The following is a 226643-nucleotide window of genomic DNA, read 5'->3' on the forward strand; positions in this document are numbered from 1 at the left end:
GGGCTCACAGGGACTACCCGCCCTGCCCGCGCCTCTCGTGCCGACGCTGCCGCGTCCACCGCAAGCCCGGCTCGCGATCGTGACGACTTCACGTCGCCCCTCCTGGGTGAGCCGGGATGGGCGACACATGCGCCGAAACCGAATTTCGGTAAAGCGGAATCTTTTCGCGCCCATGGATTGACAGAGGCCGACACAGGTGCGCGCAGCGCAATGCTGGACGATACGCGATGCCGGGCGATCGCCCCGGTCACGATCGTGCGCTCACGCCGACATCGCCCCCTTGCGTCCGGCGTGGTCGACCAGACGGACGATCTCGCAGACGGCGACGAGGCCGGCGAGCCAGACGGCGCAGGTCAGAGCAATGCGCGTCACGATGGCGGCGGTGAAGGTGCCCTCGCCGCCGAGGAACGGTGTCGCGGCCAGCAGCGCGAACTCGTAGATCCCATAGGCGGCGACGAGCGTGATCGCCAGCATCAGCGGCGTGCGGCCCTGCGGCAGCAGGTTGAGCATCGTCGACGCTGCCGCGGTCGCCAGAAGTGCCGCCGCGCCGATCACAAAACCCCAGGCGATGGTGCTGGCGTCAACGGGATAATGCAGTGCGCCGAAACCGATGACCTGATTCACGAGCCAGGCGCCGGTGACGACGAGCAGCGCCGGCCTTTGCGGCAGCATCGCTGCGGCGACGACCGCGAAAGCCGCAAACGGCGTTGCACAGGCGAACGCAAAACTGGCGAGCGCGCATGAGGCCGTCAGCAGCGCAAAGCAGAAGATCGGCGCAACGCGCGGCGCGACCGGGTGAAGCCGGACGCGGTCGCCGTGAGACGGCAGGATCCCGAGAGCCATGGTTGAATCTCCTTCTCTTTGAGGTCGAGTCCAGTTGGGCGACAGACAGCCCTGGCGAAAATCAGAACGTTGCACCGGCCTTGAGCATATAGGTGCGGCCGGGCAGCGGATAGGCGCTGAAGCGGCCGTCGGTGAAGGTGCTCGCGATGGCGTAGTCGTAATAGAGTGCATTCAGCACATTGTTGACACTCAAGGACCAGAAGTAGCGTTCATATCGGCCGCCGAGCTTGAGATCGATGGTGCCGTTGGCGGGGATCAGCTTCTGGCTCCCCGCCTGGTCATTGTCCATGCGCCGCTCGCTCCAGAACCGCGCGGTGGCATCGAGCACCAGATAGTCCCGCCAAATGTTCCAGGTCACACCCGCACTCGCCGTGTAGCGCGACACCAGCGGCACGTCGTTGCCGACCCAGATGCCGTCGCGGAAGACGGCACGGGTATAGGCCATGCCGGAGCGCAGCAGCAGAGCGTCGTTAACGCGGTAGGACAGGCTCGTCTCCGAGCCGTAGCGTCGGGTCGGATCGAGATTGGTGTTGTAGAACAGGACCGGGCTGAAATGGACCTCGTTGGTGAGATCCATCAGATACACGCTGCTTTGCAGCTGCAACCCGCCGCTCTTGATGCGCAACCCGCCCTCGATGTCCTGGGAGGTCTGGGTCTTGAGCTGGAACGTTTGCGGGATCGCGGCGAAGGTGAAGGGATCGAAGGATGGCCCCGAGGACAGGCGCTCGTCGACGTCGGGCGTGCGGAACGCGCGCGCGGCGCGGCCGAACAGCGAGACCACGCCATTGAGGCGATGCTCGGCCCCAAGATGCAGCGCATACTGGGTCTCGCTGCTCGTCAGCGGCAGCGCGCCGATGTCGGCGTTGAACGGCGCCGCGGGGTCGAAATTGTCGCGTGCCGCAAGACTGATGGTCTGCACCCGCGCGCCGTAGGAGACGTCGGTGGCGGGCGCCACCCCCACTGTGTGCTGGAAATAACCCGCGATCGTCTGCTGCCTGAGGTCGTAATTGTGCCAGGCCGCGAGCCCCTGCCCGGCGCCGCGGTTCTGCTCAAAGCTCGCATCGTAATAGTCGATGCCGGTCAGGAGCTGCGACGGCATGCCGAGCAGCAGGCTCTTCACGCTGAGCCGCGGCGTGATCGACCAATTCGTCAGATGGGATCCGACATAGGTCGACGTGAAGAAGGCCGGAACGGGCGTCGGGCTGGAGAAGAACGCGCTCTGCTGCTTCTTGTCGCGAACGCCGCCATCGACGATGAGATCGACGCCGTTGACCAGGGTCCTGGTGAAGCCCGCAGTCGCGCTGAAACCCTGCTGGTTGGCATAGTTGAATGGCGTGCTGGTCCCTCGCCGGTTGGCCGTGAGCTCGTCGAGGCCGATCGAGGGATCGACGGTGCGGCCGCCCGGCAGTCGCAGCTCCTGATTGTCGCCGGTGACGGTGAGAAAAGCAGTCAGGCCTGGCGTCGTGTAGTTGAGGTTGCCGACGCCGTTCTGCTGCGAATAGCGATTGTTGTCGCGATAGCCGTCGGTCCTGACCGTGTTGGCATAAAACGAGGTCGACCACGGACCGGAATTGAGCGAGGTCGAGACATTGCCGAGCCGGGTGTTGAACGAGCCGAAGCCGGCCTCGATGCGCGCGCTCACGGGCGGTCCGCCGACGCCATTCTTGGTGATGATGTTGATCACGCCGCCGACCGCATTGTCGCCGTAGAGCACCGCGCCGGAATTGCCGCGCGTGACCTCGATGCGCTCGATGGAATTGAGCGGAATGGTGGAAAGGTCCACCTGCGCCATGTCGACGTCGTTAAGCCGCCGGCCGTTCACCAGCACCAGCGTGTTGGCGGTGGCAAAGGCGCCGAAGCCGCGCAGGTCCACGCCGGTCTTGGCAGCGATCGGGCCGCCGTAGAACGTCGTGATCTGGACGCCCGGCGTCTGCGTCGCGATGATCTCCGCAAGCGTCTGCGACGGCGAATGCGCGATATCCGCGGCCGTGATGACGGTCGTGGCAGCCCCGACGATGCCGCCGTTGTCGGCGGCAGCCTCACCGCCGGAGCCGGATGAGCCGGCGCCATTTCCCGTCGGCGCAACATCCGCCGGCGCCCGGCGCCTGGTCACCTCGCCCTCACCCGTTGCCCTCGCGCGCGTGCGGTTCTGATCGGAGCGCTGGGTCACTTCGATCGTCGGCAGCTGCTCGGCCACGACCCGCTGAGCGAAGGCGGACGACGGATCGAGCGAATGGAAGGAAGCCGATGCGAGCAGGCCAGCGCCGAGGCGCCTGGCGGCAGAGACAATGCGGGACACGATTGCAACCTCGGTATGACGTCAGTGGCACGTCACAGCGAACGAGGTCTCACGGCGGAGCGATGATTGCTCCGGTGAAGCCGATGTCTGTACTCCCCGACCGACATCCTCGCGTGTGACCACGGCTGACGGCAGGTCTCCTGGCTCGCGGGTCGTTACCTTGCGTCGCCTTCCCAGGACCGAGTTTCCCAGTGGCATGAGACGAAAGATTCACCGCTTACAGTTGCGGGGGCAGCCGTGGCGTTGAGACAAATCCCGGCGTTGGGACGTCCCGCACCACATTCCCTTTTGATCTCCATGAGGAGAACCGTCGCCGATCATTTAGGGGCCAACGCCTCGGCGAGTCAATCGAGGGCTACGCCAAGGAACAGGTCGGCGTGGCCGGAAGCTCGTCAAGAGGAGCGGCCTCGTTCCGCTCTTCCGGCACCGCCAGAGCCTGCCGGAGCGCGGTCTCCAGGTCCTGTTGTTGAAACGGCTTCTGCAGGATCGGAACGTGGCGGAAGTCCGCAAGCAGGCTCGCAGGACCGTAGCCGGTGGCGAACACGTAAGGGATGCCGCGTTCGGCGATGCAGCGCGCGACCTCGAACGTCTGCCGCCCGTTGAGATTGACGTCGAGGACGGCAATATCATACGAGAGCGCAGCCGCCTTCTCGAGCGCGTCGTCGACGCGCGACGCCATGCCCGCGATCTCGCAGCCGGCATCGACGAGGGAATCCTCGAGCAGCATCATCACCAGCGACTCGTCTTCGACGAGGAAGACCCGCTGGCCAGCCAGATCGGTTGCAGATTTCATGAGGGCCTCCCGGCAGCATTTGTTGCGATATCAAATCCGCCCAGGCTGGCGCGGATTTCTTGAAGCGATGCGCGAATGACGCAAACGACGCCTTCGGGCGCGAAGCGCAGATCGACATCGGCGCCGCCGAATTCGTGGGGCAGCCCCTGCTGAATCAGGCGGGTGCCGAAGCCGCGGCGCGACGGTGGGGCCACGGCGGGACCACCCAGCTCGGTCCAGCACAACTCGAAACGATCGTCGACCTTCCAGGTAAGGTTGACCGTTCCCGAGCCGTTCGACAGGGCACCATGCTTGACGGCGTTGGTCGCGAGCTCGTGCAACGCCATCGAGATGGCCAGGGCAGCCGATGGCCGCATGCGCAGATCGGGCCCTCCGAAATTGAGCCTCGCGCTCTCCGGCTCGGCATACGCGGCGAGAGCCTCGGTCACGACCTCTCTCAGCTCCGCCGCCTCCCAGTTTTCCCTGACGAGCACATCATGTGCCTTCGACAGCGCGATCAATCGCGCATCGAACGCCTTGCGCCCATCCGCCAGGCTGGATGCGTTACGCAAGGTCTGGAGCGCGAACGACTGCACTGTCGTCAACGTATTCTTGACGCGATGATTGAGCTCATTGACCAGCAGTTCGCGGTGGCGCTCCTGCCGCTTGCGCTCGGTGATGTCGATGGCCGCACAGACCGCCCCCTGGAACACACCGGCGGCGTCGACGATCGGAGACGCCTGGAAAATCGCGGTGGCGGAGGACCCGTCTTCGAAGCGGAGCTCGAGCTCCTCGCCTGCGACGTCCTCGCCGCGGGCCGCGCGGTGCAGCGGCAGTTCGGACGTCTCGAGCAGGACGCGATCGCGAAAGAAGCGGCAGGCCGGACGTTCGCCCTCGGGCGCCGCCAGCGACATGTTGGTCTCGGGCCGGACCCGCAACAGCCGCGCTCCATAGGCATTGCCGAAAACACGCTTCGCCTCGCGGTCATAGGTGAACCAGACCGCGGTCGGCACGGTGCTGACGACCGCCTCCAGCCGCGCGGCCTGGCGGCGCTGGATCTCCTCGGCATCCCTGCGAATGCGCGCCAGCTGCAGATTGGCGCGTACCCGCGCCAACAATTCGCGCGCCGAGAACGGCTTGTTGACGTAGTCGTCGGCACCGGCCTCCAGCCCCTCGACGCGGGCCTCTTCGCCGGCGCGCGCCGACAACAGGATGACGGGCGATCCCCGCAGGTTCTCGTCGCTGCGCAATGCGCCAAGCAGTCCGATGCCGTCGAGGCGTGGCATCATGACGTCGGACAGGATCAGGTCGGGGCGATGCAGCCTGGCTGCGTCCAGCGCGGCCTGCCCGTCGGCGAAGGCCTCCACCCTGTAGCCCTGGGCTTCGAGCAGACGTTTGACGTAGTCGCGCAGGTCGGCGTTGTCATCTGCCAGGATGATGCGCTCGCCGCCGCCGCGTGTCGAGGCGTCAGGTGTCTCGCTCGCCCCATCGAGGGCAAGCTCATCGCGAAAATCCGCAGCGCCCGTCTCTTGCGGCAGCCAGCGTAGCGCCTCCTGAACATAGGCTTCAACGCCGCTTCCGACCGGCAGCGCCGTCGAAGTACGGTCGGCGATACGCTCCCCCGGCAGATGAGCCGTTCCAAACGGAATCGTGATGGTGAACACGCTGCCGCGGCCGAACTCGCTCGCCACTGTGATGGCGCCGCCGTGCTGCTTGATCAGCTCGTGCACCAGCGCAAGCCCGATGCCGCTGCCCTCGAACGTGCGTCCCTTCGCTCCCTCGATGCGATGAAAGCGCTCGAACAGATGCGGCAGTTCGTCCGGGGGAATACCCGTGCCGGTGTCACGCACACGCAATTCGGCGGACTTGCCGTCGGCGCTGGTGCCCATCTCGACCGCGATCTCACCCTCGAAGGTGAACTTGAACGCGTTGGACAACAGGTTCAGGACAATCTTCTCCCACATCTCGCGATCGACATGGACGTCGTGCGGCAGCGCTGGACAGGCGATGATCAGCCGCAAGCCGGCCCGATCGGTCGCCGAGCGGAAATTGGAGGCAAGTTCGGCAGTGAACGCGGCAAGATCGGTCGGCACGAAGCTCGCCCGCACCCGCCCCGCCTCGATGCGGGAGAAGTCGAGCAGGCTGTTCACCAGCCGCAGCAGGCGGAGCGAATTGCGATGGGCGATGTCGAGCCGCTCGCGCTGTACCTCAGGCAGCGACGTCAGCGAGGTATCGTTGAGCGCATCTTCAATCGGGCCCAGCATCAGCGTCAGCGGGGTGCGGAACTCGTGGCTGATATTGGAGAAGAACGTCGTCTTGGCGCGGTCGATCTCGGCCAGCGCCTCGGCACGTCGACGCTCCTCTTCATAGGCCTGCGCATTGGCCATGCTGGCGCCGATCTCGCCGGCCGCGAGTTCGAGAAAATTGCGGTAGTCGTCGTCGAACAGCCGGAACGGATTGAGACCGGCGACCAGCACGCCCTTGCGGGCCGTTTCGCCGCGAGCCGGAATCGGGATCACCGCCGCCTGCCGTGGCGGCACGTCCCAGGCGCCGCGCGGACATTCGGCCCCGAAGCGGGCGGCGAGATGCGAGACCACCTGCGGCTTCTGTTCGCGAATGACCTCGGCCAGCGGCCAGAGCGCCGGCCCCTCCATCGGAAGCTGCGAAAGCGCCGCGGGATGGTCGGCATCGATACCGCATTTGCCCACCAACGCGATCTCGCGTCCGTCGGGCTCGACCAGATAGATCAGTGCGAACGGCACGTCGCGCGTGTCCGTCGCGAGCGCAAGGCCCGATCGGCGGCAAGCCTCCTGAAGGCTACGCGTTTCGGCGGTCGTCGCGGCAAGCTCGCGCAGCAGCGCAAGCTGCCGGTCGCCGATGACACGGCGCGTGTCGTCGGTGTTGGCGCAGATGATGCCACCGACCAAACCGTCGTCATCGGGGACCGGACTGTAGGAGAAGGTGTAATAGGTCTCCTCCGGATAGCCGCTCCGCTCCATGATCAGGAGCTGCTCTTCGACGTAGGTGCCCTCGTCGCCTCCCATCGCGGTCGCGAGCATCGGGCCGATGTCGGTCCAGATCTCGTGCCAGACTTCCGCGGTCGGCCGGCCCAGCGCCCAGGGGTGCTTGCCGCCGATGATCGACTTGTAGGCGTCGTTGTAGAGATAGATCAGCTCCCGTCCCCAGCCGATCCAGATCGGCTGGCGCGAGGTCAACATGATGCGGACGGCCGTCTTGAGGCTGCGCGGCCAGTTTTGCGGCTCTCCGAGCGGGGTGCTGGTCCAGTCGTGGGCGCGCATGCGTGCACCCATTTCGCCACCGCCTGAGAGGAAATCTGCGGGAGCCCTCGCCGTGGCTGGCTCGACAGCACTCTTCACTGGGGGCTCCGACGGACGTGACGCGCGTACGCAATTGTCACTGGGCCGAATGCCCCTGCGACCCGGTCTTGATCACCGCCCGTTCGCCGGCATCGACCAGCTGGCCGATCCCGGTGCGTCCCGTGAGCGCGCAGCGGATAATGCTCTCTGCCACCGACCGGCGGAAACCGTGATCCTTCCCTGCCGGACGATCGCGGCAGATCCGATCCAGCGCCAATTTCATGTTGATCCGCGTTCGGGTGTCGAAATGCTCGCCGATCATTCGTCCAGCCCCACGTTGATGTCCGGGCACAAACGTTCGAGGGGGCGGTTGGTTCCATCCGGAAAAGTCGAAACAAAGTCGCTGGTCAGGCCCGCCCTCGAGACCGCTGGGCCTGGGCCCAGGCGACGGCGACGTCGCGGGGCGCGACATCGACGCGCTTGATCGGGGTCAATTCGCCTGAGGCCGAGACGATCGCGGTCTCCTCGCGGCGGCAGCGGGTGCAGACGAAGCGGATTTCGTGGGGGGTGGCCATCCAGCTCGACCGCTTAACATTGGCCGCCATCGGCCATGCATTGCAATGCGAGCACGACACCAGAAATCGACCGGGATCGAGCATACCCATTTCGTCGGCCTCCGCGTCCTGCCTTCCCTTCAATGATTAACGCATGTGAATCGTTCCGGTGCCCGAGCACCGCCGCCGGATGAGCCACGAGAACGCGAGCTCACCGCGCGCCCTTCAGGGAGCAGGACGTGGTGCAGGTGACCGTGGTGCCGCGATCACAGGATTTGCAGGCATTGACGCACTGGTTCATGTCACGGGGATTGTAGCTGGTGTTTCGCAGCTGACAGACCGGCGTCGAACCGGTGATGTCCTGCTCCCGGTCGCAGGCAGCCGTCACGAGCGCGATGATGATCATGGCAACGAGGCGCATGGGATTGCCCTGTCAGGCATGGCGACGACGTTCACGGGTTGCGCTGCATTGCAACGAAACCCGGCATTCCCACTGCGAGCCATCGCGGATTCTCGACGCTCACATCCCGCTAGGATGCGCGCGAAACCTTAAGAACGGATTGCCGCCGGCGTCAGGCCGCAGCCTGGGTCGCGATCGCCTGCCGCATGTCCGCCGCCAGCTGCCGGTACTGCTCCGAAAGCTTCAGATAGAACTCGCGCTTGGTGCTGTCGGTGGCGAGCTTGGCGATCAGCTCGCATTCGGCGGTGAGCGTCTCGAACCGTTCCAGCCTGTCCTGAAGTTCCGTCATCGGCGTGTCCCCATCAAACGCCTTAAGGACATTCAACCTAAGCCCGCGAAATAGGTCACGGCGAACATCGTTATCGAGTAGAATCAATTTTCCCGCGTGGCAGGCTATTTGCTGTCCAGCCGCCAGGCGCCGTCCCATCCTTCGTCGGGCGGGCTAGCCTCGAACTGCGCAATGCGGCCGAGCATGATGCGCGACGGGCCGTCGCCGGCCACGACTTCTAGCGCGGCATTGAAGGCGGCGCGCGCCTCGCCGAACCGGCAGGCACGATAGGCGGCGAGCCCTTCGGCATAGTGCGCGCGCAGGCTGTCCTGTGCGCCGGTGAGCGCGCCCGCCCGCGCCATCACCTCGTAGATCGCCTGCGGAGCGCCCTGGCCGGCGACCGCCAGACGATCGATCTCGCGCAGCTCGAGCCGCGATCCGATCGCCTCGGCCGTGGCTTGCGAGATCAGGATCCGGGTGCCGTAGACCTTGTTGACGGCCTCCAGCCGCGACGCCAGGTTCACGGCGTCGCCCATCACGGTGAAGCTCATCATCAGCTCGGAGCCGATGCTGCCGGTCAGGACCTCGCCGGTGGCGATGCCGATCCGCAGATCGCACGGCGCCGGCATGGCGCGGATGCCGAGCAGGTCGGGCAGCTGCCGCTGCAGCGCAGGTACCTGATCGGCCATCTCGATTGCTGCGACGCCGGCCAAAAGAGCCTGCTCGTCCTCCTCCACGAAGGGCGGGCCCCAATAGGACATGATGGCGTCGCCGATATACTTGTCGATGATGCCGCGATTGCTCCTGATCGGGCCGGACATGACCGTGAAATAGTGGTTCATCACCTTGACGAGGCCGCGCGGTGTCACGCCCTCGCTCATCGCGGTGAAGCCGCTCATGTCGCAGAACAGGATGGTCATGATCCGGCGCTCGCCGTCGATGGCGACCTCGGGCCGGTCGATCAGCCCTTGCACCACCTTGGGATCGATGTAGCGGCCGAAGGTCTCGCGGACCCGCTCGTTGTGCCTGAGCTGCTCGGTCATGCGGTTGAAGGCCGCAGCGAGCTCGCCGATCTCGTCCTGCGTGGAGACGGTGATCGACTTGTCGAAGCGGCCCGCCTCGACCTCGCGGGCTCCGGCGAGCAGCAGCCGCACCGGCCGCGTGATGCCGCTGGACACCAGCAGCGCGAAGGCAAAGCCGACGATCGCCGCGAGCACGGTCACAACGCCCGAAACGACGATGGCCTGACGCTGGCGGCTGATCACCTGCGACGTCGAGTAGAAGACCTGGGCCAGCATGTCGGCGCGGATCGCATCGACCTTGCGATTGAACGCATCGCGCAAACCGTCGAGTTGCTCCAGCGTGCCGCGGGCCTCGACCATGTCCCTGGCCTCGACCTGCTTGAGCAGCCTCGCATTGCCCTTGTCCAGATCGCGCCGCAACTCGGTCACGGCGGTCTCGATGCGAACGTCGATCCGCGCCAGCGCGGCATTGTCGGATTGCGTCCTGGGATCGTCGATGATCGCATTGATAAGCTTGCGCGCGCTTTCGGCCTCCTCCTCGAACTTGCGGTCCAATGCCTCGAAGTCGCGGAGCCGCGCCGCGTAGGCTTCCTCGTCGGACGACGAGCCCATCCTGGTCATGACCATTCGCCGCAGCGCCAGAGCCCGCTCCAGCGAGCGGACGTTGGCGCGGGCCAGATGGCTATAGGCGGGGATGTAGCGGTTGGTCAGCTCATCCAGCAGGACGCCGACCTGGCTCGACATCACCATCGACAGGATCGAGGTGACCAGCATCAGGACGATCAATCCGAGGGCGATGCCGACGATCTTGCGCCGGATCGACTGGTTGAAAATCGGCATAGGTGCGGGGCAATCGCCAGGAGGATGGAGCTGGGAACTCAATACACCGGTTTTGGCCAAGGGAACATGCGCATCTGATTGCCCGGTGACGTCGTGCGCCGTTGCACGTCGCGTACGCCCCGAATGCGTTAACGAAGGCTAAAGGCGCCAAACTCCGCGCTTTCGAAAGTTCCCCAGTTCCAATCCGTATTTTGCCGCATTGTTGCGACAGCGTGAGAAATGCGAAACGATGACGTGGCATCGTTCTCGGTGCCTTTGATTCTCAAGCCGCCTGTCGTCGCGGACCTTGGTTTGTAATGGTTTCGCAGGGGGACCATGGAATGAACCAGTGCCTACGCTCGCTCGCGTGTCTCGTTGCTGTCGCAGCCGTTGCACTCCTCCCCACCGAACTGGCGGCAAAGAGCAGCCACAAATCGTCCGCGCCCAAAAAGTCGCATGAGGCCAAGGCGAGCGGCAAGGCGGTGAAGCAGCGCCATGCCGCGACGAAATCGCGCCATGGCAAACATGCCGAGGCCAAGCGCAAGACGAAGACGGCCGACGAGCCCTCGGACAAGCCGGCAGCGCCGCCCCTGACCGGCGACCTCGCCGCGCTGAAGGATGCGATCGACCTCGCGCGCAAGGGCAAGACGGATGACGCGAGCGCGGCGCGCGACCGCATCGTCGATCCCGCCGGCCAGAAGCTCGCCGACTGGTTCATGCTGCGCCATTCCGAGAGCACGGCGAATTTCAAGCGTTATGCCGCCTTCCTCGCCGCCAATCCGGGTTGGCCGAGCAGCGCCCTGCTCCGCCGCCGCGCCGAGGCGCGGCTGTGGCAGGAGAAGGCCGACGCGGCCACCGTGCACAAATTCACCATGGACCGCCCGACCAGCGCCAAAGGCAGGTTCGCCCTTGCCCGCGTGCTGCTCACGGAAGGCGATACCGACAGGGCCACGCGCCTCGTGCGCGAGGCCTGGCGCACCGAGGAATTGTCCGAGCGGAGCGAGGAAGACGCTTACGAGGCGTTCCGCGATCTCCTCACCGCCGAGGATCATCGCGCCCGCATGGACAAGCGGCTCGGCGCCAAGGACTACGCCGGCGCGCGGCGCGCCGCAAAACGGCTCGGCGAGGATGCGCTGACGATCGTGAAAGCCTGCGCCGCCGTCACCGGCAAGGCCAGCAAGGCCGGGGATGATCTCGAGGACGTCCCGGCCGAAGCGCGCCGTGATCTCGGCTATGTCCTGTGCCGCGCCCAATGGCACCTGCAGAAGGACCGCATCGACGACGCCGCCGAATTGATCCTGGCCGCCGCACCCGACACCATGGCCGCCCAGGACACCGACGCCTGGTGGCGCGAGCGTCGCATGCTCGCGCGCAAGCTGCTCGACCAGGGCAAGTTCAAGACGGCGTATGACGTGGTGCGCACGGCGGCGGTGCCCGAGAAGGAAGTCTACCGTGTCGACTATCATTTCATGTGCGGCTGGATCGCGCTGCGCTTCCTTGGCGATCCCCAGGCGGCGATGGTGCACTTCGCCGCCATCGACGAAGGCTCGGCCAATCCGATCGCGCTGTCCCGCGCCAATTACTGGCGCGGCCGCGCCGCCGAGGCGATGGGTGCGAGCGCCGATGCGCGCCTGAGTTACCGTGCAGCGGCGCGCTATCCGACCGCCTATTATGGCCAGCTCGCGCGCGCCAAGCTCGGCCTCGACCGCATCGAGCTGCAGCCGCCCTCGCCCGTGCTGGCCGCGCTCGACACTCCGCCCGCGGACGAGCGCGTGCGCGCTGCCGACATGCTCTACGGCATCGGCGAGCGCGACACGGTGTTTTACTACGCCGAGGACTTCGCCAAGGAGAGCACCGACGTCGCCGCGCTCGAAGCACTCGGCGAGCTCGCCGCGCGGCGCAACGATGCGCGCGTCATGCTGGAGGTCGGCAAGTCGGCGCTGGCGCGCGGGCTCGCGCTCGACCATTACGCCTTCCCGACCATCGGTATCCCCGAGCACAAGCAGGTCGCGCCCGCGATCGAGACCAGCGTGATCTATTCGGTGGCGCGCACCGAAAGCTCGTTCGACCAGCGCGACAAGTCGGCGGCCAACGCGGTCGGGCTGATGCAGGTGACGCCCGAAGCCGGCCGCGATACCGCCAAGCGTTTCGGCCTGACCTACGACTGGGGCAAGATGGTCTCGGATCCCGTCTACAACACGCAGATGGGCGCCGCCGAGCTCAGCGCGCTGCTGTCGGAATATCGCGGCAACCAGATCATGACCTTCGCCGGCTACAATGCCGGCCGCGGCCGCGTGCGCGAATGGGTGCAGGCCCGCGGCGATCCCCGGGATCCCAATGTCGATCCGGTCGACTGGGTCGAGCGTATTCCGCTGTCGGAGACGCGCAACTACGTGCAGCGCGTGATCGAGAATGTGCTGGTGTACCGCGCCCGGTTCGAGGACAGCAGCGTGGTCGCCGGCAAGAGCGACGAGCGCGTGGTGACGAAGGACGCCAGCGCCAAGGCCACGCCGGCGGATTAGCCGCCGGACTCGCAGGGTGGGCAGAGGCACACTTGCGCCGTGCCCACCGTTCTCAGATCAGCCAGCTTGGTGGGCACGCTGCGCTTTGCCCACCCTACGAGATCCTGCCTCAATCCACCTTGATGTTCGCAGCCTTGATGATCGGCCACCATTTGGCGATCTCGGCCTTCTGGCGGGCGCCGAGCGCTTCGGGGGTGAGCTGGTCCTTCGGCGTCATCTCCAGGCCCTGGCCTTCGAGCTGCTTCCTCACGGCGGGATCGTTTAGCGCTTCCACGGCGGCGGCATTGAGCTTGGTCACGATCTCCTTCGGCGTGCCTTTCGGCACCCACAGGCCGGACCACAGCGTCATGTTGAAGCCCTTCAGGCCCGCCTCCTCGGCGGTCGGGATGTCGGGCGCGGAGGCCAAGCGCTTGTCATCGGTGATGGCGTAGGCGCGGATGGTGCCGGCGCGGACCTGGGCGATCGAGTTGGAGGTCTGGTCGACAATGATGTCGATCTGGCCGGCGATGAGATCGTTCAACGCGGGCGCGGTGCCGCGATACGGCACGTATTGCAGCTTGATGCCGGAGACGCTCTCGAGATAAACGCCGGCGATGTGGCTGCCGGAGCCTGCGCCGGCGGTGCCCGCCGTCGGCGGCGACGGCCGGGACTTCAGCCATTCGATCAGCTCCTTCAGCGACGTCGCCGGCACCGTGTTCTTGCTGACGACGATCATCGGGTTGCTCGGCAGCAGCACCACGGGCTCGAGGTCGGTGACGAGGTCGTATTTAAGCTTGTAGACGGCGCCGTTGGCGACGTGGGTGCCGAGATGGCCGAACGAGATGGTGTAGCCGTCCGGCGGCGACTGCACGGCGCGGCCGACGCCGATCGAGCCGCCCGCACCGGTGACGTTCTCGACCACGAGGGGCTGGCCGAGCGCCGTGCGCATCCGCTCGGCGAGCACACGCGCCATCGCATCCGACGGCCCGCCGGCCGCGAAGGGCACGATGATGGTGATGGGATGGGTGGGATAGTCATCGGCGCGCGCAGCGCCGGTCATGGTGAGAACAGCAAACAGCGCAGCCCAGACGGCCTTCGTCATTGTCTTCTCCCAGCGATACATTGTTGTTTTGTCTCTTCCCGCGTACGGGAAGAGAAATCGTTCGTGAAGAGACGAAATGACGCGCTAGAATTGCGTGTAGTCGATCGGCTTATGGCGATCGAGCGTGCGGTCGACCTTCGGCAGCGGGTACTTAAGGCCGGTCGCGCAGTTGAACAGCATGACGCGGTCGGCCTTCGAGACGCGACCATCGGCGAGGCTGTCCTTGTAGGCGGCATAGGTCGCGGCGCCCTCGGGACACAGCAAGAGCCCCTCCTCGCGCGCGACCTCGTTCAGCGCCGCCGAGATCTTGTCGTCGTCGACCGCGATGGCGAAGCCCTTGCTCTCGCGCACCGCGCGCAGGATCAGGAAATCGCCGATCGCCTGCGGCACGCGGATTCCCGAGGCGATCGTGTGGGCGTCCTCCCAGCGCGTCGCATGCTCGGTGCCGGCTTCATAGGCCCGTACCATCGGCGCGCAGCCTGAAGCCTGCACCGCGACCATGCGTGGGCGCTTTGAGCCGATGAATCCGATCTTCTCGAGTTCGTCGAACGCCTTCCACATGCCGATCAGGCCGGTGCCGCCGCCGGTCGGATAGAAGATCACGTCGGGCACGTCCCAGCCGAGTTGCTCGGCGAGCTCGAGGCCCATCGTCTTCTTGCCCTCGATGCGGTACGGCTCCTTCAGCGTGGAGGTGTCGAACCAGCCGACCTTGGCCTTGCCCTCGCCGACGATCTTGCCGCAATCGTCGATATAGCCGTTGACGCGGTAGACGGTCGCGCCCTGCAGCTCGATCTCGCTGACGTTAACCTCAGGCGTATCGGCCGGACAGAAGATCGTGGTCTTGATCCCGCAGGACGTCGCGTAGGCCGCAAGCGCCGCGCCGGCATTGCCGTTGGTCGGCATCGCCATGTGCTTGATGCCGAGCGCCTTGCCCATCGACACAGCCATGACCAGGCCGCGCGCCTTGAACGAGCCGGTCGGCAGCCGTCCCTCGTCCTTGACGATGATCTCGCCGCCGCCGAGCTTCTTGGCGAGCTTGGGCAGTCGGATCAGCGGCGTCGTGACCTCGCCGAGCGAGACGATGTCCTGGCATTTGCGCACCGGCAGCAATTCGCGATAGCGCCACATGTCGGCGGGTCGCTGTGCAAGTGCGTCCTTGGTCAGCGCCTTCTTCACGCCGGCGAGGTCGTAGCGCACCAAGAGCGGCTTGCCGGCCTTGGAGAGATTGTGGACCTGGTCGGCGGCATAGTGGTCGCCCTCCATCGCGCATTCCAGATGGGTGACGAAGGTCGAGCGTTCGATGGTGAGATTGTCGTTGTCGTGCATGGCTCGCTTCTTTCTTGTTCCTTGTTGCCAGTTTCTTGCCTCCGTCATTGCCGGGCTTGACCCGGCAATCCATCTCGCGAAGGGCGCTTCGCTGGATGGATGCGCGGGTCAAGCCCGCGCATGACGAGCGGTCAGATATTCAAAACCCGTCCATACGCATCCAGCACGGCTTCCTTCATCATTTCCGACAAGGTCGGATGCGGGAAGACCGTATGCATCAGCTCTTCTTCGGTCGTCTCCAGGTTCATGGCGACGACGTAGCCCTGGATCAGCTCGGTGACCTCGGCGCCGACCATGTGGGCCCCTAACAGCTGGCCGGTCTTCTTGTCGAAGATGACCTTGACCAGGCCCTGATCCTCGCCGAGCGCGATCGCCTTGCCGTTGCCGACGAAGGGGAAGCGGCCGACGCGGATCTCGCGGCCGCCTTCCCTCGCCTTGGCTTCGGTGAGGCCGACGGAGGCAACCTGTGGGTTGCAATAGGTGCAACCGGGGATCAGGAGCTTGTCCATGGGATGCGGGTGCAGGCCCTTGATTGCCTCGACGCAGATCACGCCTTCATGCTCGGCCTTGTGGGCGAGCATCGGGGGACCGGCGACGTCGCCGATCGCGTAGATGCCGGGAACGTTGGTCTTGCCGTAACCGTCGATCACGATGCAGCCGCGGTCGGTTTTCACGCCGAGCTTTTCCAGGCCGAGATGCTCGATGTTGCCGACGACACCGACCGCCGAGATCACGCGCTCGAACTCTGTCGTGACAGGCTTGCCCTTGCCGTCATCGATGGTGGCGACGACGCTGTCGGCCTTCTTCTCGAGCTTCGTGACCTTGGTCGAGGACATGATCTTGATGCCCTGCTTCTCCAGCCGCTTGCGGGCAAGGCCCGCGATCTCGGCGTCCTCGACCGGCAGGATCTGCGGCAGCACCTCGACGACGGTGACGTCGGAAACCATGGTCTTGAAGAACGAGGCGAACTCGATTCCGATCGCGCCCGAGCCGACCACCAAAAGCGATTTCGGCATCTTCTCCGGCACCATCGCTTCGAAGTAGGTCCAGATCAGCTTCTTGTCGGGTTCGAGCCCCGGCAGCACGCGCGGCCGCGCGCCGGTCGCGACGATGATGTGCTTGGCCTGATAGCTCCCTTCGCCCAGCGCGCCCTTCGGCGCCTCGACGTCGGATTTCTTCACGGTGATCTTGCCGGGGGCGTCGATCGTGGCGGCGCCCCAGATCACGGCCACCTTGTTCTTCTTCATCAGAAAGCCGACGCCGTCATTGAGCCGCTTGGAGACGCCGCGCGAGCGCTGCACCACGGCCTTCGGGTCGTAGGAAATGTTGTCGGCCGACAGGCCGTAATCCCTGGCATGCTGCATGTAGTGATAGATCTCGGCCGAACGAAGCAGCGCCTTGGTCGGGATGCAGCCCCAGTTCAGGCAGATGCCGCCGAGATACGACTTCTCGATGATCGCGGTCTTGAGGCCGAGCTGGGCGGCCCGGATCGCGGCGACATAGCCGCCGGGACCGGAGCCGATGATGATGACGTCGAAGGATGTGTCGGCCATGGCGGCTCCCGTTCAACTCAAGAGGCGCCGCGAGCGCGGCGCTTGACCAGAAAAGACCTCATAAGCCATTCGAGCATCACCGCCATGACCATGACGGCCAGCGCGATGAGCACGATGGGCTGGGCGATATTCCGTGCCAGTTGCTCACTGGCAAAGAACGCAGAATGCAGAAATTCGAGCCCCACCGGGTTGAGCACGACGACGGCGCCAAGCAGCAGCGATATCCACGGCCAGCGGGTACGGACATGCAAAATCGCCCCCTCTGCCGCGCCGTCAGACCATCATCATCACGGGGTTTTCGATCAGCTGCTTGAAGGCGCCGATCAGCTCGGCCCCGAGCGCGCCATCGATGGCGCGGTGATCGCAGGACAGGGTCACGCTCATCATGTGCGCGATCTCGATCTTGCCGCCGCGCACGACAGGCCGCTCCTCGCTGGTGCCGACCGCGAGGATGGTTGCATGCGGCGGGTTGATCACGGCGGTGAAGTGGCTGATGCCGAACATGCCGAGGTTGGAAACGGCGGTGGTGCCGCCCTGGTATTCCTCGGGCTTCAACTTGCGGGAGCGAGCGCGCGCGGCGAAATCCTTCATCTCGTTGGAGATGGTCGAAAGCGTCTTGGTCTCCGCTTTGCGGATGATCGGCGTGATCAGGCCGCCGGGCATTGCGACCGCAACGCCGACGTCGGAATGATGGTGCTTGACCATGCCGCTTTCGGTCCAGCTGACGTTGCAGTTCGGGATCTTCTGCAGCGCGACTGCCATCGCCTTGATGACGAAGTCGTTGACCGAGATCTTGTAGAGCGGCTTCTTCTCCTTGTCCTTTGGAGCCGCGGCGTTGATCTCCTCGCGCGCGGCGAGCAGCTTGCCGATGTCGCAGTCCATGGTCAGGTAGAAGTGCGGAACGTTCTGGATCGACGCGGTCAGGCGCTGCGCGATAGTGCGGCGCATGCCGTCGTGCGGGACGACCTCGTAGGAGCCGGGCTCGAACAGCGACAGGATCTGCTTGTCCGACATGGTGGGCGCGATCGAGGGTGCGCCGCCGGACGGTGCCGCAGCGGGCGCCTTGAGACCCTTGCCGGACTTGGCCTGCTCGACGTCGCGCGCGACCACGCGGCCGTGCGGGCCGGTGCCGGTGACCATGCCGACATCGATGCCGGCTTCCTTGGCCAGACGCCGCGCCAGCGGCGAGGAGAACACGCGGCCGGCATGTCCGTTGCTCTGCGTGACCGGCGCTGCAGCCTGCGGCGCAGGTGCAGCAGCGGGCGGGGCAGCCTTGGCCGGGGCATCTTTAGGCGCGGCAGGCGCAGCTGCGGGAGCCGGCGCCGCAGCAGGAGCCTCAGCAACTTTCGGAGGCGCGGCGGACGCGCTGGGCTTGGCGGCGCCGGCAGCCTTGACGTCTTCACCTTCGCCGGCGAGCACCGCGATCACGTCGTTGACCGGAACGTCCTGCGTGCCCTCCGGCACCAGGATCTTGGCGATCGTGCCCTCGTCGATCGCCTCGACCTCCATGGTCGCCTTATCGGTCTCGATCTCGGCGATGACATCGCCGGATTTGACCTTGTCGCCTTCCTTCTTCAGCCATTTGGCGAGGTTGCCCTTCTCCATCGTCGGCGAGAGAGCGGGCATCAGGATGTTGATGGGCATGCTGACCTCAAGACAAACTTTGCAAAACGTCATCCCCGGAAGCGAGGACGAACGGACCAGGTTTAGTTGCCGATGTCGCCCTGCCAGAGGCGCTCATTGGCAGGGATGGAACGCCAATTCTTCATCATGGTGATGGAGCGCTCGTCGGCAAGATCGATCCAGGGAATGCCGAACTTGTCGAGGATGTCCTTGGATCCCTCGAAGGTGACGGACTCTCCGATCACCACGAGCTTGACCTTGAACAGCCCCAGCGCGCCCGCGCACATCGAGCACGGCGACAGCGTGGTGTACATCACCGTATCATGAAACGAGATCGCGCCGGCCTCGCGCAGGCAGCTCATCTCGCCGTGCAGGATCGGGTTGTTCTCCTGCACGCGGTTGTTGTGGCCGCGCGCGATGATCTTGTCGTCGCGCGTCAAGACAGCGCCGATCGGCAGGCCGCCCTGGGCGATCGAGGCCTCCGCCTCGTGGATCGCCTCCAGCATGAAATCGAAATGATGAGCGTCGATCGCCACGGTCAGTGCCCCTTGCCGCGCGGCGTCGTGGTGCCGGTGTCGGTCGGACGCTCGATCTCGGCCTGGAACATCTCCAGGATCCGGTTCAATGCGTCCTCCTCGGTATATTCGCTCTCGCGCGCATAAGCACGCGCAGCATGGCGGGCGAGATCGACCAGCAGCAAGCCCCACATGTCAGGCTCCTCGAAGGCTCGCTGGAACGCCATCGACAGCCCGCCGTCCAGCACGAACACGCGCAGGATCTCGACCGCGTCGTCGCGGGCAAGGACGTCGGGTGGTAACGGCTGCTCCTTCGGGCCCGCCATGGTCTACCTGTAGCAGACGGCTTTGGCGGCCTCGACCACCTCAGCCGCCGAAGGCAGCGCGAGCTTCTCCAGGTTCGCCGCATAGGGCATCGGCACGTCCTTGCCGGAGACGCGCGCAACCGGCGCATCCAGATAGTCGAAGGCGTGCTCCATGATGCGCGCGGCGATCTCGGCGCCGACGCCGCTCTGGGCCCAGCCCTCCTCCACCGTGACGGCGCGACCGGTCTTCTTCACCGAGTTGATGATGGTCTCGGTGTCCATGGGGCGCAGCGTGCGCAGATCGATCACCTCGGCCTCGATGCCCTCCTTGGCGAGTTCGTCGGCGGCCTTCAGCGCGTATGTCATGCCGTTCGACCACGAGACGATGGTGACGTGACTGCCGCTGCGCGCGATCCGGGCCTTGCCGATCGGGATGATGAAATCATCGAGCTTCGGTACCTCGCCGGTGTGGCCGTAAAGCACCTCGTTCTCGAGGAAGATGACCGGATTGGGGTCGCGGATCGCGGCCTTGAGCAGGCCCTTGTAATCGGCGGCCGAGAACGGCGCGACGACCTTGAGGCCCGGGACGTTCGAGTACCAGGCCGAATAATCCTGGCTGTGCTGGGCGGCGACGCGCGCGGCCGCACCGTTGGGCCCGCGGAACACGATCGAGCAGCCCATTTGGCCGCCGGACATATAGAGCGTCTTGGCCGCGGAGTTGATGATCTGGTCGATCGCCTGCATGGCGAAGTTGAAGGTCATGAATTCGACGATTGGCTTGAGGCCCGTCATCGCGGCACCGACGCCGACGCCGGCGAAGCCGTGCTCGGTGATAGGGGTGTCGATCACGCGCTTGGCGCCGAATTCCTGAAGCAGGCCCTGCGTCACCTTGTAGGCGCCCTGATATTCGGCGACCTCCTCCCCCATCACGAAGACGTCGGGGTCGCGCCGCATCTCTTCGGCCATGGCGTCGCGCAAGGCTTCGCGGATGGTCTGCGTGATCATCTCGGTGCCGGCGGGCACTTCCGGATCGGGCTCGGCGACGGCCTGCGGAGCCGGCGCGGCTTTGGGCGCGGGCGCCTCGGTCTTTGCGGCGGCAGGCGGAGCGGACTCCGCGGCTTTCTGCTGCTGCGCAGGCGCAGGCGCCTTCGCAAGATCGTCGGCGCTTTCGCCGTCGGCGAGAATGGTCGCGATCGGCGTGTTCACCGCAACGTCAGCGGTGCCCTCGGGGATCAGGATCTTGCCGAGCGTACCCTCGTCGGTCGCTTCGACCTCCATGGTCGCCTTGTCAGTCTCGATCTCGGCGATGACATCGCCGGACTTGATCGTCTCGCCCTCTTTTTTCAGCCATTTGGCGAGGTTGCCCTTCTCCATCGTGGGCGACAACGCGGGCATCAGCACTTGAATTGGCATATCGGCTCCAAAGAAAGCTTGCGCGCGTTCAGCGGTAAATGTCGGTCCAGAGCTCGGCGGCATCCGGCTCGGGATCATGCTGGGCGAAATCGGCGGACGCGTTGACGATGTCGCGCACCTCGGCGTCGATCGCCTTGAGGTCCGCCTCGCTGACCTTGGCGGCCAACAGGCGGTTGCGCACCTGCTCGATCGGGTCCTGGTCGTGGCGGACCTTCTCGACTTCCTCGCGTGTGCGATACTTTGCAGGGTCGGACATCGAGTGGCCGCGATAGCGGTAGGTCTGCATCTCCAGGATGAAGGGACCCTTGCCGGCGCGGCACCAGGCCGCAGCCTCCTCGCCGGCGGCCTTGACGGCGCGGACGTCCATGCCGTCGATCTGCTTGCCGGGGATGTTGAAGGACGCGCCGCGCTTGGAGAAATCCTGCTGCGCCGAGGCGCGCGAGACCGAGGTGCCCATGGCGTAGCGGTTGTTCTCGATGACGTAGATCACCGGCAGCTTCCAGAGCTCCGCCATGTTGAAGCTCTCGTAGACCTGGCCCTGGTTGGCCGCGCCGTCGCCGAAATAGGTGACGCTGATATTGCCGTTGCCGCGATAGTTGTTGGCGAAGGCGAGACCCGTGCCGAGCGAGACCTGGGCGCCGACGATGCCGTGGCCGCCGTAGAAGTGCTTCTCCTTGCTAAACATGTGCATGGAGCCGCCCTTGCCCTTGGAATAGCCGCCGCGGCGGCCGGTGAGCTCGGCCATCACGCCGTTGGCGTCCATCCCGGTAGCAAGCATGTGGCCGTGATCGCGATAGCCGGTGATGACCTGATCGCCCTGCTTCAGGGCCATCTGCATGCCGACCACCACGGCTTCCTGTCCGATGTAGAGGTGGCAGAAGCCGCCGATCGCGCCCATGCCGTAGAGCTGGCCGGCTTTTTCCTCGAACCGCCGGATCAGGAGCATGTCGCGGAGCGCCTTGAGCTCCTGTTCCCTGGTGAATTCCGGGGGCGAACCGCCGTCGGTCTTGTCCTGTGGAGTGCTTGCGGCGGCTTTCTTGGGTGCGGCCATGGGAATTCCGGGTCAGAGAAAACTTTCGTCCTCTCTAACCCAACTCAAACGCCCTTGGAAAGCACCGCAGCGGCATGGCACGACTTTCATTATGCCGCACTGCAATGTGATCGAAATATTGCAAAATCTTTGGCGCTGATCGGGCAACAAATCCATGCGCGCCATGACGCACGCAGATTCGTGGCGGGATCGAGAACCCGTGGCGCCGATTCCGGCAGCCGGAGCGAACGGCGCCGAGATGGCGCCGCCCTCTCCGGCTGTCCGATCAGAAGAAGCCAAGTTTCTTCGGGCTGTAGCTGACCAGAAGGTTCTTGGTCTGCTGATAATGATCGAGCATCATCTTGTGGGTCTCGCGACCGACGCCCGACTGCTTGTAGCCGCCGAACGCCGCATGGGCGGGATAAGCGTGGTAGCAATTGGTCCAGACCCGGCCGGCCTGAATCGCGCGGCCGAAGCGGTAGCAGCGGTTGGCGTCGCGGCTCCAGACGCCGGCTCCAAGCCCGTAGAGCGTATCGTTGGCGATCTCGAGGGCCTCGTCGTCGGTCTTGAATGTCGTGACCGAGACCACGGGGCCGAAGATCTCCTCCTGGAAGATTCGCATCTTGTTGTGGCCCTCGAACACGGTCGGCTGGACATAGAAGCCGCCGGCGAGATCGCCTGCGAGTTCGGCACGTCCGCCGCCGGCCAGCACCTTGGCGCCTTCCTGCCTGCCGATGTCGATGTACGAGAGGATCTTTGCGAGCTGCTCGCCGGAGGCCTGGGCGCCGATCATCGTGTCGGCCGCGCGCGGGTCGCCCTGCTTGATCGCCGCGACGCGCTTCAAGGCCCGCTCCATGAAGCGGTCGTAGATGTCGGCGTGGACCAGCGCCCGGCTTGGACAGGTGCAGACCTCGCCCTGGTTCAGCGCAAACATGACGAAGCCTTCGATCGCCTTGTCGAAGAAATCGTCGTCCTCGGCGGTGACGTCCTTGAAGAAGATGTTCGGCGACTTGCCGCCGAGTTCCAGCGTGACCGGAATGAGGTTCTGGCTGGCGTACTGCATGATCAGCCGGCCCGTCGTGGTCTCGCCGGTGAAGGCGATCTTGGCAATCCGCGGGCTCGATGCCAACGGCTTGCCGGCCTCAAGGCCGAAGCCGTTGACGATGTTGAGGACGCCTGGCGGCAGGATGTCGGCGATGATCTCGGCCCAGACCATGATCGAGGCCGGGGTCTGCTCGGCAGGCTTGAGCACGACGCAATTGCCGGCGGCGAGCGCGGGCGCGAGCTTCCAGCAGGCCATCAGCAACGGGAAGTTCCAAGGGATGATCTGGCCGACCACGCCGAGCGGCTCGTGGAAATGATAGGCGATGGTGTCGTGGTCGATTTCCCCGATCGAGCCTTCCTGGGCCCGCACGACGCCGGCGAAGTAGCGGAAGTGATCGATGGCGAGCGGGATGTCGGCAGCGCGGGTCTCGCGAATCGGCTTGCCGTTGTCCCAGGTCTCGGCGATCGCGAGACGTTCGAGATTGTCTTCCATGCGGTCGGCGATCCGGTTCAGGAGCGCGGCGCGCTCGGCGACGCTGGTGCGGCCCCAGGCGGCCTTGGCGGCATGCGCCGCGTCGAGAGCCAGCTCGACGTCCTGGGCGTCCGAGCGCGCAATCTTGCAGACGATCTGTCCGTTCACCGGCGAAGCATTGTCGAAATATTTGCCGGCGGCCGGGGCGACGAATTTGCCGCCGATGAAATTGTCATAGCGTTCGGCAAATGGAATTTTGGTCACACTGAGGAATTCTACCTTGTTCATTGATCACTCCCGATGTTTGCTGTTTGCGCAATCCGTCGCGTTGGCGCGACTTGTGCGGACGATGTCGCGGGAGGCGTCGTCTGTCAGCCGGGGCGGAAGCGATGGCGGGGCTGACCTGTCGCAGTTCTGCGACAGTGGCGGCCGAGGTTGAGTGCACGACGGAAGCAGCGCCGCTCAGTGATCCAGCTCGAACCGCTTCAGCTTCCGGTGAAGCGTAGCGCGGCTGACGCCGAGGGCCTTGGCGGCTGCCGAGACATTGCCGCCGGCGCGGAGCAGCGCGCGCTGCACCACCGCGCGCTGGCCGCCAGCAAGATGATCACGCGTGATATCGCCGCCGAGGAGATCGGCCGCGGGCACCGGCTGCAGGGCCTGGCCAGGGGCAATTCCAATCGCCGCCCGGGCCGAGCGGGTCGCGCCGATCACGAGGTCGTCCGCATCGACCGCGACGAGGCCGCCGTACTGGCCGTCCGCAGCTTGCGTCAGGACGATACGGGCATGGCTGAACGCCCTGCGAAACAGATCAGCTTCGATACGCTTGGCCGCCTCGCCCGCTGCAAGTGCGATCAGGCTGGAAAATGCGTCGGTGCGGTCAGCCCGGCACGAAGAAACGTCGAGCACACCCGCCAGCGACGCCTCATGGTCGTAGATCGGAACGGCGGTGCAGCTCAGAAGCGTGTTGCGGGCGAAGAAATGCTGGTCGCGGTCGATCGTCAGCGGACGCTGCTCGACGAGGCAGGTGCCGATGCCGTTGGTGCCCTCGTGCTCCTCACTCCACACCGCACCGGTCCACAGACCCCAGGACTGAAAGGTCGCGTCGTCCGCCGCTGTGCCGCGACGATCGACCGGCACGCCCTCGCCGTCGGCGAGCAGCACGCAGCAGCCGCTGGCGCCGACGGCCTGATAAAGCCGATCCATCGCGACTTGCGCGGCAGCCAGCAGCGGCGCAACGCGCTCACGCGCCTGAAGCAGCTCGGCTTCGGTCAGCCGCAACGGCGAGGTGCGGCCGCCGGGATCGAGACGATGCAATCTGGACGAACGGCGCCACGAGGCCACGAGCGCGGACCTTGCCGCCTGACCTGACGCGATGGCGGCCTCGACACGGGCCGCGTGATGCCGGGGCATGGACCCATTCATCACAGTTTCCTCCGGGAGACAGACTAGGATGTGCCGGCGCTGCGCGGTTGATCTGCGTCAATTTCGAAAGAGCGCCGCACAGGCAAGAGCCCGTTGCGGCGCCGCCGTCAAGGCGGCCGCCGGGTTCCGGAGTTACGACCTTCGCAGGAGGGAAAGCCACAGGGGCGAATTTTGCGTTCGCTGTCGGTTTCGAAGCTAGCGGAAACGCTACCTCGCCGGGATCATTCGAACGAGATCGCGCGGATTGACGTAGTCGAGCTGGAAGCGCGCCCGCTCGTCCAGCATGTCGGGGTCGATCCGCTCCGACCGCAGCAGCGACACCCGCTGCTCGCTCCTCGCACGCTCTCGCTTGAGCTGGGCCAGTTCGCTGGTCAGCGCGATGATCTCCTGGTCGAGTTCCTGGCGCGCGTTGAGGCCGTATTTGCCGGTGTAGGCGTTGACGCCGAAATAGCCGACGATGGCCACGGCCATCGCATAGAGGGCGAGACCGGTCAGGATCGATTTCAGGCGCGCGCGGGAGACCATCCTGGGAAGATGGGACAGGTTGGTTAAGGGAGTGCTAATCGCCCCCTACTCCCAAGACCTCTCGTCGTGCCGGGGCACGACGTCACGGCCGGGACAAGCCCGGCCGTGACGGGAGAATGAGGTCTCAGCCGTGGTGCTTGGCGACATGCGCAGCGAAGGCGTCGATATAGGCCTGGAGCACCGGCTTCAGCGACTCCTTGACCAGATTGCCGTCCGCGTCGAAGGCGTCGCCGACCGCGTTCAGATAGGCCTCCGGCTGCTGCATGATCGGGCCGGAAATACCCGGCAGGATGTTCTGCAGCGTCTTTGCGGCGCTGACGCCGCCGAGCGGGCCCGGTGAATTCGAGATGATGCCGACCGGCTTGCCATTGAACGAGCTTTTGCCGTAGGGCCGCGAGGCCACGTCGATGGCGTTCTTCAGCACACCCGGGATGGCGCGGTTGTATTCCGGCGTGACGAAAATGACGCCGTCCGACTTCTGCAGCTTGTCGCGGAAGGCCAGCCAGTCCGCGGGCGGCGCGCCCTCGAGGTCCTGGTTGAAGAACGAGATGCCGGCCGGCGTGACGACCTCGAGCTTGAGCGTATCAGGCGCAAGCTTGGCCAGCGCATTGGCCACCTTCAGCGAAAAGCTGTCCTTGCGCAGGCTGCCGGCGATCGTGACGATGTTGTAGGCCATGAGGTGTCCTTGAGGGCTTGAGCTGGAGTGCCGCGTTGGCACTTAAACGATCCCGCCCGATGGATGCAAGTGCATGAACCGGCCGGATTTGGAAACGCTGTGTTTCGCGAAAGCAGACGGTGGGGCACCCGGGCTATGATCGACCCGCATCATTCGTTCCAAACAAATCAGGCCGCCAAGCGGCGGCCCGATCTATCGCGAATGTCCAACGCCGGTCAGATCGTCGGATTCCACGCCGACGGAATCAAGCGGTACTTGGCGCCGTCCTTCTCGACATGGCCGACCGACGGGAACGTGAAGTGGAAGCCGATGACGGTCGCCTTCTCCGCCGCCGCCATGTCGTAGAATTTTTGACGCGTCTCCTGTGCCAGCGCGGCGTCGTTGTCGAACATCACGTGCCAGTCGGGATTGCGCAGGAAGAATTCCGGAATGTTGGTGACATCCGACTGGATCAGCACCTTGGCATCGCCGGAGGCGACGGCGAACGAGGTATGGCCCGGCGTGTGGCCAGGCGTCGCGATCGAGGTGATGCCCGGCGCGACCTCCCTGCCCCACTCGAACTTGGTGATCCTGGACTCGAGCCCGGCGAAGGTCTTCTTCACGTTGGTGAGGTAGTTCTTCATCATCGGGTTGGACTCGGCCCTGGCCATGTTGTCCTCGCTGGTCCAGAACTCCCAGTCCTTGCCCGGCACCATGATCTCCGCATTGGGAAATACGAGCGAGCCGTCGGCGAGACGGATGCCGTTGGTGTGATCGGGATGCAGATGCGAGAGCAGCACGATGTCGATGTTCTTGGGATCGACCCCGGCAGCCTGGAGATTTTGCAGGGTGCGACCGACGGCGCCCTTGCTCGCCTCGAGATTGGCGACGCCGTTGCCGGTGTCGATCAGCACGAGCTTGGAGCCGGTGTTGATGAGCTGCGGGTTGAACGGCACCGTGACCATGCCCTTCGGCATGTAGGCCGCCTCGCCTGCGGCCAACGCGTCTTCCTTCGGCTTGTTGGCAACGAACTTGTCCGGCATCGGGAAGGTGCGCGCGCCGTCGTTGATCGAGGTGCACTCGAAAGCTCCGACCTTGTAGCGATAGAAGCCCGGCGCCTGCGTCCCGGCTTGCGGCACGGCGGCATCGACGGCGGTCGGTCGAAGGCCGGTGACTGCGGCCGCACCGACGGCAGCGGCGCCTGCAAGCAAATGACGGCGATTGAGATCGGTCATGGAGAGGTCCTTCTGAGCCCTTGCGGTTTTCCGCATTCGATGGCGGCGGAATAATCCCGCGCTTCGCTCAGAAGGCAAGCCCTTCCTGCGGTGACCTGCCGTCGCGGACCACCATTATTTATTTGGGTTGATGAGGAATTTTTCGTCTATCGCCTGTCTGCGCCAGTATCGCTTCGGCGCCTGGCCGTAGACTCGCTTGAAGGCGTGCCCGAAGGCGCTTTCCGACGAATATCCTAATCGCGCGGCGGTTGTAGAAACGCTGGCGCCAAGCCGCAGTTGGTCGCGTGCCAGCCGCATGCGCCAGCGAAGCAAGTAGTCGAGCGGCGACAGCCCGACCAGAGACTTGAACCGCTTCGAAAACGCAGATCGCGACATCGCGATCGCGCCGGCCAATGCGTCCAGGGTCCAGGGGTGAGCGGCATCTGCGTGCATCAACCCGATTGCCTTGCCGATCCGGGCATCGACCAGCGCATTGATCCATCCGAGCCCCTCGCCGTCGGTTTGATCCAACGCCGCACGGAGCACCTGGACCAGCAGGACGTCGGCCAGCCTGTTGGTGAGCACCGCCGCTCCAATTCCCGTCCCCCTGATTTCGAGGTCCAGAATCCGGAGGGTGGACTGAATGACGGGCGCCGGCGCACTGCGTGACGGTATGAGCAGAAAGCGCGGCAGCGCGTCGAGCAGCAATTCGGCGTTCGTCGCTTCAAAGCCGAAACTGCCGGCGAGCAACACGGTATCGCCGCCGGCATGGCGCGCGACGTCCGACTGCGCCCAATCGAATGCCGCGATACCATCCTCGGGAGCAAGGTGTTCGTCGTTGGCCAGAACATAGGCCGGCGCATTGGAGAGAAGAAAGCAATCTCCGGAGGCGAGCTGATGGCGGGTTTCGTCGCCGAAATCGATCCAGCATTCGCCTTGAATGACCGCGCCGAACTTCAGGGCGGATTTTGCCGGGAACCGATACGACCAGCTGCCGCCCGCCTCGAACCGCGTACATCGCGCGGCGCGAACGTCCAAGAGTGAGAAGACCTGAGACAGGGGGTCCAAGGTCTCAGAGTCCAACGTCCTGCCCAGATGCTCATCCGAGAGTTTGTCCAAGGCTTGATCCGATCTCGACGATTTTCGACCCGCTCGAACATAGATCATCCAAGCTTCCGATGCGACGTTCGTCCTGCAATCGAACTGAGGGAACAGCCATGACGGATATCGCAGGCAAGGTCATAGCCATCACGGGCGCCAGCAGCGGAATTGGCGAAGCGACCGCCCGGTATCTCGCAGAGCACGGCGCCGTCGTGGTCCTCGGCGCGCGACGCCGCGACAGACTGGAGACGCTTGCCGCGAGCATCGTCTCAAAGGGCGGAAAGGCGTCGTATCGCGCCATCGACGTCAAGCAGCGCCAGGATGTTGCCGGACTCGTCGCACTTGCAACAGAGCAGTACGGGAAGCTGGACGTCCTGATCAACAATGCGGGTATTGCCCCGATCTCCCGCCTTGACGACCTCCGGGTGGACGACTGGGAGGACATGATCGACGTGAACGTGAAGGGCGTGCTCTACGGGATTGCCGCGGCCTTGCCTGTCTTTCGACGTCAGGGCTTCGGCCATTTCGTCAACACGCTGTCAACTGCCGGGATCAGGATCGTTCCGACAATGGCGGTCTATGCGGGGTCGAAGAACGCCGTCAGGGCGATTTCCGAGGGGCTTCGCCAGGAGGCCGGTCCGTCGCTTCGCGTGACGACCATCTCCCCCGGTTATGTCGACACCGAGCTCCCCTCCTCGATGACGGATTCCGAGCTCAGGCAACAGGGAGAGACGGCCATGAAGGCAATCGCCATTCCTGCGAGCGCCATCGCCGAAGCGATCGCTTTTGCAATAGGCCAACCGGACAATGTGGACGTCGGCGAGATCGTCGTCCGCCCAACTGCTCAGGCATGATGCGTCGATCAAGCCGCCGCCGCGCCCCGCCCCGAAATCTTCCGCCCTCGCACAGCCCGATTATTTGTTCGGGCTGATGAGGAATTTTTCGCCGGTGGCGCGTTTGGCGTACACCGCGATGTTGGCGGGATCGAGCACCTCGGCCAGCGACACCACCTTGGTGTAATGGCTGGCGAAGGTGGTCTTGAGTTCGGACGCCACGCGCTGACGCAGGCGGCCGACCTCGGCCGGACCGATATTCTGCAGGAACGGGGTCAGCAGCCAGCCGCCGACGCCCCAGGTCAGTCCGAACGACCGGCTCAATTCGGTCGGACGGTTGTCGAGGCTGCCGTAGATATAGATCTGCTTGTACACGTTGGAGCCGTAGCGGCTGTATTCCTTCGCGGTCTTGTTGGCCGCAACTTCCATGGCGGTCAGGATCTGGCTGGCCAGCTTGCCGCCGCCGATGGCGTCGAAGGCGATCGTCGCGCCGGTCTCGACCAGCGCATTGGTGAGATCGTCCGTAAAGCTCGGCGCGCTGGAATCCACGATGTGCTTGGCGCCGATCTTGCGCAGGATGTCGGCCTGCTCCTTGCTCCGGACGATGTTGACGAGGCCGATGCCGTCCTTGATGCAGATTTTGTTGAGCATCTGACCGAGATTGGACGCCGCCGCCGTATGCACCAGCGCCTTGTGGCCCTCCCGCCGCATCGTCTCGGTCATGCCGAGCGCAGTCAACGGATTGACGAACCAGGACGCGCCGTCGGCGGCCGTGGTGCCCGCCGGCAGCTCCATGACGTCGCGGACCTTCAGCACGCGATACTGCGTGTACATCGCGCCGCCGATCATCGACACCGTCTTGCCCATCAGCGCCTTTGCTGCATCCGACGATCCGGTCCGGATGACAGTGCCGGCGCCCTCGTTGCCGACCGGCAGCGACTGATCGAGCCGGGCTGCCATCATCCGCATCGCCGCCTCCGGCATCGTCGCTGTGATGACCGGCATCTCCTTGGTGCCGGAGACCTTGGCGGCCGACATGTCGGCGGGCCCGATCAGGAGGCCGAGGTCGGAGGGGTTGATCGGCGTCGCCTCGACGCGGACGACCACTTCGTCGTCAGCCGGCTCCGGGGTCGGGACATTGACGAGGGACAATTCCAGCTCACCGCTCTTCTTCAGCAGCGAACGCAGTTGAAGTCCGGTCTGGCCGTCACTCATGTCGATCCTCCCCTGTCGGTCTTTGCGCGAATGGAAGCGCCGCCTTATGCCAGCGCCTTCAGTGCCGCCCTGCCGCCGTAGAGCGCCTGCTTGCCGAGCTGCTGCTCGATGCGCAGCAGCTGGTTGTATTTGGCGGTGCGATCGGAACGTGCAAGGGATCCGGTCTTGATCTGACCGCAATTGGTGGCGACCGCGAGGTCGGCGATGGTGGAATCCTCGGTCTCGCCGGAGCGGTGCGACATCACCGAGGTATAGCCGGCCTTGTGCGCCATCTCGACAGCGGCGAGCGTCTCGGTCAGCGTGCCGATCTGGTTGACCTTGATCAGGATGGAATTGGCACGGCCGGTCTTGATGCCGTCGGCAAGGCGCTTGACGTTGGTGACGAAGAGGTCGTCGCCGACGAGCTGGCACTTCTTGCCGATCAGATCGGTGAGCTCCTTCCAGCCGTCCATGTCGTCTTCCGACATGCCGTCCTCGATCGTGACGATCGGGTAGCGGCCGACGAGGTCCGCGAGATATCTGGCCTGCTCGGAGATCGAACGGGTCTTGCTCTCGCCTTCGTAGACGTATTTGCCGTCCTTGAAGAACTCGGTCGAGGCACAGTCGAGGCCGAGCACGATGTCGGTGCCCGCCTTGAAGCCGGCCTTGCCGATTGCGTTCATCACGAACTCGAGCGCGGCATCGGCCGACGGCAGGTTCGGGGCAAAGCCGCCCTCGTCGCCGACATTGGTGTTGTGGCCGGCCTTCTTCAATTCTGACTTGAGCGTGTGAAAGACTTCGGCGCCATAGCGCAGGCCTTCAGCGAAGGACGATGCCCCGACGGGCAGGATCATGAACTCCTGGAAATCGATCGGGTTGTCGGCGTGGACGCCGCCATTGATGATGTTCATCATCGGCACCGGCAGGAGGCGCGCCGAGGTGCCGCCGACGTAACGATAGAGCGGCATGTCGAGCGAGTTCGCGGCCGCCTTGGCGCAGGCCAGCGAGACGCCGAGGATGGCGTTGGCCCCGAGCCGGCTCTTGTTCGCGGTGCCGTCGAGGTCGATCATGATCTGGTCGATCTGCGCCTGCTGCTCCGCATCGAGGCCGCTGAGCGCCTCGAAGATCTCGCCGTTGACGGCGCCGACCGCCTTGGTGACGCCCTTGCCGAGATAGCGCGCCTTGTCGCCGTCGCGCAGTTCCACGGCTTCATGGGCGCCGGTGGAGGCGCCCGACGGCACCGCGGCCCGGCCGAGCGCGCCATCTTCCAGCACGACATCGACCTCGACGGTGGGATTGCCTCGGCTATCCAGGATTTCGCGTCCGATGATGTCGATGATGGCGGTCATGAGGGCCTCTTTTCGGGGACAAAGGGGGCAGTTGGCGGTGCTTCTACCGCAATGCATCGAGGCGGAAAAGGCCGGGTGACGGCCATCGCATGATTGGCTAAGAGGGCGCCACGGAGGCGGCCTGATGTCGAAAAAACCCAGCAAATCGAAGAACTCCCCTGATCTGCAGCTCGGCCGCGCCGTGGAATGGCCGAATACGCCTGAGAAGGCCAAGCTCGACCGCGTGCCAAACCCGCAAGCCGGGACCGACTATCTGGTGCGCTTCACGGTGCCGGAATTCACCTCGCTCTGCCCGGTGACGGGCCAACCGGACTTCGCGCATCTGATGATCGACTATGCGCCGGGTCCGTGGCTGCTGGAGTCGAAATCGCTCAAGCTCTACATCGCGAGCTTCCGCAATCACGGCGCCTTTCACGAAGACTGCACGGTGATGATCGGCAAACGCATTGCCAGCGAGATCAAGCCGAAATGGCTGCGCATCGGCGGCTACTGGTATCCGCGCGGCGGCATTCCAATCGACGTGTTCTGGCAGACCGGCCGCGTGCCGAACGGCCTGTGGGTGCCCGAGCAAGGCGTTGCGCCCTATCGCGGGCGGGGCTAGCGAGAGGAGAGCGATCATGAAATCGATGCCAGCCGCGTTCCGCAAGGTTGCATTGGGTGTTCTGAGCGTCTTCTGGCTCACCGGCGCGGCCGAGGCCGCCGAGGTCCGCGTGATGATCTCGGGCGGCTTGACGGCCGCTTACAAGGCGCTCGTGCCCGAATTCGAGAAGGCCACGGGCAACAAGGTGCTGACGGAATACGGCCCGTCGATGGGCACGACGTCGAACGCAATCCCGATGCGGCTCGATCGCGGCGAACCCGCCGATGTCCTGATCATGGTGGGCTATGCGCTGACCGACCTCGCGGGCAAGGGCAAGGTCGTTGCCGGCAGCCAGGTCGATCTGACCAAATCGCCGATCGGGGTCGCCGTGAAGTCGGGTGCCCCGAAGCCGGACATCAGCTCGGTCGAGGCAGTCAAGCGCGCACTCCTCGCGGCAAAGACGATCGCCTATTCCGACAGCGCCAGCGGCGTATACGTCTCGACCGAGATGTTCGACAAGCTCGGCATCACCGACGCCATGAAGGACAAGGCGCGCAAGATCCCGGCGACTCCCGTGGGCGAGATCGTCGCGCATGGCGAGGCCGAGCTCGGCTTCCAGCAGATCAGCGAGTTGAAGCCTGTGAAAGGCATCGATATCGTCGGACCGCTGCCCAACGATTTGCAGAAGATCACGATCTTCTCTGCCGGGATTGCGACCGCGTCGAAGGAGCCCGAGGCCGGCCGTGCCTTGATCAAATTCCTGGCCTCCCCGGCCGCGCGCGAAGCGATCATCGCCAGTGGCATGGAGCCCATCACCGCTGCCGGGGGAAATTAGCCAAGCCCTGCCCGTTAGCCAGGTCCTGCCCGCTGGACACCTCCGTACGGCGAGGCGCACTCAGCGCGCGTCGGATGGCGCGCGCTGCTTCAGCAGCCGGGCGCAGACGAAGCCCAGCACGATCATGATCGCGGCGCTCGCGAACAGGGTCGGCATCTTGCCGCCATGCTGAAGGCCGAAGCCGTAGGCGAGCGGCCCGACCGTCTGTCCCATGAAGAAGAAGAACGAATGCAGCGACAGCGCGGTGGCGCGCGCCTCGACCGAGAGCTCGCTGGCGAACACCTGCAGGCAGCCATGGGCGATGTAGAAGCCCCAGCCCATCACGACGAGGTTCAGCGCCTGCACCTCCCAGCGCGGGCCGAAGGCGACAGCGACGAGCTGCGAGGCGACCAGCGTCATGCCCGCGATCATCATGCCCTTGACGCCGAGCCACGGCAGCAGGCGCGACACCGTCAGCGTGTAGAACAGGCCACCGACCGCAAAGCCCGCGATGACCATGCCGGCGATCGAGAGCGACGTCTGCCCAAGCTCGAACAGGAACGAGGCGATGTACGGAAACAGGCCGAGCACGCAGCAGCCTTCGATGAACACCGCCGAGTAGCACACGTAGGCGTTCGGATTGGTGAAGATGGTGCGATAGCCCGCCTTCAGCGCCGACAGGCTGGTCTTCGGCGGATGCTTGACCCTGGCGCCGCGAAAGCCGGCGGCGACCGCGATCGACGCCACGATCACGAGTCCACCGAGCACCGCGAGCACGCCGCGCCAGCCGAGGAAATCGCCGATCAGGCCGGAGGCGGAGGCGCCGAGCAGATTGCCGGTCATCGCGCCGGCCAGCGTGCGGCTGATCGCGACCTGGCGTTTCTCGGGCCCGACGAGATCGCTGGTCAGGCTGAGCGCCACCGGAAACACGCCGCCGGAGCCAATGCCGGCCAGGATCCGGGTTGCAAACAGAACCGGGAACGAGGTCGAGAATGCGCCGAGGATGTTGGCAAGGCCGAGCAGCGCGAGGCAGCCGATCATCAGCCGCGTCTTGCCGAACAGATCGGCGGCGGCGCCGACGATCGGCTGGATGATCGCGAAGGTGAAGGCGAACACCGCGGCAAACCCCGCGGCGGTGGCGATGCTGACGCCGAAATCCTCGGCGACATGCGGCAGCACCGGATCGAGCGCGCGTGCCGAAAGCGCTGCGGCAAAGCTTGCGCCTGATATGACGTAGAGCGCTGTCGGCAAGCCGTGGTCGTGCGGCCGCGCCTCGCCCTGCTGCATCAGCGCGGGTTCTTTGCCAGCGCGTCGAACGCCATCAGCCTTGCGATCAGCCCCTCGAATTCGCGCAGCGGCACCATGTTGGGGCCGTCCGAGGGCGCGCGGTCCGGGTCGGGATGAGTCTCGATGAAGACGCCGGCCACCCCGACCGCGACTGCGGCGCGTGCCAGCACCGGCACGAATTCGCGCTCGCCGCCCGAGGAAGCACCCTTCCCGCCCGGCTGCTGCACCGAATGGGTGGCATCGAAGATCACGGGCGCGCCGGTGGTGCGCGCCAAGATCGGCAATGCGCGCATGTCGGAGACCAGCGTGTTGTAGCCGAAGGAGACACCGCGTTCGGTGACGAGCACGTTCGGATTGTTCGCGCCGGTGATCTTGCTCACCACGTTGGTCATGTCCCAGGGCGCCAGGAACTGGCCTTTCTTGACATTGACGACCTTGCCGGTGGCGGCCGCGGCGAGCAGCAGATCGGTCTGCCGGCACAGGAAGGCCGGGATCTGCAACACGTCCACCGCCTGCGCCACCTCGGCGCATTGCGCGGCATCGTGCACGTCGGTCAGGACAGGCAGTCCGAGCGAGGCGCGGATCTCTGCAAAGATCGGCAGCGACTGCGCGAGACCCAGCCCGCGCGCAGCCGACGCGCTGGTGCGGTTCGCCTTGTCGAAAGAGGTCTTGTAGACGAGGCCGATGTTCAGCCGCGCGGCGATCTCCTTCAGCGCGGAAGCCACTTCGAGCGCATGCTGACGGCTTTCGAGCTGGCAAGGTCCGGCAATGATCGAGATCGGCAGATCATTGCCGAACTTGACCGTGCCAATGGTGACGACCGGCGCCGCCGAATGCGAAGAGCTCAAGGCCAATCCCTCGTTTCGGCGCGACCATAGCCCCGATCGGGGTCGGATCAACCCTATTCGCCCGGGACTGCTTGAATATCAGGGTTGCGCCGGGAAGCCCGGCGCCTCCCTCGCAGGAGCTGCTACTTGACCGCGGAGAACGCGGTCGGCGTCAGGATCTGGCTGACGATGTTGCCGACGATCTGGCCGTCGGCTTCGCTTTCGGCGCGGGCCTTCATCCAGTCCGGATCGGTCATGAACGCGCCCCACTTCTTCTCGCGCTCGGCGAGCGAGTCCCAGGCCAGGAAATAGGTCAGCTCCTGGTTTGACTCACCAATCAGCGTGGTGAAGAACCCTGCCTGCTTGATGCCGTGCTTCTCCCAGATTTTCAGCGTGGCGGTCTCGAACCGTTTCAGAAGCGCCGGCAGCCGGCCGGGCAAGCAGCGATAGATGCGCATCTCGTAAATCATTGAAGTTCAACTCCCTGCATTGTTGTTCTTGCGGAAGGGAGTTGTCGCAACAAATCGCGCGCCCGTCAAAGGCAGGCGAGCAATCACACAAGCCGGCTCTGCACCATCGCCGCCTGGATGAACGAGGCGAACAGCGGGTGCGGCTCGAACGGCCGCGACTTCAGCTCGGGGTGAAACTGGACGCCGATGAACCAGGGGTGATCCTCGTATTCGACGATCTCAGGCAGCACACCGTCTGGCGAGAGCCCTGAGAATTTCAATCCATGCTGCTCGAGGCGATCCTTGTAGGCGGTGTTGACCTCGTAACGATGGCGATGGCGCTCGGAAATCTCGGTCGCGCCGCCATAGACCTCCGAGACGCGGCTGCCGCGGTTAAGGGCTGCGGGATAAGCGCCAAGCCGCATCGTGCCGCCGAGATCGCCAGCGTTCGAGCGCCTCTCGAGCTCGTTGCCGCGCAGCCATTCCGTCATCAGGCCGACCAGCGGCTCCTTGGTCGGGCCGAACTCGGTGGAATTGGCTTCCTCGATGCCGACGAGGTTTCGCGCCGCCTCGATCACCGCCATCTGCATGCCGAAGCAGATGCCGAAATACGGCACGTCGCGCTCTCGCGCGAATTGCGCCGCGCGAATCTTGCCTTCCGCACCGCGCTGGCCGAAGCCGCCGGGCACCAGGATGCCGTTGACGTGCTCGAGGAACGGCGCGGGATCTTCCTTCTCGAAGATCTCGCTCTCGATCCAGTCGAGGTTGACCTTGACCTTGTTGGCGATGCCGCCATGCGACAGCGCCTCGATCAGCGACTTATACGCATCCTTCATCCCGGTATATTTGCCGACGATGGCGATGGTGACATCGCCCTCGGGATTGCGGATGCGTTCGTTGATCTGGTGCCAGCTCTTGAGCACCGGCGGGATGCGCGATTCGATACCGAAGGCGGCGAGCACTTCGTCGTCGAGGCCCGCTGCGTGATAGGCCTCGGGCACGGCGTAGATGCTGTCGGCGTCGCGCGCCTCGATCACGGCGCTTTCCCGCACGTTGCAGAACAGCCCCAGCTTGCGCCGCTCTTCCTTGGGTATCTCGCGGTCGGTGCGGCAGAGCAGGATGTCCGGCTGGATGCCGATCGAGCGCAGCTCCTTCACGGAGTGCTGCGTCGGCTTGGTCTTCAACTCGCCGGCGCTTGGAATGTAAGGCAGCAGCGTGAGATGGATGTAGATGGCGTGATCACGCGGCAGTTCGTTCTTGAGTTGACGGATCGCCTCGAAGAACGGCAGGCCCTCGATGTCGCCGACGGTGCCGCCGATCTCGACCAGCACGAAATCGTAATCGTCATTGCCGGAGAGAACGAATTCCTTGATGGCGTTGGTGACGTGCGGAACCACCTGGATGGTCGCACCGAGATAATCGCCGCGACGTTCCTTGGAGATGATGTCCTGGTAGATTCGCCCGGTGGTGATGTTGTCCTGCTTGGTCGCAGGACGGCCGGTGAAGCGCTCGTAGTGACCGAGATCGAGATCGGTCTCCGCGCCGTCATCGGTCACGAACACTTCGCCGTGCTGATACGGCGACATCGTTCCGGGATCGAGGTTGAGATAGGGGTCGAGCTTGCGGAGGCGGACCTTGTAGCCCCGGGCTTGCAACAGCGCACCGAGTGCCGCTGAAGCCAGACCCTTGCCGAGCGAAGAAACCACGCCGCCGGTGATGAATATGTACCGCGCCATGGGACTTAACCTCTAATCCCCAAAATTCGATTCGCCAAAGCGATTCGTATTCCGCCCCAAGAATTCTGCGGGCCTGTGGGTGAGCCAAAATGAAGAGTGGTGACAGTGCCTTGATGGGGATTTTTGATGCAGGACGGTAGCCACCGCCCTGCATGGCCCCCCTGCTTTATTGCGAGCGAGGCACCTGCGGGCCGCTCGGAGCCGGCGCCTGCTGCTGCTCGTCCGCCTTCTTCAACGAATCCAGGATGCCGCCCGATGTCGGGGGCGCGATCGGCGCTCCGCCGGCCGGCTGGCCCTGCGAGGCCGGCGTGCCGATGATCGACGACGGCGCGCGGCTGTAGCCCGCATGCCAGGACAGGAACATGCTGGTGAGGAAGAAGCCCGCGGCGAGGATCGCGGTGGTCCGCGTCAAGAGATTGGCGGTGCCGCGGCTCGACATGAAGCCTGCGCCGCCGCCCATGCCGAGGCCGCCGCCTTCCGACTTCTGGAGCAGGACAGCGCCGATCATGACGGCGACGATCATGAGGTGGATGACGATGACAACGGTCTGCATAGTGTCCTTCCGTCACAAGCGGGCGGCGCCTGACGGCGGCCGATCGCGCTTCGCGGGTTTTCCTGAAGTTGCGCGGTGTTACACGATCAGACCGGCCATTGCCACCCCCGATCGGCCCCGGCCGCGCCGTGAGGTTAGCTAGGGGCAGCCCTTCGCAATCGCAAGAAAATCGGCCGCCTTCAGGCTGGCGCCGCCGACCAGCGCGCCATTGACGTTCTTGACCGCCATCAGCTCGGCTGCATTGGAGGGCTTGACCGAACCGCCATAGAGGATGCGCATCCTGGCACCATCGGCCTTGAACCGGGAGGTCAGGAGTTCCCGGATAAATCCATGAATCTGTTGGACATCCTCGGCGGTGGGGGTGAGCCCGGTTCCGATCGCCCAAACCGGCTCGTAGGCTACGACGAGATTCGCAGCCGTCGAGCTCTCAGGCAGGGAGCCGGCGAGCTGCCCGCGAAGGATCTCCAGGGTCTGGCCGGCGTCACGCTGGGCCTGGGTCTCACCGATGCAGACGATCGCCTTAGCCCCGGCGCGCCAGGCGGCCTCGGCCTTCTGCCGGATCAGGGCATCGCCCTCGCCGTGGTCGGCGCGACGCTCGGAATGGCCGACGATGACGGCGCTTGCCCCCGCGTCCACCAGCATTTCGGCGGCGATATCGCCGGTATGGGCACCGGAGGCCTTGGGATGGCAATCCTGGGCCCCTACGGCGACCTTCTTGCCACGCGCCTTGTCGGCGAAGGCGGCAATCAGGGTCGCAGGCGGACAGACCAGCAGATCGGCTTTTGCGGCCACATCTGCCGCGCCGTTGAGCATGGCGTCGAACTCGGCAGCCTGGGCCTGCAGGCCGTTCATTTTCCAATTGCCGGCGATCAGGTGGCGGATGGCGTCGGTCATGTCAATTTCCAGCAGAATGAGGTTTGTGCATGCGCTAGCAGAGCTGCCGCGGCAGTTCCAGAGACCAGGGGCCTTTAACCGCAGCTTCGAACGGCCGCGTGACCCGAGGTTGCGGGGGGAAAGCCGCCACTTTATGATGATTGATCAATTTGGTGACGCGCTTTTGCGGAATCTGCATTAAGACGCGCTCCGTTCCCCTCCTGCTCAAACAAGTTGGACCAAATGCTTCGAGGAATGCGCAAGGCCTCATCGAACTGGCTCGGCAAGACCATCATGGCCGTGGTGATGGGCGTGTTGATCATCAGTTTCGGCGTTTGGGGGATCGCCGACATCTTCAAGGGCTTCGGGCAGTCCACGGTGGCCAAGGTCGGCAGCACCGAGATTTCGCTGAACGAGTTCCGACAGATCTACACGGACCGCCTGCAGCAGATCAGCCGGCAGTTCGGCCGTCCGCTGACGCCCGACCAGGCGCGTGCCTTCGGCCTTGACCGCCAGGTGCTGCAGCAGACCATCGCCGAAGCCGCCCTCGACGAGGAGGCGCGCCGGCTCAGGCTCGGCCAGTCCGATGACCAGATCCGCCAGGTCATCATGAACGACCCCAACTTCAAGGGCGTCGGCGGCAATTTCGATGCGAACCGCTTCCAGGCCGTGATCCGCAATTTCGGCTATACCGAGCAGCGCTACGTCGCCGAGCAGCGCAAGGTGTCGCTGCGCCGGCAGATCACCGGCACGATCGGGGCAGGCCTCGAGCCGCCCAAGGCGATGATCGACGTGCTGACGCGTTTCCAGAACGAGCAACGCGCCATCGATTTCGTCAGGCTCGATGCCGCCCAGGCCGGCCAGATCGACGCGCCCTCGCCCGAGGCGCTCGCGGCCTATTTCGAAGACCACAAGGTCCAGTTCCGCGCGCCCGAATACCGCAAGATCTCCTTCGTGGTGGTTTCGCCCGAAGACATCGGCAAGTGGAGCGAGGTTTCCGACGAGGACGCCAAAAAGGTGTTCGAGCAGCGCAAGGACCGGCTCGGCACGCCGGAGAAGCGCCAGATCCAGCAGATCGTCTTCCCCAACGCCGCCGAAGCGCAGACCGCCCGGGAGCGTCTCGTCGGCGGCATGTCGTTCGAGGACCTTGGCAAGGAACGCGGGCTGAGCGCCTCCGATGTCGACCTCGGCCTCGTCACCAAATCCTCGCTGGATGCTGCGGTTGGCGAAGCCGCCTTCGCGCTTCCCGCCGGCGAGATCAGCCAGCCGATCCAGGGCGCGCTTGGCACCTCCATCGTCAAGGTGGACAAGATCGAGCCGGGCAAGGAGGCGGACTACGCCAGCGCCGCAGGCGACATCAAGCGCGAGATCGCCACCGAGCGCGCGCGCGTCAAGGTTGCCGAACTCCGCGACAAGATGGAAGACGAGCGCGGCGGCGGCGCCAGCGTGATCGACGCGGCGCAGAAGCTCGGCCTCACCGCCGTGACCATCGATGCGGTCGACCGCTCCGGCCGCGCCCCGAACGGCCAGCCGGTCGCCAACATTCCGCAGGGCCTCGACGTGGTGTCGCAGGCCTTCAACACCGATGTCGGCGTCGACAACGACTCGATCTCGTTCAAGGGCGGCTATGTCTGGTACGACGTGCTCGCCATCACGCCCTCGCGCGACCGCAATCTCGACGAGGTCCGTGACCAGGTCGAGGCGCGCTGGCGCCAGGACCAGATCGCCGCCAAGCTGAAGACCAAGGCGACCGAAATGGTGCAGAAGCTCGAAGCTGGCGGCAAGCTCGCGGATGAGGCCGCAGCGATCGGCGCCAAGGTCGAGAGCGCGACCGGCTTCAAGCGCGATGACACGCCCGCCGGCGTGCCCGCAGCGGTCGTCGCAGCCGCCTTCCGCACCGCCAAGGACGGTGTCGGACAGACGCCTGTGACCGGCGGCACCGAGCTGATCGTGTTCCGCGTCACCGACATCGTCGATCCCTCGGTCGACACCACCTCAGAGGCCGTCAAGAAGCTGAAGGAAAGCCTCGACCGTGCCCAGACCGAAGAGCAGGTTGCCTCCTACGTCAACAAGCTCGAAACCGACATCGGGACCACCATTAATCAGGCCGCCTTCGCGCAGGTGACCGGCGCGAACCAGCAGTAAGTTGAAAGCACGCGATGGACGACCTGAAATCGATCATTGGAAAAGTGGCGACCGGCGCCAGCCTGTCGCGTGACGAAGCGGCTTCCGCCTTCGATGCCATGATGTCGGGCGAAGCCACACCCTCGCAGATGGGCGGCCTGTTGATGGCGCTGCGGGTACGCGGCGAAACCGTGGACGAGATCACCGGCGCGGTTGCGGCGATGCGCTCCAAGATGCTGACCGTCACGGCTCCGCCTGACGCCGTCGACATCGTCGGCACCGGGGGCGACGGCTCCGGCTCGGTCAACGTCTCGACCTGCGCCTCCTTCATCGTCTCGGGCGCCGGCGTGCCGGTGGCCAAGCACGGCAATCGCGCGCTGTCGTCGCGTTCGGGCGCGGCCGACGTGCTTGCTTCGCTCGGCGTCAAGATCGACCTCAGGCCCGAGCAGGTCGGCCGTTGCGTGCGCGAATGCGGCATCGGCTTCATGTTCGCTCCCGCCCATCACCCGGCCATGAAGAACGTCGGTCCGACCCGGGTCGAGCTGGCCACGCGCACGATCTTCAACCTGCTCGGCCCTCTGTCCAACCCGGCGGGCGTGAAGCGGCAGATGGTCGGCGTGTTCTCGCGGCAATGGGTGCAGCCGCTGGCGCAGGTGCTGAAGAACCTCGGCTCCGAATCCGCCTGGGTGGTGCACGGCTCCGACGGCCTCGACGAGATCACCCTCACCGGCCCGACCTTCGTCTCCGCGCTCCACAATGGCGAGATCCGGAATTTCGAGGTGACGCCGGAGGAGGCAGGCTTGCCGCGTTGCGACGCCGGCGCGCTCAAGGGCGGTGACGCCGACGCCAATGCAATCGCCTTGCAGAGCGTGCTCGACGGCAAGCCGAGCGCCTACCGCGACGTCGCGCTGATGAACGCCGCCGCGGCGCTGATCGTGGCCGGCCGTGCCAAGGACCTCAAGGAGGGCGTCGCGATCGGCGCCCGTTCGATCGACAGCGGCGCAGCCAACGCGAAGCTGAAGCACCTGATCGCGGTCTCGAACGGCTGAGCCTGACATGTCGGATATCCTCACCAAGATCGAAGCCTACAAGCGCGACGAGATCGCCGCCGCCAAGCGCGCGCAGCCGCTGGCGGACGTCGAGGCGAAGGCCAAGGCGCAGGCCGCGCCGCGCGGCTTCGTGCGCGCGATCAAGGCCAAGCACGCCAATGGCGACTACGCGCTGATCGCGGAGGTCAAAAAAGCCTCGCCGTCGAAGGGGCTGATCCGCGCCGATTTCGATCCGCCGCAGCTCGGCAGGGCCTATGAAGCCGGCGGCGCGGCCTGCCTGTCGGTGCTGACCGACACGCCCTCGTTCCAGGGCCATCTGGACTTCATGGTGGCGGCGCGCGCGGCGACGTCATTGCCGGTGCTGCGCAAGGATTTCATGTTCGACACCTATCAGGTGGTCGAGGCCCGTGCGCACGGCGCCGACTGCATCCTGATCATCATGGCCGCGCTCGATGATGCCACCGCCAAAGATCTCGAAGATGCCGCCATCGCCTACGGCATGGACGTGCTGATCGAAATCCACGACCGCGCCGAGCTCGACCGCGCGCTCAAGCTCCGCTCGCCGATGATCGGGGTCAACAACCGCAATCTTCGCACCTTCGAGACCACGCTCGCGACCAGCGAAATGCTGGCACCGCTGATCCCCGGGGAACGGATGATGGTCGGCGAAAGCGGCATCTTCACGCCTGCCGATCTCGCCCGGCTCGCACGTGTCGGCATGTCGACCTTCCTGGTCGGCGAGAGCCTGATGCGGCAGGCCGACGTCACCGCAGCGACGCGCACGCTGCTCGCGCGCGAGACGACGGCGCGCGCGACGGGCACGCGCTGACATGGCGCACAAAGATATGGCGCGCAAGCCGTCCAAGAAGACCGTCCCGGCCCTCACCCATATCGGCGCCTCCGGCGAGGCGCGGATGGTCGACGTCTCGGACAAGCCGGCGACCGAGCGGCTTGCAGTCGCGGAAGGCCGCGTCGTCATGACCAAGGCGACGCTCGAGCTGATCGTATCCGGCAACGCCAAGAAGGGCGACGTGCTCGGCACCGCCCGCATCGCCGGCATCATGGCCGCCAAGCGAACGTCGGAGCTGATCCCGCTCTGCCATCCGCTGGCGCTGTCGAAAGTAACGCTCGACATCGAACCCGACGCGAAATTGCCGGGCTGCCTCGTTCGCGCCAGCGTGAAGGTCACGGGCCCGACCGGCGTCGAGATGGAGGCCCTCACGGCCGTCTCGGTCGCCTGCCTCACCATCTACGACATGATCAAGGCGGTCGAACGCGGCGTGCGCATCGAGGGCATTCATCTGGTCGAAAAACTCGGCGGCAAGTCCGGCCATTACCGCGCCTGACGGCGTTACTTCAGCGACGTGCTGATCGCGGTGAATTTGCTGTTGAGCTTGGAGCCCATGCCGTTCACGACGGTGATGATGGCCAGCGCGATGCCGGCCGCGATGAGGCCGTACTCGATTGCGGTTGCCCCACTCTCGTCGGCAAGGAAGTTCTTCAGGGTGTTTTTCATCGTTGCGTCCTCGCTATTTCGTCGGCAGGCGTCTCGCAAATCACATGCCAATGCCGATCCGAGGATCGCCAACACGTTAGATGGTTAAGCCTTGGTTGATCGTGGCGCGGCCGGCAGGAATTGACCGGCGCCCTCGCATCCTCCGGCAATTCCTGCCCGCCATATCGCCGAAACTCGATTGCATTTGCGCGCGACCGTTCACCCGGAGTTAACCGCGCTTCCTAACTTTGCCTCCACATCGTTCCCGTAAACCAACGGATGTTCTCAGGGCCAAGAATTGATCCTGACGTGTGCCCGGCAATGATCCAGCATGATGACGAGATTCGGCAGCCGCCTCTTTGATCACGGCTTCGTGCGCAGCGGACCGATCCGCTGGCTGGTGGTGGGCGGCGCCCTGCTGATCGCGGCCATCGCCATCGGCTCGGTCCTGATGGCGCAGAATTTCCGCGAGCGGGCGTTGCGCAACTCCAGCCGCGAACTCGAAAACACCGTGCTGCTGCTCGCCCACCATTTCGATCAGCAATTGCAGGATTTCGCGGTCATCCAGAAAGACTTCGTCGATCAGGTCCGCACGACCGGAATCGCGGCCAGGGAGGACTTTCGCAAGCGCTTCTCCGGCCAGGATGTCCACCGGATGTTGCGCTCGAAGATCGAGGCCCTGCCCTACATCGGCGACGTCAACATCATCGATGCCGAAGGCAATCTGATCAATTCGTCGTCGACATGGCCGGCTCCGAAGCTGAACCTTGCCGATCGCGCCTATTTTCGCACCTTCAAGTACGATCCCAACTCGCCCGATGTCCTGATCCAGCCGTTGCACAGTCGGATCTCGGGCGCCTGGACCGTCGTGATCGTACGCAGGATCGTCGGGCCGAACGGCGAATTCCTGGGCGCCGTCGGACGCGGGATCGATCCCGCCAATTTCGAGAAATTCTTCGCCACCGTCGTGCTCGGCGAAGGCGCGACGATCTCGATGCTGCATCGCGACGGCACGCTGCTCGCCCGCTATCCCCATTCCGGCGAATTGATGGGGCGGAATTTCAAGACCGGTTCGTTCGAACAGCAGAGAGTCTTCGGCCTCGATCGCTACGCAGGACGGTTCACGAGCCCCGTCGACGGCGAAGATCGGCTGATTGCCTCGCGCGCCCTGCCCCACTTTCCGATCCTGATGATGGCCACCACGACGCGCACCTCCGCCCTGACGGACTGGCGCGAGCAGATCGGCATGCTGATTTCGGTCGCGGGCGCCTCCGCGCTCGCCATCGCGGGCGTTCTGATCGCCGTGGTGCGCAAGCTGCTCGAGCAGCACCGCGCTTCGCGCGAGCGGCTGACGTTGGAGAAGCTGCGGCTGGACCGCGCCGTCAACAACATGACGCAGGGCCTCCTGCTGTTCGACGCCGAGCAGCGGCTGGTGGTCTGCAACCAGCGCTACATCGAAATGTACGGATTGTCGGCCGAGGTCGTGAAGCCAGGCTCCAGCTTCCACGACATCATCGCCCATCGCAAGGCGACCGGCTCGTTCACCGGCGACGTCGATGCTTACGTCGCGCTCGTGCTGAAGGACATCCATGTGCGGAATTCAATGGTGGTCGACACCTCCGACGGCCGGTCGATCCACATCCTGAACGAGCCGCTCGCGGACGGCGGCTGGGTGGCGACCCATGAGGACATCACCGAGCGACGCCGCATCGAGGAGCGCATCACCCACCTCGCCCATTACGACGCGCTGACCGACCTGCCCAACCGCACCATGTTCCACGAGCACCTGCGCGATGAGCTGGCCGCTGTCGGCCGCGGCGAGCAGATCGCGGTGCATTACATCGACATCGACGAGTTCAAGGGCGTCAACGACGCGCTCGGCCATCTCGTCGGCGACGAGCTGTTGAAATCCATTGCCGCGAGCCTGCGCCGCTGCGCGGGCCCGACGGATTTCGTGGCGCGGCTCGGCGGCGACGAATTCGCCATCGTCCAGAGCGCGGTGACATCGCGGGACCAGGTCGACGAGCTCGTCGCGCGCATCTTCGCGGCCATCCGAGCGCCGTTCGACTGCATGGGCCATCATCTCACCACCGATGCCAGCGTCGGCATCGCGCTCGCGCCGGAACACGGCACGGCGCTCGACCAGATTCTCAAGAACGCGGACATGGCGATGTACGCCGCCAAGTCCGCCGGACGCCGCACCTATCGGTTCTTCGAGCCGGAGATGGATGCCAAGGTGCGCGAGCGCCGGCAGATCGAGATCGACCTGCGCCACGCCATCGCCCGAGGGGGCCGCGAGGGCGGCCTCGAGGTCCATTACCAACCCTGCCTCAGCCTCAAGGATGATCGCATCACCGGCTGCGAGGCCTTGGTGCGCTGGCGCCATCCCGAGCGCGGCATGGTTTCACCGGCCGAATTCATCCCGATCGCGGAAGATACCGGCCTGATCAACGAGATCGGCGAATGGGTGCTGGCGACCGCCTGCCGGGACGCCGCGAGCTGGCCTGACGACATCCGCCTCGCCGTCAACGTCTCGCCGGTGCAGTTCAAGAGCGGTACGCTGGCCTTGAAGATCATGGCGGCGCTCGCCGCGTCCAACCTGCCGGCGAGCCGGCTCGAACTCGAGATCACCGAGGCGGTGCTGATCCGCGATGATGAGACCGCGCTGGCGATCCTGCACCAGCTCCGTGCCATCGGCGTGCGCATCGCGCTCGATGATTTCGGCACCGGCTACTCCTCGCTGAGCTATCTGCACCGTTTTCCGTTCGACAAGATCAAGATCGATCGCTGCTTCGTCGACGACATCGCCGGTCCCGACGGCTCCGCCAGCATCGTCCAGGCCGTCGTCAATCTGGCGACGGCGCGCCGCATGACCACGACGGCCGAGGGCGTCGAGACCGAGGAGCAGCAGCGTCTGCTGCGCGCGCTCGGCTGTTCGGAGATGCAGGGTTATCTGTTCAGCGCCGCCAAGCCCGCCGACAAGGTGCTGGAGCTGTTCGCGCTGCATCGCAGCCGGCTCGCCCAGCGCGGCGGTCATGCAAGCCGCCGCCGCGAGGCGAGTTAGGCCGGCCGATCCGGTCCGGAACGGGCATCCCCAAACGAAACCGCCCGGAAGCGGTGAGCCGCTCCCGGGGCGATTGTCTGAGAACCACAAGGCCTAGTTCGGCACCGCCGTCTTGGACGCGGGCTTGGCTGCAACCGCATTGGCTGTGACGCCGTGCAGGAAGTCGAAGGCCGCGTGCAGGGCCTTGTCGTCCTCTTCCTTCGGCGGCACGTAGGACTGCGATCCGGTCTGCTCGCCACCCTCGCCGGCCGAGAGATGCCCGCGCATCTGGGATTCCGCCATGGTGTCCATGCGGCCCTTCAGCTCCGGCGGCACGTCCTGCAGGATCTCGATGTCGGGGGCGATGCCCTGGGCCTGGATCGAACGGCCCGACGGCGTGTAATACCGCGCCGTGGTCAGCGCCAGCGCGCCGTTGCCGGCGCCGAGCGGAATGATGGTCTGCACCGAGCCCTTGCCGAACGAGCGCGTGCCGATGATGGTCGCACGCTTGTGATCGTGCAACGCCCCGGCCACGATCTCGGAAGCCGAAGCCGAACCGCCATTGACCAGAACCACCAGCGGCTTGCCCTTGGTCAGGTCGCCGCCATGCGCGGTGAAGCGCTGGGTCTCCTCCGGATTGCGGCCGCGGGTCGAGACGACCTCGCCGCGCTGAAGGAAGGCGCTCGACACCGACACGGCCTGGTCGAGCAGACCGCCCGGATTGTTGCGCAGGTCCATCACGTAGCCGGTCAGCTTCTCCTGCGGCACCTGCTTGGTGATGGCGGCGATCGCCTTCTTCAGGCCGTCGGTGGTCTGCTCGTTGAACGAGGTGACGCGGATATAGCCGATGTCGCCGTTCTCGACATGGAAGCGAACCGGCCGCACATGGATGATCTCACGCTTGATCGCGACCTCGATCGGCGCGTCGGCGCCCTTGCGCACGATGCTGAGCTTGGTCTGGGTATCGACCGGGCCCTTCATCTTGTTCACGGCCTGCTCGAGCGTCAGGCCCTGCACGGCCTCGCCGTCGATCTTGCTGATGAGGTCGCCGGACATCAAGCCGGCCTTCGAGGCGGGCGTATCGTCGATCGGGGAAACGACCTTGACGAGGCCGTCCTCCATGGTGACCTCGATCCCGAGGCCGCCGAACTCGCCGGAGGTGGTCTCCTGCATCTCGGTCCAGGCCTTCGCGTTCATGTAGCGCGAATGCGGATCGAGCGAGGTCACCATGCCCGAGATCGCGCCTTCGATCAGCTTGGCATTGTCCGGCTTCTCGACATAGCTGGCTTTGACGCGCTCGAACACCGTGCCGAACAGGTTGAGCTGGGAATAGGCGTCGTCCGCGTTCGCTGCTGCCCGCGCCGCCCATACACCGCCGTGCGGGCTGGCCACCAGAAGGGTCAGACACGCTCCAGAGAGCGCGCCCAGGGGGAACAGCAAGGATTTCCTCATGGATCGACTGGCCTTCTTGTTTGCTCGGCGGTTGCTGGCGCTTGTCACTCGAGACTCGGGACAACACTTGGGGCTCGCCTTGCAAGTGGCGATCCAGTCTGCTTCTCACAATACCATTCTGGTTTCTTCGTGGCCGGGATGCCACGCTGGCGGGTGCATCGCAAAAATCGCTTCGTTCGGACCTGAACTTTTGGCAACGTTGCAGGACTGGCCCGCCCCCAAAGATTACCCCAAGGGGAATCGGTGGCCGGTCCACGCCTCGCGGCCATCTCACTTTAGGATGGTTTTGGAGCGCCGGACGGGTTAGGCGATGACACAAGGCTTCAATTTCTCGGGAGGATAACAATGAACGAAGCACCCCGGATCCAACCGGAGCGGAACGTCGAACTCGGCGCCAGCAACGAGCCGTTCCAAAACCTGCACGAATTCGTCCGAAAAGCGCGCGCCAACCTCAACCAGAACGCCTGGGACTACATCGTCGGCGCGGCTGAGACCGAAACCACGATGCGCCGCAACCGGATGGCGCTGGACGAGATCGCCTTCCGGCCGCGGGTGCTGCGCGACGTCCGCAAGGTCGACGGTTCGGTCCAGCAATTCGGCCGCAAGATGCGCCTGCCCGTGGTGATCGCGCCCGTCGGCGCGCTCGAGATCTTCGATCCGGATGGCGCGGCAAGCGTCGCACGTGCCGCCGGCACCTTCGGTGCGGCGCACATGCTGAGCTCGGTGTCCGAGCCCGGCCTGGAGAAGACCGCCGAGGCTGCGCCCGACGCGCTGCGGCTTTACCAGCTCTATGTCCGCGGCGACGACGCCTTTGTCGCCGATGTCGTCAGCCGCACCGAGAAGAACGGCTATGCGGGCTTCTGCCTGACCGTCGACACCGCCCATTACAGCCGTCGTGAGCGTGACATCGCCAAGCGGTATGTTCGCGAGAGTCGCCTGCGCGCCACCGGCGGCGATTTCCAGAAGGGCCTGGAGTGGCGGACCGTGAAGATGATCAAGGACAAATTCAAGATCCCGCTGATCCTGAAGGGCATCGCCACCGCGGAGGACGCCCGGATCGCGGTCGATCACGGCGTCGAGTGGATCTACGTCTCCAACCATGGCGGCCGTCAGCTCGACCACGGCCGGGGCGCCATGCATGTGCTGCCCGAGATCGTCGAAGCCGTGAAGGGCCGCGCCAAGATCATGGTCGACGGTGGCATCTGTCGCGGCACCGACATCGTCAAGGCAATCGCGGCGGGCGCGGACCTCGTCGGCATCGGACGGCTGCAATGCTGGGCGCTGGCGGCGGCGGGTGAAGCCGGCGTTGCGCGGATGCTGGAACTGCTGGAGGACGAGGTGCTGCGCTGCCTCGGCCTTCTGGGCGCGACGTCATTTGCCGAGGTCGACAAATCCTTCCTGCATCCGGCGACCGCCACCAACTTACCGAGTGTGTTCAGCGCATTCCCGCTGTTCGACCACGATCCGTACCGTTACTGAGTGAAAGGATCCAGGTGACATCGCTCTCTCCCGGCAGCGCGGATGCGCTGCTGTTCGATCTCGGGCGCGTGGTGCTCGACATCGACTTCTCCAAGGCGATCGCCTGCTGGGCGGCACATGCCGGCTGCCAGCCCGAGGCTATCGTCGCGCGTTATGTGCGTGACGAGGCCTACCGGCTGCACGAGGTCGGCAAGATCAGCGACGAGGATTATTTCGCTTCGCTGCGTGCTTCGCTGGGCATCGGCATTTCTGACGCGCAGTTCCTGGAGGGCTGGAACGCGATCTTCGCCGGCGAGATGCCCGACATTGCCGAACTGCTGCCGCGTGCGGCGAAGCAGATGCCGCTCTACGCCTTCTCAAACACCAACCGGCCGCATGTCGACTATTTCTCCAAGGAATATGGCGAACTGCTCGGTAATTTCCGTGCGCTCTATCTGTCGTCCAGCATCGGCCTGCGCAAACCGGATGCGGAGGCTTTCGATCATGTCGTCGCAGCGATCGGCGTGCCTGCGGAGCGTATCGTGTTCTTCGACGACCTTGCCGAGAATGTCGACGGTGCGCGGGCCCGCGGACTGACCGCGGTGCATGTGACGTCGGCGCGCGACGTTGGAAACGCATTGAAGGCGTTGGGCATCTGAAACCGGCCCGCCGCTGCAAAAGAATTCTGCAGGCATTTTTTTCAGGAAAAATATGCAAGAGGGAAGGAACCCGATTGCTCTGTGCATTTTTACACAGAGTTCCGGGAACGGAATACCACCTTTCGGACTCATCACTCCGTTGGGACTTCGACAACGGACTTTTGACGTGCTGGGTAAAACCTATCTGACCAAGCAAGCTTCCTTGCTGCTCGAATTCGCGAGGACGACCTCGGATTTGGACCTTTCCGCCAAGCTGATCAGCAAGGCCGCCGACCTGAAATCGCGGGCGGATCCGCTGCCCGACAAGGATCAAGGGCCGAGAGCTCCCGACGTCGCATTCGGCAGCCCGGATGCGCCGAGCAATCGCTGAACAACGCGAACCGGCGAACTCGTCATTCTCATCCTCGGACGGCCCCTCCCGCCACGGGTCTCATCGTTTAAGGGTATGACGCCAAACCTGAGCCCGCCGTCGATTCGGGCTGCAAGCAGCAGAATGGTTGTCCGCCTCCGCAATTTTGCCTCCTCCTCCGCGCTCGGCTAGAAGACTGGCGGAACATTTCGTCCGAACGCCGAGCAGGAGTTTCGCCGTGGCCCTGATGCCGGTTTCCGACGCCCTTGCCGCGGTGCTGGCGGGCGTTGAGCCGCTGCCTGAACAGATGGTTCCGCTCGACGAAGCCCACCACAGGGTACTCGCGCGTGACGTCGCCGCGCGGCGTACGCAGCCGCCTCAAGCCATGTCGGCGATGGACGGCTACGCCGTGCGCGCGGCCGACGCGGCCGCGATCGATTCCAGGTTGACTGTCATCGGTGAGGTCGCAGCCGGCCGTCCGTTCACCGGACAGGTCGGCGCTGGCGAAGCCGTGCGGATCTTCACGGGCGGTGTTGTCCCAGGCGGCGCAGACGCGGTCGTGATCCAGGAGGACACGATCGCCGAAGGCAGGGAAATAACGATCAAGGAAGCTGCGATCGCAGGTCGGCACATCCGCCCCGCCGGCGTCGATTTCAGAGAGGGTGACGTCCTCTTGCGCAAGGGGACCCTTCTCACGGATCGCGACCTCGCGCTCGCAGCGGCAATGAATTACCCGCATCTCGCCGTCTGCCGCCGCCCGAAGGTCGCGATCCTCGCCACCGGTGATGAACTGGTGATGCCGGGCGCCACACCCGGGCACGGCCAGATCGTCTATTCCAACGGCTACGCCCTCCACGCGCTCGCCCGCAGCGAGGGCGCCGAGACCATCGACCTCGGTGTTGCCGCCGATACGCTGGCAGCCACCACCGCCGGCATCCGCCGCGCGCGCGACAGCGGCGCCGACATCCTGATCACGACCGGGGGCGCATCGGTCGGCGACCACGACCTGGTCCAGCAGGCGCTCAAGGACGAAGGCATCGCGATGGCATTCTGGAAGATCGCGATGCGGCCCGGCAAGCCGATGATGCACGGACGGTTGGGGGCGATGGGCGTGATCGGCCTGCCCGGCAATCCCGTGTCGTCCTACGTGTGCGCGTTCCTGTTCATGGTCCCGCTGATTCGCGCGCTGTCGGGCCGTTCAGTGATTCATCATCATCGCGAGCGCGCCGTGCTGGGCCGCGATCTCGGTGCCAACGACCAGCGCGAGGATTACTTGCGCGCGCGCCTGGAGCTGCGCGACGACGGCACGCTCGTCGCCCTTCCCGTCAGCCATCAGGATTCCTCGCTGCTTGCGAATCTCGCTGCGGCACAGGTACTTCTCGTACGCGCATCGTTTGCGCCGAAGGCCGAGTCGGGCAGCCCCTGCGAGGTGCTCCGACTCCCGGTCTGACCTGCGCGGCCACACGCATTCCGCCCGCTTCGATCTGTTCACGCTAAATTAAGCAGTTGCGGAACATGTATCGAACATATAGTGTCCGTTCATGATTTGTTTCGAGCATGTAGCGGCTTATCGCTGAACTATCGTCTCGGAATCGAACGACATCAACCGGGGGACTTTGGTCGAGATGTTAACGCGCAAACAATACGAGCTTCTGCGGTTCATCAGCGAACGCTTGAAGGAAAGCGGCGTGCCGCCGTCCTTCGACGAGATGAAGGATGCGCTCGACCTGCGCTCGAAGTCAGGCATCCACCGCCTGATCACCGCGCTCGAGGAGCGCGGCTTCATCCGCCGCCTGCCGAATCGCGCCCGGGCCATCGAAGTGATCAAGCTGCCGGAGCTCCAGGCCGCCGCCGGCAGCCGACGCGGCTTCACGCCAAGCGTCATCGAGGGCAATCTCGGCAAGATACGCGCGAGCTCCAGCCAGTCCGCGGACGAGGGCGAACGGCCCGTTGCGGTGCCCGTGATGGGCCGCATCGCGGCCGGCACCCCGATCGAGGCGTTGCAGACCCGCAGCCACACCATCAGCGTGCCGCCCGACATGCTCGGCTCCGGCGAACATTACGCGCTCGAAGTGCGCGGCGACTCCATGGTCGAGGCCGGCATCCTCGACGGCGACATGGCACTGATCCAGCGCAACGAGAGCGCCGATACCGGCGACATCGTCGTGGCGCTGATCGACGACGAGGAGGCCACGCTCAAGCGCTTCCGCCGCCGTGGCGCATCAATCGCACTGGAGCCTGCCAATGCCGCCTATGAGGTGCGCATCCTGCCGCCGAACCGGGTGAAAATTCAGGGCAAGCTGATCGGGCTTTACCGGAAGTACTGACGCCGGACGTCTCCGATCAAGGCGTCTCTTGCGCCCTCGTGCGCGCGGCTTCGGTCGGCCTCGCCGATCAGAGATTGGAGCGGATGATGGTCCGCTCCGGCTGGATAGTCTTTCTGGTATTGCACAGACTATCCGGCCCCTTTCTCCGCAGTGGCGGCATCGGCCGGCCAGGAAGAAGCATTGCACCAATTCTCCTCTACCGATCAATCCGTTGAACGCATAGGCTGCGCTCGCGGGCCCACCCGACACGCGCCCGCGGAATTCAGGCGTCCCAACTTTGTTCCTATCGAAGTCGGGAAAGATAATGTGATCTCGGCTCGCCGATCCGAGCCGCAGATTTGCCTACAACCAGGCAGACCGTCACGTGCTTCCACTCTGATAGGGGCGTGCGCCTCCGAAAGAGGTGCGGGTCGCTATCGCTGCATTGAGGAGCACCCGATGTGTGACTACAGCCTGCATGCCGTCGCGACGCGCCCCGCAGAAGTCGGCGAGACGATCGTCACGACAACATTCCGCGGCACCTCGACCCGCGGCTTCGCTTCCGAAGCCGATCTCTCCGTCGCGGTCTGCCTGCTGCCGGGAACGGAGCTCGCCTTCGCCGACAACGTCCGCTACGACAACCGCTGGATCTGGACGCGCACCGTCAACTCCCGCGTCGGCAAGTTCGGCAAGATCGATCCGCACATTCCCGATCGGCATCACGACGCGATCGAATTCCCGGACGGCAAATCCGTGCTGGTGACGCAGCTCGTCGAGGGCCAGCGCGCAACCGTGCTGCAGCTGCCGGTGACCCAGCCGGTCGGCGAGCGCAAGCCGCAGATCATCGCCGACAGCCGCCCGACGGTCACGCGACTGCCAATCGGCTGACAGGGACCTTAGTCTTCCGCCTGAAGATCGGCCTCCGCTGGGGTCGCATCCTTGCTGCGCGGAGCCGCCGCCCTGGGCATGAGTGCTCCTTCGAAGTCTCCCTCGCCGGCGGCCGCCGGCGACCAGGGACGGTTCGTGCCCCTCGCCCTCACCGCCTGAACCGAAAAGCCCTCGCCGTGCTGCGTCAGTGCCAGTGCGCCCTGCCGAATGAGCCGCTGCCGATCCACCACCATCGCCGCACAATCAGGCGGCGCGGACCGTGATGTCACCACGAGAGCGGCCCGGCTGCAATCATCCGCCAGCGCATCGATGCGCGAAGCCAGCGCGACCAGCCGACCGTCGGCGAGCGGCGTGACGCAGCCGGACTCGTCGCACGATATGCCGCTCGCCAGCGCGCCATTGCCGGCATCGCGCGGATCGGCGTCGGCAGACAGCCATTCCTTCAGCAGGAAATTGTCCTTGCCCGTCCTGATCAGGTGCAAGCGCCCGTCCCCGCCACGCACGGCGACGCTCTCGCCGTCCCCTGCGATCAGGATATCGGGCTGCCGCACCGACAGGCCCCAGGCGATGGCGGCCAGCAGCATCACGGCGCCGCCCCAGCGCAAGGGCGTGCGCAACAGGCCCATCACGATGATCCCCAGGCTCGCTGCAATCAGCGGCGCGATGCCGAACGCGGGGATACGGCCGACCGCCCCCGGCAATGCCGCCACCCAGCGCGAGACCACGACCATCCAGTCGATGCCGATCCCCATCAGCCACCAGAACACACCGTCGAGCCCGAACGGCGCCGCGAGCAGGCCGAGCAGCCCGGCCGGCATCACCAGCGCCGAAACGACCGGCATTGCGCCGAGATTGGCGAGAACGCCGTAGGGCGTGACGCGGTGGAAGTGGAAGGCGGCGTAGGGCGTGGTCGCCAGCCCCGCGATCAGCGAGGCCAGGAACAGCATCGCGATCTCGCGGCCGCCCCACATCGCGACGCGTGCAGTCGCCGAATGGTCGGGCGAGGCAAACAGGTTCGGCATGCCAATCTGCACCAGCGCAACCAGTCCAAGCGTCGCGGCAAACGACATCTGGAAGGCGGGATGTGCCAGCTAATTCAGTAACGATTCTATATCGTTAGCTAGCCTTCAGCTACCATTCCGGGACTTTTTCCGGGATTCTCGCACTAACGCGAGGCTTTCGACAGCTTCGGCAACGTCCTCGTCAAGAACATGAGCGTAACGCAGCGTGCTCTTAATGTCGCGATGGTTCATCGCCTTCTGCACCAGCTTCAAGTTTCCACTGTCGCGCAACAGCTTACTCCCGAAGTCATGCCGAAAGTCGTGGAAGCGGAAGTCTTTCACGCCAGAAGCGGCTCGCAGGCGTTGCCAAGCGCTTTTCGTGCCGTTGTACGTGATGGGGTACCGCTGGCCTGCCACCCGCCCCACGCGCCTATTCCCGTAGATCGCCACGTAAGTGAATACGAACTCGGCGTGATGCCCCTGAAGCGGGAACAATATGCCCCGAATGGCATCCGTGATGGGAAACACAATTCGACGCCCGCCCTTGCCGATCCGAACGATTTGTCGGGTGCCGAAGTTCACTTCCGACCAACGAAGCGTGACACATTCCTTCAGGCGCATGCCGCTGGCCTTTACAAAGTCAAAGAATGGCTCGTAGTCGTCGCGCATTGCACCATCAAACGCGACGGCTTCGTCCTCCTGCAACTCGCGGATGCGCTCTACTGGTTCTGGCAGCAATAACGCGTCCCAATCTGGCTCGCTATCGAGAATGGCTTTCTCACTTTTTGCGAATTGGAACAGTCGTTGAAGAACTTTCGTCGTGGAGCGATTCACGGTCGCGTTTGCGATTAGTGGCGCACATTGTTTGTCTTTGCGCCTTGCAACCCGATGACCACGCCGCCACCCGACCAATCTAGCCGCGCTCGCATGGTCAATGTCGCTGAGAGGCGTGCCCTTCCCGAAGTAATCGACCAACCGTGCTAGATTGGTATCAGTTGCCGCGGCGTCTGCATCATACTGCCCTTTCGCATCCCAAAAGCGCGACGCAACGTCATCTATCAAAAGCGAGGTGCGCGAACGCTTCGTCGCCTTAACCTGCGCCCTAGCTTTTTCTTTCTCTAAAGATTCGAACTTGTCCGCCTCGCGCTTAGACGTGCATTGCGTTGTGCCGTGAAACCGATGACCTCCGATCTGGAAATCACAGTGGTAGTACGGCGACTTGTTTCCCGGCCTATAGACGGACACTCGACTCTCCTGCGCTTACTGATGAAGGTCCGCAAATCAGCGCGGTGAATTTTCCGTTGCAACCGTTCGCCCCCAGCACCAGTCACAATGCAAGGAAGCTCACCAGCGATTACATGCCGCATAAGGGTACGCTTACAAATTGCTAGAAGCGTTGCGGCCTCGTCGAGCGTTAGCAATCTCTCATTGTCATTAGCCGCAGTCGGCGGAAAACACGCCTCTGTCATGTTCAGCTTCCCAAAAACTCTATTCGAGAGTCAACTAAAAAGTATGACCTGTGCGCGATGATTCATCGCTATTTTGCGTATCGCAAGCCAGCGCCTCTGCCGCCGCGCGGCGGGATAAATTCTATCCCGCCGCGTTCAAACGCGCTCCTCATTCGAGCGACGTTCGCAGGGCTGGTCTCACGCGTTTCACCTTCGAAGTCTTTAACGGTCGAAAGCCCAATAGCCGCCGCATTAGCGAGGTCCGCCTGGGTCCAATCAAGCAAAGCTCGGGCAGCACGACATTGGCGAGGCGAAAGTGACATAAATTCATGTCTACTGAATCTAATTGACTACTGCCACTAAGTATTCATACCGCCGCGACGGCGGCCCCTGCTCTTCAATCTTTAGCGTGCCGGCTTCCAACAAGCGCTGCATTGCCTGTGCCATCCTATCTTTGCTGTAACCCTTTGCGTTGGGGTGCTTCGCTATTTCCTTCGGCGCATACGTTGCGGAAGTTCTTTTATGGCTAAAGCGAACGCCAACAGAGGTCATTTTCCAGAAAACATTCATGAACACATCGTCCGCCGCTCGGTTGGCAAGGCTGTCGGCGGCACGGTCGCCACCTTGATCGAGCACGAAAACGCCATCGTTCCATCGTAACGTAATCTCTGCGCCAACACGGCCGTGGTTCGCTTTCATGACGCGCAGCACGCGGCGGTCTGGATCATCTTTGTCCATTTCGAGATAAAGGCGCGAGCGCGCGGAATTGCTCCAGGCTGTGCTGCCAGAGGTGCCTCGCCCCGAAGTCAGGCCGGATAATGATGGATGCGCCAACAGCAACACAGCACAATCGTTGTCGAGGGCGAGCTTGTTGAGCTTCTGCATGAACTGACGAACTTGCGCACGCGCATTCTCTTCACCTCCGAATACATCGGCGGCGGGGTCGATCACCACCAATCGCGGGTTTAGCTGTTCAACCAGCTTCCGCAGCTTGTCGAATTGCGCCGTGGTTGAAATGCCACCAGAAGGGTTCTGCGATGCCAGCACGGCGTCCAATCCTGCCATGGGGACCAAAGTGACCCCTTCAAGATCGCGAAACTGACGGCCCTCCTGTGCTAGGACAGCGGCAAAGCGTCGGTGCAATTCGTCGGCTTCGTCTTCGGCGGTAAAGATCAGCACGGGTCCGGGCATCACCTTCTTGCCAAACCAATCACGCTTCAGCGACATAGCAATGGCAAGTTGAAGGGCTGCCAGGGTTTTGCCTGTTCCGCCGTCTCCGCCTTTGAGCGTTACAACCCGAAGAGGGATCAGGCCATCTACTAGCCAATCTCGGGCCGGTACCGGCTTGTCCTGCCAGTCGCGCGGATCGATAATCGGCAAGGGATCGCGCGCTAACTCTGCATCAATGACAGGTCCCCACTTCATCGTACCAGCGCCTCGATAAGCCTTGACGTGAATGATGGAAAGTCATTGTAGCCCGGCCGGATGCCGACCACACGGACCGTCGCAGAAAGCGCCTCCGACCACCTCTCCGATCTGTCGAAATGTGGTGCAATGACTCGCCATTGCTGATCAGTTAAATTGGTTTCTTTACCCATCTGCCGCAACAACTCAGCGGCGGCAGCATTCCGGGGGTCGCTTGGGAATTGTTGTGCAACGGCATCGCGCCAACGGGCGGTCTTCTTGAAGCTCGCATACAATGCGGCCTCGCATACGTACTTCTCAGTCATGTATCATCCTTATTAATTCCTGCACCGCTGCGCGAATGCAGACACATTGAATAGGTCCCGGTTCGGCAATAGAGCGTCAAACCCAAGCTTTTCAGCCAGCCAAGCGGTTGCGCTTTCAAACGGGACGTTGAAGACCAGCATCACAACATCAATTGCTGTGTGCGGCTGATCGGCTCCCCAATCCTTGATGCCATCGACATGAAAAGAGAGATTTGCGTTCTCGACCTCCCGCCACGCGGCAACCGCGCGATAGCCTTTGCCGTATCGCCTCGTGCCAGGAAGACATAAGGCGGGCACCCATCGGTCAAAATTGCGCAAGGCGGTGTCGTTAAGCTCACGCCACAACGTGTCACCCTCCCCGGCCTGATACGCCGCTGGTGACACGTAGCCAAATGGCTTTAAAGCCGCCTCAAGTTTATGCGCCACGTCATCGGGCAACTCCGGCAATTGCTCAATCAGCGTGTTCTCCAACGTGTCGGGACCATGCCAAATATAGGGCGTGCCGGTGGTTGGGTGGATAGAACCAGGGACTACCGTTTGTCTTCCGCCGGCTAAAAGGTCTAACACCCGGTCTTTGCCGACGTTGAAGGGTCGGGATACGATGGCAGGTGAGCCACGATAGAAAGCGCTGAAGCCCTTGCTGCCGCGCTTCCGTACTTCGCTGTACGGCAGCACCGAAAGAACAGCGCGCATCAATTCGGGATCGTCCGTATCAAGATCGATGCATTTCAGCGTTTGGTCGAGCGCTATCCCGACTCCGGCATCTGGCCAGGCTGCCCAAAAGCCTATTTCGATTTCGGTTGGGCGTCGGGAGCAGAACCGCTGCCAATCCGACATGCCGCCCCATCGACCATATGAATAGGCACCGGGTCTTTTTGTACCGGGTGCGATAGGGATCGCGTGATATCCGCATTCGATCAGCCGAGCGCCCGCGATCGCATAAGGACTAGACGAATTCTGCAAATGGGTTCGCCTCCTCTCTCTTAGGCATTACCTTCATCTTTGCCCGCTCTGTTGGACCGAAGCCCAGCTTAATAAGCGTAGAGACCAAGAGGGTTCGGGCGGGATTGTCGATTTGACCAGCTCGTTGCTGGCTCATCAGATTGGCGGCGATCTCCACCATCATGCCGTCGGCGCTGGTAAGCCAGAAGCCTTCAGTCTGCATTTCCCTCCACGCGGCTTTCTCAGCTTCACTGAGGCCCTTAGGCGGGTCGCCAAGGGGCGTATCCGGGCGAGGCTCCTCAGCCCGCTCACGGGCGCGTTCGGGGTGGCGTTTGAATGATCCGCGCGCCTCTAGGACGGCGGTCGGAGTTCTGGTTCTCATTGGAATCCTGATACGGGAGTTCGTGAATGTTTACCTATGGGCCGGTTCCAACCCTTGGCGCCGGAGGGAATTATATCCCCCCGGCCGTGTTAGGCATGTCGGGCGTACATCCGGCCGCGACTTGCCGCCTATTACGTCGTGCCGATCTTCAGAAGCTTGATCGCATCGGTATCAGCAACGCCGCCGCCAACCCTCTTGTACGCATAAAAAATTACATTCGGCTTTGACGAGAATGGGTCTCGAAGCCAACGCACGCCGGGCTTATCGCAGACGATGTATGCCGCCTTCCAATTTGCAAATGCAATTGGGAACGCATTGCCAGCAACGGCGGGCATATCTTCCGAGAAATAGACCGGCCTTCCCAAAAGAGTCGGCGGCACATCAGCCGCAATCGAGTCGCGCCAGATATAGTTGCCTGTTCCATCTTGAATCCGGTCAAGCTGGCTTGCTGTTGCAGACGACATGACCCACGCCGCATTCGCGCGATGCGGAGCACGCATCGTCCAATAAAGCGACTTCAGACCATCAAACGTCACTGCCCCCGCGCTGCCGGAAGGCACGTATTGAACCTTCTTATAGTCACGCGCGAAGTCGGCAGCGCTATCAGTCTGGTAGGTCAGAAAGCCCATCGGCTGCCCCACGCCATTGCCGCTGACAAAGGCGGTGCCTTCGGAACGTGCGAACTTGTCCGCAGCGCGTTCCATCACAAACGCGGCCATATCGAAACGCGAGTCGTCGAGCAGTCGCTGCGTCACCGGCTGACTTGCGTAAATCTCATTTACCGGGACCGACACGACGCCAAGCGATGGAGTCGTTGTGGCGGGCCGCGTTTGATTCTCGCTAACCCATGTTGCGCCAGCGTCGCCAATTTGCTGTGGCTCCTCGTAGCTGCCGAAGCTGCCAACCTCAACAACCCGAGCAATCTTTCGCAAAGGCGATTGGTCATAGAGCCGCCTGTGGATATCGGCACTCAACTGAGGCGTAACGCCGTAGCCGCCGTCAGGATCAGACCCGACCGACATGGCTTTGATTTCGGCGTTATGCCGAACATAATCGGCCAGCGCCTTCTTCTCGGCAGCAATATCGTTGTCGTTAGCAGCTTTGACGCTGAAGTTGTCGTTGGCTGGCGCACCGGGGCGCCCGGCGCGCGCTTCGATCTTATCCAACCGGTCGCCGAGCGTCTTAACTTGATCAAGCGCCGTAGTCGCGGCCTCAGTAAGTTCGGAGATAGCGTCTTCAATTGGGGTATCAATGTTTGTTGCCTCAACGGGCATGAAGATTTTCCTTTGAAAGATGATTCTGGATTGACCGAGTTGCTTCGATCAATCGCTTTGTTAGGGGTTGATCGGCGAGCAGAACTTCGCGTTCTTTCAGTGCCGACTTGCTCAGAGCAGCGATCTTCCGAGCTAGACGCCAAGAGATTCCACCGTCCCGCAAGATCTTCTCGATTGTGCGCGGGCTGTGTTGGTCGATCAGACTCGGCTGAGTCTTGATCGAAACGAGTTTCGCGTTGCTATTGGCGGGGATTGCCACGGCACTAACTTCATACAGCTTGACTGAATCAAGCCGTTTGATGCCCTTGCCCAACGCGGTTGACTTTGTAGTTCGATATCCAATGCTGAACGCGAGCGCGCCAGCCTTCATCAAAGCGTGCGCTTCAGCGGCCCTTCCCACATCGAGGGTGAGCTGCCCTTCCATCAGCAAACCGTGCTCGTTTTCCGTCAGCTTTGAGATTACACCGATGGGCTGCGATTGATCGTGCGACCACAACAAGGCGGGGGTTGTGCCTTTGGCTTTATGCTCCGCGATAGTAGCTACGAACGCTCCGTGTGCGACTACATCACCGTAAGCGTCTGGCTCACCGCCAAATGTCGAGGCATAGCCGACAAACTCGCCAGCCTGACTCGCCGATGACCATTTCACAGCCAATGGGAGCGAATAGCGTATGCCGGTCATGCGGCGACCTTCATGGAAATATCCGCCGCGATATCGAAGAGCGCCTTCCCCGAGAGAATATTGCTGTGCCGTACCGTTGAGTCGCGCCACTTCGGGGTTGCGTATTCGATAATGAATTGCCCATCTGTGCAGGGCGTCGTGATCGTCACCGCCGGTGTTGCGGTGGCATAGACCTCAATACGACTGCGGTAAGCCCATGCCGAAAAATCGGTGTGGGCACGGTTGATGAAGCTATCGAGCATGCGCCCGATCAACTCGCCCGCGGTGCCATATCCATCGGCGGACAAGTTGAAATAGGATGCAGCAAGGGGCGCGACCTCTTTTGGCTTGGCTTTTAAGGGTAACGCTAACAACAAGAGCGCAACAGCCTTAGACGGGTCTGTCGGCCAAGCGCCGGATTGGACGATAGGGCATGCGGTGCTTTCGACATGCTTAAAGTTGAAACCGGTGCGCTGTGCAACGGCGCGAAGTATGGTTGATCCGTAGATCACAACGAGTGCCTTTCTAAAGTGGGTTCTACTATCAGGACCGGGGCGAGCCGTGGCTTGCAAGCCACGGCTATCCGGGCGATTACGAACCGCCTGGATTGCCCTTCCTCTATCTGTCCGTGAGAAGCGGCGTGGCTTGTAAGTGGCGCCGTTAGGCAGCCAACTTCAGAGTTCCGTCATCAGCAACCGCCCGCCTGTACCGCCGTGCCGCGACCGGCAGACCGTGCGACTCCACGAAGTCGCGGAAGGTGGTCGCAGCGTGGTACGCTTCGATATGCTTGGCCGCCACGTCCAGCGCGAGCATCACGATGCAGGAGCCAACCGCCGATTGGCTGTAACCTAACTGCGCAGCAATGTCGGTGAAGCCAGCATTGTTGCATACAGCATCAATCAAGGGCAGCCACAATGGACCGACGACGGCTGCGATGTCTTCAAGCTCGGTTTGCGCATCAAACAGGCGCTGCACGAATAGGTCGTCACGAACCACATTGAAGCCGCCACCTACTGGGGCCGAACGTTTGCTTGTTCGCAGCGAACCATCAAAGCGCTTCGCGTCCGACTCGCCATTCTTTTGGCTATACTCCCGCCACTTGCGATCAAGCGTCTGGCCATTATGAAATATCACCTTGCCCGATGACGATCGATCAACATCATGATCCACGCTTGGCGCTCCGCCCGGTCGATGAACTGACAACCCAAGTGCATCGCTTCCGGCAGTGTCCACCAGTTCGCGGAGATAAAGTGCGGTATCCTTCCTTCGGACGCGCTCGGGCAAATCTTTAATCCGATTGATAGCCTCTAGAAGCAACCAGTTTGGAGCGGGTTCGTTGTCGTTGGCAGGGATGATGGAGTCCTTCTGCTTTTCCTTTTTCAGCACACTCATATCGAATAGTTGACGCGCTGCGGCCAGCTTGGCTTTGATTTGATGTCGCGCTTCGTCATCGCCGGAAAGCCGTAGAAGCTTGCGTCCTGTGTCTTTAGCTTTCGGCTCGACATCAGGCTTATCGAGGTCAATGGTCTCAGCATCAGTGGGCACCGGCACTACGGTATCGTGATCGATGATGCGGCCGTAACGGTTCTGAACCGCGACGGCGCCGGAGGGGAACCTATCCCGCTTGCTGTTTAAGTCGTCCTCTTGTTCGTGCCTCTCATCTTGAGCAACATCAGCGGCATCGTTGTACGCCGCATTGTTCGCATCGAAATCAATATTGGTCATCATTCTCTTTCTCTGTCAGTTGGCGCGCGACGGAGATCGCTTCCAACACCCGGTTTTTACCGAGTTCAGAGAATAGAAATTGACCAAACGATAACGTGGTTCAGTGGTCAGGAAATTCGTCGTGCTTCGTCAATGCGATAGAATGCCTTCAATAACGTCGGCTCAGGCACACTGAACTTCTTACTGGTGATGGTGAGAGCGTCGGCTTTCTTCGGCAGCTTCCCTAAGGTGAGCCGCAGGGGCTTGTGACGCCGGGCAATCTCGATGACATGTGTAATGCTGGTCCCGCGCCGTTCGATCCGGGTTCTCCCGCCAAGCTCGATTGCAATCCTACTGGCGAAGTTCTGATCAACCCTGCGCGCGCACAGGGCTTCGTAATGTTCGTGTGCCTCAATGTGCTTCTTTAGCGTGCTCCATGGAACGCCACGCCCACCCTTCTTCCACCTCAGAACTAACTGGGTGCCGTGCCAGCCAGTCGTTAACAGGGCGATCAGCCATCGGCGCACGCTAGGATCAAGTGAGCGCCCTTTTCGCAACCACTCAACAAGGGGCGCGACGTTCGGCTTGTCGCCCTTCTTCTCGATGGCGGTAACCGCGTGCATCATCATGTATTGATCGAAGGACATGAGGATGGCCATACCTCATGTTTGAGGTTGCAAGCAAGACTCAACTACAATCAACTTTGCAACCTTAGATAAGCAAAATCTAATTAGCGTATCTTTGGTTTATCGCGCTCGTGGGGTTCAGCCGACCGCCGCCGAAGCGAGTCCGGCCTTCGAGGGCCGGCGCCGCCTTCGCGGCTCGGGGGATAAATAAGGGGGAGTGCAGCACATAGGTGGGAACGGGTGCGAAGGGCCGCGAAGGTGGCCTGGGAAGGATCTTGGTGGGAAAGTGACGTCCGCGCGAAATGATTCGCGCGGACTTTGAGACTCAGGGTAGATTGGTCTTACGTGTGGCGAATCACCTCTGCAACCCTTCCCAGCCCAAGCCTGAAACGGCGGGCAACCGGCCCGGGAAAGGAAGTGATGTGACATGGCAACGCGTAAAATTGGTCGCTCGGCAGTCACCGGCAAATTCATGCCGGTAAAAGCAGCTCAATCTGGTGCAAACAGAAAGACTGCGATTGTGCAGACGATCAAAACTAAACCGACGAAGAGGTAACCTCTGAGGTTTGGCGGGTGTGGGGTTCGTCCCCACCCCGCATTTCCTTAAACCCGATTCTTTAACGGTCGGCGAACAGTTTTGTTGCTCATTTCTTTTTTCTTGGTTTTGACTTCCTTCAACGGGCTATTGAAGCGCTCTGAGCTGCCACGTAGTGCAGCCTCGAAACGCTTGGCGCTTCATTCTGGACGTACTGATCGTCAGGTTTTTCGAAATGGCAAAACTACCAACCGAAAAGGAAATAGCAGCGGCGAAGGCCGCCCTCGAGCCCTACATGCTCGCCTTGGGAAAGGTGGCTCATTCCTGGAACCACATGCAAGAACAACTTGGCTTGCTGTTCTGCATGATCACAGGACTGGATGATTCTATGGGCATGGGTCTTTGGCACGCTCTGAAGAGCGACCGCAGCCAACGCGACCTGTTGCAAGCAGCCTTGGAAGTGGCCGCCGCAGACTCCGAGTGGTCAGATGACTTTCCCAAAGCGAAAGAGGATATTGAGTGGATACTCAAGAAGGTGAACAGCCTGACCGACAATCGGAACAGCGCCATTCACGCGCCGGTGTTCAGCTTTATTGGAGCCACGCCGCAGATCGGGCCGTACACCATGCACGGCAACCCGAACGCCTCGAAACTACAAGGCAAAGACATCTTCACCGAATTCGAGTGGTACGAGGGATGCTTCGTTGTCCTTCGCCGCTTCGCGGCCGAAGCAACATTGGCGCTCATGGGTCAAGGTCGCCCAAACAGCGAATCAATGCCATGGCCCGATAGACCTCTTCTGCCAACCGTTGGGAAGAGAAGTGACCACCTAGATCAAGTCCATCCAACCGATCTAACAAAACAGAAGCACCAGCCTTAATCGCCTCAGCCATTTATTTTGGTTTTTCGGGCGTCACCGGGGGCAATCGCAGCGATGGCTCGTCTGGCTTTTCAGTGATCCAATTCAAGCCTGCATGAGTGGTATTGAAGAAAGCAAAGTCAGGCTCTGGGACCATAAAGGTCATCAGATAGAACTTGCATCTGGTGAACGTGCAATTCCTAAAACCAAATCCATTGCTCGGCAGAAATCCGGGCTTGATAACGATTCCATCGACAACTTCGCCGCCGCTTCCAAGAAAATTGCATCCTTGGAACATGACGTTTGCGGGTCCGATAAATTCGCAGTCGGTAAAAGTTTTATTATCGATGAAAGCGCCAACGGGCGGGGCTAGGTCTACTAGGCGCAATCTCCTTCCCGTGAACATTTGGTCAAGCGGATTTATTTGGGACGCCGCGAACACGTTGTTACGGAATTTGATTAGCTGAAGCTTCTCCCTGGCGATGGCGGCAAGAACAATGATCCCGGCGCCGAACCATGCGCCTAATACGCCGGCTATAACCCATGAGGCGGGCGCGTACTGTTGGAATAATCCTGCGAACCAAGTCGCCCAGCCCACCACTGCACCGGTAAATGATGCAGGGAGGACGAACTTAACCACGGCGGCGATAGTGTCCAAATTGGACGCCACCAACCCAAATAATCCGCGCTCTTTTCGAGGCTCGCCCATTTCCGCCGTCCCCCTTCTAGGGCTAGTTGTGGCAGACGGGCGCTGCCCCGGTCTAGAGGCGGCAGATACAAACCTCAGATGGCCTCTGACCCTGAACAGGACGCGAACCTATTCCGGGACTTTTTCCGGGAGTCTAGGTCTCCTACGGCTTACTTAGGATACTTTCGTTCAGTCTTCGTACTGCCAAATACGCATGAAGATTCGGAAAAATCGCGTAATTACAATTGGTTGATGATGCATCGCCAGATCATCAAGGCTAAGCCGCCGACATCTGAAAACTCGGATGCACCAGCGCTTCCGGCGCGACTGCGAGCACGATCAGCGCAGCCACCGCGAGTGTGCGGAACGTGATGGCGCGGCGATCGACCATCACCGCGATCAGCACCACCGCCGTCATGAAGAACGATCGTTGCGTCGCGACCTCCGCACCGGACAGCAGCAGATAGAACGCAGCCGCGACCAGCGCCGCCGCGGCCGACCATTTCTTGATGGCGAAGCCGGCCGCCAGCCCCGGGATCAAGGCCAGCAGAGCGCGCACCGCAAAGAAGACGACGCCGGCGACCACTGCCATGTGATAGCCGGAGATCGAGAGCACGTGCCCGAGCCCCGAGATGAACATTGCGTCGTTGACGGGCGTGGAAATCGCATCGCGCCGCCCGGTGAGCAGCGCTGTCGCGATCGCGCGGTTGTCGCCCTCGAGCGTGGCGCGGATGCGGGTGTCGATCGCATCGCGCAGGCCCTGCATGAAGGCCGCATAACGCAGCCGCAGGCCGCCGGCATCGGGCGGGATCGTAGCGGTGATCGCACCCATCACGAAGCCGGAGGCACCGATGCCCTGAAAGAACATGTCGCGCGAAAAATCGTAGCTGCCGGGGCGTACCGGCGAGAGCGGCGGCATCAGCCGCGCTTTGAGCTGCACGAAGCTGCCGACCTCGGGCGCGGTACCCTTGCGCACCGACAGGCGGACGCGCTCCAGCTTGACTTCGCTGCGCTGGGCCTCCATCGCGGTGACGCGCAGCACGAAACGATCGGTGCGCTCGCGGATGTCGCGAGCCTCGACGAAACCGGACAGCGATACCGAATAGAGCGGCTTGGCCAGCACAGGGTGGGCAATGCGCGCCGTCTTCCAGGTTGCCACGGCAAAGCCGGAAGCGACCGCCGCGATCATGATCGCAGCCACAAACAGCCGGCTGCGCCGCAGCAGGATGGCGCCGAACAGGAAGGCGATCGCCGTCGTGGCAACAACCCACAGCACCGGCTCATGATCTGCAGAGAAATAGAGCGCGATGCCGCCGCCGAAGGCGACAGGCACCCACGGCAATAGTCGCCCCGCGCCGGCCTCGGCGCGGGCCCAAGCGCGTAGCGTCTCGACGATGGCCGGCCAAGCGCCAAAGACCGCCGGCGCGAAGCCGCCGGCCGGTGCAGGACGGCCGACCGGCCACGTCCCGGCAACTCCCTGGGACCGTACTGGCCGGCCCGGCTCCGCCATATCCCCGCACCCTACACGACGCGACTGTCGCGGAGGCTACCGGAACGTGCGGCTAACCGAATAGCGGCACAAATCAGGAACGAGGAAAGCCGTGCCCTACTTTTCCTCTTCCATGGTCACGGCCACGTCGGCGTTGGCGGACAGCCGCACCTTGTTGCCCTCGACGCCGGCGACGAGGCCCTTGTCGATGAAGTGATGGTGGCCCTTGTGGCTGCCCTCGCCGCTGTCCTTCTTGGTCAGCTTGATGCGATGGCCTTCGACCTTGTCGACGGTACCGACATGCACGCCGTCGGCGCCGATGACTTCCATATGCTCTGCGATGTTCATGGTTGGATCCTTGTTGGTATCCACGCCAACGCGGCGAGCCGACGTTCGTTTCAATCGCCATTCCGGAGCGCGACGAAGTCGCGAGCTATGATGCGCGATCGCGCATCACAGCTCGCGCCAAGTGGCGCGCCCGGAATGACGAGCACGATCGAACGACCGCTAGATCAGCGGCGCCTTCGCTGAAGCGTGGTGATTGACGATCTTCCAATCGCCGTCCTCACGGACGATGACCCAGCTCATCTTGACGACGAGTTCATCCCGCTCGCCGGCGAGGTCGAACGTGATGGTCGCGGCCATGTTGATCAGATCGGGGCCGGCTTGCGCTGCGTTCACGTCGGAGAACACGGCACTCGGCTTGCGCCAGCGCGGCAGGCCGTTGAAATAATCCGCGACGCCATCCCTGCCCCGATACAGCGTCGGGTTGGAGCCGAAGAAGAACGCGTTGTTCGAATAGAGCGACGACAGCGCGGCCGCGTCGAGGGCCGCGAAGCCGGCGCACCATTTCGCGATGATGGTGGAAACGATGGCGTCGGCTTCATTGCTCATGTGATCAGCCCTTCGCGACTTCCTTCGCGAACGTGTCGCGCAGGCCGATGGTGCGCGAGAACACCGGCTTGCCGGGCGTGGAGTCCTTGTCGCGCACGAAGTAACCCTGGCGCTCGAACTGCATCGGCTCGGTCGAGTTGCTTTCCGCCACCGATGCTTCGATCCGCGCGTCAGGCAGGATCTCCAGCGAGTTCGGGTTGAGATCGGCCGCGAAGTTTGCTGCGTCCGGGCTCGGATTGGCGAACAGCTGGTTGTAGATGCGGATTTCCGCAGGCACGGACGTCGCCGCCGGCAGCCAGTGCATGGTCGCCTTCACCTTGCGGCCATCGGGCGCATTGCCGCCCTTGGTCGCGGGATCGTAGGTGCAGCGCAGCTCGACCACTTCGCCCTTGTCGCTCTTGATCACGCCGGTGCACTTGACGAAATAGGCGTAGCGCAGCCGCACCTCGTTGCCCGGCGACAGGCGGAAGAACTTCTTCGGCGGGTTCTCCATGAAGTCGTCGTGCTCGATATAGAGCTCGCGGCCGAACGTGATTTTCCGCGTGCCCGCCGAGGGGTCGTCCGGATGGTTGATCGCCTCGAGCTCTTCGGTCTGCCCTTCCGGATAGTTCTCGATCACCACCTTCAGCGGTCGCAGCACGCCCATCCGCCGCTGCGACGTGCGGTTCAGCTCCTCGCGGATGCAGAACTCGAGCATGCCGACGTCGACCACGCTGTTGGCCTTGGCAACGCCGATGCGCTTGACGAATTCGCGTAAAGCGGCCGGCGGCACGCCGCGGCGGCGCATGCCCGCCATGGTCGGCATGCGCGGATCGTCCCAGCCGGCGACATGGCCGTCGCGCACGAGCTGGGTCAGAACGCGCTTGGACAGCAGTGTGTAGGTCAAATTGAGCCGCGCGAACTCATACTGATGCGGCTTGGACGGCACCGGCAGCTTCTCGATGAACCAGTCGTAGAGCGGTCGGTGGTCCTCGAACTCCAGCGTGCAGATCGAATGCGTGATGCCCTCGATCGCATCCGACTGGCCGTGGGCATAATCGTAGCTCGGATAGATGTGCCACTTGGTGCCGGTGCGCGGATGATGCGCGTGCAGGATGCGGTAGAGCACAGGGTCGCGCAGATTGATGTTGCCCGAGGACATGTCAATCTTGGCCCGCAGCACGCGTGCGCCGTTCGGGAATTCGCCGGCCTTCATCCGCCGGAACAGGTCGAGGTTTTCGTCAACGCTGCGATCGCGGAACGGCGAGTTCTTGCCGGGCTCGGTCAGCGTGCCGCGCGCCAGGCGGATCTCTTCCTGGGACTGGTCATCGACATAGGCGAGCCCGTCGCGGATCAGTTGCTCCGCCCATTCGTACAGGCGGTCGAAATAGTCCGAGGCGAAGAACAGGTTCTCGCCCCAGTCGAAGCCGAGCCAGCGCACGTCGGCCTGGATGGAATCGATATATTCCTGCTCTTCCTTGACCGGATTGGTATCGTCGAAGCGCAGATGGCAGCGGCCCGGAAACTCCTGGGCGATGCCGAAATTGAGCGCGATCGACTTGGCGTGGCCGATATGGAGATAGCCGTTCGGCTCCGGCGGGAACCGGGTCACGATCTCCTTGTACTTGGCCTGATCGAGGTCGGCCTGGATGATGTCACGAATGAAATCGCGCCCAACCTCGTTCGCCACCGGTTCTGTCATTACGAAAATCCTGTAGGGAAATCAGCGGTCCTTCTGCCAAATTCGCGTGGCTGAGCCAAGGGTTTAAGGGAAGTGCCGCCGGGCTTTAGTTATGCTCGGGTCCTGATATATACCACCGCTCCCAATGCATAGGCCCTGCCAAGAATGACCTCCCCCGTCGTCACCCGCTTTGCTCCCTCCCCGACCGGCTTCCTCCATATCGGGGGCGCCCGCACGGCGCTGTTCAACTGGCTCTATGCGAAGAAGCACGGCGGCAAGATGCTGCTGCGGATCGAGGACACCGATCGGGAGCGCTCCACCGAGGCGGCGATCGGCGCCATCCTCGACGGCCTGAAATGGCTCGATCTCGGCTGGGACGGCGAGGTCATCTACCAGTTCAGCCGCGCCGCGCGCCACCGCGAGGTTGCCGAACAGCTGCTCGCCGACGGCAAGGCCTACCGCTGCTACGCCACCGCCGAGGAGCTGACTGCCATGCGAGAGAAGGCGCGCGCGGAAGGCCGCACCCGCCTCTATGACGGCCTGTGGCGTGACCGCGATCCCGCGACAGCCCCGTCCGGCGTCAAGCCGACGATCCGGCTCCGCGCGCCGCAAACCGGCGAGACCGTGATCGAGGACCAGGTGCAGGGCCGCGTGGTCTGGCAGAACGAAAATCTCGACGATCTCGTGCTGCTGCGCGGCGATGGCAATCCCACTTACATGCTCGCGGTGGTGGTGGACGACCATGACATGGGCGTCACCCACGTCATTCGCGGCGACGATCATCTGATCAACGCCGCGCGCCAGAAGCAGATCTACGATGCGATGGGCTGGGCGCTGCCGAACATGTCCCACATCCCGCTCATCCACGGCCCGGACGGCTCGAAGCTCTCCAAGCGTCACGGGGCGCTCGGCGTCGACGCCTACCGCGCCATGGGATATCTGCCGGCCGCGCTACGCAATTACCTCGTCCGGCTCGGCTGGAGCCATGGCGACCAGGAGATCTTCTCGACCGAGGAGATGATCGCGGCGTTCGACCTCGCCAGCGTCGGCCGCGCCGCCGCCCGGTTCGATTTCGCCAAGCTGGAAAACCTCAACGGCCACTACATCCGCCACGCCGACGATCAATCACTCGTGAAGATGTTCGAGGACGTGCTCGACCATGTCGTGCCCGCGCGCGACGAGCTTAAGGCCAAGTTGAACGACACCACGCGCGCCCAGCTTCTCAAGGCCATGCCGGCCCTGAAGGAGCGCGCCAAGACGCTGATCGAGCTGATCGACAGCGCCTATTTCATCTTCGCCGACCGGCCGCTGGAGCTCGATCCCAAGGCGCAAGCGCTGCTGACGCCGGAGAACCGCAAGCTGATCGGCCAGCTACATTCCGCGCTGGAGAAAGTCGAGACGTGGAGCGGCGCCGCCACCGAAGCCGCGCTGCGTGCTTTTGCCGAGGAAAACGGCCTCAAGCTCGGCGCGGTCGCCCAACCCTTGCGGGCCGCGCTGACCGGGCGGACGACGTCGCCTGGTATATTTGAGGTTTTGGACGTCCTGGGACGCCAGGAAAGCCTCGGCCGGCTTAAGGATCAGTCTACGACGTAAGTCGAGCATGCGTGGGGTGATCTTGCAGCGCACACAGCAATAATATACCCATCTCCTCCGTACTTCTGGAACATCCGGCCTGCCCCATCATCTCTCAAAGGGGCCTCCGGCTCCGGCCCGTTTCACCATACATCGGGGACCTCTGATGGACGCAAAATCAAGCAATAAGACCGCTACTCTGACGGTCGGAAACAAGAACTACGATCTCCCGATCCATAGCGGCAGCGTCGGGCCTGATGTCATCGATATCGGCAAGCTCTACGGCCAGTCCGGCCTGTTCACCTACGATCCCGGCTTCACCTCCACCGCGAGCTGCCAGTCCAAGATCACCTACATCGACGGCGACGCTGGCGTGCTGGAGTACCGGGGCTACCCGATCGAGCAACTCGCCGAGAACGGCGACTTCCTGGAGACCTGCTATCTCCTGCTCTACGGGGACCTGCCGACCGCCGCGCAGAAGAAGGATTTCGACGACCGCGTGATCCATCACACGATGGTGCACGAGCAGATGGCCCGCTTCTTCCAGGGCTTCCGCCGCGACGCCCATCCGATGGCAGTGATGGTGGCCTCCGTCGGCGCGCTCGCCGCGTTCTATCACGACTCGACCGACATCAACGATCCCAAGCAGCGCATGATCGCGTCCATGCGCATGATCGCGAAGATCCCGACGCTGGCGGCGATGGCCTACAAGTACACGGTCGGCCAGCCCTTCGTGTATCCGAAGAACTCGCTGTCGTTCTCCGAGAACTTCCTCAACATGTGCTTCGCCGTGCCGTGCGAGGACTACAAGATCAACCCGGTGCTCGCCGACGCGCTGGACAAGATCTTCATCCTGCACGCCGACCACGAGCAGAACGCCTCGACCTCGACTGTGCGTATCGCCGGCTCCTCGGGCGCCAACCCGTTCGCCTGCATCGCCGCCGGCATCGCCTGCCTCTGGGGCCCGGCGCATGGCGGCGCCAACGAAGCAGCGCTGGCGATGCTCGCTGAAATCGGCACCGTGGACAAGATTCCCGAATTCATCGCCAAGGTGAAGGACAAGAACTCCGAAGTCCGCCTGATGGGCTTCGGTCATCGCGTCTACAAGAACTACGATCCGCGCGCCAAGATCATGCAGAAGATGTGTCACGCCGTGCTCAAGGAGACCGGCCATGGCGACGATCCGATGCTGAAGGTGGCGCTCGAGCTCGAGAAGATCGCGCTCAGCGACCAGTACTTCATCGACCGCAAGCTGTACCCGAACGTCGACTTCTATTCGGGCATCACGCTGAAGGCGATGGGCTTCCCGGTCTCGATGTTCACCGTGCTGTTCGCGGTCGCCCGCACCGTCGGCTGGATCAGCCAGTGGAGCGAGATGATCGAGGACCCGCAGCAGAAGATCGGCCGTCCCCGCCAGCTCTACACCGGCGTCACCCGCCGCGACTACGTGGCGATCAAGGACCGCAAGTAAGCTCCAAGCCGATACGGCTTTCGCAACGGCGCCATCGCAGGATGGCGCCGTTTTCGTTTGTGTCGATGGACCAATCGAGTCGTCACACACTTGCTGCCGCGCACAACAACAAGTCCGCGGTTGCGGCCGCAAACGCCTTGACAGTCAGAGCCCTCCGCGCGCAAATTCTTACTCTAAGTAAGAATGACGCCAGGGATGGAAATGCCGGAGCAGCCGAGAAGTCGGCGGCAGACACGTGCTGCCATTTTGACTCATCTGCTTCAGTCGGGCGGCTCGTTCCGCCCGCCGCTGGCGAAGGCCGTGCGCCTGTCGGAAGCGAGCCTGTCGCGTATCCTGCTTGACCTGAAAGCCGAAGGCCTGATCGAGGAAGTGCGGCGCCCTGCCCCCTACGTCGGCGGCCCGACCGGCCTGGTGTCGCTGGACGGCTCGGTCGCGCTCGCGGCCTTCGAGTTGACGGCGCAGCACCTCGGCTTCGGCGTCGGCGGCCTGTCGGGCGAATTGCACTACGCCGAGCGCATGAAGCTGCCGAAGACGCCGACCGCCGAGACCGTCGGCCGGGTGTTTCGCGAAGCGATGACATTGTTGCGCGACTGGACGCGGCGCCGCCGCGTCGTCCTCTCGCAGGTCGGCGTCTCTGTTCCGGGCCTTGGCCGGCTGAGCGCCTCGGTCAACCCCATCATTCCCTGTGACGTCGGGCGCATCAGCGACATGTTCGGCGAGATGTTCGCCGGCGTGCCCGTCGAGTTCACCAATTCAGTCGTTGCGCACGCCACATTCCATCGTTGCCGCACGGAAAACTATCCGTTCAGTGACACGCACCTGTTCGTCTTTGTGAGCCATGGCGTTGCGGGCGCATGGATGGGTGATCCTGTCGAGACCGACACGCTCCAGCCGATCGAACTCGGTCACATGGTGTTTGGCGAAGGCGGACCGCGCTGTCGCTGCGGCCACATCGGCTGTGTCGAGGCCTTCACGTCGCTTCCGGCACTGGCCGAGCTGCTCGGCGTGCCCGAGCCGGACTTGCTCCAGCTCGGCAACGATTGGGTCGCCGCGATCCCGATCTCCTCGCGCGTGCGCCAGGAGCTGCGGCATCGCCTGTATCGCCTTGGGCTCGCGATCGGCAACACGCTGAACGTCAAGCCCTGCCACGGCGTCGCCATCTCCGGCTGGCCCTCGCTCCTTGCGGACAGCGATCGGAAAGCGCTGGTCGACGGCGTCGATGCCTGCCTGCTCGGCGGCCGCGATCATGCGCGGGTGTCGCTGGCCTTCGTGCCGCCGTCGAACGGCAATGATCCCAGGGCAGCACTCGCCTTCGCCGCGTTCTGCCTCGCCTGCCGCGGCGGCATGCCGGCCGCCTCGACGGAGGCCGCCTGAGATGGCCTGAAGCTGCGCGGCTCACGCGCAAGAGAATTCACACCGGGAGGAACTGCCATGCCGATCACGACAACAAGGCGCCGACTGCTCGCTGGATCCGCCGCCGCGCTCGCACTGCCGGCCTTTGCCCGCGCGCAAGGCGCGGTCAAGCCTCGCCTGACTGCGATCTCGCAATGGTCCGCGGGCAGCGACGGGGCGGCCATCACCGCGCTCGGCAAGAAGTTCGAGGAGAAAGGCGGGATTTGGCAGCACTCGCCCGTGCCAGGGTTCACCACCGAGATGATGAACAAGCTGCGCGCTCAGATCATGGCTGGCGATCCCCCGGCCTGCTCGCAGCTCAAGGGTCCCGAGATTGCGGCCTGGTCGAAGATCGCCCCGACTGTCGATCTCGACGCCGTGGTCGCCGCCGCCGGCTACGAGAAGGTCGTCGCTCCGGACCTTGCGAAACTGCACAAGCCGGCCGGCAAGTGGATCGCCCTGCCGTTGCAGGTCTACAGCACCAACATGCTGTTCCTGTCCAAGCGCGCGATGGACAAGGCCAAGGCGGACAAGATCCCCGTCACCTGGGCTGACTTCAACGAGCTCGCGGAGAAGATGAAAGCGGGCGGTGTCGCCTCGCCCATCGCCAACGGCGGAACCCGCCCGGACGACGGACAAAAATTCGAGGCCGCCCTCGCCGGCATCAGTCCACTCGCATACCGCGCGGCCATCATGAATCTCGAGAAGAAGGCCCTGGCCGGCCCCGAGATCAAGGCTGCGTTCGCGCAGGTGCGCAGGATCGCCGACTGGATGGATCCCAACGTCGGCGCCCAGCACTTCTCGACCAACCTCAAGCGCTTCGTCGACGGCGACATGGGCATGATGATCATGGGCGGCTGGGCGCAGGGCGTATTGCGCAACGCCGGATTCAAGTTCGAGGACTTCACGATCGCGCCGGGCCCGACCGACAATGGCAAGCCGGTCTTCCTGTTGAACGCCGACGCCTTCATCTTCTGGCAGCGCAAGGAGGCAGACCTGCAAGCGGGCCAGACGCTGATGGCCCAGCTCGTCATGGATCCCGCGATCCAGACGATGTACTCGCAGATCACGGGATCGATCCCGGTCCGCACCGATGTCGATCTGTCCGGCGAAGGCTGGTCCGAAGGGCAACGAACGACCTCGGCCGCCCTGAAGAGCGCTATCGCAAGCAATCAAGCCCTTCTGAGCATGGCGCACAACATGGCGCAGGAAAATGGCATGACGGCCGCGATGATCGACGTCATCACGGAGTACGTGAAGGACAAGACGATCAAGCCCGAGCAGGCAGCCACCCGTCTCGCCGAGGCCGTCGAGGGCGCACGTTGACCAATGCCGTCTCGATCAGACCGGACCGGCCGGCGCTTCCCGAATGGGTGCGCCGGCTGCCCGAATACCTGATGATCTGGGTGCCGCTGCTGCTGTCCGCCGCGCACCTCGTGTCGTTCTCGCTGTGGACGATCTGGATCTCGTTCACGCCGTCCACGCTCGTTCCAGTTTCCGGCTGGGTGGGGTTGCGCAACTATTCGGCCGTCGCGGCATCGCGGAACTGGCAGATTGCCTTCGACAATTTGCTGCTGTTCGGCAGCAGCTTCGTGCTGCTAAGTCTGGTGACCGGCCTCGCCCTCGCGATCCTGCTCGACCAGCGCATTCGCGGCGAGAACGTGCTGCGATCCATCTTTCTCTACCCCCTCGCGGTGTCGTTCGTGGTCACCGGCACGGTCTGGAGCTGGCTGCTCAATCCCGGCCTCGGAATCCAGAAGCTGGTCCACGACCTCGGCTGGACCTCCTTCAAGTTCGACTGGCTGATCGACCGCGACATGGCGATCTGGACCATCGTGATCGCTGCGATCTGGCAATCCTCGGGCTTCGCCATGGCGCTGTTCCTTGCTGGCCTCCGCTCCGTCGACGCCGACATCATCAAGGCGGCGCAGATCGACGGCGCCGGGCCCGTTCGAATCTACCGGCGCATCATTCTGCCTTCTCTTTGGCCGATCACCATCACCGTCGTCGTGATCCAGTTGCAGTTCGCGATTTCGACGTTCGATCTCGTCCGCGCGCTCACCAATGGCGGCCCGGGTATCGCCACCCAACTGCCGGCACTCGTCGTCTACGACCTGATGTTCCAGCGCAGCCTGCTCGGCCGCGGCGCGGCGGCGGCAGTGCTCATGCTGCTCATTCTGCTCGCGGTGCTGCTGCCCTATGCAGCGTGGCGCTATATCCAGCGACGGCGGGCCGCCCATGCGTGAGAGCTCCTTCGCACCGAGCCGGATTCTGATCTACCTCGTCGTCCTGCTGATCGCGGCAGCATGGCTCGCGCCCCTCGCCGTCGTCGTGCTGAACTCGCTCCGCAGCAACGAGGAGATCGCGCAGGGCTCGATGATCGGCTGGCCGCAGCATTGGGCCTGGAGCAACTATCTGACGGCCTGGAGCGGCTTCTGCGTCGCCGAGACCTGCGCCGGCATCCGGCCGTACATGCTGAACTCTGCGCTCATCACCATCCCTGCGACGATCTTCTCGACCCTGCTCGGTGCGATCGCCGGCTACGCCGTGTCGCTCTGGCGTTTTCGCGGCGACACCTGGATCTACGGCATCGTGACGCTGGGCCTGTTCCTTCCCCAGCAGATGCGCCTGCTGCCCTGGACCATCGTGCTGCGCGACATCGGCCTCATCAACACGCTCGCCGGCCTCGTCCTGATCCACACCATCCAGGGGCTCTCCTTCACCACGCTGTTCTGCCGCAACTATTATGTCGCCATTCCCCATGAATTGATCAGGGCCGCGCGCATCGACGGCGCCGGGTTCTTCCGCATCTTCTGGCGCATCATCCTGCCGCTCTCGGGGCCGATCCTGGTCGTCACCGTGATCTGGCAATTCACGCATATCTGGAACGAGTTCCTCTATGGCGTGACGTTCACGAGCGGCCAGCAGCAGCCCGTCACCGCCGCTCTCATCGCGCTGTCCGCCGCCGTTGCAGACATCCCGCAGCATGGCGTGCAGAGCGCCGCAGTGATCATCGCGGCGCTCCCGACGCTGTTGATCTATCTCCTCGGCGGCAAATACTTCGTCCGCGGCCTGACTGCCGGGGCCGTGAAATGATGGAGTTGTCATGGCAGCACTGAGCATTCGCACCCTGTCGAAGCGCTACGCCAATCTCGAGGTGCTGAAGGGGATCGATCTCGACATCGAAAGCGGCGAGTTCACGGTGCTGGTCGGGCCGTCCGGCTGCGGCAAGTCCACCTTGCTCAATATCGTTGCCGGGCTCGATCATCCGAGCGCAGGGACCGTCGAGATCGGCGGGCGCATCGTCAACGACGTCGCGCCGAAAGACCGCGACATCGCCATGGTGTTCCAGTCCTACGCGCTCTACCCGTCGATGACGGTACGCCAGAACATCACCTTCGGCATGGAGTGCCGTCACGTACCCAAGGCCGATCAGGACAAAGCGGTCGCGAACGTCGCCAGACTGCTGCAGATCGAGCCGCTGCTCGGCCGCAAACCCTCGCAATTGTCGGGAGGCCAGCGCCAGCGCGTGGCGATGGGCCGGGCGCTGGTGCGTGATCCCCTGCTCTTCCTGTTCGACGAGCCGCTGTCCAATCTCGACGCAAAACTGCGCGTCGAGATGCGGATGGAGATCAAGCGGCTGCACCAGCGCATCGGCGCGACCATCATCTATGTCACCCACGACCAGATCGAGGCGATGACGATGGCGACGCGGATTGCCGTGATGCACCGCGGCGTGGTGCAGCAGTTTGCCGATCCCGATACCGTGTACCGCTATCCCGCCAATCTGTTCGTCGCACGCTTCATGGGCTCGCCTCCGATGAACACCATGCCGGCGCGGCTCGAGGCAGACGCCGGCGGGCCCGTAGTCGTGATCGGCGCAGGGCGACCGGACGAAGTCCGTCTTCGTCTGCAGGGATATGATGCGGCGGCACCCTATCTGGGCCGCGAGGTGGTGTTCGGGATCAGGCCGGAATGCATCGCGGAGGGCAACCGGGTGTTCTCCGCCGATGCGCCCATCGTCGTCCACGCGCCGGTGGAGATGGTCGAGCCCACCGGCGCCGAAACCATCGTGCTGCTGCGGCTCGGCGGCGAGTCTGCGCTGGCGCGCATCACGCCTGACATCCGCCCGCCGCCGGGGATGGCGGCCCCCTTCGCGCTCGATACGCGGCGCATCTGCCTGTTCGATCCCGAGACGGAGCGACTGATCGCATGACAAAGACGAACTATGCCGGACTCGCTGACCGCGTCGTACTGATCACTGGTGGCGCCAGCGGCATCGGGGCCGCCTTCGTGCGCGCCTTCGCGGGCCAGGGAGCGCGCGTTGCGTTTCTCGATTTGGACGAAGCGGCCGGCCGCGCGCTGGTCGCAGAGGTGTCGGCGGCGTCGGACAACACACCGCTGTTCGTGCGCTGCGATCTCCTGGACATCGACGCCTTGCGCGCCGCGATGGCGCAGGTTCACGGCGCGCTCGGCGACGCTGCCGTCCTCGTCAACAATGCCGCCAACGATCAGCGCCAGGTGCTGAGCGAAGTGACGCCCGCCGAGTTCGACTGGACGATCGGCGTCAATCTCAAGCACGTCTTCTTTGCCGCGCAGGCCGTCGTGCCACAGATGCAGGCGCGCGGCGGCGGCTCGATCATCAACATGTCCTCGATCGCATGGATGCGCGGCGCCCCGGCGCTGCCGGTCTACGCCGCGGCGAAGGCGGCCATCGTCGGGTTCACCAACTCGCTGGCCCGATCGGTCGGCCCCGACCGTATCCGCGTCAATGCGATTGCACCGGGCATGGTCATCACCGAACGCCAGCGCCGGCTGTGGTATCCGGACGAGAAGGTCATCGCCGAGGTGCGCTCGCGCCAGGCCGTTCCGGATGCCGTGACGCCGGAGGACATCGCCAACATGGCGCTGTTCCTCGCCTCCGACGAAAGCCAGCGCATCACCAGCCAGTGCTTTCGCGTTGATGGCGGACTTGCGTAGGTTTTGCAGGGTGGGCAAAGGCGCAAAGCGCCGTGCCCACTATTTTCTGCACCGAGCAAGTCATGGTGGCTGCGCTTTGCCCCCTTACGAATCCGTGTCGTGGCGCCGTCGCTTCCGCATCGTCGCCAGCACGACATCGGCCGCCAGCACGCTCGGCGACTTGTTGCCGGTCGACATGATCCGATCGAGCTGGGCAAAGGCCTCGACCTGCTGCCGCCGCAGCGGGGAATCCGCCAGCACATCACGAAGCGCCGGCGCCAGCTTCTCCGGCGTGCAATCCTCCTGCAGGAACTCAGGAATGACATCCCTGCCGATCACGAGATTGGCGAGGATCACCGAGGACACGCGGATCGCGCGACGCAGGATGAAGGCCTCGATCGCGCCGACGCGATAGGCCGTCACCATCGGAATCCCCGATAGCGCGAGCTCCAGCGTCACCGTACCGGATTTGGCCAGTGCCGCACGCGCGACTCGGAACACGGCGCGCTTCTCGTTTTCGCCGGTCACGATCCTCGGCTTGACCGGCCAGCTCGCGACGCCTTCGCGGATGGTGGCTTCCAGATGCGGCATCGTCGGCAGCACCAGTTCGAACGCGCGGCCTTCGGCCTGCAAGCGGCCGAGCGTCGCGCCGAAGACGTCGAGGTGGTGCCGGACCTCGCTGCGGCGGCTGCCGGGCAGCACGAGCAGCACCGGTGGCTCGCCATCCCGGCGCGCCTGCTCCTCCGCGTTCGGTCGCAGCGAGGGCAATTGCTCGACCAGGGGATGGCCGACATAGCTGCAGGGCGGTCCGCCGAGCTTGCGGTACTCCTCCGGCTCGAACGGCAGGAGACCAAGCACATGGTCGACATAGCCGAGCATGGTCCGCGCCCGCCCCGGCCGCCACGCCCACAGTTGCGGGGAGACGTAATCGACGACCGGGATCGCCGGATTTGTCGCGCGCACACGGCGGGCAACACGATGGGTGAAATCGGGGCTGTCGATGATGACGAGCGCGTCCGGCGCGGCCTCGGTCACGGCGTCGGCCGTCTGCCGGATCAGCCGCAGAATTTTCGGCAATTGCTGCACCACTGCGGCGAAGCCGACGATCGACAGCTCCTCGATCGGAAACAGCGTTTCGAGCCCCTCGCGCGCCATGGTGCGGCCGCCGACGCCGACGAATTGCACGCCGTCGCCGAGGCGCTGGCGCAGCACCTTCATCAGGGCGCTGCCGAGCCGGTCGCCGGATTCCTCCGTGGCGATCAGGAAGATCTTGCGCTTGGGATCGCGCGACTGCATCACGCCGGCAGACCGATGACGAAGAGATATTTCGTGTCGGCCAGCCCGATCATCGCCTGCGGCTCGGCGGCGATGGTGTTGCCGGCGATGACGGCGATGCCGGCAAGGCCGGCCGCCGCGACACCTTCGAGCGTGCGCGGGCCGATCGTCGGCAGGTCGAAGCGCAGATCCTGGCCGCTCTTCGGCGCCTTGACCAGCACGCCCCGGCCGGCGGCCGCGCGAATGCGCCCCTCCTCGCGCAGCCGAGCGACGCGCGCGAGCAGCGCGTCGGTGCCCTCGATGTCCTCCACCGCCACCACATGGCCGTCGATCACCACCACGGCCTGGCCGATATCGAACGGGCCGAGCGCGGTCAGCACCGCGCGACCGCGCGCGATGTCGGTCTTGCTGTTGTCGTTCGGCCAGGCGCGGCTGATGCAGCCCTCGGGCATCAGCAGATCCGGCGCGACGTCCTTGATGCCGACCATGCGAAAGCCGCCCTGCTCGAGGATGCGGCCGACACCGGACAGCAGATGATCGTCGCCGCCGCGGAAAGCGCGGATGACGTTGCCGAGCAGGCGCAGCGTCGTGACGTCGAACCTGATTTCGGTCAGCGAGGGCCGCACCAGCGTGCCGATGAAGATCAGGTCGCGGCAGCCCTCCTCGCGGAACAGCCGCATGGCACGGCCAAGCTGGCCGACCGAAATCCAGCGATGGCGGAACTTCTCTACCTGCGCCGGATCGCAGGCCCCGCGCAGCGGAAACAGCACCGGCGTGATACCGCGGGCGGCGAGCGATTCCGCGACCGCGAACGGCATCGCGCCGCCGCCGGCGACGATGCCGACCGGCGATGCAATCTCCGACGCCGCCGATGTCATGCCCGCGGCCATTCCCGGATCACTTTGCGATGGCGGGAAGACAGAGCGGGCGCTTGCCCTTGCCGATGAAGTCGAGGATCTCGGCGATCGCAGGATCTTCGCCCGCGAGCGGCCGAGATGCCTCCAGCCGCTCGGCGAAGGTACCGGGGCCATGGAAGAGCTTCTGGTAGAACCCGCGCACCGTCGCCAGCCGCTGCTTGGTGAACTTGCGCCGCTTCATGCCGATGATGTTGAGGCCCTCCAGCACCGCATACTGGCCGTTGACCAGCCCGAACGGGATGATGTCGTCGCGCACGCCGCAGACGCCTCCGACCATGACCTGCGGCCCGATGCGGGTAAACTGGTGCACCGCGGACAGGCCACCGATGAAGACGAAGTCACCGATCTCGGCGTGACCGCCGAGTGTCGCCGAGGTCGCGAAGATCACGTCGTTGCCGACATGGCAGTCATGGCCGACATGGCTGCAGTTCATGAAATAGCCGCGGTCGCCGACCGTGGTGATGCCGCCGCCGGCGACGGTGCCGGCATTCATCGTCACGGACTCACGGATGGTGCAGCCCGAGCCGATGGTGAGCCTGGTCAGCTCGCCACGGTAGGACAGCGACTGCGGCGGCGTGCCGAGCGAGGCGAAGGGGTAGATGGTGCAATCGTCGCCGATGGTGGTCTGCGCCGTGATGTGCACATGTCCGATCAGCTTGCAGTTCTTGCCGATCACGACGTGGGGGCCGATGATGCAGAAGGGCCCGATCTCGGTGCCCTCGCCGATCACGGCGCCGTCCTCGACCCGTGCGGTAGGATCAATCTTACTCATCAAGCAATCTGACTCATCAAGAAGGTCTGATTAGGTGTTGAAGTCGCTCAACTTTCCGGTGGTTAGCGCGGTTATGCCCGATCTGTCCAGTGACGTCTCGTCTCGACATGTTTCAGGCACCGGATGAGCCGGCCGTCGCAGCACCTCAACGCGTTCATGTGGAGCTTGAAGTCATCGTGGTCAGAGCCCTGGCAATCCTGCTCGCACAGCTGGCAACCGCGCCGGTCGTGTCCGAGAAGGTCGAGACCGCCGACCATCGCCTCGTCGATCTCAAGACCTTCGAATGCCGCGACATCACCCGCAGCACGGTGCTGCAGCGGGTCTGTTACGATCCCGCGAAGCAGCACCTTATCGTCGCGGCTCACGGCGCCTATGACCGCTATTGCGGCGTGACGGCGGACACTGTCGAGCGCCTCCTGAGCGCCCCGTCGATGGGCCAGTTCTTCAACCAGACTATCAAGCGCGATGTCACGGGCGGCCGGTACACCTGTCCTACGCACGAACGCGTCCTGCGCAGTTGATCTCGCTCCGGCCCCTTCGGCTGGACGGCGCTTTAGTCCGTCAGCATGGCGCCGACGTCGGCTTCCGCGACCACCTGCCCGTTGACCTTGGCGTCGCCGTGAAACCACCACATCGCCTTGCGGCGGCCGAGCGAGCGCATGTGATATTCGATGGTGTCGCCGGGCAGCACCGGCTTGCGAAACTTGCACTTGTCGATGGTGAGGAAATAGACCGCACGCGGCTTCTCGGTGCCTTCGACCGACTTGATGCCGATCACGCCCGCGGTCTGCGCCATCGCCTCGATCATCATGACGCCGGGATAGACCGGCCGCTCAGGGAAATGCCCCTGGAAGGCCGGCTCGTTGAAGGTGACGTTCTTGATGCCGATGCCGCTATAGTCGGCGCGGATGTTGATCACGCGGTCGATCAGCAGCATGGGAAAGCGGTGCGGCAGGGTCTGGAGGATCGCATTGATGTCCACCAGCTCGAACTTGACAGGTGATTCCGCCGTCATTCCCGTTCCTCATTCTTCGGATCAGCCCTGCTGTCGCGTACCAAGCGCTCCACCGCGATGATCTCCTTGAACCATTGTTTGGTCGGCTTGGCGAAAAAACCACCCCAGCGGCCGCCTGGCGGAATGTCGTCCTTGACGCCGCTCATCGCGGTCACCTGGGCACCATCCCCGATCTTGAGGTGGTTGTTGATGCCGACCTTTGCTCCGAGTGCCACGTTGTCGCCAATGGACAGGCTGCCGGCGAGCCCGATCTGGGCCGCCAGCAGGCAGTGCCGGCCGATCGTGACATTGTGGCCGATCTGGACCTGATTGTCGATTTTGGTGCCCTCGCCGATCACGGTGTCGCGCAAGCTGCCGCGGTCGATGGTGGTCCCGGCGCCGACCTCGACATCGTTCTGGATCAGCACCCGCCCGGTCTGGGGCACCTTCAGATGGCCCTCCGGGCCGAAGAAAATGAAGCCATAGCCGTCTTGGCCGATCGAGCAGCCTGGATGGATCAGCACGTTGTTGCCGATCAGGGCACACTGGATCGCGGTGCGCGCGCCGACATTGCAGTCCCGGCCGATCTTGACGCCGGGCCCGATCACCGCACCGACGCCGACCACCGTACCGCTGCCGATCTCCACATCCGGGCCGATCACGGCCAGGGGATCGACGATCACGCCGTCCTCGAGCCGGGCCGAGGGATCGATGATCGCCGACGGCGCGATGCCGTCATTGCCGACCCAGGATTGGGGCCTCAGCGCTTCGCCGTGCCATTCCCGCGCGATCCTGACGAAGGCCCGGAACGGCTGCGCCACCCGCAGCACGGCCACATGCGCCGGCACCTGGGCCTCGAAGCGCGGGCTTACCAGGCAAGCGCCGGCCTTGGTCACCTTGAGCTCATCGGCGTATTTGAGGTTGTCGAAGAACGCCAGATGCATCGGGCCCGCTTCGTCCAGCGAAGCCAGGCCCGTGATGATGTGGCCGCCCCTGGCGGGATCGACCAGTTGCGCCTTGGTCAGCGTGGCAATGTCAGCCAGCGTCGAGGCAGGCGGCTTTGTGAAAAAGTTCGGCTGCGCCATTCCACCCCGTCGCGGTCCGGCTTCGGCATGAAGCGGTCAAGCCGCATCATGCTCCATCTCTTGGATTGGCACGATCCTTTTCGGAAACCGGCTCCGGTGATCCGGATCGTGCCGTGCTGATCGAATTAGAACGAGGTGCCGCCGCCGAACCGGAACTCCTGCGTGCGATCGTATTTGCCCTTGCTGAGCGGAATGGCGTAATCGAAGCGCAGCGGACCGAACGGCGACTGCCAGATCAGGCCAACACCGACCGACGAGCGGATCACCTTGCTGTCGTCGTACACGAGGCCGGTACAGGTGCCGGTGGTCGACGGATTGATCGTCGACGGGATACAGCCCGGCGCGTTGACTTCGTTGGTCGCCGTCCAGCTCGTCGGGCCCTTATAATCGTAGAGGCCGCCGGCATCGGCATAGACCGCACCCTTCAGACCCACTTCCTTCGGAAGGAACCAGAACGGCATCTGCAGTTCGAGCGAAGCGCCCCAGTATTTGGTGCCGCCAAGCGCGTCCTGCGTACCGAAGGGGTTCAAATCGCGCGGGCCGATGCCGTTCGGGGCAAAGCCGCGGACGAGGTTCGAACCCATCTGGAAGTGATCAAGCATGCGCAGATCGCTGCCCATCTTGTTCAGCATGCCGCCCTGCAAGCGGACCAGGCCGACGATGTCGGACACCAGCGGCGTATAGTACTTCGCATCGATGACCGACTTCAGGTAGGAGACGTCGCCGCCGACGCCGGCGAAATCCTGGCGGAAGTCGACGAGCAGACCGTCGGTGGGGTTCTTGTTGTTGTCCAGCGTGTTGTAGCTCAGCGAGTAGCCCAGCGCCGAGGTCAGCGTCTTGCCGTTGGCCAGCTCCTTGCGGACCGGCAGCGAGGCTTCGCCATCGCTGTAGCAACCGAGGCCGTTGGTGGATCCAGCCAAGGGAATACCGGTGGCCGCGGAGAACGCCGGGCTCGGGTTGAACGCCGCGGAGAGCGGGTCGTTGTTACAGTTCGCCAGGTAGGACGGCAGCGTGATTTCCTGCTGGTAGACCGAGTAGCGCAGCTGCAGCGACAGGTCTTCACGCAAGGAGAAACCGAGGCGCGGCGAGAAGCCGAGCGTCTTGGTACCGTAGGAGATGTAGCTGTTGGACAGCTGCTGGCGCTGATAGAGGTCGAGGCCGAGCGCGACGCGGTAGTCGAGCAGATACGGCTCGACGAATGACAGCGAGTAACCGCGGGCATATTGGCCGTAGGTGACGGCCGCTTTGGCGAACAGACCGCGGCCGAGCAGGTTGCGCTCGGAGACCGAGACTTCGGCCAGCGCGCCGTCAGTGGTGGAGTAACCGCCCGAGATCGAGAAGTCGCCGGTCGATTTCTCTTCCATGTCGACGATCAGGACCACGCGATCGCTCGACGAGCCGGGCTCGGTCGTGATCTTCACGCTCTTGAAATAGTCGAGGTTCTTCAGGCGCCGCTCGGCACGGTCGACCAGGGCGCGGTTGTAGGCATCGCCCTCGGAGATGTCGAACTCGCGGCGGATCACGTAGTCGCGGGTACGCGTGTTGCCGCGCAGGTTGATGCGCTCGATATAGGTACGCGGACCTTCGTCGATGTTGAACACGACGGAGACGGTGTGCGCCTCGAAATTGCGGTCGCCGCCGGGCCGGACCACGGCAAACGCGTAGCCGCGGCGCGAGGCCTCGATCTGCATCTCCTCGACCGACTTCTCGACCGATTCGACGTTGTAGAGCGAGCCGACGTTGACGCGCGAATAGGCGCGCAACGACGAGGGATCGAAGTTCGGAATGCTGGAGCGGAAGTCGAGCGCACCGACGCGGTACTGAGATCCTTCCTCGATCTTGAAGGTGACGTTGAAGCCCTTCTTCTCCGGATCGTATTCGGTGAGCGCGGCCACCACCTGGACGTCGGCGTAACCGTTCTTGAGGTAGAAGCGGCGGATCAGGTCACGGTCGGCTTCGACGCGGTCGGGATCATAGATGTCACCGCTGGCCAGGAAGCTCAGCAGGTTCGATTCGCGGGTCTTGATGACGTCCCTGAGGCGGTAGGACGAGAAGGCGTTGTTGCCGACGAACTCGATCGACTTGACGCCGGTCTTGGCGCCCTCCTCGACCGTGAAGATGAGATCGACGCGGTTGTTCGGCTGCTCGATGATCTCGGGCGTGACGCGCACGTCGTAGCGGCCGGAGCGGCGATAGATTTCGGCGATTCGCAGCGTGTCGGACTGGACCATGGCGCGGGAGAAGGTGCCGCGCGCCTTGGACTGGACCTCGGTCGTGAGCTGCTCGTCCTTGATCTTCTTGTTGCCCTCGAACGCGACCCGCCCGATTACCGGGTTCTCCACCACGGAGACGACGATCTGGCCGCCGGCGCCACGGTTGATTCTGACGTCCTGGAACAGGCCGGTCTCGATCAGGGCCTTGAGGCCGTCGTCGATGGCGCCTTGATCCAGGCGGCCGCCCGGACCCGGCTTGAAGTAGGAGCGGATCGTCTCCACCTCGACCCGGCGATTTCCCTCAACGGAAATCGACTGCACGGTCTGGGCGAACGCAGACGAAGGCACAAAGACAGCCCCGACCGGGGCAACCACCGGCGCGCCGAACATGATCAGGGTTGCGAGCAAGCCCCCCCGGAGTCGCAGTCCAAACTTCATTGCGCAACGCGCCCTTATCATTCCGAGCCAGACCCAACCCCAACGCCGGTCCGGAGATTCCCCAAGTTCAGGGCCGCTTGTAGCCAATTTCACCGACGCCGCAAACGGCCGAAAGCGTCGTAATTTCAATTTCATTCCAAGACGTTGCTCAACAGCAACGCCACAAAAAAGCCGCCATCAAGATGCGGCCATCCGCAGGATGTCGTTGTAGGTCGCAAACACCATCAACATCAGCACCAGGCCGAGGCCGATTCGAAAACCCATCTCCTGGGTGCGCTCTGACAGGGGGCGGCCGCGGACGACCTCCGCCGCATAGAACATCAGGTGGCCGCCATCGAGCAGCGGGATCGGAAACAGGTTCAGCAGGCCGATCGACACCGACAGCACTGCGCACAGATTGATCACGAACTGGAATCCGGCGCTGGCCGCCTGCCCCGACATTTTCGCGATGCCCAGCACGCCGCTGACCTCGTTGGGGTTGCCTTGCCCCGCAAAGAGCGAGCCCAGGAACTTGAAGGTGCTGGTTATGATGAACCAGACCTGCTCGACCCCGATCTTGAGGGCCTCGCCGACGCCCACGGGGGTCGTCGAGGCCTCGCCGGCCTGCGCCTTGTGCTCGACGCCGAGCACGCCGAGACGATGGCTGTTGCCGAACGGATCCTTGCGCTCGAGCAGCGCCGGCGTGGCGGTCAGCGAGACGATGGTGCCGTCCCGCTTGACCTGGAAGGCAAGCGCCGAACCGGCATTCATCGCAACGATTCGCTGCATGTCGGCAAAGCTCTCGATCGGCTTGCCGTCGATCTGGACGACGACGTCCCCAACCTTGAAGCCGGCCGCAGCCGCGGCGCCATCGGCGACGACGCCATCGACGCGCGCGATCGTGCTCGGCTTGCCGTAATACAGCGCCATTCCCGCGAAGATCAGCGCGCCCAGAATGAAGTTGGCGATCGGTCCAGCCGCAACGATGGCTGCGCGAGGGCCAACCTTCTTGTGGTGGAAGCTGCCGGCGCGCTCCTCGGCCGTCATGGCCGAGAGCGTTTGCGCCGACGGGGTCGAAGCCTCGCTCTCGTCGCCGAAGAACTTGACGTAGCCGCCGAGCGGAATGGCCGAGATCTTCCAGCGGGTGCCGTGGCGGTCATTGAAACCGACCAGTTCGGGTCCGAAGCCGAGCGAGAAGGTTAACACGCGCACGCCCGCCCAGCGCGCGACCAGGAAATGGCCGAGCTCATGGAAGAACACGACGATCGTCAGGACGAACAGGAAGGGAACGGCGTAACCGAGGAGCCCATGGCTCAACGTATTGAAACTATGGACGAAAAAGTCGATCATCGAATTCCCTCATCCAGCGCCGCAAGGCCCTGGCCCCGAACCATCTAGGATGCCTTTAAGGCAATTTGAGGCAATAGGGCGGCAGCTCTATTTCGAGCAACATGGTCAACAGAGATTGCATCATCTGCTGACGTCAGAGGCGCCTGGTTCCCGCTGCGGACCCAATCGTCGAGGGTCGCCTCCACCAGCCGGGCGATCGCGCCGAACCGGATCTTGCCGGCGATGAAGGCTGCGACCGCGACCTCGTTGGCGGCGTTGTAGACGGTGGTCGCCCCCTTCCCGGTCCGGAGCGAATCGAACGCCAGCCGGAGTCCGGGGAAGCGCTCGAAGTCAGGTGCCTCGAAGGTCAGTTGGCCGATCTTGGCGAGGTCCAGCTTGGCGGCGGGTCCCTTGATGCGATCGGGCCAGCCGAGGCAGTGCGCGATCGGGGTACGCATGTCGGGCGCGCCGAGCTGGGCCACCACCGAGCAATCGGAAAACTCGACCATGCCGTGGATGATCGACTGCGGGTGAACCAGTACGTCGATCTCGTCCGGGCTCAGCGCGAACAGATAGGACGCCTCGATCACCTCGAGCCCCTTGTTCATCATCGACGCCGAATCGATCGTGATCTTCTGGCCCATGCTCCAGTTCGGGTGCTTGAGGGCCTGCGCGAGGGTTGCCTGCTCGATGTCGGCGGGCTTCCAGGTCCGGAACGGGCCGCCCGACGCCGTGATGATGACACGGACCAGCTCGTCGCGATTGCCCGAGGCCAGCGCCTGGAACAGCGCATTGTGCTCGGAATCCGCCGGCAGGATGCAGGCGCCCGCCTTGGCCGCGCGCTGCATGAAGAAATCACCGGCGCAGACGAGACATTCCTTGTTGGCGAGCGCGACATGCGCGCCGCGGTCGACGGCGGCCAGCGCGGGCTTCAGTCCGGCGGCACCGCTGACGGCGGCCATCACCCAATCGGCCGGACGCGCACCGGCTTCGATCACCGCGCTTTCGCCGGCGCCGCATTCCGTGCTGGTCCCGGCCAACGCAGCCTTGAGCTCGGCGAACTTGGAGGTGTCGGCAATCGCGACGTAACGCGCAGAGAACTCCTTGGCGAGCTTTGCCAGCGCTTCGACATTGCTGTTCGCCGTCAACGCCTCGACGCGGTAGCGCTCGGGCGAGGCGCGCAGCAGATCCATCGTGCTGTCGCCGATCGAGCCGGTGGCGCCGAGAACCGTGACACTGCGGACGTCGGACGCAGCAAGCCTGTTGTTACGCAAAGGGACCGCGCTCATATCCTCACCAAACCATAAGACCGCTTCCGGCGCTATGCACACCATGGCGGAGAAAGCCGATAATCCATGCCATCAGGATGGCGGCGACAAAACCGTCCAGGCGATCCATAAGCCCGCCATGGCCCGGTATTAAGTGACTGGAATCCTTGACATTGAAGCGCCGCTTCACCGCGGATTCGAACAGATCGCCCAATGCCGAGACCACCGAAAGGATGGCGGCGACGAGCAGCAATGGCGCCATCTTGCCGAGACCACAAGCCGCAAAGCCCACCGCCACCAGGAGGCTTGCGACGAAGCCGCCCAGCGCCCCGGACCAGGTCTTTTTCGGGCTCACGCGTGGCCAGAGCTTCGGCCCGCCGATGCTGCGACCGGCAAAATAACCGCCGATATCGGTCGCCCACACCACCAGCAGCACGAACATCAGTGCGGTGAAACCGTTGACGAGATCCTTCCGCACCAGGATCGAGGCCAGCAGCGCCGCCGTCGCATAGGCAAAGCCGGTCGCCGCCCAAATGAACTTGCCGCGCGCGATCAGCATCACGATCGCGCCGCCGACGAGGCCGATGATGACGGACGTCTTCAGCCCGCCAAAAGCGACGGCGGCCCCCATCATCGCGATGACGACCGTCCCTGCCCCGGTCAGCGCTGCCGAGCCCGCGCCGACGACGGTCAGCCATTCCGCGAACAGCCCGATCGAGACCAACGTGACGAGCAGCACCCACAGCCAGCCACCAACATAGGCGATTGCAATGGTGAGCGGCGCCAGCACCAGCGCTGCGAGGACCCGCATCACCAGATTGCTTGGGGCAGGCTTGCCGCCCGCCGGTGCGGCGTCTTGTTCGCTCACGAGGCGGTTTTCGCGACCAGGCCGCCGAAACGGCGCTCGCGTCTGGCGAATTCGGCGATCGCACCTTCTAGCGCCGCCTTGTCGAAATCGGGCCAGTGGATCGGCACGAAGACGAGTTCGCTATAGGCGGCCTGCCACATCAGGAAATTGGACAGGCGCTGCTCGCCGCTGGTGCGGATGATCAGATCGGGATCGGGAATATCGGGCGCATCGAGATGCGCCCCGAGCGTTTCGGCGTCGATCGTAGCAGGATCGCGCTTGCCTTCCGCGACTTCGCGCGCGAGCTTCTGCGCCGCCTTCGCGATCTCCTGCCGCGAGCCGTAGTTGAAGGCGACGACCAGCGTCAGGCGCGTGTTGTCGCGCGTCAGCTCCTCGGCCTCGTTGAGCAGTGCGCAGATGTCGCCCTCGAGCCCGTCGCGCTCGCCGATGATGCGGACCTTGACGCCGTCGCGATGCAGGCTTGCCAGATCGTTGCGGATGAAACGGCGAAGCAGACCGAAGAGATCGCCGATCTCGCTTGCCGGACGCGACCAGTTCTCCGACGAGAAGGAGAAGATGGTGAGATAGCGGATGCCAAGCTCATGCGAGGCGCGCACGACGCGGCGCAGAGCTTCGACGCCCCGGCGATGCCCCTCCGCACGCGGCAGGCCGCGCGCGGCCGCCCAGCGCCCGTTGCCATCCATGATGATGGCGACATGCGCGGGCACATCGGACCGATCGGGTCCTTCCGTTGCGGGCGCGGCGGCGTTGGACATTGGCGAGGGCCTCAAAGCATGATCCGGACCCGAAGGGCCGCGTAAGCGCAAGGTGCGAAGCGGTTTTCCGAAGAGATCATGCGCGTACGGTAGCCTGAAGCGCGATGATCGATCATCGCACTCTAGACGGTCAGGATTTCCTTTTCCTTCGCGGCCAGCAACTGGTCGATTTCCGTGATCGTACCGTCGGTCGCCTTCTGCACCTCGTCGGCATGGCGCTTCTGGTCGTCCTCGGACATCTCGTGGTTCTTCTCGAGCTTCTTGAGGACGTCGAGGCCGTCGCGGCGGACGTGGCGCGCGGCGACCTTGGCGGCCTCCGCATATTTATGCGCGACCTTCACCAGTTCCTTGCGCCGTTCCTCGTTCAGCTCGGGGATGCGCAACCGCAGGACCTGGCCTTCGGTCGCGGGCGACAGGCCGAGGTTGGAATCGACGATCGCCTTCTCCACCGCCTTGACCATCGACTTGTCCCAGACCTGCACCGAGATCAGGCGCGGCTCCGGCACGCTGACGGTGGCGAGCTGATTGAGCGGCATGTGGCTGCCATAAGCGTCGACCTGCACCGGATCGAGCATCGAGGCGGAGGCGCGCCCCGTGCGCAAGCCGCCGAGTTCGTGCTTCAGCGACTGGATGGCGCCCTGCATACGGCGCTTCACTTCGTTGAGGTCGAAAGTACCCGTGGGCATCACGTTTCTCCTTCAAGATCCCGGCAACCGCTCCCGCGACCTTCCCAAAAGGCGCGCGACAGATGAGCGGTCAGCCGGCGACAATGGTACCGTGGCCGACGCCACGCAGAATCGCGTCGATCGAACCCGGCTCTGCGATCGAGAATACGATGATAGGCAGTGACGTCTCGCGGGCAAGCGCGAAGGCGGTCGCATCCATCACCTTGTAGCCCCCTTCGATCGCCTGCGAATGGCTCAACCGGTCGAACCGCGTCGCGGCCGGATCCTTCTTCGGATCGGCCGAGTAGACGCCGTCGACATTGGTGGCCTTCAGCACCGCCTGGGCGCCGATCTCGGCGGCGCGCAGCACTGCGGTCGTATCGGTGGTGAAGAACGGATTACCGGTCCCACCGCCAAGCAGCACGATACGTCCTTCGGCGAGGTATTTGTGCGCCGCAGTGCGGGTGAACAGCTCGGAAATCTCGGGCATGACGAACGCCGACAGCGTGCGCGCCGGCGTACCCTTGCGCTCGATCGCCGCTTCCACCGCGAGGCAGTTCATCATGGTGGCGAGCATGCCCATGGTGTCGCCGGTCGGGCGTGACACACCGCGGGAGGAGACCTCGACGCCGCGCACGATGTTGCCGCCGCCGATCACGACAGCGACCTCGGTGCCGAGCTTGCGGGCCGCAATCAGATCGTCCGCAACCTGGTCGACGGTCGCCTGATCGATGCCAAAGCCTTGCTGTCCCGCGAGATATTCGCCGGACAGCTTGATCACGACGCGACGATAGACCGGATCTGACATGAGCTCTTTCCTTGTCCGGGCGCCGCTTCCGGCGGCACGCCGGAAGGAACGATCCGGCGCTTACTTCTTGCCGCTCGCCGCGGCGACTTCGGCTGCGAAGTCGCTTTCCTGCTTCTCGATACCCTCACCGAGAGCATAGCGCACAAAACCGGCGATCTTCAGGGCGCCGCCGACCTTGCCTTCGGCTTCCTTCAGCGCCTGCGCCACCGACTTGCCGGTGTCGTGGATGAAGGCCTGCTCGAGCAGGCAGACTTCCTTGTAGTAGGTCTTGAGGCCGGACTCGACGATCTTTTCGATCACGTTCTCCGGCTTGCCCTGCTGGCGATATTTGTCGGCGAGCACGTCCTTCTCGCGCTTGACGACCGCCGGATCGAGACCGGACGGATCGAGCGCCAGCGGGTTGGCGGCGGCGATGTGCATCGCGATCTGCCGGCCGAGCGTTGCGAGCTCGTCGGCCTTGCCGGGCGATTCCAGCGCCACGATCACGCCCATCTTGCCGGCGCCCTCGACGACCGCGCCGTGGACGTAGTTCGACACCACGCCCTGGCTCACTTCGAGCGAAGCTGCGCGGCGCAGGGTCATGTTCTCGCCGATGGTGGCGATCGCGTCATTGATGGCAGCTTCGACCGTGACGTCGCCGACCTTGGCAGCTTTGATCTTCTCGACATCGGCGCCGGCGTCAAAGGCGACCTGGGCGATCATCTTGACCAGGCCCTGGAACTGGCCGTTGCGTGCAACGAAGTCGGTCTCGGAGTTGACCTCGACCACGACACCCTTGGTGCCCTTGGTGAGGGCGCCGATCAGGCCCTCGGCCGCGACGCGGCCCGACTTCTTGGCGGCCTTGGACAGGCCCTTCTTGCGCAGCCAATCCTGCGCGGCTTCCATGTTACCGTCGTTTTCGGTCAGCGCGGCCTTGCAGTCCATCATGCCCGCGCCGGTCGACTCGCGCAGGTCCTTGACCATCGCAGCTGTGATCGTTGCCATCGTTGAAAATCCTTTGTGCCTGCTGGTTCGCCGCGGCGTGGCATCGAAACGCCCCGCCGCGGTCCATCTCAGGGATTCGCGTCAACTGAATGAAATGGTGGCCGGATCCTGTCCGGCCAACCCATCGCTCTCTTGACTATTCCGCTTCCGCGGTCAGCGCCTTGGCCTTGGCCACCCAGGCGTCCGCGCGGCTCGGCAGACCGACTTCTTCGCCGATCTTGTGCGCGGTGTCGTGGTCGAGTTCGGCGAGTTGCCAGAAATGGAAAATGCCGAGGTCGTTGAACTTCTTCTCGATCGCACCCGACACGCCCGGGAGCTTCTTGAGGTCGTCGGCGGTGCCGCGCGGGCCGGCAAGGCCCTGGAAGCCGCTCGACGAAGCCGCCGGGAGCTCTTCGGCCATCGGACGAGCGGAGGCGCCGATGTCGATGCCCGATTCGCCCTGGGCGCGCGAGATGCCGTCGATCGCGGCGCGCGCGATCAGATCGCAATAGAGAGCGATCGCACGGCCGGCGTCGTCATTGCCGGGGACCACATAGGTGATGCCCTTCGGGTCCGAATTCGTGTCGACGATCGCGGCGACCGGGATGTTGAGCCGCTGGGCCTCCTGGATAGCGATGTCTTCCTTGTTGGTGTCGATCACGAAGATCAGGTCCGGCAGACCGCCCATGTCCTTGATGCCGCCGAGCGAGCGGTCAAGCTTGTCGCGCTCGCGCTGAAGCGTCAGGCGCTCCTTCTTGGTGTAGGAGGAGGCATCGCCGCCCGCCAGCACGTCGTCGAGATGACGCAGGCGCTTGATCGAGGCCGAGATCGTCTTCCAGTTGGTCAGCGTGCCGCCGAGCCAGCGCGAATTGACGAAATACTGCGCGCAGCGCTTGGCAGCGTCCGCGACGCCGTCCTGCGCCTGGCGCTTGGTGCCGACGAACAGGATGCGGCCGCCCTTGGCGACGGTGTCGCTGACCGCCTGCAAGGCGGTGTGCAGCAACGGCACGGTCTGCGCGAGATCGACGATGTGGATGTTGTTGCGAGCGCCGAAAATGAACGGCGCCATTTTCGGATTCCAGCGGTGAGACTGGTGACCAAAGTGCACGCCAGCTTCGAGCAGCTGACGCATAGTGAAATCGGGTAGTGCCATCGTTCTAATTCTCCGGTTGGTTCCTCCGGAAGCGTGTGAGCAAAACGGAGCGTTGTCGCCCCGGCTGCCACCGGACGGCCTTGTGAGCCATGCTTCCGTGTGAGATGCGGCGCTGTATAGCGCCATTTCGGCCAGAAGCAAGGAAATAAGGGCCTTTCGCGGCGGCTTTTGCCTGCGAGAGGCCCTTTCCTGTGAGACCGGCCCGGCCCTAGCGCCCGTTCAGCATTTGGGCTGGTTCGGTGGGCACTTCTTGGCCGCCGCCGGCGGCGGCGGTGCGGGACGCGGCGGAGGCGCCGCCGGTCGCGGCGGGGGTGGCGGCGCAACGGCCATGCGCGGCGGCGGCGGCGGGGGGGCCGGTCGCGCCACCGGCGGCGGCGGAGCGGGCCGCGCCATGGGCGGAGGCGCCGGCCGCGCGACGGCAACCGGAGGAGCCGGGCGTGGCGGTGGAGGCGCGGCCATTCTCGGTGGCGGTGCCGAGACGCGCGGCGGAGGTGGTGGCGTGGGCCGCGCCACGGCCTGCGGTCGCGGCGGCAGCGCAGCCGGTCTGGCCGCCTGCGGCGGAGCCGCCGATGGAAGATGCTGCGGCCTGATCGGCTCGCGTGCCGCTGAAGGCGGAGGCGCGATCGGCCTCCCGGCCGCGGCGGGAGGCGTGGCCGGTGCGCCCGCCGCGGCGGGCGGCGAGCCTGGCGGCTCACGGGTCGCAGACTTGGCGCGATCCGCTGGCCCGCTGCCCGGCGGCGTCTGTGCCACCGGAGGCTTGGCTGGCTGGCCGGGTCCGGCTGTCGGGTTGGTCACGGCGGGCCCAGCATTTGCCGGCGCAGCAGCCGTTGGCGCGTTGGAATGAGCAGGCGGCGTTATGCCGGGAGCAGCCGTCGTGCCGGGAGTAGCGGTGATCGGCGTCCCCGGACGAGCCGGTGGCGTGGTACCAGGTGCGGTCGCCGTCGGCGGCACCGGCTTTCCGCCCGGCAAGGGCCCCGCCCCCGCTGGCGGAGCCGGCGGACCGCCATGGGCGCCAGGAACCGGCAGCGTGTTGGCTTGGGGCAGCTTGGTCTGCGGAGCAAGTGCTGGCGCCGACTGCGGTGCGGTCGGTGGCGCGGCCGTGGGCGCGACGGCTGTCGGCGTCGCCGGAGGCGTCCCGGGCCTCGCCGTCGGCTGGATCGTCGCGCTCGGCGGCATCGGCGCCTTGCCCTGCTGAATCAGCGCGGCGCGCTGCACGACCGCCTGCGGAACGGCAGCCCCGGCAGGGTTGGCACGGCCGGCAATCGCCGGCCCCAGATTGCCTGGTCCGGCCCCTGCCCCCGCAGCCGGTGCTGGTGCCGGCGGGCGGTTGATCACCGTGTTGATGACCGTCGTGTTGTGGATGTTCTGGTAGATGATGTTGTTCGGCGGCGGCGCGACATAGACCGGCGGCCTGACGAACACCGGGATCGGCACGAACACCGGCTGGGGCAGCACGAACAGGCCGATCACGGGCATCGGCGGCGGCAGCACAACGAAATCCGGCGGCGGCGGCGGCAGATAATAGACCGGTGGCGGTGGTGGCGGCGCAAAGGCAAACACCGGGTCGCCGAAATACAGCACCGGGCGGTCGACATAGACGACCTCCTCCGGCGGCGGTGGCGGCACGTCATAGTCGATCATCGCGAAGCTCGGCGGCGGCTCGGCGGGCGCGGTGAGAATCGCCAGACGCCGGCGCGCGTCCCCCGCATGCGGCCCACGCGGATAGCGGCGCAGATACGACCAATAGGCTTCCGGCGTGTCGTTCCGGTAAGTGCGCCGCCAGGTGATCGCTTCGCGGCGCGCCGCGGCGATCGCCATCACGCGCTTCGCCAGTGGATCGCCGGGATAGGCCGCGAGGAACTCCTCATAGGCCGGCAGCGTGTCGCGCTCGATCGCGGCGGCATAAGCATCCTGCGCGCCGAGATCGCGGATCGGCTTGTTGCGGAGTGCGGCAACCTGGTCGGGTGCGGTCTCCGGCGGCGGTGCGTCGGGCCCGCGCTCGAAGAACGAGAATGGCGCCGAAATCTTCTGCTCGCTCCAGGGCACCTGCGCGCCCTTGGAGGCTTCGTTGACGCGCAGGCGAACGCGGTCGAACACTTCGGACAGCGGCAGGCCGCCGGTCCGGATCATCTCCGCCAGCGACTGGGCGTAGATGCCGTAGGGCCCCGGCTCCTCCGGCGCGACCGTGCCGGGCGCGGCGTTGAACGCGATCAGCATGTTCGGCTCGGGCTCGACCAGCGCCAGACCGCTTGCGATCTGCTGGCCGCCCTCGATGAAGGGCTGCGCGCGGGCCGCGTCGAGCACGACGATGTTGGCCTTGAGCGGGATCGAAGCGAGTTGGCGCACATAGTCGCCGATCCGCAGGGCCTCGGTCGGAACGTCGGTGTCGCGGGTGATGTTGGAGTCGACCGGGATGAAATAGTTCTCGCCGGCCAGCTGCACGCCGTAGCCGGCAAGATAGACCATCGCGACGGTGCCCGGCCCCGAGGCCTGGGCCTTCTGGATGAAGTCGCGAAAACTCTTGCGCAACGTGTCGCCGTCGAGATCGCGCGCGCCGACGACATCAAAGCCGGCCGCCTGTAGCGTCTGCGCGATCAGGCCGGCATCGTTCGCGGTCGTTGCCAGCGGCGACTTGGCATAGGCGCCGTTGCCGACCACAAGCGCGATGCGCTTCTCCTGCTGTTGCGCGCGCACCTCGCCCGGCACGCCGGCGGCAAGGGCCACGATCGGCAGGAGGAGGCAAATGAAGATTCTAAGCGTCCCACGCATGGCTTGCTTGCCCGCTAATATAGTTGAGGTGCCACCACGCATGAGACGCGCAGCCGGCTGAACGGCGATTGAACGAAAAGCCCGGATTGAGGCGATGGCGTGGCCACGCGGCTGATGGCGTCAGCTTCACGTCAGCCTCAAAGTCAGCCTCACCTTAATCCACAGCTTGCAGCTCGGCGAGCTTCGTTCGCGTGGTCGCCTCGTCGAGCGCCACGAGTTCGGCCAGCCCGGGATGCCTCTCCCGCCGTCGCGATCGATACGGCTGCAAGCCATACCAGGCCGCCGAGGTCCGCGCCGCCCCTCGCGGCGGAACGCGGATCGGGCGTCGGAGCTGCTACACACGACGCCCGATATTTCAAACGCCGGGCTCTAGCTCTGGGCCAGCAACTCGACGGTCCCCGTGCGCAAGCGATAGATGCCGCCGACCACCTTGAGCTTGCCCTGCTCAGCCGCCGCGTTGAGAAGCGGGGCGGCCGATCTCAGCTTGGCGACGTTGTCGATGACGTTCTGGCGAATGGCGTTTTCGAGCGCGTCGCCGCTCTGTTGGGCCGCTGCCTTCACCGAAGGTGCGATCGCCGCGACCAGCGTCGGGATGTGTCCCGGCAACGGCTTGTCGTCCTTCAGCGACTTGATCGTCGCGTCGACGGCGCCGCAATTGTCATGGCCGAGCACCAGGATCAGGGGCGTGCCGAGCACGGCGACGGTGTATTCCATGCTCGCAACGGTCTCGTCGCCGGCAAAATTTCCGGCGACGCGGCACACGAACAGATCGCCGCGCCCGCTGTCGAAGGCGTATTCGGGCGCGATGCGGGAATCGGCGCAGCTCAGCACGGCCGCGTAGGGATTCTGACCGCCCACCAGAGCCTCGCGCTCATGCGTGAAGTCGTGACGGCGCGACACACCCGACACGTATCGCGAATTGCCCTCCATCAGCCGCTTGAGCGCGGCATCGGGCGACAGCAAATTCTGGGGTTTAGGCGGCGCCTTCGCTTCCTTGTCCTTGGCCAACGCGGCCCCGCCACCGAACGCGGCCAATCCGAGCGCCGAAGCGCCATAGAGCATCATGGAGCGCCGCGAAGGAGCGATGGATTGATGCAGATTTTCAGAGCATTTGTCGCACATGGTTGTTGTTCTTCCTGGCTGCCCGCCCAACGAGATTCTCAAGAAGACAACTCATAGCTGCGCCCAATAGACTTCGAAACCGCCCGCGCGCCGAATAGTTAAGCTTTGGTTTGCGGCGGCGCGGGCAACGTCAGAGCTGCTGCACGTCGACCACGCCCGCGACCGCCTTGATCGCGCCTGCGATCTGCGGCGAGACCTTGAAGCGACCGGGCAGCTTCATCTCGACCTCGGTCTCGAGGTCGAGCATCATCACCAGCGAAACCTCGCCGTCACCATTGGAGCGCGACGCGATGCCGGGACTGCCGACTTTTGGCGCGGCGCCGTTCCCGGCGGCCATGTCGGGGCCGGCCAGACGCTTCGCGATCGAGTCCAGCGGCTTGGTGTCGCGGACGAAGATGCGCAGACCCTTCTGCGTCTTGGCGGCAGCGTCATCCAGCGGCTCGGCATGCAACACGCGGGCGCGGACGTCCTCGCCCTGCAGCTCCGCACCAAGCTGCAGCAGCACGGCGGCGCCCGGCTCCAGCACGTCGCGATATTGCGCGAGGCCTTCGGAGAACAGCACCGCCTCGAAATGGCCGGTGGGATCCGAAAGCCCCATGATGCCCATCTTGTTTCCGGTCTTGGTGCGCCGCTCCATGCGCGAGACCACGGTGGCCGCGACCTTGCCTGCGGTCGCACCGGTCTTCACCGCGCGCGAGAACTCGGCCCAAGACTGCACCCGCAGCCGCTTCAGCACGGTGGCGTAGTCGTCGAGCGGATGGCCCGACAGGAAGAAGCCGACGGCGTCGTATTCGCGGCGCAGCTTTTCGGCCGGCAACCACGGCTCGATCTGCGGCAGCATGATGGTCGGCGCATCCGCCGACATGCCGAACATGTCGTTCTGGCCGATGGTCTCGGCCTGGTGCGCGCGCTGGCAGGCGGCCAGGATCGAATCCGCCCCAGCAAACACACGCGCGCGGTTCGGCTCCAGCGTGTCGAAGGCGCCGGCGGCGGCGAGACTCTCGATGATGCGCTTGTTGATCGCGCGCGGATTGACCCGTGCCGCGAAGTCGGCGAGCGAGGTGAACAATCCCCGTTTGGCGCGCTCCTCGATGATCTGCTCGATCGCCTGGATGCCGACGCCCTTCAGCGCTGCAAGCGCGTAATAAATGACCTTGTCTCCAACCTCGAAGGTCGCGCCGGAACGGTTGATGTTCGGCGGCTCGACCTTGATGCCAAGGCGCTGCGCCTCGGCACGAAATTCGGAGAGCTTGTCGGTGTTGTTCAGGTCGAGCGTCATCGACGCCGCGATGAACTCCACCGGATAATGCGCCTTCATGTAGGCGGTGTGGTAGGACACCAGCGCATAGGCGGCCGCGTGGCTCTTGTTGAAGCCGTAGTCGGCGAACTTGGCGAGCAGCTCGAAGATGGTCTCGGCCTGCCCCTTCGGCACGCCGTTCTTCACCGCACCCGCGACGAAGATGTCGCGCTGCTTGTCCATCTCGGCGCGGATCTTCTTGCCCATGGCGCGGCGCAGCAAGTCGGCGTCGCCGAGCGAATAGCCCGACATCACCTGCGCGATCTGCATCACCTGTTCCTGGTAGATGATGACGCCGAACGTCTCCTTCAGGATCGGCTCCAGCACGGGATGAAGATATTCCGGCTCCTCGTCGCCGTGCTTGCGCGCGCAATAGGTCGGGATGTTCGCCATCGGGCCCGGGCGATACAGCGCCACGAGCGCGATGATGTCCTCGAAACGGTCCGGCCGCATGTCGACCAGCGCGCGCCGCATGCCCTGGCTTTCAACCTGGAACACGCCGACCACTTCGCCGCGCGCCAGCATCTGGTAGCTCTCGGCATCGTCGATCGGCAGCGTGGCGAGATCGACATTGATGTTGCGCGGCTTGAGCAGCTTGCAGGCGACGTCGAGCACGGTCAGCGTCTTCAGGCCGAGGAAGTCGAACTTGACGAGGCCCGCGGGCTCGACCCATTTCATGTTGAACTGGGTCACCGGCATGTCGGATTTGGGATCGCGGTAGAGCGGCACGAGCTCGCTCAAGGGCCGATCGCCGATGACGATGCCGGCGGCATGCGTCGAGGCGTGCCGGGTCAGGCCCTCGAGGCGCTGGGCGATGTCGAAGGCGCGCGCCACCACCGGATCCTCGTCGCGGAACGCCTGCAGTTTCGGCTCGCTCTCGATCGCGGCGGCGAGCGTCACGGGCGCCGCCGGGTTCTGCGGCACCAGCTTGGTCAGCTTGTCGACCTGGCCATAGGGCATCTGGAGCACGCGGCCGACGTCGCGCAGCACGCCGCGCGCCTGCAGCGTTCCGAACGTGATGATCTGCGCGACCTGGTCGCGGCCGTAGCGCTGCTGCACATACTGGATCACCTCGCCGCGGCGGTCCTGGCAGAAGTCGATGTCGAAGTCCGGCATCGAGACGCGTTCGGGATTGAGGAAGCGCTCGAACAGCAGGCCGAACTTGATCGGGTCGAGGTCGGTGATGGTCAGCGCCCAGGCGACCAGCGAGCCTGCGCCGGAGCCGCGGCCCGGTCCGACCGGAATGCCCTGGCTCTTCGCCCATTTGATGAAGTCGGACACGATCAGGAAGTAGCCCGCGTATTTCATCCGCAGGATGACGTCGAGCTCAAACGCCAGGCGCTTGCTGTAATCCTCGTCCGTCATGCCCTGCGACAGGCCGTGGACCCGCAGGCGATTGGCGAGCCCCTCCTCCGCCTGGCGCTTCAGTTCCGCCGCCTCGACTGCGGCGGCGTCCGAGCTCTGCTCGGCGCCGACGGTGAAGAACGGCAGGATCGGCTTGCGAGTCATCGGACGGAACGAGCAGCGCTCGGCGATCTCCACCGTCGAAGCCAGCGCCTCCGGAATGTCGGCGAACAGCACGGCCATCTCGGCGCGCGTCTTGAAGCGATGATCGGGGGTGAGCTGCTCGCGCTCGGTCTCGGCGATCAGCCGCCCGCCGGCGATGCAGAGCAGCGCATCATGCGCTTCGTAATCGTCCGCCGAAGCGAAATACGGCTCGTTGGTCGCGACCAGCGGCAGCCCCTTGGCGTAGGCGAGGTCGATCAGGCCGCTCTCGACCCGCCGCTCCTTCTCGGTGTTGTGGCGCTGCAATTCGATGTAGAGGCGGTCGCCGAACAGGCCGGCCAGACGCTCGCAGCGCAGCGCGGCCAGCTCGGCATAACCGCCGGCGAGCGCCAGCGAGATCGGCCCATCCGGCCCACCCGTCAGCGCGATCAGCCCCTCGGTCTCGCCTTCGAACCAGTCGAACTTGATGAACGGCGCATGGCTGTCGGGCGATTCAAGGAACGCGCGCGAGTTCAGCCGCATCAGGCTGCGATAGCCGCGCTCCTGCGCGGCGAGCAGCACCACGCGCGACGGCCCGATCGCGTTGCGCGCATTCGGGTCCTGGTCGCCGAAATCGATCGCCAGCTCGCAGCCGACGATCGGCTGGATGCCGGAGCCCGCCATCTTGTCGGAAAACTCCAGCGCACCGAACAGATTGTCGGTGTCTGTCAGCGCCAGCGCCGGCTGGTGGTCTTTCTTGGCAAGCTCGGCGAGCTTGGCGATCTTGATCGAGCCCTTGAGCAGCGAATAGGCCGAGTGAACGTGAAGGTGGACAAATCCGGCGCTCGGCATGATCGCGTGACGGCCTCTGGCAGATGAGATGGAGCGGTCGCCGGCACCAGGGGAATGTCAGGGAGATCCATCGGAGGATTGCGCCCCGCCTTCCACCCGCCTTTGCCGACTCGCCCCGTAATGGTGGGGCGTCACCGCGCCAGAGTCCACGCCGGAGCGGCCGCTTCGCCGCGTCGTCCCGCTTATCCCCAAGGGCAACGGGCGGTTCATCCGGAGCCGCGGAATCAGAGCTGCGGTATGACCTGGGCCCAGATGGCGATCATCCCGACGAACAGCGTGATCGACGCCAATGCGGCGGCTTCTTCCACGAAAACCCTGAACATGGCTTGCTCCCTTGTTGGAACGTATGAAGAACATTGTTCTCATTTCGTTCTCGGGAGTCAAGCACATCGGGCGCTCGCCAATGGCAATGGTTAACCCGCTGAGTTCACCCAATAAAAAGCCCCGGCGCAAGGCCGGGGCTTTCGTCGACAGGTCCTGAAGAGTGAGTTCGTCTCAGAAGCGGGCGAGGCCCGGACCGCCGAACTTGTAGTTCAGACGGCCGAGGATCAGGTCGGTGTCTCCGCCGGAGCTGAAGCCCGTGGTGGAAACGCCGCCGCCCGTGAAGGTCACGGCATGGCGATTCTCGAAGATGTGGTTGTATTCCACGCCGATCGACCAGTTCGGCGCAAAGCCGTACTCGAGACCAGCACCGACCGTGCCGCCGAGGCGGGTGTCATAGCCGGTTTCAGCAAGCACAGCGCCGCCAGGGGTCAGGAACTGATAGTTGCGATCAGTGATCGCAGCACCGCCCTTCACGTAGATCAACACGTTGTTCCAGGCATAGCCGACCTGGCCCGTGAAAAGACCGAACGCGTCCAGCTTCGAACGAACCGTACCGGGCGCGACGAGATTCGCCGTGCTGCCCGAAATATCCGCCCAGTTGCCCTGAGCTTCGAGGCCGAACACCCACTGGCCGGACTGCCAGCGATAGCCGACCTGGCCGCCAACGGTGGCGCCGTCGGTGTCATAGCTGCCGAGCAGCGTGCCGGTCGGGTCGAACGAACGACGGTCGCGGGTCTGGCCCCAGCCGCCGTTGACACCCACGTAAAACCCGCTCCAGTCGTAGATCGCGGCAACCATCGGCGGGGCCTTGGTGTAGGGCCGCGCGGCGAGGTCAGCCGCCAGTGCCGGCGCAGTCGCGCTGAGCGCGACGAGGCTCACAGCAGCTAGCAACAAATTCTTCTTCATTTGATTCCCGTTCCAGTTTCTTCAGTGGGCCCCCCGGCCGCGCATGGGTCTATCAGCGATCGGCAGAATTGCTGTAACCACGCCGCAACAGTTGGTTCGAAAGGACCGTGTCCTTAACGTATGTTTATCGGCAGGTGCGCGAAGACCCTTAGGAACAAGTGTTTTCATGAGTTCCATAGTCGGTTACGAACACGAGCCTCATGCGCGCGACGTCGACATCGCGCGCACATTCGCGTGATGGAGAATTCAAATGCGCAGACAAGCAGCTCTCCCCATTGTCGCCACACTTTCGCTCGCACTCGCCACACTTGGAGTCGCGCCTGGCGTTTCCACCCCTGCGCTCGCATTCGGAACACACCACCCCTTCTGCCTCACCGGCGATGAATGGCCGGGCCTGAGCAATTGCAGGTTCGACACCTACGCGCAGTGTCAGGCGAGTGCATCAGGACGCGCGCTGACCTGCATCGCCAACCCGTATTTCGCAGGTCAAAGCGACGATCCCTACGCCTACCAGAATCGTCCGCGCGCGCAGACGCCGGGCTATTCGCCCGGCTACTACCTGCCGCGCTGAGATGCGCAGCGGGCGCCTCGCCGTGGTCGTAACCGGCCTGCTGCTCGCAGGCGGATCTGCACGCGCGCAGACTTACGATCCCAGCTATCCTGTTTGCATGCAGATCTACGGCCCCGTCGGCTATTTCGACTGTCGCTACGGCACGCTCGAGCAGTGCCGGTATCTCGCCGTCGGACGTTCGGCGACATGCGTGGTGAACCCGTATTTTCCGGCGAAGAAGCCCACGCGCCGACCGAGGTCCGCCAACTAGCGCGGGCACATGCGGGACGCTGATATGCAGTCGGGACGTCGCATGTGCTCCGGTGTTGACGCGGGCCAATGCGGGTTTAAGTACGACGGACAAATCTTGCAGGGGTGGTGACGTTCGCTGGGCTGGTTCCCGTTGACGCCACCAATGCAGGACACATGACGACTTCGCCTCAAGCGACCTCGCGCCGCGCAAAACCGACTTCGGCGTCCGCGCCCCCTCACCTCGCCATCGTCCTGTTCTCGCTCGCCATGGGTGGCTTTGCGATCGGGACCACCGAATTCGCGTCGATGAGCCTGCTGCCGTTCTTCGCCGCCGACCTCGGCATCGACGAGCCGACCGCGGGACACGCGATCAGCGCCTATGCACTCGGCGTGGTGCTGGGCGCACCATTGATCTCCGTGCTTGGCGCGCGGTTCGCGCGGCGCACGCAGCTCTTGGCGCTGATGGCCGTGTTCGCGCTCGGCAATGCGCTCACCGCGCTGGCGCCCGGCTTTGGCTCCATGATCGCGGCCCGCTTCCTCGCAGGTCTGCCGCACGGTGCCTATTTCGGCATCGCCGCCCTCGTCGCCGCCTCGCTCGTACCGCAACATCGTCGCTCGCAGGCGATCGGCCAGGTGATGCTAGGCCTGACCTCAGCCACCATCATCGGTGTGCCCTTGGCGAATCTGATCGGCCAGGCGCTCGGCTGGCGCGCGAGCTTCAGCATGGTGTCGGTGCTGGCGATGCTCACGATGGTGTTGTGCGCCCTGTTCGCGCCACGTGATCACGCCGGCAGGTCGGATCCGCTGCGCGAGCTCGGCGCGCTCCGAAGCGGCCGCGTCTGGCTCACCTTGGCGATCGGCGCCATCGGCTTCGGCGGCATGTTCGCCGTCTACACCTATCTGGCAACGACGCTGATCGAAGTCACCAAGGTCAGCCCGGCCGTCATTCCGTTCTTCCTCGCGGTGTTCGGCATCGGGGCCACGCTCGGCAACCTGTTCATACCTCGCTTTGCCGACCGCGCCTTGATGCCGACCGCGGGCTGCATCCTGCTTTTCGCAGCCGTGGCGCTGCTGGTGTTTCCGCTTGTCGCCGGCAATGTCTGGCTGCTCGCGATCGATATCTTCGCGATCGGCGCCAGCGTCTCGCTCGGCGCCATCCTGCAGACGCGGCTGATGGACGTCGCCGGAGACGCGCAGGCGCTTGCCGCAGCGCTGAACCATTCGGCGTTCAACACCGCCAATGCGCTCGGCCCGTTCCTCGGCGGCCTGGCCATTCGCGAGGGGTTCGGCTGGACCTCCACCGGTCCGGTCGGCGCCGCGCTGGCGCTGCTCGGATTCCTGATCTGGATCGTCGCCTGGCGCGACAGCCGATCCGCTCCGATTGAGATCGCATCGCGCAGCGATACCGCATCGCTGGCGAACGCGCCGCCGCTGGCGCCGGACTATAGCCGCTCAGATCCTGCCAGAAATCCGGTGGGCTAGAGCCTGAAGCGGACGCCGTCCGCTCAGCTTTGCCAAGGCGTGTTGCGGATGCGCGTGCAGGCGTTCGGCTTGCAGAAGCTGGGATCGTGATCCTCGATGTAGTCGAAATTGACCGTCCCGAATGTGGTCTGCGGCTTCTTCAGGGCTGAACACGTCTGAACCTTGAGGAAGTCGTTCTTGAAGTCTCCGCGCGGAAACGCTGATATCACCTGGTCACGCTGCTCCGGCGAGTAATCGTCATATCCAATACCGACGACGTCCACCAGAACGCCTGCGTTGGTAAGAGCGATCTCCGGCCTCATATATTGCGGGATGCCCGGCGTGGTGTGCAGCGCGACGGCTTCCCATACCAGATCGGCTTGCGGCTCGGCGATACCGCGCGCCCGGAGAAACTCGCGCGCAGCGTCGGCTCCGTCGACCTCAAATCGCTTTGTCTGCGTGTGGTAGTGATCGACGAGGCCGAGATCGTGAAACAGCGCCGCTACATAGAGCAGTTCCGAATCGAACTTCAGCTCCTGACGCAGCCCCTTCATCGCGCCGAACACGTAGACGCGAACCGAATGGTTGAACAGCATGTCGTCTTCGTAGCTGCGTACCAGCTCGGCGGCTTCGCGCGCCAACTGACTGTCCGGGATCTGGACGCCGGAAATCACGTTCATCATCGTCGATCTCCTGCTTTGCGTTCGGTTGATGCCGCGTGAGCCATCAGGCGGCCTTCTCGAGCGCGGCCTGCGGCGTATTTCGGAAGCTGATCGACATGCGATTGTACGCATTCATCAGACTGATTGCGATTGTGAGATCGACGAGTTCGCGCTCGCTGAAGACGTTGCGTGCGGCTTGATAGGCTTCATCCGGAACGTTGGTCTCGGCAACGCGGGCAACAGTCTCGGCCCATTCCAGGGCCGCGCGCTCGCGTTCGTCGAAGAGATTGCCCGCCTCGGCCCATGCCTGCAGCAGCGCGAGCTTTTCGACCTTCACGCCGCTCTTCAACAGATCGCGCGTATGCATGTCGAGGCAATAGGCACAGTTGTTGATCTGTGAAATGCGCAGGTAAACGAGCGTGACAAGCGTTCCAGGCAACCCACTCTGGGTGACATAGCCGTAGACCCCGCCCAGCGCCTTCGCGCCGGCCGGTGCGATGTGGTTGTAGTTGAGACGTTCACTCATCTGATGACTCCCTGATGATCGGAGGAGATCAAAGCTCCCTCCTCACTCCCTCAGATGCCCCTCGCCTGGTTCACAAAAAAGCACCAAGAACGCACAAAACTTGTGTACCATCGGGCAATGACGAAGCCGCTGCGCCTGAAGCTCGATCGGTCCGCGAAGACGCCACTTGCGGAGCAGATCCATCGAGGGATCAGGGCCGCCATCGAGAGCGGCGTGCTCGCCCCGGGCGCACGCCTGCCCTCGTGGCAGGATCTGGCGGCTCAGCTCGGCGTCGCGCGCGGCACCGTGCGCTCAGCCTATGAGAAGCTCTCATCCGACCAAATGATCGTCGCGGCCCGTGCGACCGGCACGCATGTCGCCAACTGGAAGTCCTTCCCAGTGCGGCCTGACAAGGCCCCCGCCCCCGGCTCGTTCATGGAGATGTACCAGGAGCTCACGGCTGGACCGGCGATCTTCCAGATGGGCGTGCCGTCGCAGGAGACGTTTCCTGCGAAGTTGCTGGCGCGAATGCGGGTACGAGCGGTTCGCGCCGAAACGAGCGCACCCGCGATCTACCCGGATCCGCGCGGCGAGTTGGACTTGCGACGTGAGATCGCGGCCTACCTTGCGCTGGCCCGAGGAATAGAATGCGCGCCGTCCCAAATTATCGTCACCAGCGGTTTCACCGGCGGCCTCGGTCTCGCGCTCCGTGTCCTCTGCCTCGGGCCGAAGACGAAAGTCTGGATGGAGGACCCCGGCTTCCCCTTCACCCGGCACGGTCTCGAACTCGCGGGATTATCCATCGTGCCGATCGCGGTCGATGCCGACGGCATCGACGTCGATTTCGGCGTGAAACATGCACCCGACGCCGCGCTGGCTGTCGTGACGCCGGGGCAACAGGCGCCGCTCGGATCCACGCTGTCACTGGCACGCCGCTCACGACTGCTGGAATGGGCGACCCAAAACAAGGCATGGGTCATCGAGGATGACTATCTCAGCGAACTCCAGCTCAAGGGCCGCGCCACGCCGGCGCTCGCCTCGCTCGACCGCGCCGGCCGCGTCATCCACATCGGCTCCTTTAGCAAGACCATAAGCCCGGCCTTGCGACTGGGCTTTGTCGTTGCACCGGCGGCTCTCGCATCGCGATTTGCAGAGACTGCGGCTTGCCTCGCGCCGGCGCCGGGGCCCGCGGTGCAGCTGGCTACGGCCGACTTCATGCGCGACGGCCACTATCTGCGGCATCTGCGGCGCACGAAACGCGCCTACACCGCGCAAGGCGAAGCGTTGCTGAAACAGCTCCGCACGCGCTCTGCGACGGTTGCGATTGCCGGTCTGGCCGCGGTGCTGCGATTGCCGGACGGAGCACCCGATCTCGCTATCGCCCGGGACGCAGCGTCGTTCGGACTGGCACCGACGCCGCTATCGCTTTGGTACGCTCGAATCGCCTCGGCGTGCCCAGGACTGTTGCTGGGCATCGCGACGTCTCCGCTCAAGAAGATCGAGGCGTCCTGCGACCGACTTCTTCGGATCATCGACCGGTTGACGTGATCCGTACCCGGCCTCGGCCGCCTCAACCGGCCAACGTCACGATCAAAGGCCCGCTGCGGGTGGCGATCACGGTGTGCTCGTACTGCACGGTCGGCGCCTCGGGGCTGCTGTAGAGCGTCCACGGGTCGTCGCCATTCTCGGCCCATTCGGCGCCGATGGAGAGGAACGGTTCGACGGTGAACACCAAGCCATCGTTCATGATGCGGCGTTCGGAGCGATCGGGCCAGGTTGCGATCTCCGTCGGCTCCTCGTGGAGCGACAGGCCGACGCCGTGACTGGCAAGATTCCTGACCAGGCTGTAGCCCTTTTTTCGCGCAAAGGTCCCGATCGCCTGACCGATGCCGGCGATCGGTTTGCCGGCGCCGACCTGCTGCAGACCGGTCCACATTGCCCGCCGGCCATCCCGGCACAGTCGTTCGATCGCGCGGCTTACGGGCGGAACGGCGAACGAGGCTCCAGTGTCGGCAAAGAAGCCGTTCTTCTCGGCTGACACGTCGATGTTCACGAGGTCGCCGCGCTCGATTCGGCGCTCGCCCGGGATGCCGTGGGCGATCTCCTCGTTCACGCTGATGCAGGTCGCCCCCGGAAAATCGTAGGCCAGTTCCGGAGCCGAACGCGCGCCTGCGGCCTCCAGAAGCTGTCGTCCGATCCGGTCGAGTTCGGAGGTGGTCATGCCCGGCTCGAGCGCCTTCCCCATTGCCTCCAGCGTGGCGGCGACGATGCGCCCGATCTCTTTCAGGCGCGTCAGGTCGTTGTCATCGGAGATGGTCATGTCGCTGCTCTTGGGCGGAAGACCCGGACATAGCCCCTGCGAGGTCGACTTGCAAACCGGAGAGATCTCTTCGCCCGGTCCGTCTTCAACCCTCGTCGAGCAGATTACGAACCTTGGCGGCCAAGTCTTCGATCGCGAAGGGCTTTGACAGCAGGTGCTTGCCGGCATCGAGCATGCCGTTGTGAACGATTGCGTTGCGCGTGTAGCCGGTGGTGAACAGCACCTTCAAAGCCGGATATCGTTTCGACAGCTCGGCCGCGAGTTCAGCCCCGGTCATGTCCGGCATGACGACGTCCGTAAACAGCAGATCCGGGACGAGGCCGCTTTCGATCGTCCTGATCGCCTCCTTGGCGCTCGCCGCCTCGATGACCGTATAACCAAGCTCCCGCAGACTTTCAGACGAGATGCTGCGGACCCGCTCATCGTCCTCAACGACGAGGATGGTCTCGCCCTGAAGGCTCGCGCCAGGATGTGTCACCCCTTCCGACGGGGGCGAGACGTCCTCCTCGCCTGCGAAGCGCGGAAGATGATTTTCACCGTCGTGCCAACATCAACCTCCGAATAGACTTTGACGTGGCCGCCCGACTGCCGCACGAAGCCGTAGACCTGACTGAGGCCGAGGCCGGTGCCCTTTCCCACGACCTTGGTCGTGAAGAATGGATCGAACACCTTTCCCAGCACGTCGGCTGGAATGCCGGTGCCGTTATCTGTCACGGCAATGAGAACATATTGTCCGGGTGCCAGGGCATAATCGCGGGCGTACTTTCGGTCGATCGAGGCGTTGCTGGTTTCGATCGTCAACCGCCCGCCTCTCGGCATGGCGTCGCGCGCGTTGACCGCAAGGTTGATCACCGCGCTTTCCAGCTGGGCCGGATCCGCCTTGACGCGCCAAAGGCCGGCACCCGCGACGGTTTCAAGCCGGACCAGCTCGCCGAGCGACCGCTCGAGCAGTTCGCTCATCCCGCTGACCATCTTATTGATATCGACGACCTCAGGCGCAAGAGGCTGCTGGCGCGAGAATGCGAGCAACCTTTGCGTCAACGTGGCGGCGCGATTTGCTCCGTCGATCGCCCCTTCGATGAAGCGGTCGATATTGGTCTCTCCCTTGCCGAGTCGTCGTTTGGCGAGGTTCAGGCTGCCGAGGATGACGGCCAGCATATTGTTGAAGTCGTGGGCGATACCTCCGGTCAGCTGACCCACTGCCTCCATCTTCTGGGATTGGCGCAACTGCTCTTCGGCCTTCATGCGCTCGGCAATCTCGTCGGCGACTCGCTGCTCCAATTCGGCGTTGAGCGTCTCGAGCCGGCTCAAAAGCCGGGCGTTGTCGATAGCCGAGGCAGCGTGGCCGGCAATGCCGAGCAGGGCAGCTTCGTGTCCTGCATGGAATTTTCCCGTCTCGGCGTGGCCGAAGAAGAGCCCGCCGAGGACCTCGCCCGTCCGCGACATGACGGGGACCGCGAGGTAGGATCGAACTGGAAGATGTCCTTCGGGCATGCCTTTGCGCGGCGCGTTCTTGCCATAGCGTGGGTCCTGCAGGATGTCGTCGGACCTCATCACCCCCGTGCCCGTGAACGTCGGCTCGAACACCGCGGTGTTGCGCGGCATGGGAAAACGCTCGAAGGCGGACCGCGGCGCTCCCGATAGCGCGTACAGCATGTAACTGCCGCCGCCCGGCGCCAGAATGTTGTAGAAGAACGCGCCGAATTGGGCGCCGGCCAACTCGACGCCGGCGTCCGTCACGATCTGCACGATCTTGCCGAGGTCGCGCTCGCGGGCAACCGATGCCCCCGTATCATTCAGGATTCGAAGTTGGCGCTCGGTCTTCTTTTGCGCGGAGATATCCAGAACCGTTCCGATGAACCGGACCGCTTGCCTGTCGGAGAAGATGGCCTGCCCCGTCGCCGCAATCCAGCGTTCGACACCATCCTCGATGCCGATGGTTCGATATTCGATGTTGTAGCCCTTCGGGCGATCGGGCGTCAGGGCCGCCGACACCGCCTCGTGGGTTCGCTGCCTGTCGTCGGGATGGATACCCTTCAGAAACGCCCCGTCGTAGCTCACCTCGGCGTCCGGCGATAAGCCGAACACCTCCTTGCAGCGGTTATCCCATCGAAGAACGTCGTTCACGGGATCATAGTCCCAGATACCTATCCCTGCGGCCCTGGTCGCAAGGCTCAGGCGTTCGGCAGCGTCTCGCGCGGCCTGCTCAGACCGAACCCGTTCGATATGAGCCCACGATCTCTCGGTGACTTCCGAGAGCAACGCGAGCTCGCGCGGCGTCCACCGATGCGGACCGCGATGATGAACGGCCATCAGGGCCGTGAGCTGCCCTTCCTTGATCAAGGGGATGCACATCGTCGAGCCTATCCCGATGCTCTGGAAAGTAGCCGCTTCTTCCGGCGCGATCTCCTTCAGATTGTCGTTGATGACGAGAGGCCTGCCGGCGCCGAGCTCCCGCACCGCCTTCTCGCCGAAGTCGGCCAGGCTGTAGTGGCCAAGGATATGCATCGCACCGGCAGCCGCCCAATCGCCGCGGATGGTGAATCCGTCCTGATCGGGATCCATGTCGGCATAGGCGCAGTTCGAGACGCCGAGATGCTCGCCGACCATTCTCGTCGTCACCGCCATCACGCCGTCGGCATCGCGGGTCCTGGCCGTCTCCTTGTTGAGGGCATCCAGGAAGAGCAGTCGGATCTCGTTCTCCCGCACCGCCGCCTCGGCACGACGACGTTCGACGGCAGTTCGCGTGCGCTCGGCAACATCGTGGATGAGCTCGAGCTCCTCCGGGCTCCATTCCCGCGGCGTTGCGTTGTTGAGGTACAGGAGCGCGACGACGCCATCGGGTTCGGAGATGGGCATGTTGAGAAGAGCGCGAGCTGATATCGCTTCGAGCGCGGGAGCGCGATCGCCGACGCGCGGGTCTTTCTCCGCATCGGCACAGACGACGGTCTCGCCGCGCTTCAGATCCTCAATGTAGTTGCCATAGTCGCGGAAGTGCAGCACCCCTGCGAGGCTCAAAATACCCGGCGCATTCCAGTCACGGACGATGGTGATGGTCTCGGCAGATGTGTCGACCGTGCCGTAGCCCGCGCGGCTGACCTTCAAGCTGCGGCCAAGCAGCTCCGCTGCGGCGTAGGCGAGATCGTCAGGATCGGCGATTTCCCGAATATGGTCGCCAAGTGCAGCCAGAACGGCATTGCGATCGGACGAGTTCTCCCCGGCCGTCGTTGTCATCTGACTTCCCCCGACATTTCACTGGTTCACCGAACACAATTCAGAGCAACCTTGCGGCATCAACGTCGAGCCGCCAGTGATCGCGAGCTGGCACCCGCTTCTGGTAACGCTATGATGCGATTAAGGTTCCGGCGCACGCGGCGCCTCGCGGTTGCACTCCAGAGACCACGCTTAACCTGCGGCCTGCAAAAAGCGCGGACCGATGCGCCACCGCAAGTTGTGCGCGGGGAGATGGTCGTGTAGCGTCAGCTCGATAGTCGCCGCCCGGTCTTCGCTCGATGCTCGTCAGAGTCCTGCTTCTCCTTTCCTGCCTGTTAAGTCCGGGTGCATTGCGTGCCGAAGGTACGTCGGCCGAGAAAGCCGGATTTGGCCCCAGGCTGACGATCTATCTCGCCAAAGGCGCACCCGACGCGTGCGGGCCGGGTTGCGACCGCTGGATTGCGATCGAGGGCCAGATCGATCAGGACGCAGCGTCCCGCATTCGCCGCTTTCTCGCCGGCGTCAAGGACCTGCAGCGTCCGATCTACCTGCACTCGCCCGGTGGAAACGTGGAGCAATCGTATGCGATCGCCCGGCTTCTGCGCAGCCGCAAGGCGATTGCGCGAGTTGGCCGGACGATCGTGAGGGCATGCGCCGGGGACACGCAGGTGGACGCTGCCTGCCTGAAGATCAAGAACGGCAACGGCGAGGTCGAGGCCGAACTCACCACTTATCATGCGATGTGCAATTCGGCCTGCGGCTACCTTTTTCTCGGAGCGACCTCTCGCGAGGTAGCGCCCGATGCGGCACTGGCAGTCCATAGTTCCAGGCTGATCCTCAAGTTTCGGGGCAATCCGCCTCCCGAGGTGGTTGCCGAAGCGCGGCGTCGCCGCTTCGCCGGCGCCGACCGCGATCGCGCCGCTTTCATTGCGGGGATGGGAATCAGCCGCGAGCTCGATGCGCTGATCCGCACCGTAAAATTTGAAAACCTGCACGTGTTGACGCGGACCGAACTCTATCGGTTCGGCATAGACACGCGACCGCTGGCCGAGACGATGTGGCGGCTGGACAAGGGCACCCCGCCGTTCATCAGCAAGCTCGCAGCTGTGAAGAAGGAAACCGACGCGTCGTTCCGGACCATGGAATGGCGCCTCTACTGCGAAAGCAAGAAGCGCGTGCCGCTGATGTTCGCCGGCGAGATCGACGAGGCCACCGTCGGGAAGAGCACGGTCCTGATGACGGCGGCCGCTGATCGGACCAGGGAAGCAGGAGGGACCCCGGTGCGGGCCGGCAAATATGAGATGTGGAGCGGTGCCGTTGATCCTGCCATGGTCACGACCATGCTGGCGTCTCGCACGCTGCAGGTCCGCGAAAGCAGGCCGATGCAGGATGGCAAGGCGGACACAGCCAGCTTCGAGCTCGACATGACCGGCCTGGTCTCGGTGTGGGCGCAACTCGGCGCATCGTGCCCGCCGGCAGCGGCCGCTGCGAAGAGCCCATGGCCGGCAATCCCGGTGCCGTACGTCAATGGCTTTTCGACCAAACCGGCGTCACAGGTGTCGCCGTAAACGCCGGCGCGTCCCGCACCATCGGAGCATCCCCTATCGGAATTGATAGCTCAGCCCGATGCGCGCGGTGTTGAGACTGACGCGGCCGAACGCCGCGTTGAACGACGAGGGCAAGGCACCGAATGTGTCCGCTCGCACGACCTCGGTCGCCGAGCCGCCAGCCAGGCTGACGTGAAGGTATTCGGCCCTCAGCCTCCAGTTCTGCAGAAACGCATATTCGAGCCCGCCGCCGGCGGTCCAGCCGGTGGCGACGCTGCTCGATGATCCGGCAAAGCACGATGGCGTGGCGCCTGCGCAGTTGACCGTGTAGGCACCGCCGCCGAAGGAGAACGGCGTGTTCGTGTCCCAGCTTCCGCTCTGGCCGACACGGCCATAGGCAAATCCCGCGGTGCCGTAGGCCAGGAGATTGCTCGTCGGCAGAAAGCCCAGCCGGGCCCTCACCGTTCCGAACCAGTCGATCCGTTGCTGAACCGGGGCGTTGAAGGGAGCTGTGTAATAGGGAGCAAAGACCCCGCTGGTGGAGCCGGAGCCGCTCACGCCCGAGCCGTCGAAATCTGCTTCGAGGCCGATGAGCCAGGCGCGGCCTAATTGATGATTGTAGCCAAGCTGCACGCCACCCAGGACGCCCGAAAGATCGAACGAGGCCGGAGGCGGCTTCCCGCCCGAGAAGAAGAGATTGGAGGCCTGAGGATCGTTCGGCGCATAGCGGACGCCGTTGCTTGCCCAGCCTCCACCGATGTTTGCACCGATGTAAACGCCGGTCCAGTTGTGAGCAGGTGCCTCTTCCGCATACGCCGGCGCCGCAGAAAGTGCGGCTGCGGCGGCAACATATCTCATCAGCATCTTCACGACGTTCCCCAAAGCCGCATGACGATCTGTCACGCGAATCCTGAGGTCATTGATGCGACGGGGGCGCCGGCGGCGTCTTGGACAAGGACGACCAAAGCAGGACGATGGCGACCTGCGGAGCAAAGCATGATGCGTCCGCGCGACGCTTCACGGGAAGGCTCCGTTCTACACCGGCGTGTAAATCACCAGCTTCAGCGCAGGATCGTCGTTGGCCTGGAAGCTGGTGTGCTCGAAATGCAGCACGCCGAGGGTTGGGTGCGACATCGTCTTGAGGCCCGAAGACGTGCCGCGGACCTCATGGGCTTCCCACCATTTGACGAATTCCGGGCTGCCCTGCCGCAACCGCGACAGCAATTCCGCAAAGGCGGGATCGCCGGCCCAGACATCGTGAGTGGCGCGAAACATCGCGACCATGCGCTTGGCGACGTCCGCCCAGCCCGCTCCGTAAGCCTTGCGCGTCTGCTTGTTGGTCATCATCAGCAGCATCGTGTTGCGATCCGCCTCCGGCAGGCGCCCGAACGCGAAGACCTGCTCCGCGGCCGCGTTCCAGGCCAGCACGTCCCAGCGCCGCCCGGTGATGTAGGCCGGATGTGGCAAGCTCTCGACCAGCCGCTGGATCGGCGGCGGCACGGTCTCGCGGGTGAACACGCGCCTGTCACCGTCGCGCGCCAGCGCCTTCAGGTGCGCGTGCTCGGTCTTGCTGAGGCGCAGCGCGCGGGCCAGCGCATCGACGGTGGTCACCGAGGGGCTCACCGTGCGGCCCTGCTCGAGGCGGATGTACCAGTCGACGCCGATGCCAGCGAGTTGCGCGACCTCCTCGCGGCGCAGCCCCGCGGTGCGCCGGCGCCCCCCGATCGGAAGGCCAACGGTCTTCGGAGACAGCTTTTCGCGCCGGGACCTCAGGAAGTCGCCGAATTCAACGCGGCGGGGATCGGCCATGATGTCGCTCACGGATGGAGGGCCTTGGGAATACTAGGATAATACCAGGCCTTCCCAGCCGCGCCAAGACGGCTCATATCGGCTCACCCGACCTTGAGGTGAACACATGAAAGCTGCCGTAATCAAATCATTCGGATCGGCGCTGTCGATCGACGACGTGCCAGACCCGATCATCGGCACGGGCGAGGTCAGCGTCGATATCGTCGCAACCCGCGTGCTGTCCTATATGAACGAGGTCTTCAGCGGCGAGCGCAACTATGCGCTCGACCTCCCGATCATCCCGGGACCCGGCGGCATCGGCCGGGTGCGCGCGATCGGTCCGGACGCAACCAGGCTTGCGGTCGGCGACTGGGTGTTCTGCGATCCGACGGTGCGCTCGCGCGACGACATCGTAGCGCCCGACATTGCCCTGCAAGGGCTCACCGCTGCCGGGCCCGGCGGCATGCTTCTGCAGAAACATTTTCGCCACGGCTCCTTCGCCGAGCAGATGATGGTGCCGACCGAGAACGTCAAACGGCTCGGCGCGATCACGTCCGAGGAAGCGACGCGATGGTGCGCGCTGGGCACGCTGCTGGTGCCCTATGGCGGCTTTCTTGCCGCCAACCTTCAGCCGGGCGAGACCGTGTTGGTGAGCGGGGCCACCGGCAATTTCGGCAGCGCTGCCGTCTCGATCGCGCTCGCGATGGGCGCGGCCAGCGTGGTCACGCCCGGCCGCAACGAGACGATTCTGGCTGACCTCGTCCGGCGCTTCGGCAGCCGCGTGCAACCGGTCAAGCTTACCGGCGACGAAGATCACGACCGCGAGGCGATGAAGCGCGCGGCGCCCGGGCCGATCGATTGCGTGCTCGACATCATGCCGCCCTCGGTTAGCCCGACCGTCGTACGTGCAGCGATCATGACGGTGCGGCCCTACGGCCGCGTCGCGCTAATGGGCGGTGTCGGCATGGCCGGTGGCGCGGGCCTCGAACTCCCCTATCCCTGGATCATGCGCAACTGCATCAGCATCCACGGCGTCTGGATGTACCCGCCGGACGCCGCGAGCCGGCTGATCGCGCTGGTACGTGCGGGGCTGCTCAGGCTGGAAGAGTATCAGACCACGGCGTTCGACCTCGACCATGCCAACGACGCCGTGGCGCATGCCGCAGCCAATGCCGGCCCGTTCAAGATGACCGTGATCAGGCCTTGAGGCCCGGAGGCGGCGGCCGAGCGCCGTCGCCGATTTTTTTCATCAGTCCGGCCAGGCACTTGGCTACTGTGCATGGGGTTGTTTTCGCAAAATTGACTATTCGAGCTCGATGACCTGGCCGTTCGAGAGCGAGACCCGCCGGTCCATGCGGCCGGCCAGCTCCATGTTGTGGGTTGCGATCAGCATCGAGACCGAGGTCGCCTTGACCAGCTGCATCAGCGCCTGGAACACGTGATCCGCCGTGTGCGGATCGAGGTTTCCGGTCGGCTCGTCCGCAAACAGCACCCGCGGCGCGTTGGCCACCCCGCGCGCGATCGCGACGCGCTGCTGCTCGCCGCCGGACAACTCGGCCGGGCGATGGGTGATGCGGTCGCCGAGGCCGAGATAGCCCAGGATCTCCTTGGCGCGCTTGACGCTCTCGGATTTCTTCAGGCCGCGGATCATCTGCGGCATCATCACGTTCTCCAGCGCCGAGAATTCCGGCAACAGCCGGTGCGACTGGTAGACGAAGCCGATGTCGGTGCGGCGAAGCTGGGTGCGCTCGATGTCCGGCAGCTGCGAGGTCGGCGCTCCCGAGACATAGACCTCGCCGGAATCGGGCGCTTCCAACAGCCCCGCGATGTGCAGCAGCGTCGATTTGCCCGAGCCCGACGGCGCCACCAGCGCCACCGACTGTCCGGCCCACAGCGCGAGCTTGGCGCCGTCCAGGATCGTCAGCGGCACCTCGCCCTGCAAGTACTGCCGCTTTATCTCGTGGAGATAAATGACCGGTACGTCTTCCGCCCCCTGCTGCTGCTCCATCAACCCCTCACTCGTACCGCAGCGCTTCGACGGGATCGAGGCGCGCGGCACGCCACGACGGGTACAGCGTCGCCAGGAACGACAGCGTCAGCGCCATGATGACGACGGCCGTGGTCTCGCCGACGTCGATCTCGGCGGGCAGTTTGGACAGGAAATAGAGCTCCGGCGAGAACAGCTCGGTCGATGTCAGCCAGGACAGGAATTGCCGGATCGATTCGATATTGAGGCAGATCACCAAGCCGACGACGAAGCCGACCAGCGTGCCGACAACGCCGATAGAGGCGCCCGTGATCAGGAAGATGCGCATGATCGAGCCCTGCGAGGCCCCCATCGTGCGCAGGATCGCGATGTCGCTGCCCTTGTCCTTCACCAGCATGATCAGGCCGGAAACGATGTTTAGCGCCGCGACCAGCACGATCATGGTCAGGATCAGGAACATCACGTTGCGCTCGACCTGGAGCGCGTTGAAGAACGTCGAATTGCGCTGCCGCCAATCCACCAGGAACACCGGCCGCCCCGCAGCCTCCGTCACGGCCTGGCGGAAGGCGACAATCTGGTCGGGATTGGTGGTGAACACCTCGATCGAGGTGACGTCGTTGCTGCGGTTGAAATAGGCCTGCGCTTCCGCGAGCGGCATGAACACGAAGCCGAGATCGTATTCGGACATGCCGATCTCGAACACGGCGACGATCTTGTACGGTTTGATGCGCGGCGTCGTGCCCATCGGCGTGACCGCGCCTTTCGGGGCCACCAGCGTGATGCTGTCGCCGGCGTGCAGCGACAGCTGGTCGGCGAGGCGCCGGCCGATCGCAACGCCCTGCCCCTCGTCGAAGCCCTCGAGCGAGCCCTGCTTGATGTTCTTGGCGATCGAGGTGAGGTTGTTGAGGTCGTCGGAGCGGATGCCGCGCACCAGCACGCCCGAAGCGTTCCACGGCGAGGACGCCAGCGCCTGGCCGTCCACGACGGGCGCGGCGAGCCGGATGCCTTTGACCTGGCTGAGACGGTCGGCGACGTCCTTCCAGTCCGTCAGCGGCGATTCCAGAGGCTGGACCAGGATGTGCCCGTTGAGCCCCAGGATCTTGTCGAGCAGCTCTTTGCGGAAGCCGTTCATCACGGCCATGACGATAATCAGCGTCGCCACGCCCAGCATGATGCCGAGGAAGGAGAACCCGGCGATGACCGAGATGAACCCTTCCTTGCGGCGCGCCCGCAAATAGCGCGCCGACAGCATCCACTCGAATGGCGCGAAAGGCGCGGTTTGCACGGTTTCTGTCATGGTCTCATCCATCGCTCGATAATCCCATGATTCGGGGTCAATTGTGGCCGGATTGGCGGCCGCGATCTCGGGCGATGAACAATATTCAGCGGATCGGCCTTATCAGCCGACAAGTCTTGCAACCGCGTCCGCAGGCGACATGGTCTCGCGGGAGCCGTCACTGCGCCGCTTGATCTCGACCTTGCCATCGGCGAGGCCCTTCGGCCCGATCATGATCTGCCAGGGGATGCCGATCAGGTCGGCGGCGGCAAACTTGGCGCCGGCGCGCTGGTCAGTGTCGTCATAGAGCACATCGACCCCCTTGGCCGTGAGCTCGGCGTAAAGCTTCTCGCAGGCCGCATCGACGGCCGCATCGCCCTGCTTGAGGTTGAGGATCGACACGCGGAACGGCGCCACCGCCTCCGGCCATTTGATGCCGGCATCGTCATGGCAGGCTTCGATGATGGCACCCAACAGCCGCGAGACGCCGACGCCGTAGGAGCCGCCATGGATCGGCACATCGACGCCGTCGGGGCCTGCCACCAGGGCTTTCATGGCGTCGGAATATTTGGTGCCGAAATAGAAGATCTGCCCGACCTCGATGCCGCGGGTGTTCACCCGCTTGTCCGCGGGCACTTCCTGCTCGAAACGCGCGGCGTCGTGAACGTCCTCCGTCGCCGCGTAGACCGAGGTCCACTGCTTGATGATGGGCGTCAGGTCGCTCTCGTAATCGACATCCTCGCCCGGCACCGGCAGGTCCAGCACGTCGCGATTGATGAACACGCCGGACTCGCCGGTCTCCGCCAGCACGATGAACTCGTGGCTGAGATCGCCGCCGATCGGGCCGGTCTCGGCGCGCATCGGAATCGCTTTCAGCCCCATCCGCGCGAAGGTGCGCAGATAAGCGACGAACATCTTGTTGTAGGCGACGCGCGCTGCGGCCTCGTTGAGGTTGAACGAATAGGCGTCCTTCATCAGGAACTCGCGGCCGCGCATCACGCCGAAACGCGGACGCTGCTCGTCGCGGAATTTCCATTGAATGTGATAGAGATTCAACGGCAGGCTCTTGTAAGACTTCACATAGGCCCGGAAGATCTCGGTGATCATTTCCTCGTTGGTCGGCCCGTACAGGAGCTCGCGCTTATGGCGGTCGGCGATGCGCAGCATCTCCGGGCCATAGGCGTCGTAGCGGCCGCTCTCGCGCCAGAGGTCGGCGAGTTGCAGCGTCGGCATCAGCAGTTCCAGCGCACCGGCGCGGTCCTGCTCCTCGCGGACGATCTGCTCGATCTTCTTCAGCACGCGGAAGCCAAGCGGCAGCCAGGCGTAGATGCCGGCGGCCTCCTGCCGGATCATGCCGGCGCGCAGCATCAGCCGATGCGAGACGATCTCCGCCTCTTTCGGATTTTCCTTCAGGATGGGCAGAAAGAACCGCGACAACCGCATGGTCATACTCTGGGAATCAGTGGTGGGTTGCAGTGAAACCGGATTAAGAGCAAAAACACAAGACCGGGAATGAGGAAAAGCCGCTAACGCAACGGGATTCCTGTCATTTTGCCGTCGGACTTCAGGTTCTTCCTGAGCTGCGCTTTAACGCTCCGTGACGTCGAGTTCGTCTTCGAGCGTGATCTGCTCGAAGTCGGTCACCAGGGCGTCGATCCGCATATGCCAGCGGCCGGCGAACGGAAGCTCCACCTGGCGCACGTGCCAGTAGCCGTCGGGCTCCAGCGAGGCCTTCCGCCCCATCGGCTCGATGCCACGCTCGGGCAAGCCTAGCGTCAAGCTCGCCTCCTTGGCCGCCAGCGGCGTCGCCTCGCCGGTCATCAGTTGAAGCACGACATCATTGGCTCCCGGCTTGCCGGGCGAAACCAGCACCTGGAACATTGCCTTGTCGCTATGGATGTGGATCGCCAAAGGCGTTTCCGGAACGATGGTGCGCGGCGGCGGCGTGAAGCGCCAGCCGGCGACCACGGCCAAAATGGCGAGAGCAATCGCACCTTCCAGCAGGATCGAGCGCCTGAGCGCGGGCGGCCCTGTCTCGTTCCGGGCCAGAGCCGGCGCCAGCCGGAACCGATTGAGCGCGGCCAGCGCCAGCAACCCCGTGACCAGAACGAGCTTGGTCGAAAGGATCAGCCCGTAGCGGGTGCCGACCAACGCTTCCGGCTTTTCGAGCTGAACGATCGCGAGTGCGAGGCCGGTCAAAGCCAGCACGCCCACCGCGAGCGCAGCAAGACGGGAAAAGCGGTTCACAATCAGGAGCGTCGCCATTGTCGGCTTCGACACCAGCGCCACGAGCGGGGCCAGCGCGCCGATCCAGAAGGCAACGCCGAGGCCATGGAGAAAGATCGCCGGCCGCGTCAGCACCTCGGGCGGTGCCGTAGCGGCGTGCCCGGTCATCGCAAGCGACAGACCGACGCCGATGAGCGCGATCATCGTAAGAGCGCGCGCAGACCATGCGCTGCGTAGCGCCAGCCACGCAAGCAGCATCGCTGCGAAGGCAACCAGCAAGGCAGGGCCGGCGCTGGTCGCAAAGGCGACCTTCCAGGGACCAGCGGTCGCGAGGGCAGAGGGTGGCAGCCCGAGAAGATCGAGCCCCAACGCGCCGACGGACGCCACCGCGCTCGCAAGACCGATGGCGAGCGCCATGCGCGGGACTGCCATGCCGGCCATCGACCACGCCACCCAGCGCGCGAAGAACACGCCGCCGACGCCGATGAACAACCCGACGTAGAGACCGACGCGCGTCAGCCAGACCAGCGCGTTCAACCCGGTTTCCGCGCCCGCGGCGGGCTTCGTCGCCGACGGCGTGCCGACCGAGAAGATCACCGATCCCGTGACAGGATGGCCGTCCTGCGAGATCACCCGGTAGCTGACGACTACAGTCCCTTCAGGCAGGTCCGCAGGCATCATGATCGAAATCGTCTCGCCCGCTACCCCGAAACGCGCATCGTCCCGCGCCCTGCCCGCACCATCGATCAGCCGGATCGCGCCCGGCGTCACCGTCTCGCTGAAACGCAGCTCCACCGCCTTGGGCGCGGTCGCGAGCATACTGCCGCTCGCCGGCTCGACCGAGACCAGTGCCGCGTGCGCCGACGCACCGCTTGCAAAGCCGGCAACGAGGAGCAGCGTCGCGAGCGCGGCGAAGAGGCGCATCAGGGTTTGGGCAATAGTTTCACGCCCGGCGCCGGCGACTTGCCCTCGGACTTGCCCTCATGCGAATGGCCTGCCCCGGCCGCAGGAATTTCAATCCAGCGGCTGACGCCGGACTCGCATTCCTGAACGACGGGGAAGTACAGGGTCGTGTTCGGCTTCAGGCTGTCGGTCAGGAACGTGCTGAGGACAAACTCGTCATAGTTCTTGTCGGCCAGCTTGCCGCCGGACCACGCCACCTCCTTGACGCCGGAGGAGAGCTTGTTGCCGTGGTAGTCGTACTGACCGGCATATTTGCCCTCGACGACATCGATGGTCCAGCCGGCCTTCGGCATCGGCTTCACCGCGATGACTCCTTCCGGAATCTGCACCCGGATCTTCACCGTCGGCGAGCCCGCGCAGCCATGCGGCACGGTGAAGACGGCCTTGTAGGGCGTCCCGACCGTGGCTTGCTTGGTCTCGATCGAGACGTGCGCCGCCGCCGGCGAGGCGACGAGCGCGGCAACCAGGATCAGGCAGGATTGCTTCGACATGTCAGGTCTCCCGAGAGTCCGGATCAATCTCATTTCATTTTCATTCCCGAATGATCCGGCTTCATGTCCATGTGACCGGAATGCCCTGCATCGCCGGGGGCCTGCGCGCCGACGCCCTGGACATCGAGGGAGACGGCAACCTTGCCGGCTTTCTCGAATTGCAGAGTGACCGGCACCTTGTCGCCCTGTTTGAACGGACCCTTGAGCTCCTGGAGCATCAAATGATAGCCGCCGGGTGCGAACTTCACGGTCTTGCCGGGATCGATCGCGAGTCCCTTATCGAGCGGGCGCATCTTCATCACGCCATTCTCGACGGCCATCTCGTGGATCTCGCTCTTCCCCGCGATATCGGCGGACACGCTGATCAGCCTGTCCGGCGCCGCTCCCTTGTTCACGATGGTCAGATAGCCGCCGGCGACCTTTGCTCCGCCCGGTGTTGCACGGCTCCACGGCTGCGAGATGACGAGATCGCCGGCCTTGACGTCGTCGGCGAGAGCGGGTGCTGCGAAGATCGCGAGAGCGAACGCAGCGAGCAGCACGTTTTTCGAGATCGTCTTCATTTTCGATGTTCCCTTTGCAGATCCGGACTTCAGTGTTTGGAGAGTTGTTGCGCCGACCATTTTTCCAGATCGGCGATTTCAGCAGAGCCTTCGATTGTAGTAATGGTGCCGTCCCGCGTGATGAGCATGGTGCGGGGGATGTCGCCCTGCCAGGCTGGATCGATCTCGAACCGCAAGCGCTCGACGAAGCCGTCGTTGAAGATGAAGTTCTCGGTCGACGACAATCCCGCCTTGTCGAGCATGGATTGCGTCGCGGCTGGCAGGTTAGGCACCAGATCGGCGCTGACCGTGACGACATCGACGTCAGGATGATCCTTGGCAAATTGCCCGAGCAGCGGCAGCTCGACCTTGCAGGGGCCACAGGTCACACCCCAGAAATGCACGAGCACGGGGCGGCCGGCGTGTCCCCGAAGGACGCTTTGCCAGGTTCCGCGTTCGAACGGCTTCAGGGCGGGAGACGTGCCGAACGCAGCGGAAGATGCGATAAGAACGCCCAGACTCACGATGCCTGCAAATCGAAATCTCATGGCTGGTCCTCGATGGCTGTGAGGCGATAACCATCCGCCTTCGTCATCCACGACAAATAGGTCTGCTTGCCGTTGGACACGAGCAAGGGATGATCGGACGTGTCGCTCGTGCTTGCTATCGTCTTCGGCGGCAACCATGTCTCGCCATCGTCGCGGGAGACCGTCATCTGGACCGAGGTCTTCTCGCCGTCGAACTCCTTCCAGACCATCATCATTCCGGCGGGACCTGCCAGCACGAAGGGCCGCGTCGGGTTACGGCCCGGCTGACCCAGCGCCATGGGCGCGGAAAAGGTGCGGCCTTCATCGCGAGAGTGCGCGTAGAACAATCCTTTCCGCGCCTTGCCATTGGTGTACCAGGCGACGTGATAGGTCCCGTTCGGCGCGACGGTGAGGCTCGGTCCGTGATGCGGACAGGCATTGATCTGCCAGTCGTCAACGCTGATCCGGCGGACCTCACCCGGAGTCGCGACGTCCGCAAAGGTCATGACCGCGTGGTCACGGACGCCGCCTTCGAAAATGTTCCTGAAGATCACGACAGGCCGTCCGGGCGCGGCGAATGCCAGCCCCAGCCGACAGCACTCGCAGGTGCCCTCACGCGCCAGCTTTGCTTCCGCGTAGGTGGTGCCGCCGTCGTCGGACGAGGTGAAGAACAGCCCGGCTCCCTCGTATTTTTGTCCCGCCTCCTTCGCAAGGATGCGATTGCGCTTGTCCAGCCACGCCGCAAACACCGTTCCATCCTGATCGAGCGCCAACGCCTCGAACCGCTGGCTCTCGTTGTTGGCCGTGATGGGCTTCAATTCGGCAAAGCTCTTCCCGCCATCGATCGAGCGCGTATAGAGCACCTGACCGTTGAAGGCCTCGTCCCTGAAGGTCGAGAACGCGAGCGCGATGCCGCCCTTGCGGTCGACGACGATCTTAGGCCGTGCGTCCGGTCCCCAATCGAGGTTCAGCCGCGTCGTCGTGACCTGGGTGGGCACCGAAAAGCTGCGACCGGCATCCTGCGAACTTGCGACCGAGACCCGCCCTCCGGCCATCCAGACCAGCCACAGCGTGCCGTCCGGGCCGAAGGCAGGCGTCGCCTTGGTGGCACAGCGCAGCGTCGGCTCCTCGCACGCAGCTTCGGACACCTGCGGGGCGCGCATCTGTGCGAGCGCCGCACTTTGCAGGAGCACGCAGGCGACCATTCCAAGCAGGCCAGTTCGGATCATGCCCCGCTCCCTTCGAGAACCCCGGATCATTTGAAGGCCACCTTCATACCCGCAACGAATGTGCGCGGCGAGCCGGCATAGATCGACCCCGTCGTGTTTGCCAGCACGCTCGCAGAATTCTGAAGGCCCGCCCCCGTCACCGTATTGGCGATGTTGTTGGCCGAGGCGACGTAGGTACGGTCGAACACGTTCCTGACTTCGAGAAACAGGTTCAGGGATCTGAACGTGTCGGACGGCAGATCGGTCTTGTAGTGGACGTTCAGGTTAACCAGCTCGTAGCCCGGCGCTTTCAACAGATTTGCATTGTCCATGTAGAAGGAATCCTTCCACTGGACCTCGACGAAACCTCCGAGGCCGGTCAGTGGCCCGGCGAATTCGTCGTAACCAAGTCGGGCCGTCAGTTCGTTCGATGAGACGCCGGGAATCTTGTTACCGGCACGGTTGAAGCTGAAAACGGCACCGTTGGTGATGCTCTCCACATACTCGGTGTAGACTTCGTCCAGATAGGTGTACGCCGCTACAAACCGCCAGCCCGGATAGAACTTCCAGTCGGCGGCAAGCTCGAGGCCGCGGTGTTCCGAGCGCGGCGCATTGAACGTATAGGAGACGCCGGCAATCGGGGTCGCCTGACTGACGATCTCGTTGCGGAAGAATTCGTAGAAGGCGGTCGCGCTCAGCTTGAGCGTGGTGTCGGGAGTCCAGTCGAAACCGAGGTCGTAGCCCAGATTCTTCTGGACCTGGAGCTGGGTGTTATTGCCCGACAAGCCGGTCGGAAGGACAAAGAGGTTCGAAACCTGCGGGGTGCCATATCCCGTGGCGACTCGTCCGCGGAAAAGCCAATCGTTGCTGGGATTGTAGAGCAGCGCCAGTTCCGGCGCCGCATTTTGAAACTGCCGGTCGGCCGTCGTCAGTGTCGTTGTCGTGATGCCGCTGGGGCCGGCATAGGCATACGCCGTGTTGACGCCTTTCAGCAGGGTCGTCTCCCAGCCGATACCGGCAACCGCCGTTAATGCCGATGTAAGCTTGATCTCCTCCCTCACGCGCACACCATAATTGGTCGTGTCGCTATAGAGGTTGCTCGACAGCCTGCCGAGCGTCGCGTTGCCTCCGGGCATCACGTTTCGCGTGTCGCTCGACGCCGTCAGGGTGTTGTAGAAGGCGCCGAAGAACGCGGTGGACTCCAGACCTAATATCTCTCCGCGCTTGGTGAGATCGCTCGTGTAATTATACGATGGAAAATCGCCGATCGCGCTGGTCTGACCGGTGGGCTGACTGATGTTCCGGTCGTCGAACACGAACTGGTTGCGCCAGGTCATGGTGTTGTCGAAGTCGTGTTCCCACCGGCCGCCGACGATGGTTCGGCGATCGTTTCGCCCGAGTCCGGCTTGTGTGGCCGTCTCGGTGTCCCTGCCGCCGTTGAAGCCGTTGTTGAAAAGAGACACGGTGGAACATCCGGCCGTCCCCGAGCCGGTCGTACAGCCCTGCTGGAAAGGATTGGTGTAGAACTGATTCAGCGACTGTCGGATCGGCAGCCGCGCGCTGAGGTCGTTGTTGATGATCTTGACCGAGAAACGGTCGTCCGGCGTCGCCTTGAGTGTGCCGAGGAAGTTGACGGTCTGCGTGTTGAACCAGCTGTTGCCGATATAGCCGTCGCCCCGTGTGTCGCTCGCGAACAGCGAGGCCTCGAAATTCCCGATCTTTTTGCCCGCCGCCAGGTAATTGTTGAGGTAGCCATAACTGCCGCCGTCAACGCCATATTCGACGCCGTCGATCGTGCCGCCCGGCCGTGTGCGGAAATTGAGCGCGCCGCCGGTCGCATAATTGCCGTACAGCGCCGACGAGGGGCCGCGGATCACGTCGATCGCACTATAGGCGTGGGGATCGATCAGGTCGCTGCGCGACAGGCCGTCCGGCTGCGTCACCGGAAAGCCGTCGTCGAAGATCACGAGATTGCGGATGGCGAAACCATTCCGGGCGTTGGATCCGCGAATCGAGATGCCGAAGTCGCGGGGACCGTTGCCCTGCTTGATCGAGATGCCCGGGCTGTCGCGCAAGACGTCGCCGACCGAGAACGCAGGACGGTTGTCGAACTGGCTACGATCGATGGTGGTCGCGGTCTGGCCGGCCGGCGCCTGATTGAGACCGGCCCGCGCCGCCCCGGCGGACATCGTGTTGTTTTGTCCCTGGGCACCATCGGTCGCAATCGGCGCGACCGGCCTCGCTGCCCGCGCCGCCGAAGCGGAGCGTTGCCGCGATGGACGGATGACTGGCTGGGGACGGGACGCCCTGGGCGCCTCGATTGTCACCGCGGGAATCGATTCCGGGGAGGCCTGGGCGAGAGCGTCTGAACCGATTGGGGACACCAGCCCGAAAAACAGGGGCAAGCCGGCGCGCCCCATCGCACGTATGCGCAACATCTCTTGAATTCCTGACATCCGGCACTGCGGCCGGTCCATGAAGCGCGCGTCGGCACGACAATGGCGCGCACCAACGGCTTGGTTGTCGTGACGTCAGGAAAATTGAGGTGGGGCCCGCGCCTGCGCACGCGATCCCTTGGGAGCAGCGATGGCCGACGCATCCGCCGGCTGCCACACCACGCGCTCGGCATGGCGGAACGGAATCGAGAGTCCCGCATGCGTCGGCGAATCGAGCGAGGCGCCCGCCTGGGCCAGGCAACACAGGGCGCACGCGCCCGCATGCGCGGTCGGGGAGCCGGTTCGATCGTCGAGGCCGCCCTGTTCGCCCGCACTGTGGCAGATGACGACCGCAGACAACGGATCCGCGACGGCCCGGCCGGTCGCCCAGCACGCGGCAATCGGCGCCAGCACCTGCATCGCCAAGGCGAGCAGGACCAGGGGGAGGAATTTCTGTAGCCGCGCGTGCATCCGCCGAACCATTCGTTCGCCGGCTAACTAAACACCGTGCAGGGCTCAAGTCGAGATCAGTTCCGCCGGCTTCTTGGCCCAGCGCAAATTTGTCGAAAACAGCGGCTCGACGATCCGGCTATGGCCATGGCGTCCGGCATTTGAGGCAGATCAAAGGATCCAGCACCCCGAGATTTCTTATATTTGTCATATACTTGGGGGACCAAAGCCCGATCATTTCGTCTATTGCTCGAATTTTGAACATTCGTTGCTGAAAATGATGACAAGTGAGAAAAGTTGATCTAGCATCACTCTTGCTCAGGCTGGCCGCGAGGTCGAAGTCTGGTGGTCCAAGTCTCGGGAGGAGCCCCTGGCGCGCAAAACGCAGCGTCGCCCCGTCAATCAAGAGCAAATCTTAGAATCGGGGATAATAGGGTCGACACAATTTTCGAGCGGGGCCAGGGCCCCGCTCTTTTTTTGTCCGCATGGCACTTTCGCCGCTGAAAATGTCACTCAATCCGGTTGAACTCAGCTTTGAGCTCGCAGCCTTGCGCTGCGCGGATCTCACGCCGCTGGTCTATCGACGGCTGTTTGACCAACATCCCGAAGCGCAGGTGATGTTCCGCTCGGAAGGCGGCGACCTCGTGAGGGGATCGATGCTCGCACTGACGATCGAGGCGATTCTCGATTTCGCCGGTGAGCGGCGCGGGCATTTCCGGCTGATTGCCTGCGAGCTTGCCTCGCATGAGGCCTATGGCACGTCGCGCCAGCTGTTCATCGCCTTCTTCGCGATCATCAGGGATACGCTGCGCGATCTGCTCGGCGATGAATGGTCCATCGCGATCGCGCAGGCCTGGGACACATTGCTCGACGACATCGATGCCCTTGCGAGCACTCCAGCCTGACGCTTTGCGCTGCACCAACGCGGCTTGCCGCGAGCGCAGCGAGTGATTGCGGATTGAGTGGCGTCAACTCTTGTGAGAGACTTTCGACATCGGTTGCGCAATCAATGACGCACCGACGATAAAATCTATGGGAGCGAGCGATGTCCGGGACGAAAGATTTCTCGACGACGAGGCGCGATCTTCTTCAGGCGGCTGTGACCGCCGGCGCCGGAGCTGCCCTGCTCGGCAGCATGGGCATAAACCCCGCATTGGCCGCCGAGGTCGGGCGAAGCGAGAAGCCGCTGAAGGCGGCGTTCTCCAATGCGGGCCTCCAGGCCACCTGGTGCGCACAAGGCAAGCAAGCCGCCGAATTCTGGGGCAAGCTCTTCAATGTCGAAGTCACCTGGTTCGATGGTCAGCTCGACGCGGTGAAGCAGCGCGCCGCGATCGACAACATGGCCTCGCAGAAATGGGACTTCGTCGCGATCCAGGCTTTCGGCATCGGCACCCTCACCCAGCCCGTGCAGAAGATGATCGACGCCGGCACGCCCGTGATCGACATGGACACGCTGATCGCACCGCTCGACCAGATCAACGTCCACTCCTTCCTCGCCCCCGACAACGAGTTCATGGGCGCCTCGGTGACGCAGGCGCTGTGCAATGCGATGGGCGGCAAAGGCAAGATCATCATGACGCAGGGCGCGCTCGGGCACACCGGCGCGCAAGGACGGGCAAAAGGCTTCACCAATACGGTGAAGCAATTCCCCGGCATCGAGGTGCTCGACACCCAGCCGGCCGATTGGGACGTCTCCAAGACGGCGCGGCTCTGGGAAACCTATCTGACCAAGTACCCGCAGATCGACGCGGCGTTCTTCCACAATGACGACATGGCGCTTGCCGCCGCCAACATCATGAAGGCGCGCGGCCGCACCAACATCCTGATCGGCGGCGTCGATGCCATGCCGCCGGCGATCCAGGCGGTGAGCGAAGGCCGCATGTTCGCGACCGTGCGCAATCCCTCCTGCCGCATCCATGGCGGCGCCATCATTGCGGGCGTCTCGGCCGTGGTCGGCGGCGAGAAGAGCGGCCAGGGCATTCCCAAGAACGTTGTCACCGACGGCCCGGTCGTGACCAAGGCCAACGCCGCCGGGATGCAGTGGATGCAGGATCACTTCCTGATCTGAGCCTTCATGCGAGAGGATCGTTCGCCCATCCTTGAACTGCAGGGCATCACGAAGAGCTTCGGCGGAGTCGAAGCGCTTCGTGGTGTCGACTTCGCGCTCCACGCAGGCGAGATCCACGGTCTCGTCGGCGAGAACGGCGCGGGAAAAAGCACGCTGATGAAGATCATCGCCGGCGTGCACACCGAATTCTCCGGCCGCTTCCTGATCGACGGCCAGGAGACGCATTTTCGCTCGGCGCGCGATGCACATGCCGCCGGCATCGCCATGGTGCATCAGGAACTTTCGGTCGCGCCCGACCTCACGGTCGCGGAGAATGTTTTCCTCGGCAACCAGCCGACCAATGCCCTCGGCCTCGTGCAATGGCGGCGGATGGCGCGCGAGGCCGGCGAGCAGCTGGCACGACTGGGTCTCGACGTCGATCCGATGAGCCGGCTCGGCGACCTCTCGATCGGCCTGCAGCAGCTGATCGAGATCGCCCGCGTACTGTTCTCCGGCGCCCGCATCGTCATCCTGGACGAGCCGACCTCCGCCCTCTCCCCGCCCGAGGTCGAGCGGCTGTTCGCGACGCTGCGGCGGCTGCGCGAAGAAGGCACGGCCATCGTCTTCATCTCGCATTTCATCGAGGACATCCTGCGCGTCTCCGACACGGTGACCGTGTTCCGCAACGGGCGGAAGGTCGCGGAAACCGCGAGCGCCGCCACCAACAAGGGCGCGCTGATCGAGGCCATGATTGGTCGCGGCGGCGAAGCGCTCGAGCACAGCTACAGCGACGATCTGATGCTGCCGACGCCGAGCAACAGCCCGGTGGTGCTGAAGGTCGACCAGCTCTCGCTGGCGCGCAGCCTGAAGGACGTTTCCTTCGAAGCCCGCGCCGGCGAGGTGCTCGGCATCTACGGCTTCATGGGCTGTGGCCAGCAGGAGTTGTCGCGCATCCTGTTCGGCAAGCTGAAGCCGGACGCTGGCACGCTTGCCGTCGAGGGAACGCCGAAGACCTTTGCCAGCACCGCGGCGGCGCGCCGCGCCGGGGTGGCACTGGTGCCCGAGAGCCGGCGCGACATGCTGTTCCACCAGGAGCCGGTCTACAAGAACATCTCGATCAGCATTCTCGACCGCATCTCGTCCCTGCTGCTCAAGCCGGCGCAGGAGCGCGACATCGCCAAGCGCCAGGTCGAGCAGCTGCAGATCAGGCCGCCCGTCGTCGGCCTCGACCTCGGCATGCTCTCCGGCGGCAACCAGCAGAAGGTTGCGCTGGCAAAATGGCTGACCTATCCGCCCAAGCTGCTGGTGCTGTGCGAGCCGACCCGCGGCATGGATGTCGGCGCCAAGAATGATGTCATCAACATCGTCCGCGACCTCCGCGCCAAGGGGCTCGCCATCATCGTGCTGTCGACCGAGCCGGAAACGGTGCTGTCGCTGGCCGACCGCATCCTCGTGCTCAAGCGCGGCGCACTGGTGCGGGAATTCAGGAACGAGCCGGTCAGCAAGGACCGCCTGCTGGAAGCGGCGTGACGGAGAAGCACCATGGCGAGCAGTGAGACGGCTTTGGCGGCGGGGCAGCGGGCGCGAGGGCTAGCGCCCTTCCTGCGCTCGCAGATGCGCAACATCGCCCCGTTCCTCACCCTAATCTTCCTGTCCGGCTTCTTCGCCCTTGCGAGCCCTTCGTTCGCGACGCTCGACAATCTCGGCAACATCCTGACGCAGGTGTCGGTCACCGGCATCATCGCCGTCGGCCTCACCTTCGTGATCCTCTGCGCGGAGATCGATCTGTCGATCGCCAGCATCGCCAACGTCACCGGCATCGCCGTCGCGTATTTCACGCTGCAGGACTCCTACGTCAACATCGCCAACATCCCCCTGCCCGGTGCGGTCGCGATCCTGCTGTCGATCCTGCTCTGCGCCCTGCTGGGTCTCGTCAACGCGCTGGGGCTGACCGTGATCGGCATCCCCTCCTTCATCATGACGCTGGCGATGATGCAGATCGCGGCCGGCGTGTCGGCACTGCTGGTGCGCGGCCAGATCGCCTACAAGGTGCCGAGCCTGATCACCACGCTCGGCTCGGGCTCGATTGGCGGCATCCCCTGGCTCGTGATCGTCGCGGCCATCATGCTACTAGGCGGCCACCTGGTGCTGACCTACACGCGCTTCGGCCGCTACGTCTACATGGTCGGGGGAAATCGCGAAGCGGCCGAATATTCCGGCCTCAACGTCAAGCTCATCCTGGGTGCCGTCATGGTGATCTCGGCGGTGTGCTCGGGCATCGGCGGCATGCTCGGCGTCGCCCATTTCGGCAGCGCGCAGCAGAACGAGTTCGACACTTACCTTCTCGACTCCATCGCCGCCGTCGTCGTGGGCGGCACCAGCCTGTTCGGCGGCCGCGGCGGCATCGGCAACACCATCGTCGGGCTCTTCGTGCTCGGCGTCCTCAACAACGGCCTCGACCACGTCAACATCGACAGCTTCCTGAAGATCCTGATCCGCGGCCTGATCCTGCTGGCGGCGCTGGTCATCAACGTCTATGCGCAGCGGCTGAGGGAAAAGGCGGCGGAGTAGACGGCCCCAAAGTGAAAATTGCGAAAACAACCCCATGCACAGTAGAAACTGCGAGAAATTTCAGTGACTTACTCGGAGCTATAGTTGCGTGAACGCAACGGGTATTTGACCCGTCGGGCAAAACACATGCGGGAGCCACGATGCCCTGTTATCTCGAGGTGCGAGGCATGGCACGCGACCCGTCCCATGAGGAGCCTCGACGGGTGAAGGGCCACGATGCCGGCCGGGCCGTCGCCCCTTTCGAGCGCCGCTGAAGAAGCGATCGCCTCAAGGGGACGGGACGAGGCTCGCGGCCACGAGCTCCTCACTGCGCCAGCATCTCACCGCGTGCCCGTCAGCCCTCGTTTCCAGCATCGGCCCCGGCTCGTGGCGACACCCGTCTTCGGCGTAACGGCATCTCGGGCTGAACGCACATCCGTTCGGTGGATCGAGCGGGTTCGGCAGGTCGCCGCCGGTCGTGGCCAGCGGGGCATGGCGCAGCGGATCGGGGATCGCCGCGATCAACGCCTGCGTATAGGGGTGCGCCGGGCGCTCGAAGATTTCGCGCCAGTGGCCGTTCTCGACGATGCGGCCGAGATACATCACGGCGACGATGTCGCTCATGTGCTCGACCACGCCGAGATCGTGGCTGATCATGATGTAGGACAGGCCGAGCGTGTCCTTCAACTCCAGCAGGAGGTTGATGATCTGGGCGCGGATCGAGACGTCGAGTGCCGAGACCGGCTCGTCGCAGATGACGATCCTGGGATTGAGGATCAGCGCGCGGGCAATGCCGATGCGCTGGCGCTGGCCGCCGGAGAATTCATGCGGGTAGCGTCCCGACTGTTCGGGTCGCAAGCCGACATGCCGCAGCATGGTCGCGACCCGATCCTCGATCTCGCTCTTCGCGGTGACGCCGTGCACCCGCAGCGGATCCTCCAGCGTGCGGCGCACCGTCTGGCGCGGATTGAGCGAGGCGTAAGGGTCCTGAAACACCATCTGCACGGTGCGCGCCAACGCCTTCCGATCGCCGGATTGCCCGTTCGTGACCACCTGCCCGTCCAGCACGATGCGGCCGCGCGTCGGCGTCAGCAGGCCAAGGATCGATAATGCGACCGTCGATTTGCCGGAACCGGATTCGCCGACGAGGCCAAGGCATTCGCCCCGCTTCAGCTCGAGATCGACGCCATCGACGGCCCGCAGCATGCGCTTGCCGCGGCCGAGCCAGCCGCCACCAATCGGGAAATGAACCGCGAGATCCCTAACGCTGAGAATGAGATCGTCGTCCGGCCTCCGCTCGACCTGCCTATTTTGCGGTTCATGCATGGTGATGACACCTGACCAGACCGCCGGCGTCCAGCCAATCCGTCTCCGGCACGACGGTCCGGCAGATCTCGCTGGCCTGCGCGCAGCGCGGATTGAACCGGCAGCCGTCGGGGAAATTCGTAATGGCCGGAACGACGCCTGCGATCTCCTTGAGCCTGCTGCGGCCGAGCGCAGCGCGGCTGCCGAGCCGCGGCAGCGAGGCGACCAGCCCCTGCGTGTAGGGATGCGAGGGCGCGCGGAAGATGTCCGCCGAGCCGCGCTCCTCGACGATGCGGCCCGCATACATCACGGCGACGCGGCGGCAGACGTTGGCGACCAAGCCGAGATCGTGGCTGATCATCAGGATTGCCGTTCCCCGCTCGGCGCACAAACTCCGCATCAGCTCGATGATCTCGGCCTGCACGGTCACGTCGAGCGCCGTGGTCGGCTCGTCGGCGATCAGGAGATCCGGACCGCAGGCGAGCGCGATCGCGATCATCACCCGCTGGCGCATGCCGCCGGAGAGCTGATGCGGGTAATCGTGGACGCGGCGCTCGGGCGCAGGGACGCGGACGCCGGCGAGCGCCTCGACCGCCAGCCTGTTGGCTTCCCGCCAGCTCTTGCCCTTGTGCAGCACGAACATCTCGGCGATCTGCCGGCCCACCGGCGAGACCGGGTTCAGCGCCGTCATCGGCTCCTGGAAGATCATGGCGATGCGGTTGCCGCGCAGGTCCCGCTGCCTCGCGGCGGACAGATGCTGGATCTCCTGGCCCTCGAACCGGATGACGCCGCCGCCGATCGAGAGCGGCGACCGCAACAGCCCGATCAAGGCGAGCGCCGTGATGCTCTTGCCGCAACCGGATTCGCCGACGAGGCCGAACGTCTCGCCGCGGTCGATGCGGAACGAAACGCCCTCCGCCGCCGCGACACGCCTCGATCCGTCATCGAGATCGATGCGCAAGTCCCTGACCTCGATCAACGGCGTGCCGGTCATGTCCGCCGGCTCCGCGATTGCGGATCGAGAATGTCGCGCAGGCCGTCGCCGAGCAAATTGAGGCCGAGCACCGTCAGGAAAATCGCGAGGCCCGGGAAGACCGAGAGCCATGGCGCCGTCGTGATTTGCTCGCGGGCCTCCGACAGCATGCTGCCCCAGCTTGGAAACGGCGGGCGGACGCCGAGGCCGAGGAACGACAAGGCGGCTTCGGACAACACCGCGCTGCCCATGCCCAGCGTGCCGATGACGATGATCGGGCCCAGCATGTTCGGCAGCAGCTGCGTGATCATGATGCGCAGATCGCCGTATCCGAGAACGGTGGCGGCCTGCACATAGCCCTGGCTCCTCAGCGATAGCGCCGAGGCTCGCGCAATCCGGCACGTGAAGGACCAATTGGTCAGCCCGAGCGCGATCAGCAGGCTGGTCAGGCCGGGCCCGAGCACCGCCATGATCGCCAGCGCGAAGACTAGCGAAGGGATCGCGAGCATGAGGTTGGTCAGGGCGTTGACGACATCGTCCCACCAGCCGCCGAAATAGCCGGCGCTCAGCCCCAAGGCCACGCCGATGACGCTGTTGATCAGCTGCGAGACGATGCCGACCGTCAGCGAAACCTGCGCGCCGTACACGACGCGGGAATAGATGTCGCGGCCCTGGTCGTCGGTTCCGAACCACCAGGTCCAGCTCGGCGGCTCCTCCGCATTCATCAAATTGGCGTCCATGACGGGATCGGTGTGCGCCAGCCAGGGTGCCAGCAGGCCCACCAGAATGGCGAGCGCGAACAGCGCGCCGCCGACGACGAGATTGGCACGGAGCTTCATGCGTATCTGATTCTGGGATCGATCACGCCGTAGAGCAAATCGATCAGCAGATTGATCGCGAGAAAGGCCAGCACCACCACAAGGATGGAGCCCTGGACCGCCGGGATGTCGCGCTGCAGGACGCTGTCGACCAGCAGCGAGCCGATACCCGGCCACGAGAACAGCTTCTCGACCACGACAGCCTGTCCCATCAGCGCGCCGAATTGCAGGCCGACGGTGGTGAGAATGATGACGAGCGCGTTGCGCATCACATGCCACTTCACGACCCGCGTCTCGCTCATGCCCTTGGAGCGCGCGGTGCGGACGAAATCGGCGGTCATGATCTCGAGGACCGCGGCGCGCGTCGTCCGGGCGAACAGTGCCATCGGCGAGACGCCGAGCGTCACCGCCGGCAGGATCAAGTACTTCAATCCCCCATCGCCATAGCCGAAACTCGGTAGCCAGCCGAGCTTCAACGCGAAGAAGTACATCAGCACCAGCCCGAGCCAGAATTTGGCGATCGACAGCCCCGACACTGCCACGACCATGGCGAGCGTATCGACGATGCCGCCGGGCTTCAGCGCTGCGACGAACCCGAGCGGCACGCCGATCACCACTGCCAACGCCATGGCCGCGAAAACGAGCTGCAGCGTCGGCCATATCCGTTTGGCGATCATGGTCGTGACCGGCTCTCGGGTCCGGAACGAGGTCCCGAAATCACCGGTGGCGAGCTTGGCGATGTAGGCGCCGAAGCGCACATAGACGGGTTGGTCGAGGCCGAGCTGTTTCTTCATGCGCAGCTCGACCTGTGGATCGCTGTCGTCGCTCATGGAGGAGACGATGCTGCCGGGAACGACGCTGAACAGCACGAAGACCAGCAGAACGACCGTGAGCACGGTCGGAATGGTCTGCAGCAGGCGGCGAAACAGGAAGGAGAGCATCGGCGCATTTCCCCTCTCCCTCCGTCGCCTGAAGCGATGAAGGGAGCGCGAGAGCGTGTGTCACTTCGCGGGCGAGGTCTCGTCGACCCAGATGTCTTCGACGTTCTGATGGGTCAGCTCGGTCGCGTTGAGCTGGACGCCGTGAAGCCAGGGCTGCACCGCCATGACCGCCTTGTTGTAGTTGAAGAACCAGACCGGAGCCTCCTCATAGAGCAGCGCATTGGCTTTCTGCAGCAGTTCGGTGCGCTTCGCGGCATCGTCGGCCTTGCCGGCCTCGTCGATGATCTTGTCGAACTCGATGTTCTTGTAGGTCATGTAGTTGCAGGCCGGCTGTGGCGTCGACGAATGGAAGCATTTGAGGGCAGCCAGCGGGTCCGGGCCGCTGGCCTGGGAATAGATGAAGGCCTGGTAGTCGCCGCTGCGAACCACCTCTGCCAGCACCGCCGTCTCGACCTGCTTGACCTTGACCTTGATGCCGACCTTGTCCAGCATCGGGATCACGGCCGAGACGATCGGCAGGCCCCAGCTCTCGTTCTGGCTGGTGGTCCATTCGAACTCGAAGCCGTTGGGGAAGCCCGCCTCGGTGAGCAGCTGCTTGGCCTTGGCAGGATCGTAAGCATACGGCTTCATCGCCTTGTCGTAGGCCGGCGAGGTCAGCGGCAGCCAACTGGTGGCGCGGTAGGCCTTGCCCTTGACCAGCTTGTTGATGATCAGATCGGTGTCGATCGCATAGTTGATCGCCTGCCTGACGCGCTTGTCGGCGAACGGCTTGAATGAGGGATTCATCCCCATGTAGCGCGTAAAGACCTCGGCGACCTCGACGATGGTGCCCTTGAGACCAGCGTCGGACTGGTAGGCCACATATTGCGCGGGCCCGAGCACCGAGGTGTCGATCTCCTTGTTCCGGAAGGCGACGTCGCGCGCCGCGGCCTCGGCCATGATCGACACGGTGACCTTGTCGGCATAGGGCTTGCCGGGCTTGTAGAACCGGTCCCACCGCTCCAGCACGATGCGCGATCCCGGCACATGCTCGACGAATTTGAACGGTCCGAGACCGATCGGCTTCTGGATGAAGCTCTCCTTGGCGCCCTCGTCGGCAGGATAGATCGAGGTCAGTGCGGTGAAGAAGTAGAAGCCGGGTTCAACCTTCTCGGTCAGCTTCATCTCGACAGTGAAGTCGTCGATCTTCTTCAGGCCGGAGATCTCCTTGGCTTGCCCCTTCTCGACCGCGGCCGCGCCCTCGATGACGCGGACAAAGCGCGCGCCGGGATAGGCCTTGGTGCCGTCCATGATGCGGGTGTAGGACCAGATGACGTCGTCGGCCGTCATCTTGCGCCCGTGGTGGAAATAAGCGTCGTCGCGCAGCTTGAAGGTGTGAACGAGGCCGCCGCCCGAGACGACGTCCTCCTTGGCCAGTTCCAGAATCGGTTTGCCTTCCGAGGAATTCCAGATGTAGAGCGACCGGTGCAGCGCCTTGGCGTAGATCTCGTCCTGGGCGCGTTGGGTGGTGTGAATGTCGAGGCTGGTGAAACTCGATCCATAGGGCGCGGTCATGCGGATGGTTCCGCCCTTGCGCGGGCTCTGCGCCTCCGCCGATCCGGCGAGCGCCAGTCCCAGGCCCGCGACGACCGCCATCATCCTGAACATCTTGTGTCCCCCACCAGCGCAGTCATTCCGATCAGGGATTTGATCATTCGCAGCCCGTCGAATGCAAGCCTCGATTTGGATGGAGACCAATGTCAGTTCCGGACGGCGACCGTCCGGCGACCACCATTGGAGGCCGGCTGCATCCGCCCAGCAATGCAGACTGCCGAATGACGCGGTGCGTCATCAAGCGACGGGAGCAGTGAACATTCTTCGTGATCGACGCGACCAAGCTCAGGATCGTTGTCCGAGGCCCAGGGACCGCAGAAAAAATGAGACGCCGAACGCCATATGTCTTGCTCGCCGGCAGCCTGTTCGCCGCAACGGCCGCGATGGCGATCCCCGTCACGCCGGACCCCGCCCGCGACAGCTCGACCAACACGATCAAGATCGGATGGTCCCACACCACGCAGTCAAACGGGTATGTCGACGATACCTGGTGGGCGACCAGGGGACGTTGCGCGCCGGACTATCTCGGCGAGCGCCTGCTCTGCGACGCCGTCGGGTATCTGGCACGGGCCACCAGCCGGACATTCGAAGCCAAGGTGTCCGATGACATGGGCCTGCCGCTGGCCGATCGCTGGGGCCTGATGACCGCGAAGAACTCCCCCTTCATCAGGTCGGCGCACATCGAGACGCCGCTCGGACTCGCGGCCGTGCTCGGCTTCTATCGCGCGGCGCTCGAAAACCGCGGCTGGACCGAAAACGACGGTGCGGCCGTCGCGCCTGATCGGGCCGTTGTCGCCTTCACGACGCCGGACGGGCCGGCGCTGCTCCGGCTGGTCCGCCAGGACCGCATGACAATCGTCGATCTCGCGCTGCGCAAGCCCCTGGCCTCCACAGCCCTGATCCGGCCGGCGCCAGGACGGGTGAGGCTGTTGCTCGGCAACAAGACGGACGAGGCAGCCGACATCACCGTCAATGACCAAACCATCAGACTGCCGGCTCACGCCGGAGAAAAGCTGATCGACTCCGACGCCGCCGCGGACAAGTTGCCCGATAGCCAGAAAATGGATCTGCCGCCGGGCAGGTACAGGGTCACTCTCAAGCTCGACGGCAGCGCGGCCACGAGCCGGGAGTTCGAGGTCGCGGCCGACGAGACCTGGGGGCTGCTTGTCGGGCCCGAGGGCACTCCGCTGCCGCTACGGCTGTACTGACTGGCGCCCTCACCTTGCCGTGCGAGAAGCGAAGCGAGGAAGCAATCCAGACTGCAGCCGCCGAAAGATTCTGGATTGCTTCTTCAAGCTCGCAATGACGGAATGTAGTGGGATGCTGCTCGCCGCAAGTCAGCCGGACAATTCCGGCTGCCAATCCCTCAACTTTCGCGCGGCGCCGGCGACCTCGGCGATCGTCCGAAACGCCGCCGCCTCCACCATCATCGCTCGCGCAAGCCGGACGGCGCGCGCCTCGCTGACGGCCCGCTTGTTCGGGTCCTCGATCAGCTCGAAGTCGATGTTATGGGCGAGACCGAAGATTCGCCGGATTGTCTTCGCCGCGGCGAAGCCGACAGTATCGGTGAACAGCCGCTGCATGTAGGCCTGCCGCTCGGCCTCCAGCCGCGCGGCGCCCCTCTCGCCGGCGAAGAGGGACACCGGGTAGGCATCGCCCGACGCACCGGCGCGCCAGAGATCGAGGAATTTGCGGGCGAACTCGTTCCAGACGTTCTCGACCGTCGCCAGCACCCAGGCCTCGAAGGCCTGCCGTTCACCCGGCGCGCGCTCATGGCCGGCGGAGGCGAAATAGGCCATCAGGAGGTTGGCGATCACGGCGCCGGCGTCGAACCCCATCGGGCCATAGAATGCGAATTCGGGATCGATCACCCTCGTCTGGCTGTCGGTGACCATGATCGATCCGGTGTGAAGATCGCCGTGCAGCAGCGCCTCGGGGCTTGCCATGAACTTCAGCTTGAGCCGGGAGACGGCAACGTGCAGCTCCATGTCGTCGCGCAGGCTGGCGGCGAGCGCATCAAGATACGGCGCGGTCCAACGATTCTGGTCGGCGATACGGTAGGGATCGGTGAAGATCAAATCCTCGGTGATCTTGCAGAGCGCATGATTGCCGGCGAACGCTGCGATGCCCTCCTTCTTCGCGGCCGCAGGCAGCGCGAGGTCGGATGTGAAGAACAGCGTCCGAGCCATGAAGGTGGTGATGTCGTCCACGAAGCGGGGATATTGCGTTCCGGCAACCAGCCCCTTGCGCATGATGATGTGCGGTTCGAGCAGCTCCATCACCGTCAGCGCCAGCTTGTCGCTGTGATGCAGCAAGGCCGGCACGAGGCCGGGCGCGAGCTGCGCCTGCCTGGACAGCGCGAGATATTCGTAATGGGCCCGGGACAGCGGCAGCGGCCAGCTCTCGCCGACGAGGCGGACGTAAGGCAGCGCCTGCTTCACGGCGACGCCGCCATGTCCGCCCTTGACGATAAAGACGAGGTTGAGATTGCCGTCGCCGACCTCGGTGATCTCCCAGCCGGCGGGATCGCCGAGCAGCGCTTTCAGGTCCGGCAGGCCTGCGAGATGATCCCGCAAGGCCGCCTCATGCAGAATACGATAATCCCCGGCCTGCTCCTGCGCCATGACGATCCCATCCCATCTGCCGGGCCGGATCGTTACTCCCGCTCAAGGAAGCTCGAGCCGATCTCGGCCTTTCTTTTGATCGGATCGTAATCACAATAAACGAGATCCGCCACCAGCGTGTAGTTTGCGTAAACGCTGTATTTGTCTGTTTTGACGGAGTTCAGGCCGATCACCGAGGTGCTCTTGCCGCCATTCCATTTGAACGGCGTCGAGCTCTTGGCCTGCTCGCAGGCCATCACGGCTTCGTTGAAGACGTAGCCCTCGACGAACGCCTTCAGGGTGCGCACCTGCACGGCCATCCTCCACTCGAAATAACCGATGGCACCGAGGCCGGCAACGATCAGCACCAGAAGCGCGATGACGATCCTCTGAAAAGTCATTCGGTCCCCCCAAAGACCATACCAAGAAAATCTAGAACGGCATTCCCATCAATTTCGACAGGCGTTCGATCGAGAGGTAGCCGGCGTGAAAGGCGACCATGGCGAGGCCGTAGATGATCGCCGAGATGACCGTGGTCCAGATCAGCTTGCTCCTCATCCGAGTCAGGATCGGCGCGCCGGGATCGGTGCCGGGCGCGCCGACGTTATCCTCGTGCTGGCTGCGCACGCCGAACGGCAGCGTCACGAACAGCGCGACCCACCAGATGACGAAGTAGATTGCGATCGCGGTCGAGATCTGGATGGCCATGCCGCGGCCTATGCCTGCTCGATTTCGACCAGCGCGCCAGAAAAATCCTTCGGATGCAGGAACAGCACCGGCTTGCCGTGGGCGCCGATCTTCGGCACGCCGTCGCCTAGCACCCGCGCGCCCTCCTTCACCAGATTGTCGCGCGAGGCGATGATGTCGACGACCTCGTAGCAGATGTGGTGGATGCCGCCGTCGGGGTTGCGCTCGACGAATTTTGCGATCGGCGAGGCTTCGCCGAGCGGCTCGATGAACTCGATCTTGGTGTTGGGCAGCGTCGCGAACACGGTGATGACGCCGTGCTCGGGCAGCGGCACGGCTTCCGAGATCTGGGCGCCGAACGCCGTGCCGTAGATCTTCGCAGCCTTGACCGCATCCTTGGTCGCGATGGCGACATGGTTGAGCCGGCCCAGCATGTGGTTCTCTCCCGTTAGACTGTCAGTACGTGTACCAGACAGGGAGGCTTTTTGCCCCAATGTTCGTTGATGACGGACCGGACAGTGCGTCGCACCGACTCGCCCAAGGCATCGGCATCCCGGCGGCGCGCCTTCGGCAGACCCTCGATCGTGGAGACCACGGCATCGAAGACGAGGTCGTCAAAGGGCTCGCCCTCCCTGGTCTTTTCGGGAATGCCGACCAGATCGACCTCGGGATCGTCGGCCAGCTCGCCCTGCTCGGTCATGGCGATGGCGACGAAAGCGCAGCCGGAGAACGCCATGCGGCGGCGCTCGACCACCGCGCGGGATTTGGAATCTTCCAGGATCGTGCCGTCCTTGTAGAGACGACCGGAGGGCACCTCGCCGATGATGCCGGGATCGCCGGGGCCGAGCTTGACGAGGTCGCCGTTGCGAATGACCAGGACACGCGGAACGCCGGCGGCGCGCGCCAGCTTGGCGTGCTCATGCAGATGCAGGGCCTCGCCGTGGACGGGGATCAGGAGTTGCGGCCTGACCCAGGAGATCATGTCGCGCAGCTCGTCGCGGCGCGGATGGCCGGAGACGTGAACGAGATGATCGCGGTCGGTGATGACCTCGACGCCCTGGAGGACCAGATTGTTGATGATCGACCCGACGGCCTTCTCGTTACCGGGAATGGTGCGAGACGAGAAGATGACGCAGTCGCCGCGGTTCAATGTGATCTCGGGATGGTCGTCATTGGCAATACGCGCCAGCGCGGCACGGGCCTCGCCCTGGCTGCCGGTGCAGAGCGCCAGCACCTTGTCCTGCGGCAGATGGCCGTAGACGTCGGTCGAACGGAAGTTCTGGACGCCGTCGAAATAGCCGGTCTCGCGCGCAACCTGCGACACGCGCTCCATGGCGCGGCCGACCACGACGACCTCGCGATCGGCGGCCCGCGCCGCATCGGCAACGGCCTTGAGGCGCGCGACGTTGGAGGCAAAGGTCGTGACCGCGACACGGCCCTTGGCGGCCTTCACCAAATTGGTTATCGTCCTGGCGACCTCGGCTTCCGAAGGCGAGCGGCCGTCGCGCACGGCGTTGGTGGAATCGCCGATCAGGGCGAGCACGCCCTCGTCGCCCAGCTGGCGCAGCCTTTTCTCGTCGGTCGGGCGGCCGATGATCGGGGTCGGGTCGATCTTCCAGTCGCCGGTGTGCAGCACGATGCCGGCTTCGGTGTGGATCGCCAGTGCATGCGACTCGGGAATCGAATGCGCGACCGGAATGAACTCGACGTTGAACGGGCCGACATCGATGCGCCCGCCGGATGGCACCACCGTCACCGGGATCTTCGGGGCATTGCGCTCGGCCGCAAGCTTGGCCTCGAACAGCGCCGCGCTGAACTGCGTCGCATAGATCGGGCATCTCAGCTTCGGCCAGAGATCGATGATGGCGCCGAAATGATCCTCATGGGCGTGCGTCAGCACGAGGCCCATCAGGTTCTTGCGCTCCTTCTCCAGGAAGCTGATGTCGGGCATGATCAGGTCGATACCCGGCAGATGCTCTTCATCGCCGAAGGAGACGCCGAGATCGACCGCCATCCAGGCACGCTGCTGCCGGTTGCCGAGGCCGTAGATCGACAGGTTCATGCCGATCTCGCCGACGCCGCCGAGCGGCGCAAATACCAGTTCGTCAGGTTTCGCCATCACGCAGCTCCTACGGAGGCGACTGGGCCAAAGAATACTTCGCCCGCGGCGACCGGCACCCGGCGGCCCTCCGCGGTGCGGACGATCAGGCAGCCGGTGTCGTCGATCGTATCAAAAATGCCGTCCAGCGTCGTCGCTCCCGTGTTGATCGCGACCCGCTCGCCGAGACCGGCGGCGCGCTCCAGCCAGAGTTTTCGGATCTCGGCAAAGCCGCGTCCATTGTCCCAGATGCCCCGGAACTCGACCCAGGCGTCCGAGAGTGCCGAGAACAGCTCCTCCGCACTGATCTGGACGCCGAGTGCGGCCAGCGAGACCGCCGGCGTCGGCGTGCCCTCGGGCGCGCCCACGACATTGGTGCCGATGCCGACAACGACGGCGAGACGGTCGCCGACGGCCTCCGCCTCCAGGCCAATGCCGACGAGCTTCTTGCCGTTCGCCAGCACGTCGTTGGGCCATTTCAAGGTGTAGCGAGGACGGCCATCACCGAGGCGCAGGGCGGCCTCGAGGCTCACCTTCTCGAGCGCGGCTTCTTCAGCAAGGCCGGCGGCAAAGCCGATGGTCGCGGCAACGGCCGGCGTCACGTCCAGGACCTCAAGGAGGCTGGCGGCGAGATTGCCGCGCGGCGCGATCCAGGCGCGTTGACGGCGGCCACGGCCGGCCGTCTGCTCCGAGGTGACGAACCACATCGGGCCGCGCTCGCCGCGCCTCGCGTGCTCGATCGCCTCGGTATTCGTCGAGCCGGTCCGTTCGAAAGCTGCGAGCCTGTAGCCCGCCGACGATGCGCGAGGACCTAGCGCGAATGCCATCCTAGAACAGCGACTTTGCGGCGGCGGAGGCGACGCTCACCACGGGCCCCGCGAACAGCGCGAACAGGATGTTGAACATGCCGAACACCGCCAGCACCGTCTTCACCTCGACCCTGACGGGATCGACCTGACCGGCCGGCTCGTCGAAATACATCGTCTTGACGATGGACAGGTAATAGTAGCAGCCGACCACGCTGGTCAGCACGCCGACGACGGCGAGCGTGAACAAATTCGCCTTGATGGCGGCGACGAAGACGTACCATTTGGCGAAGAAGCCCGCGAGCGGCGGAATGCCCGCGAGAGAGAACAGCAGCATCGCGAACATAAAAGCGAGCAGTGGATTGGTGCGCGACAGGCCGGCAAAATCGCTGATCTGCTCGACCGCTTGGCCGTTGCGGCGCATCGCAAGGATGATCGAGAACGAGCCGAGCGTCATCGCGACATAGATCACGATGTACATCAGCACGCCCTGGGCGCCCTCGACCGTGCCGGAGGCAAGGCCGACCAGCGCGAAGCCCATGTGGCCGATCGAGGAATACGCCATCAGGCGCTTGATGTTGCTCTGGCCGATCGCGGCGAAGGAGCCGAGCGCCATCGAGGCGATCGACACGAACACCAGGATCTGCTGCCACTGCGAGACGATGCCCGGGAACGCCGTCAGCGTGACGCGGGTGAACACGGCGAGCGCTGCGACCTTCGGCGCCGAGGCGAAGAAGGCGGTGACCGGGGTCGGCGCGCCCTCGTAGACGTCAGGCGTCCACATGTGGAACGGCACCGCCGAGACCTTGAAGCAGAGGCCGACGAGCAGGAAGACCAGACCGAACATGAGGCCGACGTTCGAGACCGTCGCGACCGCCGCGATGCCGGTGAAGCTGACCGTGCCGGTGAAGCCGTAGATCAGCGAGGCGCCGTACAGCAGCATGCCCGAGGACAGTGCGCCGAGCACGAAATACTTCAGGCCGGCTTCGGTCGACTTGGCGTTGTCGCGGTTCGACGCCGCCACGACGTAGAGCGCGAGCGACATCAGTTCGAGGCCGAGATAGAGCGAGATCAGGTCGCCGGCCGAGATCAGCACCATCATGCCGAGCGTCGAGAGCAGCACCAGGATGGCGTATTCGAAGATGCGGCGCGACGGGTCCGACAGGAACTCGGTCGACAGCACCAGCGTCACCGCCGAGCCGATCAGGGCCAGGATCTTCATGAAGCGGGCGAAGTCGTCGACGATGAAGCTGCCGCCGAAGGTCACCTGCTTGCCCGCGGGCAGCATGTATTCGAGTACGCCGACCACGACCAGCAGCACGACCGCCAGCGAGGTGACGGCGCCGGTCGTCCCCTGCCCGCGATAGGCGCCCAGCATCAGCAGAGCCATGGCGCCGATCGCGAGTACGAGCTCGGGGAGCACCGGCGCCAGTTGGTAACCTGCAGTCACAAAATTCATGGCGATATCCTGACCTGCCCGATCACTGGAGCAGTGCGGCGGCCTTCACGGCCGTCACAGCGGTGTTGTAGTTGTTGACGAGTTGCTGAACCGAGGCGGCCGACATGTCGAGCACCGGCTTCGGATAGACGCCGAACAGGATGGTCAGCGCGATCATCGGGAACAGCGTCAGGCACTCCCGGAAGGTGAGATCCTTCATGCTCGCCAGCGACGGCTTGACCAGCGCTCCGAACACGACCTTGCGGTAGAGCCACAGCGCGTAGGCCGCCGAGAGGATCACGCCGAAGGTGGCGAAGAACGCGGTCGGGATCGAGACCTTGAAGGTGCCGAGCAGCGTCATGAACTCGCCGACGAAGCCCGAGGTACCGGGCAGACCGACATTGGCCATGGTGAAGACCATGAAGGTCAGCGCGTAGAGCGGCATCCGGTTGACGAGGCCGCCATAGGCCGCGATCTCGCGGGTGTGCAGGCGGTCGTAGACGACGCCGACGCAGAGGAACAGCGCGCCGGAGACGATGCCGTGCGAGATCATCTGGAACACGCCGCCGGCGACGCCCTGCATGGTGCCGGCGAAGATGCCCATGGTGACGAAGCCCATATGCGCAACCGACGAGTACGCGATCAGCTTCTTCATGTCCTCCTGCATCAGCGCCACCAGCGAGGTGTAGACGATGGCGATGGCCGAGAGCGTGAACATCAGCGGCGCGAAGTCGTGCGAGGCCAGCGGGAACATCGGCAGCGAGAAGCGCAGGAAGCCGTAGCCACCCATCTTCAGCATGATCGCGGCCAGGACCACCGAGCCCGCCGTCGGCGCCTCGACATGCGCGTCGGGCAACCAGGTGTGCACCGGCCACATCGGCATCTTCACCGCGAACGAGGCGAAGAAGGCCAGCCACGCCCAGGTCTGCAAGTTGCGCGGCACGGCGGTGTGCATCAGCGTCGGGATGTCGGTGGTGCCGCCGTTCCAGTACAGCGCCATGATGGCGAGCAGCATCAGGACCGAGCCGAGCAGCGTGTAGAGGAAGAACTTGAACGACGCGTAGACCCGGCGCGGACCGCCCCAGACGCCGATGATCAGGAACATCGGGATCAGGCCGCCCTCGAAGAACAGATAGAACAGCACCAGATCGAGCGCCGAGAAGGTGCCGATCATCAGCGTTTCCAGGATCAGGAACGCCATCATGTATTCGCGGACGCGTCTGGTGATCGCCTTCCAGCTCGCGATGATGCAGAACGGCATCACGGCGGTGGTGAGGATCACCAGCGGCAGCGAAATGCCGTCGACGCCCATGTGGTAGGTGATGCCGGTGGCGAGCCAGTTCGCCTTCTCGACGAACTGGAAGTCCGGATTGCCGGCGTCGAAGCGCATGACCAGGATCACCGACACCGCGAAGGTGATCAGCGTGGTCCAGAGTGCGATCCAGCGCGAATTGCGCTGGGCGGCCTCGTCATCGCCGCGGCTGAGATAGACGATCAGCGCGCCGACCAGCGGCAGGAACGTCGTGACCGATAGGATGGGCCAGGTGATCATTTACTGGCCTCCAAAGCCGAACATGAACCAGGTGATCAGGCCGGCGGCACCGATCAGCATGGCGAATGCGTAGTGATAGAGATAGCCGGTCTGGATCTTCACGACGTTGCGGGTGACGTCCAGAACGCGGGCCGAGACGCCGTCGGGACCGAGCCCGTCGATGATGAAGCCGTCGCCCTTCTTCCAGAGCTGATAGCCGATCCACTTCGCCGGACGGACGAAGATGATGTCGTAGAGCTCGTCGAAGTACCACTTGTTGAGCAGGAACTTGTAGAGCATCGGCTGCGTGTTCGCGAGTTCGACCGGCAGATAGGGCCGGCGGATGTAAAACAGATACGACACCAGGAAGCCCAGCACCATCATCACGGTCGGCAGGAAGGCGATGTGCTCGGGGATATGGTGCATGTCCTCGATGATGTGCGGATTCATCTTCAGGGACTCGCGGAAGAACTCCTCGACGCCGTGATGTCCGGTGAAGACCTCCTTGAAGGGGAAGCCGGCGAGGATCGAGCCGACCGCAAGCACGCCGATCGGGATCAGCATCCAGATCGGGGCTTCATGCGCGGCCTCATAGTGATGCTCGTCATGCGGCTCGCCGTGGAAAGTCTTGAAGATCAGGCGCCAGGAGTAGAACGAGGTCAGGCCGGCGGCCACGATCGTCATCAGGAAGCCGTAGGCCGCGAACGGATTGTGCGAGGCATAGGCCGCTTCGATGATCGCGTCCTTGGAGAAGTAGCCTGCCGTGAGCGGGAAACCCGTCAGCGCCAGGGTGCCGACCACCATCACCGCGTAGGTGTAGGGGATCTTCTTCCAGAGGCCGCCCATGTTGCGGATGTCCTGCTCATGGTGCATCGCGTAGATCACCGAGCCGCTGCCCAAGAACAGCAGCGCCTTGAAGAAGGCGTGCGTGAACAGGTGGAACATGCCGACCGAATAGGCCCCCGCCCCCATCGCCACGAACATGTAGCCGAGCTGCGAACAGGTCGAATAGGCGACGATGCGCTTGATGTCGTTCTGCACGAGGCCGATCGTCGCCGCGAAGAACGCGGTGGTCGCGCCGAAGAACATCACGACAGCCTGCGCGTTCGGGGCAAGTTCGAACAGCGGCGACAGGCGCGCCACCATGAAGACGCCGGCGGTGACCATGGTCGCGGCGTGGATCAGCGCCGACACGGGCGTCGGGCCTTCCATCGCGTCCGGCAACCAGGTGTGCAGCAGGAACTGCGCCGACTTGCCCATCGCGCCCATGAACAGCAGCAGGCAGGTCAAGGTCAACGCGTCGGCGTGCCAGCCGAGGAAGTCGATGGTCTTGCCGGTCAGGCCGGGCGCAGCGTGGAAGATCGTCTCGAAATCGGTCGAGCCGGCCAGCAGGAAGATCGCGAAGATGCCGAGCGCAAAACCGAAGTCGCCGACGCGGTTGACCACGAAGGCCTTGATCGCAGCCGCGTTCGCCGAGGGCTTCTGATACCAGAAGCCGATCAGCAGGTAGCTGGCCAGACCCACGCCCTCCCAGCCGAAGAACAGCTGCACGAGGTTGTCGGCGGTCACCAGCATCAGCATGGCGAAGGTGAACAGGCTCAGATAGCCGAAGAAGCGCGGCCGGTTCGGATCCTCGTCCATGTAGCCGATGGAATAGAGGTGCACGAGCGAGGACACAGTCGTCACCACGACCAGCATCACGGCGGTGAGCGTGTCGACGCGCAGCGTCCAGTAGACCTGGAGGTCGCCGGACACGATCCACGGCAGCAGCGGAATCCTGATGTCGTGGTGCATGAAGCCGACGTCGACCAGGGTCATCCAGGACAGCGCAGCCGACACGAACAGCAGCGCCGTGGTGATCAGCTCGGCGCCGCGCGAGCCCGCCGCCGGCGGCTCGACCGGACCATGGCCGTGATCGTCGTGACCACCGGCGTCGTCGTGATGGCTCTCGTGGATGACGGAGGCATCCTGATTGATCGTGTCGGACGCATGGGCGTGCGCGCCATGACCGTGGTCGCCGTGATGATCGAGCTCGTCGCCCGAGGGGTTGCGGGCATGCGCGCCGAACAGCGCGATCAGCCCGGCCAGAACGGCGCCCAGCAGAGGCAGAAAAACGATTGCCTGAACCATTTGAGAGCTCAGCCCTTCATCAGATTGACGTCCTCAACCGCGATCGAGCCGCGGTTGCGGAAATAGACCACCAGGATGGCGAGACCGATCGCGGCTTCGGCAGCCGCGACAGTGAGCACCAGAAGCGCGAAGACCTGGCCGACGATGTCGCCGAGGAAGGTCGAGAATGCCACGAGGTTGATGTTGACCGAGAGCAGGATCAGCTCGATCGACATCAGGATGACGATGATGTTCTTGCGGTTCAGGAAGATGCCGAGGATGCCGAGCGTGAACAGGATCGCGCCGACTGCCAGATAGTGCCCAAGCCCGATCGTCATTTCACCCACTCCGCAGCGTCAGAGTCCTGGAGCCCCTGCCCCGGCGCCACCTTGCGCATCGCCATCGCCATGTCAGGCGTGCGCGCGTTCTGAACGTTGATGTCCTGCCGCTTCACGCTCGCCTTGTGGCGCAGCGTCAGCACGATGGCGCCGATCATGGCCACCAGAAGCACCATGCCCGAGAGCTGGAAGTAGTGGATGTACTTCGTATAGAGCACGAGGCCGAGCGCCTCGGTATTCGAGACGTTGGTCGGAATCGGTGCCGTGATGGTCTTGCTCACGGTCGGGTTGATGATCCAGGCGCCGACGGTCAGCAGCAATTCGAACAGGAAGATGCCGCCGATCACCAAGCCCACCGGCAGGTACTGGATGAAGCCCTCGCGCAGCTCGACGAAATCCACGTCGAGCATCATGATCACGAACAGGAACAGGACCGCGACCGCGCCGACATAGACGACGATCAGCATCATGCCGAGGAATTCGGCGCCCATCAGCACGAACAGGCCGGAGGCGTTGACGAACGCCAGGATCAGGTACAGCACGGAGTGCACGGGATTGCGCGAGACAATCACCATCACGGCCGAGGCGACGCAGACGCCGGCGAAGATATAGAAGAACAGCGCGGGAAGGATCATGCCCTCACCTCACCGGTACGGCGCGTCGAGCTCGATCGCTTTCGCGATCTCGCGTTCCCAGCGGTCGCCGTTGGCGAGCAGCTTGGCCTTGTCATAGAACAGTTCCTCGCGGGTCTCGGTCGCGAACTCGAAGTTCGGACCCTCGACGATGGCGTCCACAGGACAGGCCTCCTGGCAGAGGCCGCAATAGATGCACTTCACCATGTCGATGTCGTAGCGCACGGTGCGGCGGGTGCCGTCGTTGCGGCGCGGGCCGGCCTCGATGGTGATGGCCTGCGCCGGGCAGACGGCTTCGCAGAGCTTGCAGGCAATGCAGCGCTCTTCGCCGTTCGGATAGCGGCGCAGCGCGTGCTCGCCGCGGAAGCGCGGCGAGATCGGGCCCTTCTCGAACGGATAGTTCAGCGTCGGCTTCGGCTGGAAGAAATAGCGCATGGCGAGGAAGAACGCCGAGACGAATTCCGACAGCAGAAGCGAGCGTGCAGTGGCGTTGACGTTGATACCCATGACGGCCCTCACTTCGGCGCGATGCCGGCGAACTGCAGCACGCCGGCCACAACGATCACCATCGCCAGCGACAAAGGCAGGAACACCTTCCAGCCGAGGCGCATCAGTTGATCGTAGCGGTAGCGCGGCACGATCGCCTTTGCCATCGCGAACAGGAAGAACATGAAGAAGACTTTGAGCGAGAACCAGATGATCCCGGGCACCCAGTTGAAGGGCGGCAGGTCGACCGGCGGCAGCCAGCCTCCGAGGAACAGGATCGTCGCCATCGCGCACATCGTGACGATCGCGACATACTCACCGAGCATGAACAGCAGATACGGCGTCGAGCCGTACTCGACCATGAAGCCGGCAACCAGCTCGGATTCAGCTTCCACGAGGTCGAACGGCGGGCGGTTGGTCTCCGCCAGCGCCGAGACGTAGAACACCACGAACATCGGGAACAGCGGCCAGACGTACCAGTTCAGGATGGTCAGCTGCGGCAGTCCGATCAGGCTGGCGAGCCCGCGGACGTGCTGGGCCTCGACCACGGCCGACAGGTTCAGCGTGCCGGCGCAGAGCAGCACCGTGATGATGACAAAGCCGATCGAGACTTCGTAGGACACCATCTGCGCCGCCGAGCGCAGCGCGGCCAGGAACGGATACTTCGAGTTCGACGACCAGCCGGCCATGATGATGCCGTAGATCGACAGCGACGAGATCGCGAAGATGAAGAGGATGCCGACATTGATGTCGGCGATGACCCAGCCGAGATTGGTCGGGATCACCGCCCAGGCCGCAAGCGCAAGCACGCACGACACCAGCGGCGCCAGCAGGAACACGCCCTTGTTGGCGCCGGCCGGGATGATCGGCTCCTTCAGCACGAATTTCAAAAGGTCCGCGAAGGATTGCAGCAGGCCCCAGGGGCCGACCACGTTCGGGCCGCGCCGGATCTGCACCGCCGCCCAGATCTTGCGGTCGGCGAGCAGGATGTAGGCGATCGCGATCAGCAGGACGACGAGCACCAGGACGCTCTCCGCGATCATGATGATCAGCGGCCAGAGGAAACCGGTCCAGAATGCGCTTTCGAAAAATTCCATTCTAGCTCACTCCGCTGCGGTCAGCATCTGCCCGGAGGCAAGCCGCGAACATTCCGCCATCACGGCGGACGCACGCGCGATTGGGTTGGTCAAATAGAAGTCCTCGATCCGCGGCTTGAACGGCGCCTTCTCGGGCGAACCGCCCTTCCCCGCCAGCTTCTTGATCTGGTCAGCCGAGCCGGCCTCGATCTGGTCGAGACGGATCAAATGGGGCACGGCCTTGAAGATCGCCTGGCGCAGCGCCGCAAGCGAGTCGTAGCCGAGCTTCTTGCCGAGCGCCTCCGACAGCGCTCGGATGATCGCCCAGTCCTCGCGGGCTTCGCCCGGCGGGAAAGCGGCGCGTCCCGTCATCTGCACCCGGCCTTCGGTGTTGACATAGATCGCGGACTTCTCGGTGTAGGCGGCAGCGGGCAGGATGACGTCGGCGCGGTGTGCACCGCGGTCACCGTGGGTGCCGATATAGACGACGAAGGTGCCGTCAGGCGCGCTGATCTCGTCGGCACCGAGCAGGAACAGCAAGTCCAGCGTGCCGAACGTCGTCATCTGCGCGGCGTTCAAGCCCCCGCCGGTTGCGGAGAAGCCGATGTCGAGCGCTCCGACGCGCGAAGCGCTCTCGTGCAGCACGCCAAAGCCTGTCCAGCCGTCCTTGAGAGCGCCGACATCGAGCGCGAGCTTGGCGGCGCTGGCGAGAATGGCGGCCCCGTCGTGACGCGAGGCCGCGCCCGCGCCGACCAGGATGATCGGGTTCTTGGCGTTCTTCAGCACGTCCATGAAGGAGTGCTTGCCGGCCGCGAGTTCACCGAGGGTCTCGGTGCCTGCGCCGAGGTGATCATAGTCATAGGTCAGATCGGCCTTGGCGCCGATCACGCCGACCTTGAAGCCGCCGGCGCGCCAGCGCTTGCGGATACGGGCGTTGAACACGGCCGCCTCTTTCCGCGGGTTCGCGCCGATGATGAGCAGCGCGTCCGCCTGCTCGACGCCGGCCAGCGTCGGGTTGAAGATGTAGGAGCCGCGGCCGAGCGCGGGATCGAAGGCGTCGCCGCCCTGGACCGCCAGATTGTTCGAACCGAACTTGGCGAGCAGATCCTTCAGCGCGAACATCTCCTCGACGCCGGCAAGGTCGCCGGCGATCGCGCCCATGCGCTTGCCGTCGGTGCGCGCCGCTTTCGCAGCGATCGCGGCAAAGGCCTCCTGCCAGCTCGCCGCGCGCAGCTTGCCGGCTTCGCGGATATAGGGCCGATCGAGCCGCTGGGTGCGCAGGCCGTCGACGATGTGACGGGTCTTGTCGGAGATCCACTCCTCGTTCACGGCCTCGTTGATGCGCGGCAGCACGCGCATCACTTCACGGCCGCGGGTGTCGACGCGGATCGCAGACCCGACGCCGTCCATGACGTCGATCGACTGGGTCTTGCCGAGCTCCCACGGGCGCGCGGCAAACGCGTAAGGCTTCGAGGTCAGCGCGCCGACCGGGCAGATGTCGACGAGATTGCCCTGCAATTCAGAGGTCAGCGCGTGCTCGAGATAGGTCGTGATCTCCATGTCCTCGCCGCGGCCCGTGGCGCCCATCTCGGGCGCACCTGCGACTTCCGCCGAGAAGCGGACACAGCGCGTGCACTGGATGCAGCGGTTCATCGAGGTCTTGACCAGCGCGCCGAGATATTTGTCCTCGACCGCGCGCTTGTTCTCGGCGAAGCGGCTGGTGTCGACACCATAGCCCATCGCCTGGTCCTGCAGATCGCACTCGCCGCCCTGGTCGCAGATCGGGCAGTCCAGTGGATGGTTGATCAGAAGGAACTCCATCACGCCTTCGCGTGCCTTCTTCACCATCGGCGAACGCGTCGAGATCTCCGGCGGTTCGCCCTTGGGACCCGGACGGCAGTCGCGCACGCCCCAGGCGCAGCTCGCGACCGGCTTCGGGCCGCCCTTCACCTCGACGAGGCACATCCGGCAATTGCCGGCGATCGACAGCCGCTCATGGTAGCAGAAGCGCGGAATCTCGGCACCAGCCGCCTCGCATGCCTGAAGCAGCGTGTATTCGGCGGGGACATCGATCTCTTTGCCGTCGATGATGAGCTTGGTCATGTCTCTTACTCCGCCGCGACCATGTTCACGGGATCGCGGACGCCGATATCGTCGATGTCGGACTTGTGCGAATACTGGTCGATGCGCGCTTCGATCTCGTGACGGAAATGCGCGATCAGGCCCTGGATCGGCCATGCCGCGGCGTCGCCGAGCGCGCAGATGGTGTGGCCTTCGACCTGCTTGGTGACTTCGAGCAGCATGTCGATTTCGCGCTTGTGGGCGCGGCCTTCGGCCATGCGGGTGAGCACGCGCCACATCCAGCCCGTGCCCTCGCGGCACGGCGTGCACTGGCCGCAGCTCTCATGCTTGTAGAAATAGGAGATGCGGGCGATCGCGCGGATCAGATCGGTCGACTTGTCCATCACGATCACGGCCGCGGTGCCGAGGCCCGAGCGCAGCTTGCTGAGGCTGTCGAAGTCCATCGGCGTGTCGATGATCTGCTCGGCCGGCACCATGCGCACCGACGAGCCGCCGGGGATCACGGCCTTGAGGTTGTCCCAGCCGCCGCGGATGCCGCCGCAATGCTTGTCGATCAGCTCCCGGAACGGAATGCCCATGGCCTCTTCGACGTTGCAGGGCCGCTCGACATGACCGGAGATGCAGAACAGCTTGGTGCCGACGTTGTTGGGACGACCGATGCCGGCGAACCAGCCCGCGCCGCGGCGCAGGATGTCCGGGGCGACCGCGATGGATTCGACGTTGTTGACGGTGGTCGGGCAGCCGAACAGGCCGACATTGGCCGGGAACGGCGGCTTCAGCCGCGGTTGGCCCTTCTTGCCCTCGAGGCTTTCGAGCAGCGCGGTTTCCTCGCCGCAGATGTAGGCGCCGGCGCCGTGGGCGACGTAGATGTCGAACGGCCAGCCGTTGACGTTGTCCTTGCCGACGAGCTTGGCCTCATAGGCCTGGTCGATCGCGGCCTGGAGATGCTCGCGCTCGCGGATGAATTCGCCGCGGACATAGATGTAGCAGGCATGCGCATTCATCGCGCAGCTCGCGATCAGGCAGCCCTCGATCAGGAGATGCGGATCGTGCCGCATGATCTCGCGATCCTTGCAGGTGCCCGGCTCAGATTCGTCGGCGTTGACGACGAGATAGCTCGGACGGCCGTCGGTGGATTCCTTCGGCATGAAGGACCATTTCAGGCCGGTCGGGAAGCCGGCGCCGCCGCGGCCGCGCAGGCCGGAGGCCTTCATCTCGTTGATGATCCAGTCGCGGCCCTTGTCGATGATGGTCTTGGTGCCATCCCAGGCGCCGCGGCGCCGCGCACCCTCGAGCCCCCAATCATGGAGGCCGTAGAGGTTCTTGAAGATGCGGTCCTTGTCCTCGAGCATATCAGTGCTTTCCGATCAACGAATGGACTGCTTGTAGGCAAGTCCGGCGGCGCAGACGGCGAAGATCAGCGCCCAGAGCAGACTGGTCTCCTGCGTCGCGTTCATGATGAAACGCTGCAGCAGGAACATGAAGGCGGCCGCGACCGCGGCGTGCATGGCGACGAAGCCCCATTTCTTCACGGCCCCGTTCCCTCCAATTGCGGGGAGATCACCCATCAGGTGCTCTCCTTCAGCGTGGTCGGCCCGCCCATCGGCGCCGAGAACTGGCGGCCGTTCTGCGGGCCGGGCTTAGGCGGATTGCCCGAAGCGAAACCGTCGAGCACCTTGCCGAAGCTTTCCTTGGTCAGGTCCTCATAGGTGTCCTTGCCGATCATGACCATCGGCGCGTTCACGCAGGCGCCGAGGCACTCGACCTCCTCCCAGCTGAAATTGCCGTCCTTGGACAGATGGAAGGGCTCGTGATGGATGCGGTGCTCGCAGACGTGGATCAGATCCTCGGCGCCCCGCAGCCGGCACGGCGTGGTGCCGCAGACCTGGACGTGGGCCTTCTTGCCGACGGGGGCGAGCTGGAACATCGTGTAGAAGGTCGCGACTTCCAGCACGCGGATATAGGGCATGTCGAGCATGTCGGCGATGACGCGGATCGCGGCTTCCGAGACCCAGCCGTCGTGCTGCTCCTGCGCGCGCCAGAGAATGGCGATGACGGCGGAGGCCTGGCGGCCGGCCGGGTATTTCGCGATCTGCTGCTTGGCGAAAGCGAGGTTTTCCTCCGTGAACGCAAAGCTCGCGGGCTGAACTTCCTTCGGTGCTAATCGGCGAACGGACATCTCTTCAATCTCTCACTGCATGCGGCGCGCAGTTTTCGCATTCAGGGCTTCGATCCTGTCCTGCCAAAATGCGCTTGCGGTGCCGAAAACGTTGTAGCCGACGTGGGTCGAGACCTTGATGCGGTCGAGGATCGACAGCTCGGTCACGGTCTCCATCCGGTTGCTGCGCGGATCAAACACGATCAGCTTCAGCGGGGTCTGTTCGAGGATGAAGCGCGACACTGCATGGGAGCGGTCGCTGCCGTGCTCCTCGCACATGATGACGCTGTCGGCCTGGAGCAGCCGCGCGCCGCCCTTGATCGCCTCGATCTCGACGCCCTCGACGTCGAGCTTGATCAGGTACTTGCCGGCGCTCGCCACCTTGCCGTCCTCGATCAGATTGTCGAGTGCGATGACCGGCACCTCCTCGCCGCCCGCGGAGGGAGCGCCGGCGATGCTGAAGGCTTCGTGCTTGGTGCCCGACAGACGCGCGGTGCCGCGGCTGGCGCCGATCGCGCATTTCATGGTCTCGAAGCGGTCGCCGTTGACGCGGGCGTTGTTGGCGAGCTTCGGGTAGTTCTGCCCCGACGGCTCGATCGCGATCGCCTTGTGCGAGCCGAACGGCCTGCTCGACACCAGCACGGACCAATAGCCGTAATTGGCGCCGCAATCGAGCAGCGTGTAGTCGACGTCGACGCTATCGGCGAACAGCAGCTCGAGCTCGTCCTCGTAATGGTAGGACCGATTGAGCAGCTTGCTCCAATAGCCATCGCCATAAGGGAATTCGAACACGGCGTCGGGATTGAGCCGGATCGCGATGTTGCGCTCCGGCAGCGTCTTCCGCAGCAAATTCGCGCAGGCGATGTAGCCCATGTGCGAGAAATGCGAGGAGATCTTCGATCCCGTCACCAGCGCCAAGGCAGCCGTCCGCTCCCACAGGTTGGCCCCTTCGAGGGCCCCCGAGGCGCGGTCAAACTGGATTGGCGCCTGCTGCCCCATCACCGATCGACCTCTCCGAACACGATGTCGAGCGAGCCGAGGATGGCGGAGACGTCGGCGAGCAGATGGCCGCGGCAGATGTGATCCATCGCCTGCAAATGCGCAAAGCCCGGCGCGCGGATCTTGCACTTGTAGGGCTTGTTGGTGCCGTCGGAGATCAGATAGACGCCGAACTCGCCCTTGGGCGCCTCGACCGCGGCGTAGACCTCGCCGGCGGGCACGTGGACGCCTTCGGTGTAGAGCTTGAAGTGGTGGATCAGCGCTTCCATCGAGCGCTTCATCTCGCCCCGGCGCGGCGGCGCGACCTTGTTGTCCTCGACGACCACCGGCCCCTTGCCCTCGGGCGCGTTCAGCTTCTGGATGCACTGCCGCATGATGCGCACGGATTGGCGCATCTCTTCCATGCGGATCAGATAGCGGTCGTAGCAGTCGCCGTTCTTGCCGATCGGAATGTCGAAATCCATCTCGGCGTAGCATTCATAGGGCTGCGACTTGCGTAGGTCCCAGGCCGCGCCCGAGCCGCGCACCATCACGCCCGAGAAGCCCCACTCCCAGGCTTCCTTGAGCGGCACCACGCCGATGTCGACGTTGCGCTGCTTGAAGATGCGGTTGGCGGTGAGGAGCCGGTCGAGATCGTCCACCACCTTGAGGAACGGATCGCACCAGGCCTCGATGTCGTCGACCAGCTTCTGCGGCAGATCCTGATGGACGCCGCCGACGCGGAAGAAAGCTGCGTGCATACGGCTGCCCGAAGCGCGCTCGTAGAACACCATCAGCTTTTCGCGCTCTTCGAAGCCCCACAGCGGCGGGGTCAGCGCGCCGACGTCCATCGCCTGCGTGGTGACGTTGAGCAGATGCGACAGGATGCGGCCGATCTCGCAATAGAGCACGCGGATGAGCTGGCCGCGGCGCGGCACCTCGATGCCGAGCAGCTTCTCGGCCGCCATGCAGAAGGCGTGCTCCTGGTTCATCGGCGCGACGTAATCGAGCCGGTCGAAATACGGGATCGCCTGCAGATAGGTCTTTTGCTCGATCAGCTTCTCGGTGCCACGATGCAGCAGGCCGATATGGGGGTCGACACGCGCGACGACCTCGCCATCCAATTCGAGCACGAGACGCAACACACCGTGGGCCGCTGGATGCTGCGGCCCGAAGTTGATGGTGAAGTTGCGAAGGTTTTCGGGTTGCTCGTTCATGATCAGACCTTCGGTCCCGCTTTTTCATCACCCGGAAGGACCGGATAATCGGCTCCCTCCCACGGAGACAAAAAGTCGAACTTGCGGAATTCTTGGTTGAGCCGGACGGGCTCGTACACCACCCGCTTCTCCTGGTCGTCGTAGCGGACCTCGACGAAACCGGTGGTCGGGAAATCCTTGCGCAGCGGATGCCCCTCGAAACCGTAGTCCGTGAGGATGCGCCGCATGTCGGGATGGCCGACGAAGAACACGCCATAGAGGTCATAGGCCTCGCGCTCGAACCAGTCGGCGCCGGGGAACACCTCGATCAGCGATGGCACCTGGGTGGTCTCGTCGGCCTGCGCCTTGAGCCGGATCCGCGCGTTCAGGGTCGGTGACAGGAAGTGATAGATCACGTCGAAGCGCTTCTCGCGCGACGGATAATCCGCGGCCGTGATGTCGGTGAAGTTGATGAAACGACAGCTCGGATCGTCGCGGAGGTACTTGACCACCTCGACGATCTTGCTCACCTCGACATCGACGGTGAGCTGGTTGAAGGCCACCGAATGACCGATCGCGGCGCCCGGAAGCGCACTAACGATCGTCTGCCCCAGGGCGTCGAGCTTGGCGTCGTCCATCACGTAAAACCTTAGCGTTCGATGGTGCCGGTGCGGCGGATCTTCTTCTGCAGCAGCAGCACGCCGTAGAGCAGCGCTTCCGCCGTGGGCGGGCAGCCCGGCACATAGATGTCGATCGGCACGATGCGGTCGCAGCCGCGCACGACCGAGTAGGAATAGTGATAATAGCCGCCGCCATTCGCGCAGGAGCCCATCGAGATGACGTAGCGCGGCTCGGGCATCTGGTCGTAGACCTTGCGCAGCGCAGGCGCCATCTTGTTGGTCAGGGTGCCCGCGACGATCATCACGTCGGACTGGCGCGGCGAGGCACGGGGCGCGAAGCCGAAGCGCTCGACGTCGTAGCGCGGCATCGACACCTGCATCATCTCGACCGCACAACAGGCGAGACCGAAGGTCATCCACATCAGCGAGCCGGTACGGGCCCAGGTGATGAGGTCGTCGGTTGCGGCAACGAAGAAGCCCTTGTCGGACAGCTCCGAGTTGACCTCGAGGAAGAACGGATCATTGGCTCCGACCGGCCGGCCGGTCGACGGATCCAGGATGCCCTTGGGGGCCGGCGCGATCGCCGGGCCTGTGGACGGCGCGGGGGTCAATCCCATTCCAGTGCTCCCTTCTTCCATTCATAGGCGAACCCGACCGTCAGAACGCCGAGGAACACCACCATGGACCAGAAGCCGGTCGCGCCAAGCTTGCCGAACGCCACCGCCCAGGGAAACAGGAACGCCACCTCGAGGTCGAAGATGATGAAGAGGATGGCGACCAGGTAGAAGCGCACGTCGAACTTCATGCGCGCGTCGTCGAAGGCGTTGAAACCGCACTCATACGCCGACAGTTTTTCCGGATCCGGCTGCTGGAACGCCACGATGAAGGGCGCGATCAGCAGCACCAGGCCGATGAGGCCCGCTACCCCTATGAAGACGACGAGTGGAAGATAGTTCTGCAGAATGCCGCTCATTGGCGAGCCCTTTTTCCCGCAGCCTCGGGACAGCCACGGATTCGTCCGATTTGGAATTATTCTGAGCCTTAGCGCAGTGCACCAATGGGCGCAAGACACGCTCTTTTTAGGCCCTTTGCCGCCCCCAGCACGATGAAAATCCCGGAATCACCCCGCGCTGGTATGGAGCAGATCGGCAAACCCAGCAAGGGCGGTCCGCGCTCGCGGCAGTGACGTCCGTCGTTGGGAAAGCCCACCTCATGTAGGCCGCGCCGCAGCAAAATCCACATTACAAGGAGGATAGGCCTCGGTCGGCGGCAATCCGGCCAAACGAGCCCCGAGCCGCTCCGAGAGGCCTATCCACAGGCAACGTGAGCACGAGCCATGCATCACACGAGGCCGAGCCCCCGCCTCCTGCGATATCTTGCAGCCCGATCGGTCGCGAGCGCGGCGGCGGCGACGTGGAGGGCCGTCGCACACGCCGCGCCCGGATGAGCTTCGGGCTGGGGGGCATGGCCCGGATGCTCATCTATCTCGTGGCGGAGGATCAGCCGCCCGTGATGTCGCCGCCCTCGCCCGTCCTCACCATTTGTAGGAAACGCTGGCGGTGATGCGCCGGCGGTCGCCGTAGAAGCAGGACGTGGCGGAGGCGCAACTCGCGACATAGACCTTGTCGGTCAGGTTGATCACGTTGAGCGCGGTCCGCCAGTTCTGCCATTCGTAATGAACAGCGAGATCACCGAGCACCACCGCGGGAACCTCAAGGGTATTGGCAGTGTCGGCCCAGGACGCGCCGATGTAGCGAACCCCACCGCCGAAACCGAAGCCTTCCAGCGGCCCGTCCTTGAACGTGTAGTCGGCCCAGCCCGAGACCAGCAGCTCAGGCGTGTTGGTCGGCGTCTTGCCGACCAGCGACGGATCGAGATCCCGGCTGTTGAAGAGATGATAGGCCGTGAAGGAGCCGATGAACTTCAGCTCCTTGGTGGCATTGGCCACAGCTTCGAGTTCGATACCGCGCGACGTCACCTCGCCCGTCTGGTTCTGCAGGACAGGAACGCTGCCCGGCAACGTCGTTGCGACGTTCTGGCGGACCAGGTCGAAAGCCGCGACCGTGAAATAACCGTCGAAGCCTTTTGGCGCGACCTTCACGCCGATTTCAGCCTGCTTGCCGGTCTCCGGCAGGAACAGCTGGTTCTGGGCGTTGAGGCCGATGATCGGATTGTAGCTCGTCGAGTAGGAGACATAGGGCGCGATGCCGTTGTCGAAATTGTAGATCAGCCCGGCGCGGCCGCTGAACTTGCTGTCCTGCCGGCTGCCGACGGTGGCGCCGGTGTCACGCGCGTCCTGCGTCGTCTCGACCCAATCGTTGCGGCCGCTCAGCACCAGCGTGAGATTGCCGAGCTTCATCTGGTCCTGAAGATAGGTCCCGGCCTGTTTCTGGGTGATCAGGAAATTCCGGAACGGGGCGCTCGGAAGCGGAACCTCCGCCGCGCCATAGGAGGGATTGAAGACGTTGATCGAGGACACGCCGAAGCCGAAGGCCTGATAGTCGTCGATCTGGTAGCCCTTCAGATCGACCCCGAACAGCATCGTGTGCTTCACCGGGCCGGTGTCGAAGCGATACTCGAGCTGGTTGTCGAGATTGGCCTGATTGGCGGTGTTCTTCGCATACCAATTGTACCGGTTGAGCGTGGCCGTGTTGACGTTGGCCCAATCGTTGCCGACGTAGCCGCGGTAGGTGATGTCGACATGCGCAAAGCGGGCATTCTGACGGAACGTCAGGTCCTCGGTGAGATTGCGCGCGAACTGATAGCCGAGCATCTCCTGCTCGCGCGTGAACTTGTCGACGCTGGGATCGCCGACGAAGAAGCTGGTCGGAATCTTGCCGAACGGCGCGTTCGTCACCGTGCCCTGATAGGGCAGGAAGTTGATGCCGCGGGTGTCCTGCTTCGAGGCCGAGGCCAGCACCGTGAAGCTCGTGTCGGCATCCGGCTTCCAGGTGAATGACGGTGCGATGAAGTAGTTGTTGTCAGGCGTGAAGTTGACCTGTGTGCCGCCGTTCTGGACCTGGCCGACCACGCGGGCGAACAGCTTGCCGGTCTCTGGGCTCGTCGCGACCGGCCCGCCGAAATCGAAGCTGACATAGGCGTTGCCGAAATTGTTGACACCGGTCTCGACGTAGCGGATCGGCTCGGCCGGCGGCAGCTTGCTGATGACGTTGATGATGCCGCTCGGGCTCGATCCGCCATAGAGCACCGCGGACGGCCCGCGCAGCACCTCGACCCGCTCCATGTTCGGCGTCTGCAGCTTCCAGCTCGCATAGGAAGTGTAGAACAGCTGCATGCCGTCGAGGAATAACCCGATGTCCTCGGACTTGAAGCCGCGGATCAGCCACCAGTCGTTGCGGGTGTCCGTGCCGAAGGTCCCTGCCCGCACGCCGGCGGTGTAGCGCAGCACCTCGTCGAGCTTGTTCGGCTTCTGGTCGCGGATCTGCTCGGCGCCGATGACCGACACCGATTGCGGTGTCTGCAGGATCGGCGTGTTGGTCTTGGTGCCGGACGAGCTGCGGCCCGCAACGTAGCCATTCACGGGGCCGCGCGGCGTTTCGACGAAGCCGACATTGCGCTGCGGCTGCGGCCTGTTCCGGTTGGCGGTCTGCTCCGACGAGCGCGGTACGCGGCGCTGGGGGCTCGTGGCGGCGCGGCGGCGCGCGTCCGGTGCGGTGACGGTCACCGGCGCCAGGCTCGTTGCGCCACCCTGCGGGGCAGATTGTGCAAGCGATGCCTCCGGCAGCAAAATCCAAGCGGACGCAGTCGCCAGCACGGCCGACCGCAGCATTCCAAGACTGTTCACGCGCCACCCCAAACAAGACTGCATGCGTCATGCCGTCAGTCCCGTGACGGCTGCATCGGGGAGAGGCTTATGCAGAGGCGCACGATTTCGCTAATTGAAAGCCTCTTAGAGGCGTTCTTAGAGGCGCTCCAACGTCCCCGGGGGCGAAACAGCCGGAGGGCAAGATGAAACCATTTTGCGGAACCCGCGAAACGATCCGGAAACAGATGCTCCTTAAGACAGAGCCATAGACGGCGGCAAAGCCCGTCGGGAGGCTCAGATGAACCACTCAATCCACTCTGCTGATCGTGCGACCCACCTGAAGATCGTGGTGGTGGCGCTGGTGGCTGGCATCATGGTTGCCGGCTTCGGGATCGCAGCCCGCACCAATGCCGATTACAGCCAGACCGCCCAGTCCACCCACGTGATCAAGGCCGGCAAGCCGGTGGTGGTGACGAGCGCGGGGACATCCGAGATTCGCTGAGACGATCTATCCGGGCTGACCAATGGCCGCCTCCGGGCGGCCTTTTCATTTTCCGGAGCAATACTTAGCCGAGATGCACCGTGCCAACGCAACGTCCTTGACTTCACCCAGCCCCGCCTTTAATTCCCCCCTCGTTCCGCGCGCATCGAGCGAACCACGCGGGAGTAGCTCAGTTGGTTAGAGCGCCGGCCTGTCACGCCGGAGGTCGCGGGTTCGAGCCCCGTCTCTCGCGCCATTTTGGCAACCCCATCAAAGCCTTAGCTCAAACTCCCGACCTCTTGCGATAGCACCGCGCCGTGGGCGACGTCCGTCCGGCCGGGGACCTGCGGCGGTGTCGGCCCGCGCCCGAATCGTCTAGGTCTCAAAGGACTTAGAGGGATTCCCACGCATTCTCGGCTTTTTCCGGGGATTCCCTGTCATTGGACCAAGGAGGCCAGCCATGTCTAAGAAGGATTCGGCTAAAAGGGATGCGGCCAAGAAGGACTCGGCGAAGAAGGCAGCCGCTCCCGCCACCATCACGCTCAAGCACCTCGCCGCCGACATCGCCGAGAGCCAGGACCTGTCGAAAAAGCGCGCCGAGGCCGTCCTGACCGACATGGTCGACCTGATCGCCAAGCACCTCAGGAAGGGCGATCGGGTCCGCATCGTTGGCTTGGGCATCCTCCAGGTCCGCAAGCGCGCCGCCCGCACCGGCCGCAATCCCGCCACCGGGGAGCCGATCCACATCAAGGCCAGCAAGAAGGTCACCTTCCGTCCTGTCAAGGAACTGAAAGAGGCGATCTGAGGCTACCTTTCGTTAAGCCTGATCCCATGCCCGGCTGCCGCAACGCGGCCAGCTTTTCTGGTATACCGGCTGCTCCCCTGACCCCGGCGGTTTGACCAGAAATGTCCTCCCTCACCTTTTCGCATACCGTGACCGAGCGCTTCCTGCGCTACGTCACCATCGACACCCAGTCCGATCCGGAATCCCCTCACTCGCCCTCGACCGAGAAGCAGAAGGATCTCGGCCGCGTGCTGGCCGCCGAGCTGAAAGCCATCGGCGTCGCCGACGCGCATCTCGACGATTACGGCTACGTCTATGGAACGATCCCGGCCAATACGATCAAGAAGGTGCCGGTGATCTGCTTCTGCTCGCACATGGACACCTCGCCCGACGTCACCGGCAAGGACGTCAAGCCGCAGGTCTGGACGAACTATCGCGGCGGCGACATCACGCTGCCGGGCGACACCAGCCAGGTCATCCGCTTCGCCGAACACCCGGCGCTGAAGAACCAGATCGGCAACGACATCATCACCACCGACGGCACCACGCTGTTGGGGGCCGACAACAAGGCGGGCGTCGCCGAGATCATGGATGCCGCGCATTTCTTCATCAACAACCCCGAATTGAAGCACGGCACCATCAAGATCCTGTTCACGCCAGATGAGGAGATCGGCCGCGGCGTCGACAATGTCGACATCAAGAAGCTCGGTGCCGATTTCGGCTACACCATGGACGGCGAGAGCGCCGGCTGCGTCGAGGACGAGACCTTCTCGGCCGACGGGGCCACCATCACCATCAACGGCGTCAGTGCCCATCCCGGTTACGCCAAGGGCAAGATGGAGCACGCGATCAAGATCGCAGCGGCGATCGTCGAGCGGCTGCCGAAGGAAGGCTGCTCGCCGGAGACGACCTCGGGCAAGCAGGGCTTTCTTCATCCGATCGGCATTGAGGGCGCGCTGGAGCAGGCAAAGCTCTCCTTCATCGTGCGCGACTTCACCGAGGAAGGGCTGAAGGAAAAGGAAGTCCTGCTCGAGACGATCGTCAAGGACGTGATGAAGGACTATCCGCGCTCAACCTACACGTTCGAGGTGAAGGAGCAGTACCGCAACATGAAGCAGGTGATCGACCGTCACCCGCATGTGCTCGAATATGCCATCGAGGCAATCCGCCGTGCCGGCTTGCGCCCGATGCGCACCGCGATCCGCGGCGGCACCGACGGCTCGCGCCTGTCCTTCATGGGCCTGCCCTGCCCCAACATTTTTGCCGGCGAGCACGCGTTTCACTCGCGGCTTGAATGGGTCAGCCGGCAGGACATGGAGAAAGCCGTGCAGACCATCGTGCACCTCGCGATGATCTGGGAAGAGAAAGCTTAAGGCCTCCGCAATCGAAAAATGGCCGGGCTTGCGCCCGGCCATTTGCTTGGAGGTCTACGGCACCGGCATTGCGCGCGGCGTGCGGTGGAAGCGATTCGAACTCGCCATCCAGTTGGGCAACGGCGCACCGTCGCGGTGCCGCCCACCGGCGACTGCCGCCGCCCACGCCACCACGGCTCCAATCAGGGTCGCCGCCGCGACCGAGAACGCAACGATGATCGAGTTGCGCCGCGCGCGATTGATGGCCGTCTTCGCGTCCGCGATCACTGCATCCACGCGACGCTCGGAGTCGGGCGCCGCCAGCCCCGTGAGGCCCGCCACCTGCTGGATCAGGTAAACCCGATCGTCGGTACTGACCCCGTTATGGCTCGACGACGTCATCAAAATGCGTCCGGCCTCGGCGCGAACCTCCCGAATATCGGTATTCGGCGGTCGGCGCGTCGCGCGGAACAGCTTGTCCAACTCGTAGCTCAACAGCGGCTCGGCGGCGGACGTATTGCTGGCCGAGCTTCGCATCGGCGAACGGTCGATGGCAGATGCGCCAAGCATGGCAAGGATGGCGGCGCCGAACAGCACTGCCAGCGCCCAGGACGTCAGCCCATGAAGGCCGTCCCGCCTCTCGGCGTCGTCCTCGATCGTCGTCAACGCGGGCACCGGCCGCGTTGTCCGGCCGGCGATGTACCCGCCGAAGCCGAAGCTGATGATCGCCTGGATGATCAGATAAAGCCCTGACAGCAGGGCCAGCGCGGCGGAGGAATCCCGCCAGGTCGGCGACGCCGAGCTGACGCCGAGGCCGACCGCGACGCCAAACCCGATCAGGATGAAAGACATGGCGCCGGCGGCAAGCGCGCCTGCGAACACCGAACTCCACTGAACGGTCCGGCCCCCGTCGGCCTCCAGGCCGCCTTCCATGATTTCTTCCCGCATGACAGTTTCAATCGTCATCTCGGCTCTCTCAACGCAGGCCGAAGAACGACAGAATAGCCATGACCACGACGATCAAGCCGATCAGATAAATCAGTCCATCCATGGTCCGTCCTCCTCAATGTTCCTCCTCGCTAATCACCAAGCGTGCGGAACGTTCCAAATTGGACGAGAGGGCTGGAACGAATGGGCCGACAGCGCGTTTTCGGTGCAAGTCCCAAGGATGAAGATTGTGAGCGCGAAGGCCTCGGCCGGTTAAGCCCGGCTGGGGCCTTTGTTCTTGCGCTTCGTGTCCTATGTTAGCGACACCGGCTCCGCGATCATCGAGGATGCGGACCGGGGCGGAACCTCCGGATCGGGGAGAGCCGCGTGGATCGCAGAACAGCGTGCCTTCATCAGGCAGATGCCTTCCGGGAGAAGGCGATTGCCGATCCCGAGCAGCACGACAGATGGATCGATGAAGCCATCAAATGGCTGGAGCGGGCCATGGAAGCCGGCCGATGCGCGATTGTCTCGGCAGAAGCCGCCAACACCGGCGATGGTCCACAGGTCGCCTCCGAAGCGGCAGCCGACGCTCAACCGGCACTGATCACGCGCCAATAAGACGCGCCGCCGTTTCGGCCGGCACTGCGGCAATTCTTCAAGGGACGTAACAATGTTGCGGGTCGACACTATTCCCGCCCTCATGCTAGGCCGGGCATAGACCGCAACCAGAGTGACGACGTGCCAGCAAACCGCCAGCCCTCAGGAACTTGCCGCCGGCGCACATGGCGCGGGCTGCTGTCCGTGCTGATCGCCGTCGTCTACCTGCTCGCGGGCGTGCTGCATGGCTCGCACGACATCGATGTCACCACGCCGGCCGGCGGCTCGGAGATCGCCGCGGTCCTTGATGGCCCCGCCGGCCACAGTGACCACAAGGCGATCGGCGGACATCATTGCCATGGCTGCTTCTCTGTTGCCATGTCGCAGCCGGCGCTCTCGGCCGCATCGATCGCACTTCTGTCGCCCTCGCGCCCGCAACATGCACTCCGGCTCGCCGGAATTGTCCCCGATACCGACTCTCCCCCTCCTAAACCTGTTGCTTGAACGGATTGGTCGGGCGCCCAGCGCCCATTAAATTCATCGTTCACAGGTTGGTTTCATGTTTCGCAAGGGAATGGCCGCGCGCCTGGCGTGCGCGGCAGCGTGTCTGATTGCCGGATCGGCGATGGCGCCGTCGCACGCCCAGACTTTGACGATGCGGAGCGCGCTGTCGCGCGCGCTGGCCGCGAGCCCGCGGCTGACGGCGGCGGAGCGTGACGTCGGCATCGCCACCGGCCAGCGCATTCAGGCAGGCGCCCTGCTCAATCCGGAACTGTCCTACGAACAGGACGATTCATTCGGATCCGGCAAGTACAGCGGGACACGATCGGCCGAGACCACGCTGCAGATTAGCCAGGCCTTCGAGCTGTTCGGCAAGCGTGACGCGCGGATCGCGGCCGGGGCAGCTGGCATCGAGGTCGCCGCGATTCAGCGCAAGGCGATCAGGCTCGAGGTGCTGTCGGATACCGCGATCGCCTTCCTCGGCGTGCTCGGCGCGCAGCGGCGCATCAACATCCTCGACGAGCAGATTGCGGCGATCGACCGCCTGACGCCGCTGCTCCGCCGTCGCGTTGAGGCCGGCGCCTCCTCGCCGGCCGAAACCGGCCGCGCAGAAGTTGCCTCCGCTCTGGTGAAGGCCGACCGCGAGCGCTTCAAGGCCACGCTGGCCAGCGCCCGACGCGAGCTTGCGGTGCTGATGGGCGATCCGAACGCCAAGTTCGGCGAGGTCTCCGGCCGGCTCGACATCTTGGGCAAAACGCCGACGTTCCAATCGGTCGTCGCCGCCATCGACGCCAATCCCCAGCTGGTGCGCTGGACTGCGGTCTATGCCCAGCGCAATGCCGAGTTGCTGCTGGCACGGCTCAAGCCCTATCCGGACGTGCGGATCGCAGCCGGCTGGCGCCACTTCAACGAGACCAATGACGACGCCGTCAGGCTCTCGCTCTCGGTGCCGATCCCCGTGTTCGACCGGAACCAGGGAAATATCCTCTCGGCGCAGGAAAGCCTCGCCAAGACCAGGGCCGAGCGCGAGGCCAACCGCAACACGTTGATCGTGATCGCCGGCCGCGCCTACGACTCGCTGCAGGGCTCGCTGCGCGAGCTCGCGGTGCTGCGAGAGATTGCTATTCCCAAGGCCGTCGAGGCGTCCGAGGCGATCTCACAAGGCTACGGCCAGGGCCGCTTCACCCTGCTCGAGGTGCTCGACGCTCAGGCCAGCGTCAGCCAGGCGAGGCTGCGCGAGCAGGAGGCGCTGCAGAACTTCCACGCGGGCGTTGCGACCATCGAAGGTCTCGTCGGCAATCCCTTCACGCTGGCGCGGGAGAGCGCACGATGAAGACGTCCTCCACTATCGTCGTCGCCATCGTTGCCGCCGCGCTCGGCGCCTACGGCTACTCCCTGCTCGCGCCAGCCACGCCCGCGCATACCGAGCACGCCGAGCAGTCCGAAAAGAAGCCGAACGACCATGTCGAGCAGGACGAGCACGGTGCCGACCGCATCCGCATCTCCGACGTCAAGCTCGCGGCCGCAGGCGTGACGCTGGCCGAGGCCGCGAGCGTCACGCTGACCGACACGCTCGCTTTCAACGGCATTCTGCGCGCCAACCAGGAAGCCGTGGTGCAGGTGACGCCGCGCTTTCCGGGCCTTGTGAAATCGATCCAGAAGCGCATCGGCGACAAGGTCGGCAAGGACGATCTGCTCGCCGCGATCGAGAGCAACCAGAGCCTCACCGTCTACGAGCTGAAGGCGCCCATTGCCGGCACCATCATCGAGCGGCAGATCTCGCTCGGCGAATACGCTTCCGAGCAGAAGCCGGCCTTCGTCGTCGCCGATCTCTCGACCATCTGGGTCGACCTGTCGATCTACCGGCAGGACTTGAGGCGCGTTCGCCTCAATGACGAGGTGCTGATCGATCCCGACGACGGCCGCGGCGAGATCAAGGGAACGATCTCCTACATGGCGCCGATCGGCTCCAGCGAGACTCAGACCGCACTGGCACGTGTGGTGCTGCAAAATCCGGACGGACGCCTGCGACCCGGACTGTTCGTCACGTCCAAGCTAATCCTCGCCGCCCGCAACGTCGCGGTCGCCGTGCGCCGCAGCGCGATCCAGACGCTGGAGAACCGGACCATCGTGTTCGTCCGCGAGGACGGCGACAAGATCGAGGCGCGCCCGGTGGAGCTTGGCGATTCCGACCCGCGCCATATCGAGATCAGGGCCGGACTGTCGGCCGGCGAGCATTACGTGGCCGAGAACAGCTTCGTCGTGAAGGCGGAGATGGGCAAGGGCGAGGCCGAACATGATTGAACGCCTGATCGCCGTCTCGCTGCAACAGCGCTGGCTGGTCCTCCTGCTCGCGCTCGGCGTCATCGCTTTCGGAGCCTGGAACTTCCAGCGCCTGCCGATCGACGCGGTGCCTGATATCACCAACATCCAGGTCCAGATCAACACGCGCGCGCCCGGCTATTCGCCGCTTGAAACCGAGCAGCGCATCACCTTCCCCGTCGAAACCGCAATGGGCGGCCTGCCCAAGCTCGACTACACCCGCTCGCTGTCGCGCTACGGTCTCAGCCAGGTGACGGTCGTCTTCAAGGACGGCACCGACATCTTCTTCGCCCGCCAGCTCGTCGGCGAACGCATCCAGCAGGTCAAGGACCAGCTTCCGGCCGGCGTCGAGGTCGCAATGGGGCCGGTCTCGACCGGGCTCGGCGAAATCTTCATGTACACCGTCGAAGCGAAGACGGGCGCGAAGGCGCAAGGCGGCCACGACTATTCGCTGACCGATCTGCGCACCGTGCAGGACTGGATCATCAAGCCGCAGCTTCGCAACGTGCCGGGGGTGATTGAGGTCAACACCATAGGCGGCTTCGAGCGGCAGTTTCACGTGCTGCCGGACCCCGGCAAGCTGATGGCTTACCGGCTCGGCTTCCGCGACGTCATGACGGCGCTCGCCGCCAACAACGCCAATGTCGGCGCCGGCTATATCGAGCGCAACGGCGAGCAATATCTGGTTCGCTCGCCGGGCCAAGTCGGCAACCTCAGTGAAATTCAGGACGTCGTGATCGGCTCGCGCGGCGGCAATCCCGTCAGGATCAGGGATGTCGCTGTTGTCACCGAAGGACGCGACCTGCGCACGGGCGCTGCGACGCGCAATGGCGAGGAGACCGTGCTCGGCACCGCCATGCTGCTGATCGGCGAGAACAGCCGCACGGTGGCGCGCCGCGTCGCCGCCCGCCTTGACGAGATCGCCAAATCGCTGCCCGACGGCGTGGTGACGCGGACCGTCTACGACCGCACCGACCTGGTCGAAGCCACCGTCCGTACCGTCAAGAACAATCTGCTGGAAGGCGCGGTCCTGGTGGTGGCGGTGCTGTTCCTGATCCTCGGCAACATCCGCGCCGCGCTCGTGGTGGCCTGCGTCATTCCGCTGTCAATGGCGATGACGATCACCGGCATGGTCGAGACGAAAGTCAGCGCGAACCTGATGAGCCTCGGAGCAATCGACTTCGGCATCATCGTCGACGGGGCCGTGATCATCGTCGAGAATTGTTTGCGCATGCTGGCCGAGGCGCAGCGCGAGAAAGGCGGGCTGCTGACGGTCTCGGAGCGATCGCGCGCGATCCTGCGCGGGTCCAGTGAAGTCATCAAGCCGAGCCTGTTCGGAACGCTGATCATCGCGGTGGTCTATCTGCCCGTGCTGACCCTGACCGGCGTCGAGGGCAAGATGTTCACACCGATGGCGCTGACCGTGCTGATGGCGTTGGGCGCAGCCGTGCTGTTCTCTGTCACTTTCGTGCCGGCGGCGGTCGCCATCTTCGTCACCGGCAAGGTGTCCGAGCAGGAAAACCTGTTCATGCGGATGGCCAAGCGCGGCTATCTCCCCCTGCTCCGCTTTGCGATCGACAACCGGGTCGCAATCGCCGTCATGGCCGCTCTCATCGTGGTCGCGAGCGGCATTGCCGCGTCGCGGATGGGCGGCGAGTTCATTCCGAGCCTGGACGAAGGCGACGTCGCTCTGGCCTCGATCCGGATTCCGGGCACCAGTCTGACGCAATCGCTGGACCTGCAGAAGGCGCTGGAAAAGCGGATCATGCAGGTTCCGGAGGTGAAGGAGTTCTTCACCCGCATCGGCACCGCCGAGATCGCCACCGACCCGATGTCGCCGGCGCAGACCGATGGCTACGTCATGCTGAAGCCGCGTGCCGAATGGCCGGACCCGAGCAAATCGAAAACGCAGGTGATTGAGGCGATCGACAAGGCCGCCGACGATATTCCGGGCAGCGCCTACGAACTCTCCCAGCCGATCCAGTTCCGGGTCAACGAGCTGATCTCGGGGGTGCGCACCGACGTCGGCGTCAAGATCTTCGGCGATGATCTCGACATCCTGCAAGGCGCAGCCAAACAGGTCGAGGCCGCGATCCGCGGCATCCGCGGCGCCAGCGACGTCAAGATCGAGCAGGTCGCAGGGCTTCCAATCCTCACCGTGCGCCTCGATCGCCAGGCGCTCGCCCGCTACGGCCTCAGCGTCAGTGAGGTGCAGGGTATCGTCGAGATTGCGGTTGGCGGCAAGTCGGCCGGCAAGCTGTTCGAGGGCGATCGCCGTTTCGACATCGTGGTGCGGCTGCCCGAATATTTGCGCGGCAATCTCGAGGCGATCCGGGCGATCCCGATTCCGCTGCCGCCCGGCGAGGACGCCGCAACCGGCACGGCCATTCGCACGGCGCTGGCCGCCTCTTCCCTCGCCCAGATGCGCTATGTGCCGCTGTCGTCGGTTGCCACCGTCGACGCCACGCCGGGGCCGAACCAGATCAGCCGCGAGAACGGCAAGCGGCGCATCGTCGTCACCGCCAACGTCCGCGCGCGCGATCTCGGCTCCTTCGTCACCGAAGCCGAGGCGGCCGTGGCCGAGAAGGTCAAGCTGCCGCCTGGCTACTGGATCGGCTGGGGCGGCCAGTTCGAGCAGCTGGTCTCGGCCACCAAGCGGCTGACGATCGTGGTGCCGGTGGCGCTGCTGCTGGTGTTCCTGCTGCTGTTCATGGGCATGGGATCGGCGGCCGATGCGGCGCTGGTATTCTCCGGCGTGCCGCTGGCGCTGACCGGCGGCGTGGCGGCGCTGCTGCTGCGCGATATTCCGCTCTCGATCAGCGCCGGTGTCGGCTTCATCGCGCTGTCGGGCGTGGCCGTGCTCAACGGCCTCGTCATCATCGCCTTCATCGAGCGACTGCGCAGCGAGGGGCGGCCCGTCGCGGACGCCGTGCGCGAGGGCGCGCTGACGCGACTGCGGCCGGTGCTGATGACCGCGCTTGTCGCCTCGCTCGGCTTCGTGCCGATGGCGCTCGCGACCGGTGCCGGCGCCGAGGTGCAGCGGCCGCTGGCGACCGTGGTGATCGGCGGCATCATCTCCTCGACCATCCTGACATTGCTGGTGCTGCCGGCGCTCTACGTGCTGTTCCGCCGTGACGCGGCAAGCGAAACGCCTACAATGACGCCTGATTTGGCGGCGTCCGGGGAGCGCTAGAAGTGGGCAGCCACGACCATCACGGTCATCATCACCATGATCGCGGCGGCCACGGTCCCGGTCACGACCACGGTTACGGCCATGTCCATGCGCCCGCGAATTTCGGCAAGGCGTTCGCGATCGGCATTGTGCTCAACACCGCGCTGGTCGTGGCCGAAGCGATTTACGGCTATCTCGGCAACTCCACGGCGCTTCTCGCGGACGCCGGCCATAATTTGTCCGACGTGCTCGGCCTGGTTGTGGCCTGGGGCGCCTCGATCGCGGCGCGGCGGGCGCCGAGCGGCCGCTTCACCTACGGTTTTCGTGCCTCCACCATTCTGGCCGCGCTCGCCAATGCCGTGTTCCTGCTGGTCGCGACCGGCGCGATCGGCTGGGAGGCGATCCTGCGGCTGCGCGAGCCGGAGCCGGTCGCGGGCGTCACCGTCATGGTGGTCGCCGGGATCGGCATCCTCATCAACGGTTTCACCGCCATGCTTTTCGCGAGCGGGCGCAAGGACGACATCAACATCGAGGGCGCGTATCTGCACATGGCTGCCGACGCCGCGGTCTCGCTCGGCGTCGTCGTCTCCGCGGCGTTGATCATCTGGACCGGCTGGCTCTGGCTCGATCCCGTCACCAGCCTCGTCATCTGCGCCACCATCCTCTGGAGCACGACCAGCCTGTTACGCGGGTCCATCGACATGTCGATGGCGGCAGCCCCGAAGGGCATCGACCTCGCCGCGATCAGAGCCCTCCTGCTCGCGCGTCCCGGCGTGTCGGCGATCCACGATCTCCACGTCTGGCCGATCTCGACCACCGAGACGGCGCTGACCTGCCACCTCGTCATGCCTACTGGAGCCGCCGATACTTTCCTGATGGAGACGGCGCAACTGCTGAAGACGACCCATCGCATCGGCCACACCACGCTTCAGGTCGAGACCCATCCGGACAATGGCTGCGCGCTGGCGCCGGACGATGTGGTGTGACCGGGCTTAGGCTTCGGCGCGGTCGGCGCGGCCGACTCTGGCCCTGAGCCAATCGAACACCACGCTCCCCAGGATCGCGCTCGAGCCGGCGAGGAAGGGAATGACGTAATACGCGTAGCGATTGAGCCCATAAATGAGGAAGGTCGGAAACGCGGCGCTGACCATCGCCAGCAGGATCATCAATATGCCACCGGCGACGAGGCGGCCGCTCGGCCACCGAACCAAACCCGCATGGCTTGCAGGGACGCCAATCAGAAACACGAGAGCGAGGCCGAGCGTCGCCGAGGACAGCCACCAGATCAGACCCGGGAAATCGTCGTATTCGGTCGAGACCTGCACGCCGCAGCACAACGCGACCAGATCCGAGCTCGGCGCATAGCCACGCGCAAAGAGACGGTTCAGGTTGAGCTGAAGCCGATCCGCGGTCGGCAGCAGCTGCGATAGTGGCCACCAGGGTTTGTAGTTATCCTGAATCAGCTGGCCGGGCTTCAAACCGGTCGGGCTGCCAAACAACGGGAACCTGTCGCGGTCCATGAAGTACTCGTAGCCCTGCGGACTGGGCGTCCGCCGCGCCACCGAATTTGCGTCGAACAGCAGGAAGTACATCTCCCGAAAGAAGTGCCTCGTCAGGTGTCGATAGAGCGTCGACGGCGTCGTCAACGTTTCCACGAAGATGTCACGCACAACCCTTTCAAGATCCGTATCGCTGTCGCCGGCCTTCGCCATCCTGTGCATCGCGCCGAACGGCCACTGATAGACCTCGATGTCGGGCCATCCCCGAGGCGTGTCCTCGGCACGCATCTGCTCGACGTAGCCCCGCGCCTGCGCCTTCCGGTCGAGATGAACGCCATGCTCGAAATCGCCGGAATAGCCGACCACGAAGGCCATCACGGCCAGGGTCTCGTTGCCGGCGGGACGCTTGCCGATCGCCAGATTGATCGCCGCCGGCGTCAGATAGACGATTGATGCGAGAACGCCTGCCAGGGCAAGCACACCGAGCCGGCGCAGCAGACCTGCGTCCAGCACCACCACGAGCCACAACAGAATGACGGCAGCCTGTCCGACCGCCGCCGACCGGCAGGTCATCACCGCGCCGAGCGTCAGGCCCACGGCCGCAGCGGCGGGCAACGCCGGCCACTTCCTCAATGCCGCGCCCGCGGCGATGAAGGCCGCAAGGCTGACCAGGAAGTTGGAGATCGTCTCTGCACCGATCGTGTTGTCGTAGTGGACGATGCGCCCATGCAGCGCCGCAAGACAAAAGGCCACGAGCGCGAAGACGCGCGGCGCGCCGGCAAAACGCACGATCCCTGCAACGAAAAGCGCGGTGCCGACGCTCATCAGGTGCTGCGCGATGACGAACACGAGGATGTGCGGGCCGAACAGTTTCGACAGCAGCGCAAGGAAGGCGGCCACCCCATACGGCCGCTTCATCACATCTTCGAGATACTGTCCTCTCAGAATGGATTCGGTCTGGATGATATAGGCCGCACTGTCCTCATGGATGAAGTGATCCGGCCAGGCCACCAGGAAAGCCAGGTGAACCATCAAGGCCATGCCGATCGCACCGACCCAGACCCAGAACCACGCGATGGATCCTGCCCACCGGGGCAAGGCGGACCACAGACCCGTGCGCTGGTTCAGTGCTGGATGCATCTCAATGCTCGCAACCGGAAGTTCGGGAGCGACTACGTCGCCTTCGCGGTCACGATCCAGATCGCGCCCTGCAACGCGACGCTCTGCCCCTTCAGGAACGGCGCCAGCATCTCGCGGATCGAGGCTTTTGCAGCCGCATAGATCTCCGGCGGATGTCCCTGCAGCGCGCGGCTGGCGGGGCCGATCTGCAAGGCGCCGTCCACCGCGGCATCGAGGCCGCCGCCGACCGCGACGTCCATCGGAAGATTATGCGGCTCCAAAGCCATGTCGACGAAGCCGGCCCCCTTCAGGATGCGCGTCACACGCTCTTCCGAGGCGAAGGCGAACGGGCCCGGCTCCTCCGGCCCGACCGGCGGCATCTTCGGTACGTGCTTGTAGACCGCCATCAGCGGCGCCATCATCCACGGGTTTTCCTTCGGCTCGCGCCAGCAGGCGAAAGCGAGCCGCCCGGTCGGCTTCAGCGCGCGGCGAAGATTTGTGAAGGACGCAACGGGATCGGCAAAGAACATCACGCCGAAGCGCGAGGCGAGCAGATCAAAGCTCGCCGGCTCGAACGGATGCACCGTCGCATCCGCCAGCACGAAGTCGAGCGGCAGGTCTTTCGGCGCGAACGCGCGCGCCTGTGACAGCATCGGTTCGGAGACGTCGAGGCCGAGCGCGAACCCGTCGGGCGCCACCGCCTTGGCGAACGCGAACGTCGTCGCACCGGAGCCGCAGCCGACATCGAGGACGCGCTCGCCCGGCTTCGGTTTGGCGCGGTCGATCAGCACGTCGGCGATGGGTCCGAGCAGGCTCTCCTGCGCCGCATGGCGGTCGGCCCAGCGTTGCCCGCTCGGGCCGTTCCAATAGGCGATCTGGTCGGCGTTCTGCTCGTGGCCACTTGGCTGCTGCATGGTGTCTCCGGTCATTCCCATTCGTGATGCCCGTCGCGTTGCGGTTCTGCGACCGCCCAGCGGCGATATCACGTCGGGATGTCGGGCGCACCCATTCCGAAAGCAGAGGCTGCTTGGGCGCCACTCGCTTCGCGCCAATGTTCGGCTGTGCTGGCTCGCCGAGCCGAAGCTCGCGAAGCGAGCGAAGGCTGGTGGGCGGTCACGGATTCGAACCGCGGACCCTCTCGGTGTAAACGAGATGCTCTAACCAGCTGAGCTAACCGCCCCTCGCCGCCTCTTTATCCCTACCCGCCCTTGGTCGGCAAGTCCGGCCTCAATCCTGCGGCCTGCCCGACAGCAATGGCACGGCGTCGATCCAGACCGTCGCCGACTGGCACCAGATCTGCCGGACGGGGCGCAGCTTGTCGCGCTGGCGGATCGAACCCCAGCGGATGCCCCAATCGTCGGCCTGGTCGGCCTCCCCGCTGGTGAACAGCGGGGAACCGCAATCGGCACAGAAATGCTGGAAGCGCATCCGGCCGTTGTCGCCGCGCTTGCCGTAGACCTTGGGGGTGCCGCCGGTCAGGTGGACATCGGCCCTGCTGCAGATCGCCGTCACCCGGAACGGCGAGCCGGTCAGCGTCTGGCAATCGGTGCAGTGACAGACCGAGACCCCGTCCGGATCGACCTCGGCCTCGAAGGTGATCGTCCCGCAATGGCATTGCCCGTCGATCTGCATCAGCCCCCTCCCTTCGCCCAGCGAAACAAAAACGGCGCCCGAAGGCGCCGTTTTATCATCATTTCGCTTGGATCAGTGGGCTGTCAGGCCGCCGGCGGCTTCGTCGCCGTCCGGCTTCACCGTCACCTTGGTGTCCTCTTCCCAGACGATCGGCACCGGCTTCTTCACCAGCGCCTTGGCGACGACGTCGTCGAGCCGCGAAACCGGGATGATCTCCATGCCGCCCTTGATCGCATCGGAAATCTCCGTGAGATCCTTGGCGTTGTCCTCGGGGATCAGCACCGTCTTGATGCCGCCGCGGGCCGCAGCCAGCAGCTTCTCCTTCAGGCCGCCGATCGGCAGCACGCGGCCGCGCAGCGTGATCTCGCCGGTCATCGCGACATCGTGCCGGACCGGGATGCCGGTCATGACCGAAATGATCGCGGTGGCCATGGCGACGCCCGCCGATGGACCGTCCTTGGGCGTCGCGCCTTCCGGCACGTGCACGTGGATGTCGCGCCGGTCGAACAGCGGCGGCTCGATGCCGTAGGTGATCGCGCGCGAGCGGACGTAGGACGCCGCCGCGGAGATCGACTCCTTCATGACGTCACGCAAGTTTCCCGTCACCGTCATCTTGCCCTTGCCGGGCATCATGACGCCTTCGATCGTGAGCAGCTCGCCGCCGACATCGGTCCAGGCAAGGCCGGTGACGATGCCGACCTGCGGCTCGCTCTCGATCTCGCCGAAGCGGTACTTCGGCACGCCAAGCAACTCTTCCAGAGTCTTCTCGGTGACCTTGACCGACTTCTTCTTGGAGATCATCAGCTCCTTCACCGCCTTGCGGGCGAGTGTGGAGAGCTCACGCTCCAGATTACGCACGCCCGCTTCTCGGGTGTAGCGGCGGATCAATAGCAGCAGTGCGTCGTCGTCGATCGAGAACTCCTTGGAGTCCAGGCCGTGCTTGGACACCGCGTTCGGGATCAGATGCTTGCGCGCGATCTCGACCTTCTCGTTCTCGGTGTAACCCGCGATCCGGATGATCTCCATGCGGTCCATCAGCGGGCCCGGAATATTGAGCGTATTCGCGGTCGTGATGAACATCACGTTGGACAGATCGTAGTCGACCTCGAGATAGTGGTCGTTGAAGGTCGCGTTCTGCTCGGGGTCGAGGACCTCGAGCAAGGCCGACGACGGATCGCCGCGGAAATCGGCGCCCATCTTGTCGATCTCGTCTAGCAGGAACAGCGGGTTGGACGACTTCGCCTTGCGCATCGACTGGATGATCTTGCCGGGCATCGAGCCGATATAGGTGCGGCGGTGACCGCGGATCTCGGCCTCGTCGCGCACGCCGCCGAGCGAGACGCGCACGAACTCGCGCCCCGTCGCCTTCGCGATCGACTTGCCGAGCGAGGTCTTGCCGACGCCGGGAGGGCCGACGAGGCACAGGATCGGTCCGGTCAGCTTGTTGGCTCGCGACTGCACCGCGAGATACTCGACGATGCGCTCCTTGACCTTCTCCAGCCCGTAATGATCGGAGTCCAGAATGGCCTGCGCCGATTCCAGATCCTTTTTCACCTTGGACTTCTTGTTCCACGGAATCGACAGCAGCCAATCCAGATAGTTGCGCACGACGGTCGCTTCCGCGGACATCGGCGACATCTGGCGCAGCTTCTTCAACTCATGCTGCGCCTTTTCGCGCGCTTCCTTGGAGAGTTTGGTCTTGGAGATCTTCTCTTCGAGATCGGCGAGCTCGTCGCGACCGTCGTCGTCGCCGAGTTCCTTCTGGATCGCCTTCATCTGCTCGTTGAGATAATACTCGCGCTGGGTCTTCTCCATCTGGCGCTTGACGCGCGACCGGATCCGCTTCTCGACCTGCAGCACCGAGATCTCGCTCTCCATCAGGCCCAGCACCTTCTCGAGGCGCGTGGTGACGGACAGCGTCTCCAGGATACCCTGGCGATCCGCGATTTTGACGGCGAGATGCGAGGCAACGGTGTCGGCGAGCTTGGCGAAATCGGTGATCGCCTGCACGACGCCGACGACCTCGGCCGAGATCTTCTTGTTGAGCTTCACATAGCTCTCGAAGTCCGACACGACCGAGCGGGACAGCGCTTCCGCCTCGACCGACTTCGCATCGGTGTCGGCCAGCGCAATGGCGGTCGCTTCGTAATAGTCGGCGCGATCGGTATATTTCTGCACGCGCGCACGCTCGAGCCCTTCGACCAGCACCTTCACGGTGCCGTCGGGAAGCTTCAAGAGCTGCAGCACGCTGGCAAGCGTACCGGTCTCGTAAATGGAGTCGGGCGCCGGATCATCGTCGGACGCGTTCTTCTGCGTCGCGAGCATGATCAGCGCGTCGTTCTTCATCACCTCTTCGAGCGCGCGGATCGACTTCTCGCGACCGACGAAGAGCGGAACGATCATGTGCGGGAAGACGACGATGTCGCGCAGCGGCAGCACGGGATAGGCGTGCGTTTCGCCATGAACGATGGTCGGCCGGGGTTTTGGATTAGTCATGGCCTTTTCCTTTTGCTTTGCCCCCTTGCACGCAGCCCGCCATGCTCATGCGCTACCGCCACAAGGTGCCGAGGTGATCCGCAAAACCGGTCGGTCCGTTTGCGCGTTGGACCGGCTCGCCGGATCGGAACTGAGGCGAATCTGGAAGAGAATTCTTGCTCGCCGCCGACATTAGGTGGCTATCGACCCGGGGGGTGTCAAGTCATTGAAAGACGCGCGCCATCAGGCGCTTACGCAACGCGGTAAGCGACGCAACACCGGCTGCGGAGATACACTTCCGCAGCCCCAATTCGAGGGTACAGGTCTAGAGCGTTCCTGCGCCGGAAGATCAGGCGCTGGCGTTCTCGACGGCGCGATCAGACCGATCGGCGTAGATGTAGAGCGGACGCGCCGTTCCTTCCACGACTTCCCGCGAAATCACGACCTCTTCCACACCTTCCAGGCCCGGCAGGTCGAACATGGTCTCGAGCAGGATCGCCTCGAGGATCGAACGCAACCCGCGCGCACCGGTCTTGCGCTCGATCGCCTTGCGGGCAACCGCGCCAAGCGCCTCGTCGGCGAAGGTCAGCTCGATGTTCTCCATCTCGAACAGTCGCTGGTACTGCTTCACCAGCGCGTTCTTCGGCTCGGTCAGGATCTTCTTGAGCGAGGCCTCGTCGAGGTCCTCAAGCGTCGCCACGACCGGCAGACGGCCGACGAACTCGGGGATGAGGCCGTACTTCAGAAGGTCCTCAGGCTCGACGTGACGGAAAATCTCGCCAGTGCGGCGGTCTTCCGGCGCCATCACCTGGGCCGCGAAACCAATCGAGGTCGACCGTCCGCGCGCGGAGATGATCTTGTCGAGGCCGGCGAAAGCGCCGCCGCAGATGAAGAGGATGTTGGTGGTGTCCACTTGCAGGAATTCCTGCTGCGGATGCTTGCGGCCGCCCTGCGGCGGGACCGAAGCCACCGTGCCTTCCATGATCTTCAACAGCGCCTGCTGCACGCCCTCACCCGACACGTCGCGCGTGATCGAGGGGTTGTCGGACTTCCGGCTGATCTTGTCGATTTCGTCGATGTAGACGATGCCGCGCTGGGCGCGCTCGACATTGTAGTCGGCGGACTGGAGCAGCTTCAGGATGATGTTCTCGACGTCCTCACCGACATAACCGGCTTCGGTCAGCGTTGTCGCGTCAGCCATCGTGAACGGCACGTCCAGGATGCGCGCGAGCGTCTGCGCAAGCAGCGTCTTGCCCGAACCGGTCGGACCGATCAGCAGGATGTTCGACTTCGCGAGTTCGACGTCGTTGTGCTTGGTCTGGTGGTTGAGGCGCTTGTAATGGTTGTGCACCGCGACCGACAGGACCTTCTTCGCATGGCTCTGGCCGATCACGTAGTCGTCCAGGACCTTGCAGATTTCCTTCGGCGTCGGAATGCCGTCGCGCGACTTGACCAGCGAGGACTTGTTCTCCTCGCGGATGATGTCCATGCAGAGCTCGACGCACTCGTCGCAGATGAACACCGTGGGACCAGCGATCAGTTTGCGGACTTCGTGCTGGCTCTTGCCGCAGAACGAGCAATATAGCGTGTTCTTGGAGTCGCTCGTGCCGACCTTACTCATTCCTGTCTCCGTCCGCGGTTCGATTCCGTTCCGCTCGATCGCTTCATTCCGACACGATGGCCGGCATGAAGCTTAAGTAGAGCAAATTCCGTACCAAAAAAGACCTTACGCATCACATTCCGTGCGAATCACGGTCACGCGATTCTCCGCGATCATAGCGGATCAATCGTAGCCAACCATGCTGTCACCCGACTATCAAGAATTCGCTAATCGGGCGCTGCTGACTACCCGTGACAATACCGTGATTTCCGATCTTGGCACGGGCGAAGTGACCGAAATCACCCCAGCGTTGCCGGATGGCCACGGAAAACAAGCACGAAAGCGGAACTTTCTGCCTGTCGCAGGGCGCAAATCGGGCCTTGCGGCGCGCCCACGCGTCCATAGCGTGAACGCCACATGATCGCGGCGCGCGATCTCCGGGGGATCGCCGTCACACTCCAGTAGTGCTACGGGGCTTTCGCCGCCGGCTCCTCAGCGCGCTTGTCGATGACCTTGTCGACCAGGCCGAACTCCTTGGCGTCATTCGCGGTGAGGAACTTGTCGCGTTCCAGCGCGTCCTCGATCGCCTTATAGGTCTGGCCCGTGTGCTTCACGTAGATCTCGTTGAGCCGCTTCTTCAGGTTCAGGATTTCCTGGGCGTGCAGCATGATGTCGGTCGCCTGGCCCTGGAAGCCGCCGGAGGGCTGGTGCACCATGATGCGCGCGTTCGGCAGCGAGAAGCGCATGTCTTTCTCGCCGGCGCAGAGCAGCAGAGAGCCCATCGAGGCGGCCTGCCCCGTGCACAACGTCGACACCGGCGGGCGGATGAACTGCATGGTGTCGTAGATCGCAAGACCCGACGTCACCACGCCGCCCGGCGAGTTGATGTACATCGAGATTTCCTTCTTCGGATTTTCCGCCTCAAGGAACAGGAGCTGGGCGACGACCAGCGTCGACATGCCGTCCTCGACCGGTCCGGTCAGGAAGATGATGCGCTCTTTCAGCAGGCGCGAGAAAATGTCGTAGGCGCGCTCGCCACGGTTGGTCTGCTCGACCACCATGGGCACGAGGTTCATGTAGGTTTCAACCGGATCGCGCATGAGTCACCTAGGGTTTTCGGAGACGGACATCGCCGGGGCTGGCCGCCAGTTTTGGCGGGTGCGCCGGAGGGGGATGGACGTCCTGCGATGCAGGAACTTGGTAGAGATAGCTAGAAAGGCGTACCGACAGATATAGCCCAATTCGGTTCTGACAAGTGCGGAGCGAATTAAGGCTTAATCCCTGGGGCAGTTGAAGCTGATTCGCGCAAAGAGGCCCAGCCGGCCATCTGGCTAGCTGGGCCTCTTCGCTGATCATCCTTAATAGGTGCCTGCCTCAAGCTCTTCAGGCCGCGGTCTTTTCCGCCTCGTCGTCCTTGTAGAGGTCCTCGCGCGAGACCTTCTTCTCGGTCACGTTGGCGAGTTCGAGGATGAAATCGACGACCTTGTCCTCATAGATCGGTGCACGAAGCTGGGCCAGCGCCTGGGCATTGCTGCGGTAATAGTCCCAGACCTCCTTCTCGCGGCCGGGCATCGAGCGGGCGCGCTCGATCACGGCGCGGCCGACCTCGTCGTCGGTCACGGTGATCTTGTTCTTCTCGCCGATCTCGGAGAGCACGAGACCGAGCCGCACGCGGCGGTCGGCAATCTTGCGGTACTCTTCCTTGGCCTTGTCCTCAGTGGTGTCCTCGTCGGCAAACGTCTTGCCGGCAGAGTCCATCTCGGCCTTGACCGAGTTCCACATCAGATTGAACTCCTCGTCGACCAGCGAGGGCGGCGCCTCGAAGCGATGGGCTTCGTCGAGGCGGTCGAGCAGCGCGCGCTTGACGCGCTGGCGCGTCGCACCGGCGAACTCGGCAACCAGGCGCTCGCGCGCGGCTTCCTTGAGCTTGTCGAGCGATTCGAGGCCGAGCGTCTTGGCGAACTCGTCATCAATCGCGACGTCCTGGGGCGACTCGATCGACGTCGCGGTGGTCTCGAACTCGGCCGGCTGGCCGGCGAGCTTGTCGTTCATGTAGTTCTTGGGGAATGACACTTTCAGCGTGCGGGTTTCGCCCGCGCCGATCCCGATAAGCTGTTCCTCGAAGCCCGGGATGAAGGTGTTGGAACCGATGACGACCTGGATGCCTTCGCCGGTACCGCCCTCGAAGACTTCGCCGTTGATGCTGCCCTTGAAGTTGATAGTGACGCGGTCACCCGACTCGGCCTTGGCGCCCTCGGCCTTCGCGGCATAGCCGCGGTTGGTATCGGCAATGCGCTTGATCGCCTCGTCGACGTCGGCATCGGTAACCTCGGCCACGGGCTTCTCGACCTCAAAGGTCTTGAAATCGGCCAGTGCGATCGCCGGCACCACCTCGATCGCGACCGTGTAGGTCAGATCGGTCTTGCCGCTCAGCAGCTCCTCGACCTCGGCCTGCTCGCTCGGCATGGTGATCTTCGGCTCGGTCGCAAGGCGGAAGCCACGCTCGGAGAACAGCTGCGTGTTGGTGTCGCGGATGGTCTGGTCGATGGTCTCGGCCATCACCGAGCGACCGTAGACCTTCTTCAAATGCGTAACCGGGACCTTGCCGGGGCGGAAGCCGTTGATGCGGACCTTGTCCTTGAGATCGACGAGCTTGGCGCCGGCCTTGGCGTCGAGATCAGACGCGGGAACGCTGATCTTGAACTCGTGCTTCAAACCTTCCGAGAGGGTTTCTGTGACCTGCATGGCGTCCAATCTTCTTCCCGTTCGGTCCCGGCGCGCATGCGTCGGGACGCTGTCATTAATCGATCCGGCGCGAGGCGAACGCCTCAACGCCGGTGCTTTCATCGAACCGGCTCCCGGCGGACGAACATCCGCGCGAAAGCAGGTCTCGTAATCCGTGCAAACGCTGAAAGCGCTTGGTGCGGGCGGAGGGACTCGAACCCCCACAACTTTCGTCACTGGAACCTAAATCCAGCGCGTCTACCAGTTCCGCCACGCCCGCGTGAATTTGCATCAAAGACCGGCCGCGATGCCGCGGGCGGCCGGGCTTATAGCATGTGCCTGACTGTTCGCAGCAAAAAAATGGCCCGATGGAGGCAGGGTTTACGTAGGCACGACGGCTGGACTTATCCAGCGCGGCGTGGTCGGGATCGGCCCATGACACCACGGATCTTCACCCCCAACAGACGCGAGCTTTTGGCCGGGCTCGGCGCCTCGCTTGGCGTATCGGCGGCCGGGCTGATCGCCGGCGGCGCCGTGCCGGCCTTGACCGCCCAGCTCGCCCTGCAGGCCCGGGCGTCAACCTTGGCTCTAAGGCCAAATCAGCCGGCTACTCCGATCTGGGAGCTGGCCGCCTTGAGTCACGTCGGGGACGTCCGCCTCAAGCGCTTTGACAGTTGCCAGGTGGTGTTTCGCAACAACCTGACTGTCCCGCTTGCGCCAGTCTGGCACGGCCTTAATGCCCCCGCTGGCCCCGATCACTTCCCGGGGCGCGGACCGGTGGCTCCGGATGCGACGGAAACCACAAATATTTCAACGCCAAACGCCGGGACCTTGCTGGCCGACTTTCGGCTGTTCGAGGACGGGCAGAAGCAGCCCGCCCGTCCGCTTCCGATCATCATCGCCGAGTCCAGCCGGGTCGCGATCGATCGTGACTTGGTCGTTTTGATCGAGGAGTGGCGGCTGCGGCCGGACGGGACCGCGCTTCCCCCGGGGCGGGACCCGAAGGACAGCACGCCGCTTTACACAATCAACGGCGGGACTTCATTCGAACTCTCAGCTTCAGCCGGGGAGCGGCTGCGGCTGCGCTTCATCAACGGCTCGCAACGCTCTGTTCTGGCGATCAAATTGGAGAACCACGAAGTCCAGGTGATGGCTCTGGACGGGCAGCCGGCCGAGCCGTTTCCGGCACGCAACGGCGCCCTGGTGCTGGCCCCAGGCGCACGCGCCGACGCCTTTGTCGATGCGGCCGCATCGGCCCGACTCCTGCTCCACGACGGCAAAGAGGCGCGCCAGATCGGCAACCTCACCATCTCCGGCAAGCTGGAGCGTCCGCCGCTGTTGCCGGCCCAGCCGCTCCCTCCAAACGGCCTGCCCGAGAAACTCGACTTGCGAGGTGCCCTGCGGTTCGATGTCGCGCTCGGCACACCCGACGCCGGCTGGGTGCGGCCGGCGAGCTTCTCCGTCAAATCGGCCCCGGCCTTCCGCGCCCGGCCTGGTCGCACCGTCGTGCTTGCCCTCAATAACCCTGCGCCCGTCGCGACCGTCTTCCACCTGCATGGCCACCCCTTCCGCCTGCTCGACAAGCTCGACGACGGCTGGAAGCCCTACTGGCTCGACACGCTCGCCATCGAGCCCGGCCAGACCCAGCGCATCGCCTTCGCGGCCACTGCTCCCGGCCAATGGCTGATCGAGTCCGTCGCGACCGATTGGGCTTCACCGCGCCTAGTGCGCTGGTACGCGGTGGAATGAGGCGGCCTCAATATTCGATGCCGAGCGCATCATAGATCCGCCGGTGCACGGCCGGCAGCGTTTCGGTCAGGTCCTCCGCGATCAGCCCTGGCCCGGCTTCGCGTCCCGCCTCGCCATGCATCCAGACACCGATGCTGGCGGCTTCGAAGGCGGGCACGCCCTGCGCCAAAAGCCCGGCGATGATGCCGGCGAGCACGTCGCCGGCGCCTGCGGTGGCGAGCCAGGGCGGCGCGTTGGCCGCAATGGTGGCGCGGCCGTCGGGGGCCGCAATGGTGGTGTCCGGGCCTTTCAGCAGCACCACCGCGCCGGAGCGTTCGGCGGCATCGCGCACGCGCTCCAGCTTGGATCGACCGGGAAATTTGTTGCTGAGATCGGAGAACAGGCGCGGAAACTCGCCTTCGTGCGGCGTCAGCACCACCGCATTGTCGCGCGACGATTTGATCGATTCGAACAGCCGCGCAGGGTTTGCGGCAAAGCTCGTCAGCGCATCCGCATCGAGCACCAGACGACACTGTGCCGTGAGCGCGGTGTGAACGAGATCGCAGGTGCGTTCACTGACGCCGGCGCCGGGGCCGATGATGCAGGTGTTGTAGCGCTTGTCGCCGAGCAGCTCGCCGAACTCGATCGCGGTGTCGACGGGGCGCACCATGACGGCCGTGAGCGCGGCGGCGTTGATCGCGAGCGCATCGCGCGGGCTCGCCAGCGTCACCAGCCCTGCCCCAGCACGCAAGCTCCCACGCGCGGCCAGCCGCGCAGCGCCGGTCGCCGCCGCATCTCCGGAGACCGCAAGAACGTGCCCCCGCGCGTATTTGTGGCCGTCGATGCGCGGCACCGGAAAAGCGGCGCCCCAGACATCCGGATCGTTCTCGAAGGTCAGCGGCGCGATCTCGTCGAGCACCTGCGCGTCGATGCCGATGTGGGCGACACGCACTTGGCCGCAATGCATCCGGCCCGGCATCAACAGATGCGCCGGTTTCTTGCGGAAGAAGGTGACGGTCTCGGTGGCGTTCACCGCCACACCCATCACGGCCGCGCTGGTGCCGTTGATGCCGCTCGGCAGATCGACCGCGAGCACCGGCGCGCCGTTGCCGTTGATCGCTTCGATCATCGCGCGCGCCTCGCCGTCGACAGGACGGCTGAGGCCTGCGCCGAACAGCGCGTCGATGATCAGCGCGGGCCGTCCGATCGCCTGAGGATTGAACGGGAGCACCGGGTGCTTCCAGCCGCGCGCGGCGGAGGCCGCGTCGCCCTGCAGCTGGTCTCGCTCGCACATCAGGATGACCGAAACCTCGCGCCCCTGCGCGGCGAGCTCGGCGGCTGCGACAAAACCGTCACCGCCATTGTTGCCGGGGCCGGCCACGATCAGGATCGGCCCCTCCTCCACCAACGCATGGGCGGCATCGGCGACCGCCTGCCCCGCGCTCAGCATCAGCTTGAAACCGGGCGTGCCGGCCGCGATGGTGAGCTGGTCGGCGCGCTGCATTTCAGCGGTGGTTAGAACTTCCATGCCACTTACCTGGTCCAAACGCCTTTTCAACAGGCACGTAACGCGTCGCCCAGCCGTTGGGAACATCGATCTGCACACATATTGACCGTTTGCCTATTTCGTAGTCTTCAGTATCTTGCGCAAGTCGGCGACACGGCTCAGAGATGCACGTTAAAAGGCTGATAACGCTCCCATAATCAGGGCATTTGCAACTTGGCATAGACCCTGCTTTTGAGGAAGCCGCTTCGGTTCGTCGTGCTCACTGGCATCTATCAGAGTGTGGCCGGCCGTTGTTGCCGGACTGGTCAGGGTTGCAGGCATAGCGAAGACAAGATCGTGCGTTAAGAGCGCATCCTGACGAAGACGTTGCTATTTGTTCGAAAGGCCGGGAGGCGCGCAGTGAAGAAAATCGAAGCCATCATCAAGCCATTCAAGCTCGACGAGGTGAAGGAAGCGCTTCAGGAAGTCGGCCTTCAGGGCATCACCGTCACCGAAGCCAAGGGCTTTGGCCGGCAGAAGGGCCATGCCGAGCTCTACCGCGGCGCAGAATACATCGTCGACTTCCTGCCCAAGGTGAAGATCGAGATCGTGATCGGCGACGATCTGGTCGAACGCGCCATCGACGCGATCCGCCGCGCCGCGCAAACCGGCCGCATCGGCGACGGTAAGATCTTCGTGTCCAACATCGAAGAGGCGATCCGCATCCGGACCGGCGAATCCGGGCTGGACGCTATCTGAGCCGGGTGCTATCCCGAATTTTGCGACACTCCGACTGGAAATAAGGCTGCTTCGGCGGCCTGATTTCGTTTGTGCGGTCGCGCAAAACTCGCTTGAGCGAGAATAATTTTGCTCATCTGGAAACCGACCCGCAGAGCCAAAAGGGGTATGCATGAAGACCGCCAAAGACGTCCTGAAATCGATCAAGGACAACGACGTCAAGTACGTCGACCTGCGCTTCACCGATCCGCGCGGCAAGTGGCAGCACGTGACGTTCGACGTCAGCATGATCGATGACGACATCTTCGCCGAAGGAACGATGTTCGACGGTTCCTCGATCGCCGGCTGGAAGGCGATCAACGAGTCCGACATGTGCCTGATGCCCGACCCGGTCACTGCGACGATCGACCCGTTCTTCGCCGAGACCACCATGGTCATCACCTGCGACGTGCTCGAGCCGACCACCGGCGAGCCCTACAACCGCGACCCCCGCGGCATCGCCAAGAAGGCGGAAGCCATGGTGAAGTCGATGGGCGTGGGTGACACCGTGTTCGTCGGTCCCGAAGCCGAATTCTTCGTGTTCGACGACGTGCGCTTTTCGGCAGAGCCCTACAAGACCGGTTTCCGGCTCGACTCGTCGGAGCTGCCGACCAATTCCGACACCGAGTATGAGGGCGGCAATCTCGGCCACCGCATCCGCACCAAGGGCGGCTATTTCCCCGTGCCGCCGCAGGACTCGGTGCAGGACATGCGCTCGGAGATGCTCGGCGCCATGGCCAAGATGGGCGTCAAGGTCGAGAAGCACCATCATGAAGTGGCTTCCGCCCAGCACGAGCTCGGCATGAAGTTCGACACGCTGACGCTGATGGCCGACCACATGCAGATCTACAAGTACTGCATCCACCAGGTCGCGCACATCTACGGCAAGACCGCCACCTTCATGCCGAAGCCGATCTACGGCGACAACGGCTCGGGCATGCACGTGCACCAGTCGATCTGGAAGGACGGCAAGCCGGTGTTCGCCGGCAACAAATACGCCGACCTGTCGGAGACCTGCCTGCACTACATCGGCGGCATCATCAAGCACGCCAAGGCGATCAACGCCTTCACCAACCCGTCGACCAACTCCTACAAGCGCCTGGTCCCGGGCTATGAGGCCCCCGTGCTGCTCGCCTATTCCGCGCGCAACCGCTCGGCCTCCTGCCGCATCCCCTACACCGCTTCGCCGAAGGCCAAGCGCGTCGAGGTGCGCTTCCCCGATCCGATGGCCAACCCCTATCTCGGCTTCGCCGCGATGCTGATGGCCGGCCTCGACGGCATCAAGAACAAGATCGATCCCGGTCCGGCGATGGACAAGGACCTCTACGACCTGCCGAAGGAAGAGCTGAAGCAGATTCCGACGGTGTGCGGCAGCTTGCGCGAGGCGCTCGAAAACCTCGACAAGGACCGCGGCTTCCTCAAGGCCGGCGGCGTGTTCGACGACGATTTCATCGACGCCTACATCGAGCTGAAGATGACCGAAGTCGCCCGCTTCGAAATGACCCCGCATCCGGTCGAGTTCGAGATGTACTATTCGGGCTAAGCCGCCCGACGTTCATGCGACAAGCAAAAGGCGCTTCCGAAAGGAGGCGCCTTTTCACTTTTGGCCGGAGGCGAACGACGCCTTCGGCCGTGCAGTTTGCATCCCGCGCGCGTCGGATCGCGTGGACCGCGTAAGGCGCCTCGCGTCATCCGCTTTCGTTCCGCATCTGACTCCACTTCGTTCTCAAAGAACAAATCATAGCCGCACAAATCGGGTCGGACCAATCCCTACTGATTGGTTTATCGCGTTCAGAATTCGGAAGGCCCGCGTGCATGGCGCCAGCATGGCGCATCATGCCGCTGGCCGATCCGTTATGCGCAATCGCACCGATCGTCACTGGTCCGGGAAATTCACGCCGATCTCTGTCACCACAGGCGCGAACTTCACCAGCGCCCCGTTATCGGATGCCGCCTTCACGCCGTCGCCGGACAGCGACCTCGGCGCACCGGTCTTGCCAGCGAAGCGGATCGTCACGGTGCAGCCGCCTTGCAGCGGCCGGCTGAGCGCCCCGCCCTTCCAGTCGGTGACGAAGCCGCCATAGTCCCATTCGAAACCGCTGACGACAAATGGCTTGCCGTTGGCCTTCTGCACGTCGGCAAGGCTCGATCCGATCGTGACGCCGGCGACGTTCCAGAGGCTGGCCTTGCCCGCGTCGCGCAAGGTCAGGCCGGAGGCCCGCCCGGCCTTGTCGTCGGTAAAGGCAACCTCGATGCGGCGGTCCCTCGCCTTCGGGAACAGGACGATGTCCTTGTAGCGTTCGCCCTCGGCACCCGGCAGATCCTGCGCCACGGCGTCCTTGCCGTAGCGCTGCTTCAGGCTCCGCTCGGTATCGTCGGGCGCAACCGGCGCGGCGCAGCTGATCGGCCCCTGCTGCGGCGGCGCGCTCTGGGCGAATGCAGAGGACGGAAGCAGGAGAAGGACGGTGGCGGTGATGCTGCGTATCATCGCGAAGCAATCCAGTTTCAAGACCGAACGCGAAGGTCGTGCGGACGGCTGATCAGACTCGGTTCAAGGCACGATCGCGCCTCGAACCGAACCGGGTCAATTCCTCAATTCTTCGGCTGGCCGAAATCAAGCACCGGCGGCGGCAGCTCGATATCGGGGATCTCGATCTTGACCTTGTCCAGATCCACCTTGGTGGGGGCGTCCAGCAATCCGGTGACCGTGATCGGGAATGCGATGACGACCGCGACCATGATCGCCTGCAGGCCGATCCAGGGCATCGCGCCCCAATAGATGTCCGAGCTCTTGACCTCCTTCGGCGCCACGCCGCGCAGGTAGAAGAGGGCGAAGCCGAAGGGAGGATGCAGGAAGGAGGTCTGCATGTTGACGCAGAGCATGACCCCGAACCAGATCAGGGCAGCGTCCGGCCCGACGACGGGAGCGAGCAGCTTCTGCGCGATCGGCGCGATCATCGGGATGATGATGAAGGCGATCTCGAAGAAGTCGAGGAAGAAGGCGATGAAGAAGATGAACAGGTTCATGAAGATCAGGAATCCCCAGACCCCGCCCGGCAGCGATGTCAGCATGTGCTCGAGCCAGACACCACCATTGCAGCCGAGAAACACGATCGAGAAGCAGGTCGATCCGATCAGGATGAACGTCACCATGCAGGTGATGCGCATGGTGGTCTCGTAGCCCTGCTTGACCAGCATGCGCAGGTCCGGAATCCTGACCGCCTCGATGCAGACCCAGGCAACGGCGAGATAGGCGATCGCAAAGGCGATCTTGAACACCAGGTTCGGCGTGAAATAGATGCCGATGATGGTGCCGACACCAGCCGCTGCAACGCCGATAAGCAATATCTTGTGCCCGGCCGAGCTGAAATCCTTGTGGTGGATGACGGCGAGGACAATGGCGCCGACGGCGCCCATCGCGCCGGCTTCGGTCGGGGTGGCAAGGCCCAGCATCATTGTACCGAGCACCACGAAGATCAGCACCGCGGACGGGATGATGCCCAGAAGGCATTTGCGCCAGAGCGCCCAGCCCGTGAGCGTCCTTGCTTCCTTGGGCACGGCCGGAACGTGGCCCGGCTTGATCACGCTCAGAGCGAACGTGTAGCCCGCGAACAGCGCGATCTGCAGGATCGACGGGCCCCAGGCGCCCAAATACATATCGCCGACCGACTTGCCGAGCTGGTCCGCGAGCACGATCAGGACCAGCGACGGAGGCACCAGCTGGGTAATGGTGCCGGAGGCAGCAAGCACGCCGGTGATGTAGCGCATGTTGTAGCCGTAGCGGATCATCACCGGCATCGAGATCAGCGCCATCGCGATCACCTGCGCGGCCACGGTGCCCGTGATGGCACCGAGGATGAAACCGACGATGATCACGGAATAGCCGAGACCACCGCGGATGGGGCCAAACAGCTGCCCCATGGAATCCAGCATATCTTCCGCAAGGCCGCATCGTTCGAGGATCGCGCCCATGAAGGTGAAGAACGGAATCGCCAGCAGTAGCTCGTTGGCGAGAACGCTGCCGTAGATGCGCTCCGGAATGGCCTGGAGGAAGCTGAACGCGAAGAATCCCTCGTGGATCGCGAGAAATCCGAACGAAAGCCCGAGGGCGGCCAGCGTGAACGCAACGGGGAAGCCGATCAGCATGGCCAGGACCAGCCCGCCGAACATCAGCGGCGGCATCATCTCAATCGTGATCATTGGGTCGGCCGCTCGTATTTCGCATCGATTTTGACTTCACCGCGCAAGGCGGCCGCGCGTTTGATCACCTCCGAGACGCCTTGCAGGGCGACCATGAAGAACCCGGCCGGCACGACGAACTTGATCGGCCAGCGCATGAGGCCGCCGGCGTTGTTGGACATCTCACCGATGACGAACGAGTTGTAGAACATCGCCCATGAGAGGTAGCTGAGAAGCAGACACGCCGGGACGAGGAAAACCAGCGTCCCGATCAGGTCGAGCCATATCTGACCGCGTTCGGACAGCATGAGGTAGATGATTTCGACGCGGACATGCTCGTTGCGCTTGAAGGTATAGGACGAGCCGAACATCACGACGACGGCGAACATATACCACTGCGTTTCGAGCCAGCTGTTGGAGCTGTAGCTGAAGGCATAGCGGATCATCGCATTTGCAGCGCTGACCACGCAGGCCGCGAGCACCAGGATGTTGCAGACGTTGCCGACCTTTTCGTTCAGCCAGTCGATAGCCGTACTCACCGCCAACAATGGGCGCATCGATGCCTTTTCCCCGCTCGCTGAGTGCTGACCCCAAACGAGCAGGACCGTGACGCCAAATCAGCGGCCGTCCACTTCCGCGCGGGAGCTAGTCCACCCTCCTGATGCTTCCGCCCGTTCTTGTCGTCGGTTTTTGGCAAGACCTGTTCAGGTTTCACCCGCCGCGTGAAGCAAGGTACATTTACCGTCGGCCGATTTAGGGTCAACCAGAAAATGGACAATGTGCCGCAGCGGTACCGAAAATCTGGTCGCAATGATGAATGCGTTTGGCGTGCGGCGCTTCCGGCAATGCCATCCTCGAACGGACTAATCCTCGACGTCGTATTGCTTGCAGAGATGGTCGCCGATCTGGACAAGCATCGCGACGCATTCGGGGTAGCCGGGCCGATCCGCAGTGGCCCGGTCTGCACTGGCTCGGAACTCCCAGGAACGCCCGTCGCGGAGGATCGAGATGGTCATTCCGTCGGGACAGTCGGCATGAACCTTCAACTCGGCCTTGGCCATGGCGATCAGTTCGCTTTCAGTTTTTACAGGTCTGCTCATGAAGGTCATCCTCCGTCCTGGGACAGAACTTAAGCTGTATCTGCCGGTCCCACGAAGCAAGTCTTCCCCATCGGGCGGCTCGCGGCATTGGGATATCGCAATGCATTCCGACCCGTTCCGGTCGCTCTTAGGAGGGTCCGGCAAACCAACCGTCGAGGCCTCGGCGCGAGAATACTCCGCTTTCTCGAATATCGGATTTTATCGGATAGAAGCGCCATCTGTTGCGCCCGGACGTGCGGGTGCCGCCGGCGCCCGGCCCTCTGCGCCCGCAGCGCGTCGCTCCTTGGCGATGCGCTGCAAAGCCGGGGCCCATTGGCTTCAGTGCCGAGGGGCGGAGGTACTCGGTCCTGGTCCTGCGCAGTAGCCGCAAGCGCGCTGCAATGCGTCCGGGACACGAGCGTGAGCTACGCCGCCGCGCGCTGCCTCGCCACCAGCGCTTCGCCGAACGCCTCGAACAGCTTGCGGTTGACGGGATTGCGTTGGGGATCGTATTCGGCGTGCCATTGCACGCCAAGCGCGAAGGTCGGGGCTTCCGCGATCCGGATCGCCTCGATGGTGCCGTCCTCGGCGACGCCCTCGACCAGCACGCGCTTGCCGGGATCTAGGATGCCCTGGCCGTGCAGCGAATTGACCCTGATCTTCTCACAGCCGAGCAGCTTTGCGAACGCCCCGCCCGGCGTCAGGTCGACGTCGTGGCGGTCGGCGAACACCACGGTCGGATCGGGGTGGATCTCGCCGTTCTCGAGCCGGGGCATGCGGTGATTCATGCGGCCGGGAATTTCGCGGATCTCGGGATGCAGCGAGCCGCCGAAGGCGACGTTCATCTCCTGAAGGCCGCGGCAGATGCCGAACAGCGGCACGCCACGGGCGACGCAGGCGACCGAAAGCGCCAGCGCGACCTCGTCGCGATGGATATCGTACGGCTCGTGCCGCTCGCACGGGTCGACATTGAAGCGGGTCGGATGGACGTTGGCGCGGGCGCCGGTGAGCACGATCCCGTCGACCACATCGAGCAGTGCGCCGATATCGGTGATGTCAGGCGCGCCCGCGAACATCAGCGGCAGGCCGCCGGAAACCTCGGCCACAGCGCGCAAATTGCGCTCGCCGACCATCTGAACCTGAAATCGATTTTCGACGCGATGGGCATTCCCGATCACGCCGACGACCGGCTTTCTCATCTGTGGTTCTGCGCCTCTCCGATAAGAAGATTCTCCAAACATGCCCTTCGGCTGGAACAAATTCAACAGAAGGGATCGCGGGACGGCAATGCTATTTTCGCGCAAATGCCTCCCGGGCCTCGCCCCCAGCGGGCAGGCCCGCCGCCTGCAGTGCGGTAGCCGCCGGATCGCCCGGCGCGGCCAACCAAGGCAGTTTCGCTTCGAGGCCGCGCGTCACGGGCACTCCGAGCGCCCCACCGAAATCAATCGGCCAGAACCCGTTGGGCACGACTTCGACCGTAACGGCTCGGATCGCATAGCCCTCGCCCAGAACCGCCTCCGCATTGTCGCCGGCGACAAGGCGCGCCGTCCCGGGAGCATTGGGATCGCCAAAGCTGACCAGCACCGGCACCTGGTCTGCCTGGACCGGGACGACGCCGGTCTGGCGCTGGATATCGTTGAACGAGACGCGGTTGCCACGCGCGGCGCCGTAGGCGCGCAGCGCGACATAGTTGATGTCATCGAAGTCCAGTTTTGGGCCCTGCCGGTGCACCAGCAATGCAATCAGATTCTTGCCGTGGGCGCCGTTTTGGCCGAGATCGACGAACACCGCCTCCCCGCGCATCGTGGTGCGGCCGCCGCGGTTATAGTTACGGTCGGGCACGACAGCCAGAACGCCAGACCCGGTCTTGATCCCGTCAGGCGTCGTGACCTCGACGGTGAGACGATATTTGTGCCCAGGCCGGTTGATCCGGATCTGGTCGCCGATCACGAGCACGGCCAGAAGCCCGAGCAGACCCGCCCATTTGCTGATGAAGCTCAAAGCGCCCCCATTTTTCTTTCCTCATCGCTCTGCACCGTCGGCGCGCCGGCGTCAAACCAGCGCCTCGAGTACGGTCTTGATCCGAAGCGCGTTTGTCGAAAGAGTGCAGCGCAATGCGCTGAAAAGGACCTGATGTGACCATGTCGTCCAAAGAAGAACGCTTCCGAACCCGCGGCGACCTCGCCTGGGCGATCTCGGTCGGGGGCATCGGCGTCGTGCTGTTCACCGTGCTGCTCGCCTTCACCTGGTATTTCGCCGCCACCGTGCTGTTGATCTTCGCCGGCATGCTGCTTGGTCTGGGCCTCAACGCGCTCACCGGTGCGCTCGGCCGCCGGGTGCCCCTGCCGCATGCGGTGCGGCTCACGATCGTCTGCACTGCGCTCGCCCTGATGCTCGCGGGCATCGCCTATCTCGGCGGCGCCACCATCGCCGATCAGGCTTCGCTGCTGAGCAAGACCATCAAATCGCAGATCGGAAACGTGAAATCCTTTTTGGACAGCCACGGCATCGACACCAGCTTCTTTGATTTCGGCAACGGTGCGACCGATCCCTCGGCCAATATTCCGTCGGAGGCGGCGCCTGCACCGGCAGGGCCCTCGCGCGGTTCCTTGCCCAGCGCCGGCACGCTGGCGTCCAGCGGCGGCGCAATCGTGAGCCAGACCTTCAAGCTGCTACTCGGCACCATCCACGGTGTGGGCAACATCTTCATCGTGCTGTTCCTGGGCCTTGCCTTCGCCGCCCAGCCCCGCGTCTATCACGACGGCCTGCTGTATCTGGCGCCGGCGAGGCACCGCACCCGCGTCGCCCTCGTCATCGATCGCATCGGTGAAACCCTGGAGCGCTGGCTGATCGCGCAGATCATCGTCATGCTCGCGGTCGGCGTGGTGACCTGGATCGGGCTTGCCGTCATCGGCATCCCCGGCTCGTTCATCCTGGGAATCCAGGCCGGCCTGCTCGCCTTCATCCCGACCATCGGAGCCATCATCGCCGGCGTCGTCGTGGTGCTGGCGAGCCTCGCCTCAGGCTGGATACCGGCGCTATCGGCGTTTCTGCTCTTCATGGGCGTGCACGCCATGGAGAGCTACGTACTGACGCCGATCCTGCAGCGGCAGGCGCTGGACATCCCGCCAGCCACGCTGTTCGCGTTCCAGATCGTGCTCGGCGTCGTGTTCGGCATCTGGGGCCTGGCGCTGGCGCTGCCGCTGCTTGCGATCGGCAAGGTCATGATCGACCATTTCAAGACCTACGAGGCGCCGCCGCTGGCGGAGGCGGCCTGAATCGGCTCAGGTCGTCAGCACGGTCTCGGTGTGCTCGACCTCCGGAGGCGAGGCGAAATACTGGCCGACGAGGCCGCGCCATTCGGCAAAATTCTCGGAGCCGCGGAAATCGACGGTGTGGTTCTCCAGCGTCGCCCACTTCACCATCAGCCGGTAGCGCTGCGGCTTCTCGATCGATTTGTGCAGTTCGAAGCCGTGAAAGCCCCTGGAGCGGCCGAAAGCAGCCTTGGCCTTGGCGACAGCGGCCTCGAAGTCCTTCTCGCTGCCCGGCTTGACGTCGATTTGCGCGATCTCGGTGATCATCGGTTTCCACCTTTTGTTCGATGGGCGTGTCTAGCGCAGCGGACGGAAAAGAAAAAGGCGCCGAAACGGCGCCCTGCTCGGCCCGAAACTGCAGACCTCTCAGACCAGCAGCAGAACGGTGCCCGCCACGATGAGGGCGCAACCGGCGAACAGTGCGAGCGGCCAGTAGCTGCGGCGGCCCTGCGTGTAATGCCCCTGCGCACGGCGCTCGGAGATCAGCGCGCTCTCGTATTCGTCCGAGGTCGAGAACAGGCAGGCGAACCCGCTGCGTGCCGAGGCCGCAGCGGCTTCGAGCGACATCAGGGCAGCTTGCGGGTTCTGTCGACGGATCGATTCCATGACCGCAATGGTAGGGATCGAATGGTAAACAGAGGATTACCGCGGCTGCTGCCCTTACGTCTCAGGCGGTGGCCGGCCGCGGCGTGCTGATGCGCGCAGCGCTCTGGCGGCGCCAGTTCTCCAGCGACAGCGGCAGCTCCTCCGCCGCCTCGACGCGGTTACGGCCGCCGCGCTTGGCCTGATAGAGCGCAGTGTCGGCGGATGCCAGCAGCACTTCGAGCTCGGTGCCGGCAGGACCACCGGCGACGCCGATGCTGACGGTGGTGTCGACCGGGCCTTCGTCGACCACGACGCCGGACGTCTCGAACGCCTCGCGCACGCGCTCGGCGACCAGCACACCCTCCTCCAGCGAACACGGCAGCAATGCTGCGAACTCCTCGCCGCCGATGCGCCCCGACATGTCGGTGATCCGCAGATTGTTGACGACGATGGTGGAGAACAGCTTCAGCATCTCGTCGCCGGCGGGGTGGCCGAAGCGGTCGTTGATCGACTTGAAATGATCGATATCGAAGATCATCACGGTGACGGGACGTCCGGCCTTGGCCTCGCGCTCGATCACGCGGCCGCAGGCTTCCGAGAAGCCGCGGCGGTTGAGCATGCCAGTCAGGGGATCGGTCGACGCGGCGGTGCGGTGCGCTGTCACGGTGCGCTCGGACACCAGCATGAAGATCACGAACACGGTGCCGACGGCGTAGAGGATCAGTTCGACCGCGAATACCTTGACCCAGATGCTCTGAGCGAAGCCGGCATCGTGCGGACGCAGGAAGCTGCCGATCAGCACCGGCAGCATCAACACGCAACCGTGCATCACCGGCATCACGATGGCAGGCCAGCGTCGTTGCAGGCTCTTGCGCCGTTCGGTCCAGAGTTCGCCGGCGGTCAGCGCCGCGTAGACCGAAACGATGCCGGCGCCCACGATCATCCGCACCATGGATGCCTCGGGGTCGAGCAACATGACGGCGGCGACCCAGGCGAGCGCACCGAGCACAAGGCCCGGCCAGTTCGGCTTGCGGCCATGGAAGACGCGCGCCGCATTCCACACCATGCCGCAGGCGACGAAGCCGACGGCGTTCAGCGCGAGGTAGAGATGCGGGCCCAGCCTGTCGCCGGCCGCGGTCCACAGCGCGACGGAGGCGGCACCGAGGAGATAGGCGGTGCCCCACCGTTTCAGTGCAGGGCTGTTCTCCTGCCTGCCGAAGAAAACCATCATGGCGCCGAGCAGTGCGGCGACCATGGTGGCGACCAAATAGAGCGTGATGCTATCGAGCGACATCATGTCGGCCCCCTTAAGCCATAGCAGTTACGCGATCGGTACATCCGATTTGCGCGCCCTTCCAAAGGCGACGCTAAATCCGGCGGGTTCCATTCAGGTTTTCGAGGGCGCCCAAGTTTTCTGGAAACACGCCATCAATTTGCAGACAAACGAACAACAAAAAGGGCGCTGAAATCAGCGCCCTTTTGCATCTCATTGAAGCCGCTTTCGCGGCGAATGTGACCGAAGCGATTAACGCTTCGAGAACTGGAAGGACCGGCGGGCCTTGGCCTTGCCGTACTTCTTGCGCTCGACCACGCGCGAGTCGCGGGTCAGGAAGCCGCCCTTCTTGAGCACGGTGCGCAGCTCCGGCTCGAAATAGGTGAGCGCCTTGGAGATGCCGTGACGCACAGCGCCGGCCTGGCCGGACAGGCCGCCTCCGGCAACCGTGCAGATCACGTCGTACTGGCCTGAGCGTGCAGCCACCGAGAACGGCTGCTCGATCATCATGCGCAGCACGGGACGGGCGAAATAGACCTCGACCTCGCGCGAGTTGACAGTGACCTTGCCGGCGCCCGGCTTGATCCACACGCGGGCGACCGCGTCCTTGCGCTTGCCGGTGGCATAGGCGCGGTTGAACTTGTCGACCTTCTTCTCGTGCTTGGGCGCATCGGGCGACGCCGTCTTGAGCTGCGAGAGCTGGTCGAGCGACTGAATGGATTCGGCCATGTTATGCGGCCCTCGTGTTCTTGCGGTTCAACTTGGCGATATCGATCTTCTCGGGCGTCTGGGCCTCGTGCGGATGATCGGCGCCGCCATAGACGCGGAGGTTGCCCATCTGGACGCGACCAAGCGGACCACGCGGGATCATGCGCTCGACGGCCTTCTCCAGCACGCGCTCGGGGTGCTTGCCCTCGAGGATCTGGCGCGCGGTGCGCTCCTTGATGTGGCCGACATAACCGGTGTGCTTGTAGTAGGTCTTCTGCTCGCGCTTGCGCCCGGTGAGGACCGCGTGCTGCGCGTTGATGATGATGACGTTGTCGCCGCAATCAACGTGGGGGGTGTAGGTCGGGAGGTGCTTGCCGCGCAGGCGCATGGCGACGATGGTGGCGAGGCGACCGACGACCAGACCCTTGGCGTCGATCAGCACCCACTTCTTCGTCACCTCAGCCGGCTTTGCCGAAAAGGTTTTCATGTCAGAGTTTCCGTGAACGGGGAGCATCGGCGCGAACACCGCACCGGACTGCGCGATTGTCTAGAGAAGAGACGCGCGGCGGTCAATGCCCGGCGACATGAATTAGCGAAGCAATATCAAAGTCTTAAAAATATGGTGCTATATTACCTGCAGAAAGCTCAAACGTTTGGAATGGAATAGGTCGAGGTGACATGGGCGATCGGATCGGGCGATGTGCCGGACAACAGCTTCACCTCCCCGACCGCCAGCCGCTTGCCGAGCTTGAGCAGCCGGGCCTCTGCCAGCACGTCCTGGCCGGGCTGGCCCTTGCGCAGGAAATTGATGTTGAGATTGGTGGTCACAGCGAGCCCGATCGGCCCGATCGCGGACAACAGCACCACGTACATCGCGAAATCGGCCAGCGCCATCAGCGTCGGGCCGGATACGGTTCCACCGGGCCGCAGCATCTTCTCGCTGAAGCGCTGCCGCAACAGGCAGGTCTGGCCGTCCGCGCTTTCGATCGTGATGTCGTCGCCGCTGAACGCCTGGGGAAATTCGACGCGGAGGAACTGCTCGACATCCGCCACGCTCATTTTCGCTAACGCCATGCTGTTCCCCACCCTCGCTTCACCTGCCCTGTTACATTAAGTTATCTGCGTCATTCAAATGCAATAATCCAACGGAAACGCTTCGATGTCTGCCCAGGCCGCCCGCGCCCCCGCCCCGCAACCGCCGATCCTGCTGCGCGAGACCAAAGGCTCCATCGCGGTCCTGACGCTGAACCGGCCCGCTGCGCGCAACAGCCTGTCGGCAGCGATGATCGCCAGCCTGCATGCCGAGCTCAATGATATCGGCAGCGACAAGGCCGTCCGCGGCGTTGTGATCGCGGCCAACGGCCCGGCCTTCTCCGCCGGCCACGACATGAAGGAACTCACCGCTCGCCGCGCCGATCCCGACCGCGGCCGCGCCTTTTTCGCCGAGATGATGACCGCCTGCAGCGCAATGATGCAAGCGATCGTGCACTTGCCCAAGCCCGTGGTGGCTGCCGTCCAGGGCATCGCGACCGCGGCCGGCTGCCAGCTCGTGGCAAGCTGCGATCTCGCCATCGCCTCAGAGGGCGCCAGATTCGCCACGCCGGGCGTCGACATCGGCCTGTTCTGCTCGACGCCGATGGTGGCGCTGTCGCGCAACGTCCCGCGCAAGCAGGCCATGGAGATGCTTCTGACCGGCGAGCCCATCACGGCCGACCGCGCGCGCGAGATCGGGCTCGTCAACCGCGTGGTCCCCGCCGGCACAGAACTCGGCGCTGCAATCGGGCTCGCGCAGCAGGTCGCACTGAAATCCGCCTACACCGTCAAGCTCGGCAAGGAGGCCTTCTATCGCCAGGCCGAGATGAGCCTTGCGGAGGCCTATCGCTATGCCGCAGAGGTGATGACCGAGAACATGATGGCGCGCGACGCCGAGGAAGGCATCGGCGCCTTCATCGAAAAGCGTGCGCCGACATGGCGGGATGAGTGACAACAAGAAAAGACGGCACATGAACCACGACGCCTATCCCGACAATTACATCCGCGGCATCCTCAACTCCGTGAAATCGATCGCGATGGTCGGCGCCTCGCCGGTCAACGTGCGGCCGAGCTATTTCGCGTTCAAATATCTGGCGCAGCGCGGCTACGACATGATTCCGGTCAATCCCGGCCATGTCGGCAAGGAGCTGCTCGGAAAGCCCTTCGTCGCCTCGCTCTCCGACATCAGCCGCCCCGTCGACATGATCGACATCTTTCGCAACTCCAGCCACATCCTGCCTGTGGTCGAAGAGGCGCTCACGCTCGATCCGCTGCCGAAGGTGATCTGGATGCAACTTGGCGCGCGTGACGACGTAGCGGCAGCAAAAGCCGAGTCGGTTGGTATCAAGGTGGTGATGAACCGCTGTCCCAAGATCGAGTATGGCCGCCTGTCGTCCGAGATCTCCTGGATGGGCGTGAATTCGCGCACGCTCAGCTCCAAGCGCGCGCCGGCACCGACGCAAGGCATGCGGCTATCCCTCAATCGGATGAGTGTCGGCGGCGGCGACACCGCGGCCTCCGACCGCGCCGCGAAAAACAAGAGCGAGCAAAGCTGACCCAATCGCGAAGGATTCGTTTCGCGATCGCGACAATGCGTAGCAAGATCATTCCCAAATGATCCTGATGTGACGCGGCGCCTTGACGGCGGGCGCGGCGCCGATCAGCATGCCGCGCGATTTCAGGCCACAAGAACAGGACGCCCTCAATGAGCGATCGCCTTCCGGGATTTGCAACCCTCGCCGTGCATGCCGGTGCACAGCCCGACCCCACCACCGGCGCGCGCGCGACACCGATTTATCAGACGACCTCGTTCGTGTTCAACGACGCCGACCACGCCGCCTCGCTGTTCGGCCTGCAGGCATTCGGCAACATCTATACCCGCATCGGCAATCCCACCAACGCGGTGCTCGAAGAGCGCGTCGCAGCCCTCGAAGGCGGCACGGCGGCGCTGGCGGTGGCCTCGGGCCATGCCGCGCAGGTCGTGGTGTTGCAGCAATTGATGCAGCCAGGCGACGAGTTCATCGCGGCGCGAAAGCTCTATGGCGGCTCGATCAACCAGTTCACGCATGCGTTCAAGAGCTTCGGCTGGAACGTGGTGTGGGCCGACCCCGATGACATCTCGAGCTTCGAGCGCGCGGTGACGCCGCGCACCAAGGCCATCTTCATCGAGTCCATCGCCAATCCCGCCGGCAGCATCACCGACATCGAGGCAATCTCGACGGTGGCGCGCAAGGCTGGCGTGCCGCTGATCGTCGACAACACGCTGGCCTCGCCCTATCTGATCCGCCCGATCGACCACGGCGCCGACATCGTGGTGCACTCGCTGACGAAATTCCTCGGCGGCCACGGCAATTCGCTCGGCGGCATCATCGTCGATGCCGGCACCTTCGACTGGTCGACAGGCGGCAAATATCCGATGCTGTCGGAGCCGCGGCCGGAATACCACGGCATCCGCCTGCAGGAGACCTTCGGCAATTTCGCCTTCGCGATCGCCTGCCGCGTGCTGGGCTTGCGCGACCTCGGCCCCGCTCTGTCGCCATTCAACGCCTTCATGATCCTGACCGGCATCGAGACGCTGCCGCTGCGCATGCAGAAGCAGTGCGACAACGCGAAAGCGATCGCCGAATTCCTCGCCGGTCACCCGGCGGTGGCCTCTGTCAGCTATGCAGGCCTGCCGAGCGACAAGTACCATCAGCTCGCGCGCAAATACGCGCCGAAGGGCGCGGGCGCCGTGTTCACCTTCAGCCTGAAGGGCGGATACGACGCCGGCGTCAGCCTGGTGTCGAAGCTGCAGCTGTTCTCGCATCTGGCCAATGTCGGCGACACCCGCTCGCTGGTGATCCACCCGGCCTCGACCACGCACAGCCAGCTCGACGACGCCGCCAAGATCAAGTCAGGCGCCGGCCCCGACGTGGTGCGGCTCTCGATCGGCATCGAGGACAAGGAAGACCTGATCGCGGATCTGGAACAGGCGCTGGGCGCGTAGCCGTTGTCATCCGGGGCGGCGCGCAAAGTCGCCCCGGAGACAGCGCCGCCAGTTAACAGTCGTTAACCATATCTGCCCCATACATCGTCCTTGGATCGCCCCTTTTGATTCGGAGCCGACGATGTTGCGCTGGACGGTGCCTGCCCTTGCGGTGATGTTGACGGTCTCAGCCGCCGTTGCCGCCGATCTGCCGGCCACGCCGAAGCGGCGGGCCGCCGCGCCTCCGCAGGAGCCGCCGCAGGTCTATGTCGATACCGATCCGGATGCGCTGATTTCGCCGGCTTATGGCGTCGGCAGCTACATCCGCAACCTGCCGGGCACGCCGCTGCTGCCGGGTTCCCACACGCTGCCCGGCTATTACGGCCGCCCCTGGGACTACGACTATCAGGGTTCGTATTACGGCGGAAAGCAGGTCGACTATTTCTGGCGGCTGCCCTACTCGTGCGGCATCTACGGCTATTGCTGATCTGATCAGCCGGGCTGGCCAGCCGGCACCGCGCGCGGCTGCATCTCCACGGACTGCCGCGACGCCAGCCGCTCCACCTGCATCACTGCGAGCATCAGCACGACGATCGCGACCGCCTGGTGCGACAGTGCGAGGTCGATCGGCACCTGGTTGAGCAATGTGAGAATGCCGAGCACCGCCTGCAGGCTCACCGCCGCGAACAGCCAGAGCGCGCCGCTCGCCGCAGCACCGGCGCGTGACCGCACCGCGTCGACCGCGTGGAGCGCGGCCAGCGCGAACAGAGCATAGGCGGTCATGCGGTGCTCGAACTGCACCGTCAGCACGTTATCGAACATGTTGCGCCACCACGGCGTCTCGAACCACAGCCGCTCGGCCGAGGGAATGAACGCGCCGTCGATCTGCGGCCAGGTATTGTAAGCGCGGCCCGCGCGCAGGCCCGCGACCAGCGCGCCGAAATAAATCTGCACGAACGTCACGACGAGCAGCAGCGCGCTCGTGAACCGCAGCCGCGCCGATGCCGCAATCTGCGGCCGCTCCTTGAGCCGTCGCACCGTCCAGACGATGCCGGCGAAGATCAGCAACGCGAGCACGAGATGCGTCGCCAACCGATATTGCGAGACCTCGACCCGCCCGGTGAGGCCCGAGGCGACCATCCACCAGCCGACCGCGCCCTGGAGCCCGCCGAGTGCGAACAGCAGCCACAGCCTGCGCTTCAATTCACCGGAGAGGCCACCGCGCCACAGGAAGTACAGGAACGGCAGGAGATAGGCGACGCCGATGAACCGGCCGAGCAGCCGGTGGCTCCACTCCCACCAGAAAATCTGCTTGAACTCGGACAGGTTCATGCCCGCGTTGAGCTCGCGATATTGCGGGATCCTCTTGTAGGCCTCGAACGCCTCGGTCCATTGCGCCTCCGACAGCGGCGGCAGGCTGCCCGTCACCGGTTTCCATTCGACGATCGAGAGGCCGGATTCCGTCAGCCGCGTCGCGCCGCCGACCAGCACCATCAGCGCGATCAGCGCGGCAACTGAGATCAGCCACCAGCGCACGGCGCGATGCGGGTTGGACGGGGCGGAAATCGGTGTCATTTCGGGAGCAAAACCAGGACCTGGAGGCTTGAACCGGACTGCGTGCCCCTTATAGTCCCCCGCTCCCGCAGCGCAAGTTACGCAAAGGCCGCTCATAGTCCGCCATGACGATCCGCACCCGCAAGTTCCTCGGCGCCATCCTACTCCTGGTGCTTTGCACCGTCTGGGCCCTGCTCGGCATGGCGGCGGCGCAGATGCCGTGGATCGCCGAATCCGGCTGGCGGCAGGCGATCTATTACGTCGTGGTCGGCCTGGGCTGGGTGCTGCCGGCGATGCCGATCGTGAGCTGGATGCAGCGGCCCGATCGCGTCAAATCTAGTTCGTAGCGCCGCCCGTCGGCTTCACCGGCGCAAAGGCGACGCCTGACACCAGCACGCGCAGCATGCGCAGCGACCGAACACGGCCGTCCCAGCAAATCCGCGGCAGCGCGCGCAGATTGGTCCGCCCCTCTGCATCGACGATACCTGATATCGTCGACACCGCGCTGGCAAAGCCGGCCTCCTCCGCCATCATGACGTGGCTGCGCCGGAACGAGGCGCGATCGCCGAACGGAAAGGCGAAGTGCCCGACCTCGCGGCGAAAGGCGGATTCGGCGACGGCCTTGCCCATCGTCATCTCGCGCAGCGCCGCGCCATCCTTCATGTTGGCGAGCACGGGATAATTCACGGTCGCGCTTCCGATCGTGACGAGCGGATCGGCAGCGAGCTTGGCGAGATCTTCCCAATCCATCGACGCCTCGCGCGAGAGTGCGGCAAGATCGATCCGGTAACGCGTACAGAGATCGGCGATCGCCGCCGACAGATCCGCCGGCGACAGCGAGCGCAGCCAGCTCTCGATATGCGAGAACAGCGCCTGTTTCTCGGCATTGTCCGTGACGACGAAGCGCTGTTCCTTCTCGCCCATCATCAGGCTGATGCGGCTCTCGCGCGCAATCACCTGTTCGAGCCCGAGCCACCAGGCCTGCCCGACGCCGTCGGGAAATGCGGTGGGCACGTAGATCGTAAAGGGCACGGCGTTGTGCGACAGCACCGGATAGGCAACGTCGATCAGATCCTTCGACGCACTGTCGAAGGTAAGCGCCACAAAACGCCGCTGCTGCGGCAGCGTCACGGCGCGGCGGCAGACCTCGTCCATGCCGACAAACTCATAATCCCAGCGCTTCAATGCGCGAATGGCGCGATCGAGAAATTGTGGCGTGATCTCGTTCGCGCGCAGCGGCTGAAATCCGCCGCGCCGCCGCGGCCGCACCCGCGCAAAGCGCAGGATGGCGCCGGCACCGCGACTGCGCAGCGCGGCCTGGCCGGTGAACCAGGCCAGCTCGAGGCGCAGCCGCGCCAGCCATCTGTCGTCGGATGCCAATATTTCGACCCTTCGCGCCCACGAGGCGCCCGTTCCCGTTCCATTGTCCTTACCCTTTGTTGACATTTCTTTGCAAAGGTCGGCCACCGGCCGAATTACGTCTATTTTGATTTCTCGACAGGTTTCGCGAATGACCATGGCTGCGGCGATGCAAAGCCGGACGGCAGAAGCGCCAGCGCGGTCGAAATCGAGCCGTTTCGCGCATGTCGATATCGTCACGGATCTCGGCGCCGCCGAGGCGGTCTGGCGCGCCCTCGAGCAGCCCGGCCATCTCTTCACGCCCTATCAGCGGTTTGATCTGCTGAGCCCCTGGCAGCGACTGGTCGGCGAGCGCGAAGGCGCGCGCCCCTTCGTCGTCATCGCCCGCGATGATGATCACAGGCCGCTGCTGCTGCTGCCGCTCTCGCTGCGCCAAAGCCACGGCGTGCGCACGGCCTGCTTCATGGGCGGCAAGCATACGACCTTCAACATGGGCCTGTGGAACGCTGCGTTTGCCGCACGGACCGTTGCCGCCGATCTCGATGCGCTGCTTGCGCCGCTCCGCGAGCACGTCGACGTGCTCGTGCTGACGCAGCAGCCGCAACGCTGGCACGGCCAGCAAAACCCGTTTGCAGCTCTGCCACGACAGACCCCGATCAACGGCTGTCCGCAACTGGTGATGGAACCCGGCGGGCCGCCGGCATCGCGGATCAGCAATTCCTTCCGCCGCCGCCTCAAGAGCAAGGAAAAGAAGCTGCAGGCGCTCGCCGGCTATCGCTATCACCTCGCCACGTCGGACGCGGATGTCACCCGCCTGCTGGACTGGTTCTTCCGCGTCAAGCCGGTGCGGATGGCCGACCAAAAGCTCCCGAACGTCTTCGCCGAGCCGGGCGTCGAAGAGTTCATCCGCAGCGCCTGCCTTGCGCCGCGCGGTGAAGGCCGCGTCATCGACATCCATGCACTGGAATGCGACGAGGAGGTGATCGCGATCTTCGCCGGTGTCGCCGACGGCGAGCGCTTCTCGATGATGTTCAACACCTACACGATGTCCGAGCACGCCCGCTACAGCCCGGGCCTGATCCTGATGCGCTATATCATCGATCGCTACGCCGAGCGCGGCTACCGGTCGCTCGATCTCGGGATCGGTTCGGACGACTACAAGCGGATGTTCTGCAAGGACGACGAAGAGATCTTCGACAGTTTTGTCCCCCTGACGTCGCGCGGCAGGGTGGCCGCGATGGCGATGTCATCGCTCAGCCATGGCAAGCGGCTGGTGAAGCAGAACCAGATGTTGTTCGACCTGGCTCGACGGCTGCGGCAAGCGTTCGGGTAAGACATTCTCGACTCGCGAGGCCCTCTTTCCTCCCGCGACAACCGCGTATGAACATTCACGAGAGGTCGTCATGCCCGGGCTTGTCCCGGGCATCCACGTTCTCCGCACAATTGACAAGACGTGGATGGCCGGGACAAGCCCGGCCAAGACGGTATGAGAGAAGGGCGAGCCTTACGCCGCCACGACGCGCGGTGTCTCCGCCGCATTCGACGGCTGCACCGGCTTGCTCAGCATGGTCACCTCGCTGAAGCCGACCGCGCTCAGCTGCTCGCACATCAGCGTGCGCGCGTCGCTCGCCATCGACGCATCCGGTACCACGACGGCGCGGGCATGCGCCGTCAGCAGTTCGGCCGGAAGGTCGGAAGCGCTACCGGCGTCGATCAGCACGTGATCATAGGCGCGCAGCAGCGCGTCGATGGCGAGCGTCACCCGAGGCGATTGCAGCACGCTGCGGTCGAAGCCGGGACGGCCGGCCGAGACGAGATGAAGCCGCGACAGCTTGTCCTTTGTGATGATTTGCGCGAACGACGCCTCACCCTGCATCAGCTCGGCAAGGCCGGGCGCCGAAGCATCGACGGAGACTGCGGCAATCATCGGCGAAGACGCGGCGAGATCCACCACGACGACGCGGGCCTCGCGCGCCAGATGCCGGGCCAGCGTCAGCGTCGACAGCGTGATGGCCTCGCCGGAAGCGGTACCGAGCACGGTCACCTTTTTCGCCGCAACGCCCGCGGCGCGCAGGCTGTCGGCCAGCCGCTCGATCTCGGTGAATTCGTTGAGCTCGGCCTCATCGATCATCTCCGGCTGAAGCGGCGCCAGCTCCGCCGTGACCGGATCGGCGATCGGCTCGATCTCCGGCTGAGCGACCGGCTGGACAACTGGTTGGACAACCGGCTCCTGGCGCAACGGAGCCTGCGCCTGCACCGGCCTGAGCGCGGCCACCGTGCGCGGCGCGGTCTGGCTCAGCAACTCTCCGGTGACGACCACGCCGGACGAGAGCAGCAGCGTTGCGATCGTCGCGATCAGCACGATCGGCAGCTTCTTCGGATAGGCCGGGGTGTTCGAGACGGCGGCGCGCGAGATGACGCGGCCGTCGGTCGGCGCGGTGTCGATGGTCTCGCGGGTATTGGCCTCGCGATACTTGGCGAGATAGCTCTCGAGCAGATCGCGCTGCGCCTTGGCTTCACGCTCCAGCGCGCGGAGCTGAACGTCCTGGCCGTTGGTCGAGGTCGCCTGCTTCTTGAGCTGCTCGAGGCTCACGGTCAGGCCATCGACCCGGCCGCTGGCGATGCGCGCGTCGCTTTCGAGCGAGCGGGAAATCTTCGCCGCCTCGTCGCGGATCTGGTTGTCGAGATCGCCAAGCTGCGCCTTCAGCTCCTTGATGCGCGGGTGGTTGCCAAGCAGCGTGGACGACTGCTCGGCGAGCTGAGCGCGCAACGTCACCCTCTGCTCCGACAGTCGCCGCATCAATTCGGAGTTCACGACCTCGGACGCCTCGATCGGCTTGCCGCTCTGGAGCATCTCCTTGATCAGCCGCGCCTTGGATTCCGCATCCGCCTTCATCGAGCGCGCATTGTTGAGCTGGGTGTTGACCTCGCCCATCTGCTGGTTCGACAGCGTGGTATTGTTGGTGCCGACGAACAGGCTGGACTTGGAACGGAAGTCCTCGACCCTCGCCTCGGCCTCGGAAACCTTCTTGCGCAGGCTTTCGATCTCGCCGGAAAGCCACTGGCTGGCGTTCTTGGCCTGCTCCTGGCGCACGCCCTGCTGGAGCACGAGATAGCCGTCCGCGATCGAATTGGCGACGCGGGGGGCGAGCTCCGGATCGGCGGACTGGAATTCGACCACGATGACGCGCGACTTGTCGACGGCGTAGGCCTGAAGGCGATCGTAATAGGCGTCGAGCACGCGTTCTTCCGGCGTCATCGAGAACGGATCGCGGCCGATACCGATCATCGCGGCCAGCGACTTCAACGGCGAGACGCCCTGCAGCACCGGATCGAATTCGGGGCGTTCCGCGAGCTTGTTCTTCTTGATGATCTCCCGCGCCAGATCGCGCGACAGCACGAGTTGCACCTGGCTGGTGACGGCCTCGGCGTCGAGCGCCTGCCGTTCCTCGGCGCGGTCGCTGCTGGGGCGCAGAAACACGTTCTCGCGTCCGTCGATGAGGATGCGCGATTCGGATTTGTAACGCGGCGTGACGAGATTGACGATTGCGACGGATGCGACGAGCGCCAGCACCGTCGGCACGATGATCCAGCCACGCTTGCGCGCCAATGCCGCGCCGAGCGCGTGCAGGTCGATATCGCCGGATTCGACTTGTGCCTGCTTGGTGACGAGAGGCGCAGACCGGACGTTGGTCTGCTGTTCGATCTTGGGGTCGATCTTAGGTTCTATCTTGGGCTCGGCCTTGACTTCAGCTTTGGGCGCGACTTCGGCTTTGGACTTTGCAACAGCCCGCGCAACAACCGCCTTGTCCTTGCCGGCACGCCAGAACGCTAAACGCATCGAACACTCCCGCAGGGGCAACGCCACCAAGCTACCTCAACCGGGGTGATTACACTCCATTAAGGTTGCCGCTGGGTTAATCGCAGCATGCGGCGACGTGTGCAGGCGCACTCGTCACCGTTTGTTAACCACGAGACCCCTTAATCCACCTCGATATTTTCCTAGGGATTGTTCGGCATTCGCCGTCGAGCGCTGGTTTTGATTCATGCCCCCCTTTCCTGACCGGCCGCTTCGCATCCTGCACGCCGTGCGCGCTCCGGTCGGCGGCATCTTCCGCCATATCCTCGACGTCGCCAACGGCCAGGTCGACCGCGGCCATCATGTCGGCATCCTCGCCGACAGCCTCACCGGCGGCGAGCGCGCCGACAAGGCGCTTGCCGAGCTCGCGCCGCGTCTCAAGCTCGGCGTGCACCGGCTCGCGATCCGCCGCGAGCCGTCGCCGGACGATGTCCTGGTCTGGCTTCGCATGCGGCGCCTGATCGCCACGCTCAAGCCCGACGTCATGCACGGCCACGGCGCCAAGGCCGGCGCCTTCATCCGGATGCGGCGGCGCTCCGACGACACCATCCGCATCTACACGCCGCATGGCGGCTCGCTGCACTACCCCCTCAACACCTTCAAGGGCGAGTTTTACGCACGGCTGGAGCGGACGCTGATGGACGCGACCGACCTGTTCCTGTTCGAGAGTGCGTTCGCTCGCGACACCTATCAACGCATTGTGGGTAAGCCCAAGGGAGTGGTGCGTTGTGTCTTCAACGGCGTCACGCCCGAGGAATTCGAACCTGTCGTGACTGCCGACGATGCCACGGACCTCTGCTATGTCGGCGAGTTCAGGCACATCAAGGGCGCCGACCTCCTGGTCGATGCCGTGGCGCGACTGCACGAGGGCGGCAAGAAGGTCACGCTGACGCTCGGCGGCGACGGCGAGGAAACTGCGGCGCTGAAGGCGCAGGTCGAGAGGCTCGGCCTCACCAATGCGATCCGCTTCATCGGTCACGTCAAGGCGCGCTACGGCTTCTCCAAGGGACGGCTGCTGGTCGTGCCCTCGCGCGGCGATTCAATGCCCTATGTCGTGATCGAGGCCGGCGCGGCCGGCATTCCCATGATCGCCTCCCGCATCGGCGGCATCCCCGAGATCTTCGGTTCCGACAGCCCGGCCCTGTTCACGCCAAGCAATCCGGAGGCCATGGCGGAGGCGATTGCCGCCGCGCTCGATGATCCCAAGACCACCGCAGAGCGCGCGGTGGCTTTACGCGAACGCATCTCGGCGCATTTCTCGCAAGCCGCCATGGTCGACGGCGTGATCGCCGGCTATCGCGACGCATTTGCCAATCATTAACCATTCTTAAGCCCGCTTTAGAAAATCTTCCGATTTGTTCGATAATCCAAGGGCCAGGGGATGCTGCCCGGGACGCCAATGCCGTTGGCCCGCGGGTGCTTGAAATGGACGTGGACGCCCGTGGAACCGCTCAACGCACGCTCGATGCTCGATGCCGCGACCAGCGCCGCGGCGAAGCCCGCTGACAAACCCTTCGTGGAGCGTCGCCGCCGGCTGTCGCCCGCAGCCCTCGAAGTCGTCAACCAGAAGGTCGCCCGCGCCTATTCGCCGATCGTGATTACCGGATTCGTCCGCCTTGCCGACTTCACGCTGCTCAGCCTCGTCGGCATCGCGCTCTATGTCGGCTATGTCATGCCGCACGCCGGCTTCAGCTGGGTGTACCCGGCCGAAGTCCTCGCGGTGGCGGTCGCCGCAGTGATCTGCTTCCAGGCTGCCGACATCTATCAGGTCCAATTGTTCCGCGGTCAGCTCCGGCAGATGACACGGATGATCTCGTCCTGGTCGTTCGTCTTCCTGCTGTTCATCGGCATCTCCTTCTTCGCCAAATACGGCAGTGAGATCTCGCGGCTGTGGCTGGCCGCATTCTACGTCCTCGGGCTCGCCGCGCTGATTGCGGAGCGTCTGGTGCTGCGCTCGCTGGTGCGCGGCTGGGCACGCCAGGGCCGGCTCGACCGCCGCACCATCATCGTCGGCTCCGACAGCAATGGCGAGCAGCTGGTCGAGGCGCTGAACGCGCAGGAGGATTCCGACATCCATGTTCTCGGCGTGTTCGACGATCGCAACGACAGTCGCGCGCTCGATACCTGCGCCGGAGCGCGCAAGCTCGGCAAGGTCGACGACATCGTCGAATTCGCCCGCCGCACCCGCGTCGATCTCGTGCTGTTCGCGCTGCCGATCTCTGCGGAGACGCGCATTCTGGAAATGCTGAAGAAGCTCTGGGTACTGCCGGTCGACATCCGCCTCTCCGCGCACACCAACAAGCTGCGCTTCCGGCCCCGCTCCTATTCCTATCTCGGCGAGGTGCCGACGCTCGACGTGTTCGAGGCGCCGATCACCGATTGGGATCTGGTGATGAAATGGCTGTTCGACCGTGTCGTCGGCAGCCTCGCGCTGCTCGCGGCCCTGCCGGTGATGGCACTGGTGGCGCTGGCGGTGAGGCTCGACAGCCCCGGCCCGGTGCTGTTCCGCCAGAAGCGCTTCGGCTTCAACAACGAACGCATCGACGTCTACAAGTTCCGCTCGATGTACCACCACCAGGCCGATCCCACCGCCTCCAAGGTCGTAACCAAGAACGATCCGCGCGTCACCCGCGTCGGCCGCTTCATCCGCAAGACCAGCCTCGACGAGCTGCCGCAGCTCTTCAACGTAGTCTTTTCCGGCAATCTCTCTCTGGTCGGGCCGCGCCCGCACGCGGTGCAGGGCAAGCTGCAGAGCCGGCTGTTCGACGAGGCCGTTGACGGCTATTTCGCCCGCCACCGCGTCAAGCCCGGCATCACAGGCTGGGCGCAGATCAACGGCTGGCGCGGCGAGATCGACAACCAAGAGAAGATCCAGAAGCGCGTTGAGTTCGATCTCTATTACATCGAGAACTGGTCGGTGCTGTTCGACCTCTACATTCTCCTGAAGACGCCGATCTCACTGCTGACCAAGAACGAGAACGCGTATTGAATTGAGTTTCTCCGTCACGCCCCAAGAAGGGTGGGCATTCAGTACGCCGCAGCGCCAGCCGTCTTCTCCAATGGCCGCCAAGGAGTACTGGATCGCCGGTCAAGCCGGGCGATGGCGGCGGTGTTTGTGACAACGATTTGCGTAAGCGTATGAGTATCTGATGGCCTATGCGGCGACAGCCGGTGGAGTAAACGTAGCCGTACCGGCTGCGCCCGGCGTGCTGGCGCTGCAGCGCGCGCTGGTGTGGCTAGTCGCCGCGTCCGGCGCGGTCGTCTTCATCGAGCCGAGCCCGTACGAGATCACGACGCTGCTCGCGGCCGTCATTTTCTTCGCCACCGGCTTGCGGCTGCGGCTGGCGCTGATGTCGCTGGTGTTGATGCTGGTGCTGCTCAATGTCGGCTACACAATCAGCGCGATCCCGCTGTTCGAGAAGTCCGAGGTGACGAGCTGGATCGCGACCTCCTGGTACATGGCGGTGACCGTGGTGTTCTTCGCGATGGTCATGTCCGAGGACACTGCGGCCCGGCTCGACATGCTCCGCCGGGGCCTCGTGGTCGGCGCGATGATCGCTTCACTGCTGGCCGTTGCCGGCTATTTCCATCTGGTGCCCGGCGGCAACGACCTGCTCACGCTCTACGGCCGCGCGCGCGGCACGTTCAAGGACCCGAACGTGCTCGGCGCCTTCCTGATCCTGCCCGCGCTGTTCGCGCTCCAGAGCGTGGTTTCAGACAAGTTCCGCAAGGCATTCCGCAATGTGATTGCCTTCGGCATCATGTCGCTGGCGATCCTGCTCGCCTTCTCGCGCGCTGCCTGGGGCGGCCTGGTGCTGACCTCCGCCTTCATGCTGGCGCTGATGGTGCTGACCAGCCGCACCAACGCGCAGCGCTCGCGCATCATCGTCATGGCGATCGTCGCCGCCGTGTTGGGCCTTGCGCTGATTGCGGTGCTCCTGTCGTTCGATTCAACCGCCGAGATGTTCAAGCAGCGCGCGAGCTTCGACCAGAGCTACGACGAGGGCCGATTCGGCCGGTTCGGCCGCCACATCCTGGGTGCGGAGATGGCGCTCGACCTGCCGTTCGGCATCGGCCCCCTGCAATTCCACCGCTTCTTCCCCGAGGACACCCACAACTCCTATCTCAACGCCTTCATGTCCGGCGGCTGGCTGTCCGGCGTGTGCTATCCCGCGCTGGTCTTCACCACCGTCATCATGGGCTTCAGGCACATTTTCGTCCCTGTGCCCTGGCAGCGCGCCTATCTCGCCGTGTTCTCCGCATTCGTCGGCACCGTCGGCGAGAGCTTCGTGATCGACACCGACCACTGGCGGCACTTCTGGATGATGCTGGGCGCGATGTGGGGCATGTTCGCGGCCGCCCAGATCTACAGGATCAGGGCTGGCGAGGACGCGTCTTCAGCTTGAGCGCCGGCCGCTTTTCCGGCGGCGTGTCGAGCAGGCCCTTCAGGGCCTCGGTCGCCGCGAGCACACCCTTGTAGCCCTCATTGGCGAAACGCAGCAGCAGCCGCAATTCCTCGTCGGAATAGCCGCCGAACACCTTCTCCATCGCTTGCTGCATCGGCACATAGAACTGGCCGATCTTCATCGCCGCGTCCGGCACGACGGCGATGAAGACCTTGCGGCGGTCCTTCTCATCCCGCTCACGGCGCACCAGCCCGGCCTTTTCGAGCCGGTCGACCACGCCGGTAATGGCACCCGTCGTGAGGCCCGTGACCTCGGCGAGCCTGCCTGCGGTGACGCGACCCTCGAGATACAGGATGTCCATGCATTCGAGGTCGGAATTGGCAATTCCGGCAACGTTGGCAACGGTTTGCCCATAGAGCACGCCCTGCGCCGACGACCTGCGCATGGCGTCCTCGAGCTCCTGCAGCAGCTCAACTTGCGCCTTCTTCCTTGACAAGGCCGACCTCTTATCTTAGGCGATATATATCTTAGTCACTAAGAGATTTAGTGACCGTAATTTCTCCTAGCATCACGGAAACGTCGGGAGCAAGTCATGCCCTATCGTCCCCGCAAGGCCCTGATCATCGGCGCCGGCATTGCCGGACCCGTGGCCGCGATCCTGCTGCGCCGCGCCGGCATCGAGTCGGCGATCTACGAGGCCTGGCCCTATTCCCAGGGCGTCGGCGGCGGCCTTCAGATCGCGCCGAACGGCATGCACGTGCTGGACGAGATCGGGCTGGCCAACGAGTTGATCAGCCGCGGTTCGGTCGCGGAGGCTTTCGACTTCTATTCGCAGAGCGGCGCGAAGCTCGGCTCGATCAACCGCGACATGGAACGGCGCTTCGGCCAGCCCGCGGTGAATGTCTGCCGCGCCACGCTGAACGAGATCCTGATCGACAAGGCCTGGTGCGCCTGCGTCTCGCTCTATTTCGAGAAACGCCTGATCAAGATCGAGGACCGCGGCGACCAGCCGATCATCGCCTATTTCGCCGACGGCACCACGGCCGAGGGTGACTTCCTGATCGGCGCCGACGGTGTGCACTCGGTCACGCGCCGCCAGGTGGTGCCTGACGGGCCGCAACCGTTCAACACGGGCCTGATCGGCTTCGGCGGCTTCGTGCCGCGCAACTTGCTCGACGGAAGATCGATCGGCCGGCACGTCGAGACCACGTTCGGCCGGAGCGGCTTTTTCGGCTATGGCTATTGCAGCCCCGATCCCACGGCCGGCGTGATGTGGTGGAGCACGCAGCCTGCCCACGGCATGGACGCCGCGATGTTTCGCGCCCTCGACCCAGCGACGCTGAAGCAGCATCTGCGCGACTTCCACCGCGGCTGGCACGATCCGATCCCAGGCATCATCGAGGCAGCCGAGAATATCGTGGTTACCGATACGCTCGACGTCGCGACCTTGCCGGCCTGGTCCCGCAAGCGCTCGCTGCTGATCGGCGATGCCGCGCACGCGACCAGTCCTCACGCCGGCCAGGGTGCCTCGCTGGCGCTCGAGGATGCGATGCGCCTTGCCCGCCTGATGCAGGGGGCCCAGGAACTCGGCGCCACCTTCCAGGCGTTCGAGGCCGAGCGCCGTCCGCGCGCCGAGAAGATCGTCGCGATGGCGCGCCGGAACGGCAATAGCAAGCGCGAGTTCACCGCCACCGGTGCGTGGATCCGCAATCAGATGATGAAATGGCTGCTGCCGCTGGGATCGAAGAGCATGGACTTCATGTACGCTTACGATGCGCGGGCGGTGTAGCAGCACGAGCGGCGCCGCAGGGTGGGCAAAGGCGCAAAGCGCCGTGCCCACGATCTCGTCGTCATCGCCACGATGGTGGGCACGCTTCGCTTTGCCCGCCCTGCGAGAGCCGACCTAGCCTTCGACCTCGAACCTCAGCCCTGCATGATCAACCAGCCGCTTGATCAGCTTGTGCTGCATCGCTGCGCCAGGCGTCCAGAGCCCGGCCGGAACGTCCGGCGTGTCGCGCAGCAGGCAGATCGCGCATTCGGAGATAATCCTCGCGGTCGACGCATAGCCGGGATCGAGATCGCCCTTCACCGCGGCGCGGACCTGACGGCCGTCGGGGGCGATCGCGACATAGAGCAGGTCGTAATGACCGTTGTCGCGCTCTTGCTTCGACGGCCCCTCGCCGGGCTTGAGCGCTGCCGGGCCGGTCTTGTCGCCATTGGCGGCCATGACGAGCTTGGCATTGGCCAGGCCCTCCTCGCCCGCGCCGGTCAGCACCATTTCGTCGTAGACGAAGTCACTGCCATAGGGAAATCCTAGCAGCATGTTCGAGCGATGGACGTTGCGCGTGTTCAGTATCGCCATCGCGAACGGGGCGGACCAGGATTGCAGGTCCTCCTCGAAAACAGGTTTGTTGCCGCGCGGCTGCCTGGGTCCCTCGAAGCCCGGCGTGAAGGCAAACGGGTCCTTGAGGATCGACACCAGGCTGAGATCCTGGGCAACCGCTTCGAAGGTGACCCTTGCGCTCGCGGAGGTACCGCCGGAGAACGTCCAGCTTATGTCGCGGACGCGTCCCTTGACGCGCGGAGCCGGCGCTCCGAACACGCGCCTGGCCTCCTCCTGCACGAAGAACGCACCGAGTTCGAACGGGATGGAATCGAAGCCGCAAGAGAACATGATGCGGGCACCGCTCGCCTTGGCGGCCGCCTCGTGCCTGTCGATCATCTGCTTCAGCCAGATCGGCTCGCCACAGAGATCCATGTAGTCAGTGCCCGACGCGACGCAGGCCGCAAGCAGATCGGAGCCGTAGAGCTGGTAGGGACCGACCGTGGTGACCACCAGCTTTGCCTGATCCACCATCGCCCGCAGCGATGCGGGATCGGCAGCGTCCGCGACGATGAGCGGAGTGTTCGCGGGCGCGCCGATCGCATCGCGAACAGACGCGAGCTTGTCTCCGCTCCGCCCTGCCATTGCCCATGTCGGCGCGCCGTCACCGACATAGTTCGCAGCGAGATATTCGGCGACGAGCTGGCCGGTGTATCCGGTCGCGCCATAGACGACGATGTCGAACTTCGCGGACACGGATGGCGTTTCCTGCAGACCGTCGACCCTAAGCTTCCACCGTGAACGTCAGTCCCGCATTATCCCGCAGCCGCTTGATCAGTTTGTGCTGCATTGCTGCGCCCGGCGTCCAGAAGCCGGCGGGAACGTCCGTCGTGTCGCGCAGCAGGCAGATCGCGCATTCGGAGATCATCTTCGAGGTCGAGCCGTAGCCGGGATCGCGGTCGCCGGTGACGCCGGCGCGGACCATTCGGCCGTCGGGAGCGATCGCGACATAAAGCAGATTGAAGAGCCCGTTCTCGCGCTCCTCCTTCGACGGCCCCTCGCCCGGCTTCGGCGCGCTCGGGCCGGTCTTCTCGGCATTCGCCGCCATCACGCGCTTGGCGTTGGCCTCACCTTTCTCGCCGGGGCCGGTCAGGACCATCTCGTCGTAGACGAAGTCCTGGCCGTAGGGAAATCCCATCAGCATGTTGGAGCGATGCACGTTGCGCGTGTTGATCAGCGCCATCATGAACGGGGCGGCCCAGGAATTCAGGTCCTCCTCGATCAGCGGCTTGTTACCCTTCGGCTGCTTCGGCCCGGTGAAGCCCGGCGTCAACGCGAACGGATCGTTCAGGATCGCGATCAGGCTGATGTCCTTGGCAACGGCGTCGAAGGTCGCCTTCGCGCTCGCGGCGGTGCCGCCCGAAAGCGTGCCGCGCATGTCGCGCACACGGCCCTTCACGCGCGCGGCGGGTGCGCCGAACACGCGCTTGGCCTCTTCCTGGACGAAGAAGGTGCCGAGCTCGAACGGCACGGAATCGAAGCCGCAGGAGAACACGATGCGCGCGCCGCTCTCTTTCGCGGCTGCCTCGTACTTGTCGATCATCTGCCGCATCCAGATCGGCTCGCCGCAGAGATCGAGATAATCCGTACCGGTGGCGACGCAGGCAGCCAGCAATTCCTCGCCGTAAAGCTGATACGGGCCGACCGTCGTGATCACCGACATCGTCCGCTCCGCCATCGCCCTCAGCGAGGCGGCGTCGGACGCATCGGCGACAATCAGCGGTGTGTTGCCGGGTGCGCCGATCGCATCGCGCACGGATTTCAGCTTGCCGAGGCTACGGCCTGCCATCGCCCATTTGAGCGTATTGTCGCTCTTGTAATGCTGGGTCAGATATTCGGCGACGAGCTGGCCGGTGAAACCGGTGGCGCCGTAGACGACGATGTCGAATTTCGCAGAGCTCATAATCGGCCTTTACTTCTTCGCGTAACTCACGCCCATGCCGGCACGGACGTCGCTTTGAATGCCATAGGGCGGAATGGGGTAGCGCAGGCCGTTCCTGGCCAGCGCCTTCATGCCGTCAATCGCCTTGGCGAGATGCGAAGGCTTCAAGGCCATCAGCATCTCCTCGTCCGGCACGCCGCCATAGCGCCGTTCCGCATAGCATGGCAAGGACAGGCTGGGCTCCCCGGTCTTGAGCGCCCGCCCCCAGGAATCCGCGCACGCGGTCTCGCCGACCACGCCCCATTCGAACTTCTTGTAGCCGGTATATTGCAGCCCGTTGATCAGGATGATCATCTGCCCGGGCGTTGCATAGACGAGGCAGATGTCGGGTGGATCGAGCCGGCCGCTGGCGAGCGGACTGACGGCGAGCGCCTGGTACTGTCCGAACGGAACCACGTCCAGCGCCTCCTGGCGCTTGCGCGCGTCCTCCGCGGTGCCGTGCCAGACCCCGACGTAATTTTCACCGGCGAGCCATTTCTCGTCCTGCGGCGCAAGGCCGATCACCGCGCGGCACTGCGCGCCGACGAGATCGTCGGCGGTGATGCCGACGGTCCAGCCCAGACGCGAAGCCATGCTGACGATCTGGTCGGTGGTGTGGATCGCGTTCGGCCGCCGGATCTTGGGGATCGCCTCCATGTCCGCGGCGCGCGCGAACAGCTTCATGCCGATCACATTCGTCTTCAGCCGCAGCAAATTGTTGAGATCGGCGACGAGGCCGCCGAGATCGATGCGGTCTGCACTCTGCTGTTGCATGGCGTCCTCCGGGCCGGCGATCGTGCGCAGGCGCTGTGTTCTTGTTGTGCAGCTCTCGTTCTAGTCCTTGCCCGGTCCTGGAAGCAACTCGCCGGTCCTGCCCATCAGACGGTAGGCTACGAGGCCGATCCACTCGCGCACCGCAACTTCGGTCCGGCCGAGCCCGTCCGCGCCCATGTTTGTAAAGGAAAACAGATCGTCACGCCCGCCCATCCGCCAGTCCACCGGATAGGCCTCGACGTCGAATCCGGCCTTGCGAAAAATTCCCATCGAACGCGGCATGTGGAAGGCCGACGTCACCAGCAGCCAGCGCTCGCCCGGCTTCGGCTTCACCAGCTCTTTCGTGAAGGTCGCATTCTCCCAGGTGTTGCGCGAATTGCGCTCGAGGATCAGGCGCTCTTTTGGGATGCCGAGATTTTCCAGGATGGGCGCGGAGTAGTCGGCTTCCCTGGCATCGGTGGAGACCAGGTTCGCCGTTCCCCCCGTGAAGACGATGCGCGCTTTCGGATAGCGGCGCGCGAGCTCGGCCGGCGCGAACAGGCGATCGGCGGCGTGCGCGACCACGGGCGTGCGATGCGCCGCCGACAGATCGGTGTCGACGGAGCCGCCGAGCACGATGATGCCGTCGGGCGCGCCGCGCGTGGGGTTCCACGCCGGAAAGCGCGACTCCAGTGGATAGATCAGGAGATTGCCGAGCGGCGAGAACGCCGCCAGCGCCAGCAGCACCAGCGTGGTCACCGCAAGCTTGCGGCCGAGCGCGGCAAAGCGCGTCGCCATCAGGACCAGCGAGACGATCCCGAGCTCGACCATGAAGTTGATCGGCAGCAATGCGGTGCCGAGCGTCTTGGAAAGAACGAAAAACAGGGGAGCCTCGCTCGAATGAACTGGCGGGTTCGCGCGGGGCTTGACCTGCCCGGCGATCTCGGAATTCTTCATGAAAGAGGATCGATCGCCGGGTCAAGCCCGGCCTGATGAAAGTGACCGGACGCGGCCGATGACCCATCACCACCTGCATTCCAGCCCCAAAACCTGCCATTGGGGCTTCTTCGAAGCGGCGCTCAAGCCCGTGCTGACGATCAAGAGCGGCGACGAGGTGACGGTCGACACCATCAGCGGCGGCCCCGACATGCTGCCCGACCGCGACAAGTTTCACATTCCCCCCGAGATGTTCGAGGTTCACGCCACCAACGAGCGCATGCTGCCTGGGCACATCCTCACCGGTCCGATCGCGGTGGAAGGCGCCGAGCCCGGCGACGTGCTCGCAGTCGAGATCCTCGACGTCCAGCTCCGGCAGGATTGGGGCTGGAACATGATCAAGCCGCTGTCCGGCACGCTTCCTGACGATTTCCACGAGACACGTATCCTGAACATCCCGCTCGACCGGACGCGGATGACCGGTCGCATGCCGTGGGGTCTCGACCTGCCGCTCAAGCCGTTTTTCGGCGTGATGGGCGTGTCGCCGCCCCCGAGCTGGGGCCGCATCTCCTCGCTGATCCCGCGCGCCATGGGCGGCAATCTCGACAACAAGGAGCTCGGGGCTGGCGCGACGCTCTATCTGCCGGTGTTCGTGCCGGGGGCGATGTTCTCCTGCGGCGACGGCCACGGCGTGCAGGGCGACGGCGAGGTCTGCGTCACCGCGATCGAGACCGCGCTGCAGGGCCGCTTCCGCCTCACGCTGCGCAAGGACCTCACCTTCGACTATCCCCGCGCCGAGACGGCCACGCATTACATGACCATGGCGATGGACCCCGACCTCGACCAGTGCGTGGTGCGCGCGCTGCGGGACATGATCGCGCTGCTCGGCGAGACGCGAAATCTGTCGCGCGAGGACGCCTACACGCTGTGCAGCCTCGCCGCCGATCTGAGGGTGACCCAGACCGTCAACGGCGCCAAAGGCATCCATTGCATGATCGAGAAGGCGATCGTGCACGGCTGAGCCGGCCCCCACCTCCCGCCCTGTCGACGTCACCCCGCCGCCCGATCTCCTGCGCGGCGCGCTTCGCGATGCCTGATTTCTCCAGTGATTTCAAAGAGCTGATCCGCCGATTTCGCCCGAATTGACTTCCACCCCCAAACCTAAATAGAGTCTTAATCGTTACTTTTATGTACCCGAGTATGAGGCTAGCGTTCGGGCCATGGCCACCGAAAAAGCCGAGACTGATCGTATTCCCGTAACCTTGGCGCTCTCGACCATCACCTATCTGGAGAAGCTGGTGAGACAGGGCACCCACGGCACCAGCGTTCCCGGCGTCGCACGTACCCTGATCGAGGAAGGCATCCGTCTCGCCATCAAGGACGGACTGCTGTCGATTCGCGACAATGGCAGAACGTGAGCGCGCGCCGGACGTGATGCGGACGGATCTCGGACGGCGGATGGCCACATCTGCAACCTGGGACCGTGACACATGCCTGTTCTTTCGCCCACCTGGACCAACGAACGAATTGAACTCTTGAAGCAGCACTTCGAGGCGGGCCTCTCCTGCCGCGAGATCGCCGCCGACATCGGCGTCAGCCGCAACGCCGTGATCGGCAAGCTGTCCCGCCTCAATCTCACGCGTGGCCGCACCATCGACGACCGCAAGGTTCAGGACCGGCCGGCACGGGCGCCGAGGACCGTTCCGCGGCTGCAATACGCGATGCTCGCCACGATCTATGGCGAAGCCGCTGAACCGGTTGCGGCCGGGCCGATCGACGAGGCCAATCGCTGCTCGCTGCTGGATCTCGCGGAGAACCGCTGCCGCTGGCCGATCTCGACACCGGGCGCCGAGGATTTCTGCTTCTGCGGCAATTCCGCGCCCGACGGTCAGCCCTATTGCACAGGCCACAGCCGCCTCGCCTATCGGCCGAACGGACGGGCCCGCGTGATGCGCGGTTGACGACCCCGCTGGCACAAAACGAAAAACCTCCGGCGGGGCATCGCCGGAGGTTTCTGGAGGCTTAGCGTGAAGCTAAGAGCCGCAACTTTGGTATGTGGCCTGGAGCTATATAGCTTAGTAACTCATGTAAGTACATTAATCTGAGCCGATTCAATCGCATGGCTCGTCTTCGCCGTCTGCACGGGCAACGGATTTCCGAAATTGGCTTGCAAAAAAGCCCCGGCGGTGTCCCGCCGGGGCCTGTGTCGGATCGGGGAAGACTTTGAGCCTACCAGTTGCGCTGGGCGCGCAGCAGCATGCTGTAGGTGTCCTGGTCCTTGATCTCGTAGGTCGCCGCCGGCTTGGCGACGCCCGTCAGCGCTGCGGTCGTGATCGCGCCAGAATACTTCTGGTCGAGGTGGCTGTAGGTGAAGTCAGCCGAGAAGGTCAGGTTCTTCACCGGCGTCCAGCGCGTGATGACGCCGACCTGGCCGATGTTGAAGTCCGGGTTGCAGCTGCCGGTCAGGGTGGCGAACGCCGCGCTGCCGCAGATCAGGCCCTTCGCGGTCCCGCTGTAGTTGACCGCTGCCCACGCGCCGTACAGCGCCGTGTTCCAGTACGGGCTCCAGTTGTGGGTGTAGGCACCCCGGAAGCCGTAGGTCTTGGTCAGCTCGAGGCCGCCGCCCGGTGCGAACACCGCATCGGACACGCCGGCAAAGCCGATGCTCTGGTAGGCAGCGTTCGAGCTGCCGAACATCGAGTAGCTGGTCGCCGCCAGCTCCTGGAAGTTGTAGCGGCTCGCGCCCTCGGTGTAGACGCCCGAGATGTTGATCACGTCGCCGGCGCCGGTCGGGATGTTCTTGATGCCGAGGGCGAGCTGAACGGCCCAGCCCCATTTGTCGTCGGGATGACCGGTGGCTTCGGTCGCACCGTAGTAGGCGACATGGTTGTCGTGCGCGGCGACCGACGCCTGGAACAGGCCCCAGGCCTGCTCGACGCGAACCATGGCAACGAGATCGGGCGCGCGGGTGCCGCCGAGGTCGTTCGAGCCATAGGCACCGCCGAGAACGCCGGTGGTGGAGATGCCGGCCGTATTCCAGATGTTGGTCTGGAACACCTGCGTCTGGTCCTGCGCCGAGAATGCAGCCGTGATGCCCTGGCCGAAATCAGCGGTGTAGGTGAACTGGGTCACGCCGTTGGTGGTGCCGCTGCCGCCGACGAGCTGGTCGAAATTGTTGCCGGGATAGTTGATCCAGGGCGCGTCGAACTGCGACACGGCCTTACCCATGGTGAAGCCGGCGAACTGGATGAAGGCGTAGTAGACGCCGAGCGCACCGCCCGAGGTGTTGCCGTCGGTGCCGTTGATGTTGCCGCCGCCCGAGCCGGTGAGGCCGGTGCCGGCCGCGTTCAGGCCGATCGTGCCGCTGTACTGGGTCGCGCCCGTGCCCGAACCGGTGCCACCGTAGCTGCCGGTCGTCCAGGTGAAGACCGCGTCGAAATAAGTGCGGACCACGCCGTACTCGGTTGCGGTGCGCGTGTCGATGTTGAGGTCTTCACGAGCGCGCATCGAGTAATAGTTGGTCAGGCGGTTGTTGGCCGCGAACACGCCGTTGTACTGGGCGCTGTAATTGCCGCCGGCGTTGAGCGCCACTTCGGCACGCACATAGCCGCCGAGCTTGATGCAGGTGTCGCTGCCCGGGATGTAGTAGAAGCCCGCGCCGTACAACGTGCAGATCTTGACGTATTCGACCGCCTTGGCCTTGACCGGAAGATCGGCCGCCTGGGCTCCACCGACGGCGATCAGACCCGCCGCAGTGCCGAGCAAAAGGCTCTTCACCACTTTCATTTCAAAACCTCCAAGTTGCTCATTTCGACGGAGACCAGACCTTGAGGTCCCCCAAGTCCCCGCCTCTCAAATCCGCCCGGACGCTTTCGGACACTCTCGCCTTCGACGAGGAACGTGAGCGAATCACCTGCAACGGGACGATCGAGTACCCCCCACCGTCGGGAACCAATATGCCTGCGTCGTTCGGTAATCAAAATAGTTTATTAGATCAGCTTTTCGGTTTTGCTAGACCTGTACCCGGCGCGCAACACTCGCGATCACGCGAATCAATGAGCTGGTCATGTTTGTAGTTTTAGTGACGAAATTACCTTGCTCTGCACTTGCGTCAGAGCAGGCTTGCGTGGACTATGGCCCTCCACGAACACCGGCCTGAACGAACGGTTCACTGGAGTGACGCTGTGTCCGCGACGAGGAAAGAAGGAGCGCGCATGCGCTCGATCGCCAATTTGGATATCATCAGGCGCTTCACCTGGGAGATCTCGTCGATCAACATGTATCTGGAAGAACTGCGTCAGTTCTGGGCGAAGACGCTCGGCATCAGTGGCCCGCAATGGCTGATCCTGATGGCCATCTCCGACCTCGACAAGGACGACGGTATTCCGGTCAACGTCGTCTCCAAGCTGCTTCACGTCGACCCGTCGTTCGTCACCACCCAGTCCAAGCTCCTCGAGAAGAAGGGCCTGCTCCGCCGCCGTCCCTCACCGACCGACGCCCGGGTGGTCCGGCTGTCCCTGACCGAGAAGACCCAGAAGCACATCGCAAGCCTCACCGAGCAGTACAAAACGATCCGCGAATTCGTCTTCCAGGAGTTCGACGAGGACGAATTGACGGAATTCACCGGCAAGCTCGCGACTCTGAAGACTCGCCTGCAGAAAGCCTGCGTCCGGATGTCGGTCGACTTCTAGCGGCGGAAGCTGCGCTCAGATCCGCCGCGCGGCGGCGCCGAGCTGCGATTCGAGCCAGTCAAAGATGTATTCGTTGGCAAGGCTCGGATTGTCCGCATGGGACTGTGCCGCGCCGGTCTCGGCGGCGGTGAACACCTTCAACATGACATCCGAACTGGCGAGCCGGGAGTCCTGGACGATCTGACGCGCCCGGTCGGCCTTGAGCCAGCCGTCCTCGCCGAGCGTGATCAGCACCGGACAGTCGGCGCTGGAGGCCATCAGCGGCGCGTGCGGCACCGGCACGATGGTGACGTCGCTCATCGCGAAACGGCTGGCAAAGAAGGCTCGTTCGTGCAGGTCCCACAGGCCACCGTCACAGACGGCGGCGGCGAGCCGCGGCTCCTGCAACACCGCACGCGCCACGAAGGACGACCCCCAGCCGTCGGCGATGATCCCGACGCGGGCGAAATCGATGTCGCCGCGCGTCTCCAGGTAGTCCATGACGCAGGGTATCGCGCTTTCAAGATCCCCCCGCCGCAACAGTTCGTCGATGAAGCCGTCGCGCTGGTTGCCGAACAGGTCGAGCGCCAGCATCGAAAATCCGCGCTCGCGCGCATGTGGCGCGAGCTTGTGCAGGAATTCCTCCTTGCGGTGGCCGGGCTCGCCGATGCAGATCACGGTCGGAGCCCGCCCGCTGCCCGACGGCGCGGGAAGGAAGTAGCCCTGCAGCACATGTCCGTCGAGCCAGGGGATCGTCACGACTTCGCCGGCTGGAGCGCGCGCCGCGAGGTAGCGGCGGGCGCATTCCTGCATCGCGAGCACCGCGACCCAGCGGCGCTCGTCGTCCGGCTCGAGCGGCATCGCCGCCGCACCATAATAGTTCATGGCACGCAGCCAGTTGCGCTGCGCGCTCGCCATGTGGCCTTCAGCGAAGGCTGCCTCGGCGCGCTGCCGATTGGCCTGCGCCAGCTTCTTCCACTCGCGATGCCAGGACCGGTCGTCGCCCCGCTTCAGCTGCCGCGCGATCATCAGGCATTCCGCGATCGTGGCGCCGCCTTCCTGCGCCGCGGTCAGGAGCCGCGTGAATTCAGCGGAGATATCCTCCCGCTCCGGGCAGAGGATCCAGTCGTCGGAGAGGCATGCGGGGATCATCGGAGCTACGCTCTATCGTCGCGTTACCCCTGATTGAGTAAACCAATTCAGTGGACCGACCAAGCAGCCGTGCCCTGAATGAAAGCCGTTCGAGATCACCATCGCTTGAACGAAACGGTCCGCTCGCATGCGTGACATTCCAATTCGTCATGAGCCGATCACCGTTGGCAGGAGGTGGCACGCACAAATCCCTGCGCACCTCTTGCCATGATGATGATCATACCTATATCGGCGCGCCTTGGAGGCGATCTCAACCGAGCCGCCAGCCGACCTCCTGCGTAAAGCTTTCGTAGAAAGCGCGATCATAGGCCTGCTCTGGCGTGGCGCGGACGCGTTCGTCGAGGCGCTTGGCGTCCTCACCGACGAGAATGCGCCAGCGTTCCGCCTTGACCCCGTCGAGAATGATTTTGGCGGCCTGTGCAGCCGTGGTCGGCGCATCCTCGAGGAAGCTGCGGGCCCGCTCGGCGAACACCGCCTGGATGTCCTCGTCCGACATCTTGTCGGCATCCGGCACGCCGGCCGCGACCATGCGCTTGCGCGTCAGCGCGACCTCGTCGGCATTGAGCCGCTCCGAGCCGTCGGCGCTCTGCACCTTGCGCGAATTGGAGACGATCGAGGTGCCGATATGGCCTGGCATCACCACCGAGCATTTGACGTGGGGCGCGTGCAGGCGGAGGTCGTTGATCAGCGCTTCGGTAAATCCCTTCACCGCGAACTTGGCCGAGCTGTAGGCGGTGTGTGCCTGGCCCATGCCGATCGAAGCCCAGAAGCCGTTGACGCTCGCGGTGTTGACGATGTGGGCTTCGTCGGCGGCCACCAGCATCGGCAGAAAGGTGCGCACGCCCAGATAGACGCCGCCCCAGCAGATGTTGAAGGTGCGCTCCCACTGCTCGCGCGTGTTGGTGAACAGGCTGCCGCCGCCGCCGATGCCGGCATTGTTGAACAGCAAATGGATCCTGTCCGTCTTCTGCTGGTCGGCAAGTTCGTCGCGAAACCGCTTCAGATGATCCTCGATCGAGACGTCGGCAACATGCGTCGTGACGCGCAAGCCTTGCGGCGGCTTGTCGACCTCGCAGAGCCGCTTGGTTTCCGCCATCGCGGCCTCCGA

The 226643-nt window shown here is 64.3% G+C and carries 205 protein-coding genes, 3 tRNA genes, 3 pseudogenes and 1 riboswitch (1 of these 212 running past the window's edge); of the genes and pseudogenes, 63 read left to right on the forward strand and 148 right to left on the reverse strand.

The window, feature by feature from the left end; translation table 11 throughout:
• Positions 1-261 precede the first annotated feature (261 nt).
• The 9 genes from JQ580_RS23760 to JQ580_RS23800 form a co-directional block, all read right to left on the reverse strand.
• Positions 262-843, reverse strand: a complete 582-nt coding sequence (locus JQ580_RS23760) for a hypothetical protein (RefSeq protein WP_212282631.1) — start codon at positions 841-843, stop codon at positions 262-264.
• 61 nt (positions 844-904) lie between these two features.
• Positions 905-3142: a TonB-dependent receptor gene (locus tag JQ580_RS23765; protein ID WP_212282632.1), complete on the reverse strand. Its 2238-nt coding sequence runs from the start codon at positions 3140-3142 to the stop codon at positions 905-907.
• 113 nt (positions 3143-3255) lie between these two features.
• Positions 3256-3469: riboswitch (cobalamin riboswitch) on the reverse strand.
• A gap of 28 nt (positions 3470-3497) precedes the next feature.
• A complete protein-coding gene (locus JQ580_RS23770; RefSeq protein WP_212282633.1) occupies positions 3498-3935 on the reverse strand; it encodes a response regulator in 438 nt (145 codons plus the stop codon).
• Entirely contained in the window at positions 3932-7225 is a 3294-nt protein-coding gene (locus tag JQ580_RS23775; protein ID WP_212282634.1) for an ATP-binding protein, read from the reverse strand. The genes JQ580_RS23770 and JQ580_RS23775 overlap by 4 nt, the downstream gene beginning before the upstream one ends.
• Before the next feature lie 103 nt (positions 7226-7328).
• Positions 7329-7553 carry a hypothetical protein gene (locus JQ580_RS23780; protein WP_212282635.1) on the reverse strand — a complete coding sequence of 75 codons (225 nt, stop codon included), beginning with the start codon at positions 7551-7553 and terminating at the stop codon, positions 7329-7331.
• An 85-nt stretch (positions 7554-7638) separates the two neighbouring features.
• Positions 7639-7806 (reverse strand): hypothetical protein, encoded by a 168-nt coding sequence (locus JQ580_RS23785; protein WP_249134391.1) that lies wholly within the window; start codon positions 7804-7806, stop codon positions 7639-7641.
• A gap of 190 nt (positions 7807-7996) precedes the next feature.
• A complete protein-coding gene (locus JQ580_RS23790; protein ID WP_212282637.1) occupies positions 7997-8206 on the reverse strand; it encodes a hypothetical protein in 210 nt (69 codons plus the stop codon).
• A 151-nt stretch (positions 8207-8357) separates the two neighbouring features.
• Positions 8358-8534 carry a hypothetical protein gene (locus JQ580_RS23795; protein ID WP_212282638.1) on the reverse strand — a complete coding sequence of 59 codons (177 nt, stop codon included), beginning with the start codon at positions 8532-8534 and terminating at the stop codon, positions 8358-8360.
• 104 nt (positions 8535-8638) lie between these two features.
• Positions 8639-10375, reverse strand: coding sequence for an adenylate/guanylate cyclase domain-containing protein (locus JQ580_RS23800; protein ID WP_212282639.1), 1737 nt, complete (start codon positions 10373-10375; stop codon positions 8639-8641).
• A 320-nt stretch (positions 10376-10695) separates the two neighbouring features.
• Here JQ580_RS23800 and JQ580_RS23805 point away from each other — a divergent pair, with 320 nt between their 5' ends.
• The gene (locus JQ580_RS23805; RefSeq protein WP_212282640.1) at positions 10696-12876 is read left to right on the forward strand and encodes a lytic transglycosylase domain-containing protein; all 2181 of its coding nucleotides are present in this window, start codon (positions 10696-10698) and stop codon (positions 12874-12876) included.
• Between the two features lie 109 nt (positions 12877-12985).
• Here JQ580_RS23805 and JQ580_RS23810 read toward each other — a convergent pair whose 3' ends face one another.
• The 15 genes from JQ580_RS23810 to JQ580_RS23880 form a co-directional block, all read right to left on the reverse strand.
• Positions 12986-13957 (reverse strand): tripartite tricarboxylate transporter substrate binding protein BugD, encoded by a 972-nt coding sequence (locus JQ580_RS23810; RefSeq protein ID WP_212282641.1) that lies wholly within the window; start codon positions 13955-13957, stop codon positions 12986-12988.
• Positions 13958-14041: 84 nt separating this feature from the next.
• On the reverse strand, positions 14042-15283 hold the full coding sequence (locus JQ580_RS23815) for a threonine synthase (protein WP_212282642.1): 1242 nt from the start codon (positions 15281-15283) through the stop codon (positions 14042-14044).
• A 131-nt stretch (positions 15284-15414) separates the two neighbouring features.
• Positions 15415-16836 carry a dihydrolipoyl dehydrogenase gene (gene lpdA / locus JQ580_RS23820; RefSeq protein WP_212282643.1) on the reverse strand — a complete coding sequence of 474 codons (1422 nt, stop codon included), beginning with the start codon at positions 16834-16836 and terminating at the stop codon, positions 15415-15417.
• A gap of 17 nt (positions 16837-16853) precedes the next feature.
• On the reverse strand, positions 16854-17087 hold the full coding sequence (locus JQ580_RS23825; protein ID WP_212282644.1) for a hypothetical protein: 234 nt from the start codon (positions 17085-17087) through the stop codon (positions 16854-16856).
• Positions 17088-17109: 22 nt separating this feature from the next.
• On the reverse strand, positions 17110-18480 hold the full coding sequence (locus tag JQ580_RS23830) for a pyruvate dehydrogenase complex dihydrolipoamide acetyltransferase (RefSeq protein ID WP_212282645.1): 1371 nt from the start codon (positions 18478-18480) through the stop codon (positions 17110-17112).
• A gap of 62 nt (positions 18481-18542) precedes the next feature.
• Complete coding sequence (locus JQ580_RS23835) at positions 18543-18995, reverse strand: nucleoside deaminase (RefSeq protein ID WP_212282646.1); 453 nt, start codon at positions 18993-18995, stop codon at positions 18543-18545.
• A gap of 2 nt (positions 18996-18997) precedes the next feature.
• The gene (locus tag JQ580_RS23840) at positions 18998-19300 is read right to left on the reverse strand and encodes a DUF5076 domain-containing protein (protein ID WP_027529768.1); all 303 of its coding nucleotides are present in this window, start codon (positions 19298-19300) and stop codon (positions 18998-19000) included.
• Between the two features lie 3 nt (positions 19301-19303).
• The gene (locus tag JQ580_RS23845) at positions 19304-20692 is read right to left on the reverse strand and encodes a pyruvate dehydrogenase complex E1 component subunit beta (protein WP_212282647.1); all 1389 of its coding nucleotides are present in this window, start codon (positions 20690-20692) and stop codon (positions 19304-19306) included.
• 28 nt (positions 20693-20720) lie between these two features.
• On the reverse strand, positions 20721-21743 hold the full coding sequence (gene pdhA, locus JQ580_RS23850) for a pyruvate dehydrogenase (acetyl-transferring) E1 component subunit alpha (protein WP_212282648.1): 1023 nt from the start codon (positions 21741-21743) through the stop codon (positions 20721-20723).
• 265 nt (positions 21744-22008) lie between these two features.
• Positions 22009-23526 carry an aldehyde dehydrogenase gene (gene adh / locus JQ580_RS23855; RefSeq protein WP_212282649.1) on the reverse strand — a complete coding sequence of 506 codons (1518 nt, stop codon included), beginning with the start codon at positions 23524-23526 and terminating at the stop codon, positions 22009-22011.
• Between the two features lie 174 nt (positions 23527-23700).
• Positions 23701-24660, reverse strand: coding sequence for a helix-turn-helix domain-containing protein (locus JQ580_RS23860; RefSeq protein ID WP_212282650.1), 960 nt, complete (start codon positions 24658-24660; stop codon positions 23701-23703).
• Positions 24661-24867: 207 nt separating this feature from the next.
• Positions 24868-25185, reverse strand: a complete 318-nt coding sequence (locus JQ580_RS23865) for an FtsB family cell division protein (RefSeq protein ID WP_212282651.1) — start codon at positions 25183-25185, stop codon at positions 24868-24870.
• A 124-nt stretch (positions 25186-25309) separates the two neighbouring features.
• Entirely contained in the window at positions 25310-25861 is a 552-nt protein-coding gene (locus JQ580_RS23870) for an NADPH-dependent FMN reductase (RefSeq protein ID WP_212282652.1), read from the reverse strand.
• Between the two features lie 215 nt (positions 25862-26076).
• Positions 26077-27075, reverse strand: coding sequence for an MBL fold metallo-hydrolase (locus tag JQ580_RS23875; RefSeq protein WP_212282653.1), 999 nt, complete (start codon positions 27073-27075; stop codon positions 26077-26079).
• A 114-nt stretch (positions 27076-27189) separates the two neighbouring features.
• A complete protein-coding gene (locus JQ580_RS23880; RefSeq protein ID WP_409363229.1) occupies positions 27190-28173 on the reverse strand; it encodes an AraC family transcriptional regulator in 984 nt (327 codons plus the stop codon).
• Between the two features lie 98 nt (positions 28174-28271).
• Here JQ580_RS23880 and JQ580_RS23885 point away from each other — a divergent pair, with 98 nt between their 5' ends.
• Positions 28272-29009: an SDR family oxidoreductase gene (locus JQ580_RS23885; protein WP_212282655.1), complete on the forward strand. Its 738-nt coding sequence runs from the start codon at positions 28272-28274 to the stop codon at positions 29007-29009.
• A gap of 60 nt (positions 29010-29069) precedes the next feature.
• On the opposite strand, the gene JQ580_RS23890 is transcribed toward JQ580_RS23885, so the two are convergent.
• Both JQ580_RS23890 and eno read right to left on the reverse strand, forming a co-directional pair.
• Positions 29070-30203, reverse strand: a complete 1134-nt coding sequence (locus tag JQ580_RS23890) for a zinc-binding dehydrogenase (protein WP_212282656.1) — start codon at positions 30201-30203, stop codon at positions 29070-29072.
• A gap of 44 nt (positions 30204-30247) precedes the next feature.
• Complete coding sequence (gene eno / locus JQ580_RS23895; protein ID WP_212282657.1) at positions 30248-31531, reverse strand: phosphopyruvate hydratase; 1284 nt, start codon at positions 31529-31531, stop codon at positions 30248-30250.
• A 124-nt stretch (positions 31532-31655) separates the two neighbouring features.
• Here eno and queF point away from each other — a divergent pair, with 124 nt between their 5' ends.
• Both queF and JQ580_RS23905 read left to right on the forward strand, forming a co-directional pair.
• Positions 31656-32132: a preQ(1) synthase gene (gene queF / locus JQ580_RS23900; protein WP_212282658.1), complete on the forward strand. Its 477-nt coding sequence runs from the start codon at positions 31656-31658 to the stop codon at positions 32130-32132.
• A 16-nt stretch (positions 32133-32148) separates the two neighbouring features.
• Positions 32149-32946, forward strand: a complete 798-nt coding sequence (locus JQ580_RS23905) for a substrate-binding domain-containing protein (protein ID WP_212282659.1) — start codon at positions 32149-32151, stop codon at positions 32944-32946.
• Between the two features lie 60 nt (positions 32947-33006).
• On the opposite strand, the gene JQ580_RS23910 is transcribed toward JQ580_RS23905, so the two are convergent.
• The 6 genes from JQ580_RS23910 to tpiA all read right to left on the reverse strand — a co-directional run bounded on the left by JQ580_RS23910 (position 33007) and on the right by tpiA (position 38671).
• Positions 33007-34212: an MFS transporter gene (locus JQ580_RS23910; protein WP_212282660.1), complete on the reverse strand. Its 1206-nt coding sequence runs from the start codon at positions 34210-34212 to the stop codon at positions 33007-33009.
• Entirely contained in the window at positions 34212-35060 is an 849-nt protein-coding gene (gene kdsA / locus JQ580_RS23915; RefSeq protein ID WP_212282661.1) for a 3-deoxy-8-phosphooctulonate synthase, read from the reverse strand. Before kdsA ends, JQ580_RS23910 begins: the two co-directional genes overlap by 1 nt.
• Before the next feature lie 122 nt (positions 35061-35182).
• Positions 35183-35509 carry an NIPSNAP family protein gene (locus tag JQ580_RS23920; RefSeq protein WP_212282662.1) on the reverse strand — a complete coding sequence of 109 codons (327 nt, stop codon included), beginning with the start codon at positions 35507-35509 and terminating at the stop codon, positions 35183-35185.
• 83 nt (positions 35510-35592) lie between these two features.
• The gene (locus JQ580_RS23925; protein ID WP_106952647.1) at positions 35593-37224 is read right to left on the reverse strand and encodes a CTP synthase; all 1632 of its coding nucleotides are present in this window, start codon (positions 37222-37224) and stop codon (positions 35593-35595) included.
• Positions 37225-37390: 166 nt separating this feature from the next.
• Positions 37391-37777 carry a preprotein translocase subunit SecG gene (secG, locus tag JQ580_RS23930; protein WP_212282663.1) on the reverse strand — a complete coding sequence of 129 codons (387 nt, stop codon included), beginning with the start codon at positions 37775-37777 and terminating at the stop codon, positions 37391-37393.
• A 138-nt stretch (positions 37778-37915) separates the two neighbouring features.
• On the reverse strand, positions 37916-38671 hold the full coding sequence (gene tpiA / locus JQ580_RS23935) for a triose-phosphate isomerase (RefSeq protein ID WP_212282664.1): 756 nt from the start codon (positions 38669-38671) through the stop codon (positions 37916-37918).
• A 222-nt stretch (positions 38672-38893) separates the two neighbouring features.
• Here tpiA and JQ580_RS23940 point away from each other — a divergent pair, with 222 nt between their 5' ends.
• Genes JQ580_RS23940 through moaC form a run of 4 tightly spaced genes read left to right on the forward strand, consistent with a single transcriptional unit; the run spans position 38894 to position 43169 of the window.
• Positions 38894-40795 carry a SurA N-terminal domain-containing protein gene (locus tag JQ580_RS23940; RefSeq protein ID WP_212282665.1) on the forward strand — a complete coding sequence of 634 codons (1902 nt, stop codon included), beginning with the start codon at positions 38894-38896 and terminating at the stop codon, positions 40793-40795.
• Positions 40796-40809: 14 nt separating this feature from the next.
• The gene (gene trpD, locus JQ580_RS23945; RefSeq protein WP_212282666.1) at positions 40810-41823 is read left to right on the forward strand and encodes an anthranilate phosphoribosyltransferase; all 1014 of its coding nucleotides are present in this window, start codon (positions 40810-40812) and stop codon (positions 41821-41823) included.
• Between the two features lie 7 nt (positions 41824-41830).
• On the forward strand, positions 41831-42652 hold the full coding sequence (gene trpC / locus JQ580_RS23950; RefSeq protein ID WP_212282667.1) for an indole-3-glycerol phosphate synthase TrpC: 822 nt from the start codon (positions 41831-41833) through the stop codon (positions 42650-42652).
• Between the two features lies 1 nt (position 42653).
• On the forward strand, positions 42654-43169 hold the full coding sequence (moaC, locus tag JQ580_RS23955; protein ID WP_409363226.1) for a cyclic pyranopterin monophosphate synthase MoaC: 516 nt from the start codon (positions 42654-42656) through the stop codon (positions 43167-43169).
• Between the two features lie 5 nt (positions 43170-43174).
• Here the strand turns inward: moaC and JQ580_RS23960 are convergent, their stop codons facing one another.
• Positions 43175-43339 (reverse strand): Flp family type IVb pilin, encoded by a 165-nt coding sequence (locus tag JQ580_RS23960; protein ID WP_212282668.1) that lies wholly within the window; start codon positions 43337-43339, stop codon positions 43175-43177.
• A gap of 310 nt (positions 43340-43649) precedes the next feature.
• On the opposite strand from JQ580_RS23960, the gene JQ580_RS23965 reads away from it, so the two are divergent.
• Positions 43650-46382, forward strand: a complete 2733-nt coding sequence (locus tag JQ580_RS23965) for a bifunctional diguanylate cyclase/phosphodiesterase (protein ID WP_212282669.1) — start codon at positions 43650-43652, stop codon at positions 46380-46382.
• A 93-nt stretch (positions 46383-46475) separates the two neighbouring features.
• On the opposite strand, the gene JQ580_RS23970 is transcribed toward JQ580_RS23965, so the two are convergent.
• Positions 46476-47813, reverse strand: coding sequence for a S41 family peptidase (locus JQ580_RS23970; protein ID WP_212282670.1), 1338 nt, complete (start codon positions 47811-47813; stop codon positions 46476-46478).
• Positions 47814-48158: 345 nt separating this feature from the next.
• On the opposite strand from JQ580_RS23970, the gene JQ580_RS23975 reads away from it, so the two are divergent.
• The 6 genes from JQ580_RS23975 (at position 48159) to JQ580_RS24000 (ending at position 53473) form a co-directional block, all read left to right on the forward strand.
• The gene (locus tag JQ580_RS23975) at positions 48159-49292 is read left to right on the forward strand and encodes an alpha-hydroxy acid oxidase (protein WP_212282671.1); all 1134 of its coding nucleotides are present in this window, start codon (positions 48159-48161) and stop codon (positions 49290-49292) included.
• 8 nt (positions 49293-49300) lie between these two features.
• Positions 49301-49930: an HAD-IA family hydrolase gene (locus JQ580_RS23980; RefSeq protein WP_212282836.1), complete on the forward strand. Its 630-nt coding sequence runs from the start codon at positions 49301-49303 to the stop codon at positions 49928-49930.
• A 52-nt stretch (positions 49931-49982) separates the two neighbouring features.
• Positions 49983-50300, forward strand: coding sequence for a hypothetical protein (locus JQ580_RS33920; RefSeq protein WP_249134392.1), 318 nt, complete (start codon positions 49983-49985; stop codon positions 50298-50300).
• Positions 50301-50517: 217 nt separating this feature from the next.
• On the forward strand, positions 50518-51729 hold the full coding sequence (locus JQ580_RS23990; RefSeq protein WP_212282672.1) for a molybdopterin molybdotransferase MoeA: 1212 nt from the start codon (positions 50518-50520) through the stop codon (positions 51727-51729).
• Between the two features lie 175 nt (positions 51730-51904).
• Positions 51905-52606 (forward strand): transcriptional repressor LexA, encoded by a 702-nt coding sequence (gene lexA, locus JQ580_RS23995; RefSeq protein WP_212282673.1) that lies wholly within the window; start codon positions 51905-51907, stop codon positions 52604-52606.
• Between the two features lie 438 nt (positions 52607-53044).
• A complete protein-coding gene (locus JQ580_RS24000; RefSeq protein ID WP_212282674.1) occupies positions 53045-53473 on the forward strand; it encodes a hypothetical protein in 429 nt (142 codons plus the stop codon).
• Positions 53474-53481: 8 nt separating this feature from the next.
• Here JQ580_RS24000 and JQ580_RS24005 read toward each other — a convergent pair.
• From JQ580_RS24005 to JQ580_RS24055, 12 genes and pseudogenes are all read right to left on the reverse strand, one after another.
• Positions 53482-54564, reverse strand: a pseudogene (locus tag JQ580_RS24005) (ComEC/Rec2 family competence protein); the annotation flags it as partial.
• A gap of 36 nt (positions 54565-54600) precedes the next feature.
• A complete protein-coding gene (locus JQ580_RS34255) occupies positions 54601-55665 on the reverse strand; it encodes a tyrosine-type recombinase/integrase (RefSeq protein WP_409363230.1) in 1065 nt (354 codons plus the stop codon).
• A complete protein-coding gene (locus tag JQ580_RS34340; RefSeq protein ID WP_409363227.1) occupies positions 55593-55943 on the reverse strand; it encodes a helix-turn-helix domain-containing protein in 351 nt (116 codons plus the stop codon). The genes JQ580_RS34255 and JQ580_RS34340 overlap by 73 nt, the downstream gene beginning before the upstream one ends.
• Positions 55944-56264: 321 nt before the next feature.
• Positions 56265-57347, reverse strand: coding sequence for an AAA family ATPase (locus JQ580_RS24015; protein ID WP_212282676.1), 1083 nt, complete (start codon positions 57345-57347; stop codon positions 56265-56267).
• The gene (locus tag JQ580_RS24020; protein ID WP_212282677.1) at positions 57344-57652 is read right to left on the reverse strand and encodes a hypothetical protein; all 309 of its coding nucleotides are present in this window, start codon (positions 57650-57652) and stop codon (positions 57344-57346) included. The genes JQ580_RS24015 and JQ580_RS24020 overlap by 4 nt, the downstream gene beginning before the upstream one ends.
• 12 nt (positions 57653-57664) lie before the next feature.
• Positions 57665-58615 carry a bifunctional DNA primase/polymerase gene (locus JQ580_RS24025; RefSeq protein WP_212282678.1) on the reverse strand — a complete coding sequence of 317 codons (951 nt, stop codon included), beginning with the start codon at positions 58613-58615 and terminating at the stop codon, positions 57665-57667.
• On the reverse strand, positions 58599-58817 hold the full coding sequence (locus JQ580_RS24030; RefSeq protein WP_212282679.1) for a hypothetical protein: 219 nt from the start codon (positions 58815-58817) through the stop codon (positions 58599-58601). The genes JQ580_RS24025 and JQ580_RS24030 overlap by 17 nt, the downstream gene beginning before the upstream one ends.
• Before the next feature lie 290 nt (positions 58818-59107).
• On the reverse strand, positions 59108-60250 hold the full coding sequence (locus tag JQ580_RS24035; RefSeq protein ID WP_212282680.1) for a phage major capsid protein: 1143 nt from the start codon (positions 60248-60250) through the stop codon (positions 59108-59110).
• On the reverse strand, positions 60240-60932 hold the full coding sequence (locus JQ580_RS24040; protein WP_212282681.1) for an HK97 family phage prohead protease: 693 nt from the start codon (positions 60930-60932) through the stop codon (positions 60240-60242). Before JQ580_RS24040 ends, JQ580_RS24035 begins: the two co-directional genes overlap by 11 nt.
• Complete coding sequence (locus JQ580_RS24045) at positions 60929-61423, reverse strand: hypothetical protein (RefSeq protein ID WP_212282682.1); 495 nt, start codon at positions 61421-61423, stop codon at positions 60929-60931. Before JQ580_RS24045 ends, JQ580_RS24040 begins: the two co-directional genes overlap by 4 nt.
• Positions 61424-61571: 148 nt before the next feature.
• Positions 61572-62639: a hypothetical protein gene (locus tag JQ580_RS24050; RefSeq protein WP_212282683.1), complete on the reverse strand. Its 1068-nt coding sequence runs from the start codon at positions 62637-62639 to the stop codon at positions 61572-61574.
• A 104-nt stretch (positions 62640-62743) separates the two neighbouring features.
• A complete protein-coding gene (locus JQ580_RS24055) occupies positions 62744-63274 on the reverse strand; it encodes a hypothetical protein (RefSeq protein WP_212282684.1) in 531 nt (176 codons plus the stop codon).
• 737 nt (positions 63275-64011) lie between these two features.
• Here JQ580_RS24055 and JQ580_RS24060 point away from each other — a divergent pair.
• Positions 64012-64656 carry a hypothetical protein gene (locus tag JQ580_RS24060; RefSeq protein WP_212282685.1) on the forward strand — a complete coding sequence of 215 codons (645 nt, stop codon included), beginning with the start codon at positions 64012-64014 and terminating at the stop codon, positions 64654-64656.
• A gap of 13 nt (positions 64657-64669) precedes the next feature.
• On the opposite strand, the gene JQ580_RS24065 is transcribed toward JQ580_RS24060, so the two are convergent.
• From JQ580_RS24065 to JQ580_RS24085, 5 genes and pseudogenes are all read right to left on the reverse strand, one after another.
• Entirely contained in the window at positions 64670-65344 is a 675-nt protein-coding gene (locus JQ580_RS24065; protein ID WP_212282686.1) for a hypothetical protein, read from the reverse strand.
• Between the two features lie 259 nt (positions 65345-65603).
• Positions 65604-66833, reverse strand: a pseudogene (locus tag JQ580_RS24070) (ComEC/Rec2 family competence protein); the annotation flags it as partial.
• Positions 66834-66929: 96 nt separating this feature from the next.
• Positions 66930-67160 (reverse strand): DUF2171 domain-containing protein, encoded by a 231-nt coding sequence (locus tag JQ580_RS24075; RefSeq protein ID WP_212282688.1) that lies wholly within the window; start codon positions 67158-67160, stop codon positions 66930-66932.
• Between the two features lie 159 nt (positions 67161-67319).
• Positions 67320-67706, reverse strand: a complete 387-nt coding sequence (locus JQ580_RS24080; protein WP_212282689.1) for a nuclear transport factor 2 family protein — start codon at positions 67704-67706, stop codon at positions 67320-67322.
• A 4-nt stretch (positions 67707-67710) separates the two neighbouring features.
• Entirely contained in the window at positions 67711-69387 is a 1677-nt protein-coding gene (locus JQ580_RS24085; protein ID WP_212282690.1) for a glutamine--tRNA ligase/YqeY domain fusion protein, read from the reverse strand.
• A gap of 144 nt (positions 69388-69531) precedes the next feature.
• Between JQ580_RS24085 and gltX the strand changes: the two genes are divergently transcribed.
• From gltX to JQ580_RS24125, 8 genes are all read left to right on the forward strand, one after another.
• Positions 69532-70959: a glutamate--tRNA ligase gene (gene gltX, locus JQ580_RS24090; RefSeq protein ID WP_212282691.1), complete on the forward strand. Its 1428-nt coding sequence runs from the start codon at positions 69532-69534 to the stop codon at positions 70957-70959.
• Between the two features lie 145 nt (positions 70960-71104).
• Positions 71105-72409 carry a citrate synthase gene (gene gltA, locus JQ580_RS24095; RefSeq protein ID WP_212282692.1) on the forward strand — a complete coding sequence of 435 codons (1305 nt, stop codon included), beginning with the start codon at positions 71105-71107 and terminating at the stop codon, positions 72407-72409.
• 195 nt (positions 72410-72604) lie between these two features.
• Positions 72605-73783, forward strand: coding sequence for an ROK family transcriptional regulator (locus tag JQ580_RS24100; RefSeq protein ID WP_212282693.1), 1179 nt, complete (start codon positions 72605-72607; stop codon positions 73781-73783).
• A 57-nt stretch (positions 73784-73840) separates the two neighbouring features.
• Positions 73841-75127, forward strand: a complete 1287-nt coding sequence (locus JQ580_RS24105) for an ABC transporter substrate-binding protein (RefSeq protein WP_212282694.1) — start codon at positions 73841-73843, stop codon at positions 75125-75127.
• The gene (locus tag JQ580_RS24110; protein ID WP_212282695.1) at positions 75124-76047 is read left to right on the forward strand and encodes a carbohydrate ABC transporter permease; all 924 of its coding nucleotides are present in this window, start codon (positions 75124-75126) and stop codon (positions 76045-76047) included. The genes JQ580_RS24105 and JQ580_RS24110 overlap by 4 nt, the downstream gene beginning before the upstream one ends.
• Positions 76040-76897 carry a carbohydrate ABC transporter permease gene (locus JQ580_RS24115; protein WP_212282696.1) on the forward strand — a complete coding sequence of 286 codons (858 nt, stop codon included), beginning with the start codon at positions 76040-76042 and terminating at the stop codon, positions 76895-76897. Before JQ580_RS24110 ends, JQ580_RS24115 begins: the two co-directional genes overlap by 8 nt.
• 10 nt (positions 76898-76907) lie before the next feature.
• The gene (locus tag JQ580_RS24120; protein WP_212282697.1) at positions 76908-78017 is read left to right on the forward strand and encodes an ABC transporter ATP-binding protein; all 1110 of its coding nucleotides are present in this window, start codon (positions 76908-76910) and stop codon (positions 78015-78017) included.
• Positions 78014-78781, forward strand: a complete 768-nt coding sequence (locus JQ580_RS24125) for an SDR family NAD(P)-dependent oxidoreductase (RefSeq protein WP_212282698.1) — start codon at positions 78014-78016, stop codon at positions 78779-78781. The genes JQ580_RS24120 and JQ580_RS24125 overlap by 4 nt, the downstream gene beginning before the upstream one ends.
• Before the next feature lie 84 nt (positions 78782-78865).
• Here JQ580_RS24125 and lpxB read toward each other — a convergent pair whose 3' ends face one another.
• Genes lpxB through lpxA form a run of 3 tightly spaced genes read right to left on the reverse strand, consistent with a single transcriptional unit; the run spans position 78866 to position 81724 of the window.
• Positions 78866-80059 carry a lipid-A-disaccharide synthase gene (lpxB, locus tag JQ580_RS24130; RefSeq protein WP_212282699.1) on the reverse strand — a complete coding sequence of 398 codons (1194 nt, stop codon included), beginning with the start codon at positions 80057-80059 and terminating at the stop codon, positions 78866-78868.
• Positions 80056-80913, reverse strand: a complete 858-nt coding sequence (locus JQ580_RS24135; protein WP_212282839.1) for an LpxI family protein — start codon at positions 80911-80913, stop codon at positions 80056-80058. Before JQ580_RS24135 ends, lpxB begins: the two co-directional genes overlap by 4 nt.
• 19 nt (positions 80914-80932) lie before the next feature.
• Positions 80933-81724 carry an acyl-ACP--UDP-N-acetylglucosamine O-acyltransferase gene (gene lpxA, locus JQ580_RS24140; protein WP_212282700.1) on the reverse strand — a complete coding sequence of 264 codons (792 nt, stop codon included), beginning with the start codon at positions 81722-81724 and terminating at the stop codon, positions 80933-80935.
• Between the two features lie 176 nt (positions 81725-81900).
• On the opposite strand from lpxA, the gene JQ580_RS24145 reads away from it, so the two are divergent.
• Positions 81901-82245 carry a KTSC domain-containing protein gene (locus JQ580_RS24145; protein ID WP_212282841.1) on the forward strand — a complete coding sequence of 115 codons (345 nt, stop codon included), beginning with the start codon at positions 81901-81903 and terminating at the stop codon, positions 82243-82245.
• A 32-nt stretch (positions 82246-82277) separates the two neighbouring features.
• On the opposite strand, the gene fabZ is transcribed toward JQ580_RS24145, so the two are convergent.
• The 15 genes from fabZ to JQ580_RS24220 form a co-directional block, all read right to left on the reverse strand.
• Entirely contained in the window at positions 82278-82739 is a 462-nt protein-coding gene (fabZ, locus tag JQ580_RS24150) for a 3-hydroxyacyl-ACP dehydratase FabZ (RefSeq protein WP_024341283.1), read from the reverse strand.
• The gene (gene lpxD, locus JQ580_RS24155; protein WP_212282701.1) at positions 82736-83803 is read right to left on the reverse strand and encodes a UDP-3-O-(3-hydroxymyristoyl)glucosamine N-acyltransferase; all 1068 of its coding nucleotides are present in this window, start codon (positions 83801-83803) and stop codon (positions 82736-82738) included. Before lpxD ends, fabZ begins: the two co-directional genes overlap by 4 nt.
• 125 nt (positions 83804-83928) lie before the next feature.
• Positions 83929-86454 (reverse strand): outer membrane protein assembly factor BamA, encoded by a 2526-nt coding sequence (gene bamA / locus JQ580_RS24160; protein ID WP_212282702.1) that lies wholly within the window; start codon positions 86452-86454, stop codon positions 83929-83931.
• 177 nt (positions 86455-86631) lie between these two features.
• Complete coding sequence (gene rseP / locus JQ580_RS24165; protein ID WP_212282703.1) at positions 86632-87783, reverse strand: RIP metalloprotease RseP; 1152 nt, start codon at positions 87781-87783, stop codon at positions 86632-86634.
• A gap of 44 nt (positions 87784-87827) precedes the next feature.
• The gene (dxr, locus tag JQ580_RS24170; RefSeq protein WP_212282704.1) at positions 87828-89051 is read right to left on the reverse strand and encodes a 1-deoxy-D-xylulose-5-phosphate reductoisomerase; all 1224 of its coding nucleotides are present in this window, start codon (positions 89049-89051) and stop codon (positions 87828-87830) included.
• Between the two features lie 4 nt (positions 89052-89055).
• Entirely contained in the window at positions 89056-89898 is an 843-nt protein-coding gene (locus JQ580_RS24175; RefSeq protein ID WP_311982478.1) for a phosphatidate cytidylyltransferase, read from the reverse strand.
• The gene (locus JQ580_RS24180) at positions 89895-90653 is read right to left on the reverse strand and encodes an isoprenyl transferase (RefSeq protein WP_212282705.1); all 759 of its coding nucleotides are present in this window, start codon (positions 90651-90653) and stop codon (positions 89895-89897) included. The genes JQ580_RS24175 and JQ580_RS24180 overlap by 4 nt, the downstream gene beginning before the upstream one ends.
• A 122-nt stretch (positions 90654-90775) precedes the next feature.
• Complete coding sequence (gene frr, locus JQ580_RS24185; RefSeq protein ID WP_212282706.1) at positions 90776-91339, reverse strand: ribosome recycling factor; 564 nt, start codon at positions 91337-91339, stop codon at positions 90776-90778.
• A 70-nt stretch (positions 91340-91409) separates the two neighbouring features.
• Positions 91410-92126 (reverse strand): UMP kinase, encoded by a 717-nt coding sequence (gene pyrH, locus JQ580_RS24190; RefSeq protein WP_212282707.1) that lies wholly within the window; start codon positions 92124-92126, stop codon positions 91410-91412.
• A gap of 60 nt (positions 92127-92186) precedes the next feature.
• Complete coding sequence (gene tsf / locus JQ580_RS24195) at positions 92187-93110, reverse strand: translation elongation factor Ts (protein ID WP_212282708.1); 924 nt, start codon at positions 93108-93110, stop codon at positions 92187-92189.
• Positions 93111-93246: 136 nt separating this feature from the next.
• The gene (locus JQ580_RS24200) at positions 93247-94242 is read right to left on the reverse strand and encodes a 30S ribosomal protein S2 (protein ID WP_212282709.1); all 996 of its coding nucleotides are present in this window, start codon (positions 94240-94242) and stop codon (positions 93247-93249) included.
• Positions 94243-94461: 219 nt separating this feature from the next.
• Positions 94462-97011, reverse strand: coding sequence for a caspase family protein (locus JQ580_RS24205; protein WP_212282710.1), 2550 nt, complete (start codon positions 97009-97011; stop codon positions 94462-94464).
• A gap of 369 nt (positions 97012-97380) precedes the next feature.
• Positions 97381-98133, reverse strand: a complete 753-nt coding sequence (locus JQ580_RS24210) for a carbonic anhydrase (RefSeq protein WP_212282711.1) — start codon at positions 98131-98133, stop codon at positions 97381-97383.
• A gap of 130 nt (positions 98134-98263) precedes the next feature.
• On the reverse strand, positions 98264-101767 hold the full coding sequence (dnaE, locus tag JQ580_RS24215) for a DNA polymerase III subunit alpha (RefSeq protein WP_212282712.1): 3504 nt from the start codon (positions 101765-101767) through the stop codon (positions 98264-98266).
• Positions 101768-102262: 495 nt separating this feature from the next.
• Positions 102263-102997 (reverse strand): outer membrane protein, encoded by a 735-nt coding sequence (locus tag JQ580_RS24220; RefSeq protein WP_212282713.1) that lies wholly within the window; start codon positions 102995-102997, stop codon positions 102263-102265.
• Between the two features lie 250 nt (positions 102998-103247).
• Between JQ580_RS24220 and JQ580_RS24225 the strand changes: the two genes are divergently transcribed.
• The 3 genes from JQ580_RS24225 to JQ580_RS24235 all read left to right on the forward strand — a co-directional run bounded on the left by JQ580_RS24225 (position 103248) and on the right by JQ580_RS24235 (position 105281).
• The gene (locus JQ580_RS24225) at positions 103248-103568 is read left to right on the forward strand and encodes a DUF3551 domain-containing protein (protein WP_212282714.1); all 321 of its coding nucleotides are present in this window, start codon (positions 103248-103250) and stop codon (positions 103566-103568) included.
• A gap of 1 nt (position 103569) precedes the next feature.
• On the forward strand, positions 103570-103818 hold the full coding sequence (locus tag JQ580_RS24230) for a DUF3551 domain-containing protein (RefSeq protein ID WP_212282715.1): 249 nt from the start codon (positions 103570-103572) through the stop codon (positions 103816-103818).
• A gap of 155 nt (positions 103819-103973) precedes the next feature.
• Positions 103974-105281, forward strand: coding sequence for an MFS transporter (locus JQ580_RS24235; RefSeq protein WP_212282716.1), 1308 nt, complete (start codon positions 103974-103976; stop codon positions 105279-105281).
• Positions 105282-105304: 23 nt separating this feature from the next.
• On the opposite strand, the gene JQ580_RS24240 is transcribed toward JQ580_RS24235, so the two are convergent.
• Together JQ580_RS24240 and JQ580_RS24245 are read right to left on the reverse strand one after the other, a co-directional pair.
• On the reverse strand, positions 105305-105943 hold the full coding sequence (locus JQ580_RS24240; RefSeq protein WP_212282717.1) for an HD domain-containing protein: 639 nt from the start codon (positions 105941-105943) through the stop codon (positions 105305-105307).
• Between the two features lie 43 nt (positions 105944-105986).
• Positions 105987-106448: a carboxymuconolactone decarboxylase family protein gene (locus tag JQ580_RS24245; protein ID WP_212282718.1), complete on the reverse strand. Its 462-nt coding sequence runs from the start codon at positions 106446-106448 to the stop codon at positions 105987-105989.
• A 117-nt stretch (positions 106449-106565) separates the two neighbouring features.
• On the opposite strand from JQ580_RS24245, the gene pdxR reads away from it, so the two are divergent.
• Positions 106566-107975 carry a MocR-like pyridoxine biosynthesis transcription factor PdxR gene (pdxR, locus tag JQ580_RS24250; protein ID WP_212282719.1) on the forward strand — a complete coding sequence of 470 codons (1410 nt, stop codon included), beginning with the start codon at positions 106566-106568 and terminating at the stop codon, positions 107973-107975.
• Positions 107976-107997: 22 nt separating this feature from the next.
• On the opposite strand, the gene map is transcribed toward pdxR, so the two are convergent.
• Together map and JQ580_RS24260 are read right to left on the reverse strand one after the other, a co-directional pair.
• Entirely contained in the window at positions 107998-108747 is a 750-nt protein-coding gene (map, locus tag JQ580_RS24255) for a type I methionyl aminopeptidase (protein WP_212282720.1), read from the reverse strand.
• A gap of 85 nt (positions 108748-108832) precedes the next feature.
• Positions 108833-111981 (reverse strand): annotated as a pseudogene (locus JQ580_RS24260) (GAF domain-containing protein).
• Positions 111982-112259: 278 nt separating this feature from the next.
• On the opposite strand from JQ580_RS24260, the gene JQ580_RS24265 reads away from it, so the two are divergent.
• Complete coding sequence (locus tag JQ580_RS24265; RefSeq protein ID WP_212282721.1) at positions 112260-113528, forward strand: COG3904 family protein; 1269 nt, start codon at positions 112260-112262, stop codon at positions 113526-113528.
• A 33-nt stretch (positions 113529-113561) separates the two neighbouring features.
• On the opposite strand, the gene JQ580_RS24270 is transcribed toward JQ580_RS24265, so the two are convergent.
• Both JQ580_RS24270 and JQ580_RS24275 read right to left on the reverse strand, forming a co-directional pair.
• Positions 113562-114365: an outer membrane protein gene (locus JQ580_RS24270; protein WP_212282722.1), complete on the reverse strand. Its 804-nt coding sequence runs from the start codon at positions 114363-114365 to the stop codon at positions 113562-113564.
• Positions 114366-114542: 177 nt separating this feature from the next.
• Positions 114543-115316, reverse strand: a complete 774-nt coding sequence (locus JQ580_RS24275) for a helix-turn-helix transcriptional regulator (protein WP_212282723.1) — start codon at positions 115314-115316, stop codon at positions 114543-114545.
• Positions 115317-115422: 106 nt separating this feature from the next.
• Here JQ580_RS24275 and JQ580_RS24280 point away from each other — a divergent pair, with 106 nt between their 5' ends.
• Entirely contained in the window at positions 115423-116502 is a 1080-nt protein-coding gene (locus JQ580_RS24280) for a quinone oxidoreductase family protein (protein WP_212282724.1), read from the forward strand.
• 96 nt (positions 116503-116598) lie between these two features.
• Here JQ580_RS24280 and JQ580_RS24285 read toward each other — a convergent pair whose 3' ends face one another.
• The 10 genes from JQ580_RS24285 to JQ580_RS24330 form a co-directional block, all read right to left on the reverse strand.
• Positions 116599-117303, reverse strand: coding sequence for an ABC transporter ATP-binding protein (locus JQ580_RS24285; protein ID WP_212282725.1), 705 nt, complete (start codon positions 117301-117303; stop codon positions 116599-116601).
• 7 nt (positions 117304-117310) lie between these two features.
• Positions 117311-118591, reverse strand: coding sequence for a lipoprotein-releasing ABC transporter permease subunit (locus tag JQ580_RS24290; protein WP_106952704.1), 1281 nt, complete (start codon positions 118589-118591; stop codon positions 117311-117313).
• Positions 118592-118681: 90 nt separating this feature from the next.
• Complete coding sequence (gene proS / locus JQ580_RS24295; protein WP_212282844.1) at positions 118682-120001, reverse strand: proline--tRNA ligase; 1320 nt, start codon at positions 119999-120001, stop codon at positions 118682-118684.
• Between the two features lie 144 nt (positions 120002-120145).
• Entirely contained in the window at positions 120146-121708 is a 1563-nt protein-coding gene (locus JQ580_RS24300) for a copper resistance CopC/CopD family protein (RefSeq protein WP_212282726.1), read from the reverse strand.
• Positions 121708-122238, reverse strand: coding sequence for a YcnI family copper-binding membrane protein (locus JQ580_RS24305; RefSeq protein WP_212282727.1), 531 nt, complete (start codon positions 122236-122238; stop codon positions 121708-121710). The genes JQ580_RS24300 and JQ580_RS24305 overlap by 1 nt, the downstream gene beginning before the upstream one ends.
• 29 nt (positions 122239-122267) lie before the next feature.
• Positions 122268-122798 carry a copper chaperone PCu(A)C gene (locus JQ580_RS24310; RefSeq protein ID WP_212282728.1) on the reverse strand — a complete coding sequence of 177 codons (531 nt, stop codon included), beginning with the start codon at positions 122796-122798 and terminating at the stop codon, positions 122268-122270.
• A gap of 29 nt (positions 122799-122827) precedes the next feature.
• Positions 122828-123325, reverse strand: a complete 498-nt coding sequence (locus JQ580_RS24315) for a TlpA family protein disulfide reductase (RefSeq protein ID WP_212282845.1) — start codon at positions 123323-123325, stop codon at positions 122828-122830.
• Positions 123322-124533, reverse strand: a complete 1212-nt coding sequence (locus tag JQ580_RS24320; protein ID WP_212282729.1) for a sialidase family protein — start codon at positions 124531-124533, stop codon at positions 123322-123324. Before JQ580_RS24320 ends, JQ580_RS24315 begins: the two co-directional genes overlap by 4 nt.
• Before the next feature lie 26 nt (positions 124534-124559).
• A complete protein-coding gene (locus JQ580_RS24325; protein ID WP_212282730.1) occupies positions 124560-126701 on the reverse strand; it encodes a TonB-dependent receptor family protein in 2142 nt (713 codons plus the stop codon).
• Between the two features lie 342 nt (positions 126702-127043).
• Positions 127044-127430 (reverse strand): DUF2946 family protein, encoded by a 387-nt coding sequence (locus JQ580_RS24330; protein ID WP_249134394.1) that lies wholly within the window; start codon positions 127428-127430, stop codon positions 127044-127046.
• A gap of 473 nt (positions 127431-127903) precedes the next feature.
• On the opposite strand from JQ580_RS24330, the gene JQ580_RS24335 reads away from it, so the two are divergent.
• The 4 genes from JQ580_RS24335 to JQ580_RS24350 all read left to right on the forward strand — a co-directional run bounded on the left by JQ580_RS24335 (position 127904) and on the right by JQ580_RS24350 (position 132015).
• Positions 127904-128302, forward strand: coding sequence for a globin (locus JQ580_RS24335; protein WP_409363228.1), 399 nt, complete (start codon positions 127904-127906; stop codon positions 128300-128302).
• Positions 128303-128442: 140 nt separating this feature from the next.
• Positions 128443-129465 carry a sugar ABC transporter substrate-binding protein gene (locus JQ580_RS24340; protein WP_212282731.1) on the forward strand — a complete coding sequence of 341 codons (1023 nt, stop codon included), beginning with the start codon at positions 128443-128445 and terminating at the stop codon, positions 129463-129465.
• A 6-nt stretch (positions 129466-129471) separates the two neighbouring features.
• Positions 129472-130974, forward strand: a complete 1503-nt coding sequence (locus tag JQ580_RS24345; protein WP_212282732.1) for a sugar ABC transporter ATP-binding protein — start codon at positions 129472-129474, stop codon at positions 130972-130974.
• Between the two features lie 12 nt (positions 130975-130986).
• Positions 130987-132015, forward strand: a complete 1029-nt coding sequence (locus tag JQ580_RS24350) for an ABC transporter permease (protein WP_212282733.1) — start codon at positions 130987-130989, stop codon at positions 132013-132015.
• Between the two features lie 267 nt (positions 132016-132282).
• On the opposite strand, the gene JQ580_RS24355 is transcribed toward JQ580_RS24350, so the two are convergent.
• Genes JQ580_RS24355 through JQ580_RS24375 form a run of 5 tightly spaced genes read right to left on the reverse strand, consistent with a single transcriptional unit; the run spans position 132283 to position 137678 of the window.
• Positions 132283-133320: an ABC transporter ATP-binding protein gene (locus tag JQ580_RS24355; RefSeq protein WP_212282734.1), complete on the reverse strand. Its 1038-nt coding sequence runs from the start codon at positions 133318-133320 to the stop codon at positions 132283-132285.
• Entirely contained in the window at positions 133313-134293 is a 981-nt protein-coding gene (locus JQ580_RS24360; protein ID WP_212282735.1) for an ABC transporter ATP-binding protein, read from the reverse strand. The genes JQ580_RS24355 and JQ580_RS24360 overlap by 8 nt, the downstream gene beginning before the upstream one ends.
• A complete protein-coding gene (locus tag JQ580_RS24365; protein WP_212282736.1) occupies positions 134290-135111 on the reverse strand; it encodes an ABC transporter permease in 822 nt (273 codons plus the stop codon). The genes JQ580_RS24360 and JQ580_RS24365 overlap by 4 nt, the downstream gene beginning before the upstream one ends.
• Entirely contained in the window at positions 135108-136031 is a 924-nt protein-coding gene (locus JQ580_RS24370; protein ID WP_212282737.1) for an ABC transporter permease, read from the reverse strand. The genes JQ580_RS24365 and JQ580_RS24370 overlap by 4 nt, the downstream gene beginning before the upstream one ends.
• 60 nt (positions 136032-136091) lie before the next feature.
• Positions 136092-137678, reverse strand: coding sequence for an ABC transporter substrate-binding protein (locus tag JQ580_RS24375; protein ID WP_212282738.1), 1587 nt, complete (start codon positions 137676-137678; stop codon positions 136092-136094).
• Positions 137679-137947: 269 nt separating this feature from the next.
• Here JQ580_RS24375 and JQ580_RS24380 point away from each other — a divergent pair, with 269 nt between their 5' ends.
• A complete protein-coding gene (locus JQ580_RS24380; RefSeq protein WP_212282739.1) occupies positions 137948-138832 on the forward strand; it encodes a hypothetical protein in 885 nt (294 codons plus the stop codon).
• A gap of 129 nt (positions 138833-138961) precedes the next feature.
• Here JQ580_RS24380 and mtnK read toward each other — a convergent pair whose 3' ends face one another.
• The 23 genes from mtnK to JQ580_RS24495 form a co-directional block, all read right to left on the reverse strand.
• Entirely contained in the window at positions 138962-140248 is a 1287-nt protein-coding gene (gene mtnK, locus JQ580_RS24385) for an S-methyl-5-thioribose kinase (protein ID WP_212282740.1), read from the reverse strand.
• 32 nt (positions 140249-140280) lie between these two features.
• Positions 140281-140628: a hypothetical protein gene (locus JQ580_RS24390; protein ID WP_212282741.1), complete on the reverse strand. Its 348-nt coding sequence runs from the start codon at positions 140626-140628 to the stop codon at positions 140281-140283.
• A 31-nt stretch (positions 140629-140659) separates the two neighbouring features.
• Complete coding sequence (locus JQ580_RS24395) at positions 140660-140935, reverse strand: DUF1467 family protein (protein ID WP_106952724.1); 276 nt, start codon at positions 140933-140935, stop codon at positions 140660-140662.
• An 8-nt stretch (positions 140936-140943) separates the two neighbouring features.
• Positions 140944-141348, reverse strand: a complete 405-nt coding sequence (gene mce / locus JQ580_RS24400; RefSeq protein ID WP_212282742.1) for a methylmalonyl-CoA epimerase — start codon at positions 141346-141348, stop codon at positions 140944-140946.
• A gap of 14 nt (positions 141349-141362) precedes the next feature.
• A complete protein-coding gene (locus tag JQ580_RS24405) occupies positions 141363-143033 on the reverse strand; it encodes a ribonuclease J (protein WP_212282743.1) in 1671 nt (556 codons plus the stop codon).
• Positions 143033-143839 carry a biotin--[acetyl-CoA-carboxylase] ligase gene (locus JQ580_RS24410; protein WP_212282744.1) on the reverse strand — a complete coding sequence of 269 codons (807 nt, stop codon included), beginning with the start codon at positions 143837-143839 and terminating at the stop codon, positions 143033-143035. Before JQ580_RS24410 ends, JQ580_RS24405 begins: the two co-directional genes overlap by 1 nt.
• Position 143840: 1 nt before the next feature.
• A complete protein-coding gene (gene nuoN, locus JQ580_RS24415; RefSeq protein ID WP_212282745.1) occupies positions 143841-145277 on the reverse strand; it encodes an NADH-quinone oxidoreductase subunit NuoN in 1437 nt (478 codons plus the stop codon).
• A 22-nt stretch (positions 145278-145299) separates the two neighbouring features.
• Positions 145300-146808: an NADH-quinone oxidoreductase subunit M gene (locus tag JQ580_RS24420; protein ID WP_212282746.1), complete on the reverse strand. Its 1509-nt coding sequence runs from the start codon at positions 146806-146808 to the stop codon at positions 145300-145302.
• Positions 146809-148917, reverse strand: a complete 2109-nt coding sequence (gene nuoL, locus JQ580_RS24425) for an NADH-quinone oxidoreductase subunit L (RefSeq protein WP_212282747.1) — start codon at positions 148915-148917, stop codon at positions 146809-146811. It abuts the gene before it with no gap.
• An 8-nt stretch (positions 148918-148925) separates the two neighbouring features.
• The gene (gene nuoK, locus JQ580_RS24430; protein ID WP_008547737.1) at positions 148926-149234 is read right to left on the reverse strand and encodes an NADH-quinone oxidoreductase subunit NuoK; all 309 of its coding nucleotides are present in this window, start codon (positions 149232-149234) and stop codon (positions 148926-148928) included.
• Positions 149231-149869: an NADH-quinone oxidoreductase subunit J gene (locus tag JQ580_RS24435; protein WP_212282748.1), complete on the reverse strand. Its 639-nt coding sequence runs from the start codon at positions 149867-149869 to the stop codon at positions 149231-149233. The genes nuoK and JQ580_RS24435 overlap by 4 nt, the downstream gene beginning before the upstream one ends.
• A gap of 9 nt (positions 149870-149878) precedes the next feature.
• Positions 149879-150373: an NADH-quinone oxidoreductase subunit NuoI gene (nuoI, locus tag JQ580_RS24440; protein WP_191093171.1), complete on the reverse strand. Its 495-nt coding sequence runs from the start codon at positions 150371-150373 to the stop codon at positions 149879-149881.
• A gap of 8 nt (positions 150374-150381) precedes the next feature.
• Positions 150382-151449 (reverse strand): NADH-quinone oxidoreductase subunit NuoH, encoded by a 1068-nt coding sequence (nuoH, locus tag JQ580_RS24445; protein ID WP_094891751.1) that lies wholly within the window; start codon positions 151447-151449, stop codon positions 150382-150384.
• A gap of 6 nt (positions 151450-151455) precedes the next feature.
• A complete protein-coding gene (gene nuoG / locus JQ580_RS24450) occupies positions 151456-153531 on the reverse strand; it encodes an NADH-quinone oxidoreductase subunit NuoG (RefSeq protein WP_212282749.1) in 2076 nt (691 codons plus the stop codon).
• Between the two features lie 5 nt (positions 153532-153536).
• Positions 153537-154862 carry an NADH-quinone oxidoreductase subunit NuoF gene (gene nuoF, locus JQ580_RS24455; protein ID WP_212282750.1) on the reverse strand — a complete coding sequence of 442 codons (1326 nt, stop codon included), beginning with the start codon at positions 154860-154862 and terminating at the stop codon, positions 153537-153539.
• Positions 154863-154877: 15 nt separating this feature from the next.
• On the reverse strand, positions 154878-155078 hold the full coding sequence (locus JQ580_RS24460) for a hypothetical protein (protein ID WP_094977667.1): 201 nt from the start codon (positions 155076-155078) through the stop codon (positions 154878-154880).
• Complete coding sequence (gene nuoE, locus JQ580_RS24465; protein WP_094977666.1) at positions 155078-155689, reverse strand: NADH-quinone oxidoreductase subunit NuoE; 612 nt, start codon at positions 155687-155689, stop codon at positions 155078-155080. The genes JQ580_RS24460 and nuoE overlap by 1 nt, the downstream gene beginning before the upstream one ends.
• A gap of 12 nt (positions 155690-155701) precedes the next feature.
• Positions 155702-156667: an FkbM family methyltransferase gene (locus JQ580_RS24470; RefSeq protein ID WP_212282848.1), complete on the reverse strand. Its 966-nt coding sequence runs from the start codon at positions 156665-156667 to the stop codon at positions 155702-155704.
• Positions 156667-157863, reverse strand: a complete 1197-nt coding sequence (locus tag JQ580_RS24475) for an NADH-quinone oxidoreductase subunit D (protein WP_212282751.1) — start codon at positions 157861-157863, stop codon at positions 156667-156669. Before JQ580_RS24475 ends, JQ580_RS24470 begins: the two co-directional genes overlap by 1 nt.
• Positions 157864-157865: 2 nt before the next feature.
• A complete protein-coding gene (locus JQ580_RS24480; protein WP_212282752.1) occupies positions 157866-158480 on the reverse strand; it encodes an NADH-quinone oxidoreductase subunit C in 615 nt (204 codons plus the stop codon).
• Between the two features lie 11 nt (positions 158481-158491).
• Entirely contained in the window at positions 158492-159073 is a 582-nt protein-coding gene (locus tag JQ580_RS24485) for a NuoB/complex I 20 kDa subunit family protein (RefSeq protein WP_212282849.1), read from the reverse strand.
• The gene (locus JQ580_RS24490) at positions 159070-159435 is read right to left on the reverse strand and encodes an NADH-quinone oxidoreductase subunit A (protein ID WP_007603535.1); all 366 of its coding nucleotides are present in this window, start codon (positions 159433-159435) and stop codon (positions 159070-159072) included. Before JQ580_RS24490 ends, JQ580_RS24485 begins: the two co-directional genes overlap by 4 nt.
• Before the next feature lie 561 nt (positions 159436-159996).
• A complete protein-coding gene (locus JQ580_RS24495) occupies positions 159997-162252 on the reverse strand; it encodes a TonB-dependent siderophore receptor (protein WP_212282850.1) in 2256 nt (751 codons plus the stop codon).
• A gap of 274 nt (positions 162253-162526) precedes the next feature.
• Between JQ580_RS24495 and JQ580_RS24500 the strand changes: the two genes are divergently transcribed.
• The 4 genes from JQ580_RS24500 (at position 162527) to pepT (ending at position 164866) form a co-directional block, all read left to right on the forward strand.
• The gene (locus JQ580_RS24500; protein WP_063194782.1) at positions 162527-162730 is read left to right on the forward strand and encodes a hypothetical protein; all 204 of its coding nucleotides are present in this window, start codon (positions 162527-162529) and stop codon (positions 162728-162730) included.
• A gap of 158 nt (positions 162731-162888) precedes the next feature.
• Positions 162889-162965 (forward strand) — tRNA-Asp (locus tag JQ580_RS24505).
• Positions 162966-163169: 204 nt separating this feature from the next.
• Positions 163170-163514, forward strand: coding sequence for an HU family DNA-binding protein (locus JQ580_RS24510; protein ID WP_212282753.1), 345 nt, complete (start codon positions 163170-163172; stop codon positions 163512-163514).
• A 101-nt stretch (positions 163515-163615) separates the two neighbouring features.
• Positions 163616-164866: a peptidase T gene (pepT, locus tag JQ580_RS24515; RefSeq protein ID WP_212282754.1), complete on the forward strand. Its 1251-nt coding sequence runs from the start codon at positions 163616-163618 to the stop codon at positions 164864-164866.
• Between the two features lie 54 nt (positions 164867-164920).
• On the opposite strand, the gene JQ580_RS24520 is transcribed toward pepT, so the two are convergent.
• Together JQ580_RS24520 and JQ580_RS24525 are read right to left on the reverse strand one after the other, a co-directional pair.
• On the reverse strand, positions 164921-165811 hold the full coding sequence (locus JQ580_RS24520; RefSeq protein ID WP_212282755.1) for a hypothetical protein: 891 nt from the start codon (positions 165809-165811) through the stop codon (positions 164921-164923).
• A gap of 273 nt (positions 165812-166084) precedes the next feature.
• Complete coding sequence (locus JQ580_RS24525) at positions 166085-166462, reverse strand: hypothetical protein (RefSeq protein ID WP_212282756.1); 378 nt, start codon at positions 166460-166462, stop codon at positions 166085-166087.
• Between the two features lie 51 nt (positions 166463-166513).
• Between JQ580_RS24525 and JQ580_RS24530 the strand changes: the two genes are divergently transcribed.
• From JQ580_RS24530 to JQ580_RS24550, 5 genes are read left to right on the forward strand one after another with little or no spacing between them, the layout of a single operon-like run.
• Positions 166514-166876 carry a hypothetical protein gene (locus JQ580_RS24530; RefSeq protein ID WP_212282757.1) on the forward strand — a complete coding sequence of 121 codons (363 nt, stop codon included), beginning with the start codon at positions 166514-166516 and terminating at the stop codon, positions 166874-166876.
• A gap of 55 nt (positions 166877-166931) precedes the next feature.
• Entirely contained in the window at positions 166932-168206 is a 1275-nt protein-coding gene (gene ihpA, locus JQ580_RS24535; protein ID WP_212282758.1) for a divalent metal ion exporter subunit IhpA, read from the forward strand.
• Complete coding sequence (gene ihpB, locus JQ580_RS24540) at positions 168203-169177, forward strand: divalent metal ion exporter adaptor subunit IhpB (RefSeq protein ID WP_212282759.1); 975 nt, start codon at positions 168203-168205, stop codon at positions 169175-169177. Before ihpA ends, ihpB begins: the two co-directional genes overlap by 4 nt.
• Complete coding sequence (locus tag JQ580_RS24545) at positions 169170-172388, forward strand: efflux RND transporter permease subunit (protein WP_212282760.1); 3219 nt, start codon at positions 169170-169172, stop codon at positions 172386-172388. Before ihpB ends, JQ580_RS24545 begins: the two co-directional genes overlap by 8 nt.
• A gap of 2 nt (positions 172389-172390) precedes the next feature.
• Positions 172391-173353, forward strand: a complete 963-nt coding sequence (locus JQ580_RS24550) for a cation diffusion facilitator family transporter (RefSeq protein WP_212282761.1) — start codon at positions 172391-172393, stop codon at positions 173351-173353.
• A 6-nt stretch (positions 173354-173359) separates the two neighbouring features.
• Here JQ580_RS24550 and JQ580_RS24555 read toward each other — a convergent pair whose 3' ends face one another.
• The 9 genes from JQ580_RS24555 to JQ580_RS24595 all read right to left on the reverse strand — a co-directional run bounded on the left by JQ580_RS24555 (position 173360) and on the right by JQ580_RS24595 (position 183696).
• Positions 173360-175006, reverse strand: a complete 1647-nt coding sequence (locus tag JQ580_RS24555; protein WP_212282762.1) for a hypothetical protein — start codon at positions 175004-175006, stop codon at positions 173360-173362.
• A 32-nt stretch (positions 175007-175038) separates the two neighbouring features.
• The gene (locus JQ580_RS24560) at positions 175039-175899 is read right to left on the reverse strand and encodes a class I SAM-dependent methyltransferase (protein WP_212282763.1); all 861 of its coding nucleotides are present in this window, start codon (positions 175897-175899) and stop codon (positions 175039-175041) included.
• A gap of 189 nt (positions 175900-176088) precedes the next feature.
• Positions 176089-176165: transfer RNA gene (locus JQ580_RS24565), tRNA-Val, on the reverse strand.
• A 47-nt stretch (positions 176166-176212) separates the two neighbouring features.
• The gene (locus tag JQ580_RS24570; RefSeq protein ID WP_212282764.1) at positions 176213-176617 is read right to left on the reverse strand and encodes a GFA family protein; all 405 of its coding nucleotides are present in this window, start codon (positions 176615-176617) and stop codon (positions 176213-176215) included.
• 72 nt (positions 176618-176689) lie between these two features.
• Positions 176690-179113 carry an endopeptidase La gene (gene lon / locus JQ580_RS24575; RefSeq protein WP_212282765.1) on the reverse strand — a complete coding sequence of 808 codons (2424 nt, stop codon included), beginning with the start codon at positions 179111-179113 and terminating at the stop codon, positions 176690-176692.
• A gap of 328 nt (positions 179114-179441) precedes the next feature.
• On the reverse strand, positions 179442-180713 hold the full coding sequence (gene clpX / locus JQ580_RS24580; protein ID WP_094891775.1) for an ATP-dependent Clp protease ATP-binding subunit ClpX: 1272 nt from the start codon (positions 180711-180713) through the stop codon (positions 179442-179444).
• Between the two features lie 446 nt (positions 180714-181159).
• Positions 181160-181792, reverse strand: coding sequence for an ATP-dependent Clp protease proteolytic subunit (locus tag JQ580_RS24585; RefSeq protein WP_212282766.1), 633 nt, complete (start codon positions 181790-181792; stop codon positions 181160-181162).
• A gap of 283 nt (positions 181793-182075) precedes the next feature.
• Positions 182076-183437, reverse strand: coding sequence for a trigger factor (gene tig / locus JQ580_RS24590; RefSeq protein ID WP_212282767.1), 1362 nt, complete (start codon positions 183435-183437; stop codon positions 182076-182078).
• A 174-nt stretch (positions 183438-183611) separates the two neighbouring features.
• A tRNA-Leu gene (locus JQ580_RS24595) sits at positions 183612-183696 on the reverse strand.
• 155 nt (positions 183697-183851) lie between these two features.
• Between JQ580_RS24595 and JQ580_RS24600 the strand changes: the two genes are divergently transcribed.
• The gene (locus JQ580_RS24600) at positions 183852-185165 is read left to right on the forward strand and encodes a multicopper oxidase family protein (protein WP_212282768.1); all 1314 of its coding nucleotides are present in this window, start codon (positions 183852-183854) and stop codon (positions 185163-185165) included.
• A 7-nt stretch (positions 185166-185172) separates the two neighbouring features.
• On the opposite strand, the gene JQ580_RS24605 is transcribed toward JQ580_RS24600, so the two are convergent.
• Positions 185173-186672: an NAD(P)H-hydrate dehydratase gene (locus JQ580_RS24605; RefSeq protein WP_212282769.1), complete on the reverse strand. Its 1500-nt coding sequence runs from the start codon at positions 186670-186672 to the stop codon at positions 185173-185175.
• Between the two features lie 378 nt (positions 186673-187050).
• Here JQ580_RS24605 and JQ580_RS24610 point away from each other — a divergent pair, with 378 nt between their 5' ends.
• Both JQ580_RS24610 and glnA read left to right on the forward strand, forming a co-directional pair.
• Positions 187051-187389 (forward strand): P-II family nitrogen regulator, encoded by a 339-nt coding sequence (locus tag JQ580_RS24610; RefSeq protein WP_007603495.1) that lies wholly within the window; start codon positions 187051-187053, stop codon positions 187387-187389.
• A gap of 151 nt (positions 187390-187540) precedes the next feature.
• On the forward strand, positions 187541-188950 hold the full coding sequence (glnA, locus tag JQ580_RS24615) for a type I glutamate--ammonia ligase (protein WP_212282770.1): 1410 nt from the start codon (positions 187541-187543) through the stop codon (positions 188948-188950).
• Between the two features lie 333 nt (positions 188951-189283).
• On the opposite strand, the gene JQ580_RS24620 is transcribed toward glnA, so the two are convergent.
• The 6 genes from JQ580_RS24620 to JQ580_RS24645 all read right to left on the reverse strand — a co-directional run bounded on the left by JQ580_RS24620 (position 189284) and on the right by JQ580_RS24645 (position 194621).
• Positions 189284-189895, reverse strand: coding sequence for a hypothetical protein (locus tag JQ580_RS24620; RefSeq protein WP_212282771.1), 612 nt, complete (start codon positions 189893-189895; stop codon positions 189284-189286).
• Between the two features lie 104 nt (positions 189896-189999).
• Positions 190000-191607 (reverse strand): TRAP transporter large permease, encoded by a 1608-nt coding sequence (locus JQ580_RS24625; RefSeq protein WP_212282772.1) that lies wholly within the window; start codon positions 191605-191607, stop codon positions 190000-190002.
• Positions 191604-192143, reverse strand: coding sequence for a TRAP transporter small permease subunit (locus tag JQ580_RS24630; protein WP_212282773.1), 540 nt, complete (start codon positions 192141-192143; stop codon positions 191604-191606). Before JQ580_RS24630 ends, JQ580_RS24625 begins: the two co-directional genes overlap by 4 nt.
• Positions 192144-192449: 306 nt before the next feature.
• Positions 192450-192686, reverse strand: a complete 237-nt coding sequence (locus JQ580_RS24635; RefSeq protein ID WP_212282774.1) for a hypothetical protein — start codon at positions 192684-192686, stop codon at positions 192450-192452.
• A gap of 404 nt (positions 192687-193090) precedes the next feature.
• Entirely contained in the window at positions 193091-193864 is a 774-nt protein-coding gene (locus JQ580_RS24640; RefSeq protein WP_212282775.1) for a gamma-glutamyl-gamma-aminobutyrate hydrolase family protein, read from the reverse strand.
• Positions 193865-193955: 91 nt separating this feature from the next.
• On the reverse strand, positions 193956-194621 hold the full coding sequence (locus tag JQ580_RS24645) for a hypothetical protein (RefSeq protein ID WP_311982479.1): 666 nt from the start codon (positions 194619-194621) through the stop codon (positions 193956-193958).
• Between the two features lie 185 nt (positions 194622-194806).
• On the opposite strand from JQ580_RS24645, the gene JQ580_RS24650 reads away from it, so the two are divergent.
• Entirely contained in the window at positions 194807-195943 is a 1137-nt protein-coding gene (locus JQ580_RS24650; RefSeq protein WP_212282777.1) for an AI-2E family transporter, read from the forward strand.
• Between the two features lie 6 nt (positions 195944-195949).
• Here JQ580_RS24650 and JQ580_RS24655 read toward each other — a convergent pair whose 3' ends face one another.
• From JQ580_RS24655 to JQ580_RS24680, 6 genes are all read right to left on the reverse strand, one after another.
• On the reverse strand, positions 195950-196246 hold the full coding sequence (locus tag JQ580_RS24655; protein ID WP_212282778.1) for an antibiotic biosynthesis monooxygenase family protein: 297 nt from the start codon (positions 196244-196246) through the stop codon (positions 195950-195952).
• Positions 196247-196345: 99 nt separating this feature from the next.
• A complete protein-coding gene (locus tag JQ580_RS24660) occupies positions 196346-196585 on the reverse strand; it encodes a hypothetical protein (protein WP_212282779.1) in 240 nt (79 codons plus the stop codon).
• A 61-nt stretch (positions 196586-196646) separates the two neighbouring features.
• Positions 196647-197861, reverse strand: coding sequence for a GGDEF domain-containing protein (locus JQ580_RS24665; protein ID WP_212282780.1), 1215 nt, complete (start codon positions 197859-197861; stop codon positions 196647-196649).
• 228 nt (positions 197862-198089) lie between these two features.
• On the reverse strand, positions 198090-198566 hold the full coding sequence (gene rpsI / locus JQ580_RS24670) for a 30S ribosomal protein S9 (protein ID WP_212282781.1): 477 nt from the start codon (positions 198564-198566) through the stop codon (positions 198090-198092).
• Between the two features lies 1 nt (position 198567).
• Complete coding sequence (gene rplM / locus JQ580_RS24675; protein WP_091965253.1) at positions 198568-199032, reverse strand: 50S ribosomal protein L13; 465 nt, start codon at positions 199030-199032, stop codon at positions 198568-198570.
• A 158-nt stretch (positions 199033-199190) separates the two neighbouring features.
• A complete protein-coding gene (locus JQ580_RS24680; RefSeq protein ID WP_212282782.1) occupies positions 199191-199619 on the reverse strand; it encodes a PaaI family thioesterase in 429 nt (142 codons plus the stop codon).
• 85 nt (positions 199620-199704) lie between these two features.
• Here JQ580_RS24680 and JQ580_RS24685 point away from each other — a divergent pair, with 85 nt between their 5' ends.
• The 4 genes from JQ580_RS24685 to JQ580_RS24700 all read left to right on the forward strand — a co-directional run bounded on the left by JQ580_RS24685 (position 199705) and on the right by JQ580_RS24700 (position 203029).
• Positions 199705-200529: an enoyl-CoA hydratase gene (locus JQ580_RS24685; RefSeq protein WP_212282783.1), complete on the forward strand. Its 825-nt coding sequence runs from the start codon at positions 199705-199707 to the stop codon at positions 200527-200529.
• Between the two features lie 19 nt (positions 200530-200548).
• A complete protein-coding gene (locus JQ580_RS24690; RefSeq protein ID WP_212282784.1) occupies positions 200549-201133 on the forward strand; it encodes a CoA-binding protein in 585 nt (194 codons plus the stop codon).
• A gap of 149 nt (positions 201134-201282) precedes the next feature.
• Positions 201283-202563 (forward strand): O-acetylhomoserine aminocarboxypropyltransferase, encoded by a 1281-nt coding sequence (locus JQ580_RS24695; protein WP_212282785.1) that lies wholly within the window; start codon positions 201283-201285, stop codon positions 202561-202563.
• 121 nt (positions 202564-202684) lie between these two features.
• Positions 202685-203029, forward strand: a complete 345-nt coding sequence (locus JQ580_RS24700) for a hypothetical protein (protein WP_212282786.1) — start codon at positions 202685-202687, stop codon at positions 203027-203029.
• A gap of 5 nt (positions 203030-203034) precedes the next feature.
• On the opposite strand, the gene JQ580_RS24705 is transcribed toward JQ580_RS24700, so the two are convergent.
• Positions 203035-204117: a COX15/CtaA family protein gene (locus tag JQ580_RS24705; RefSeq protein WP_212282787.1), complete on the reverse strand. Its 1083-nt coding sequence runs from the start codon at positions 204115-204117 to the stop codon at positions 203035-203037.
• Positions 204118-204221: 104 nt separating this feature from the next.
• On the opposite strand from JQ580_RS24705, the gene JQ580_RS24710 reads away from it, so the two are divergent.
• A complete protein-coding gene (locus JQ580_RS24710; RefSeq protein WP_212282788.1) occupies positions 204222-204443 on the forward strand; it encodes a DUF2842 domain-containing protein in 222 nt (73 codons plus the stop codon).
• Here JQ580_RS24710 and JQ580_RS24715 read toward each other — a convergent pair.
• Positions 204433-205476 (reverse strand): polysaccharide deacetylase family protein, encoded by a 1044-nt coding sequence (locus JQ580_RS24715; RefSeq protein ID WP_212282789.1) that lies wholly within the window; start codon positions 205474-205476, stop codon positions 204433-204435. The two genes, JQ580_RS24710 and JQ580_RS24715, sit on opposite strands and share 11 nt — an antisense overlap.
• A gap of 130 nt (positions 205477-205606) precedes the next feature.
• On the opposite strand from JQ580_RS24715, the gene JQ580_RS24720 reads away from it, so the two are divergent.
• Complete coding sequence (locus JQ580_RS24720; protein WP_212282790.1) at positions 205607-206788, forward strand: GNAT family N-acetyltransferase; 1182 nt, start codon at positions 205607-205609, stop codon at positions 206786-206788.
• 171 nt (positions 206789-206959) lie between these two features.
• On the opposite strand, the gene JQ580_RS24725 is transcribed toward JQ580_RS24720, so the two are convergent.
• On the reverse strand, positions 206960-209296 hold the full coding sequence (locus tag JQ580_RS24725; RefSeq protein ID WP_212282791.1) for a GumC family protein: 2337 nt from the start codon (positions 209294-209296) through the stop codon (positions 206960-206962).
• Between the two features lie 205 nt (positions 209297-209501).
• Between JQ580_RS24725 and JQ580_RS24730 the strand changes: the two genes are divergently transcribed.
• The 3 genes from JQ580_RS24730 (at position 209502) to JQ580_RS24740 (ending at position 213720) form a co-directional block, all read left to right on the forward strand.
• Positions 209502-210635, forward strand: a complete 1134-nt coding sequence (locus JQ580_RS24730) for a glycosyltransferase family 4 protein (RefSeq protein WP_212282792.1) — start codon at positions 209502-209504, stop codon at positions 210633-210635.
• Between the two features lie 120 nt (positions 210636-210755).
• Complete coding sequence (locus tag JQ580_RS24735; RefSeq protein WP_212282793.1) at positions 210756-212303, forward strand: undecaprenyl-phosphate glucose phosphotransferase; 1548 nt, start codon at positions 210756-210758, stop codon at positions 212301-212303.
• Between the two features lie 160 nt (positions 212304-212463).
• Complete coding sequence (locus JQ580_RS24740; RefSeq protein WP_212282794.1) at positions 212464-213720, forward strand: O-antigen ligase family protein; 1257 nt, start codon at positions 212464-212466, stop codon at positions 213718-213720.
• Here JQ580_RS24740 and JQ580_RS24745 read toward each other — a convergent pair.
• Entirely contained in the window at positions 213689-214165 is a 477-nt protein-coding gene (locus tag JQ580_RS24745; protein WP_212282851.1) for a MarR family transcriptional regulator, read from the reverse strand. The genes JQ580_RS24740 and JQ580_RS24745 overlap by 32 nt on opposite strands.
• Positions 214166-214312: 147 nt before the next feature.
• On the opposite strand from JQ580_RS24745, the gene JQ580_RS24750 reads away from it, so the two are divergent.
• The gene (locus JQ580_RS24750; protein WP_212282795.1) at positions 214313-215509 is read left to right on the forward strand and encodes an FAD-dependent monooxygenase; all 1197 of its coding nucleotides are present in this window, start codon (positions 214313-214315) and stop codon (positions 215507-215509) included.
• Between the two features lie 114 nt (positions 215510-215623).
• Here the strand turns inward: JQ580_RS24750 and JQ580_RS24755 are convergent, their stop codons facing one another.
• The 4 genes from JQ580_RS24755 to JQ580_RS24770 are packed head-to-tail and all read right to left on the reverse strand — an operon-like array spanning position 215624 to position 219608.
• Positions 215624-216799, reverse strand: coding sequence for a saccharopine dehydrogenase family protein (locus JQ580_RS24755; RefSeq protein WP_212282796.1), 1176 nt, complete (start codon positions 216797-216799; stop codon positions 215624-215626).
• A 28-nt stretch (positions 216800-216827) separates the two neighbouring features.
• The gene (locus JQ580_RS24760; RefSeq protein ID WP_212282797.1) at positions 216828-218006 is read right to left on the reverse strand and encodes a saccharopine dehydrogenase family protein; all 1179 of its coding nucleotides are present in this window, start codon (positions 218004-218006) and stop codon (positions 216828-216830) included.
• Between the two features lie 9 nt (positions 218007-218015).
• A complete protein-coding gene (locus JQ580_RS24765; RefSeq protein ID WP_212282798.1) occupies positions 218016-218798 on the reverse strand; it encodes a DUF169 domain-containing protein in 783 nt (260 codons plus the stop codon).
• Positions 218799-218858: 60 nt separating this feature from the next.
• Complete coding sequence (locus JQ580_RS24770) at positions 218859-219608, reverse strand: YdcF family protein (RefSeq protein WP_212282852.1); 750 nt, start codon at positions 219606-219608, stop codon at positions 218859-218861.
• Between the two features lie 184 nt (positions 219609-219792).
• Here JQ580_RS24770 and JQ580_RS24775 point away from each other — a divergent pair, with 184 nt between their 5' ends.
• The 3 genes from JQ580_RS24775 (at position 219793) to JQ580_RS24785 (ending at position 221674) form a co-directional block, all read left to right on the forward strand.
• Positions 219793-220734 carry an acetamidase/formamidase family protein gene (locus JQ580_RS24775; RefSeq protein ID WP_212282799.1) on the forward strand — a complete coding sequence of 314 codons (942 nt, stop codon included), beginning with the start codon at positions 219793-219795 and terminating at the stop codon, positions 220732-220734.
• 199 nt (positions 220735-220933) lie between these two features.
• On the forward strand, positions 220934-221131 hold the full coding sequence (locus tag JQ580_RS24780) for a hypothetical protein (RefSeq protein WP_007603456.1): 198 nt from the start codon (positions 220934-220936) through the stop codon (positions 221129-221131).
• A 72-nt stretch (positions 221132-221203) separates the two neighbouring features.
• A complete protein-coding gene (locus tag JQ580_RS24785) occupies positions 221204-221674 on the forward strand; it encodes a GcrA family cell cycle regulator (protein ID WP_212282800.1) in 471 nt (156 codons plus the stop codon).
• Between the two features lie 268 nt (positions 221675-221942).
• Here the strand turns inward: JQ580_RS24785 and JQ580_RS24790 are convergent, their stop codons facing one another.
• Positions 221943-223499: a porin gene (locus tag JQ580_RS24790; protein ID WP_212282801.1), complete on the reverse strand. Its 1557-nt coding sequence runs from the start codon at positions 223497-223499 to the stop codon at positions 221943-221945.
• Between the two features lie 398 nt (positions 223500-223897).
• Between JQ580_RS24790 and JQ580_RS24795 the strand changes: the two genes are divergently transcribed.
• A complete protein-coding gene (locus tag JQ580_RS24795) occupies positions 223898-224404 on the forward strand; it encodes a MarR family winged helix-turn-helix transcriptional regulator (protein ID WP_212282802.1) in 507 nt (168 codons plus the stop codon).
• 15 nt (positions 224405-224419) lie between these two features.
• On the opposite strand, the gene JQ580_RS24800 is transcribed toward JQ580_RS24795, so the two are convergent.
• Positions 224420-225535 carry an alpha/beta hydrolase family protein gene (locus tag JQ580_RS24800; protein ID WP_212282803.1) on the reverse strand — a complete coding sequence of 372 codons (1116 nt, stop codon included), beginning with the start codon at positions 225533-225535 and terminating at the stop codon, positions 224420-224422.
• Positions 225536-225785: 250 nt separating this feature from the next.
• A protein-coding gene (locus tag JQ580_RS24805; protein ID WP_212282805.1) for an SDR family NAD(P)-dependent oxidoreductase crosses the window boundary here: on the reverse strand, positions 225786-226643 show its 3' portion. It continues 114 nt past the right edge of the window; the window shows 858 of its 972 coding nt (coding positions 115-972); its start codon lies beyond the right edge, outside the window — the gene reads right to left on this strand; it ends in the stop codon at positions 225786-225788.

The organism is Bradyrhizobium sp. SZCCT0148, assembly GCF_018129985.1.
Taxonomy (GTDB): Bacteria; Pseudomonadota; Alphaproteobacteria; order Rhizobiales; family Xanthobacteraceae; genus Bradyrhizobium; species Bradyrhizobium japonicum_H.

What these genes read in the sequence shown, in the direction of transcription:
- JQ580_RS23760 (WP_212282631.1), bottom strand. Translation starts at nt 843, where the DNA reads ATGGCTCTCGGGATCCTGCCGTCTCACGGCGACCGCGTCCGGCTTCAC.
- JQ580_RS23770 (WP_212282633.1), bottom strand. Translation starts at nt 3,935, where the DNA reads ATGAAATCTGCAACCGATCTGGCTGGCCAGCGGGTCTTCCTCGTCGAA.
- JQ580_RS23775 (WP_212282634.1), bottom strand. Translation starts at nt 7,225, where the DNA reads ATGGGTGCACGCATGCGCGCCCACGACTGGACCAGCACCCCGCTCGGA.
- JQ580_RS23780 (WP_212282635.1), bottom strand. Translation starts at nt 7,553, where the DNA reads ATGATCGGCGAGCATTTCGACACCCGAACGCGGATCAACATGAAATTG.
- JQ580_RS23785 (WP_249134391.1), bottom strand. Translation starts at nt 7,806, where the DNA reads ATGGCCACCCCCCACGAAATCCGCTTCGTCTGCACCCGCTGCCGCCGC.
- JQ580_RS23790 (WP_212282637.1), bottom strand. Translation starts at nt 8,206, where the DNA reads ATGCGCCTCGTTGCCATGATCATCATCGCGCTCGTGACGGCTGCCTGC.
- JQ580_RS23795 (WP_212282638.1), bottom strand. Translation starts at nt 8,534, where the DNA reads ATGACGGAACTTCAGGACAGGCTGGAACGGTTCGAGACGCTCACCGCC.
- JQ580_RS23800 (WP_212282639.1), bottom strand. Translation starts at nt 10,375, where the DNA reads ATGCCGATTTTCAACCAGTCGATCCGGCGCAAGATCGTCGGCATCGCC.
- JQ580_RS23805 (WP_212282640.1), top strand. Translation starts at nt 10,696, where the DNA reads ATGAACCAGTGCCTACGCTCGCTCGCGTGTCTCGTTGCTGTCGCAGCC.
- JQ580_RS23810 (WP_212282641.1), bottom strand. Translation starts at nt 13,957, where the DNA reads ATGACGAAGGCCGTCTGGGCTGCGCTGTTTGCTGTTCTCACCATGACC.
- JQ580_RS23815 (WP_212282642.1), bottom strand. Translation starts at nt 15,283, where the DNA reads ATGCACGACAACGACAATCTCACCATCGAACGCTCGACCTTCGTCACC.
- lpdA (WP_212282643.1), bottom strand. Translation starts at nt 16,836, where the DNA reads ATGGCCGACACATCCTTCGACGTCATCATCATCGGCTCCGGTCCCGGC.
- JQ580_RS23830 (WP_212282645.1), bottom strand. Translation starts at nt 18,480, where the DNA reads ATGCCCATCAACATCCTGATGCCCGCTCTCTCGCCGACGATGGAGAAG.
- JQ580_RS23840 (WP_027529768.1), bottom strand. Translation starts at nt 19,300, where the DNA reads ATGGCGGGCCCGAAGGAGCAGCCGTTACCACCCGACGTCCTTGCCCGC.
- JQ580_RS23845 (WP_212282647.1), bottom strand. Translation starts at nt 20,692, where the DNA reads ATGCCAATTCAAGTGCTGATGCCCGCGTTGTCGCCCACGATGGAGAAG.
- pdhA (WP_212282648.1), bottom strand. Translation starts at nt 21,743, where the DNA reads ATGGCCGCACCCAAGAAAGCCGCCGCAAGCACTCCACAGGACAAGACC.
- adh (WP_212282649.1), bottom strand. Translation starts at nt 23,526, where the DNA reads ATGAACAAGGTAGAATTCCTCAGTGTGACCAAAATTCCATTTGCCGAA.
- JQ580_RS23860 (WP_212282650.1), bottom strand. Translation starts at nt 24,660, where the DNA reads ATGAATGGGTCCATGCCCCGGCATCACGCGGCCCGTGTCGAGGCCGCC.
- JQ580_RS23865 (WP_212282651.1), bottom strand. Translation starts at nt 25,185, where the DNA reads ATGGTCTCCCGCGCGCGCCTGAAATCGATCCTGACCGGTCTCGCCCTC.
- JQ580_RS23870 (WP_212282652.1), bottom strand. Translation starts at nt 25,861, where the DNA reads ATGGCCTACAACATCGTCACGATCGCCGGCAGCCTGCGCAAGGACAGC.
- JQ580_RS23875 (WP_212282653.1), bottom strand. Translation starts at nt 27,075, where the DNA reads ATGACCGATCTCAATCGCCGTCATTTGCTTGCAGGCGCCGCTGCCGTC.
- JQ580_RS23885 (WP_212282655.1), top strand. Translation starts at nt 28,272, where the DNA reads ATGACGGATATCGCAGGCAAGGTCATAGCCATCACGGGCGCCAGCAGC.
- JQ580_RS23890 (WP_212282656.1), bottom strand. Translation starts at nt 30,203, where the DNA reads ATGAGTGACGGCCAGACCGGACTTCAACTGCGTTCGCTGCTGAAGAAG.
- eno (WP_212282657.1), bottom strand. Translation starts at nt 31,531, where the DNA reads ATGACCGCCATCATCGACATCATCGGACGCGAAATCCTGGATAGCCGA.
- queF (WP_212282658.1), top strand. Translation starts at nt 31,656, where the DNA reads ATGTCGAAAAAACCCAGCAAATCGAAGAACTCCCCTGATCTGCAGCTC.
- JQ580_RS23905 (WP_212282659.1), top strand. Translation starts at nt 32,149, where the DNA reads ATGAAATCGATGCCAGCCGCGTTCCGCAAGGTTGCATTGGGTGTTCTG.
- JQ580_RS23910 (WP_212282660.1), bottom strand. Translation starts at nt 34,212, where the DNA reads ATGCAGCAGGGCGAGGCGCGGCCGCACGACCACGGCTTGCCGACAGCG.
- JQ580_RS23920 (WP_212282662.1), bottom strand. Translation starts at nt 35,509, where the DNA reads ATGATTTACGAGATGCGCATCTATCGCTGCTTGCCCGGCCGGCTGCCG.
- JQ580_RS23925 (WP_106952647.1), bottom strand. Translation starts at nt 37,224, where the DNA reads ATGGCGCGGTACATATTCATCACCGGCGGCGTGGTTTCTTCGCTCGGC.
- secG (WP_212282663.1), bottom strand. Translation starts at nt 37,777, where the DNA reads ATGCAGACCGTTGTCATCGTCATCCACCTCATGATCGTCGCCGTCATG.
- tpiA (WP_212282664.1), bottom strand. Translation starts at nt 38,671, where the DNA reads ATGACCGACGCCATCCGCCACCTGATCGCCGGCAATTGGAAAATGAAC.
- JQ580_RS23940 (WP_212282665.1), top strand. Translation starts at nt 38,894, where the DNA reads ATGCTTCGAGGAATGCGCAAGGCCTCATCGAACTGGCTCGGCAAGACC.
- trpD (WP_212282666.1), top strand. Translation starts at nt 40,810, where the DNA reads ATGGACGACCTGAAATCGATCATTGGAAAAGTGGCGACCGGCGCCAGC.
- trpC (WP_212282667.1), top strand. Translation starts at nt 41,831, where the DNA reads ATGTCGGATATCCTCACCAAGATCGAAGCCTACAAGCGCGACGAGATC.
- moaC (WP_409363226.1), top strand. Translation starts at nt 42,654, where the DNA reads ATGGCGCACAAAGATATGGCGCGCAAGCCGTCCAAGAAGACCGTCCCG.
- JQ580_RS23960 (WP_212282668.1), bottom strand. Translation starts at nt 43,339, where the DNA reads ATGAAAAACACCCTGAAGAACTTCCTTGCCGACGAGAGTGGGGCAACC.
- JQ580_RS23965 (WP_212282669.1), top strand. Translation starts at nt 43,650, where the DNA reads ATGATGACGAGATTCGGCAGCCGCCTCTTTGATCACGGCTTCGTGCGC.
- JQ580_RS23970 (WP_212282670.1), bottom strand. Translation starts at nt 47,813, where the DNA reads ATGAGGAAATCCTTGCTGTTCCCCCTGGGCGCGCTCTCTGGAGCGTGT.
- JQ580_RS23975 (WP_212282671.1), top strand. Translation starts at nt 48,159, where the DNA reads ATGAACGAAGCACCCCGGATCCAACCGGAGCGGAACGTCGAACTCGGC.
- JQ580_RS33920 (WP_249134392.1), top strand. Translation starts at nt 49,983, where the DNA reads ATGCAAGAGGGAAGGAACCCGATTGCTCTGTGCATTTTTACACAGAGT.
- lexA (WP_212282673.1), top strand. Translation starts at nt 51,905, where the DNA reads ATGTTAACGCGCAAACAATACGAGCTTCTGCGGTTCATCAGCGAACGC.
- JQ580_RS24000 (WP_212282674.1), top strand. Translation starts at nt 53,045, where the DNA reads ATGTGTGACTACAGCCTGCATGCCGTCGCGACGCGCCCCGCAGAAGTC.
- JQ580_RS34340 (WP_409363227.1), bottom strand. Translation starts at nt 55,943, where the DNA reads ATGACAGAGGCGTGTTTTCCGCCGACTGCGGCTAATGACAATGAGAGA.
- JQ580_RS24015 (WP_212282676.1), bottom strand. Translation starts at nt 57,347, where the DNA reads ATGAAGTGGGGACCTGTCATTGATGCAGAGTTAGCGCGCGATCCCTTG.
- JQ580_RS24020 (WP_212282677.1), bottom strand. Translation starts at nt 57,652, where the DNA reads ATGACTGAGAAGTACGTATGCGAGGCCGCATTGTATGCGAGCTTCAAG.
- JQ580_RS24030 (WP_212282679.1), bottom strand. Translation starts at nt 58,817, where the DNA reads ATGCAGACTGAAGGCTTCTGGCTTACCAGCGCCGACGGCATGATGGTG.
- JQ580_RS24035 (WP_212282680.1), bottom strand. Translation starts at nt 60,250, where the DNA reads ATGCCCGTTGAGGCAACAAACATTGATACCCCAATTGAAGACGCTATC.
- JQ580_RS24040 (WP_212282681.1), bottom strand. Translation starts at nt 60,932, where the DNA reads ATGACCGGCATACGCTATTCGCTCCCATTGGCTGTGAAATGGTCATCG.
- JQ580_RS24050 (WP_212282683.1), bottom strand. Translation starts at nt 62,639, where the DNA reads ATGATGACCAATATTGATTTCGATGCGAACAATGCGGCGTACAACGAT.
- JQ580_RS24055 (WP_212282684.1), bottom strand. Translation starts at nt 63,274, where the DNA reads ATGGCCATCCTCATGTCCTTCGATCAATACATGATGATGCACGCGGTT.
- JQ580_RS24060 (WP_212282685.1), top strand. Translation starts at nt 64,012, where the DNA reads ATGGCAAAACTACCAACCGAAAAGGAAATAGCAGCGGCGAAGGCCGCC.
- JQ580_RS24065 (WP_212282686.1), bottom strand. Translation starts at nt 65,344, where the DNA reads ATGGGCGAGCCTCGAAAAGAGCGCGGATTATTTGGGTTGGTGGCGTCC.
- JQ580_RS24075 (WP_212282688.1), bottom strand. Translation starts at nt 67,160, where the DNA reads ATGAACATCGCAGAGCATATGGAAGTCATCGGCGCCGACGGCGTGCAT.
- JQ580_RS24080 (WP_212282689.1), bottom strand. Translation starts at nt 67,706, where the DNA reads ATGAGCAATGAAGCCGACGCCATCGTTTCCACCATCATCGCGAAATGG.
- JQ580_RS24085 (WP_212282690.1), bottom strand. Translation starts at nt 69,387, where the DNA reads ATGACAGAACCGGTGGCGAACGAGGTTGGGCGCGATTTCATTCGTGAC.
- gltX (WP_212282691.1), top strand. Translation starts at nt 69,532, where the DNA reads ATGACCTCCCCCGTCGTCACCCGCTTTGCTCCCTCCCCGACCGGCTTC.
- gltA (WP_212282692.1), top strand. Translation starts at nt 71,105, where the DNA reads ATGGACGCAAAATCAAGCAATAAGACCGCTACTCTGACGGTCGGAAAC.
- JQ580_RS24100 (WP_212282693.1), top strand. Translation starts at nt 72,605, where the DNA reads ATGGAAATGCCGGAGCAGCCGAGAAGTCGGCGGCAGACACGTGCTGCC.
- JQ580_RS24105 (WP_212282694.1), top strand. Translation starts at nt 73,841, where the DNA reads ATGCCGATCACGACAACAAGGCGCCGACTGCTCGCTGGATCCGCCGCC.
- JQ580_RS24115 (WP_212282696.1), top strand. Translation starts at nt 76,040, where the DNA reads ATGCGTGAGAGCTCCTTCGCACCGAGCCGGATTCTGATCTACCTCGTC.
- JQ580_RS24120 (WP_212282697.1), top strand. Translation starts at nt 76,908, where the DNA reads ATGGCAGCACTGAGCATTCGCACCCTGTCGAAGCGCTACGCCAATCTC.
- JQ580_RS24125 (WP_212282698.1), top strand. Translation starts at nt 78,014, where the DNA reads ATGACAAAGACGAACTATGCCGGACTCGCTGACCGCGTCGTACTGATC.
- JQ580_RS24135 (WP_212282839.1), bottom strand. Translation starts at nt 80,913, where the DNA reads ATGACATCGGCGGCGTCGGAGATTGCATCGCCGGTCGGCATCGTCGCC.
- lpxA (WP_212282700.1), bottom strand. Translation starts at nt 81,724, where the DNA reads ATGAGTAAGATTGATCCTACCGCACGGGTCGAGGACGGCGCCGTGATC.
- fabZ (WP_024341283.1), bottom strand. Translation starts at nt 82,739, where the DNA reads ATGACGGCGGAATCACCTGTCAAGTTCGAGCTGGTGGACATCAATGCG.
- lpxD (WP_212282701.1), bottom strand. Translation starts at nt 83,803, where the DNA reads ATGGCGCAGCCGAACTTTTTCACAAAGCCGCCTGCCTCGACGCTGGCT.
- bamA (WP_212282702.1), bottom strand. Translation starts at nt 86,454, where the DNA reads ATGAAGTTTGGACTGCGACTCCGGGGGGGCTTGCTCGCAACCCTGATC.
- rseP (WP_212282703.1), bottom strand. Translation starts at nt 87,783, where the DNA reads ATGATCGACTTTTTCGTCCATAGTTTCAATACGTTGAGCCATGGGCTC.
- dxr (WP_212282704.1), bottom strand. Translation starts at nt 89,051, where the DNA reads ATGAGCGCGGTCCCTTTGCGTAACAACAGGCTTGCTGCGTCCGACGTC.
- JQ580_RS24180 (WP_212282705.1), bottom strand. Translation starts at nt 90,653, where the DNA reads ATGTCCAACGCCGCCGCGCCCGCAACGGAAGGACCCGATCGGTCCGAT.
- frr (WP_212282706.1), bottom strand. Translation starts at nt 91,339, where the DNA reads ATGCCCACGGGTACTTTCGACCTCAACGAAGTGAAGCGCCGTATGCAG.
- pyrH (WP_212282707.1), bottom strand. Translation starts at nt 92,126, where the DNA reads ATGTCAGATCCGGTCTATCGTCGCGTCGTGATCAAGCTGTCCGGCGAA.
- tsf (WP_212282708.1), bottom strand. Translation starts at nt 93,110, where the DNA reads ATGGCAACGATCACAGCTGCGATGGTCAAGGACCTGCGCGAGTCGACC.
- JQ580_RS24200 (WP_212282709.1), bottom strand. Translation starts at nt 94,242, where the DNA reads ATGGCACTACCCGATTTCACTATGCGTCAGCTGCTCGAAGCTGGCGTG.
- JQ580_RS24205 (WP_212282710.1), bottom strand. Translation starts at nt 97,011, where the DNA reads ATGCGTGGGACGCTTAGAATCTTCATTTGCCTCCTCCTGCCGATCGTG.
- JQ580_RS24210 (WP_212282711.1), bottom strand. Translation starts at nt 98,133, where the DNA reads ATGTGCGACAAATGCTCTGAAAATCTGCATCAATCCATCGCTCCTTCG.
- dnaE (WP_212282712.1), bottom strand. Translation starts at nt 101,767, where the DNA reads ATGCCGAGCGCCGGATTTGTCCACCTTCACGTTCACTCGGCCTATTCG.
- JQ580_RS24220 (WP_212282713.1), bottom strand. Translation starts at nt 102,997, where the DNA reads ATGAAGAAGAATTTGTTGCTAGCTGCTGTGAGCCTCGTCGCGCTCAGC.
- JQ580_RS24225 (WP_212282714.1), top strand. Translation starts at nt 103,248, where the DNA reads ATGCGCAGACAAGCAGCTCTCCCCATTGTCGCCACACTTTCGCTCGCA.
- JQ580_RS24230 (WP_212282715.1), top strand. Translation starts at nt 103,570, where the DNA reads ATGCGCAGCGGGCGCCTCGCCGTGGTCGTAACCGGCCTGCTGCTCGCA.
- JQ580_RS24235 (WP_212282716.1), top strand. Translation starts at nt 103,974, where the DNA reads ATGACGACTTCGCCTCAAGCGACCTCGCGCCGCGCAAAACCGACTTCG.
- JQ580_RS24240 (WP_212282717.1), bottom strand. Translation starts at nt 105,943, where the DNA reads ATGATGAACGTGATTTCCGGCGTCCAGATCCCGGACAGTCAGTTGGCG.
- JQ580_RS24245 (WP_212282718.1), bottom strand. Translation starts at nt 106,448, where the DNA reads ATGAGTGAACGTCTCAACTACAACCACATCGCACCGGCCGGCGCGAAG.
- pdxR (WP_212282719.1), top strand. Translation starts at nt 106,566, where the DNA reads ATGACGAAGCCGCTGCGCCTGAAGCTCGATCGGTCCGCGAAGACGCCA.
- map (WP_212282720.1), bottom strand. Translation starts at nt 108,747, where the DNA reads ATGACCATCTCCGATGACAACGACCTGACGCGCCTGAAAGAGATCGGG.
- JQ580_RS24265 (WP_212282721.1), top strand. Translation starts at nt 112,260, where the DNA reads ATGCTCGTCAGAGTCCTGCTTCTCCTTTCCTGCCTGTTAAGTCCGGGT.
- JQ580_RS24270 (WP_212282722.1), bottom strand. Translation starts at nt 114,365, where the DNA reads ATGAGATATGTTGCCGCCGCAGCCGCACTTTCTGCGGCGCCGGCGTAT.
- JQ580_RS24275 (WP_212282723.1), bottom strand. Translation starts at nt 115,316, where the DNA reads ATGGCCGATCCCCGCCGCGTTGAATTCGGCGACTTCCTGAGGTCCCGG.
- JQ580_RS24280 (WP_212282724.1), top strand. Translation starts at nt 115,423, where the DNA reads ATGAAAGCTGCCGTAATCAAATCATTCGGATCGGCGCTGTCGATCGAC.
- JQ580_RS24285 (WP_212282725.1), bottom strand. Translation starts at nt 117,303, where the DNA reads ATGGAGCAGCAGCAGGGGGCGGAAGACGTACCGGTCATTTATCTCCAC.
- JQ580_RS24290 (WP_106952704.1), bottom strand. Translation starts at nt 118,591, where the DNA reads ATGGATGAGACCATGACAGAAACCGTGCAAACCGCGCCTTTCGCGCCA.
- proS (WP_212282844.1), bottom strand. Translation starts at nt 120,001, where the DNA reads ATGCGGTTGTCGCGGTTCTTTCTGCCCATCCTGAAGGAAAATCCGAAA.
- JQ580_RS24300 (WP_212282726.1), bottom strand. Translation starts at nt 121,708, where the DNA reads ATGCGCCTCTTCGCCGCGCTCGCGACGCTGCTCCTCGTTGCCGGCTTT.
- JQ580_RS24305 (WP_212282727.1), bottom strand. Translation starts at nt 122,238, where the DNA reads ATGTCGAAGCAATCCTGCCTGATCCTGGTTGCCGCGCTCGTCGCCTCG.
- JQ580_RS24310 (WP_212282728.1), bottom strand. Translation starts at nt 122,798, where the DNA reads ATGAAGACGATCTCGAAAAACGTGCTGCTCGCTGCGTTCGCTCTCGCG.
- JQ580_RS24315 (WP_212282845.1), bottom strand. Translation starts at nt 123,325, where the DNA reads ATGAGATTTCGATTTGCAGGCATCGTGAGTCTGGGCGTTCTTATCGCA.
- JQ580_RS24320 (WP_212282729.1), bottom strand. Translation starts at nt 124,533, where the DNA reads ATGATCCGAACTGGCCTGCTTGGAATGGTCGCCTGCGTGCTCCTGCAA.
- JQ580_RS24325 (WP_212282730.1), bottom strand. Translation starts at nt 126,701, where the DNA reads ATGTCCGCCGGGGCGGCGCGGGCCGGTCTCAATCAGGCGCCGGCCGGC.
- JQ580_RS24330 (WP_249134394.1), bottom strand. Translation starts at nt 127,430, where the DNA reads ATGGTTCGGCGGATGCACGCGCGGCTACAGAAATTCCTCCCCCTGGTC.
- JQ580_RS24335 (WP_409363228.1), top strand. Translation starts at nt 127,904, where the DNA reads ATGTCACTCAATCCGGTTGAACTCAGCTTTGAGCTCGCAGCCTTGCGC.
- JQ580_RS24340 (WP_212282731.1), top strand. Translation starts at nt 128,443, where the DNA reads ATGTCCGGGACGAAAGATTTCTCGACGACGAGGCGCGATCTTCTTCAG.
- JQ580_RS24345 (WP_212282732.1), top strand. Translation starts at nt 129,472, where the DNA reads ATGCGAGAGGATCGTTCGCCCATCCTTGAACTGCAGGGCATCACGAAG.
- JQ580_RS24350 (WP_212282733.1), top strand. Translation starts at nt 130,987, where the DNA reads ATGGCGAGCAGTGAGACGGCTTTGGCGGCGGGGCAGCGGGCGCGAGGG.
- JQ580_RS24355 (WP_212282734.1), bottom strand. Translation starts at nt 133,320, where the DNA reads ATGCATGAACCGCAAAATAGGCAGGTCGAGCGGAGGCCGGACGACGAT.
- JQ580_RS24360 (WP_212282735.1), bottom strand. Translation starts at nt 134,293, where the DNA reads ATGACCGGCACGCCGTTGATCGAGGTCAGGGACTTGCGCATCGATCTC.
- JQ580_RS24365 (WP_212282736.1), bottom strand. Translation starts at nt 135,111, where the DNA reads ATGAAGCTCCGTGCCAATCTCGTCGTCGGCGGCGCGCTGTTCGCGCTC.
- JQ580_RS24370 (WP_212282737.1), bottom strand. Translation starts at nt 136,031, where the DNA reads ATGCTCTCCTTCCTGTTTCGCCGCCTGCTGCAGACCATTCCGACCGTG.
- JQ580_RS24375 (WP_212282738.1), bottom strand. Translation starts at nt 137,678, where the DNA reads ATGTTCAGGATGATGGCGGTCGTCGCGGGCCTGGGACTGGCGCTCGCC.
- JQ580_RS24380 (WP_212282739.1), top strand. Translation starts at nt 137,948, where the DNA reads ATGAGACGCCGAACGCCATATGTCTTGCTCGCCGGCAGCCTGTTCGCC.
- mtnK (WP_212282740.1), bottom strand. Translation starts at nt 140,248, where the DNA reads ATGGCGCAGGAGCAGGCCGGGGATTATCGTATTCTGCATGAGGCGGCC.
- JQ580_RS24390 (WP_212282741.1), bottom strand. Translation starts at nt 140,628, where the DNA reads ATGACTTTTCAGAGGATCGTCATCGCGCTTCTGGTGCTGATCGTTGCC.
- JQ580_RS24395 (WP_106952724.1), bottom strand. Translation starts at nt 140,935, where the DNA reads ATGGCCATCCAGATCTCGACCGCGATCGCAATCTACTTCGTCATCTGG.
- mce (WP_212282742.1), bottom strand. Translation starts at nt 141,348, where the DNA reads ATGCTGGGCCGGCTCAACCATGTCGCCATCGCGACCAAGGATGCGGTC.
- JQ580_RS24405 (WP_212282743.1), bottom strand. Translation starts at nt 143,033, where the DNA reads ATGGCGAAACCTGACGAACTGGTATTTGCGCCGCTCGGCGGCGTCGGC.
- JQ580_RS24410 (WP_212282744.1), bottom strand. Translation starts at nt 143,839, where the DNA reads ATGGCATTCGCGCTAGGTCCTCGCGCATCGTCGGCGGGCTACAGGCTC.
- nuoN (WP_212282745.1), bottom strand. Translation starts at nt 145,277, where the DNA reads ATGAATTTTGTGACTGCAGGTTACCAACTGGCGCCGGTGCTCCCCGAG.
- JQ580_RS24420 (WP_212282746.1), bottom strand. Translation starts at nt 146,808, where the DNA reads ATGATCACCTGGCCCATCCTATCGGTCACGACGTTCCTGCCGCTGGTC.
- nuoL (WP_212282747.1), bottom strand. Translation starts at nt 148,917, where the DNA reads ATGGTTCAGGCAATCGTTTTTCTGCCTCTGCTGGGCGCCGTTCTGGCC.
- nuoK (WP_008547737.1), bottom strand. Translation starts at nt 149,234, where the DNA reads ATGACGATCGGGCTTGGGCACTATCTGGCAGTCGGCGCGATCCTGTTC.
- JQ580_RS24435 (WP_212282748.1), bottom strand. Translation starts at nt 149,869, where the DNA reads ATGATCCTTCCCGCGCTGTTCTTCTATATCTTCGCCGGCGTCTGCGTC.
- nuoI (WP_191093171.1), bottom strand. Translation starts at nt 150,373, where the DNA reads ATGGGTATCAACGTCAACGCCACTGCACGCTCGCTTCTGCTGTCGGAA.
- nuoH (WP_094891751.1), bottom strand. Translation starts at nt 151,449, where the DNA reads ATGGAATTTTTCGAAAGCGCATTCTGGACCGGTTTCCTCTGGCCGCTG.
- nuoG (WP_212282749.1), bottom strand. Translation starts at nt 153,531, where the DNA reads ATGACCAAGCTCATCATCGACGGCAAAGAGATCGATGTCCCCGCCGAA.
- nuoF (WP_212282750.1), bottom strand. Translation starts at nt 154,862, where the DNA reads ATGCTCGAGGACAAGGACCGCATCTTCAAGAACCTCTACGGCCTCCAT.
- JQ580_RS24460 (WP_094977667.1), bottom strand. Translation starts at nt 155,078, where the DNA reads ATGGGTGATCTCCCCGCAATTGGAGGGAACGGGGCCGTGAAGAAATGG.
- nuoE (WP_094977666.1), bottom strand. Translation starts at nt 155,689, where the DNA reads ATGTCCGTTCGCCGATTAGCACCGAAGGAAGTTCAGCCCGCGAGCTTT.
- JQ580_RS24470 (WP_212282848.1), bottom strand. Translation starts at nt 156,667, where the DNA reads ATGGGGCAGCAGGCGCCAATCCAGTTTGACCGCGCCTCGGGGGCCCTC.
- JQ580_RS24475 (WP_212282751.1), bottom strand. Translation starts at nt 157,863, where the DNA reads ATGAACGAGCAACCCGAAAACCTTCGCAACTTCACCATCAACTTCGGG.
- JQ580_RS24480 (WP_212282752.1), bottom strand. Translation starts at nt 158,480, where the DNA reads ATGGACGACGCCAAGCTCGACGCCCTGGGGCAGACGATCGTTAGTGCG.
- JQ580_RS24490 (WP_007603535.1), bottom strand. Translation starts at nt 159,435, where the DNA reads ATGAGCGGCATTCTGCAGAACTATCTTCCACTCGTCGTCTTCATAGGG.
- JQ580_RS24495 (WP_212282850.1), bottom strand. Translation starts at nt 162,252, where the DNA reads ATGCTGCGGTCGGCCGTGCTGGCGACTGCGTCCGCTTGGATTTTGCTG.
- JQ580_RS24500 (WP_063194782.1), top strand. Translation starts at nt 162,527, where the DNA reads ATGAACCACTCAATCCACTCTGCTGATCGTGCGACCCACCTGAAGATC.
- JQ580_RS24510 (WP_212282753.1), top strand. Translation starts at nt 163,170, where the DNA reads ATGTCTAAGAAGGATTCGGCTAAAAGGGATGCGGCCAAGAAGGACTCG.
- pepT (WP_212282754.1), top strand. Translation starts at nt 163,616, where the DNA reads ATGTCCTCCCTCACCTTTTCGCATACCGTGACCGAGCGCTTCCTGCGC.
- JQ580_RS24520 (WP_212282755.1), bottom strand. Translation starts at nt 165,811, where the DNA reads ATGACGATTGAAACTGTCATGCGGGAAGAAATCATGGAAGGCGGCCTG.
- ihpA (WP_212282758.1), top strand. Translation starts at nt 166,932, where the DNA reads ATGTTTCGCAAGGGAATGGCCGCGCGCCTGGCGTGCGCGGCAGCGTGT.
- ihpB (WP_212282759.1), top strand. Translation starts at nt 168,203, where the DNA reads ATGAAGACGTCCTCCACTATCGTCGTCGCCATCGTTGCCGCCGCGCTC.
- JQ580_RS24545 (WP_212282760.1), top strand. Translation starts at nt 169,170, where the DNA reads ATGATTGAACGCCTGATCGCCGTCTCGCTGCAACAGCGCTGGCTGGTC.
- JQ580_RS24555 (WP_212282762.1), bottom strand. Translation starts at nt 175,006, where the DNA reads ATGCATCCAGCACTGAACCAGCGCACGGGTCTGTGGTCCGCCTTGCCC.
- JQ580_RS24560 (WP_212282763.1), bottom strand. Translation starts at nt 175,899, where the DNA reads ATGCAGCAGCCAAGTGGCCACGAGCAGAACGCCGACCAGATCGCCTAT.
- JQ580_RS24570 (WP_212282764.1), bottom strand. Translation starts at nt 176,617, where the DNA reads ATGCAGATCGACGGGCAATGCCATTGCGGGACGATCACCTTCGAGGCC.
- lon (WP_212282765.1), bottom strand. Translation starts at nt 179,113, where the DNA reads ATGACTAATCCAAAACCCCGGCCGACCATCGTTCATGGCGAAACGCAC.
- clpX (WP_094891775.1), bottom strand. Translation starts at nt 180,713, where the DNA reads ATGAGTAAGGTCGGCACGAGCGACTCCAAGAACACGCTATATTGCTCG.
- JQ580_RS24585 (WP_212282766.1), bottom strand. Translation starts at nt 181,792, where the DNA reads ATGCGCGATCCGGTTGAAACCTACATGAACCTCGTGCCCATGGTGGTC.
- tig (WP_212282767.1), bottom strand. Translation starts at nt 183,437, where the DNA reads ATGCAGGTCACAGAAACCCTCTCGGAAGGTTTGAAGCACGAGTTCAAG.
- JQ580_RS24600 (WP_212282768.1), top strand. Translation starts at nt 183,852, where the DNA reads ATGACACCACGGATCTTCACCCCCAACAGACGCGAGCTTTTGGCCGGG.
- JQ580_RS24605 (WP_212282769.1), bottom strand. Translation starts at nt 186,672, where the DNA reads ATGGAAGTTCTAACCACCGCTGAAATGCAGCGCGCCGACCAGCTCACC.
- glnA (WP_212282770.1), top strand. Translation starts at nt 187,541, where the DNA reads ATGAAGACCGCCAAAGACGTCCTGAAATCGATCAAGGACAACGACGTC.
- JQ580_RS24620 (WP_212282771.1), bottom strand. Translation starts at nt 189,895, where the DNA reads ATGATACGCAGCATCACCGCCACCGTCCTTCTCCTGCTTCCGTCCTCT.
- JQ580_RS24625 (WP_212282772.1), bottom strand. Translation starts at nt 191,607, where the DNA reads ATGATCACGATTGAGATGATGCCGCCGCTGATGTTCGGCGGGCTGGTC.
- JQ580_RS24630 (WP_212282773.1), bottom strand. Translation starts at nt 192,143, where the DNA reads ATGCGCCCATTGTTGGCGGTGAGTACGGCTATCGACTGGCTGAACGAA.
- JQ580_RS24635 (WP_212282774.1), bottom strand. Translation starts at nt 192,686, where the DNA reads ATGAGCAGACCTGTAAAAACTGAAAGCGAACTGATCGCCATGGCCAAG.
- JQ580_RS24640 (WP_212282775.1), bottom strand. Translation starts at nt 193,864, where the DNA reads ATGAGAAAGCCGGTCGTCGGCGTGATCGGGAATGCCCATCGCGTCGAA.
- JQ580_RS24650 (WP_212282777.1), top strand. Translation starts at nt 194,807, where the DNA reads ATGTCGTCCAAAGAAGAACGCTTCCGAACCCGCGGCGACCTCGCCTGG.
- JQ580_RS24655 (WP_212282778.1), bottom strand. Translation starts at nt 196,246, where the DNA reads ATGATCACCGAGATCGCGCAAATCGACGTCAAGCCGGGCAGCGAGAAG.
- JQ580_RS24660 (WP_212282779.1), bottom strand. Translation starts at nt 196,585, where the DNA reads ATGGAATCGATCCGTCGACAGAACCCGCAAGCTGCCCTGATGTCGCTC.
- JQ580_RS24665 (WP_212282780.1), bottom strand. Translation starts at nt 197,861, where the DNA reads ATGATGTCGCTCGATAGCATCACGCTCTATTTGGTCGCCACCATGGTC.
- rpsI (WP_212282781.1), bottom strand. Translation starts at nt 198,566, where the DNA reads ATGGCCGAATCCATTCAGTCGCTCGACCAGCTCTCGCAGCTCAAGACG.
- rplM (WP_091965253.1), bottom strand. Translation starts at nt 199,032, where the DNA reads ATGAAAACCTTTTCGGCAAAGCCGGCTGAGGTGACGAAGAAGTGGGTG.
- JQ580_RS24680 (WP_212282782.1), bottom strand. Translation starts at nt 199,619, where the DNA reads ATGGCGTTAGCGAAAATGAGCGTGGCGGATGTCGAGCAGTTCCTCCGC.
- JQ580_RS24685 (WP_212282783.1), top strand. Translation starts at nt 199,705, where the DNA reads ATGTCTGCCCAGGCCGCCCGCGCCCCCGCCCCGCAACCGCCGATCCTG.
- JQ580_RS24690 (WP_212282784.1), top strand. Translation starts at nt 200,549, where the DNA reads ATGAACCACGACGCCTATCCCGACAATTACATCCGCGGCATCCTCAAC.
- JQ580_RS24695 (WP_212282785.1), top strand. Translation starts at nt 201,283, where the DNA reads ATGAGCGATCGCCTTCCGGGATTTGCAACCCTCGCCGTGCATGCCGGT.
- JQ580_RS24700 (WP_212282786.1), top strand. Translation starts at nt 202,685, where the DNA reads ATGTTGCGCTGGACGGTGCCTGCCCTTGCGGTGATGTTGACGGTCTCA.
- JQ580_RS24705 (WP_212282787.1), bottom strand. Translation starts at nt 204,117, where the DNA reads ATGACACCGATTTCCGCCCCGTCCAACCCGCATCGCGCCGTGCGCTGG.
- JQ580_RS24710 (WP_212282788.1), top strand. Translation starts at nt 204,222, where the DNA reads ATGACGATCCGCACCCGCAAGTTCCTCGGCGCCATCCTACTCCTGGTG.
- JQ580_RS24720 (WP_212282790.1), top strand. Translation starts at nt 205,607, where the DNA reads ATGACCATGGCTGCGGCGATGCAAAGCCGGACGGCAGAAGCGCCAGCG.
- JQ580_RS24725 (WP_212282791.1), bottom strand. Translation starts at nt 209,296, where the DNA reads ATGCGTTTAGCGTTCTGGCGTGCCGGCAAGGACAAGGCGGTTGTTGCG.
- JQ580_RS24730 (WP_212282792.1), top strand. Translation starts at nt 209,502, where the DNA reads ATGCCCCCCTTTCCTGACCGGCCGCTTCGCATCCTGCACGCCGTGCGC.
- JQ580_RS24740 (WP_212282794.1), top strand. Translation starts at nt 212,464, where the DNA reads ATGGCCTATGCGGCGACAGCCGGTGGAGTAAACGTAGCCGTACCGGCT.
- JQ580_RS24745 (WP_212282851.1), bottom strand. Translation starts at nt 214,165, where the DNA reads ATGCGCAGGTCGTCGGCGCAGGGCGTGCTCTATGGGCAAACCGTTGCC.
- JQ580_RS24750 (WP_212282795.1), top strand. Translation starts at nt 214,313, where the DNA reads ATGCCCTATCGTCCCCGCAAGGCCCTGATCATCGGCGCCGGCATTGCC.
- JQ580_RS24760 (WP_212282797.1), bottom strand. Translation starts at nt 218,006, where the DNA reads ATGAGCTCTGCGAAATTCGACATCGTCGTCTACGGCGCCACCGGTTTC.
- JQ580_RS24765 (WP_212282798.1), bottom strand. Translation starts at nt 218,798, where the DNA reads ATGCAACAGCAGAGTGCAGACCGCATCGATCTCGGCGGCCTCGTCGCC.
- JQ580_RS24770 (WP_212282852.1), bottom strand. Translation starts at nt 219,608, where the DNA reads ATGGTCGAGCTCGGGATCGTCTCGCTGGTCCTGATGGCGACGCGCTTT.
- JQ580_RS24775 (WP_212282799.1), top strand. Translation starts at nt 219,793, where the DNA reads ATGACCCATCACCACCTGCATTCCAGCCCCAAAACCTGCCATTGGGGC.
- JQ580_RS24780 (WP_007603456.1), top strand. Translation starts at nt 220,934, where the DNA reads ATGGCCACCGAAAAAGCCGAGACTGATCGTATTCCCGTAACCTTGGCG.
- JQ580_RS24785 (WP_212282800.1), top strand. Translation starts at nt 221,204, where the DNA reads ATGCCTGTTCTTTCGCCCACCTGGACCAACGAACGAATTGAACTCTTG.
- JQ580_RS24790 (WP_212282801.1), bottom strand. Translation starts at nt 223,499, where the DNA reads ATGAAAGTGGTGAAGAGCCTTTTGCTCGGCACTGCGGCGGGTCTGATC.
- JQ580_RS24800 (WP_212282803.1), bottom strand. Translation starts at nt 225,535, where the DNA reads ATGATCCCCGCATGCCTCTCCGACGACTGGATCCTCTGCCCGGAGCGG.